Raw genomic sequence first — 230686 nt, 5'->3', positions numbered from 1 at the left:
TCATGGTCGACACGCGTTTGCGTCACCAGTAAATGATCTGAGTCCGGATGCGGTTCGGCCTTTTCAACATAACCGACAACAAACTTTGGCTTCGTATCTAAGACCAGTTCTGGCTTAAATCCAGCCTGACTCAGTGCGGCATTTAAATGCGTGACTTGCGTTTGACTCAATTCAAGCGCGCCGTTGCCACTAATTTCAGGATCAATTTTTTGAACCTGCAGAAAATTGTAGCCGAGGGTCTGATCGGTTAAGGGATCGTAAACACGGGCAATCTGATTAGCTACATCGACAGTTTGTTGTTCATGATCAGGCGCTAAAATCGCCACCAGCACGCCTGGCATCGACGTCTGATTCATGCTAGTGATTAACATGTTGTACCTCCTGTAATTGTCATTGTTTAAGTGTATCGCCTGCGACTTAACGGGTCAACTGTCGTTAGAAAGGCTTTCACAATCGCATAAACGCTTTCGCTCCATGATGAATTTTAATCTTTATCTAAAAAGTGTACACTAGATTCAATTTAGTGGATAAAAGTTTTGAGGAGGCCTATTTTGAGTACCTATCAGCCCATCGAAAAAATTCTATTTTTTGCCGGTTTAGGCGTCGCTACCGGCGTCTCAATTGGCGCTGCCATTCAGAAAGCTCATTCTAAGCGACCTGAACGAATTTTAGCGGACGTTAAGACATCCTTTCGAAAATCAGGTGCTTTGAGCGGCGCATGGATTGAGCATCACCCGGTTATTCGTAAAATCGATACCAGCCCAGTTGAAGTATACAGTGGCGGTATTATTCAACAAGCTGCCAAGTCAACAGTTGTTTATGCTTTTTTAGCAGACAGCCAGACTGGTAAAGTCGTTGATGTTTGGAAAATTGCGCCCGCGATCAATTAATTGAACCAATATCGTCAAACCCGCCGTGAATCAATGATAATCGTTGATTCACGGCGGGTTTTGTCGGATTATTTTGGCGTACTTGAACTTGTCGAACTCGAATTATTACGATTCCCTTTTTGATTAATCGTGCTATTACGAGCTCGCTGTCGATCTCGCGTTTGAAATTGCAATAAGTTCTGCGACATTAGTGACACAATCTGCTTATTTTGTGGCAGATCCGAATGTTCAGCGTCACTACCAGTAACCGTTAACTCTGTGAAGTGTGCGACTTGATCTTGATATACATACTTCCCGGCATAAACGCTTTGAACAGGCACAATACCATCATTCGTATAATTTTCCGTACCTGCGACCAGATACACATTCAGAGATTTGGGCAATTTGTTTCGGTTATCCACCATGTTCGTTAGCATCGGAACGCGTTGGTTTTGATCCTTACCCTCGAGGTTAAATGGTGAGCCGAGCATCATCAACTCGTGCATGCGATACTTTGACTGATTAAAATAGTTTTCTAAAAATAACGTGTAAATCAAACCGCCATTTGAGTGACCAAATCCAGAGAAGTTATTGAAATTGTAAGTCTTCGCCAAGTAATTGAAGGCAATATCAAACCAACGAGCCTGCTTTTTGATATTTGCATAGCCATCATGATTATTTTCAAACGCCACGACAAAAAATGGCGCATTGTCACCCGCTCGAACCGTACCAGAGACTTGCAAATGATCGTTGGTTTTTACTGTAACCTTAACCACACTGTGCTGAATTGGTGTTCGGCCACCGTTAGTATTGGGCGGTAATCCTTGACCCAAGTTGATCGTTTTAAATAAATCATCAAACCGATTTTGACCGGCAGAAGAACCGGGAATGAAAATAACCGGCGACATTCTGGACTGACGAATTGTCCGCGGTTTTGTTACCGAGTGTTTAACCCACGGGACGGTTAATGCACCGACCATAACGACAAAAATACAGAAAATTCCTACCACAAACCAGCGTTTTAACTTATTTGGCATTAGTGGACCTCACTTTCTCGGTCCGATGATGCTCACGTTCGACCAGCAAAATTTGTAATCGATTAGTGTTTCTGACAAATGGGATAAATAATAAAACGTCGATCAAGAATAGCCCGATGCTAACCGCCAACGAGGCCCAGTCGCCACCTGTTCCCGCAAATCCCTGTAAAATTCCCGGCGTTGTCCACGGAATTCGGTACACGGCTGGTGGTAATAATCGCAACTTAATTAGACAAGCACCGACAGCCATGTTGAAAGCTGGAACAATTACCATTGGCACCAGATAAAGCGCATTTAAAATCATCGGCAAACCAACTAAACCGATACCGGACATATTCGAAAATGTTGGTAATAAACCACGATAAGCGACCCGCCGTTCTCGATGAACACTGCCGACCATAATGATGGCAATCATCAGCGCAACCATCCCGCCGATGCCACTGATATTTCCGTAAATATCGTATAGAGTGTGCAACGTGATCGGAAAGGGTGCCCCAAAGGATGTGTGATGCGCTAGTGCAAATTGATAATTTGCCCCAGCGTATGTCGTGAAGCTCGCTAAACGTGGTTGGGCAATCGGACTTGCCAAACCAATAAACATGAGCAGGTTACTGATGATGGCTGACAGAATCACGGGAATGACCCGTGTGGTCGCTCGGCCAACAGTAAGCGATGCGATCCCTTCGTTTAACAAACCTAACGGGCCACGGACGGTCACTAGACTGATTAACCAGCTGACGATTACAAACAATAAGACGGTCAAACTCAACGGAAAAATCATCCGCTGTGAACGTGAAAAAATTCGATCATCCTCTGTCGCTGGCTGATAACTATGAAATTTTTGTGTAAATGGAATTCTAAAAATCAGGCCAACAATAATACCGGTCACAAATGCTAAAAACAAACCACGCAGGCCAAAATTATCGAATAAAAATAAATTATCAGAACTGTGAAAATCATAATTCAAGATTAAATAAGCAGTGACACTGGCCAAGCCGGTCGTCATTTTATCTTGATGGTAATAGTCAGCATAATAATAAGCAATTAGAAAAGCCGCACACAAGCTAATCACGACGTTTAACATAATCACTAAATCTGATAACGAGTCACCAGTTGTGATCAACCATTTACCAGCAGCCTGTAAATGAAATACTTGGTAATAATACCCATCCGGATTAAACCAAGCTTCAGTTATCCAACTGAGCCAAACATCCAGTAATACAAAAGGAAAAAGGATGGTCAGAGCATCGCGCGCCACCTTTGTTAACGGTCGCCGACGCAAGGATATTGCTATTTCAGCACTTTTTGCGTGAAAAAAAGTCCATAATCGTTTCATTTCAACCACCCACTAAATAATTGCCGGCATGGTTTAACTTGCTTTACTGCGGCAGGCAGACTTCATGTTATTTTTAATAAAGCTAGCTAATCATTCGTTGTTATTATTTTTTTATACTGCTTGTCGCCTTTGATTGCAACAGTCTTCCATTTTCTGCCGACTATTTCTATACCAAATTGAACACGTGGAACATAAGCCCTCAAGTCACAGGCATTAATTACCAGTCAGTTTCAAAGCTGCAACTGAAACTCAACTTTCATATTTACAAGCACTGAAAGCCACTAACCCACCTCAAATCATGGCCGTCTGTCTGATAATAACCCACTTATTTTTTCGGAAATTGAGCGACTAATCGGTAAATAGGTTGGCCCTTGGCAGCAAATTTTTGTTCATACTCTGTTTCGATATTCTCCAATTCACCTTGGCTGGCCGCCACATCGGCATGTAAATCAAGAGACAATTCCGTCAGATTGAGACCAAAGCTAGTCATGCTCATGATTGAATACTCAAACAGATGACGATTATCCGTTTTAAACTGTAGCTGACCACCGTCGCCCAGCACCTCCGCATAACTTTTTAAAAAACTTTTATACGTTAAGCGCCGCTTTTCGTGGCGAGTCTTTGGCCATGGATCGGAAAAGTTAAGATACAGTTGGGTCACTTCCCGAGGCTCAAAAAAATCGTTAACCCCCTGCCCATCCGCTAGTACCCATTGCAAATTGGGTAGTTCAGCTGGCAATGACTGTTTGAGGGCCGCGGCTAACACAGATTTTTGCAATTCGATCCCAACAAAATTGAATTCCGGATGCGCAACGGCCATCCCAATTAAGAATTGTCCCTTACCTGTGCCAATTTCAACATGCAACGGTTGTACGGATTTAAAGCGCGACTGCCATTGGCCTCGATAATGCTCCGGATTTAAAACGATTGCTTGCGGATTTTCAGTGATCAAATCGTCCGCCCAAGGTTTATTTCTGACTCGCATACATTCTCCTCGTTATTCTTTACATTTTTTTCAATCGAAATTGGCTGTACCAACCGACGAACAAACCTACTTCAAGAACCATCGTGCCACTGTCGATCAGCAAGCGTGTCCATGACCAATTAACTAGTGTGTCTGTAAGCACAAAGACTAACGCGACAATCGTTAATACAAGGATCAAGACTTTTTGGAACGCCTGCAACTGTTGTGACCTAGTAATTGGATATAGGTGGGTAAATACATTACGTTCGTATTGGCGATAAAACGGTAATAGCTGGAAGCCAATCAAGTAAACAAGCAAAATCATGACCAGTAAGCTGGCCCATTGTTGATGGATAAAAATCAACGCCACCAAACCGATCACTGACAGTCGCGTGATCAGGCCAAACGTATCACTGTCACGTCCTAAACCGCGCGTAAATAAATATAAGTATGGGTCTGCTTGGCGCCGATTAACCCATCGCCACAGTGGATCAAGATAGCGTCGTCGTCGAATTTTAGCAGCAACTTGAGGCACATCGGTGAACAAATTAAAGAAGCGATATAAACCCATCATCCGGCCTGCCTCATCACGCACTAACGTCGTCCACGCCAATTGACCTCGTTGCCACTGCTGGGTGTGCCTAAAAGTCACAATGCTAAACCCGATAATACTCAGCATGAGCCCAATGATAGGATGAAGCCATAACCCACTGGCAAAAATCACCAGTGGCATTAACCAATTAACGAGCCGAAAGTTAAGCGGCGTTAAGCGGGTCTGCTGAACAGTTTGTTTCAACGCGAGATTCATCCACGCAGCTTTCGTTACCAAAGCCGTTAAGATAACGATAGTAGCTGCCGGTAAGGAAAGCTGATCAGCCTGTCCCATAAATGGCAACAAAATGACAACAACGGCGATCTGAATTAAACCACCCATCAATAGGCTATAATTGCGTGCCGAACGCAGGTAATCATGTAAAACGCCTTCCGCAGGCATCAAGAATGCGATGTCCGCTGGCTCAATTAAAGTTGCTAGCCGACCAACTTGAGTAGTCAGGGTTAATATAACAACCGTCACTAACGGGCCCCACCACACACCGCCAACCAACTGTTTTAATTCATTTTGATAGGCAAATCCAAGCGCACCAAAGAAAAAAAATAGTGCAATAACAAAATGATCCGTAAAAACCAGTCGTAAATATTTCAATAATTGTCCCGCGTGCCGGGACAAACGTGTCGAAAATAGGTTCGTTAAATCATTCATTTCGTTCACCATCTGCCAGTGAAAGATAGATGTCGTCTAAAGAATTACCGGCTTGAGGAAAGGCCGCTTGTAATTGGGCAAGAGTTCCAGCAACCTTGATTTGCCCTTGGTGCAGTAAAATAAAGCGATCACAATATTTTTCAGCATTGGCCAAGACGTGCGTCGACATTAAGATTGCTGCCCCATTCTTCTTTGCATCTTCAATTAGCGTCAATAAATCATGTACAGCAACCGGATCAAGACCGAGAAAAGGTTCATCAATAATGTAGACCTTGGCGTCCGTCATAAAGGCGTTAACAATCATCACCTTTTGTTTCATCCCTTTAGAAAAGTTGGCTGGAAACCAATCCAATTTATTGTCCAAGCGAAACATTTTTAGCAAACGATGAGCTCGCTGCCACGTTGCTTCTTGCTCCAATCCATAAGCCATCATCGTTAGCGATAATGTTTCAGCCAACGTCAGTTCATCGTACAAGACTGGCAACTCTGGAATATAGGCAATCTGCTGCTTGTACCGGGTTGGGTCTTCACTTAGCGTCGTACCACCAACAACAACCCGGCCTTTTTGCGGCGTTAATAAGCCAATAATATGGTTAATGGTCGTTGACTTGCCGGCGCCATTTAGCCCGATCAAGCCAACCACTTCGCCGTCGTTGACTTGAAAATTGACATCCTTTAACACGGGAACCTGCGAATACCCGCCTACTAGATGATCCACTTCAATACCCATGTACTGCCTCCACTGTCTAGAATAATGGTACGATTATAGCATAATCTTCTTCGACTAAGCTGCCAGGTTGTTGTTGGCAGACTGGGTGTGTGTATAATGGAAGAAATTCATAAAGTGAGGCGTGCGTAATGCTAGATGATAACTGTATTTTTTGTAAAATAATCAAGGGTGAAATCCCCAGCTATACTGTCTATGAAGACGATGAAGTTAAAGCTTTCCTTGATATCTCGCAGGGTACTCCAGGACATACTTTAGTCATTCCTAAAACCCATGTGCCTGATATTTTCGCTTACGACGAAGACTTGGCTCAGCGAGTGTTCGCTAGAATTCCAAAAATTGCTCGGGCAGTGCGTGATTCTAACCCCGACATTATCGCGATGAACATTGTCAACAACAATGGTGAAGTCGCCTATCAGTCTGTCTTCCATTCACATTTTCACTTAGTACCACGATACAGTGATCACGATGATTTTAAAATGATTTTTAAAGATAACAGCAATCAATATAATGACGCAGCTTACCAACAGATCCAACAACATATTATCGACCATTTGGAGGCGTAATATTATGTTCAAAAAATTTTTTGCGCCTTTTCGCAATCTAATCCAGAGCTTTCAAACCTTTGCTCAAGCTTTGGCAAAATTACGACGGAGCGCCGCTAATTTATCCGCCACCGCTGACAAAGTGCAGAGCACAATTGACGATATCCAGCGTTCCGTTGACCGCTTTCAATTTAAAATGGATAGTCGCACTGAAGCACTTCAAAAAAATATCGATCAACTCAATCACGATCTGGACGAATTGAACCACCGAATTTCAAAATGAGCAAAAAATTGGCTTAAAAATGACTTAAGTCAAAGCAAATTTTCCTTTAAGAGGAGTCAAGTTGGCTCAAATGCCCATGATTTATGGTAGGATATTCCTTGGATGCGATTTACTTGTGACAAATAATTTGGAAAATGGATGTGAAAATAGTTTATGAAAAAATGGTTACTGATTCCGGCCGCATTATTAATGGCCTTCACGTTGGCAGCTTGTGGTAATAAAACAGTTGCGACAACTAGTGGTGGTAAAATCACTCAAGACCAGTACTATTCAAGTATGAAGACCACTAGCCAAGGGAAGCAAGTTCTTCAACAAATGATTATTAAAAAAGTGTTGGAGAAAAAATATGGCGACAAGGTCTCTGATAAAAAGGTCACCACTCAGTTCAATACGGTTAAAAAGCAATATGGTTCAAGTTTCAGCAGCATGCTCCAACAACAAGGGATGACCACTTCTGATTTAAAGGACACCTTGCGGATGAACTTATTGCTGAAAGAAGCGGTTAAAAACGACGTCAAGATTACGAATGCTGACTTAAAGAAGCAATTTAAAGACTGGGAACCAAAAGTTTCCACGGCAGTCATCGTCACCTCTTCCAAAGCTAAAGCGCAATCTGCTATTGATGACTTAAACAACGGAACCAGTTTCGCCGACGCAGCTAAAAAGTACTCCACTGACTCATCAACCAAGAATAAAGGCGGCAAAGTGCCAACCTTTGATAACGCTACAACTTCGGTCGATGATTCCATCAAAAAAGCTGCTTTCAAACTAAATAACGGTGAATACACGAAGGAACCGGTCACAGACACGAATTCTTCTACTGGTGAAAAGAGCTACTATGTCATCAAAATGCTCAATAAGCCAGCCAAAGGTAAGTGGACAGACCACAAACAGGCGCTAAAGGAACAAATTTGGGACCAAGACATGGATACTTCAAATGGCGGTACAGTGCTTCAATCTGTCATTTCTAAAGAATTAAAGAATGGTGATGTCTCAATCAAGGATAAGGACTTAAACGACGTTCTGTCACAATACACCTCAACTTCTACTTCTTCAGCTAAGTAACTGATCGACAGTAAACCAAATAAGTAACTAAATAAACACGCGCTTTGCTAATCAAACTAGCGAAGCGCGTGTTTATTTGGTTGGAAATTGCGATTAGTTGCGCTCCCCTAATTCCGGGCGGTAAAACGACCGACCATCTAAACCAAAGATCCGTTCAGAAAATTCGCCAGGTACTGTTTGTTCAACAGCACTACTCATCATTTGAATGGAAGCATCTAATTCATCCAAATCATGTAAAACCTCTGCCTCTAAGATGCGGGGACGAACCGGTGATCCATATTCTAATAGACCGTGATGTGCCAAAATCATGTGACGAAGTAACAGCATTTCCTCTGACTCAGGATCAAAATGTAATTCCGCACAGACATTGACAATCTCCTCATCCACTAGCACAATATGACCGATTAAATTTCCAGCTAATGTGTAGGAAGTTGCAATCGGTCCCGATAATTCAATCGTTTTGCCCAAATCATGCAATAAGGCCCCGGCGTAAAGGAGCGATCGATTGATATTCGGATGCAAATCCGCCACTGTTTTGGCTAACCGAACAATCGAAATCGTATGAAACGCCAATCCACCAGCAAAAGCATGGTGGTTCTTTTTAGCAGCAGGAAATTGATAAAAACGCTCTATGTGGCGTTGCAAAACGGCCCGAACAACTCGATTCCACTCCGGATTCGTAATCTCAAAAATAATTTGCGAAATTTCTTCTTCCATTTCGCTTGTCGTCATTGGCCCATGGGCAACAAACTGAGCTGGATCATTTGGCTCACTATCGTTTGCAAGACGCAAATGCATAACTTTTATTTGCGAATTTCCCTGATAAAGTTCTTTTTTGCCGCGGACAAGCACGACTTTACCAGCAACAAACGCATTAATATCTTGTTCACTGGCATCCCACAAATTACCGGCCAATTCACCAGAAGAATCCGCAAACGTCAGATGAATAAACCGTTTACCATTTTTCGCAGTTCGCACATCTGCTCCCTTTAATAACAAAAACAAATCGAAAATTTCATCAACTTTAAAATCCATTAATTGTGTTTCTGCCATATTCGTTACTCCTTCAACCTAGGTAGGGCAGCTTTGACTCATCACTTATTAATCGAATAATTTGGTTGGCTTCGAAGTCTTGAACCATATTCAAATCAGCAGTGAAATACAAAACCTGATTTGTATGAGCAAGCCGCTCAAGTAATTGAACTGTCGCCTTGCGTCGTGGCTGATCAAAATCAACAAAAGCATCATCGATCATTAGTGGTAATCTCAGCTGATCATTCATGATTGTCGCGAAAGCCAGCCGGATGGCAAGATACAATTGCTCAACGGTACCCCGCGATAACTCAAATAGCTCGAATTCCTGACCATTAAGATTGATCACCGTGATCTGCTGGCGACTTAACTTAATTTCAGTATAGTGCTTCAACGTCAGGTCGGCAAAATACTGCTTAGCCTGCGCGACAATTTGCGGTAATCGATCAGCGGAGGCTTGTGTCAATGTTTGGTCAATCCATTGCATTGCGAGTTGATTAACTAACCAATTTTGAGCTAACGAAACAACCACATTGCGCTGGTTAGCAACCTGCTGTTGTAACTTTGGCGCCTGCTGATCACGGCCCATTTGCTCAAAATGAGCATGTAGGTCCGCGACGTGCTGTTGCTGTTCTGTTATCTCAGTGCGCGTACTTTCCAGCGCCTCATTCGTTTGCGCCAATTCTCGATCAATCGCCGTCTTTGATCCATAAACCGCTAATTGTTGCTGCAATGCTGGTGTCAATTGGGTTTCAATGGCCTCGACTTGCGCGAATGTTTTAATATCGCTTAATTGCGTTTTATATGCCTGTTTTAAAGTTGACACATCTGGCATTTGGAGTCGTTTTAATAATTTAGTTAAAGCCCGCTCAATGTGGGTCTGAGATGTCTGAATTTCTGCCAGTTGTGCGACGGCCTGTTCGCGCCGCCGCTGAGCTGCCTCCTCACTAATGGCTTGTGTCGCCAATCGCTGATATGAGTGACGGGCAGTTGTTAATGCCTCGCTGGCGCTCAGTGGGCGTAATGAAAGCCATTTATTCGCAAAGTCATAATCACCTAAAAAATGCGTAATTTGATCATTGAAGTGTTGAATTGCCTCAGTCAGATCACGTTCCTGTTCAGCTAACGCCAGCCAGCGGGTCAAATCACGTTGAATCCCTAACCACTGTGTCACAGGCAAGTGAGTAAAACCATGTTTCTGACCAATCAGACTGACATCGTCATTTCGTGAACTGCTGTCATAAACACCCCCTTGTGTTCGTCGCCAGCCATAAATTACCAAGGCAATACCAATCAATATCAATAGCCAACGAAGGCTACTACTGATTAACAGACTGACTAAAAAAAGACCAGCCCCAGCGACAAACCACGGCCATGCCCCTTGCATCCAGCTAACAGCGGCACCAGTTACAGTGATCGATGACGATGACGCCAAGTGTTGTTGAATCGTTGCCTGCTCTGACTCAGAAAAAGGCGTCATTTTATGAGTACTAAACTGATTCCGTTGGTCGAGTTCTTGTTGCTCGGCCTTAATATTTTGCAGTTGCTGACGTTTGAAATGTCGCTCATTAATCCACGCATTGACCTGATCAAACTTCGCCGCTTGTTGATCAAATTCTGATCGATGAATCATAAAAAATTCGAGTTCTGGCGTGGGGTCTTTTGAATCGTCCTGTAAAGCTTCAACCTGTTGCGCAGCTGCCGCCGCGAGCTGTTGCTGGTTAGCATATAGGCTAAGCGCTCCCGTATAGTCCTGCTCGTTAATTTGCAAACTTTTGGTCGTTGTTCGTTCCTGCAATTGCTGATATTGTTCATAATTCGGCCATAGCCGTTGCGCAGTTTGTAAACGCCCTTGGGTCGCTCGTAATTGCTTTTGACGCTCGACCAATTCCGATAAGTGATGTTCCGCTGCGTTAATCGTACTTTGTAATTCGATAAATGTTGGATATTTAGCAGTCGCCGTTGTCAATTCTTGTTGCAGCTGATGATAACGCTGTAAGGCCTGATTTAAAGCTGGCTTTCGCCCGCGAGATTTATAGATTTCGTCACTTTGTTTAGCCAGTTGATCAATCACGGTTAGCCAATGTTGACTGCCAACAGCCCCAACCCGTTGAAGCATTGACGTTAGGGCGGATCCATTTGTTGCCGTTAGCAGACGCAAGTCCTCTAAGTCAAACATCAAAGTCTGTTGAACAAACGCCTGATCCACGGAACCTAACAAACGGTTTAATTCTTCGGATGGCACTATTTGACCTAACGTAAGATTGGTGACCACTAAGTCCCCACCGCTTTTTCCAGCAGTTCGTTGAATTTTATAGGTTGTGGTTGGAGCCACATCGGTTGCCACAATTAAAAAGCCGCCATACCCTGCACCATTCTTGGGTAAATACTGTTCGGCAGGTCGCTTACCACTGGCAAAACCAAAGAGTACGCCCAAAATAAATCGCTGTAACGTCGTTTTACCCGTCTCGTTAAGGCCATAAATGACCTGAAGTGACTCTTTAAACGTGAAATCTTGATTTTGCCACTTACCGAAACCATCGATATGCGCTTGTTTAAGTCGCATCACTTCACCTCCTCTGGTGAATCAAGCTAATTGCTTAATCTGTATGCTCACTCGTTTGTTTAATAATCTGCTTAGCAGCGGCTGGCAATGTTGGTGACACCTGTGATAACGCCTCGGCAATTTCTGGTTCACTGAAAAGCTGCCCAGCGACTTGCGCTAAGTTTTCATCGGTAAATACCTGTTTAGCGGCAATTTGCCAAAACGTTTGATCTAGCTCGTCGCCCACATTGGTAGCTGAAGAAGCAAAAATTGGCTCAAGGCGAACAACCACATTCAATCCTTGCGTGTCTCCATGCAACTGACTTTGAGCTTGAATCAATGTTAATAGACTGCCATTCATCAGGCGTTCTATCGTATCTGCAGCTAGTTGATCCGCTTGTTTAATGGTGACCCCAATCAGTTGTAGCTGAACGTGACTAGAGGGTTGGTCTAGCATCGCAAGCCGATCAAAGATTGCTGACATCAACGCCGCTGAACTCATTTGTGCATGAGCTGTTACGAATACTCGATGCCATTCGATCGGGGCCACAGGTCGAAAAATTGGCGTTATTCCAGCTTGATCCACGTTCACGAGGTAATAGCCCTTAGCATCAGTTTCTTTAATTTGGCGCCCTTGAATATTTCCTGGATAAATAATCCAAGGGTGTTCCTCGTGCAAGATTTGGCGCTGATGGATATGGCCGAGTGCCCAATAATCATATTGCTTAGTTAATAACTCACTCACCGTAAAGGGTGCATATGTGGCATGTGTTTGATCGCCTGCTAGAGAACCATGGAGCATACCGATCGCTAGGTCAACGCCATTTTCACGCTTGGGGAAATCCGGAACAACATCGTTTACGACCGCCCGATTCGCATAAGAAAAGCCACTAATTTGGACTCGAACTTGAGATTTTGTCATCAGTTTTTTTGCAGTCACTGTTGGTCCAAACAGCTGCACATTTGGCGGTAACGACAATGACTGTTGATTGCCCGCCAAAAAATCATGATTGCCGTAACTTAAATAAACAGGGATAGCCGCCTCTTGTAATCGCATCATCTGCTTCAAAAAGAGAGCCTGCGCCGAAATAGAACGCTCCGCGCGATCATAGATATCGCCTGTGATGAGAATAAACTCGACATCTTCCGCAATTGCCTCATCAACCAGTCGCGTTAAAGCAACCATTGGCGATTGGTAAATCGTCTGCCACAACGATGCAGGCAATTGCGACAAGCCTAAGAATGGACTATCTAAATGCAAATCCGCCGTGTGAATAAACTTCAAATTCGTTCCCCCTCATTCTAATAAAATAAACGTACCCTAAATTCATCTCAAAGCTACTCATTATCGAGTCCAGTCAGACACAAACTGCACCGCCCGATAACGAAAAAACAGCCCAGCGCCGCGGAAAATCCGCAATCACCAGACTGTTTAACGTCTCAATTAGTCTCGGTAGAGATCTTGAATCGGCTTCGTGATGACGTTATTTAGGTCATTAAGCAAGTTATTAACGGCCTCTTCTTTTTGCATCAACGTCTTGACTTCTTCAAAATTGCCAACACTGCTTGCTAGGTCACGGGCTTGATTCATTTCATCTTCCGTCAAATCCTGACCTTGCATTTGTTTTTGTTGAAGGTTCATCTGCATCGTTTGAAATTGTTTGAACGTTTCAAACGCCGTCTGATTTTGCTTCATCGTCTCATAAGCATCACTTAGCGCTTTAAATTCAGCACTTTCTTGTAAGCCAGTCGCCATTTGTTTAGCATCTGCTAAAATATCTGTCGCCATGTTTTTCTCCTCTTGCGGTTGTCACTTAGCGCAAGCACTATGATTAACCACGTGTTTTAAAGTTCTTGTTTAGTTTAACATGCCAATCAAACTGGCAACAGCCCGTCAAACGAAGTATTTACTTTAAGAAGTGATTATTGGCCAAACCGACTCGTGAATTGATTCCAAAGGTCCTTCCCTTTTTGGATCAACGAATCAGCCCCATCACCGATCGATTTACCAACCTTATTTGCACCATCTTGAATATCGTTCCAAATATTACCGGAGGCCGTATTATTTTCGGTCGCGGCTAAGGTATTTGCATCCTTCACTGTGAACGGTGTCTGCTTTGTATTTGGTAAAATGTCGGTCATCTCGGCCCGAAATAGCCGGGCAACAGGATACCCAGCTGGGACATCTAAGTGATTTCCCTTATTTGTTTGATCAAACCCTTCCCAGTTGACCATCACAATATCTGGGGTGTAACCATCTACCCACATATCAGTCGTCCCCGCCGTATCGTCAACGCCGTCGGCTTCGGTGGTGCCAGTCTTACCAGCGACTTGATAGTTCGCAGGTTTAGCATAAATGCCAGTGCCATGGGAAAATGTTCCTAACATCATACTCGTCATTTCATTAGCTACATTCGTGCTGATGATCCGTTTAGGCTTTTTATAATCGTTATCAACAATCACTTTCCCAGAAGCATCCACAATTTTCGTAATGAAATGGGCTTGTGTCAATTTGCCCCCGTTTGCAAACGGCGTAAAGGCTTGCGCCATTGTTAACGGCGAAACCCCTTTCTTAATCCCCCCAAGCGCCATCGCTAAATTATCATCTGACGCGTCAAGATTTAAGCCAAATCGTTGGGCTGAATCGAATCCCTTCTGTAAACCAATCTTATTGAGCAACCAGACGGCCGGTGCATTATAACTATTTTGCAATGCCTGATACATAGGAACTTCGCCACGATAAGTATCCCCGTAATTGCTAGGCGAATAGTGATTAGCCCCATATGATTGTTTTTTGTCCTGCAATTCTGAATCGTAATAATAGCCATTTTGGATTGCCGGTGTATAAACGGCAAACGGCTTGATTGTGGACCCCGGCTGGCGTTGTGATTGCGTGGCTCGATTAAAACCACGAAAGACATGTTCGCCTCGGCCACCGATAACAGCAGTCACGCCACCATCATTGGGGTCCATCGCGACACTAGCGGCTTGTACCATCGTACCATCAGCCATATTAGCTGGAAAATTAGCCGGATTCTTAAAGAGTGTCTGCATAACAGTTTGTTGGGTTTGATCTAAAGTCGTATAAATCTTGTACCCGTGATTCATAATATCTGCTTCGGTTAAACCATATTTTGCAATTGCTTCATCAATAACTGCATCAAAAAAGTATGGATAACGATACGAGCTGTCTGGAGCGTAATTATCCGTCGTCGTCAACGGTGTCTTTTGATAATTGGCCGCCTGAGCACTCGTGATTTTTTTGTTCTCAGCCATTAAATCCAAAACCACATTACGTCGTTGCCTAGCTGCTTTCGGCTGATCAACTGGATTATAACCACTTGGCGAGGTTAGCATGCCAGCTAAAACGGCGGATTCTGGCACCGTTAATTGCGTCGCATGTTTACCAAAATAACGTTCTGAGGCATCCTCAACGCCCCACACACCATGGCCAAAGTAAGCGTTGTTCAAATACATCGCCAAAATATCTTGTTTTGAATAAACGTTCTCGACTTCGATGGATAAAAAGATTTCTTTTGCTTTCCGCGTTAACGTTTGTTCTTGAGATAAATAGGCATTTTTAACAAGTTGTTGTGTTAACGTCGAGCCCCCACCACTAATATAATCGCGGTGTAAAAGTTTATTACGAACCAATAAGAACGCTGCTCGGGCTAATCCCTTCACAGAATACCCATGTTCATGATAGAAATTTCGATCTTCAGTTGACAATACTGCATTTTGAATGTTTGGTGAGATTTTATTCAACGAAACATAAGTGCCTTTTTGTGAATAGAGCTCGCCAGCTTTCTTGTCGTTGCGATCATAGATCACGGTCGGCTGTGAGAGCGTTGCCTTCAGATTTTTAACATTCGCCGTCTTCGCTTCGAACGTTAAGTAAGCACTCAATAGAAAAATGAGCGATAAGATCACGACAACGAGCCATCGTGTAAGCTGAAATCGATGCCAAAATTGCCTGATGTGTCGCCAGATTGTGAGCCAAACGCGAGCCAGCCACTTGACAATGCTCGATTCATACCAAGCTCGTTTAGCATCTGGATGCTGATTTCGATTCATAGACTTGAACCTTTCTGTCTAAAAGTTATCCAATGTATCGTACCACATCATGAGTAGGCAACGATCGCAGGCTCATGGGCTTAAAACATTTTTATCAGACTCCCACCAACAATTGAATTAAGAAAGCGTTAAAGCAACTATTCGCATCGCAATAAACTCAAAGTAAAGCCGTCTAGTAAATCCTGAACCGTAATATCGTTCAGGAAATAAAACAACTTAGCGCGCCACAAAAAAAATCCTATCCGCACATTTTGACATGCAAGGTAGGAATGTTTAGTGAACAAAAATCGCGCATAAGTTTAATTATCTTATCGGGCTAATAGTTTGACCCACTGCTCGTGTAATTCGATGGCAGATTGTCGATCCGGACTGATAACCAAAATCGTATCATGTCCGGCCAAAGTTCCCGTGATTTTTATCTCGTCTAGCTCGTCAATTAATGCTGCCAATGCGTTTCCATCACTCGGGGTTGTCTTAATGACGTTCATAAATTCAACTTGAGTGAAGTCAACCACCACTTCACTAAACCGTTGCTGAAAATGATGGGTGTCTGGCGCGGCCATTGGTTTCATAACTCGATAGATTGCGCGCCCCATTTCAACTGGTTCCTTGACCACGTGCAATTCTTTTAAATCACGCGATAAGGTAGCTAACGTGACCGATACATCTTCGTTTGTTAATCGTGTCTGTAAGTCATCCTGATTGCCAATTTCAAATTGTTCAATCAGTTTTAAAATTATGGCTTGGCGCTCTTGTTTTCGCAATCAGCCCACCACCTTTACATTTCATCTGGTGATTGAACGCCTAACAAACGTAAGCTTTCTTTTAACACAATGCTGACACTCTTCACTAATGCAAGTCGAGCATTTAGACCTTCATCGGCCACCAAGACTTTTGTATGAGCATAGTATTTATTAAAATCGCGTGCCAAATTAATCGCATATTTGGCGATAATGGAGGGTTCGTAACTCGTCACAGCCCGCTCAATCGCAGCACTGAATTCGCTTAACGACTTGAGTGTGTCCCAAGCGGCTGGGTCACTGAGGGTGAGGTCATCCAAATCAAAATCGGTCTTGTCAGCCTTCCGTAAAATACTCTCTGCTCGTGCTCGAGCATATTGTACGTAGGGACCAGTGTCTCCTTCAAAGCGAACGACCTCTTCTAGGTTAAAATCAAAGCTGTTCATCCGTTCGTTTTTCAAATCGTGGAAAATGACCGCGCCAACCCCGACTTCGTGAGCTACTTCAGCTTTATCGGCTAAAGCGGGATTTTTCTCCTCAATTTGTGCCATTGCCAATTTGGTTGAATCACTTAATACGTCTTCCAGTAAGACAACACGACCAGATCGTGTCGAAAGTTTCTGACCATTTAGGGTAATCAGACCAAACGGAATATGATGAATTTCATCCGCCCATGCAAAACCCATCTCACTTAGGACTGCCTTTAATTGCTTGAAATGATTAATCTGTTCAGCGCCGACAACATACAAGGATTGGACAAAATTGTACTCGCGTTTACGATAGATTGCCGCCGCGAGATCCCGCGTAATATACAAAGTTGCGCCATCTGATTTTTTAATCAATGCTGGATTAAGGTCATATTTGGCCAAATCAACAACCTCAGCACCTTTGCTCTCTTGCAACAGCTGCTTATCTTCTAAAATCGAAACGACTTCATCCATCTTGTCATTGTAAAAAGCTTCCCCATTAAAGGAGTCAAAGCTAATCCCTAGCTCGTCATAAATCTTCATGAATGACTTAAGCGACTCAGAACGGAACCATTGCCATAACCGAGTAGCTTCTTCATCACCAGCTTCTAATTTACGGAACCATTCTCGCGCTTGATCATCCAGTTCTGGATGCTCTTTATCTTCTTGATGGAAGCGAACGTAATATTCAAGCAATTTATTAATCGGGTCGGCTTTAACTTCTGCTTCGCTACCCCACATTTTATAGGCTTGAATAAGTTTACCAAACTGCGTGCCCCAATCACCCAAATGATTGATCTTAATGGGGTTATAGCCCGTCTTAGCTAAAATATTGGCCAGAGCGTTTCCAATTACCGTGGATCTTAAATGCCCCATAGAAATTGGTTTTGCAATATTAGGCGATGACATGTCGATCGTTACATTTCCACCATGGCCCAGGTCCAGTTGGCCATATTCAGCTTGCTTGGTCAAGACTTCGGTTAACGTTGTTGCAGCAAATGCGCCCTTTTTCAGGAAGAAATTGACATAAGGCCCAACAGCCTTAACCTGTTCAAATTGTCGCTGATCGATTTTGTCCACCAAGTCACTGGCAATCAAATTAGGCGCTTTGTGCATCGTTTTAGCCAAGGTAAACGCTGGAAATGCGACATCCCCTAAATCAGACGTTTTCGGTTGTTCTAATTTGTCTACCACCTCATCAACACTCAACGCGCCGTCTAGCGCCGTACTGATCGCTGTTGCGATTACTACTTTATTATTCATATTGCCCATCCTTTCGGTATTCGCCAAACAAAAACGCCGCCTCTTACATTCCTGTAAGAGGCGGCGATCCGCGGTACCACTCTTTTTGACGAATTTTAATTCGCCCACTCATTAATCATTAAATTATTGGTCACTGACGCGCTTCGTTTGCTCGTAATGCCGCCTCCCATCAACGCGACTCGCTAAAAAAACGAAAATCAAACTACTCCTTCAGTACCTTTCATGGAGGATATTATAGCAACCTATCTTCATAAAGACAAGGGTTTCGCCTAGATTAGGTGGCGCTAATTTTCTTGTAAATTGGCATCCTAGACTAGTCCAGATTAAACTTTTACAGCGTCACTCATGATCGTCTAAATTTAACTTACGTCAACTTTACTGTAAGCGCATGTGTTGATGTTGAATACCATAATCATCAAAGGGCTGCCCCACTAATTTAAATCCAATTCGCTGATAAAAGGGCACTAGGTAAACTTGAGCATCTAATTCGATCTGGTTAACCTGCTGCTGCGATTTAAGCCAAGCAATACCGTCAGCCAAAAGTTGACTTGCCAACCCATGCCCACGATTTTGTTGCCGGACTAGCACTCGACCAATATGCCAAGTCTCCCCTTGTAGCCCGGGATATAGTCGACAATAAGCGCATAACTCATCTTGTTCATCTTTGATCGACACGTGGTAGGCAATTAAATCCGTTGCGTCTACCTCCGGATAAGCGCACTGCTGCTCAACGACAAAGACGTCCGTACGAGCTTGATATATCGTATGTAACTGATAAGTTGTCAGATCATCAAAAGATTGAATCATTGTCTGCATTGACTTTATCCTCACCCTCATTATTCCTGTGTAACCACTACAAAGATCTAAAGTAATAGACCAACTCGGTAATGAATGAACATCGTGATAATTCCAACGATAACGTTGCGAATGATCGCCGTGCGAACTAATCCATCACCAAGCTTAGCACTTAGATAACCCGTCAATGCGACAGACAAAGTCACCGCCACGATCGTCACTGGCCACTGAATATTGACCGGAGCAAATGTCATCGCTGCCAAAGGAAACAAGCCGCCGCTAGCTGCTGCAAACAAGGATGAAAAGGCAGCGTTCCATGGGTTCATGTAATGTCCCAAATCAAGATCATATTTAATTCTAACTAAAGTCCCCAACGCATTTTTTTGCATCAATTCGTCGGTAATTTCTTGCGCAGTAGTTGCCGACACCCCACGCCCAATATAAAATTCACGAATTACTTTAGCCGCCTGATCAGGTTGTTCTTTTAATAACGCTGCTTCCTTAGCTACGGCGGCTTTTTCCGTGTCCTTTTGCGAACTTACCGAGGCATACTCCCCTGATGCCATCGAGAATGCACAGGCTAATAAATCGGATAAACCAGCAATGAAAATGGTGAATTGGTTCGTCGTGGCCACAGCCACGGAAAATAGGACCCCAACAACAGTGAGAATCCCGTCATTAGAGCCTAATACGCCCGCCCGTAATGTATTTAAGCGTTCAGCCATTGTCATCTTTGTTCGCTTAGTTGATTTTGTTGAAACTTGCATAAACACACGCTCCCTTTATCTTTTAAAGCTTTACTTCTCTATTGAACTTTTTTATCGAGCAAACATAATCCCGATCAAATAAGTTACCATCATTGTCAATAAACCAGCAATCACATTACGAGTAGTGGCTTTCTGTCGATCAGCACTGCCTAACCGGGCGGCCGTGTATCCCGTGATCGATAACGCAATAATAACCGAGATCACCGTTGCTAAAATACGAATTCGCGCTGAAAAAAAGGTGATCGCGACCAGCGGTAAAATGGAACCGGTCGGAAAGGAAATCATCGAGGCAACGGCAGCACCAATCGCACTGGTTTTAACGGTTGGATCGAACCCATATCGTTCGCGAACGCCTGTCTCGAGTGGATTCCCCGTCATCATCTCATGCGCAGCTCGATTGGCTAAAGTCTCAGAAATGCCTTGATCCATATATTTTTCTTTGATATGTTCAATTTCGACACTGAGATGGTCATTAACTGCGACTGTTTCTCGCTGGATGGCTCGTTTTTCAGAATCCCGTTGTGTGCTGACTGATACCCATTCGCCCATCGCCATTGAAATGGTACCAGCCAGCATGCCGGCGATACCGGCCAAGAAAATCGCATGTGAATTATTTGTTGCCCCAGCAACCCCAATAACGATACCCGCAACTGATAGGATCCCATCATTGGCACCCATCACACTGGCTCGCATAATATTAATTCGTTGGGCCAATGAACCAGCGTTTTTAGTTTGCTTTTGTGCTCCAGTTTCCATAGACATGCTTCCTTTTTGTCATTAATTCGGTAAACTTAATTCAAGAGTTTACTCATCTATTAGAATCATTCTAAATTATCGTACCACTTTCCGCCTAAAGCACAAGCGCTAATTTCATTAGCACTGGGCGATCGACAATTTAAGAAAGCCTAAACAACACGGACAAGCAGACCACCTTCATGTAAACGTTTTGTATACTTGTTGTGACAATTTTGTATTATTACGAGGATTATTTATGAATCGCCATTTTTTTATTATTTTAAACCGGCATGCTGGTCGCGGACACGCTACCCAAATTTGGCAAGCAATTCAGTCTCGCTTAGCGGAATTACATATTCATTACCAAATGGTTGAAAGTAAATATCCTGGTCATGCCACACTAATCGCTGAGCAGTACGCCAAACACCAACAGTCAATGGACCATCAGTCCCGAATTGTTCTTGTGGTTGGTGGTGATGGCACGCTCAACCAAGTTTTAAATGGGCTTCAAACACACAAGGATACCATTCAGTTGCCGCTTGCCTATATCCCGGCTGGCTCTGGCAATGATTTTGCTCGAGGGGCTAAGCTATCACTTGATCCATTAACGGCACTGAACCAAGTGTTGCAAGCCACTGAGCCATACCAGTTAGATATTGGTCACTATGTGGAAACCATCAAGCAAGAGCATCGCTACTTCGTGAACAATGTTGGTATTGGCTTTGACGCTGCCGTCGTCAGTGCCGCCAATCATAGTTCTAATAAAAGTTTACTTAATCGGATTGGCTTAGGTAGCTTTGTTTATTTGTTTCAGCTTCTAAAAGTCGTCCGTCAGCAAGATGCCTTTCCCGTCACCATTCACATCAACCAGCAACGCGATATTTTTAGGAACGCATTCTTATTAACGACAAGCAACCACCCTTACTTTGGCGGAGGTGTCGCTATCCTTCCGCAAGCCCGCGTCACAGACGGCCAGTTGTCACTGATTGTAGTTGAAAAAATGTCGTTTTTAAAATTTGTTGGCCTATTTATGATGATGACCATAGGGCGTCACCTTGGTTTTAAAACAGTCCATACGTATCAAGCTCACCAATTACATTTAACTGTCTCATCGTTAGAAAATGGGCAAGTTGATGGTGAAGAAATGGGCAACCGTTTTTATGACATTTATCTATCCATCGATAGCTATCCATTCTGGTTTGTTCCCGCCGATTAGCATAAAAACTTCGGCTTAAACTTTGAATCGAGGTATTTAAAGATGCAAAATCAAAATTATCTGCATGATAGTATCTATGCAACCGCCATCGCCGACGCACTAGGTCAGGTCACGCAATTTCAAGGTAACCGTCTCAACTCATCAGATCCATTGATCCAAACCATGATGCCCGGCGATTTAGGGACAATCGCCGGCACTTGGTCCGATGATACTAGCCTGACCCTAGCGACCTTAGCGGCCTTAAGTCAGCCAATGACCTTAGCGACTGAGCAACTCGAAGACACGATGCAAAACTTTGCAGCTTGGCTAAATAACGGTAGGTTCACGACCACTGGTGTTGCTTTCGATGTCGGTGCTGGCACGCAGGACGCCTTGACACAATATCAAGTAACTGATGATCTGTTTCATTCAGGTAGCTCCCATGAACGTAATAATGGTAATGGCGCCTTAATGCGAATGCTCCCGGTTGCACTCTATGTGATTCGCCAGGGGCAAGGGCACCCCTTTGACCATCCTGAACTGGTTGACCTAGTGATCAACTTAGCGCAGTTGACTCATCGTCACCCTCGCTCAACGGTGGCTTGCTTAATTTACGTTTCATTAGCCACTCAGTTATTAGCGGACCAACCAAGAACAGTTGCGACCGTCAATCAGGCCGTCGCCAATGTGGCGCATTTTATTCACGAGAGGCCACGTCTTAACGATCAACTGCCGTTTTTCACTGATCTAACCACACCTGATTTTGCCAACCATTCAACAGAAACACTCAATACGAGTGGCTATGTCGTATCGACCTTAATCACGGCTTGTTGGCTCCTCATACAACCATTGAATTTAGCTCAATTAGTGGTGGCAGGAGTCAACTTAGGTGGAGATAGTGACACCATTACCAGTATCGCAGCCGGCTTAATGGCCTTGCAAATAGATCTCGCTAGTTTCCCTGAACAATGGTTGAGCCAGTTACAAGGACGGTCGTTAATTGACCAACTGCTGGCAAAGGCAGCAGCGTCTAACCATTTCTAAAATTGCAACTCAATTTATCAAAAGTCTCATCCTTATAAACGTGAAGCGCCCTTCTCCGTATTGTCGGAGAAGGGCGCTTCACGTTTATTTTTAACATTGACTAACCAAGAACCAGTTTAATCTTCGGCTGCATCCATTGCCTCAAGAATCGCATCCAGCTGATCACACTTACCACGAAGTAAATCAATCTGGTCCTCATACGCAACCGGTTCGGTCTTGGCCGAGTGGCCTTGAAGTTTCGCTAATTCATCAGTTGCTTCACGATACTCTTCAAGAATCTCTAACTTGTTACTCACCTTTAACACTCCATTTCATCCTATAGGTCGATGACCCAGATTATGAGGGAAGCAATAAAAGCTTCTTCAAATTCACGAGCAACTATAACACCTTTCCCGCGCCCTGTGAACACTTTTGCCCTTAAATTTCGACCAGTAATTTAAGCCGATTCTAGCAGTACAATCTAATTAAACACAATCCACTTTATGCTATATACAACATAGGAATATGTCGCATGATGTATCTGTTAAGGAACATTGTGAAATTGATGAGTAACGCCAGTAGTGAAGCCACAAGTTTGATTTGTATTCGAATTGTCATATATCTGCAACCTGCAATGGGCTAAACAACAGCGTCGGTTTGTGACAATGTGCCACTAAAACTAGGCATCATACTTTGCCCATCCAATGTATAAACAGAAACATTTTGCCCCGGTTCAATGGCTGTCACATACTGACCTCTACCGATATAAAGCGCATTTTGCGTGGTCATTCCGGGTGCTCCCCAGAATAACACATCCCCTGGTTGTGCTTGATCAACTGGTTCTTGCGTAAAATAAGCTTCCTGAGCAACCGTATTATGCGGTAACGAAACACCAATTTGAGCGTAAGCCTGCTGGACCACGCCGGAACCGTCCATTCCAGCGTTGGTGGCGCCTCCTTGTTGATATGGAATCTGTTGATCCACATAGCTAACGGCCGCGTTAACCGCTTGTGTCTTAACTGAAGTTAGGTGACTTTGTGGGTCAAGACTAATTGAACTGACTACTGTATGATCAACTGAGTTTTGGTCAGCGTCAGGAGTAGAAATTAAGTGAATTTTCGGATTACTGGCGACTAATGGCTGAACAGTTGTTGCCTGTCCTTGGCGACTAACCGCCGTCGATTGGACTGTAACTTCAGCGCTAGATGCCGCACTAGTTGGGGCGCTTGCGGCACTTGGTTGGTTTGACGTGGCAGTTGAATCGCCACTTACCATTACATTTTCACTAGTCTGGGCTGGTGCTGCGTCGACTGCAGCTGACTGAACTTCGCTTTGATTCAATGGTGCCGTGACGGCAATGATTTGACCAACATGAATGACCGAATTTTTCAGATGATTAATGTCCATCAATGTCTGCGTCGTGACCCCCAGTTGATTAGCCATTGCCCATAAAGTATCACCCGATTCCACGACATAACGCGGCAAACTAGGATCGATTGGGGTAGCCGTTGACTGCTTAAGTTTTGGGGCCATTTTTTCTTGATGCGTTGCTGGTGCCTTAGCCTGCCCGGCCTTTGAGCGAAGTTCATCCAACGCTTTAACCGACTTTAAAGAAACGTGATAATGCTTATCCTGATGAATAGGCACCGGTCGCTGTCTAACTTGCGCCGCCAACACGCTTGGTCCAGTAGCGGCAAGAATTGCTGTTACCGCACCAAATGTCGCGATCGCTCGATTTTGTCGTTTAGCCAAAATTACCCCTCCCATTGTGACATCTTTAGATATTCTTAATGCTTTACCGAAAATTATAACAAGCCAAGCAAAAAATAGAAAGCGCTGCCTTCAGCTTTTTGTTATACCCAACAAGCAATACAATTTTCTCGACAAAGTTGTATCAAATTCACTACTTAATCACTTATTGTACATTGCATTAATTGATGATAATCCTGTTTCCATTTGTGCCATCGTAAATAGATCCGATTTCTCACCTATTGCGATCAAATAGCGCCAAATTGCGCTGTCGATCAAAATACTGGTCATGATAAATAAAAAAATAATGGCCTCACAAATTTTTAACAAGATGCTGTATACAATAACTTGAAGAATGCAGCTTTATTGTATTTTATTACAGATTGACCATCCGCCTTTGTTGACAGCAAGTAGTTTTACGGGCTTCATTGACAATTTGTGTATAACAATTTGCCTTTGTGTCTACACAAAAAGCGGCAACTTAACCGTCATTTAAACAGAAAGTTGTCGCTTTTTAGTGTTTTTAAACCAGGAAATTAACTATGCGTTCTGCCCGCCGTCCATGACAAATTCTGCCCCAGTCGCATACACAGATTCATCCGATGCTAGAAAAATTGCCATATTGGCAATATCTTCTGGTTGACCCATATGTCCTACTGGAATTGTTTGGACCACGGCCTCACGCATCGCTTCTGGGATAATAGCGGTGTCGACCCAACCTGGATGAACTGAATTAATTCGAATTTGTAAGCCTTCTTGAGCCACAGACAATGCAGCAGCTTTGGTCAACAGTCGCGACCCACCTTTACTTGCCGAATACGGCGCCGCCATCGGTAAGCCACGCAAGCCAGCCACAGAAGACACATTGATGATAGATCCTTTGCCACCATTCTTTTTCATGGCGTTAATACCGGCTTTGACCCCTAGGAAGTTTCCAGTTAAATTAACGTCAATCACTTTTTGCCAGTCGGCTAAACTCAAACTCTCCACTGGTCCATTTGTTCCACCAATACCGGCGTTATTGACTAGAACATCTAGCGGTCCAAATGCCGCTTCAGTTTCAGCAATTACTTTATCCCAATCTGTTTCAGATGCGACATTTTGCTGAACAAATAAACCCGCATCACCCAAACTTTCAGCAACAGCCTGTCCACCGGTCACGTTGTGATCTGCAGTTACAACGACTTTGGCGCCTTCACGGACGAATCCTTCCGCGATCGCACGACCAATTCCAGCAGCTGCTCCTGTTACAATGGCAACTTTACCGTCCAAACGATTTGACATAGTGATTCAGCCTCCCTTTCTAGTTGCCCCTAGTGTACCCTTTTTGTGATGAAACCGCATTCAAAACGGTTATTTATAACCACATACGCAGGCAAAAGTACCAGATCGGCAATATGACTTCCATTAACGGATCGGCGTGATAATCTAAAATCACAAAAGGGAGGCGAGGTCTTTTGGAAATCAACTTTGCACTGCGGAATCAATCATTAATTTCGGTCACCATCTTTGCTCAGCAAAAAACACCCTTGGTTGGCCGCTTAATCACGTATCTCGAAAATTTCAACGATGATGACGATCGGCTGCTAATTCGTCAACACGGTCAGCAAATCCTGGTGGAACCTAGAACGATTGTTGCCATCGAAATCGCTCATAAGGAACTCACGATCGCGACGAGGACGCAAACTTATCATACATTTGGTTCGTTAACGTCAATCCTAAATGCATTACCGGATGGGCTTCTCTTTATGGTCTCCCAGTCCGTGGCGATTAATCTACGGTACCTTAATCGACTCGATGCTTCATTTTCTGGGACGATGATGGCACAGCTAGATCATCACTTGTCCATTGCCATTTTCCGTCGATATGTGCCTTCACTTCGCAAGGCCGTTTACAACCGTTCGCGATCTTTAACAGGAGGTGTTTCCCATGATTAATTTGCGGCAACAGCTACTGACTAGTTTTTTGATCTCTTTTTTTTATTGGAAATTCGTTACTGGCCGTTAATTTGTTAATCAATGATCCGCATCATCTCGGCCATCTTGTACTTCAAATTTGGGGCTTATGTCTGTTGTTAGGTCTTGTTAACTTGCTCAATTCACTCAAGTTAGTCCCAATTTTAAAATATGGCCTAATAATTGGCTTGTCCAGTCTTGTCTACTTAACTTGTGCCACCTTCTATCAGTGGTTTCCTTTATCCAGTCTCAGTATCTGCCTTACTTTTGGCGGTTTTGCACTTTGGTACTTGGTTTCTTGGATTGGGTATTGGTTATATTTGCGTTTTGTTGTTCGCCAAATTAATGTTAGTTTACGCGGTTAAATGGTCGCTTATTTCGCCACTTTAGGTTTTAGATTTAAGTTTAGGCTGTCAAAATTTGTCATTGAGATCCACTTAAAAACTAAAAAAACAGGGCCTCAGTCGAGCAGTAACTTCGTTTAAAAAAGTCACTGCTCAACGGAGGCCCTGCGCGTCCATTTCGACTAATGCGCCTGTAAACTCACTCGTTCAACCGATCTAAAACAAGTCTTCCAACAAGCCAAAATAAATTGTCAAGATGAGTAAGTCCGCCGAACCACCAAGGCTTAACCCTCGCTCAAGGAAGACTTGATTCAAGTCATGTAAAAAAGCTTGTCCCGCGGTTGTTTTGCTGCCGCCACGAGCAAAGTATTGCCGGCTCTGTTCCTTCATCCACTGAGTAATCGCTGGTGTTCCTGCACGTTTGATTAAATTTGAATCACTTGTTTCGCCAGCGATTTTAATTAACGTGTCCAGTAGCCGATCCATCGTTGTTCCAGTTGTTTGTCGCAAAAACGGCAGCGCCAATTCACGAACAGTTGGAAACCCTGCAGTCGCTTCGCCACGAATACCAGTTTTGCCATATTTTAAGAATTGACGTTCACCGGCTGTCAACGACTCCGGATCGCGGTGGGATAAGTTAGTGAAATCACTTTTCAATACGCCAGTTAACATTTGCTTGGCTATATCAAAAATCTGATTTGATCGAAGATTGCTATCTACATCAATTGTTGCCCCAGCGGCCGTCACAATGATTCCTAATGAAAAAATCGCACCTTTATGTGTATTAACCCCGTGCGTTGCAGTAAACATGCTCGTCTCAGCTTTTTTTCCAATGGCTCGTAGCTGTCCAAATAAGGTGGGCCCGGCTTGTAAACCAGCCTGACTACCCAATCGAGCCGCTTGATTGAAATACGATTGAAGGCTCATAGCACTCGTAATAAACGTGAACACATCCATGTCTGGATGTGGTCCCTGATTAACGGGATCGACTAATCCGGGTTTAGGATTGACCGTTACTTCCATCATGAGCGCCTGTACGGCCAACTGACCTAATCTTTCAATTTGCTGTTGTCGCTCATTTAGTTCAGCAGTCATAAAGTTTTCCCGAATGTTTTGTGATAGACATTATTAATGTAGCCCTGTAATTCCTCAATACTGTGTCGTCGAGATCGAGCGCAAGCTTTTGCTGATCGTCCACAGATAAAACACTGACGCACCGGCAAATTCAGTTGTGTCCGCGACAATGCCTGCAAACGTTGACCATCGTTGACCAATACATCTACATCAAATAACCGTCCCAAAGGTGTCTCATCTTCGAATCGCACCGCAAATTGCTTCAACCTTTGTGCTGATCCATCAATGACCATTAAACTTTCACACCCAGTTTCTTTGTTCCATTGTTGCACTTCAGTCACCACGAACTGTTCCTGATTAAGCCTTACTTGCCAAATGTTTTTCCCCTTTTCAAAAATTTGGGTAAGCGCATCATTGTTTTTGATTGGCCCAGGAATATTCAGTTTGAGCGTCACAATCGTCTGGTCTGAATATCGCTTTGCCAATTGCCGTTGGCTTTGAACGCGCTGATCTTTGTTGGCCAGCACATCAGCAATCGATTGGGAGATACCAGTTGCAAAAATGGATTGGGTCATTGTTCCTCCGCCTCAACTTTCATCATAATTAGCTATTATACGCAACAATGATGTCCTCGCGTTTCTTTGAATCACTTGCTAATAGCAAACAGCCGCAATTATAGAAAAGGTGGCTGAAAAACTCACAAGTTTAACTTAAGCTTACGCGTTAGCCTTTGCAAAATCCACCACCGCTTCAGCGACCGTTTTTACCACGCCTTCATCAAATACGCCGGGTACGATATGCTCTGATTTTGGCTCCTGAACCATATTAGCTAACGCATTGGCAACGTTGGTCTCTAGTTCTAGACTCACCTTTTTTAGCCCACTACTTAAAAGACCTTTATATAAGCCCGGAAAGACCAAGATGTTATTGACTTGATTAGGATATTGACTAGAACCAGTCGCAATTACTGCCGCGCCTGCCTTTTGAGCAACGTCAGGGTCAATTTCTGGTATGGGATTAGCCAAGCCGAAAATAATTGGCTGATCTGCCATCGTTTGGACCGCTTCTGCACTGAGGACATTGGCATCTGATAAGCCGATGAAAACATCTTGGCCAATAATCGCCTGCGACAAGGTGGAACCGTTCACATGAGACCCTAATTGAGCAGCTAATTGACGTTGATAGGCATTAGCTCGCTGATCATCCGGCGTAATAACCCCATTGATGTCGACTAAGGTGATCTGTTTAATTCCCGCAGCGGCTAACAAACGAGCAGTTGCAATCCCAGATGCGCCAGCACCATTAATTAAAACTCGTAAGTTATGGAAGTCCTTGCCAACCACCCGGGCTGCATTCAACAAGCCAGCCATAACCACCACTGCAGTACCCTCTTGGTCATCATGATAGACAGGAATATCTAATTCCTGACTTAAACGCGCTTCAATTTCGAAACAGCGCGGCGCGGCGATATCTTCAAGGTGAATTCCAGCAAAACTACCAGCAATGTTCTTAACTGTCGCCACGAATTCATCCGTTGATACCTGCGCAACCGACAATGGTAAAGCGTTCACACCAGCTAAATCTTTATATAGTAACGATTTACCTTCAATCACGGGTAAAGAGCCGGCCGGACCAATATTGCCTAAGCCTAAGACCGCCGAGCCGTCTGAAACAACAGCGACTAATTTACCGCTGAGCGTATAACGATCACGTAAACTCGGATCCTTTGCAAGCAGTTTGGAAATGGCTGCCACCCCGGGCGTGTACGCTTTTCCTAAATCACTGCGATTATTGACAGCCATTTCTGACTCGATTCCTAACACACCATTATGACGCGCGTGTAACTTCAAAACTTCATCTAACTGATCTGCCATCTATAAGCCTCCGATTTAATTTTACAGTGTAACTATACCGTTATTTTTAAATAATGCAAATTAAGTCACCTGTTTTTGCATTTTTAAAAATATCTATTTACGCTTTTTTATCGTGATTAATCCAGCCACAGACGTTCAAATTAATTGCGTAATCGCTTTCAACTCGCTAAACTAGAGCTAATTAACTTTGGTAAAAACACTGGGAGGATCAAATCATTATGGATAAATCTCAACGTCCACGAACAACCTATCACACAACGCTCATCAATGAAGATGGTCTGATCGGCCATGCTTATGCCGTGGGCGCGGATGAAATTGACGTGAAAATTAATACCACTAGTAACGACCATTTAGGAACTAATCCGGAACAGTTACTCGGCCTTGCACTAACAACATGTTTTAATGCGACACTTGAAGCAATTGAAAAACGTGATGGTTATGAACATCGCACTAAAGTAAAAGCAGATGTTGATCAAGCACACGACACCCATGGGTTTCAATTTTTCGTCGATGTCACCGTCTATATTCCTACCGATGAGGTTGATCGACAGACCGCTCAAGCCTGGTTTGAATTGGCTGAATCACGCTGTCCTGTTTCAAAATTAGTCTCCGGTAGCAATAATGTGACCTTTACATTGGTTGACCATTGGGAAGATTAGCTTTCCTGCATTATTAAACATGCTGAATAAACCTAGGTGATTGCCAACAAAGTTATTCGGGCAATCACCTAGGTTTATTTTGTCGCTTCTTCAAAGATGTTAAACACGTTTTAAAAATGACAGGATTGCTTCAGTAGTCGCCTGACTTTGTTCGGCCATCACAATGTGGCCGGCCTGTTGAATCATTCTAGCCTCACCCTTAACTGCCATTGCTGCAGTTACAGGCGCAAAATCCGGGTTAAAGTATGGTGACTGAGCACCGGCCAATATCAGCAATGGTTTGCTCAGCTGAGCAACAACATCCCGCCAGTCTGCCGCAGCATGATCAAACAAAAATGGTTCATTTAGTTTTGCATCAAAGGGCGCCCTTTGAGCAGCCTCCTGCACTAATGCAAATGTTTCGTCATCAATATGTTTGAAGGTTGATGGCCCTAAAGGCATCCGGAAATAATCCGGATAATCGGTCCATGTTGCCTGCTTGAAACCATATGGCCAATCTGGTGTGTTAATCATCTTGGGACTCTGATCAATATCAATCACGGCAGCAACATTTGCATCGCCAAATAAGGATAAATAGGCAAAGATTGTGGCGGCGCCCATTGAATTGCCTAGTAAAACAACTTGCTTAAGCTCTAATTGCTGGATCACTTCCGCTAGGTCCATCCCATGCCGACTAATCCGGCGGCCTTTAACAGTATGCTGTGATTGTCCCTGATTACGCGCATCGACATTGACAACCCGATACCCAGCGGCCAATAACGCAGGAATCTGTGCATGCCAAATTTCCTTAGCGCCACCAAAGCCAGTCAAAATCACAATCGGTTGACCGGTTCCTTGATCAGTGTAGGCTAATTTAACACCATCATTCATCGTTAAAAACATGAGACCCTCCTTAAGCATCTTTCCAGTTTAACACTTTTGTCATTTTTCAATCAGCTTTCATCCAACGCTCACTAAAAAAGCGTGATCACTTAATAAGTGATCACGCTGGAATTAACGAATTCTAACTTAGGCAGGTTGACTTTCAACGGAGTCAATAAATTGTTCAACCTCTTGTCGTGTTTTCCGATCGGCATTAGCAAAACGACCAATTTCTTGACCATTTTCAAAAGCAACAAAACTCGGAATTCCCATGACACCAAGTTCCTGTGCAAAGTCAAGGTTGGCATCACGGTCAACGTGAACCCATTGATATTGACGGTACTTTGATTCAATATCGGGCATCACTGGCTTAATAAAGGCACAGTCAGGGCACCAAGTTGCAGAAAAGTAAAGCATCACTTTACCATCACGCTTAATTACATCATCTAACTCTGCGTTACTCATGTTTTCCATTGGTGTCATCAATGCACCCTCCTTTGATTTACTTACTATTTTATAGCGACGGTAGTAAATGTCAAGCGCAAAGTTTATCTTCTTAAACAATCTTCCTAGTCAAGCGCGTTAACAAATATACGAAAAAAGTATTGCAATCGGTTACATGACATGCTAATTTTAATAGCGTTTTCAAAAACAAATGCTGGTTAGTGAGCTAAGTAAAACGTTTTACAAATTAGTCTAATTTATAACCCTCTGACAAATCGAAAGGAAGTCCTTATTTTGAAAAAAACAACCGTCATTAATTCAGAATTATCAACCGTAATTGCTGGAATGGGCCACATGGATTGGCTAAGCATTGGTGACGCTGGAATGCCTGTACCACTGGGAACAAAAAAGATCGATTTAGCGGTGACAAAAGATCTGCCACGATTCATCGATGTGTTAGAGAATGTTCTCAGCGAATTAGCCGTGCAAAAGATTTATTTAGCCGAAGAAATAAAAACAGTTAATCCTAAGCAACTGACGGCAATTAAAGCATTATTACCCGATATTGAGATTGTATTTTTACCACACGTAGAACTCAAACGCGACTTAGCGCAAACGCACGCCTTTGTTCGAACAGGTGAAATGTCGGCCTACTCGAATATTATCTTAGAATCTGGAGTTACCTTTTAGGCCTGGTTTCCCCGTAAAACCTTTTACTCAAATTTTAAAATCAATTAAGGAGCATTACCATGCAGGCAACTCAAGTAAAAAACAAAAAAAACCATGGTTGGGAACAACTTTCCGATGGTTATCTAAGCAAAACACCAATTTTTCAATACTTAATGGTCTCCCTAATTTTCCCACTTTGGGGTGCAGCCGCTAGCCTAAACGATATCTTAATTACCCAATTCAAGACTGTTTTCATGCTTAATGACGCAGCCACTGCCTTTGTTCAAAGTGCTTTTTATGGCGGTTATTTTTTGATCGCCATACCAGCTTCGTTGGTCATCAAAAAAGCTAGCTATAAATTTGCAATTATGACCGGACTTATCTTTTATATTATTGGCTGTTCACTCTTTTTCCCTGCTTCGCGTGTGGCAACTTATAGCATGTTTTTGGTCGCTATTTTTGCGATTGCAATCGGCCTTAGCTTTTTAGAAACGGCCAGTGACACCTATAGTTCAATGTTAGGACCGAAAAAGTTCTCTACCCTGCGCCTCAACATCTCACAAACTTTGGTGCCACTCGGTGATATTACGGGCATTTTGCTTGGCAAGTTTCTAATCTTTGGGGCCGTTGGTAATCTAAGTGCAAAAATGGCTCATATGCACGGTGCTGCACGAATCGCATACGGCGAACAAATGCTGCAACTAACGCTGCGCCCATATAAATACATTCTGATCGTGCTTTTAGTCATGTTAATTGCTTTCGCTCTGGTTCCAATGCCACAAGCAAAAGCCACTCAAGTTAACGCTGATAACACCATGGTTGAAGAGAAACAACCAACCCTTAGTGAAACCTTGCGCTATCTTTGGCATAATAGCGGCTTTAAAAAAGGGGTCTTCACCCAATTTATTTATGCTGGTCTGCAGACCACGGTTTGGTCTTTCACGATTCGGTTAGCGTTGAACATTAACCCCAAGATCACTGATAGCGCGGCCTCAACCTTCATGATTTACTCGTATATTGCTTGGTTCATGGGAAAACTAATCGCCAACTACTTTATGAGTAAGTATTCAATTACCGGAACCTTAGTCACCTATTCGTTGCTCGGGGTTTTATCCTTAATTGTTACTTTCACGGTTCCAAATATGATTGCAGTCTACGCTGCCATCATGACCAGCTTTTTCTTTGGTCCTGAATGGCCGACAATCTATACCCACACGTTAGATCAAGTTCACGAAAAGCAACATACAGAAACAGCCGGTGCCGTAATCGTAATGGCGCTGATCGGTGGCGCAATTGTTCCAGCTATTCAAGGTATCGTTTCTGATCTGTCGGGATCCATGCAATTTTCATTTGTCGTGCCAGCACTATGTTATTTATACATTACTTTATATTTCTATTTTGAATATCGTTACGAAAAGGCGCATCCACAAACAGTGCAGGAACACTGATGAACAAAACTACTTTTTAATTTCATTTCTAATTATGAAAAATCGGATGTGGTTTGTTCAAAAAATAATGAAGCGCCTGAAATCCACCTAGTGCACTACTTTTATGGTAGGCTTGTTCTAATACATCAGGAGGCTTGTGCCATGGTTCAACGTCAAACATTAATTTCTTTTATTCAACCCCCGGTTAGTTTGTCTAGTTCAAACATGCCAAACTATGTGGATGGTACGTACGACTTATTGGTAACTTTAGCCGATCATGATCATTGGGATGAAGCAGCTATTGCCGCGCTAGCCAAACAGATTGCGCATCAAGTTAACGATACCAATCTCACAACTCAATTTGACACGTGGCGTGCTGCTAGCGTTCAGACTGGCAGCCCCTTGTTCTCGCAACTATTCGCGGCTAGTACCCTTTCCGCTGCTGATAAATTAGGGCACGTCTTGACCACGCTTGGGGCTCACTTAAGCCAAACCACAGGCGATTTAATCTTGGATCGTGACTTTGCTGAACAGTTGGCACCCAACGACGCTTTTTGGGATCAATTAGCGCAAACGGTTCGTACGGCGTTTCCTAATGGATTAGCACTAGATGATTCAAATACGCGAATCGTACATCAACTGCGTTATTACATCGATGCGCATAATGTGGCCTATATTCGACAAAATTTTCAACAAACTGGTCAAACTGACTTAGAGGCACTGATTAATTTTGATCGAGATGCGCGACGACACGGTCAAGCTAGTAGTCAAGCAAGTTCATCACGACTACACAATAAGGTGCCTGAAATGTTAGCCCGCGGTGTTTTACCGGCGTTGCCTACCGCTAACTTTAAACGTTTAGTCAACTTTCACAGTGAATTCATCATTACGCCAGTTCCCATCCCAACTTTTTTGGTTATTCCATTGGCACAATTAGCGACCGTCACTGACGTTCCCAATTATGTTCGTAACTTAACGATTGAGGAGCGAAACGCCATCATCAATGGTGCCTCATTTAATTATGCGGACCGTAATGATTACGGGCAAACTGATAGTATCCATGAACTATTTGACGTTCACTATGGTGACAATGATCCAATGGTTCGTCGTTTAGCCATGAAGCCTTACACTGCTCCGCGTAGTGAACCTGCTGCAATCACGCTATTACAACAGCAATACGATGCCGCCGTTGAACAATCCAACAATTAAATCACCATCCCAAGCATTTCACCGCTTTGTCATACTCATTGACGAAGCGGATTTTTTTGCTGTTTATATTTTTAAGACAGTCCCCCCTTGACAAAGGGGAACATACGTTTGTATCATCAAGACATACTTATGTCGAAGTGAGGTGATCTTAATGTACGAAACGTATGATTACGATGATCAAAACGAGCCCCACGGCGTCTTCTTTTTGATTGACAACAAATCCTTTTATGCCAGTGTTGAAGCTTCTATGCGTGATTTAGACCCTTTGATCACGTGCTTAGTGGTTATGAGTGAGCAGGCTAACACAAATGGCGGGTTGATTTTGGCAACTTCTCCGGAAGCTAAACGCCGCTATGGGCTAAAGGCCAATGTTTCTCGCCAACGGGATTTACCGCAAGATGAAGACATTCTCGTCGTTCCCCCGCGAATGAATTTATACATCAAACGTAATTTACAAATCAATAATATTTATCGACGCTTTGTAGCTGATGAGGATTTGTGGCCCTATTCCATTGATGAATCAATTTTAGATTTAACCCACTCTTGGCGTTTATTTGGTGACCAACCCTTGGCGGTCGCTCATATGATCCAAGATACTATTCGGCGCGAACTGGGACTTTATGTGACTGTTGGGATCGGTGAAAACCCGATTCAAGCCAAATTAGCCCTAGACCTGTATGCCAAACACGCGCCTGATCTAATTGGTGAAATTCGATATCAGACAGTTCCTGAAAAAATTTGGCCGATCACTAAACTTGACGCTGTTTGGAGCATTGGCAGGCGCACTGCACAACACCTTAAGCGAATGGACATTCATTCCATGGTCGAGCTTGCTCATTACAATCCTTATGCCTTAAAGGCTGAACTAGGGATGATCGGAACACAATTGTTTGCCTTGTCTTGGGGAATCGATCGATCACAATTACGGCAACTTGTCCCTGTCCATGAAGCCAGTATCGGCAACTCCCAGGTTCTCCCACGTGACTATAATAATCAGTATGAAATCGAAACCGTCATTAAAGAAATCGGTGAACAAGTAGGGGCACGGTTACGCCACCATCACCAGCTCGCTGGTTGCATCACCCTTAGCGTCGGTTTTTCTTATGCAGCTAGTAAAACGGATGGACGTGACGGTTTTCACCAAGCGATTCGGATTGAACCAACCGACCATAATCAGTCATTGGTCGCGGCGTTATTAACCGCATTTCACAATCACTGGGCAGGACAAACGATTCGTAATGTTGCGGTTTATACCAGCAGCTTACGTCCAAACACTGGCCAACAGCTTGATTTGTTTGTCGATCCTCAGCGTCAACAAAAAAATGAACAGTTTGAAGCCATGGTAGATTATCTGCGTGAACGTTTTGGATTTCGGTCCGCAATCTTTGCCCGCAGCACGTTACCTGGTGGAACAGCGATTAATCGTACGACACTGGTAGGTGGCCATAATGGAGGGAATGCTTATGACTAATGATCTCAACCTTATCTGTAACCGTATTGACGCCCTATTTGTCCGTGCACCACGGGTTCGCTACTGGTTGCTTATCGTCGATGATGCTTATGATCAAACTTACAATTTCTTTTTTGAATCACGCCAAAAAGCGCATCGTACCCGATCTACACCATTGCATACAATCGAACGGCATGATTTAGGCTACCTAGAAACCATCATCAATGGTGTTCAACAACATACGCAACTTACGCAACATTTTAAAGGTTTTACTGGTCAGCGCTGGCCACGTTCCCAGCGAATTATTCAACGAAAGAAAGATGCCGATGAAGAACGAACCTTATAAATATGATCCTAAAGTTGTTCAAGCTTTCTTTGATCATGATTATGTCGATCGTGGCATGCTTAAATGGCAAGGATATTATCTTTCTGATCATACAAGTGCCCTCAAAAAAGAGGCTGCGATTAAGCATGAACACCACCTTGCCAAGCCACAACAAAGCACCATGACCATTACGAAAATCTTGGCACAAGCATTTACTAAACACCAGCATGTCAGCATTCAATGCCTCTCCCACCGTAGCGATGGTCAACTCATGGCTGATATCACGGGAGCTGTACTTGGCTATCAAGAAAATAATGTCTATTTAAGTCATAAGCAAAGCGTCGCCATTAGTGAAATCCGTCATATCGAAATTTTACCCAGGGACGAATAGCACGACATACTTATACTAAGAACCGCATCACATTAACCTGATTGCAACGTCCAAAATTTTTAATGCATCAAAGCACTAAAGAAAGCGCTTGCAATATTAGTCATCGTAATGTACCATGATGCTCATGAATGTTATGTTATATTTATCGATGAAAGGTGATATGTGATGAAACAAATCTATGCGTTTGCTGAAGGAAATCGTTCAATGCGTGATTTATTAGGCGGTAAAGGTGCTAACCTGGCCGAGATGACTAATTTGGGGCTGCCAGTTCCTAGTGGCTTTACCATCACCACCGCCGCCTGCCACGACTTTCAGGCTCATCATCAACTAACGTCTAGTCTCTTGCATGATCTGGACCAAGCCTTAATTGATTTAAGTCAACTTACTGAAAAAAAATTCGACAGTACGACGAACCCGTTACTTGTTTCTGTACGCTCAGGAGCCCCCATCTCAATGCCAGGAATGATGGATACGATTTTAAATATCGGTTTAAACGACCAAACCGTCATTGCGCTAGCCCGTTTAACAAATAATGAGCGGTTCGCTTATGATAGTTATCGACGGCTACTGGCGATGTTTGGCAATGTTGTTTATGGTATTGCCGAATCTGCCTTTGATGATATCTTAACCAAAATCAAACAACAGCAACATTACCAATCTGATTTAGATCTCACAGCTGCTGACTTAAAGACGATCGTAACTGAATTTAAAGCCCTCTATGAACAATCGACAGTTGGTCGTTTCCCTCAGGACCCACATGAACAGATCTTAACGGCCATCACCGCTGTCTTTGATTCATGGCATAATCATCGGGCGGAAGTTTATCGTCAAGAAAATAATATTCCTGATACGCTAGGAACAGCGGTTAATATTCAAGAAATGGTTTTCGGAAATATTGGTGACCGTTCTGGTACTGGCGTCGCTTTCACGCGTAATCCGGCCACTGGGGCCAACGTTTTGTTTGGCGAATATCTCCTTAATGCCCAAGGCGAAGATGTCGTCTCTGGTATTCGAACTCCGCAACCATTGAATACCTTGGCAGAAACTCTGCCCCACCTATACGATCAATTACAAGACATTTCCAATACTCTTGAGACTCACTATCGCGATATGCAAGATGTCGAATTCACCATTGAAAATGGTCGGCTGTTCATGCTTCAAGCTCGCAACGGGAAACGAACCCCGGCTGCCGCGGTGAAAATTGTCGTTGATTTTGTCAAAGAAGGTCTGATTAGCCAAAATGAGGCGCTCATGCGAATTCAACCAGAGTTAGTCAATAGCATGCTCCACGCATCCTTCGAAGCACAGTCACTCTTTGATCATGAAATTATCGCTACTGGACTTCCCGCCTCACCTGGAGCTGCCAGTGGTCAAGTCTATTTCACTGCTGCTGCTGCCAAAGAGGCCCATGACAATGCCCATCAACATGTAATCTTAATGCGTCAAGATACCTCGCCTGAAGATATTGATGGCATGGTAGTCAGTGAAGCAATTGTCACGGCGCGAGGCGGCATGACGTCACATGCGGCCGTTGTTGCTCGTGGTATGGGCGCCACTAGCATCGTTGGTGCTAGTGCGTTACAAATTGACGAGATCCAAAAGGTTGCTCACGTCAATGGGTTGACAATCGATGAAGGTGATTGGGTCTCAGTCGATGGGACCGCGGGAAACTTATATCTAGATCAACTTCCAACGACCGAGGCCGCCATAGATGAAAATCTAGCACAATTATTGGTTTGGGCCAAAGCCACTGCCAAACTTGGGGTTTACACCAATGCTGATACACCAGCTGATTTCAAAAAAGCTTTGGCCTTTGATGCAGATGGGATCGGATTGACCCGAACAGAGCATATGTTCTTCAAACCTGAGCGATTACTCCAAATGCGCCGATTAATTATTGCTGAAGACGCTGCTGGCCGTAAAGATCCGCTCGCAAAATTATTAGACATGCAACAGAATGATTTTTATGAACTATATCAGTTGGCCAACGGAAAATCAGTGACAATTCGGCTTCTCGATCCACCATTACATGAATTTTTACCTCATGATGAGGTCGAACTCCATCAAGTTGCTAATCAACTCGAAATTGATCCCGAACAATTACGTGCTCGCGTCACATCTTTAAAAGAAGCTAATCCAATGCTGGGTCATCGTGGAGATCGTCTAGCCGTGACATTTCCTGATATTTATCAAATGCAAATCCAAGCCATTATGAATGCCGTCATTCGTCTGCATCAAGAGGGTCTTATCGTCAATCCACACATCATGATTCCACTAACTGATTCGAAAACTGAATTGGCATGGGTTCGTCAACTCGTGGTTGACCAAATCGATGCTGCCTTGGCCGACCAACATTGGACCGTCGACTACACTGTTGGCACCATGATGGAAATGCCACGAGCTTGTGTAACGGCCGACCAAGTTGCCGAAGCTGCGGACTTCTTTAGCTTTGGAACTAACGACTTAACTCAACTAACTTTCGGATATTCTCGCGATGATATTGGCTCTTTCTTGCCCGCCTATCTAGAACAAGGCATTCTACCGGCAGATCCGTTCCAAACAATTGATGTCGACGGTGTTGGTGCTTTGATGCAACTAGCTGTGGATGGTGGACGCAAAACGAAACCTGACTTACCAATCGGTGTTTGCGGCGAAGTCGGTGGTGATCCTGCTTCGATCAACTTCTTTGAGCAGCTTGGCGTAACCTACGTTTCTTGTTCACCTTATCGTGTTCCAGTCGCGCGTTTAGCTGCTGCCCAAGCGCATCTGCGCGCAATTGAGCCAACCTTACAAACCATCTAAACCAATTACTTCATGCTTAAAACGACTCGGCTACCTCAATCTAAAGGTAACCAAGTCGTTTTTAAGTTAAATATAACGTCATATTGAGAAACAACCAATAACCGCCTATAATAACAGTAGTGACAAATAAATAATCGGAGAAAACAGCATGAATTTTACGAATCGGCAAAAAGCCATTATTCAAATGTTAAAAGAAAACAGCCCACTCACCGGAGAAACCATCGCAGATCGTTTAAATTTAGCTGTACCCACCATTCGCGGCGATCTTCGGCTATTGACAGCGGTTGGAGAACTCACCGCTAAACCTAAAGTTGGTTACATGTATTCTGGTCAACAAATGGCCAAATTGCAATATCATGATCTATACGAAACACAAATCGCTAATATTCTCTTACCAGCAACTGAAATACAAGCCGATACAACACTCCAAGAAGCTGTCAGCAAGCTATTCTTGCAAGATGTCGGGTCATTGTACGTTGTGGACAATAAGCATCACCTTCAAGGACTCATTTCGCGAAAGGATTTACTGCGTGCCAGCCTTAATAATGCGGATTCTGATGCTATGCTGGCTAGCATGATCATGACCCGCATGCCTAACGTTATCACCGTAACACCACAGACATCAATTATTCATGTCGGTAACTTACTGCTAACACACAAAGTCGACTCACTACCCGTTGTTAATCCGGATGATCAAACACAAGTTGTCGGTAAAATTACTAAGAATCGGATTTTCCAACGGTTTATGGAAATTGGTAACGAGGTTAATCGATAAAGCATTATTTGAGAAAATTGCAGTTTTTTTCGAAACGCTGCTGACATAATTTTGACGCTATGCTAAACTATATAAGTTGAAAGTTTGCGGGTGTAGTTTAGTGGTAAAATCCAAGCTTCCCAAGCTTGTGTCGCGAGTCCGATTCTCGTCACCCGCTTTTTTGTATCATTTAATCATGCTGTGTAAAAAGCACTTCTTAAATGAAGTGCTTTTTGTTTGGCTTTTCTGTTTAAAAGACGAGTGCTGGGGACAGATAACTAATCTAGCTCTCAACCTTCAACCATGGTTGCCGGCTTCTCTCACTAACATTAAACTAACAAATTGACTTGTGAACGTGTTTATCCAGAGGTGTTTTTTTGACTAAAAATCGTTTAGAAACTTTTACCGATGGTGTTTTGGCCATTGTCCTAACCATTTTAGTGCTAGAACTTCATTTACCAAACACTGATCACTCTTTGAATGCCCTAATTGCCCTAGCGCCTCAATTTTTTGCTTATATCTTCTCATTCATCTTAATTTCGACGATGTGGGTCAACCATCATTATTTATTTTTAAAAGTGGCCTCAATTACAAATATAACCCTTTGGCTTAACATTAACTTGCTATTTTGGTCATCAATTTTACCAGCCACGACAGCTTGGGTGGGCTCCGACATTAATGCCCACGTGCCGGCAACTTTATACGCAGTTAACATTGTCTGTTATAATGTTTCATTTGGTCTACTTCGAGAACACATTTCTCGCCATGCTAATCTAATTAAGTCCCGCACCTCTCTAGAGTGGCTTTCCTTAGCAATCAACTTGTTATCACTTGCCATTACTTTGTGGTGGCCGCCTTTTGTCTTTATTGGTTTAATTTCAAATGTTTTATTATGGACTTTTCCTCATTTCATCACCCACGAAAAGTAATGCAAACGTTATTTTAACGGACTGATTTGTCTCTAATGTCCCAACTTTTATTTTCCTTAAGTCATTCACTGTGCTACACTTAATCAGTCCTGAACTTATCCGTTTGGGATCATTCCAGGCGATCACTTCGGTGGTCGTCTTTATTTTTGCCCATAAATGACGACACTTTATCCTTTTCAAACGCTAACTAGTCAGCCATATTCAAGGCCACTCAGTTGGTTGAAACTACCGAATGAGATGACAATCGTAGCAACCAAACGCCATCAGATCGATCATTGATTTTAATATCGACTGGCTCGTTGTGTGAAGTAGTAGTAACTGCATAAACCAGCATAGATTAAAGCAGTTATCCCAGTCACAATGATACTCGTTGAAAACAAGATACCGAAAAAAACTAATACCAGTGAGATTAAGGCAAAGTAGGAGGTCAGCGGGTAAAAACTGACATGGTAGGTGGTCGCATCAAAAGCCACCTGTCGACTACGGATATGACCAAGACACAAAAGAATCCAGATCACGAGAATGGTGTAACTGATTGAGCCAACGAGATCATTAAATAAATCATTACCAATAAAAAACGATAGCATTACCCCAAAAAATAGCGATCCTGAGCAAACTAGAACAGACATATATGGTACAGAATGCTTGTTTAGACGGACTAACGCTTTGGTTATCGATGTTTGCCGCCGATTGCGCTGATTTTGAACAAACAGCAACCGTGAAGCAGAATAAATACCAGAATTAATCGACGAAATCAGCGCTAAGATAATCACAAAATTAACGATATCACCAGCATATGGGACGTTTAATAACCTAAACACTGCCACAAACGGGCTCACCTTGTCGGTCAATTGATCCCACGGAAATAAGGTAACAATGATAAAAAATGGAATCAAGTAAAAGGAAATGATGCGAAACATAATCCCATGTACCGCCCGAGGAATTACCTTTTGTGGGTCCTGCACCTCCCCTAAAGTGATCCCAATCAGCTCAGAACCAGCAAACGAATAAATCACAATCAACATCGCGCTTAAAAAGCCAAAACTACCATGAGGAAAGAAGCCACCATGTATGGTCAGATTGGCAAAAGCATGTTGTGTTGTCATCATATTGTGACCAATCAAGAATAATCCTGTGACAATAAAAAATACGATAACAGTAATTTTCATAATGGCTAACCAATATTCCGTTTCAGCGAACCAGCGCACGGATAGTAAATTAACCCCCGAAATTATCACAGCAACCACTAAGACAATCAACCATGTCGATAACTGGGGCCACCAAATTTGGATAAAACTGGCTGCCGCAATCGCTTCGGCCGTAATGTCTAAGAACCACATGGTAAAGTAAGCCCAATCAATTAAATAGGCTGCAAAGGGCCCGAGGATTGGGGCTAATAGTCCCGAAAATCCGGTTGCTCCTGGGTTATTTGCCGCCATTTCAGCCATGCCTTGCATGATAAAAAGTAAGATCAGGCCACCTAACAGATAGGACAAGATAACGGACGGCCCGGCCGTATGTACAGCGCTGGCACTTCCTTTGAACAGCCCTGCCCCAATTGCACCACCCAATGCCAGCATTGTGATGTGGCGGCTGGTTAGGGTACGTTTCAGTTGTGTCTGCGTTGTTTTGGCCATAAAAAGACCCCTTTCCTAATGGTTGATAAAAAGAAAACGTCCTCAGAATCAAATTAGATTCCAAGGACGTTTTTGGACGTGGTACCACCTTAGTTTGAATGACGAGTCATTCCTCCCAACCACGCCTCTAAACGTAGCTGGTGCCAAGATAGCGGATGGCGCCCGGTGACTCTCGTAAAAGCCACGCACTCATTAAACCTTTAACTAAGCGGTCACGATGTCCTTTCATCTGACGACACTCGCTGAACGCAACGACTTAGCGACTCTGTTTAACCAGGTTAGCAACAATGTTTGTGTTGTGCTGATATTATAATACAATGAGATTTGTGTCAACTAGATTCTCATTTTAATTTTAATAAAAGGCGATAAAAAAGCTTCATTGCCAGTAATTAACCGCAATGAAGCAATCGAAACATCTTTAATAAATGATTAGGCGTTATCCTGATCAGGATCGTCATCATCTTCGGCAGGTTCAGGAACCGGCGCAGCTTTGATCACCTTAATCGCATCTTTTTTCACAACAGCTCGTCGATTCATTTCGCTGACCGTCATGCTATCCCCATCGTTGTAATCATCGATTAGGACCAATGCTGAATTTTCGTAAACTTTCTCCAGCTCACCACCAAAGTCGTGTTCAAACGGTCCAAATTTCTTCGCCGTAACAACATCACCAACATGTAATTCAGCCATTCATTTCACCCCTAGCCCGCTTAGCCGTTCTTCACAGTAGCTGCGGTTATTATCGTACATACGAGTGTGTATCGTACCAAAGATAGCTTAATATTTCAACTATCGTGTTCAGGTATCGCTGATGTTTGCACCCGTTCAGTTTGTTTCGCAGCTTCGTTTTGATCATGCATGTATTGCAAGTTGTGTAACTGCCGAATAGCACGCATATATGAAGGAATTAGGACTAAACATGAGCCTAACCAAGCCAACGGTTCAGCAGAAACGGCTCCTGCATAGCCCAATGGACCCACTAAAAAGAAGGCTGTCGCTGTCCGCATCACCAATTCAGCGATCCCTGCAAATGTCGGCATTGCTTGTTGTCCAACACCCTGCAAAGTATTTCGAATAATAAACAGCACGGATAATAACACATAACTGCTGGCAATCACATTAAAGTAAGTTTGTGATAAATGTAAAACCTGTTCATCGTGGCCATTAATGAATAAACCGACTAACCAACGCCCAAAAACAATTTCACCGGCCCCCACTACAATGGCAAATGTTCCCGACAAAATCAATGTCTGACGCACTCCTTTGATAATCCGTTCATACTGCCCAGCCCCCATATTCTGCGCGGCAAAGGTTGCCATCGTTACACCGAACGAAGCCATTGGCATCGTTGCGATTTGGTCGATTTTACTTGCTGCTGTTGAAGAAGCCACTGAAGCCGTTCCTAAACTATTTAACGCGGCTTGCATAACGATCGCTCCAATTGCGATAATCGACATTTGAAAACCCATCGGTAGTCCCGTCGCAATATGAGTGCCCAATTGAGATAATCCCGCACGTAGATCCTGCCGTGTAATTTGTAAGAGCGGTACTTGACGGACAATGTAACCAATACATAAGCCACTCGCAATTAACTGGGAAATCACTGTCGCATAACCAGCTCCTGCAACCCCCAAATGGAGGCCGAGGATAAAAATTAATTCCAAGACAACGTTGATAACTGTCCCTGCAATTAAAAAATATAGTGGTGTCCGCGAATCACCTAAACTTCGAATCATGTTTGATAACAAGTTAAAGGCCACTGACGCAAAAATCCCAGCGAAAATAATTGAAATAAATGTTTGTGCATCTGCATAGATGGCGCTCGGTGTCTGCATCAGGTGAAGAATTGGATGCACGAACGCTAACGACAAAACTGTCAAAATAATGGTCACAAATAAGCTGATCCAAATACTTGCCGCGAAACTCTCGCGGACGCCTTTTGTATCACGAGCGCCAAATCGCTGAGCCGTTACGATTGAGAGACCAGCCGTCAAACCTTGAGCGAATCCGATGATCAGAAAACTGATCGAGCCAGTTGACCCCACCGCGGCAAGTGCATTGACACCTAATGTCTGCCCGACCACTAAAGTATCAGAAATATTATAAAGTTGCTGAAATAGATTTCCGATTAATAATGGCATAGTGAATAAGAAAATTAATTTCAGCGGCTTCCCGCTGGTTAGGTCTTGCATAGGCCGCCTCCCAATCTCTCAATAATTAAATCACGATCTAAGATCAATAATGCAATTTGAACATGTTATGATAGGCGATGAAACATGTCAAGCAAAAGCAGCGGTTATTAATCAAAAACTGACCGGCTACTTTTCAATGAATGAAAGGAATTGTTATGCACGAATTATTCAATGTTGCGGTCGGCATCACACTTGTTCTTTTCATTTTTGTCTTAATTGGTCGCTTCAGTTCAACCGAAAAACGTGTCAAATTGTGGCTGATGTTGAGTCGCCTGGCATATTTAACGCTATTCGTCATCAGCATTATCAATGATGTCTCCACTTGGCAAATTAAGTTAGTCTGGACTTTGGGTCAAATTACGTTGGTGCTTATTGCTGCCTTACTGGTTGAGTTTATCTTTGCCCACAAGCAAGAGACTCATGTTGACGCTAGCTGGCTTTGGGGATTAGCAATTTGCTTAGTCTTGACGATATATGCCACTTTAACATTAGCCTTTTGAGCTACTTCAAATCGTCCATAATCAAAAGCGTGCCCTCCACGTTGATTTTATCAATCAACCGTGAGGCACGCTGTTTTTATGCTTGCGTATCCAGTTCAATTTCAGCCACAACCGCCTTCGCAACGGCCATGTCAGTTGGGTACGGCGTGTCCACGCCACGTACTTTCTGATAAGGATCTTCACCTTTAGCTGCTAGAACTACCACGTCATTTGGGCGACTGGCTAAAATTGCCTGCCGAATCGCTGTTGGCCGATCAATTTGAGTATGGACTGTCACCCGCTGATGATCAATATGTGCTTCAATTTGTTGAGCAATTGCAACTGGGTCTTCAAACCCTGGATCATCGGCAGTCAAATAGGCAACATCAGCTTCTTCACTAAGCGCCTTACCAAACCCTTCACGCCTAGAGATTCCTTTGTCTCCAGGGCTACCGACCACGACAATTACCCGACTATCGACATATTGTTTTCTTAAAAAGGATAATAATGCTTTAACCGACGCATAATTATGCGCATAGTCAACAAAAATTGTTCCGTGTTGATGCGTCATGATTGATTCAAAACGTCCTGGTACCGTAATGGTGGGTAACGCCTGCTGGGCTTGACCCACCGTCGCGCCGGCTAAACCAGCAGCAATGATGGCAGCAACAGCATTATTTTCGTTATAATCACCTGGAATTGCCAGTTGATACTCCCCATCTAACGCCAATTTGCGTCGCTTGGTGGCAACTGTTGTTAGCGTAAATTTAGCATCCTTTAAATTATCTTCGTTACTTTCAAACCGAAAATCGAGCGGCACGTCCACGCTAGGCTGATACCCCGTTCGTGCATATAAATAAATATTCTCAGGTTGGGTCGTCGCCTTAGCTGCTTGATAGACATCATTTAAGTGATCAGTTTCGGCATTAATGATACAGCGTTTTGAATTCACGAGTAACTGCAATTTGCAGTGCAAATAGTCCGCAAATGTTGGGTGCTCATTACGCCCAATGTGATCCGGCGTAATATTCAAGAAGATGCCAACATCATAGGTCAAGCCATAAACACGATTCTTTTTATAAGCTTGAGAGGAGACCTCCATCACCAGATGTGTCATGCCAGAATCGACTGCCTCGCGCATGTCATGAAATAAGTCCAACGATTCAGGTGTCGTTAAATCTGACTTGAATTCTTGTTCTGGACGGGGTCCTAGAATACGATCAATCGTGGAAAACAAAGCGGTCTTTTGGTTCGTGGCAGCTTGCAACATTCCTCGGGTAAAGTAAGCGGAGGTCGTTTTACCCTTAGTTCCAGTGAAGGCAACGATAAATAGTTCATTTTGTGGGTAGCCAAAAAAGGCGGCGCTCAATAAGGCCATTGCTTGTTGAATATTAGTGACAATAAATCCGGTGATGGTCTGCATGGTGTCGGCCTGCTCAGCCACATAGCCAATCGCCCCGGCATCCACAGCTGCTTGTAAATAAGCCGGTTTAAACGCACCCTTACAGAAAAATAGACTCGCCGGCGTAGCAGTTCGCGAATCATAAGTAATCGCGGTGAAGTTAGTCGCTTCATGCGGATTGACCAGCTTCACTAATAGATCATGTTCCCGCAAGATGGTTTCAATTTGTTCAGCGGTTAAGTTTTGTTTTGCCATGAATAATCAAACTTCCCTTTAATTTCTTAGTCTCCAATTATACACTAGCCGGAATTAAAAACGACTGCTGGATGATTGATCCGCAGTCATTTTAAGAAAAGCTAATTAACCTTGGTTTAAACTTGTCTCGGTTCTTCACGATCAGGAAACCAAAAACTCTGTTCAATCGTTTGGAGCAGCTTGACCAATTGGACCGTCTCTGAAACGTCATGGACACGCAAAATTCGCCCGCCATGTAAATACATATAAGCCTCTGCAACCAACGTCACCGATAAGCGATCATCCTTAGCAAGGCCAAACAATTTATGGCCAAACCCCTTCCGTGAAATTGCAATCATCAGCGGTCGTTTCAAATTAAGAAAGCGATCAAGATTCCGCATCATCGTGAAATCCTGATAACCATCGGCAATTTTGGCATAGCCAATACCCTGATCCAACGCAATTCGTTCACGATCAATCCCTGCAGCCGTCAATGCGGCTAAATTTTCCGAAAAGAAATGGGACATTGCTTGGGTTAAATTCTGATATTCTTTACCACGGCTCGCATGCATCGTTAACAGTCCCACGGCTTGCGGCGCTAAGAGCGTCAGCTTGGCTGGGTCATCCGTAAAAGCATTCACATCGTTAATGATGTCCACACCTTCATCTAAGACTGCTTTCATAACTGGATACTTGTATGTGTCGACGGCGATGGCGACTTCAGGAAAATGTTGCTTGATGGCACGTAAAAGTGGGACAACTCGTGTCATTTCCGTCGTTGCATCAATGGGAGTAAAACCCGGTCGTGTCGTTTGTCCACCAATTTCAATTACATCGGCACCGGCTTCAACCATCGCCGTAACATGGTTTAAGACAGCTGTTGGTTCTTGATAGCGACCACCATCATAAAAAGAATCAGGGGTAACATTTAAAATGCCATAAATAACCGGTTTGCTGGATGTTTTGAAATCAAATCTGCCCGCCCGCCAATGAACTTCACGGGCTTCACGAATGGCAATCATTGCTTGATCCACTGTCGCTTGATGAAATTGTTTATGCAATTGGGTCGTCAAAGTTAGTAATGCGCCGTTATCAATCAGCGTTTCAACCGCCATCGGTGACGAAACAACGATGGCATCTAGGTTATCTAACAGGACCATTAACTGTTGGCGTTCGCTTTCAGTCAACTCACTAAATGACAGTGCAAGCTTTTCTTGCCGTTCTAGACTAGCTTTTAAAGCAATCCCTGCCAAATCTTTAGCAGGACTTGTCAATGTGGTTACAATCATTGCTCATAACTCCTTAAATTAACAGGTCGTGTTATCAAAATTTTTATTTAAAATCATCACGTAAGACTAATTCATGAATCACTTGGGGCACCACACGACCACGTGGTGTAAACGGGATGCGCGCCTGATCCGGTAGTTGTGCTAAGGTCAATCCAATCTCAGGTAACCACATAATGCGATCAAACCCATGGCTATACAATCCGATCGGTTGAAAAGGAATCGTAAACGTCGTCCACCCAGTTCTCGAAAAAGACGAACCATTGGGCGTTACCACCGTCAAAGTCGTTGTTAACCTTGCTTGCCGCGATGCCTGCGTTGGTGCCAACAAGTCAATAATATATTGATTCATCTGTGCATCCGTTTTGGCATGCTCATTTAACTCACGAATCGTTGTCACACCAAAGTGATCTGGGAGCGCATCAATAAACAAGCCGCTATCATCGCCGATTACGATAGCTTCTGGAAGCTGCTTCGCAATAAATTCGGCCTTTCCAGTCGCGTTATCAGTGAAATTTTTCGTCCCTTCAGTGGGGAAATGCTGTCGACCAAGATATTGCCAATACGGTTGTAACGAGTAGCCACTTGCCGTAAAAGTACGAGCTAACTCCGCAAACTTAAACGGATTATTGGTCGCAGCAACAAGTAGCGGTTTAGTCGATTTAGCCATCAAGCCCCGCCTCCTCTAGTGCACGAATCAAATAAAAGCTGCCCGTCACAACAATTGGCGTTGTCGTGGTCAGCCACGAAGCTTGCAATAATTGGCGGACCTCGTTCATGTCAGCGGCCTGATAAACGGTTAAATCCGATAATGTCAGTCTACCGATTTCGTCGGCGACTAATTCGGCCAAATCATCAACCGCCAGCGCTCGTGCAGGCTGATCCGGGGTCGTTAAAATAACATTGTCTGCTAGCGGTAGCAACATCGTTAACATAGCTAGAATATTTTTATCGACCAGAAAGCCCAAAACCAGCGTGAATTTCTGATTCGGCGCGAGCTCACGCAGGGTAGCCACCAGCGCTGCCATTGCATCAGGATTATGAGCGCCATCTAGAACTAACGCCGGATGTTGCCAAGTTGCAGGTACCTGAGTGAAACGGCCCAGCAAATGAACTTCTTTAAACCCACTGCGGACCGCATCTTCACCTAGTCGCCACCCGCGTTGGTTTAACTGAACCAAAACAGCCAACACAGTAGCGGCAGTCGCTAATTGATGACGACCAATGAGATTTAAGCTAATACCTGACCAATGTCCCAACGAACTCTCCATGGTCAATGTCGTCTCATCTAAGCCAAGGTGAATGTGACTGAACCCTGCTAACGATGCCGTGATCACGTCGACGTGTTGCGCACTCGCAATTTTTTGAATAGCGACGGTTGCTTCTACCGCCTGGTGGGGCGCAATTACGACCGTCGTTTGTGGCTTAATAATGCCCGCCTTATTGGTCGCAATTTCACCAATTGTTTGCCCCAGTAATCGAGTATGATCTAGGGCAATATGGGTAAAGACACTAATTAATGGCACCGTAATCGCGTTAGTCGCGTCAAACTGACCGCCTAAACCGGCTTCGATAATCATCAAGTCTACGTGTTGATTGGCAAACCACTGCATCGCAATTAAAAATAACCATTCAAAAATAGTGAATCGATCTGCAGCACCAACGACCGCTTCAACAGCGGGCAGCAATTGTTCATAACAGTGAACAAACACCGTTTTTTCAATCATTTTCCCATTAATCGTCAACTGCTCACGTTGATCAAGGATGGCTGGGCTAGCAAAGACCCCTACACGATAACCGCCAGCTTGAATAGTTCGTGCTAACAGCGCTACCGTCGAGCCCTTACCGTTAGTCCCAACCACATGAATTCGTGGTGCTTGTTGATCGGGATGACCAACCTGTGCCAAGACTCGACGCAACAAGGGAACCCGGTCAGCCTCCCCAGCGAGCATGGCCCGATTTAATTGATTTATAAGTTGATCATAGGTTAAGGTTGCCATGTTCGGCCCTCATTAAAAATTCCTGTTTTAAAGCTTGGTCGCTTGCAAAAGCACCTAGATACTTGGCCGTTTGGGTGACTGAACCAGTCTTGTTAATCCCACGCATCTCCATGCACATGTGCCGAGCTGCCACACTCACCGCCACGCCAGCCGGATTTAGAATCCGCGTCAATTCTGTGGCAATTGCATTAGTCACGTTTTCCTGAACGGTTGGTCGGTGGGTGACAAAATCGATTAGCCGAGGAATCTTGCTAAGTCCAATGATGGTCCCATCAGTAGGCACGTATGCGACGCTAATGCGACCAAAGAACGGTAATAAATGATGCTCACACATCGAATAAAAAGGAATTTGCCCCACTACGACCATATCTGCATTATCTGTTTCATGAAATAATTTGTAATCCGTAAACGTCGGTTCCGTCAGTGAAGAAAACATTTCATTGTAAGCCTTAGCAACCCGCCTGGGTGTTTCCTGTAATCCTGGTCGATCAGCATCTTCTCCCACCGCTGTCAGGATCGTTTTGACGGCATCCGCTACGGTTGCTATTTGTTCATCTGTCATTCAATCATGCTCCATTCAGGCATCACGGCCTAGTTTAATAATTTCTGTCTGATCATTGGTCTCTGCCAGCCAATCGGCAAGTTGCCGTTGAATTTGTCGATCAGGACCACTGATTTCTAATAATGGCACGAGCACAAATTTGCGATTGGCCGCCTCTGGATGCGGAATCGTTAAAGTGTCCGTATGAATATGTTCGTCGCCAAAAAAAATGATGTCAATATCAAGGGTGCGCGGCCCCCAATGCACAAATCGTCGTCGATGCTCGGCATATTCTAAACGATGTAAGCTTTCCAATAATTGGTCAGCACTTAGTTCTGTCTCCACGGCAACGGCGGTGTTTAAAAAGTTGTCTTGAATGACGCCACCCACTGGTTGGGTTTCATAAAAGTGCGCCACGCGAATCTGGGCGATCGCTCTTGAAGCCCGTAATTGTGCGATGGCGGCCAACAAATGAACACGACGGTTACCCAAATTAGATCCTAGGCTCAAGTAAGCGGTAGTCATGTTAAATCGCCTCCTGACACCTCAATTTCAACATTGTCAAAGATTCCTGCAATCGGCACAGCATACTTGCGAACTCGTAATTGCACTCCGGCCGCCTGTGGATATTTAGTTTGTAGCATCGTTAATAAATGGTTAGCGAGTGATTCAATCAAGTTAAATGGATGATTTAATACATAATCTTCTATGTCTTGGTAGACGTGACCATAGTGAATGGTCGTGGTAATATCATCGTCATGCACCTTTGTCTCAATCGGATATGCTAATGCGACATCGACTTCTAATCGCTGACCAAGTTTTTTTTCTTCTGGATATACCCCGTTGTAAGTATGGAAACTCATATTGTTAATGCGAATCATGCCCATCTTGTCACGCTCTTTTCTCAAATATCTTGTTTTATCTTAGCACAGCCATTATTTAAATGCGGGGTCAATCACTTCTCAAATCAATCCAACAACAGTTGTTTATTCTCGTAGCAGTTTGTAAGGTAACCCGTCCAACAACATAAACAACAGCCAGTGCAGCTAATATATTTGAAGCACGTTTAATAACCGATTTGCCAAGGGACTCCCTATAATAAAATCACTAGGAGGGCCAGCTACCAAACCGAAGCCATCAAAATCGGCCCCCTCAATGGCCTTTAGATGGTTCGCCAGCCATGGTCCAAGGGATGCGCGCATCAAGGTGCATGACTTGGCCGGTCACCCTTCTAATATCGTCGCGCAAAGCGGCGATTTTTTTAGCTAAATTGATTCTTTTAAAGATTGGCAAAGCTCCCAGTTAGGCACATTTGTTGTCACAGACAAGTGGTTCTCGCTACACTTGAAACATGCAAGGTTGGCAAAGACGCTGAAGTTTAGTGAGCCGTCGTGCAAAAACTAAACCAGGCCTTTGCTTAGTCATTATTTTCTGCCGCGCAACGGTTCATCCTACTCCGCCTGTGGGGCAGAGCTCAGGCCAATGCAACTCAATTCGACTAGCGTCATGTTAATCTTGCTGCCTCAGCAAATGCTGGGGCCTTTTATTATTGGTCCAATTTTCATGATCTAAGCCAATCAATTTTAAAAATCGGTGTTAAACAAGACTATGCTACAATAAACGTACTTTGTAGGAGGTCCGTTATGCGACAGCAAAGCTCAATCATTATTATTTTAATCACTGTGCTCGTCTTTGGCAGCGTCGTTTGGTTAACTGAAGTTCAACGGCTGACAGGTGTCACCTTGTTCTTGCTGTGGATTGGTGCCTTTATCATCACCACAATCTTAATCACAGTCATTAAAGTATGGCAATTACGTGGCCAGCAAACTGACAAGGAGGAACCTCATGACCAACATTAATTCTGAGAAACCAACTAACCGACCGCGATGGTCAAGAATCGTCGAGGTGATCGCCCTGTGGGTGATGGTTCAATTACCGCCAGCATTACTGGGAATGGCTAAGCATGCCTCCTACGATAATTTTAGTGGCTATCTGTTGACCTTAAGCTATTGGGCAGCTTTTGGGTTAGCCATTTGGATCGCCTATCGTCGTTTTCGTTATTGGTCAGGTCAGCGCTTATTCCATGATTTCAAATGGCGCGATTTAGGAATTGCCGTCCTTGCCTATTTAGTCATCATCATAGGTGAATCACTGTTACTGCGCTTGCAACAGGTACTGTATCATCAACAATCAACGGCTAATAATGATGCCATTAGTCAAATTATGAAGACCAGTCCAGTTGCACTAGTCGCATTCGTCGTTTCAGCCATTTTTTTAACGCCGTTTTTGGAAGAACTCGTTTTTCGAGGCGTAATCACAAATATCTTTTTTAGACCATCGCAGACTTGGCTGAAAATTATTCTTTCAGGTCTCATTTTTTCTACTGGCCACCTTTCGACCAACCCAATTAGTTTTCTCGTTTACTGTTTAATGGGTGCTGTTTTGGCGGCGACGTATCTGTGGACCGGGAAACAGTTTAATTCAATCTTAGTTCATTTTCTGATTAATAGTTTGGCGATGACTCAGCTACTAGTTACGGTCTTACATTGATTTTTAAGATCACGTGTTAAACATCGGCAGACTGATTTACTGATAAATATCAGCATCAGATTTACATCATTCGATTACAAAAACGAGGTCATCTTCCGTAATTTGCGGAAGATGACCTCGTTTTTGTAATCCTCACGCTGAGGTTACCATACACTTTTTGTTCTTGGCTACTTATCATCATGATGGGATTGATCTGGATCAGTGAACTCGCCATCAAAAGTGTCTTCATGATGCGTGGTGTCAGACCAGGAATTAAAATGATCACTCGCTGAAAAATGTGTGCCATCTGGCTCAGGCATCACTAACGCTGCGATCGCATAGGCAATCAAGCCGGTCCCAACTGACCAAAGTATCAAAATACTACCAATGACTCTTGTCAGCGCCACGTCCCAACCGAAGTATTCAGCAATTCCGCCAAAAACGCCCGCTAAAACACGATCATTGGATTTAGTTAAATGTTTTTTCATCGTTATACCTCCACCTAGCTTGAATCAACAACTGTCCACACTATTGTACGGAATTATTGCCATCACTGGTAGTTAATTGCAGCCGATCATTATTAGTTTCGTTTTGCTGCAACAGACCGCCGTCTTCACGATGCTGATCGAACAAACGATTATTGTCAGCACCATGTAAAATATAGCCTTTGCCACGATCTGCACCGACAACCGTATTATCGCCATCCTGATTATTAACGTTTACAATCCCGGTGATTCCGCCATTACGCATCCGAAAGTCCCCATCGGCCAATTGAACCGTCGCTTGATTTAACCAAACGTCTTTCAAGGCAACATCACCATCATCAGTTATCAGCTGCGAATTGGTGAGATTCATCTGCTGCAAGTAAATGTTGCCATCGCCAGTGCTTAGTCGCATGCCTTCGCCGACCGTGGCATGTTCCAAGCTGACGTTACTATTCGTGTGAATCGTCAGTTTATTGGTTTGAACATCTGTCAACCGCATGTCCCCACCTTGATTGACTAATTTAATTTGGTCCAATTTTGTGCCTCGTGGTACCGTGACAACCACCGTTCGATCAGGTAATTGACTATGTCCACCCTCAATCATATCATTGCCATCGGACCCAAAATGCCAACCAGAAGTCGCGTTATCATTCTTAGTTTGTTCGATGACCAAGCGTTGATTTTTAACTGTAACCCGTGGCATCGCCTTGGCATTACTGCGAACCTGCACTCGATAACTATCGCCTTCCTTGATCCGGAGCTGGTTGCTTTTTAAATCGGCATCAAGCACCTTGAATGATTTCACCTTTCGATCAAACGTCTTCACGTGCACTAGCTCTGGTTGATGTTGATCGTTAAAGGTCACGCTTTTAAAGCTGTGTGTCATGGCACCAATCGCCATTAAAACCAAACCAATCACTAAAATAACTAAACCAATTTTTAATGTTCGTTTCATGCAGATTGCCCCCCTCGCGGTTGTTGTCGACGATTACTAAACTTTCGATAGGCAAACCGAATGAAATTTGCAATCATCTGAATGAGCCACCGCACAATGTAATAGAACAATGGCATCAAGACTAAAGCGCCGCCGAGGCCAGTTAAACCGATGCCGATGTAGGCGATCCCAATAAAAATGTGACTGCCCAACAGCCAAAAACCAGTGTATAGCGATACTCCAGCCACCATCATTCCAGCTGCTAATAAGGTGATTGCTAAAACAACTGCCAGTCCCACTGCCAAAATCGCCATGAAGATGACCAATAAAAGGATTAAAATAATGCCAATCGCCGCCGGAATCGTGACTGGCGTTGACAATACCGCCAAAATGATCAGCCATACCATTGTCGCATTTGATCGAGGACTACGCCGCTCACCATTTTGTTCGGCAGTTTCGTTTTCTTTAATCGAATAATCTGCTAATACCTTACGCGCCAACTGTTTTGGCGTACCCAGCTTAGCAATGATTTCATCACCATCCGTTAAATTAGCATCTTCAATGTATTCCGTATAAAAATCTAAGACATCGGCGCGTTCTTCTTCTGTCAATCCGTGCAAACGCCGCTGCAGTTCACTTAAATATGTTTCATTTGTCATCAATATCCCCCCGTTCATCCGTCGATGGCGTTGCCGACGGATCAAAAATTTGGTCTAAACTAATTTTGTAAGCCGCCCATTCATGTATGATTTCACCCAGTCGAATTTTACCTGCATCGGTGATTTGATAATAACGCCGGTTACGTCCCTGAAAAGGCTGGTCATAAGTAGTCAACCAACTTTCTTTTTTCAGGCGTCGTAAAACGGGATACATGGTGGACTCTGAAACAGAAATTGATACCTGAATCTGTTGCGTGAGCGCATACCCATATAGGTCTTCGCGATCTAGTAGTGCTAGAACCATGCCATCAAGTAACTCGCTGCTAACTTGAATACTCATACCACCGCCTCCTCATTACTTTAATTTAGCCATGCCTAACTAGCTAACTTTGAATATGACTATATTATATGATGTATAGTATGAAAGTCAACACAATATGAATTTAAAAATAATTACACGAAATTCATGGCAGCGCTTGCCGTGTTCGAGCCGGTCGTGTAAACTATTACTTTGTTGAGAGTTCTCAATTGTTTCATGCCCCTGTGGCGGAATTGGCAGACGCGCAGCGTTCAGGTCGCTGTTCACCTTGGTGAGTACTGGTTCGAATCCAGCCAGGGGCACTCGAATAGGTTTTTAAAAACCTTGTCAAAACGCGTATAAACGTTGATACACCAACGTTTATACGCGTTTTTTATTTGCCAAAAGTTTCATAGAGTTGCATGAAGTTTCATTGATTTGTGCATGATTGTGTACAAAAAATTATACGGTGCACAATAAAGCAGACATAATGCTGTGCATTTAACTACCTACTTAGACGGGCTAAATACATAAATACAATCTACTTGATTATAAAAACGGTCCCGACTTTAAAAAGCCGAGACCGTTTTACTCATCCGATTTAGTTAGTAATAAGGTCTTTAAATAAGCCATAAACAAACTCACTTGGATCAAACGGACGCAAATCATTGACCTGCTCACCTAATCCCACAAACTTAACGGGTAAATGTAATTCATTTCGTATCGCTAGAACAATGCCACCTTTGGCAGTTCCATCCAATTTTGTCAAAACAATCCCCGTCACATCAGTTGCATCACCGAAAGTTTTAGCCTGATTCAAGGCATTTTGACCAGTGGTCGCATCCAAGACTAACAAGACCTCGTGGGGAGCTTCAGGGATCTCGCGACTCAACACGCGTTTCATTTTGGCCAACTCATTCATCAAATTAACCTTGTTTTGCAGCCGACCAGCCGTATCGACCATTAAAATGTCCACATCATCCTCTTTCGCTCGTTGAACAGCATCATAAACAACCGCTGCCGGATCACTCTTTTCAGGCAGGGCAACCACTGGGACATCATCTCGTTGACCCCAGACTTGCAGTTGTTCAATCGCCCCCGCTCTAAAGGTGTCTGCAGCTGCTAATAAGACCTTTTTCCCTTGTTGCTTATACATATTCGCCATTTTACCAACAGTCGTAGTTTTCCCCACGCCATTAACACCGACAAAGAAAATGACTGTTGGACCACTCTTGGCAAAGTTAACCGAATTATCTTCACCGTTACCTTCTGCGTCATACAGATTGACTAATTTTTCAATAATGACGTTTTCGACATCTGATTGTTTTTTGGCATTCTTCAAACGTACTTCATCGCGTAACTGATCAGTAATCGTCACTGCCGTATTAAAGCCCACGTCCGCGCCAATAAGAGTCTCCTCTAAATCATCAAAGAAGTCCTCATCAACACTTCGAAAGTTTGCTAAAAAGGCATTTAAACGGTCGCCAAAAGTCCGACGCGATTTGGCAAGTCCTTTATCATAAAGTTCTGCATCAGTTGCCTGGCTCAAAGTCGATCCTTCGTTGCTGCCAGCAGCATCCTGACGATCATCTTCAGCAACCATTGTTGAGGACGTCTCTGCTGAGCCGTCGCTCATTTCAACCGTGTCATTAACAACGGATTCAATGGAAGATGTCATCGGCTGACGCTCAGACGCCCCTGATTGGTCAGCGACTGTAGCTTCCGCTTGAGACTGAGAATGACTGGATTTTGCAGCTGCAGACAATGAATCAGCAACTGACTGCCGGGCTGTCAAAGAGGTGTTCGTATTGGCAACTTCCTCTGGCGTCATTTTTGTTGCCGATGACGCTGAGGAATTGCCTGACTCACGACTAACAGTTGATTCTGACATATCTTCTGAATTCGGCTTTACTTCAGAAATGCCCTCCGTTGCATCACTATTTAAATCCGTCTCAACTTGCCGATCAGGCTTTGTCGACTCAAGCGATTGGGCTGAATCGGCCCTTGCTGATGTAACCGCACTTGGCGTCTCACTCGCCGAGTTTGAAGTAGCGTCTGCTGTACTTTCATCGTTTTTACGTCGTCGAAAAATATCAAATAGTCCCATCAAATCACCTACTTTTCTCGATTATTTTAGTATTTCAATTAAACCGCTATGACGCATCATCGGCCAAGTCGTCTAATGAAACTGACACCATCTTTGAAACTCCAGATTCCTGCATGGTCACCCCATAAAGGAGGTTGGCATTCACCATGGTCCCCTTACGATGTGTAATCACGATAAATTGCGTTTCACCACCGAAGTCTCTTAGATAATGTGCAAATCGACTGACATTGGCCTCGTCTAAGGCCGCCTCTGTCTCATCCAAAATTGCAAATGGTACGGGGCGGACAACTAAGGTTGCAAACAATAACGTGATCGCCGTAAGTGATCGTTCACCACCAGATAGCAGGCTCATCCGTTGAAATTTTTTGCCAGGTGGTTGGGCCATAATATCGATTCCTGTCGTCAGCAAATGATCAGGGTCAGTCAATTGTAATCGTGCTTGACCGCCGCCAAACATTTTGACGAAGATTTCGCTAAAAGCCGCTGCCACTTCATCAAAAGCTGACTTGAAACGTGTTTGCACCTCTTCGTCCATTTCCGCCATAGTCATCTCCAACTGTTGTCGACTTGTGACCAAGTCAGACTGTTGGCGGGCCAAAAAGTCGTAACGATCGGAAACACGCTGGTATTCATCAATCGCACCAATGTTAACATCACCAATCTCGTCGAGGCCTCGTTTTAGCAATTTCAATTGTTTCTTAATCGCTTCAATTGGTAAATCAGCCATCGCCTTGGTAGCAGCTTCATAGCTCAATCCATACATTTCGCTCAATTGCGTCAAATCATTATCTAGCAAGGTTGCTAAACGTGATTGTTGGGCACTAAAATCGTTCATTTCGCTCAAAGCAGCTCGTTGAAGTTCCTGACTACGAGTTAAACCTGTTTCTGCCTGAACCAATATCTCGGCTATTCCTGTCAGTTCGTCATTAACCTTCTTGATTTTTTGCTCAGTCGTGTCTCTTTGAGATTCGGCCTGTTTCAGCTGATGGGTCGTTGTTTGCGAATCGGCACCAGCAGCCTGATGATCGTCTGTTAATGTCGCTTCCTGCCTACTTAGGTCTGCTGCTTGCTGCTGCCACTCATTAATTTGCGTCTGCACTCGTTTTTGGTCGCGTTGCTTAGCAGCTAATTCGGCTTGAGCAGCCGCTAGCCATTCCTGCTTTTCTTGTCGCTGTGATCGTTTAGTATCCACGTCTGCACTCAATGCGGCCAAGTCCTGTTGGGTTTGTTTTCTCTGCTCAGTTAGTTGAGCTAGCTGGGCTTCTGATTCAGCTGTTTTGGACTGATTTTGTGTCAGTTGACCTTGGAAATCAGTTGCGTCTAACCCACGTTGCTGTTGCTCCAATTGGCTCGCGGCTAGCCGCCGTTTAGCGACCGTTAGCTGCTCATTAATCAAGGTCGCTTGCCCTTGCAAACGTTGTAAGGTTCCCGCAGCCTGATCGGTTTGGTCGCGTAATTTAGCCCCAGCAGTTGCACTGTCATCCAATTGTTGTTGACGTTCATGCAGCGACTGTTCTTGTTGATGAAGTTCTTGTCGCATTTTATCGATGGCCCGATTAAGTTCGTCAATTTCCGCTCGCTGACTCAATAAGCCACTGGTTTGATGACGGTTAGCTCCACCGGTGATCGAGCCACTCGCATTCATCACTTGACCATCTTGGGTCACAATCCGAAAACGATGACCACCCTGCTTGGCAATTGCAATGGCTGCATCTAAATCAGTTGCTACGACAGTCGTTCCGAGTAAATAGTCCACGACGGGACGAACCTGTACTTGATAAGTCACCAACTCACTGGCTAAACCTACATAACCGGTCATCGATTGCAATGGCGCTAGTTGTGATGCAACTAACGTTCTGCCATGAATCGTCGTCAACGGTAAAAATGTCGCCCGACCTGCTCGCTGTTGCGTTAAGTAGTGAACCGCATCTCGGGCTGTCTGCTCGTCTTTAACGACCAATTGCTGCAGTTGCGCACCCAACGCTGTTTCAATGGCCTTGGTTAAGGACTGTGGCACGGTCAATAAATCAGCCACTGGTCCCACCAGTCCCTGGAATTGTTGTCGGTGGCCTAAAATTGCTTTGACACCTTGATAAAAACCTGCGTAATCACTATTTGCAGCCGATAAACTCTCTGCTCGCGCTTTAGCTCGCTGTTGCACATTGAGCGCGTTATACCAATTTTTTTGTTCTTGATCGAACTGCTGACTTAACAATTGATGCTTTTGCCTAGCGTCTTCTAATTGGGCCTTGAGTCGGTCGTGATCAGCTTTGGCAGCCGCGACCTGTTGAGAAGCTGCACCGAGCTGTCGCTTAACATCAGCAACCTGCGTGGCCAATTTATGTGTTTGTTCCGTTAAACGGCTTTGTTGCTGACTACCTTGTTCACGACTACGAGTCAAAAATTGGCGTTCATTGTGTAAAGTCGCCAACGTTTGCATGATCGAAACATACTCATCTTGTAACGCAGACAAGCGGTCCGTTAATTTTGCTTGTTGTTGTTTTAGATTGTCCCCTGCTAAAGCCGCCACAACCATTTGGGCATTATTCACAGCATCTGCCTGCTCGTCAATTGTCGCTGAAAGTTGATCCAATTCCGCCTGTGATTTAGTTAACGCCGCAACAACTTCTTGTTTTTTTGCCCTCAACTCTGCCAGTTGGCGCTGCTGAAACTGCGTACGTGTCGCAACATTTTCTTGTTGACCGGTTAAAGTCGCCACCTGTTCAGTTAATTGAACCAGCCGCTCCTGTAACTGATCTTTGACTGTAGTTAATTCGGCACGTCGTTGCTTGCGCTTATTAACCTCAGCCATTTGTTCTTTAACCTTGGTTTCGTAATCACTGACTTGTTGATTAGCCCGAATTATTTGCTGATCGATTGTCTGCTTAGCCGCGCGGTTCGCCTGAATTTCCAAGACCAATCGCGACTGATCCAATTGATCATAACGTTGCTTCTGGGCTAAATAGTCTTTCGCTAGCGCACTTTGCTCCGCCAGCGGCTCTAACTGACTCTCCAATTCAGCGATGATATCATTGACGCGATCCAAATAGTCACTCGTCGTCGTTAACTCTTTTTGCGCTTTTTCTTTGTTTTGTTTGTACTTATAAACGCCAGCCACTTCTTCGATAATACTGCGACGATCTTCAGGTTTACTATTAAAGATTGCCTCGACACGCCCCTGACTGATAATTGAAAAAGACTCTCGACCCAATCCAGTATCCATAAACAAGTTTAAAACATCTCGCAATCGACAGGATTGACCGTTAATTAAGTAGTCTGCCTCGCCATTCCGGAATAAACGGCGGGTCACTTTAACTTCACTAAAGTCACTTTTCAAGTAGTGATCCGTGTTATCAAACGTGATCGAAACCTCGGCACGATTCAGCGGTTTTCGGTTAGCCGCCCCAGCAAAGATCACATCGCTCATCTTATTACCGCGCAAATCTTTAGCCGATTGTTCGCCCAACACCCATCGAATTGCTTCGATGATATTGCTTTTACCGCTCCCGTTGGGTCCAACAATACCAGTCATTCCCGGCATAAATTCAATTTTTGTCTTATCAGCGAATGACTTAAAGCCGCTGATTTCTAGCGTCTTGAGTTTCATGCACACCATCCGTTACATCATTAATTGTCAGCTTGATCCCGACCATGATCCACTAAGGTTTCCTGCTGGCCACGTAAACTAGTCAGCGCTTGTAATGCCGCTGATTGTTCCGCAATCTTCTTTGATTTACCAATGCCCTGACCGATAATTTTACCAGCAGCAGCTACCGTCATCGTGAAGTCACGATCATTTTCCGGTCCTGTTTCGGCGGCTAAATCGTATTCAATGTGCACGTCACCATCACGTTGTAACCACTCTTGTAGTGCCGTCTTGTAGTCAATCGCATGATCAAACCACCCAGCATCCAGTTTAGGAAAAATCACTCGACTGATAAATGCCACCACGGCATCTTTGCCTTGATCCAAATATAATGCGCCAACAAAAGATTCAAAAATATCACAAAGTAATGACGCACGGTGGCGGGCACCCTCTTTTTCTTCACCCTTACCAAGCCGAATATAACGATCAAAATGGCACTCTAGCGCAAATTTTGCGAAACTAGCTTCCTGAACCATTGCCGCTCGTAAACGGGTCAACTTACCTTGTGGCATTTCTGGATACCGCCGATAAATATATTCTGATACGGTGAGTTGCAACACCGCATCACCTAAAAATTCAATTCGCTCATAAAATTTCAATCCCTGATGGGGATGTTCGTTGACATAGCTTGCCTGAGTAAAGGCTTCATCCAGTAATTCAGGACGATTAAAGTGAATGTCAAACTGACTGGCAAGTTCTGCTTGTAATCCTGGTATCAAAATATTTCTCCTTTTGTCTTAAAAAAACCGCCTTACCGGCGGTTTTTACTATTACTCAGCTTTATCCTGATGGTTGTAAATGTAATCCACCACTTGTCCGATAGTGCTCAATTTTTCAGCATCTTCATCGGAAATTTCGGCGCCAAATGTATCTTCTAGCTCCATAATAAATTCCACAAAATCAATTGAATCCGCGTCTAGGTCACTTCGAAAGTTCAGGTCATTAGTAACCTTATCTCGATCGACCTCAAAGCGATCGTCAATAATATCGGCAATTTTATTAAAAATCTCGTCTTTAGTCATGATTTCCCTAGTTTCTAAGAAGTGTTTTACAGTCACTTAGTTTATCGTTTTCGCAGGTAAATGTCCACTACCGCCGCTATTTTTCAGTCTGATCATCAGCCGCTTTTTCTGCCCTCTCATGTTCGAAATAATCAATCGTTTGCTGAATCAAACCACTTTCCACAATTTGATGAATTTGACTCATCGTATTGCGCACCGTTTCTGCTTTGGAAGAACCGTGCGTTTTGATGACAGCGCCCTTTAATCCCAACAAGACCGCACCACCATGCTTCGAATAATCCATCACTTGGCCAACTTGATGAAAGGCCTTTCGACTTAACACGTAGCCCACTTTGGCGCTGGTAGAACCCATAATTTTCGCTCTGATCAGGCTCATCATCGACAAAGCAGTCCCTTCAATGGCCTTCAAGGTCGCATTACCAGTGAAACCATCTGTGACTACCACATCTGCGGCACCGTTTAATAACTCACGCGACTCAACATTGCCGATGAAATTAAGTTGAGTGGATTCGCTCAACTGTTGATAAGCTTCACGATGCACTTTGTCACCCTTGTCAGCTTCTGTTCCATTATTGAGTAGCCCGATTCGTGGTTGCTTGATGCCCATGACCGTTTGTCCATAGAAGTTCCCCAAGATCGCGAATTGCTCCAAATTGCTGAGCTTATAGTCCGCGTTGGCGCCCACATCTAACATCGTAAAACTACCACTTGCATCGCCAGTCACCACTGGCAGGGTCGTGGTTAGGGCAGGCCGGTCAATCCCCTTAACCCGCCCAATGATAAATAACCCAGCGGCTAAAACCGCGCCGGTGTTGCCTGCTGAGAAAAAGGCATCCGCCTCGCCATTTTTGACTGCTGTCGCTGCTAAAACGATTGAAGAATCTTTCTTTGAGCGAACCGCGCGGACAGGCTCGTCTTCCATCGCAATCACACTTGCAGCATGCATCACAGTGATGCGGTCAGCATTTCTCACCAACGGCGTGAGACGATCACTTGGGCCAAATAGTTGAAATGTCATGTCAGGAAAAGCATCACGGGCCAACTCAACGCCTTTAACAATTTCTTCTGGTGCATTGTCGCCACCCATTGCGTCTATTGCGATTTTCACGATATTAATGCCACACTTTCTGTTAGTTTAGCTGGAAATAATCAAGGGTTAATCAAGGGTTGAATGCTGTTTAAGCTGATGTTGCTCATAGCCGGCCAATTCGCGATTATCCGGCTCTAATTGCCAATTAGGTTGTTCGACTAAGGCCAGTGCCTCTTCTTGGGCAATTTGTAGGATATTTAATTGAGCCACAGGATCGCCTACTTTAAAATCAGGAACCCCGGATTGCTTAGTTCCCAGTAGATCGCCGGAACCTCGTAATTCTAAATCTTTTTGCGCCAAAATAAAACCATCAGTCGTTTCAGTCATGACTTGCATTCGGGCAATGCCATCTTGTGTCTTAGGATCAGCAATCAGAATACATGTCGAAGCTACCTCGCCTCGGCCAACTCGCCCCCGTAGTTGATGCAATTGCGCTAAACCAAATCGATCTGCGTCAAAGATCAACATAACTGTCGCATTGGCCACATCCACGCCGACCTCAATCACCGTCGTTGATACTAGTACATCATACTCATGCGCCTTAAATGCCGCCATAACCGCTTCTTTTTCCTCATTTTTTAAACGACCGTGTAACAAGCCAACCTGGTAGTCTGGCGCAAAATTCTCGCTTAAATGTGCGTAAATGGCTTCAGCATTTTTAACATCAAGCGCTTCAGATTCTTCAATCAACGGCGTTACCACATAAGCCTGTTGACCATGGTTTAACTGCTGACGAATAAATGTCATCGCGGCTTCCACTTGATTGCTGTGTAACCAGCGCGTGGTAATCGGTTTCCGACCTGCTGGTAATTCATCAATGATTGAAACATCCATTTCCCCGTAGGCCGTAATTTGTAAGGTCCTAGGAATTGGTGTGGCGGTCATGGCCAAAATATCCGGATATTGTCCTTTGCGACGTAAAGTTTGCCGTTGATTAACCCCAAAGCGGTGTTGTTCATCAATCACCGCCAACCCTAATTGATGATAGATCACATCATCAGAAATCAGCGCATGTGTGCCAACAATCAAGTCCACTTCGCCGCTGGCAATATGTGCTAACGCCGTTTTGCGCGCTTTTGCTTTGGTGGAACCGGTTAACAAGACAATGTTAACTGGCATATCAGCAAACACTTCCGCCAGATTCTTGGCGTGCTGCTCAGCTAGGATTTCTGTGGGCGCCATCAATGCAGCTTGGTAACCCGCCGTGATCGCCGCGTACATCACAATTGCCGCAACAATTGTTTTACCAGAACCCACGTCGCCTTGTAACAAACGATTCATATGTGTTGGTCGTTTCATCGCCGCACAAATTTCGTTGACCACCCGTTTTTGAGCGTTTGTCAGTTCAAACGGTAATGTCTTAATAAATGTTTTCAGCGCTTCATTATCATAGTCGATCTCGGTTCCAGCGGCTTGATGATCCTTGGCCCGCATCATTTGTAAACGTAACTCAAATAAGAAAAATTCTTCGAACACCGCCGTGCGCCGCGCTAATTTGGCCGCTTGTGGGTCTTTTGGAAAATGCAAGTCATGGATCATCGTTTTCCGATCTAATAACCGATATTTTTGCAGCAAGTATGGAGGCAGCAGTGGATAAATCACGTCTTGATAGGCATCATAAGCTTGTTTAATCAACTGTGCGAGCGTACTTTGGCGAATATGCTTATTCACCGTGTAAATTGCACCAAATGATGCCCCTTTATCTGCGTTAATCAGCTTCATACCAGACAGACTTTTACGCACGGCATCCCATTTGCCATAAACCGCCGTCTCCTGACCAGCAGTTAGTTGTTGACTTAACCAAGGTTGATTGAAAAAAGTAACCATTACAACATCATGGCCAATCAATAAGCGAAAGTTGAGGCGACTTTTTTTGCGACCAAAGCGAACAACCGCTGGCTCATTAGCGACAGTTCCCTTTAACGTGATCTTTTCGCCTTCACTCACCGTTGCCAAATCTTTCGCTGTCAGATCATCATAGCGGAATGGAAAATCGGTCAGCAAATCAGCGATCGTTTGAATGCCCAGTGTCTTTAATGCGGCTGCCCGTTGCGAGCCAACACCACTGAGCTCTGTCACTGGATCTTCTAATGATTTTAACGTGGTCAAAGTAGGCCTCCTTTCAGTTAAGTTCTTACTGTTATCCTACCAAATGACCATTGGAAACAATAGTCTCGTTTCTTGAAATGAACTAATCATCTTACTTGTGAGGCAAAGAGAAAAGCCGCACTGATATCCATTGATACCAACCACGGCTTGAGCCCTTTTATTTTATCGTGCTAAATCATTATTCAACCGAGACTAAGAACGGATAAACGGGTTGATCCCCTTCATGAATTTCCACTTCAAGATCCCCATCAATGTTCATTACAGCAGTTTCTAAAGCCTCCGCATCGGTCTCACTGGCATCTTGACCATAAATAATGGTAACAATTTCGCTGTCTTCATCTAACATTGCCTGAACCATCTTCGTTGCGGCCGTGAGTATGTCAGGATCGGTCACTTTAATATTACCATCGACAATCCCCATGAATTCACCATTCTTGATGTCAATCCCATCCAAGGTCGTATCACGAATGGCATGGGTCACCTGACCACTCTTGACTGTCGCCAAGTTGTCTTCCATACCTTGCTGATTAGCTGATAAATCTTCATCTGGATTGTAGGCTAGTAATGCTGTCATCCCTTGAGAAATTGACTTACTGTGTACGATTACAGTTGGAATGTCGGCAACCTGCGCAGCTTGATCAGCGGCCATAAAGATATTACCGTTATTTGGAAGAACGATCGCGCGTTTAGCACCACTCTCATTAATCGCATTGGCAATATCTTCAGTACTAGGGTTCATCGTCTGCCCCCCATTGATGACTCGTGTCACGCCGAGGCTCTTGAACAATTTAGCAACGCCATCACCAGCTGAAATCGAAATAACGGCGGTTTCCGGTGCTACCGCTTCAATCATGTCGGTCATGGGTGAAGTTGGCGTTTCGTCAGCATCTTGGGCCATGATTTCTTCTTGCTGATGACGCATATTATCAACTTTTACCTTAATTAAATCACCATAATGCTGGCCCCAGCTGAGAACGTCGCCAGGATGTTCGGTATGCACATGAACCTTTACAATCTCATCATCGTTGATCACTAACAGTGAATCACCTAGATTAGCCAGGTATTGGTAAAATTCATCATAATCAAATTGACGATCGACTTGCTGTCCACCACCAAGACGCACCATAATTTCTGTACAATAACCGTACTTAATATCTTTAGGGTCTAGTTCCCCCTGAACACTACGATGATGTTCCGCGTTAATCATTTCGTCCATCTGGGCATCATCTGGTGTTTCAATCTCATCTTGAGCGACTTTTCCACTCAGTACTTCATCAAATGCTTGCAAAATAAAGACCAGTCCTTGCCCACCGGAATCAACTACACCCACTTGTTTCAACACGGGTAATAAATCTGGTGTCGATGCCAGGGCTGTTTTTGCTGCGGCATAAATCGTGTCCATGACGACGATCACATCATCTGTGTTAGATGCGGCGTCTCGACCAGCCTTGGCCGCCTCACGAATGACCGTCAAAATTGTTCCCTCGGTTGGCTTCATAACCGCCTTATAAGCGGTTTGGGCACTGGCGGCAAACGCTTCGGCTAAATCACTAGCGCTAAGCGTTGTCTTACCTTGAACACTTTTAGAAAAGCCACGAAAAATTTGCGAGGTAATCACCCCAGAATTTCCGCGAGCGCCCATCAGTAAGCCTTTCGCCAAAGCTTCAGCCTGATCACTAACGGACGGCGTGGTAACTTCACGTTCATATTTAGCACCACTGGCAAAGGCCAGTGAAATATTCGTACCAGTGTCACCATCGGGCACGGGAAAAACGTTTAAAGAGTTAATGAATTCAGCTTGTCCATTCAGGCGCTGCGAAGCTGCCTGAACCATTTTGCCAAATTCTAAATTTGTAATCGCTGTTAACGTTGCTTCCAATTCTATTTCCCCCACTTCGTTACAAGCAGCCACTTAGTCTGCTAACACACGGACACCTTGGACCGTCACGTTAACCGAGTTGGCGGAAATGCCAAGCATACTGTCTAAGTTGTAGCGAACTTTTTGTTGGACGTTTTTTGAAACTTCAGAGATTTTAGTGCCGTAACCGACAACAATAAACACATCAATCGCCACACCATTGTCTTCTTGTCGAACAACGACACCACGCGAATAATTATCACGTCGTAAAATCTCATTGACATTGTCGCGGATTTGGTTCTTGGACGCCATACCGACAACACCGTAGTTATCCGTTGCCGCACCACCCACAACCGTGGCAATTACATCATTGTTGATGTCAATTGTGCCATATTGCGTTTTGATTTTAACAGCCATGAAAAAAGGCCTCCTCAACTTTCTCAATCAATATCCTAAAGACCCGCAATGCAATCTTCAATCATGCTATCATAAAACCCGAGTCGAAAAAAGGCAAATATCGCCGTAATCTGGTTAGTGTCAACTCTAGTAGACGATCATTTTAAATGAGTGCTAATTCAAACTTTTATTGCGTCGGTCTTAGTCCTCCCAGCTATTCGACTGGAATAGCTGGGGTCCTCTGGAACCCTTTGGTAAGGCTTGGGACCCCATGATATTCAAATTAGTCTACCGTCAAATTAATTTGCTGATGTTTCTAAAATGCCTGTCAAGTAGTTTCCCTTGGCAATTTAATATTGCATTCAATTCGCCCATATGGTAAGTTATTCAGGTGAGAAAAAAGAGGTTCCCTTTGGAAATCCGAGAAGGAGGGATGAGCAAATGGCTAAAGATTTTATTACTGGCAAGCGGACTCACTTTGGTAACACCCGCTCCCATGCCTTAAACAGCAGTCGTCGTAGCTGGAAAGCTAACCTGCAAAAGGTTCGCATCTTAGTTGATGGGAAGCCAAAGCGGGTTTGGGTTTCGGCCCGGACGCTAAAATCAGGAAAAGTGACCCGTGTTTAATCACTGATTAAATCGGGAGGCGTCATCGACAATTATTGTTGGTGACGCTTTTTCTGTTCCAATATAAAACTTAACCTGAGGTTGAAAACCTGCCTAAAACAGCATTTAAACAACCAAAATACGGAGCATAGGCCAAGATTTGACTTATGCTCCGTTTGCTATGCATTTAAATTATAGCGTTCTGCACGATTATCGCTGAGATCAGTACTCTGAACGACTGCCACAATACCACTCGTGAATGAAAAAGTAGCCGTTTGACCGACAAACTCATTGCTGGCAAAGGAAATTGGCTGGTGAATGTCTACGTGATCAAGTTGATAACGCTCATCGCTTAAGGTTAATCCGCCAACTTCCCCAAATGTGACAAAAGCCAAGTATCGCATTTCAGGCAATTTATCAATCTGATACCGTCCTGGTAAGAAGTAACGAATCTCATTTTGTCGATCGACAAATATTAATCGGGCAACGACCGCGCGGAATCGAGTTTCCAAAGGCAAAAATAGATTGGCTAACAAATGATCAAGCCGGCCACCGGTAGCACCGTAGATCACAATTTCATCTGCACTAAATTCGGTCATCGCCACGCGAACCCCGAGCTGAGTGTCCGTTTCATCCTTGGCCGATCCCACCTGTCGTAAATCTTTTACGGCGGCTTGAACTCGTTCAAATTCGCCTTGTTTGGAAGAATCAAAATCGCCTAATGCAATGATGGGTGTAATCCCTAACTCTAACAAACGAATTGCTCCGCGATCAACGCCGATCCACGGACCAGAAATTTGCCCTGCAGCTAACGCCGGCGGCCACTCGCTTCTAGGTCCGCCAACTAGAATATTAAGTCGCGAAAGTTTAGGTCGGTCACTAGCGCGTTGCATGATGAATCGACTCAATGGCCGTCGCCGGATCTGCAGCACCATACACAAAGGAACCTGCCACTGCAACCGTCGCTCCAGCTTTATAGCAATCAACGACTGTCTTGTCGTTCACCCCACCATCAATTTCAATGTCGAATTCATAACCTCTTTGTTGCTTTAAATCATGCAACTGCTGAATTTTTTCAATCATTTCTGGTAAGAACTTTTGTCCACCAAATCCTGGATTAACGGTCATAACTAGGACCTGATCAACAAATGGTAATAGCGGTTCAATTTGGCTAACTGGCGTGCCAGGGTTAATGACCACTTCAGCCTTTACCCCATCATTTTTGATCATCTGAATAGCACGGTGAATATGCTCCGTTGCTTCAACATGAACACCAATCAAATCAGCGCCGGCCTTTGCAAATTGGTCAACATACCGTTCTGGATTTTGCACCATCATATGAACATCTAGGAACAAGTTGGTAATTGGCCGAATAGCCGCTAGTGTCGTCCAGCCAAAGGACATATTTGGCACGAACATGCCATCCATCACATCCACATGCAATAAATCCGCACCATTTTCTTCGACCATTTTAATATCACGTTCAAAATTGACAAAATCCGCGCTTAAAATCGATGGGGCTACTTTAATCATAAATTTCTCCTCCAACAAATCTCTTATTTTTTATCCTTATCATACTGTGGTTTCTGGTCAACAATCAACTGGTGAAATTGTAAATAGCTCTGATAACGGCTGGCCATAATTTTTTGCTCTGCCAAAGCGGCCTTGACCGCACAACCAGGTTCATTAATGTGTTGGCACCCCCGAAAGCGACATTGTGGTGCTAACGACGCCATTTCGGGAAAATATTGGCCTAATTCTCTCGCAGCCATGGGAAAATCTTCATACGAAGAAAATCCAGGCGTATCAGCAACAAGCCCATCACCGACGGCCAGTAAACCAACTTTTCTAGTGGTGTGTTTGCCACGATTTAAGACTTGCGAAATTTCACCAGTTGCCAAATTGAGGTCAGGCGCCAAATGATTGAGTAACGTCGATTTGCCTGCCCCAGTCTGTCCCATAAACACAGTTAATCGATCCTTAAACAGGGCCAACAGTTGCTCGAGTACACTTGGCTCAAAGGCAGTTGTCGCCAGAAATGTCTGATATCCAATTTGTCGATATCCAGAGGCAACTACTGTTAAATGGTCCAGCTGACTCACTGATAACAGATCTGTTTTAGTCACATAGATAATTGGTGTGATCAACTGACTTTCTAGAGCAACCAATTGGCGATCCAGCAAATTAGTTGAAAAATTAGGTTCGACAGCCGCGGTCACAACTACTGCTTGATCAACATTACTCACAGGTGGCCTGACCAATGCATTCTTTCGGTCTTCAATACTTAAGATATAGCCGTCGGAATTATCTTCACTTTTAAAGTCTACATAATCACCGACCATTGGGCTGATTTTACGTTTGCGGAAATTTCCGCGAGCTCGGGTACGATAAATCCTACCATCAGCGGTTTGAACATCGTAAAAGCCAGCTAATAACTGTTGAATTTGTCCTCTCATATAACCCCTTCTTAATTTCCTGTCACGTGGTTGTCAGTCATGATGGTTTTGCCATCCCGGATCACAATATAACGGCCTGTTTTACCACCTGCTAAAGTAAATGGTAGTGAGACTGACGTGTCCTGGGAAATTTGCATCTCCTGGTACACATCTGAAATATTCTTATCCTGATCGGCTAGATAAATCTTAACATCATTTTCACCTGTCGAGGCGCTGCTGCTAGAATCACGACTCGCTTGCCCATTAGCTGAAAACGGAATGGTAATATCGACGTGAAAGCTGTGCAATTCTGGTCCAGAAGAAATGACGACAGTAAAGGTCTCGCCCACCGCTAACATGGAGCCCACAGCAGGTGCCTGGCGAATCGCTGATCCTTGATCAACACGACTCGAGACTTCATCTGAGAAACTTACATTCACATTATGGTCATCGGCCCATGTTTGAATCGCAGCTTGCGATTTTCCGGCGAAGTCAGGTAGCTTAACTTGCTCAGGTGCCTTGTCTTTTTTGGGCCCAGAACTGACCGTTAAGGTTATCGTGCTATGTTTATACACTGCATCACCTGGCAAGACATCTTGATCAATAATGACGCCTCGATCGATATCACCAGACGACTGCTTGACCTGTTTGACCTTTAAACCAGCTTTTTCTAATTGCCGTTTGGCGGTCGTGAATTGCTCACCGGTGTAATCGTCAACCACGAATTTAGGACGTCCTGCACTAAGAATCAGATCAATCCGACTGCGACGCTTGACCTGAGAACCAATCTTGGGATTTGTTTTAATGATGCGCCCAGAAGCGTATGTCTCACTGGTTTGTTTCTTGATGGACCCCGTTGCTAAGTTGTTTTGCTTTAGAACTTTAGTCGCTCGTGCTTGCGTCATGCCTGAAACACTGGGTACAGTCACCCGACCAGGAAAGAACCACAGCCATAATACGCCAATGATCAGTAGCAACAAAAAGCTCCCTAAGAGCCACAAAAAGATTTTTCGTCCCCGTGAGGTTCGCGGATGCTTGGCTGGCGTTGTTTCAGCAGGTTCAGCAGACGGCCCTTTTCCCATCGTTGTGCGAGCTGCCGCACTAGTTGCCTGAGTAGCAGCCAGCACCTGATCTACCGGAATGATTTTAGTTGTACCATCATCGCCGTGGTCTGCTGGTTCAAAATGTCGCTCCCCACGACGTTCCGGTGCAAGTGCTGTTTGTAAATCCACCGCCATGTCATGTACAGACGCATAGCGATCTTCAGGTCGTTTGGCGGTTGCTTGTAACACGACATTCTCAAGTGCTTGCGGAATGCGTGAATCGAAATCGCGCACCGACGGCATTTGACTCTGGGAATGTTTGAGCGCCACTGAGACCGCAGTTTCGCCTTCAAATGGCACACTACCGGTAAGCATCTCATATAAGATAATCCCTAAGGAATAAATATCACTTTTTTTTGTGGACATCCCCCCACGAGCTTGTTCGGGAGACAAATAATGAACCGAACCCAAGACCGTATTGGTTTGAGTCATACTAGTTTGATTGCTAATCACTGCAATCCCAAAATCAGAAATTTTGACGTTGCCTTGCGCATCAACCAACACATTTTGTGGCTTCAAATCACGGTGAATAATGCCATGTTCATGCGCGACGGCTACAGCATCAAGTATCTGTTCCATAATATTAATTACCATGGCATAAGGGATTGGAAAATGATCATGGATATAAGCCTTCAAATCGGTACCAGGCACATACTCCATGACCAAATATTGCATACCATTATCCTCGCCCACATCATAAACACTCACGATGTGCGGTGAGACCAACTCACTTGCAGCTAACGCCTCTCGTTGAAACCGGCGCATGGTCCCCGCATCGTCACGCAAATCTAGCCGTAATAATTTAACGGAAACATCCCGATCCAAGATCAGATCGTGAGCCAAGTAAACGTCGGCCATCCCGCCTTCACCAAGCGGCCGAATGATACGATATCGACCAGCTAGTGTATAGTTTGCCCTCATGAGGTTGTCACCTCACGATCTGTTTCAACTAATAACACGGTGATGTTATCACGACCGCCGGCTTCATTAGCTAGATCAATTAACCGCTGACACTTTTCAGCTAGTGAACGATCAGATTGCACAAGCACTGCTTGAATTTGATCATCGGTGACCATGTTCGTTAGTCCGTCCGAGCAGAGCATTAATAAGTCACCAGGCATTGCACGATATAAATTGATGTCAGCGTCGGCCTCATCATTAATGCCTAAGGTTCGCGTAATAATATTTTTTTCGGGATATGTGCGCGCATCCGCTTCTGTGATTTGCCCAAGCTTAATCAGTTCATTAACTAATGAATGGTCTTCAGTTAACTGAGCTAATTCCTGATGCCGCAATAAATAAGCCCGCGAATCACCAATGTTTGCAACCAAAAATTGTGTCGGGAAAATAATCGCGGCCACTAACGTCGTGCCCATTCCACTTAAGTCACGATATTGTTGGGCCTTTTCAATAATGGTTTCATTTTCCTGCCGAACTTCACTTGCGAGCCATTTGGCGGCCGTTGCGGGGTCGATAAAACGGGTTGCTTCAAAACGGGTGCCAATATGGGACACCGCCATTGATGACGCGACATCCCCACCGCGATGACCACCGATTCCATCCGCTACAATCGTGAACCCTAATTCGGCCTTATTCATAAAGTTACCGACATAATCCTGGTTTGTTTCTCGTTGCCGACCAATGTCAGACAGAGAGGCTACTTGCATATCTATTTGCCGCCTTTATCAGCTTAATCACGACGTTTAAACCCACAAATGAAGAAGCCGTCGCTCCTATAATCATCTGGATAAATCGTCAACCATGGTGTCGTCCGCTGCGATTTTAGATGTCTTGTGGTCGAAACCGTTACGAATTCAAAGTCGGGATGCGACTTGACAAAGGCATTTGCCACGTCGTCATTTTCCGCTTGAACAATCGTGCAGGTACTATAAATAATTATACCGTTTTTCTTCACTAGCGGTGCGACCGCATCAAGAATTTCCAGCTGAATTTGTTGTAATTTTTGACTATCCGCCAATGTCTTAGCATAACGAATTTCTGGCTTGCGACGTAAGAGGCCAATTCCTGAACAAGGCGCGTCCACCAAAATTCGATCAAAACTCGCTTCATTAAAATGTTCGTTAGCTTGTCGGGCATCTAGTTTAATGGCTGAAATACGGTCAGCAACGTGTAGCCGTTGGGCATTGTCCTTAATTAAGGCAACTTTTTGATCGTACAAATCTAAACCAGTGACATGTCCGCCAGCAGACGCGTCAAGGTAGCCAGCAATTTGCGTTGTTTTTCCACCTGGCGCCGCGCACGCATCCAACACTTGGTCCGTTGGTTGAACGTTTAAAGCCTCGACTGGTAACATGGCACTTTCATCTTGAATGGTAAATAAACCTTCCTGAAAAGCCGCTGATAGTACGGGATGACCCTTGGTGATTCGCAATCCATCACCGCTCACCTCGCTGGTGCTAAACATAAGTTCAGACTGATGAAGTGCTGTTAAAATGGCATCACGATCGCCAGCAGCCTGATTTATTCGGATCGATTGCGCTGCCGGTTGGTTCAAACTGGTTAAAATGCGTTGCGCTTTTGCATCGCCCAGTTCAACACGTAATCGCTGAATCCAAGGCATCGGTACACTATAACGCACGCTTAAGCGCGTTAAGGGATCTTTAATGGTGTCAACATTTGTCAACCCTTGGTTAGCTAAGGCATGAAGCACGCCAGTCACAAATCGACGAGTTCCTTCATGACCACGCTGTTTGGCCAAAGCAATGGTCTCATTAAAAATCGCGTGATCAGGAATTTTTGATAACAATTCACGCTGATACACCGCTGTTTCTAACAAAGCCAGTACCCATGGTTGTACCTTATTAGGTCGCTTAACAAACGGCTTTAGCCAAAATTCCAGTAACAAACGGTGTTGCAACACACCGTAAACCAGCTGTGTACATAAAGCGACATCCCGATCGGATAAATGATGATCTTTTAAGGCAGCATTTAGTGCAAGATTTGAATAGCTCCCTTGTGTCACCTGCACTAAAACATCTACGGCCACCTGCCGAGGATTCTCATTGACTGATCGTTTGTGGGAAACTGGCGTCTGCTGACGATCATGATTAGCCATGTTGCACTCCTTTAAACTTATCTGCGACCACTCGTTCGCCAACCGCAAATTCTTCATCCGTACCATTTAAAAAATCAGTAATCGCCATTTGTGGATGTCCAGCTGGCTGCAAACGATTAATGCGTAATACGGTGCCATGACCAGCAGCCAGATCCAACGCATGTTTAGTTCGGGCAACGACTGTTCCAGGTGCCAGAGTCGTTTTTTGATCAGTCAATACCGTAACATCGAGTAATTTTGTTCGCACGTTGTTCAATCGAATATAAGCCGTCGGAAATGGTCGTAATCCCCTCACTTGCCAATCAATTTCGCTAGCGGTATGGCTAAAATCAATCTCTTCTTGTGCGCGACTAATATTCGGTGAAAAGGTCACCGCCGTCTCATCTTGAATCGTGCCAGTAATGGGGCCTGCAATAAGTTTCGGCAGGTTTGCCAATAACAAATCTCGCCCAACGAGGCTAAGCTTATCAAACATCGTGCCGACGTCATCCTGATCGCCAATCGCAACCTTTGCTTGAGCAATCACATTACCGGCATCCATCTGCCGAATCATGTACATAATGGATACCCCGGTCTCTTTGTCACCGTTCATAATCGCGTAATGAACCGGCGCCCCACCACGGTACCGTGGTAAGAGTGACGCGTGGACATTGATTGCCGCATTGGTGGCTGCCCTTAACAACTTGGTTGGCAAAAATTGCCCAAAGGCCGCTGTCACAATAAAGTCTGGCGCTAAATCAATGACGCGCTGCATTTCTGGTGATTTACTGACCTTTTCCGGCTGTAAAACTTCGATTTGGTGTGCTAGGGCAAGTTGTTTAACCGGTGATGGTGTCAAAATATGTTTGCGCCCAACCGGTCGATCTGGTTGCGTCATCACTGCCACCACATCATATTGGTCAATTAATGCCGCTAAAATTGGTGTTGAAAAAGCTGGTGTACCCATAAAGACAATTCTGGTCATAAATGATCCTCCTAGACGAAATTCTGTGGTTCCATGTCAATGCTAATTTGTAAGCCCCGCAAGTGCTGTGATTCTTCCAATATTTGCATCAAGGCATCGTGAAGTTGGGGCTCTTGCTTATATTTTAAGAAAATTTGATAGTAATAACGATTTTTAATCCGTGCAATCGGTCGTGGCGTTGGCCCTAAAATAATGGTGCTCGACGACAATCGTTGTTTTAACCAATCTGCGAGTTCGAACATTTTTTTGGCCGCCGTATTCTCGTCTTGATCACTAGCGCTGATTAGCGCGGTATAAAAGTACGGCGGATAATTGCCCAAGTGACGTAAATTCATTTCCACACGGAAAAATCGTTCATAATCCTGCTGCTGCGCGAGCTGAATCGCATAATGGTCTGGATTAAACGTCTGGATCATGACTTCACCAGCCTTATCCGCCCGGCCTGCTCGCCCACTGACTTGAGTTAGCAACTGAAAAGTCCGCTCGCTAGCACGAAAATCAGGCAAGCCTAAAGCAGTATCGGCGTTTAAGACACCAACTAAGGTCACATCTGGATAGTCTAGCCCTTTAGCAATCATTTGAGTCCCTAATAAAATGTCGGCTTCACGTCGGCCAAAGGCAGCTAACATTTTTTCGTGCATACCCTTGCGACGTGTCGTGTCAACATCCATCCGAATAACACGTGCAGTCGGTAATAGTTGCTTTAATTCAGCAGCAACTTTTTCAGTTCCCGTTCCATAGTAGCTAATTCGTTTACTGTGACAATTAGGACATCGGCGGGGAATTGCTTCTTCATGTCCACAATAGTGGCAACGCATGGTGTGGGAATCCATGTGCAACACCAATGTATTATCACAATTCGGGCATTTTAAGACAAAGCCACAGTCACGACACATCATAAATGATGAAAAGCCACGTCGGTTCAACATTAAGACACTTTGCTCACCACGCTCTAGGCGTTGTTTTAAAGCGGTTAATAACGCTGCCGAGAAATTACTTTCTTGGCGCGTTTTCAATTGTTCGCGCATATCAATAATTTGAACAGGCGGCAATGGTCGTTGATTGATGCGCTTAGGCAGCATCAAATGTCGATAGACGCCACGCTCGGCTCGTGCTCGGCTCTCTAATGACGGTGTGGCCGAACCTAAAATCACCGGCGCATTGTGCCATTTAGCCCGCCACAGTAGAACATCACGCGCTTGATAGCGAGGATTATCCGATTGTTTATAACTCGTTTCATGCTCTTCGTCCATGATGATCAGGCCTAAATCGTCCAATGGGGCAAACGCTGCCGATCGTGCGCCAACCACGACTGTCGCTTCATGTCGTTCAATTCGCCGCCATTCATCGTATTTTTCACCAGCCGACAAGCCACTGTGTAAAACGGCCACTTGAGCGCCAAACCGGCCGCGAACTCGTTTTACCATCTGCGGCGTCAGCGCGATTTCTGGGACCAACATCAATGCCGTTTGTTGTTGTGCCAAAGCTTTAGCAATACTTTGCAGATAAACCTCTGTTTTACCAGAGCCAGTGACGCCTTCTAGCAAGAACGTTGTCGCCTGATTGGCAGTAATCGCCTGACTAATCGCCGTCACTGCCTGTTGCTGATCAGGCTGTAACATCATCGAAGTAGTCTGTTCCACCTCGCTTTGCGCAAAGGGATCGCGGTACACTTCCTTTTCGGTCATTTTCACCCAGCCACGTTGAGCCGCGGCCGTGAAATCGGCCCGAGTCAAGCGTGCATCGGTTAGTAACTCAGCTAAAGGTTGTGGCGCAACTTGTCGGGAAAGTGCTAACAATACGCGCCGTTGTTTGGTCGCGTTGGCCCGTAATGACGCTAATTTTTCTGTGACCTGCGCTTCATTTAATTGGGAGGTTACCCATGTGTTCGTTTTAACTTGTGCTCGATTATTGACTTGGTACGTCGCATGAACGACCCCCAGACGTTGCAAACGAGCTAACGCTTTGACCTGACTTTCGGATAAAGTTGTGGCGGTAAAATCTAAGCGTCCCTGTGCATCAAACAATCTGGCTAATTCATCATTATCGATTGCTTGATCAGCCACTAACCATTTATGACTAGCCGTTTTCAACGCAGTCGGTAGCATGGTTTGAATCGTTGAGATTCGAAAGGCAAAAGTCTGTTGAGCTAGCCAATCGCTGAGTGCTAATAACTCTTCATTTAAAACAGGGACTAAATCCAGCAGTCGAGTGATTGGTTTTAAATCACCCTGATACACGGCATCATGTTCTAAATCTTGATCGATGTTGATTAAACCAACCACCATGCCACCAACTTCACGGTCACCCTTACCAAACGGAACAGAAACGCGAACACCAGGCACTACTGCGTCCACTAAATCGGTAGGAATCATATACGTATATGGCCGGTTCGTTTGCATCGTCGGCACATCCACAATAATTTGAGCTGCTTGGGTCACCAATTCGACTCCTTTCGATAGTTGAATCAAATTCACTTTTTTCACATTTCCACTAACACTTTTACTAAATTCAAGCCAACAGAAATAATCAACTTATTGTAACAGATTCAGCGATCGTGAGCTTTTTTACAAGAACCGAGGTATTTAGGTTGAGAAGTTTGGCAATAAAAATTACCATAAGGATAGATACAGATATTACCAGAACTTTATAGGGGGGTAAGACATATGCGTACGTTTTCAGTTCGTGTCCTTGACGATGCGTTTGAAATCTCTTACGTACCAAACGGAAAGACAAATTTCACTAAGACCATCACGATTGTATGTGATCCCGATGTTCCGATTGGTGAAAATTTGGAAAAAATTCGTGAAAAATTAGCAGGGATCGACTTTGACGCCGCAATTATCGAAAATCCGTTAGACTATGATTTTTCAGATACTGTCATCGGAGTCAATCACCAGCGCATCGACATGGGCCTAGCCCTCTCCAACATGCTTAATATTCCCGTAGTTAGCCATGAAACAGCTGACCGCGAAGGCTTAGAAACCGCTGTCGAAAATAAACGCACCTATAACGAATGGCATCTTGATTATTATGGTGAATACGCCGCTAAACGTAATTATGGTCAAGAGGCGATGTTAACTATTGGTAACGGTTATTTTGGCCTTCGTGGCGCCTATCTTGCAGCCAATGCTGACCAAGATAATTATCCGGGTTTATACGTCGCCGGTTTGTATAATCAGCTGACAACGGATATCGCTGGACGCGATGTTATCAACGAGGATCTTGTCAATTTACCTAACGCCCAGTATTTATCTTTTAGTTTGGACCAACAAGAACCATTTACGATTAAGCATGAAAATATTAGCGACATCTATCGATCCTTGGATTTGCATACAGGTGTTTTAACCACCACGATGCTCGTCTCCTTGCCTACCGGTCATTTATTAAAAATTTGTGAGCAGCGCGTCGCGGACATGCATCAGTGGCATCGTTTTGTCCTTCATTATGAAGTGACTCCGATGAACTTTGAAGGCCCGATTACGATTTTTTCCCGCATCGATGGTAGCGTTGTTAACGCTAATGTGGATCGTTATAAAGCCTTCAAATCGCGACATTTTGACATTACTGAAACCACTATTAATGGTCAAGATGCAACCCTAGGTGGGCAAACCAAAGCTTCCAAAGTAAACTTCGTGATTGGAACCCGCTTAACCAGTCAAGAATTAACGGCAGATTCACCGGCAAATGAAAGCGTTACCGACGATATCTTAGAACAAAGCTTTACGTTCAAAGCGCAAACAGGAACTACTTATGTGATCGAAAAAACCATTGCCATCAATACCAGCTTAGAAACAGATGGCAATCTTAACGATGCTGTCACTAGTGAACTTGCTCAGACAAGTTTCAACGATGTCGTAACTGCTAATCAACGGTTCTGGGAACGGGTCTGGCACGATAGTGATATTCAAATCGATGGCGATCTGACTGCCCAAAAATTAACTCGCGTTAACATCTATCACCTATTTGTCTCGGCTTCCCCGAACAGTAACCCCCATTTGGACGCTTCTGTTGGCGCTCGTGGGCTACATGGCGAGGCCTATCGCGGTCATGTTTTTTGGGATGAACTATTTGTTTTGCCATTTTACACCCTGCATACACCTGATCTAACTAAGCAACTACTGCTTTATCGTTACCACCGATTGGCCGCCGCTAAGAAAAACGCACAGTTAGAGGGGTATGAAGGTGCCATGTATCCTTGGCAATCGGCTCAATATGGCGACGAACAATCACAATTCGTTCACTTCAATCCAGATAGTGGCAAATTTGATCCGGACAACAGTCGCCTGCAGCGCCATGTTTCCTTGGCGGTCGCTTACAACATTTGGTTATACTTCCATAGCACCAATGACTTGGACTTTCTGAAAACGTACGGCTTAGAGATGTTGTTCGAAATCGCCCATTTTTGGTCCAGTAAAGCAGTCAAAAATGAAGCAACTGGTCGTTTTGATATTAAAAATGTCATGGGTCCAGATGAATTTCATGAAAATTATCCTAACGCGGATGAACCAGGACTAACAAATAACGCTTATACCAACATTATGGTGAGCTGGTTGTTCACTACACTGATGGATTTAAAAAAGCAAGTTGATCAAAAGACTTGGACTGCGTTAACAAAGAAAACAGGATTAACCTCAACGGACTTTACCCGTTTCGACGAAATTGCCCATCAACTAAGTTTGGATATCAATAAAGATGGCATCATCGGTCAATTCGAAGGTTACTTTAAATTACCGACGCTAGACTTTGAAAAGTATCGAAAAAAGTATGGCAATATTTCTCGGATCGACCGCTTGTTAAAAGCTGAAGATAAGTCCCCTGATTCCTATCAAGTCGCTAAACAAGCTGATGCCTTGATGGCTTACTATAACCTCAGCTTCAATACGATTGATAATATCCTGAAACAACTTGATTATCAGTTGCCTAAAGGTGCTTTAACTCGCAACATCGAATATTACCTTGCGCGCACAACTCACGGTTCTACTCTCTCGCGAATTGTTTATTCGGTCTTGAGTCTGATCACTGGTAACATGGATCAATCATTTGCCTTCTTCAATACAGCTTTAAGGTCTGATTACTACGATATTCAAGGCGGGACGACCGCTGAAGGGATCCATTTAGGGGTCATGGGCGCCGTTTTACTTCTTGAAATGCGCAATTACGGCGGCGTAACTGAATTCGATGATGTCTTGTCAATCACGCCTCACCTACCAGAACGTTGGCATCGCCTAGCATTTAGAGAACAGTTCAAGGGCATCAATTACAGCTTTAGCTTCACCCACGCCGAAATGACCATCACAGCCGATAAAGAGGCAACGGTTAAGGTATTCGGCAATACACAACACTTAAAAGCGCAACAGCCACTTACAATAAAAAATACGGAGGCCTCATAACATGGCAAAATTTGCAGACTTAAAAGGATTCATCTTTGATTTAGACGGTGTGATCACTGGGACGGCAAAATTTCACGGACAGGCTTGGCACCAACTCGCCGACGAACTCGGCGTGACTTGGACTGAATCATTAGCCAATGGCCTAAAGGGTGTTTCTCGCATGGACTCCTTAGAAATGATTCTAAAAGCTGGTGGCAAGGAAAACGACTACACCGAAGCAGAAAAAGTCGCCTACGCGACCAAAAAGAACGACAACTATCTGAAGCTAATTAGTAACATGACACCAGCTGATGTCTTTCCGGGTGTGAAAGAATTTCTTGATGATTTATTAGCCAAGGGATATGTCATCTCCTTAGCTTCCGCCTCAAAAAATGCGCCGACAATCTTAAAACACATTGGCTTATCTGATTACTTCACCAAAATCGTTGACCCAGCCACGTTAAGTAAAGGTAAACCAGATCCAGAAATTTATACCCGCGGTGCAGAAATTCTTAATTTGCCGCCAGAAGCTTGTGCCGGAGTGGAAGATGCTGCGGCGGGCGTTGCGGCCATCAATGGTGCTCACGAGACGTCAATTGGGATTGGTGATGCCAATGAATTAAGTGCTGCCGACATCATCTTTTCAGAGACAAGTGCATTAACGTTAGCCAACATTGAAGCCCAGATGGCGAAATAACGACTAACAATTGATTCGGGTAATTTGTCAGCAAAAACCACGTTTACTGTAACTTCCAACTTAGGAAGCGCACGTAAACGTGGTTTTTTAGTGGTTATAGCCTAATTACGCACGGCTGATAAATGTCGTACTTGCTGTAGCGACAATATGTCCTTCGATGACTCGATAAAATTCATTTAACCAGTAACCATCGCTTAAAGGCAATTGCTCATCTAATGCATAACCTAAAACCTTGTACTCATGATCCTTATCAGGTGGTGTCGGTCCAGTATAACGTTGTGTGATCATTGGATCCGTCTCGTGAATTAATCGGCCAGCAGTACTATTTTTCCCTTGAACGAAACGCCCGTCAGCATGCCGACTTGCATCCTCTGGTAAGCTTGCTTGCTCAACAGACAGATTAGCGCCAGTCCAATGAATAAATGTAAAGCCGACAACTGGGATTGCATCATCATCAATCACGACCCAAGCTAAGCTGACCGCCTGCTTAGGAACGTCCAAAAAGTGTAATGGAAACGAAATCGTCGCATGGCCCTGATATAATTCATCTGGTGCCGCGTACTTACCATAGCGATCAGCTAAGAGACCATTTTCTAACGGAATTTCTAATTTCATTGAACAACTTCCTTTTCATGAAACATTATTTTTTAGGTCGTGTCATTCATTTACTGGCAATCAGGTGGTAGTGGCGCAACCCGTTCACAATGCCATCCGTCGTATTGGTTGTCGTTACATAATCAGCAACCGCCTTATCCCTAGGATGCCCATTGCCCATAACAATTGCGGTATCAACGCTCGCAAACATTTCTAAATCATTTAACTGGTCACCGAAAGCATACGTTGGAATGCCAGTTAGCTGTGTTTCTTGAAGTAACCGTTCCAACCCGCTTCGTTTTGTTACACCACTCTTCATCGTGTCTAAACAAACCAAGTTATTGCGAACCAACGATAACCGCCCCGCAAAAGCCTGATTATACAGATCCTCTTTATCACGGTTAAACACGTTCATGAAATTAATCGGCTGTTTGCGGAAATAATCTGGATCAATCGTCACGTCTAACCGCAGCACGTGATAATTATTTACGACATCTTGTGTCGATTCTGTTAAGGCAAACCCTTTATTATTGTAATAAGCCACTGCATCGCCCTGTTCTTTAGCAAACGCCGTAAATTCCTCAATGAGTTGTTGATCGATCGCTTCTCGGAATAATTCTTGTCCATGGTATTGAACATAAGATCCGTTAGCACTAACAACAGTATCAATTCCTGTTTCATCCAACACATATTGGATTTCAAAAACATTTCGTCCTGTCGCAATGACCGGCAAAATATGATTTTGTTGCATCTCATTAATTGCTGCAATGCTTTGTGGTAAAACATGCTTGTCATCATCAAAAAGCGTGCCATCAAGGTCAAAAAAAACAATTGCTTTCGTATCGGTATTCATGTCTTTCAGCTCCCTATTAGGTTTATCTTCCCTTATAAGGATAGCGCATTAAACAACAAGAAACACTCAGAATGACTTGTTTTGCCGAAAACAGTTATTTCAAATCAAACTAAATGATTGACCTAGTTCGCTCAAGGACCTCACATAAAATTAGTCAACGCGTTTCCAAAAATTAACAATTGACCAGGAGTTTAGCTTAATTCAAGTCATAAAAAAACGTCCCCCCAACTTAAGGAAGACGATTTAATCACTATATTTGGCTAAGCCTTACTCAACATCTGTGATATTGCGGTTACGACCAAGATCCTCTTCATGGTCAGGATCAATCGTGACTTCACCGGCTTCGATCTCTTCAAGCGCTTTGCCAACTGACTTGTCCGAATCATAACTTGATAATAGCTCTTGAGATCCGGCATCCAGTTCATGTGCTCGCTTAGAAGCTAACATAATTAAAGAATAACGTGAATCAACCTTTTGTAATAATTTATCAACTGATGGATATAAAATCATAGTTTACAATCCCTTCTTGTCTTCCGAATTGCCTGGTTGCAGCTCACTTGATTCTAACATCTGCGCGTACTCTGGGTAAACCCGGGGAACCCGCAATCGTTCTGCTCGAATAATTTCTCGAATTCGAGATACTGCCAACGGAATTTTGTCATTAACTACCGCATAATCATAGTTACGCATCATTTTAATTTCCGTCACAGCTTGATGAATCCGCTCATCAATCACAGCCATTGTTTCCGTCCCCCGACCGATCAATCGCTGTTTTAAGGCCATTAAATCAGGCGGAGTTAAAAAGATGAATACACCGTCTGGCATCTTCTCACGAACTTGCATCGCACCATTAACTTCGATCTCTAAAAAAACATCCTTGCCTGCTGCGAGCGTTTCTTGAACATATTTCATCGGTGTTCCATAATAATTGTCCACATATTGAGCATATTCAAGCATACCACCGGTTTCAATATTGTGTTCAAACGTGGCCTTAGAAACAAAAAAATAATCCTTGCCATTCACTTCTCCCGCTCGGGGGTGGCGAGTGGTCATCGAGATGGAATACTGAAAATCAGTTCCTCCCTGGTCAAACATTGCTTTACGAACAGTTCCCTTGCCCACTCCTGACGGTCCAGACAAGACAATTAACATTCCACGTTTCGGCATTGACTGTTTCGTTCCTTTCAACAGCTAAAAAAAGATTTACCACTAATTTTGAACTTTTTTAACCAAAAATTCAAGCTATAATCCCATTCACACGCGGGAATAGCGGGATCTTGCCGTAAAGATACCAAACTTCTGTAGAGCAACCAACTGGGAGTTGCATTTTTGAACGTTTGTTCGTATACTAATAACACAAACAAATGTTCGGTAAGTACGAACAAAGTAACGGAGGCTATCACCATGGATCAATTGCTACCAAATACCTATACTCAACCACAACGGCAAAATCACGCACTCTTTAATTGGCGCCAGTCAGTAGCGATTCTTACACACCAAAGTCTACGCGCCCATTTAGTTCGTTTTCGTCAATGGTTCTGGACGGGTGAACGTGGTGATACTCTCGTGCATCCGCAAATGCCAGCCGATCAATTAATCAACCTTCTAAATGGCGCCCTCTCCCATCACGCAGTCATTTCCGTCATGCTAAACAGCCGTAATCCTTTTGCTAAAAAGCTCCCAATTATCACAGGAACCTTGCAGCAACAACGGCATTCGTTAATTTTAACCAATCATAGTACCGATAGTAGCTATGTTTTGCTTCCTGAGCAAGTTCGGGAAATTTGCTATGGTATGATGGTTGCCTAACCGACAAACCTTTGTTCGAAATAAGCTCAGTTAATCGCTGGGTCCTGACTTCCTTAATAAAATCAACCTAAAAAAGCCTTCTTCTGGAAGGCTTTTTTGATGAATCCGATCAGAGCTCAACTGGTAAAAGCCTGTTTTTCCGCAGCCGCTAACTTCAACAGCTCAGAAGCATGCTCGGTTGCCAATTGGGTCACAGTGGTCCCAGCTAGCATTCGTGCCAACTCGTCCACCCGCTTGGCTTCTGATAACTTAACAACCATCGTTTTTGTGCGCTTGCCGACCACTTGTTTTTGAATATAAAACTGATGGTCCGCAATGGCAGCCACTTGAGGTAAATGAGTAATACAAAGAACCTGTGAATGACGACCGATGGCCATAATTTTTTCAGCAATCGCTTGTGCGACACGACCAGAAACGCCCGTATCCACCTCATCAAAAATAATACTGGTCACACCTTGAGTCTCCGAAAAAATTGTCTTCAAAGCAAGCATCATTCGAGATAATTCCCCACCAGAAGCAATTTTGGCTAATGGTTTCAAATCCTCACCAGGATTGGTTTGAATATAAAACTCGACATTATCGATACCAGAGGCATAAAACGGTATCTCTTTATGAGGCAAGAAGCGAACCTGAAAGACGGCCTTTCCCATATACAACGCCTTGAGTTGCTCATGAACCGCCTGTTCCAGCGTTTTCGCCAATTCCTGACGCTTCTGGCTTAATTTAGTTCCCGCCTCTGCCAAACGGGTCTTAACCTCAGCTAATTGGGTCTCTAAAGCCTGATCATCGTCTTGATCGGCCTGCATATTTGCTAACTCAGACTTGATCTTGTCAAAATAAACTAAAATACTGGCCACTGAATCACCATATTTTCGCTTCAGTTGGTGAATTTCCTCTAAACGACTTTCAATTTCATCCAATCGACCTTCGTCGAATTCCTGATTGGCCAACTGAGTAGACAAATCGGTAACCGTATCTTGTAAGCCATAGTAAGCGTTAGCTAAGCCATCTGCCAATGCTTCATAGGCGGGGTCAAGATCTGCTATATCTTGCATCGAAGTCATAGCAACGCCGATTTGATCCAATGCGGCACCGTCTTCACCCCCTGTTATGGCCTCATGACTGCTTTCTAAAGCAGTGACGATACGTTGATAATTCGCCAAATGATCCCGTTCAGTAATCAACTGTTCTTCCTCATCAGGTTGCAAATTGGCATCATCAATCTCCTGTACCTGAAATGAGAGCATGTCCAGCCGTTGCGCCCATTCTTGAGCATGCTCACGCTTGTTAACAACTAGCTGTTGTACCTGTTTAAAAGTACTATATTCCTGCTCATAAGCGGCCTTCAGCGGTGCCAAAGTTTGCGGCTGAAATTCATCTAGTAAGCTCAAATGCTTTTCAGGTTGCATTAACTCTTGATGTTCATTTTGACCATGAATATCAACCATCGTCTCTCCAACGCGCTTAAGGGTGGTCGTATTCACGATGGTACCGTTAATCCGACTCACATTATGCCCATTTTTATTCAATTCGCGATCGATAACCACTTGTTGGTCCGCATAGTCGACGCCTAGTTCATCCAATACATTAAAGGTCGGTGACAACTTTGGCAAAACGAATAAACCTTGAATTGTCGCCTTATTAGCCCCCTTACGAATGAAATCACTAGCCGCTCGACCACCGGCCAGCAGCCCAACTGCATCAATAATGATTGACTTCCCAGCGCCTGTTTCTCCAGTCAGGACGCTCATACCATCATCAAAGGCGATATTCAAAGACTCAATAATCGCGAAATTTTTAATTGATAATTCCTGTAGCATCGCGGTTCCTCGCTATTCTGCACCTAAACTAGCCAACCGGGTTCGTATCTGAGTCGTACTCAACACAGAATTACCGACAATCAGGACCGAGCTATCATCACTCAACACGCCGAACACTTCTGCATAATTCATCTGTTTGATCAAGCTGCCAATGACAGGGCCATTACCTGGCAACACGTTTAACAAACAAAATCGATCATTGAGTTTCATTTCAACTACATTACCCCGCAAATTTCGACGTAGTTTGGCTTCACCATCAACAGGTCGATCATTGGAAAACGTATAGTAAGTGCGACCTTGATCGTCAGGCACCTTAACTAATTGTAAGTCGGTAATATCCCGTGAAACAGTCGCTTGGGTCACCGCCAAACCGGCTTCTTGAAGGACCATCACTAATTCAGTTTGGGTATGAATGGCTTGATTGGCCACTAACCGACGAATTTCCGCCTGTCGTTCTTTCTTTTTCATCCCTACTTGCCATCCTGTTTTTGATTTAGCTGGGTATAAGCAGTTGACAGTGTTTCGTCAATCGATACATTTGGACTAACTGTACCTTGATCATCGGCATTAACTAAGTGGATGAGAAATTCGATATTACCGCCACCGCCTTTGATTGGCGAAAAATCTAGACCTAACACGTCATAGCCGCTCTGACTAGCGAAGTCGACCATATCTTCTAATACGGCTCGATGCACTGCCGAGTCACGCACGATACCATGTTTACCGACCCGATTCTTGCCGGCCTCAAATTGTGGTTTAATTAACGCGACCACTTGCCCACCTGGTGCCAGAATCGTTTTTAGGTTCGGCAAGATCAAATGCAATGAAATAAACGAAACATCAATACTGGCAAACGTTGGTTGTCCTTGCATAAAATCGGCCAATTTTACATAACGAAAATTTGTATGCTCCATCACGACCACTCGGGGATCTTCACGAAGTTGCCAGACAAGTTGATTACTGCCAACATCGAGTGCATAGGAACGCGCAGCACCATTTTGTAACATAACATCGGTAAAACCACCCGTAGAAGAGCCAATATCCAGTACCGTTTGCCCACTCACATCGATATTAAAGACACGTAAGGCCTTGGCCAGTTTGAAGCCACCTCGACTAACATACGGCATGGGCACGCCCTTAATGTGTAATTCCGTGTCAGTCGGAATTTTTTCGCCAGGCTTGTCCAGACGTTCTTCATTTTTACCCAAGACTTCTCCAGCCATGACAGCGCGCTTGGCTTGTTCACGTGAGGCAAAAAGCCCTTGTTCAACCAGCAGAATATCCACCCGTTGTTTTTCCATTAATTTGTTTCCTTCCCATCGATGATAAAGTAGTCGAGCAATGCGCCTAAACGATCAACATTCATCCCCGTAGTTGCTAACTGCCTGCAAAGCTGTCTGGACAAAGTTACCTGTTCAATCAATGCCTGCTTAGCGCCAGGTAGGCCAAGTAATTTTGGATACGTATTTTTTCCTTCGGCAACGTCTTTATTCGGTGTTTTGCCAAGTGCTGCTGCCGTCTGAGTTTCATCTAAAATATCATCGTAAATTTGAAATGCTAATCCGAAAGCCTGTCCAAATTGAGTCAGCAACTTCAATTGCGTTTCAGAGGCTTGGCCCATAAATGCCCCGGCACGCATGGTGTAAACAAGTAAGGCACCCGTTTTTTCACGATGCAATTGTCGCAATTTGGCCAGTGAAATTGTCGTTCCAGCTAAGGTGACATCCAATGTTTGACCAGCGACCATCCCGACCGGACCGGCGGCATGTGCAAGTTCACTAATCAATGTCACTTTAACGGTTAGCGGTAATGATAATGAGCTGAGCCAATCAAAAGCTAATGTTTGTAAGCCGTCACCAGCTAAAATGGCCACATCTTCGCCGTAAACCTTGTGATTAGTTGCTTGCCCGCGCCGTAAATCATCATTATCCATCGCCGGTAGGTCATCGTGAATCAAGGAATACGTATGAATCAATTCCACGGCACAGGCTGCTGCCAATTCTTCGCCAGTTAGTTCACCCTTCAACCCAGTCAAAGCCGCAATTGTTAGCAGCGGTCGTAAACGTTTTCCTCCTGCCATCACTGAATAAGTCATCGCAGCCTGTAAGGTGGCTTGCGTGCTGCTGTGCGCCATTTGCTTTGCTAAACAGTCATTAATCTGCGGCAAGTAAGTCGCTTCAAAGGCGGTTAAGACTTTACTCATTGGCGTTATCACCAGTAGCTGGCTTGACTTCAAAGTCAGCTGTTTGTCCGTCGTCATTCATCACCTGAGTCAGTGTTTTTTCTGCTTTTGTCAAGGTCTCCTGCAGTTGTTGACTGAGTTTGACCCCCGCTTGAAATTGCGTCAAGGCCGTTTCCAATGGAACATCGCCTTGCTCTAACTGAGTCACAATTTCCTGAAGGCGCGTTAAGTTTTCTTCAAATGTTGGCTGTACTTCGTCTGATTTTGCCATGATTAGTTCCCTTCACGATCTGATTTAAGAGTGGTGATCTGAGCAGTCGCTTGACCATCGGCTAAATGCAAGGTAACCGACTGTCCGGTCGTTAATTGACTAGTCGATTTAACCACCGTCTCATCGGTGGTTACGTAACTATAACCTCGCGTCATCACCTTTAGCGGACTCAGCAAATCTAATTGACTGACCAGCGCTGCGACCTGTTGCTGACTTTTTTGAAAAAGGGTGGCCTCCGACGTGAACAATCGCGTCCGTAACGCTAGCAACTGTTCTTGTTGTTGGCTAAAACGGTCTGATAACAAGCGTGAACTTAAACGCGTTTGCAGCGTGCTCAATTGTTGCTGGTTTTGGTTGACGACTTGTCGCTGAGCACGAATTAATTGGTCCAATAATAAGCTCAAACGTTGTACATAACCCTCATATAATCTTTGGGGTTGTGTGAAGACATACGTTTGCTGTAACCGACTTAAACGTTGCTGATCAAAACGTAATCGACTAGTTAGAGCCTGCAGCAACCGATTTTTCAGTTCGCTTAAGGCTGACAACACGTCCGTCAACACTGGTGTCGCTAATTCCGCCGCAGCTGTTGGTGTGGCAGCTCGTACATCCGCAACCAGATCAGCGATTGTGGTATCTGTTTCATGACCTACGGATGAAATCACGGGAATTGCACTGGCACTGATGGCGCGGGCTACGGCCTCTTCATTAAACGGCCAAAGATCTTCAATTGAACCGCCGCCGCGACCGATAATGAGTGTATCAAATTCGCCTAATGCGTTGACCTGCTCAATCCGCCTGACTAAATCACTGGCTGCCGCATCCCCTTGTACTTGCGCGGGAAATAAAACGAGCTGAACAATGGGATAACGCCGCCGAGTGGTCGTTATAATATCTCGGATAACCGCCCCTGACGGACTCGTAATCACAGCAATTCGTTTAGGAAACATTGATAATTGACGTTTTGGCCGATCAAACAGACCTTCGTTAGCTAACTTCTGCTTTAACTGCTCGTAGGCCTGATACAAAGCACCTACCCCATCAGGCTCCATGCGATCGACATAAATTTGATAGCTTCCTGAGGGTTCATACAGAGAAATCCGCCCAGTAACAAGGACTTTCATGCCTGCTTCTGGCTGAAATTTAAGTTTGGCAAACGCTGACTTGAACATGATGGCGCTAATTTTAGCTTGGTCATCTTTTAAACTAAAATATTGATGCGCATTTGGGCGTAAACGAAAATTAGAAATTTCGCCAGTTAAATACACACGGCCAAGATAAGGATCTGCGTCAAATTTTCGCTTCAAATAGCGTGTCAACGTGGTTACTGTTAAATAATCTTCACGAGCAACCATTTCAAACCTCCAGTCCATTTTGCCAGGCGGCCAGTTGAACGGTCTGCTGCATTAATGTAGCGATGGTCATGGGGCCCACACCACCAGGAACTGGCGTAATATACCCGGCAACTTCAATGGCAGTGTCGGCCACGTCGCCTGTTAATTTACCATCGGCTTTACGATTCATGCCAACATCAATGATCGTTGCACCCGGTTTAACCATATTGGCGGTCACAATGTTTGGCTGACCGACTGCCACAATGACAATATCGGCCATTTTGCTTAAAGCCGTCAGCTCATCTGCACCGGTATGTCGATGTGCCAGTGTTACAGTCGCATTCTCATTATTTAATAAAGCCACCATCGGTTTCCCAACGAGTCGACTACGCCCAATCATGAGAACGTGCTGACCGGAAATATTGATTTTCTGGTCGTGCAACATTGTCATGATACCTTTAGGCGTGCAGGCCACCGGATAATGTAATCCTACATTCCCAAATAGGCGCCCCAAATTAATCGGATGTAGACCATCAACATCCTTTACCGGGTTAATGGCCTGGACAACTTCTTCTTCATCCAAGTGGTCTGGTAATGGTGATTGGACCAAAATTGCATGGATTTCGGGGTCCTGATTGTACCGCGCTACTAACGCTAATAATTCGGTCTGTGTCGTAGTTGTCGGTAACTTCTTCACAACTGAGTTAAACTGCAGTTTACCAGCTTGACGCTCCTTATTCCGAACATAAATGGCACTAGCTGGATCATCGCCGACCATTATAACAGCTAAGCCAGGAATAACCCCCTGACTTGTTAGAGCCAGGGACTGCTTTGCAGTTGTTTCATTTAGTCGCTTAGCGATTGCCCGTCCATCGATTAATTTTGCCGTCATGCATCTATCTCCATTTACGTTTCTTCAGTCCATTTTATTAACTTATGCTGAATAATTTTACCACATTCCAACGTCTCTTGGCAGTCGGCCGTTTACGAAATCAAAGTGGATTACGGTGGATTACGCCGGTATAATCTGTTTAAAAACCAAAAAAAACGTCCAGACTTATTAGTCAAACGACTAAATAAATCGGAACGCTCATGTTTCACTTAAAATGCGATAACTCAAGCCTTATTTTTCTGGTCTGCTTGATCAAACAACTTAGAAAGCACCCCATTGACAAAACGTCTAGAATCATCATCGGAAAATTCCTTAGCTAACTCAATTGCTTCATTTAAAGCAACTCGTGTCGGAACCGTCGCCGAATAGCTCATCTCATACAAACCTAAACGCAAAATAATGAGATCAGGATAAGCCAATCGACCAACAGACCACTTGTTGGCTAATTGCGCATCAATTTTGGCGTCCAATTGATCTTGATGCTCAAGTACCCCATTGACCAAGGTCACTAAATAATCTGGCACAATCGTGGGTTGATCTTCATCATGATCAATAAGTTGTTGGTACAAGGCGGTCACATCAGCATCAGAATTCGCGTGTTTGGCGAACAAGACCTGAAAGGCAATCTCACGAATTTGGTGCCGCGATAAATCCACTACGCTTCACCATCTTTACTTGTCAATTCGTTTGATTCAGTCGTTAAATGATCGCCGAAAATATCGTCAGGGTCAATATCAGAACTAGTTTTTTCAGGAACAATCCCAACAATGTGAATGTTAACTTCTCCAACCGTCAACTCAGTCATTAGAGCAACCTGTTGCTTAATCTTATCTTGCAGTTCCAAGGCAACTTTCGGCACACTAACCCCATAGTCCAGATAGACGAACACATCAGCTGTAATTACGCCATCTTCCAAGTTAAGTTTGACACCTTTACTCAATTCTGTGCGGCCAAACAATTCGGAAACATTATTGGCAATGTTTCCACGCATTCGGTTAACGCCTTCAACTTGACTAGCTGCAACACCAACAATAATCTCCAAAACATCAGCTGAAATTTCAATGGTACCCAATGCATCTTCTGGCTGATTTAACGTGATTTTATTCACTTCAGGCATGGCGACCTCCAATCTAGCAACTTACTTAGGCCCGAGAAACGTACGACCCTTCCTGGGTATTAATGATCAACTTGTCACCAGCATTCACGAAGAATGGCACTTGAACCACCAGACCAGTCTCCATGGTTGCAGGCTTCGAACCGCCAGTTGCCGTGTCTCCACGAATACCAGGTTCAGTTTCAGCAACTTCTAGCGTAACCGTGTTAGGTACTTCCACGCCAAGAATTTCATTACCAAATGAAGTCACAGTCACTTCCATATTTTCCAATAAGTACTTGGCTGCATTTTTCATTGATTCATTTGGAATGGAAACTTGGTCATAGGTTTCAGTATTCATGAAGACATAATTAGTACCATCATTGTACAAATACTGCATCTTGGCCTGCGAAATTTCGGCCAATTCCATCTTGGCACCAGCGCGGAACGTCTTTTCTTGAACGGCACCAGTCCGCAAGTTCTTTAATTTTGAGCGAACAAACGCCCCACCTTTACCAGGTTTAACGTGCTGGAATTCAACAATCCGCCAGATGGCATGGTCAACTTCGATCGTTAACCCATTTTTAAAGTCTGCAGTTGAGATCGACATAATCGTTCCTCCTAAAATTCATTCTTGTTCAGTATACAGTAATCGCTCCTAGCGTTGCAATAGCAACCATTTCAAAAACAACTCAGGGCGAAACAAACTAAGCGATGCTGAGCATTAATTAGTGGTCACGACGCGCTAGTTAAATAACTTGCAACGTCTTAGGTGAACTCGTTAAGACTTCCGCCCCATTTTCAGTTACCAAAACGTCATCTTCAATCCGAACCCCACCATGATCTGGCACGTAAATACCTGGTTCTACCGTGATAACTTGGTTTGCGCTCAGTTGGTATGGTGTCCGAGGTCCATAAACTTGTGGCTCTTCATGAATATTCAGACCAATCCCATGTCCCATTCCATGATTGAATTGCGACCCGTAACCTCCCGCAATAATGATGTTGCGACCAGCAGCGTCAAGTTCAGCGCCAGAAACGCCGGGTTTAATGGCGGCGATCACAGCCTGATTGGCAGCTAAAGTTAGATCGTAAATTCGTTTTAACGCTTCATCAACATAGCCGATTGCAAACGTTCGTGTAATATCAGAGGTATAACCATCGAAATAAAAGCCAAAGTCGATAGTCACTAATTCACCTTGTTGAAGCCTTTTATTAGTCGCCGCTGCGTGTGGTTGGGCAGCTCGTGAACCGCTGGCGACAATCGTAGCAAACGAGGGGCCCGTTGAACCATGAGCGCGCATCCATCCGTCCAAGCGATTGGCCACTTCGATCTCGGTCATGCCAGCAACAATTGTTGGCATAACCTCATCGTACCCTTGGCTGGATAAAGCAATGGCGTGTCGAAGTGCCATAATTTCTGTTTCATCTTTGATTTCACGCAAATGATCCACAATTGCGTGCATGCCGACAAAGTCCGCCGTGAGTTGCTCGTCAAGCTGAGCCCAAATAACATATGGCAGTGTATCTTCGAACCCAACCACCGTCATTTGTTCTCGTTCAACTAAGGTCGCAACTTGTCCATAATAGTCACGGGTAATTAGCAGACGAACATCCGCAGGCAGATCACTGGCCATTGCGGTTTCGTAACGGGCATCAGTAATCATCCAATAGCTGGACTGACTAATTAACAGACAACCATCGCCACCTACGTCGCTAAAACCAGTTAAATACTGTAAGTTAAACCCATCCGTGATCAGGATGGCATCTAACCGCAAGTGAACTAACTCCTCCTGTACGCGTTTCAACCGTTCTCGTCTGCTCATTTTGTCGTCTCCACCACTAAATAATTATAAAACTGTGACCTTTCGCCTCGTCAAACAAAAAACGAACACAATGTTTTACACATCATGCCCGTCAATCGACGCGTTATTCAGCTTCAGCAACCGGGTAAACAGACACCTGACGGCGATCCTTACCCTTCCGTTCAAACTTAACAACACCATCAGTCAATGCAAACAGGGTATCATCCCCACCACGACCAACATTAAGGCCAGGTAGAATATGCGTACCACGCTGACGGTAAATGATTGAACCGGCGTTGATCTGTTGACCATCTGCCCGCTTCGTTCCTAACCGACGACCTGCTGAGTCACGACCGTTAGTTGTCGATCCGCCCCCTTTATGGTGAGCGAAGAATTGTAGATTCATGTCCAATAACATGTGGTTCCACCTCCATTAGTTAAAGTGACCATCACTAATCGTAATGAATTGTGCATATTTCTCGGCGATTTGTGTCATTCCTAATGTGAATGTTGCGAGGATCGTCTCAGCTGCCTGATTTCGATCATGCATCGTTAGGGCCAAGTACCCGCCATTTGCGTTGTCTGAGGTAAGCGACGGATGAACCGTCGCTACCTCATCTAACGCGTTGACCGTGGTAATTGCCAACACAGATGCGGCTGCGCACACAATATCTTCACCGTATTGTCCTGAACCAGCATGGCCTGTCATCTTAAATGACGTTACTTGCTGATCGGAATTTCTTGAAATCGCAACTTTTATCATAATCTTCTTAGTTTTGGTTTAAGCAAACTGAGTTATTTTGTGGTGATATCGTCAATCATAACCCGTGTATAAGGCTGACGGTGACCCTTTTTAGTGTGTTGGTTCTTCTTTGGCTTGTATTTGAAGGTTACGACCTTCTTTTCCTTACCTTGTTTTTCAACTGTACCTGCTACTGAAGCACCTTCAACTAACGGTGTCCCCACAGTAATGGCACGGCTGGCTACTAACACAACTTCGTCAAAAGTGACCTTGTCGCCTTCCTTTGCATCTAACTTTTCAACAAAGATCGGTGATCCCTTTTCAACTTTATATTGCTTACCACCAGTTTTGATAATTGCGTACACGTTGTGCACCTCCTTAAATTAAAGTCTTAGACTCGCCAAAAACAAGTGCCGTCTCACCATGAAACAAACTTATAACTTGCTCTGTGCGGTTGCAGTGTGGAAGCCCACAACGACAACGTTAAAAGTGTACCAAAAAAACATAGCTTGGTCAACGTCAAAGTAGTTGTCCAAGCACATCTATACTGACCATTAACGTGATATGAGAAAAACCAGTCACTTAACGCAACAAAAAAAGGAATTCGCTAGGTTGCAAATCCCTGTTAGTACAAGCTTAAATCAATCACGGTTCAACCGTTGGTGGCGAGAGGCTTGAGCAGTCGTCCGATTGGTTGATAAATGTGATGCAGCAGGACGGTGCATCAGTTCCCATGCCCCACTACCAATTAAAACAACGATTAAAACGACAACTGCTACCATCTTTAAAACCTCCCTTTGCGTTGCTAACCAGCAACTCGACTGTTCTTAGTTTACCAAGGACCGTCTGAGAGATTCAAATTTAAACGCTATCTTAACAGAAAAAAGTCTTTTTTTACTAAATCGTTACATTTGTTATTCTTGACTACCAATTTTATATAACTCAGTATCCGCATTTGTGTCTTTACGCATCTGTGTCTCGATCTTACTACGTTGCTGGGCAGAGTTGCCAATTGTATAAGCCGCCATGTCAAAAATCAAGCGAAAATTGGCATGAAATTGTGAAGCAACTTCGTCATCGAAATTATATTGTTTGTTCACAGCAGCTTTCACGATACCCTTCACACCCGTCGGGCCATCGCCAAGCGTGTTTGCCAACTGATTTTTTTGTCCTTCACTTAACCCAGGCCGTAAAGTTTGATTAACCTGGTCAGCTGCTTGATAGACTTTGTTGGCGCTTGCTTCGTTATCGTAACGGAATTTTTGTAGTGCCGTTACTAAAGCCTCAATCCGCTTATTCTCATTTTGCACTCGCGTATATTCTTTTTGCGTCACTTGGACGCCACCGTAACTTTTTTGACCACAGGCTGTCAAGATCACCATACTTGCTAAGACAACCACCGCCGCCACAATCTTTTTCAACATTTTGCTTCCTCCGTTGCCGCTTCGTTAGGCCTTCATTAAAATCTGGTCGTACAATCAATGCAGCAAGTGGGGTTCGAACCCACGACCCTCGGTTTAGAAGACCGATGCTCTATCCAACTGAGCTACTGCTGCGTCACTTAACTCATATCAGTATAGAAAAGTGGTGTCATAGTGTCAATTTATATTCCGGCCTTTTCCTCAAACTAGATCCCCCACTAAGTTCCTTGAAGAACCTTAATTATGCCTAATTGAGACTACTTGCTTTAAAATTAACGCGTACTAGCGCACAATCATTTGTGCATTATCCATGGTATGTCGGTTGACGAAGCGCTTTCATTTCTTATATAATGGGCTTTGTAAACATTTATCAATAAGCTGTCTAATAAAGCTTTATCGAATGACAGCTTGGGGGAATTCACATGGCTAAGCATTTGGACCCTCGGGTAATTAAAACACGGTCAAGTTTAAAAGATGCCCTAATCAATTTGATGCAGCAATATAAAATCGAAAACATTAGTGTGCAAAAAATTACTGAAACTGCCCACATCACTCGAGGCACCTTTTATCTCCACTATAAAGACAAGCGCGACTTTATTGCCAGCGCAATGACAGAAATTTTAGATGATTTTTTTAATGCTGTTATGATCGACAGCACTGGCCGGTTACCAATGATCACCACATCGACCCAAGTAACCCAACTGTTCTCTGTCAACGCAGCCTTCAGCTATATCGAAACCGAGGCAAACATGTTTAATGTTTTGCTCAATACCCAAGCAAATGGCGTCTTTGAGTATCAGTTGATTACACGCTTAACTAAAGCACTTGAGCGTTTTCACGACCAGTTAAAATCTGATTTTTTGGAAATTAATGTTCCTGAAAATATCCAAATTGCTTTTATCGTGTCTGCCTATATTGGGCTTGTCAAAAATTGGCTGGCAGATGGTTTGATTTATACACCACATTATATGACCAGTTCAATTCAAAAAATGACTGCTCTCATTAGCCATGATCCACAGAAACTTACCTTCAGCGACTTTTTCTTTACGCAAGCTGATTTTGTACCCCACCCCGCTGCCAATTAGGATTTGCTTAATTAAAGTTATCAATCAAATGAAACTGAAAGACAGGCAAAGTCCCTCCCATTCATCACCGGATTCATCCGGCAAAAAGGTGCCCCAACAGATTAGGCACAAAGACTACGCTAACGAAACTCGATAAAAAAGTGGTCACCTTCCCCAATAATGGAAGTGACGTTTCCCCAAAAGTTGGCGCTAAATAATCAAGCTACGAGCTGGATGGCAGCGCTTCGGAATTCTACCGGAGTCCTGCCATCCAGTTTTATTTTAATTCGTTCATTTCGGAATAGCTGTAGAATTTCCTGTTTAATCGTTGATCAGAAAGACCATCGATGCCCTTTCTGAAAAAGGTTGAATCCAACCATAAACCGTCGTAGTCCCTGTGATGCCATACTTCGTCACCACTTTGTGAATCCCCCACACCATGGTTACAGTCAGCGATTGCGTTCATTTTGTCATTTACTGATAAATACATAAAGAACCCCCTAAATTGGATTTTTCCAACTCAGGGGGTTCACTTCATAACGGAAGCCGACCTCTTTTTTGTCGCATTTTTCTCAATTAAACTAGCCAGCTTAATAATTGTCAGCCTGGCGTTGCAAATTGACGGCTCGCTTATTTTGGTAAGCAGTTTGAATTTCTTCTTGGCTAAAACCAAAGCCGCGTAATCCCATGGTCAAGAATAGATGCCACGCGTGGCCAAAATCACCTTGTCGATGTTCTTTTAAACTACTAAGCACCATACTATTGATTCCCAGATAAACCTGGTCTAAATCCATTTTTGGGCCGACTGCCAACTTGTCTAACTCCGCTGGTGTCAAGACGGTTAAATGCGTCCACTGCTGTTTATGGAAAATTAGTAAAAAGAAATCTAACGCATCGACATATTCTTCTAGGAGCGTCGACCGCTTGCTTTGACCAGGATTATTTTTACCCCGGTGCTCCTTCCAAACTTTAAACCATTCACTAGTATTCGCAATTTCAGCTAGTTCGACCAACAAAGCCACATAAGCATTTTGTAAACTAGCATCACGGCTCCAATGCAGTTGTTTTGCTTGAGCGACTTGCTGATCAAACTCAATGGATTCGCGCAGTAGCAAAGCTAAATCTAACATTGGCACTCACCTCCTTAGGCAAAGATCAATGGATCCGATTGGATTTCCAAATCATCCCGGTTGGCAAGATACCACTGACGAATAAAGTCATAGTTAAGCAGAATTGACATCAGGGAAATCGCATCATTTTTATCAGTGACTGTGATCACCCATTTAGGTGCTTTATTATTACCAGCATTGGCAATGCCAAAGACTGTCCCATCTGCCAATTCAATCATCGCGCCCTGACCACTTGGGGCATTTTGTAACATGTAATGGCTATCCGCAGACGCGACAAAAAGTTTGTCCACCGTACCGGCAGGTAAATCAGCGTGCTTGGTTAAGTAACGGGCCCGATTGTTAGTTTCTAACAAATTATAGTCAGCAGAGAAATCATAGTCTTGCTCAAGATCCTTCGCGAATAGAATCAGCGTTTCAATGGCTGCCATTCGTTGTTCCACTGGCTGATCAGCCAATTCAATCGCGAATAAGTCCGTGAAAGCCTTACTGTTAAACCGTACCTGCTGGCGCTCAAGATTCATGTAAAACAGATGTAGACCAGAGTGCTTGTCGGTAAAGAATGCCCCACCATTCTGACCTCCGACTAACACAAATTTAAAGGCATGCTGATCGCCCAGCGCATCCACTGACAGACTCAGTTCTTCATGTTCTGCGGCACTACTCAAGGTTATCCCAGGTTGACGATGAAGCTCTAGCAGACGACCCATAAACAATAAATAGTAATCCGCCGCGGAATACTGATGTGGGAAGGTAACAAACGTCGTATCCAAATGAAAGGTGAATAACGCTGTAGCAGCTGCTAATAATTCATCAGTATCGCTGGTTTCTGTCAATTGATCTAAGTGATCTGTAAAAGCCAATCCATTTTTTAAACCAGCTTTTAAATTGTTGTTGTAAATCCGAAATCGTTGACTAGGAGATAATGTCACCGGTTTGGGCTTGTGAGCCGCTGATTGATCTTTTGCTTGGCTATCTGCTTCAGTCACCTGTGACGCTTTCATCGGTTCACTTACCGATCCTGCTGATGTTGCATTGTCATCTGCGGTCAACTGCTCTTTTTGCGTCTCACTTGCCATTGTGTTTCACCCCGCTATTTTGTTTTGAAGCTCGGAGCTCCTCGTGTTGTGAATCAGATTCAATGTGCCGACCAATTAAATGGCTTAAGTAGTCCACATAAAGATTAGCATTTCGATCTTCAAACGTGGCGTAATCACCAAACACTTTCCGAATCGCCTGTTTTTCATAACTCAGGATTGTGTCTTCCTTTGCTAATACCAAAGACTCATCTTCATTGGCTTTCATCCCTTTATAGGCATTATTGGCGCGGTCATCCTCATCCGCTAAAACCGTTAAACGATCCAGTAACTCCTGGCGTTCCGATTTAGCACGTCCACCGGCAAAAATGCCGCGGTTTTCACCCACTTCTTTTAGTTGTGCACGCAATTTTTCTTTTTCTAGATCACGTTGTTCTTGTTGATCCATCAACGCTTGCAATTCCTGACTCTGACGAGCAATGTCCTTGATGCGGTCGGAATTATAATTCTTATTTTCAGCCTCTAGGGCAAAGGATTGCGTTAACTTTTCGTATTCCACTTGATCGAAAACAAACTGTACGTTTAGGACATCGAGGTCCCCAAATTGACGTCGATCCCACCAGTTGCCAAAGTAGATTTCAAAGTGTCCTTGATCACTTTCTTCAAAATAAAAGAATGGATAGGTCTGTTTTAAATAAGCTAATAAGTCATGACTGAGATAATGACTTAAGTCCGGATGCAGATCAGTAACCAGACTAGCCAAAGGATTAACTTCGGCTTGATCATTACCCCGAATCAGCGTGGCATAACGTTGCGGGTCAACTAACTCATAGACCCGGCGATCATCAAAAGCATCAATGGCGTCCGTCAAGTCCTGTAAATAATGCGACTTTTGACTTAACTTACCGGATAATGCTGGCTGCACCTGCCGTGCCTGTTCTTCATTTGATTGTGGATTATCCATGCCGTCTTACCCCTAACTTCAAAGTGTCCTTACTGTCTCATCGTACACTAATGCAACCACAGCGACAATCACCACCCGTCAAATCAACGCAATTTTTAACCATTCGCTAGGTTTCACAAATTTCTTTCAAACTAAATGAGAATAAAAATGCCTACCATAACTTGTAATGGTAGGCAGTCGTTTAATAAACGTGAGTTTAAGTTTGAAAACGCAATTTAATACTGTTCCAAATACTGATCTCGCTCCCACTTGGTGACTGACTGACGATAAGAAGCCCACTCAAGCTTCTTAGCCTCAACAAAACTCTGGTATAAGTGATCTCCTAAGGCATCACGCATCGTTGGGTCAGCTTGCAGTGCTTTAGTCGCATTATGCAAATTATCTGGTAAATTACTAATGTGGTTATCCTCACGCTCCGCTTCGTTCATAGAATAAATGTTTCGATCGACCGAATCATTTGGTGTGATTTCATGACGAACCCCATCTAAACCAGCTTCTAGCATCGCTGCAATAGCTAGATAAGGATTAGCTGCCGGATCAACCTGCCGCAATTCCAGACGAGTTGAGTTGCCTCGCGCACTAGGCACCCGCACAAGTGGGGAACGATTGGAACCAGACCAAGCTACATAGACAGGTGCCTCAAAACCAGGTACTAAGCGTTTATATGAGTTCACAATTGGGTTAACAACCGCGGTGAAGGCCCGTGCGTGAGCCAACAGACCTCCGAGGAAATAGTAAGCTGTCTGACTTAGTTGCAATTCGCCATCTGGATCATAAAAGGCGTTACCATCAGCGGTCGATAATGACATATTCATGTGCATCCCAGAACCGTTAATACCTTCCAATGGTTTGGGCATGAACGTCGCAAATAAGCCGTATTTTCTAGCAATCGTTTTAACCACCAGTTTGAAAGTTTGAATATTATCGGCAGCCTCTAAGGCGTCCGCGTACTTGAAATCAATTTCATGCTGGCCTGGAGCGACTTCGTGATGGGCCGCTTCGACTTCAAACCCCATCTTCTCCATTTCTAGCACAATATCCCGGCGGCAATTTTCACCCAAATCCATTGGTGCGAGATCAAAATAACTCCCCTTATCATTTAATTTCAATGTTGGTTCGCCATTTTCGTCCATCTTAAATAAGAAGAATTCGGGTTCTGGCCCAATGTTAAATGCGGTAAAACCGGCCGATCGCATTTCGTTCATCACTCGAATTAAGTTGTTCCGTGGATCCCCAGCAAAGGGTTCACCATCAGACGTGTAAACTTCACAGATTAACCGCGCAACTTTGCCATGTTCACTGCCCCATGGGAAAACCATCCATGTCGCCAAATCAGGAATTAAATACATATCACTTTCTTCAATCCGAACAAACCCATCAATTGACGAGCCATCGAACATGAGCTTGTGGTCAAGTAGTTTTTCAAGCTGACTAACTGGGACTTCTACATTTTTAATTGAACCTAGCAAATCAGTAAACATGAGCCGTAAAAATTCAACATGCTCTGACTTAACCATGTTACGAATATCATCCTTGGTATAATCTTTCCTTGGCATAATCAGTTTTCCTTTCCTTCTAGCGGACTTAAATGGGTTAGAGATGACGCCATAATCCTGGCACTGGTGGCTTCATCCCTGCTAATTGTTGCATCTCTGGTTCTAAATACTGACGCGCCTGTTGATCACTAAGCGAAGTAGTTGTTTGCTTTCGAATCTGCGCCGACTGATTAAAGAGACGTCGCAACGTTGCAAAGTCCATTCCACTTGCTAAGCCATCCTTAACTTCCAATAATCGGTCCACATCTTGTAACGAATACCGGCGCCGGTTACCTTCATTGCGAACTGGGTGAACCAATGCTTGCGACTCATAATAGCGAATTTGCCGAGCTGTAAGCCCAGTCAACGTCATTACCGTGCTCATTGGTAGCACCGAAAGTGACCGACGTAATTGTTTCTCAGCCATGGGCACCTCCTCAATTCAAACCACAACGCCATCAAAGAACTTGTACAAGAGCATCTTCCCACGTTTACTTAAATAAAACAAGCGTTCATGTCACAAGTTCTGACATGAACGCTAATTTAATTTAGTCATCACCTTACTTGGACTGCCAATCGGCCACCCGTTGTTCAATTTCGACGATAGTATCGGCTCCACTAACGAGATCAAACCACTCAACTGGCAGTTGATGGCGAAACCAAGTCAACTGTCGTTTCGCATAGTGGCGAGAATGCTGCTTAATAGCTGCAATGGCTTCATTCAATGATTCCTGATCTTCAAAGTATTCAAATAATTCTTTGTAGCCAATCCCGCGACTGGCCTGCGGCGCTACCTGACGCCGCTCATATAACCAACGAGCTTCCTCTATCAGTCCTGCCGTCATCATCTCGTCTACCCGATGGTTAATCCTTTCATACAAAACCGCTCGATCAGTTGTTAATCCAACGATCAAAGCGTCAAACTGTTGTGAACGTCGTTCTTGCTCCAAAATGGAGTGTCCCGTACTTTCGAAAACTTCCAACGCCCGAATTACCCGGCGAGAATTCCCCATCGGAATTTGATCGGCAGCTTTAGGATCGCGTTCATCCAATTGTTGCCAGAGCCACAGTTGATCGTGCTTTGCCAACATAGTTTGCCAAAATTGTCGACGTTGTTTATCAGCGGGACTGCCTAATCGCAAACCATCCAGCAAGGCTTGGAGATAAAATCCGGTACCGCCAACAATGATTGGCAGTTTTCCGCGTGCAGTAATCTGTCTAATCAAGTTTGTGGCCTCATCTACAAACTGCGCCACGGTGAATCCTTCGCTCACCTCACGAATATCGATTAAATAGTGCGGAATATGTTCTTGCTCGACCGACGTTACTTTAGCAGTCCCAATATCAAGGTGACGATAGACTTGCATCGAGTCCCCAGAAATAACTTCGCCATTAAATTGTTTAGCTAGCTCAATTGAAAGTTGTGTTTTCCCAACCGCCGTGGGTCCCACAACTAGCAGTACTTTGGGTTTGTTCATGCGATCTCCTCTAAAAAACAATTTTAATGACGGGCCTGCTGTTGCCGCAGCTGCTTAGCCAAACGCGCCCGATCGGTAATCACGGCATTAACTTGCTGTTCAAAACATGCTGTCAGCGTCGAACGATCATTCACTGTCCAAACGCGCACCGGCGCCTTTGTGGGCTGCTGATGCCGCTGCCACCACCAAGTTTTCGGGTGCCAAGCAGTAATAATTCCCCGTCTTGACAACCATCGGGCCTGCCAAGACGTGAATCGAAATAATAATGCTGTATCAATTTGTGGTGCCAGTTTGTGAAACCGTTGCAGTCGTTTTGATGAAAAACTGGAAATCACTACTGTAAATGACCACGAGCGAGCCAGAAGTTTTGCCGCCAAACGTGCTTCTAATTGTGGCATGATTTTTTGATGTGTTTTAAGTTCCAAATTAAGAATACCAACAAAATCATGTTGCTGAAGAAAGGCTAACAGTTCATCGACCGTCATCACCCGTCCACGTTGAGCACGGTTACGAATGACCAATGATTGTAAATAAGCTAAGGTATGCGCACTAACCGGGCCGTATCCATTCGTATGTCGTTCCAATCGAGCATCATGGAAAATGACTAACTGGCCATCTTGGGTTTGTTGTACATCAGTTTCAATACCATCAATTCCTAACGATAGCGCATCCGCAAACGCGGTTAACGTGTTTGCTGGTGCATAATCAGTTACGCCACGATGTGCAAAAATCAAAGTCATGATTTTCCTCCACGGTTATCCGTTTAACTGGACGATTGTCTTTAAAACGACGATAATATGATTGTAAACAAAAAGGCAGGTTTCTGTAAAACAGAGCCTAAAAAAGGAGGTTCACCATGAAATCATTTGGCAAAGGCTTCTTATGGGGTACATTAGCAACAATGGGAGCAGTGGCTGCGGCCATTGTTTCATTCCACAAAACCGTTGTTTCTCCAATTGAAGAAGAGGAACAACGTTTTGATGATAATCGTCGACGTGCAATGCGTAAATCTCGCTCAGCTCATCTCGGCTAGTCTAACCACTCTCATCAATTCTAACAAAAAGACGCTGGTTATCTGCTTATTAAGCAGGAAATCAGCGTCTTTTTGTTGTCGTTTACAAGCTTCATTTTTAATCAATGCTTACTAGCTTTAATTTTGCCATCCCAGTGGCCGTAACCATCACTAAGAATAAATAGTTTTGAATAGCCGTGACGAGCTAACCGCAATGCTGCACGAGTACTTAGGGTCTTGCTTTCATCGTACAGGTAAACTGGCAAATCTTCGCGAATTTCTTTGTATCGTTGGCTAAACATCGAGTAAGGAATATTACGGGCACCCAGAATATGGCCGGCGTCGAAATCTTTCTTTTCACGGACATCTACAATTTGGGCCTTACGCATGCCTGCCTGAAAGGCTTCTTGATCCAAAAGCGTAGAAACCTGACGACGCCGAATGATAATATAAATCCGCCAGCCGATCCAACCAACGATCACAGCAATTCCAATAATGTCTAAAATAATTTCCGCAACTGATGCTCCAACTAACACGAATACCCCTCCAACTTGATGTTCATCAATCCAATTAGCTCGATTTTAATCAATAGTGCCATTGTACACATTTACGCAGGCACTGCCTAGCCTTGCGCCAGCTTTTTCTCTTCTAAACGATGTTCATGGTTCAACACGACCTTGGCTTTTAACCAAGTAGGTTTGTCAATCGCGTTCATTTCATGTAAATGATCCAATTCTAACGCCATCATTTCAATATCCCACAGTCGCTTACCAACGTAAACGTAAATACCAAAGACTTTCAGTAGTTGCTGAACATCATATAGCGTCCTAAGTGCATCTGGATCATCACGATATAAATTTGCTTTCATCGTCCACCTCAATTGCTATCTATAATAATGGCAACCCAATCGCACAGATTGCTAACAACGCCAAGCCACCCAGGCCACGCCAGATCCATTTAATCTGACCGTGAACAGTTGGCACCCCAATCACCAGTGCAATCGCAAAGCCACCGATCAAACCACCAATGTGACCCCAGATATCAATCCCTGCGCTAAAAATATCCATGACTAAATTCAAAACAACTAATAAGACGAATTGTCGGCTCATGGCACGAATATATGGGTTTCCATGAAAAACTATGCCCAACATAATAAACGCGCCAAACAGGCCAAAAATCGAAGTACTAGCGCCCGCTGATAGTGTAGTCGGCAGAAAAATAGCGCTCCAAATATTACCAGTCAAACCGCTCACTAAATAGATAGCCAGTAGCCGCCAATGGCCAAAAAGGGTTTCAATCTGTTGACCCAAAAAGTAAAGAACGACCATGTTCATGCCTAAATGCATCACACTCATATGAATAAACATCGGAGTGAACAGGCGCCACCACTGACCAGCTTGAATCGCCGGTGTGTATCGAGCACCAGCCGCTAGTAAACTTTGACCCGAAAAAGTACTGAACAGTGACACGCCTTGAATATGGTAGACCGCCACCATCAATATGAAGACCACAACATTGATCGTCACTAATCCTGCCGTGACCGGAGCCCCATTTACAAATTTGCGCCAGTTAGCCATGGTGATCCTCCTGCATGGAAATGATTTCTTCAATTTTAATATCAAATGGTGTTAATGGCCAGACGACTTGGTGAAACCGCTGCACTGCCAATGCCAGACTGATCGTGTGACCAGCATAATGGGCTAAGTAACGGTCGTAGTAACCTGCACCAAAGCCCAATCGATTGCCATCATCAGCAAATCCAAGACCTGGCACAATAATGAGATCGTGATCTTCAGCGGTAATTTCTTGCCCACCAATTGGCTCATCAACACCAAAGGTTGACGGCTCAAAAGTCACTCCGGGACCTAACGCAACAAAGGCCATCTGCCGTTTAGGCAAAGTTCTTGGCACAGTGACGGTTTTGCCAGCTGCTAATGCTTGCGCAATGAGTGGCCGTGTATCTAATTCAATTGAGGTGCTCATTGTCATACCAATCGTTGTCGCTGCCTGCCACCAAGGATGGCTCACTAACGCACTGATTAATTGTTGCGTTTGGTTGACTTTGTCGGCCGGTGATAAAGCTGTCAGTCGTTGAATAACGGTCTTTCTTACTGCTGCTTTTGTTGGCATCACTTATGACCTCCACAGGTTGTTCAGCAAGATTTAAAACAAACAAAAAAGTGTCTGAGAAATTTCCCAGACACTAATCAGTCATTACTTAGTTTCACGGTGCAAAGTAACTTTGCGATCGTGAGGGCAATACTTGTTTAACTCAATCCGGTCTGGATTGTTGCGCCGATTCTTTGATGACAAGTAAGTCTGTCGACCACATTCGGTGCATTCTAAGGTAATGTGTACGCGCATCTTTAACCCTCCACTCTACTTGAAAATTGGCGAAGACGCCTCAACTCGAACAAGTTTAGCATTTTTTGCTACAAATGACTAGTATTTTTTGTGTCTTTACGCCGTTCACTATTTAAATCCATTGTCACTTTGAACATCTTTCCAGTACAGATTGTAAATTTCTGCTGCAATGTTCTGGTTGACGAGGTACGAAGCAGTTGTTTCTGGCAATCCAGGCACCGCCACCGCGATTGCGACTTGTGGATCCGAAGTTGGCGCATAAGTGATGATACTGGAAGTGACCGTTTGTTGACCGTTCACAAACGTTTCAGCAGTCCCGGTCTTGGCAACAATCCCTGGTTTCACTTTCTGCAATACGTCGGCCCCGGTCCGGTGAGCGGATGTCCCATTAACCACTTGATACATCCCTTGCTTAACGATAGCTTTGGCCTCTGGACTAGCATCTACATAATTCAAAGCTTGCGGTTCAGCTTGGTATTCAACTGCCCCTAACCCACCGTTCTTATTAGTGCCTCGAATTTGGTCAACCAGATATGGACGCATGCGGTAACCCCCATTAGCCAGTGTGGAAACGTACTGACCCAACTGTAACGTCGTGTAAGCATCATAGTTACCAAACGCCTCTACCAATGCAGAACCAATTTGTTTGCGCCCTGAAAGGCCCTTCAGTCCTGCTGATTCTCCTGGCAAATCGATGCCGGTTTTAACACCTAATCCGTATTGGCTGAAGTTGTTACGCAGCGTTTGAAACATTGAAGTTGGCACATTATTGACAGATTCACCCGGTGTATATTTGAAACCAGCCATCTTCATCCCAATCTGCACGGCATATGAGTTCGATGAAGTTTCTAAGGCCATTGCGGCATTCATCGGGATTTCTTGGTTTTGATTCCAGTCCGTAGTAATTTTCGATGTTCCTGTTAACACAATTGGTTGATCCACCAACGTATTATTGCTAGGTGTAATTACACCGGCTTCAAATCCACCAGTAATAATTGCTGGCTTCACCACAGATCCCATAACAATTGGTTGATTAATGGCACCTAAAGCATCCGTTGTAACTTTACCAGTATTGGGGTTTCGTGAATCCCCTGCCATCGCAAGAATAGCGCCTGTTTTAGGGTTCATCACGACCGCGTAAGCGCCTTGGCAGGTCCCGCCAGGTAATTGTTTATCAATCTCTGATTGCACGGCATCTTGAAACTTAGAGTTGACCGTTAAGACCAAGTTAGATCCCTTCTTACCAGCGTACTCTTGAATTTGTTTGGTTACTTTACCACCACTGCTAACCTCAACGGATGTCCGCGACTTTGTTCCCTTTAGAATCGGTTCATACGCTTTTTCAATATAACTGGAGCCAACTGAGTCATTTCGTGAATAACCTTGAGATAATAAAATATTAACCTCGTCGGCAGGCAGACCTTGTTTTTCGCTAGTTACTGTGCCCACAAAGCTTTTGACTGAATTTCCTGATGGATATGAACGGGACCAACTCGTCGACGTTTTAACGCCAGGCATTTCAGAAAGATGTTCGCCAATTTGTGAAATTTCCGCAGTTGAAACATCGCTCTCTTTGATGTATGTCGTTGACAACGCATAGGCACCATTCATTTTAGTGAAAATAGCCGCCGCGTTTTTCTGACGGTCTGAAAAATTGTCAAAATGTTTGGCCACATAGTCCTCACTGGCCTCAGCTAATGCGTTGGCACTCAATACGTTAGCCTTGGGAATTTTTTTAGCAATGGCTTGTTGATGAGCGGGGTCAGCTAAATAATAAATTGCCGATTGTCGATCCGTCAGTGAACTCGTATCGATAGTTAAATAGCGACCCAATTTATTGGCAACTTGATACATATCAGCAGAAGAGACATTCACACCCTTAGTATAACTGATGGCCTGGTGCGCCTCGTTGCCTACAAGAACCTGACCAGTAGAATCATAAATCATTCCTCGCTGAACATTATTAGTTTCAATTGTATTGTCAGTTCGGTTAACCTCCGCTTTGAAAGCCGCTCCATTTTGTAATTGAAGATATGCCATCTGACCCACAAGCGCTAGCAATAGCAAAAAGACAATCACTAGCAGCAAGTTCAAGCGCATGGGAATTCGAACAGTCTGATCATCTTGATGACTATTTGCTCGTCGTCGTTGAATAAACTTATTAAACACGGAAGCTTCAACCTACCTTATCTTGACACCATTTGTCGTCTAAAAACTTTAAATTGTGTTGTAATTCTAGCTAAATGACTTTGTCGTCTTAAAGCAATCGTCTATCATTGTAAATGATGTTACGCGAAAGCTAAAGCGGCGACGCTAAACTTTATGCTTTTTTCAAACGCGAGAAAGGATTGATCCCTTTGCAAATTCACTTAAATTTGAAAGATCACTGGCCGCTTTACCTCAGCTTCTTGATTCCAGCCTTGTTCATGACTAGCTACTTTGCTAGTCGAGGAATGGCGCCGTTTGGCAACAGCTCTTTGCTAACCGTCGATATGGGACAGCAATATATTGATTTCTTTGCCTTCTTTCGTAATACCTTATTACACCAACCAGGCAACTTTTTTTATAGTTTCGGTAAAGCCTTAGGTGGCGAAACAACTAGCCTGTGGGCCTATTACTTAATGAGTCCTTTTAATTTATGCTTATTACCCTTTTATAAAGGTGGGCTCAGTAGTGGGGTCTTATTGATCACTGTTTTAAAATACGGCTGTGCTGGTCTCAGCCTAGCTTGGGTCCTAGATCGACTCAACCTCCAACACAGTTGGCGATTGCCGACCCTTGCCACTGCCTACTCAATGTGCGGATGGACCATCGCTAACCAGTTAAATTTGATGTGGCTCGATGCTTTGATTTTACTTCCATTAGTTGTTTTTGGTCTTGAACAACTCGTTGTTAACCAGCGTTACTTGCCCTACATTGGCTGGTTAGCCGCCATTTTCATCATCAACTATTACATGGCGTACATGATCAGTTTGTTCACGCTACTTTATTTGATCTTTAGTATCATTTGGCACCGTTTAAATCGTCGCCAAGTCTTCCGAGCGACGCTCAGGTATCTGAGCAGTTCAATACTCGCTGTTGGCTTAGCCAGTTTCATTTTAATTCCGACTTATCTGGCCCTACAACTCAGCAAAACTAGCTACACGCTAGCGCCAATTAAGTGGAAATTCGATTATTTTCCACCGAAAATGTTAGGCAAATTTTTCCCTGGTAGCTTTAACTTTGCTCAAATGCCTAAAGGTCAGCCCAACTTGTTCGTGGGCGCCGTCGTGATTATCCTAGTCATCGCCTTTTTCCTTGAATCATCGGTTAAATGGCCGGTTAAACTGGCTGCCGGCCTAATAACAGCTATCTTGGGACTGTCAGTTTGTTATACGCCCCTAAACCTATTGTGGCACGCCGGACAATTTCCAATTTGGTACCCTTATCGCTTTTCGTTCATTGTTTGTTTTTGGCTCGTGTGGTTAAGTGCCATCGCATGGCCTAAACAAATTGCTTTAAAGTGGCGAACAATTATAGTCACGTTGCTATTGCTCATCGCCGTGACCACTTATTGCTATGTTAATCTCCGCCAAGTTAACTTTTTGACAGTTGGTCAGTTACTAACTGGTTTTATCATCATGCTGATTGCTTTAATTTGTTTTACACCGTGGCCTGGACATTATCTTTGGTTGCGTCCCTTTATCCTCATCTTGACGATTGCTGATTTAGGCACCAATGCCGTCTTATCACTCAATAAAATTAGCTATGTGCCTCAGCGTCAGTTTGCCGTTTACACTGATACGCTCGATACCGCGAGTCAGACAACTAAAAAAACCGACGCTGGCTTTTATCGGATCGGTAGCACTTTCCAGCGAACCAAAGATGATCCACTTCAGGGCGACTACGCTGGTGGTTCTCACTTTGGGTCCACTTTGGAACGAAAAACGATCGGTTTTTACGATCTTACCGGTAATCCGGATGGTGATGGCTTTGTGACTTATGCTAACGGAACGCAATTTATGGACGCTTTGCTTAATTTTAAATATTTCTGGAGCGTTAATGAGACACCGTTACCTGGTCACAAATCCACCGCAGATGATTTACCAGCGTTAACCATGAAGCCCGATTTGCATCGATACACCGCTATCACGCAACTACCTCAAACAACAACATATCGTAATCCAAATGCGCTAGGAATCGGCTTTATGGCTGCGGGGACCACCCAAAAACTAAAAGACATCATGCGCGATCCAATGACTAACCAGAATCAATTGTGGGACGCCCTTTTAGGCCAGCAGCCTACGTCACAACTTTTCCAAGCCGTCAATTTTGATCAAGTGTCATTTCATAATACCAACTCGCTCACCAATATCACGGGAAGCACGTTGACAAAGCGTAACCTTAAACGACCCGCCACCATGACCTTAACGTTCACGCCGCCTACTGATGATGCCTATTATCTGTCTTTGGGAGCTAATCTACAGAAAGAAAATGTGCGAATCACGCTTAATGATCGCCCACTAGCGCAATTTGATACATTTCGAAATACAGTTTTAGTTAATCTGGCCAATCGGCAAAAGGGCCAGCCACAAACGATCACATTTCACTTGAAGAAACCAGCACTGTGGTTGCAAAACGTGACGCTCTATCACCTCCCCCAGCGATCATTTGCAGCTGGTATTAGCAAATTGCAGCAACATCCACTGACCGTGACAAGTTGGGGGACCACTCATGTCTCTGGTACCGTAACTGCAACTGCGCAACAACCAATCCTCATGACCTCCATTCCCGCCCAACCTGGTTGGCGCATCATGGTCGATGGTCATTCGATCCGGCCATTTACTGTTGCTGATGAATTCATGGCAATCAAGTTAACGCCTGGCCATCATAAAATCCAGTTTCGTTATCAAACACCCGGGTTGTGGTTAGGTATCGGGCTATCAGTTGCTTCGTTATTGGTCGTGGAATTTGTCCCTCGGTTTCAACGATGGCAAAAAAAGTATCACCATGTTACCGGATAAATCAATTTTCTCAGCATAAAACAAATTAGCAAACCACCCGCACCGTTCAAGGTCATCCACCTGCACGAAAAAATCACGCCAACAGCGTGATTTTTTATTTAGAATCAATTCAATTATTGAATAATCAACTGGTCGCTAATGCCATCCGATAGCGATTGTTTAAGCCTCAGGTTGAGCAACATACTGATAAATAGGCTCATCCGTCTGGGGATCATAATCAATCACAAAATCATAGCCTTCGAAAAACCAAGCGTCGCCGTAGTTCACGAAATATTTAATCCCGTCCTTTTCAGTTTCAGCAACGGGCCGATCTGGCTCCTTATCAGGCACCATTGCCATGGAAAAGCCTTCATGGACAGGAGTCTTACCGTAAACCTTCCCATAAAATTTCATGCCGTCGCCTGGTTCCAGGCCAACCTCGGTCTGAAACCATTTACTAGCAGCGTCTGTAACCGTAATTTGCATGCTAACTGCCTCCACATAATGAATTCGCTTTCAATGGCTTAACTCTATCACAAATCTTTGTGAAAGCAAACAAATGAAATTACGTCAAGCCCCATGAATACCGGCTTTTAATTTATTTACCCCTGCACAAACTTTGCATATTGAACCTCATCATAGACTCGATCTAGTTCACCAATGTATTCAGTTGCGTCTCGAACATACCCATGCTTAAACAGCCACAGGCCATCACTCTTATCAAGGGCAAAAACGCCGCCTAAATCATAACGATTCTTATGTGCATCAAGTGCTTCACCGATCATTTCCCACTGCAATCGATAAGGCGCCAATAATTTTGGTTCAGCGTTAATCGAACCACCATACATATACCAAAGTTTATCACCATACTTAAATGCCAATGCAGCGGCCAAATCTTGCGTTTGGGAATGCGCAACAAAAATCCGTAAAATATCAGTATCTGCAAATGCCGTGACCATTCGATCAAAATAGTCACGTGGTCGATACATAATCCCTTGACGATGACTCATTTCTTCGTAAAGCGCATAGAAACGATCCATTTCTGCCATCTGTGAACCGGCCTCAACCATTAATTCTGGTTTAATCGAGTGCCGGACATCATGGCGCGTATTTGGACGAAAGGTCATCAAGACCTCATCCATCGTTTGATTTTTTAAATCCATCACCATATTAAAACGTGGTTGGATCGTATCATGCATGCCTACATTGCGATTACGAACTCGATAGCCATGTTCAATAAATTGCTGGTTTAACGCCTCGTCAAATGGCACTTCTGGATCCATTCGCAAAACATAAACATGGTTAGCAATCAGCGCCGGTTCAGCTTCAGCGACTAGTGCATCAATGGTAGCGACATCTGTTGGATCACAAACAGGTCCCTTTGAGCAGTACGCTAACTTACCACCAGCTTCATTTTCAATCATCAAGATAGACATGGCGGCAACGATATTGCCATCTCGTTCTAAGGTGACGTGTAGTGGCTCCCAATTGTCTTTAATAGCTGCCCAACCTGGGTCTTGTGTAACAGAAGTAAACGGCGCATTTCTGACAAAATCTGTATATCGCGCCATTTGCACTTGGTCATGTTCATTAATAACAGGCATAGATTTAAGGTCCTTTCCGATTCTGCTAAACTTCAATCTCTTAGTTTATCCTACTTCCCCGATGGCAACAAATCCCAAAAAATCAGAACACAACCTGGCGCCTGCTCCTGACTATTAGCTCGACCAGTTAAACTAGGGGACAAAACTAAATAAAAAACCGTCCTCCCCCAAAGGAAGACAGTCGTTCAAAAACATGCCTTACTCACGTTAATAAAGCCGGATATCTATCCTATTTGACCAAAAGTTAATTAAGCGTTTTCCACTGATAAAATCGTGACTTTCATTGAACCAGCAGGAATCGCAATTTCAACTTCATCACCCACTTTATGACCAATTAAGCTATGAGCGATTGGTGAATCATTGGAAATCTTGCCTGTCATTGGATCGGCTTCAGCAGCACCTACAATGGTATATGTTTCTGGTTCCTCATCTGGTAATTCTTTGAACGTCACAGCTTTGCCCAAAGAAACTTCATCAGCGGCCACCGCATTGCTGTCAATAATTTCAGCATTGTGTAACATGTTTTCGACCAGTGAGATGCGACTTTCAATGTTAGACTGTTCGTCCTTGGCAGACTCATATTCTGAATTTTCAGAGAGATCCCCGAAACCACGTGCAATTTTAATTCGTTCGATAATTTGCGGACGAGTAACTGTTTTTAAATTTTCTAATTCTACTTCTAATTGTTTACGACCTTCTTCGGTCATTGGATATGTTTTTTCTTCAGCCATGATCTTGATAAACTCCTTTTGAAACTAATTTCGACAGTCATCAGATTACCATGCACAATAAAGCTTGTAAACGCTCTAGGGAAAAAAGACCCGGATTTAAACCATTTAACTTAAAATAGATACGGCGGACGAACCCCGCAAGTACGCCAACCATTATAAAAACAGCCTTTAACCAATCCCATTTTGCCGGGTGGTCAAAAGCCATCAAAAATACTTTTTACTCAAAAAAAGACATTACTTATTTTTGCTGATTAGCCTGTTTGAATTGACTGTCCTTCCCGTCTTTGGCTAAAATGTCGCGAATCTTAGTGGAAAGTAAGTCAATCGCAACAGTATTTTCGCCACCCTCTGGAACAATCACATCAGCATAGCGCTTGGTCGGTTCGACAAATTGGTGGTACATCGGCTTTACAGTTGCCAGGTAATGTTCAATAACATTATCCAACGTTCGACCTCGTTCACTGATGTCACGCTGAATCCGGCGAATAATTCGAATATCGTCATCAGTATCAACATAAACTTTGATGTCCATCAGATCACGTAATCGTGGATCATCCAGAATTAAAATTCCCTCTAGAATGATCACATCACGCGGCTCTTGGTGTACCGTTTCAGAACTACGCGTGTAAGCTTTGTAATCGTAAACAGGCTTATCAATGGCCTGATAATGGATCAATTGCTGTAATTGCTCGACCATCAAATCATAATCAAAAGCTAATGGATGATCATAATTGACCGCTTGTCGTTCTGCCATTGTCATCTCAGACTGGTCATTGTAATAGGAATCTTCCTGCAAAATTAATAGTGAGTGCCCGGCTAATTGGTTATAAATTGCCCGGCTCACAGTGGTTTTACCACTACCAGATCCCCCTGTAACACCAATAACGATGGGCCGTTTAGCTACTTCAGTCATCTTCACGACTTCCTTTCACCCGATTACTTTTGATTATTATTGTCATCTTGGTACTTAGCTGTGTAAGCATTTTGTTCCGCTAAGGTCTTGGAGAAATGAATTTTACCTGTTTTCATGTTGGCCACAAAATATAAGTAACCCTTAGCTTCGTCTGTTGGTGCAGCAATTGCTTTCATAGCTGCTGTGCCAGGATTATTGAAGGGACCCGGGCCATAACCAGCATTCGCATATAAATTATAAGGTGAATCAACTTTGAGGTCGGCCAAGGACAAATTCGGTTTATGGGTTTGCAACGCGTATTGGACAGAAACATCAGATTGCAAAGGCATTTGTGCCTTAATTCGGTTGAAGAAGACGCCAGCTACTTCTTGCATATCAGAAGGAGAATTTGCTTCTTTTTGCGCTAACGATGCGAGGGTTAACGCCTGCTGAACCGTTAAATTTTCTTGCTTAAAGGCACTTAAGTATGGCTGAACACGCTGATTAGTCGTTGAAACCATCTGCTCAACTAACCCCTTCAAACTCTTCGCTTCACTCGTATCATACACGGCCGGGAACAAGTATCCTTCTAAATGATAACGAACTCCAGTTGCCGACATACTTGAGCTCAGCAAGTCGGGATATTTTTGCGCGAGTGCATTCATAAAGGATTGATCCGTCATTAAGTTCATGAATTCAGTCTTTGAGTAACGGGAGTGTTTTGGCAATGCAGCAGCAATTTGATCCACCGATTCGCCTTCTGTAATCAATAAAGCATGTTTCGCATTCGTGAGTAACGGCGTATCCGAACCGACACCGTTTAAGGCCGTCGCCACTTGTTTTACATTCATATTCTTTCGTAATACAAAATAACCAGCTTTAAAATTGGCCAAATTGTGATCGGAAATATACTTTGTAAAAACAGTCGCGTCCTTAATCGCGCCTTCTTGCTTTAGATTGGTCGCCACTTGAGTCGCAGTCGCGCCCTGTTTAATTTCAACTTGAATTTTCTTATGACTATTCGGATCAACGGCTTTTAAGTTATTCGAATAGCTCACATTGCGCCCAACGACGACACCCACAATTATAATAATGACGGCAATAAAAATGCCGATAAGCCAATTACGACCGGTATGACGACGATTGCGGCGACGTTCACTGCGCTGCATAAAAAGTTTCCTCCTCTTATAAAATCACTTTTTATATTGTAGCGAAAAAATAATCGTAACACCATCATTCCCAATGAATGACACGGGATTGAAATAATCAGAACCAAACTAAAGTGTACCTCACTCACATAAATGGCTAGCCGTGTAAGCTCACTAAAAAACACCGATCACCCCCAAAACAGTTCGGGACGTAATCGATGCTTTTCTGATTCACATTACGATGAAGCGGACTCACCTTTTCGTAACTGCCTTCACTTACTTGTCCTAAAACTTTGTCCAGCTACAGGATCCTGATTGCCGTTAACGAATTTCAGCATTAAAACTCGTTTCGAGTTCTTTAACCACCTTGTCAAAAGCCTTCGTCACATCAGCCTCCACTAGGGTCGCCCGCGGATCTTGATAAGTCAACGTGTAAGCTAACGATTTCTTATGCTCAGGTAAATGAACACCTTGGTAAACATCGAATAACGCGACATCGGCTAAGTGGGCACCACCTCGTTGATGAATGGCCGCCACAATGGCTTCATTTGTGACCGTTTCGTCGACCAAGATCGCAATATCACGTGTCACTGTTGGAAATTTAGAAATCGGCGTAAATTGCTGATTGTTGTGAGCAGCGTCCATAATCGCTTCCATATCCAATTCAAATACATACGTAACAGGAATCTTATATTGATCCGCTGTGTCCGGATGAACTTGACCGACAAAGCCAATTAAATTCTCACCTAAGAAGATATCTGCTGTCCGACCAGGATGCATCTCTGGTCGTTGGTCAGTGGCCTGATAACGAATGGTTTCACGTAAGCCTTGATCATGCAAAAACAACTCAACGATCCCTTTTATGGTAAAGAAATCAACCGGTTGGGCCTCTGCGGACCAAGTCTTTGGTGTCAGTGATCCTGTGATCGCCCCGGCGATATGTTCTACCTCTAACGGTCGAATTATATCACCCTCACGATAAAAGACCCGACCTTGCTCGTACAAAGCCACATCAGTTTGTTTACGGGCAATGTTGAAAGCAACATCATCTAACAGGCCACTGATCAAGTTCATTCGCGCGGTCGTGTGATCACTGCTCATTGGAAAATTAAGTTGCGTTGGTAAACTAGTGCGCATCATAAACGACGACGCCTTATCTGCGGTCGTTAATGCATAACTGATCGCTTGATTTAGACCAGCCCCCTCTAGTAAATGGCGGGCGGCGCGTAAAGTCGTTTGTTGCGGTGTCAAGGCACCTGGTGTGGTGACACCAGCTGGCAAAGTCGATGGTAAGTTATCATAGCCATAGAGTCGAGCGACTTCCTCAAACAAATCAGCTTCGATGTGTAAGTCCCAACGACGTGCGGGTACAGAAACCATAAATGTTTCTCCATCATTAGTCGTTGGAAAATTCAAATGGTCAAAAATGGTCTGCACATCTTGAAGGGCCAAATTCGTTCCTAAAACATGATTGATCCTAGTGAGCGTGACTGAAATAGTGATCGGATCAACGGCAGTTTGACTGCCCACCACAGTCCCTGGTGCCACCTGTCCTTGGCCTAATTGCGCCATTAAGGCAGCTGCATGGTCCAACGTCGTTTGATTATCGTCTGGATTCAAACCACGTTCAAATCGCATGGAAGCTTCTGAATGTAGGTTAAAGAAACGAGCGGTTTTCCGAATTCGAATTGGGTCGAAAATAGCACTTTCAATGGCAATGGTTGTGGTGTGTTCATCAATTTCAGTATCCAACCCACCCATCGTACCAGCTAATGCAATCACATGTTTATCGTCGGCAATGACCATGTCATCAGTTCGTAGTTGTCGATCTTCGCCGTCTAATGTAGTCAATTTCTCACCAGCCTGAGCCAAGCGAACGACCAGCTGATGACTAGCTAACTTGTCATAGTCAAATGCATGCAACGGTTGTCCATACATCAACATCAAATAGTTAGTGATGTCAACAATATTATTGATCGGCCGCATGCCAGCTTCCCATAGTCGTCGCTGTAACCACAGTGGACTAGCCGTCACTTTAACATCACTGACAATTCGCATTTTATACGTTGGGGCTAATTTGGCGTCCACTTTCACACTAATTCGTTCAGCAGACGGCAGGGTATTGGCTTCCGTCAATTCAAATCGGGGTAACTTTGGTGTTTGTCCATAGATTGCCCCGATCTCCCAAGCCGTCCCATTCATGGAATTCATGTCGCCACGGTTCGGCGTTAAATCTGTTTCAATAATTGAATCATCCATCCCCAAAATTGGGAACACCGATTCACCATTTATACTATCAGCCGGTAAAATATAAATCCCATCGTCATACGATTGCGGCGCGATCTTGTCATCAAAGCCAATTTCTTGTAGGGCACATAGCATGCCATATGAAATGACACCACGCATTTTCCCCTTTTTAATCTTTTTATGGCCGCCAATCCACGCACCAGGCAAGGCAACGATCACCTTCTGACCGGTGGCCACATTTGGGGCCCCACAGACAATTTGCAATGGCTCAGCTTCGCCTACATCAACCTGACAAATATGCAGATGATCTGAATCTGGATGGGGTTCAACACTCAAGGTCTCGCCAACTACCAACTTGCTCATGCCATCACTCATCTTATAGACGCGGTCAACTTCGACCGCTGTACGTTCAATTTTTTCACCTAGCACCTTGGGGTCCACATCCAGGGTGAGGTAGTCATTTAACCAATCTGTTGAAACTTTCATCGCTGTTGTTTACCCCCGTTGATAAAATTGTGTTAAGAAGCGTGTGTCATTTAGATAGAAGTTCCGAATATCTGTAACACCGTACTTTAGCATTGCAAAACGATCCGGACCTAGGCCAAAGGCAAACCCACCATAAATACTTGGGTCAACACCCGCCATTTGTAAAACATTTGGATGAACCATTCCAGCACCCAATACTTCAATCCAACCCGTGTACTTGCAGACCGCACAACCTTTACCCATGCAATTAAAGCAGGTGATATCGGCCTCGACAGACGGCTCAGTGAATGGAAAATAACTTGGCCGTAGCCGAACGTCAAACTCATCGCCGAATAAATTAGCGGCAACTAATTCAAGGGTTCCTTTTAAATCTCCCATTGTCACATGCTTATCGACAACTAATCCTTCCACTTGATGGAACTGATGACTATGGGTCGCATCATCGGTATCGCGGCGATAAACCCGTCCGGGACTGACCATTTTAAGCGGACCCTTGTTGAAATCATGATTTTCCATGGCGCGGGCTTGATTAGGGCTCGTGTGCGTGCGCATCAACAATTCAGGTGTTAGATAAAAAGTATCCTGCATATCGCGGGCCGGATGGTCTTTTGGTAAATTCATCATTTCAAAATTATGATGATCGTCTTCTACTTCAGGGCCGTCAACTACCTGGTAACCCATGCCAATAAACATATCTTCAAGCTGATCAATGATTCGTTGAATCACATGCGGCTGGCCTTGAGCAACTGGCGTCCCCGGCAACGTCACATCGATTGCTTCAGCATTGAGTTGAGCCGCTCTGGATGCTGCTTCCAGTTCGTTACGGCGCTCCTCAATGGCTGTCGCCAACTCATCGCGAATTTGGTTCGCAAAACTTCCGACTTGAGGACGTTCTTCAGCAGAAAGTTCACGCAAGCCGCGTAACGCCTCAGTTATCGGCCCCTTCTTGCCCAACAGTTGCACTCGAATTTCATTGATTCGGGTTAAATTTTCACTCCGCGAGATATCGGCTAAACCGCGATCGCGCAATTCTTGAAGTCGTTCTTTTAAAGCCATATGCTCCTCCATTTAAACTCAATTTCTACCGCCATTTCAGTGCATAAAAAATCCCTTTCCCAAAAAATCAGGAAAGGGACGAACAGTTCGCGGTACCACCCTTGTTGCAGTCCGACAGTCGAACTACCACTCAAAACCTGTAACGGTGGTCACCGGAGAGTCTTTTGGCATTTTTATTAAAAAATGCCGCCCGATTTCTGCTCGAAAAGTGAATTCACGCAGCTCGCTGGTTGGCTTGCAGTCTAAGACCAACCTCCCTGAAATTCATTGCGCTACTCTTTTTTCTCATTGCATTTACAAAAATTTATTCTAGCTGAGCACTTGAACCTCGTCAACCCACTTCTAATAAGTGATTAACAAACATCCTCGTTCCACTTATCGGACCATGCATGAATCGTATCCATCATCTCACGCATGTCCAAACCTTTCTCAGTCAGCTGATATTCAATCAACGCTGAGTTCTCGTGGGTCGCTCGCGTAATAATTTCAGCTTCTTCTAATTCTTTTAAACGCTCGACTAACATTCGGTCGGAACATTTATCGATGGAATTCGCAATATCCTTAAAACGCAGTGTCCCTTGAGCCAAAAGCGCCTCGATAATTAAACCGTTCCATTTTTTCCCTAAAATCGAAAAAGTTTTTTCAAACTTTGGACAAAGTTTGAATGCAGCTGATTCCACCATGGTTTCTGACATCAGATTTCCCCCTCAAGCTCGTTTTTATAACTAATTCATCGTAAATTCAGATGGTTCTAGATGGATGTAAGCGCTGCATCCATGTATGGGTCTTCACCTTTACATGACCAAAATACTCATGGGAGGCTTCATAGTCATCAACTAATGACACGAGCAAACTTTCCTTGTATTTAGGCAAAGCCATCGTTAAGCCAAACATGTGCTTCAAGATAATGTCTTTTTCCATGTCCGACAACGTCGTGATCTTTTCAGCATTGCGTAACGAAACCCGAGGATGAATAAAAGCATGGGTACCTAAATCAAACTTAGTCGTCCGCCAATCATAATAAAATAGATCGTGCAACAGACCAGCACGCGCAACCGCTTGGTAATTCCAACCGCGCTGTTTAGCAATTTGATAGCTATCAAATGAAACACTCAAGCTGTGATCTAGGCGAGTCGTATGATGATGTTGCTCAAACATGGCTAATCGCTGAACTTCCGGCCGGGCCAGTAAATCCTCGACTAATGCCACATACTCCGCATCTTGTTTCCATTCATTTGGTTTCATCTAATGCTTCCTTTTCAGTCGTTGATTGCTGCTGACGAATTGACTGCTATTGTAGCAGGTTTGCTTACTTTTGAAAAGCAAAAGCTCGCCGAACAAATGACCTTCATTAATCCCCGCCCAATTACAAAGAATCCGGGAATTAGGCCATCAGTCACCAAAAGTGGCAATCGATTCTGTTTAATCAGGACCGCCAGCGAGATCATTTTAAGCGCCCAACTTAATCAAGCAATCCCTACTCTTGTTTAAGTTGAAACATCAAAACTCCGGCTGCCACCGCCACGTTCAATGATTCAGCTTGACCTAAAATCGGAATGTATAAATTGGCTTTAGTTAACGTTCCCAATTGATCGGCCATGCCATTACCTTCGTTCCCCATAATCAGGCCAAAATCAGCGCCCGATTGGACTTCGCGAAAGTTAACCGCAGTAGGATCTAACTTAGTCCCGTACACCGCTAAGCCAGAACGTTTGAAATAACGTAGAGCGGCATAGAGATCTTCAGTAACTAATTGAATATGAAATTGACTTCCTTGCATCGCACGGACCACTTTTGGCGCAAATTGATCCGCAGTTCCACGCCCAAATACCACACCGGCAAAACCAGCCGCATCGGCAGTTCGCACCATTGTCCCGATATTACCAGGGTCCTGAACGGCATCTAAAAATAGCCATGCACCGTGTACAACGTCGGGCAAAGCCGTGGCCGCCTCAGGCACAGCCACTTCGGCAAAAATGCCTTGTGGCGTGACCGTATCACTGATAGTCTTGGCAATTTCAGGACTGATTTCTAATGCATTTAAATCACGTGGCATTAAATCACCATATTCACGCCACGCAGCCGCTGTTCCCATCACTGTTTTGACAGTTGCTTGGGCCGCCATGGCTTCTTTAACCAAATGCCAGCCATCCAATAGATAAGTCCCGGATTGTTCACGGCCTTTTTTAGTCGCCAACTTTTTCCAGTTTTTAACACGTCCATTTTGTAATGATTCAATTTTTTCCATAATAATTCCTCTGGTTGCAAATTATACCATATTGGTCACTTATCCATGGTAGGATAACAATAATGACGGGCAAGGAGGTTTCGATTATGACTGAGCAAGCTGTTTCACTAACCGTTCATGGTCTGGTTCAAGGTGTTGGTTTTCGTTATACGGCGGCCCAACTAGCGCGTCAGCATCACCTCGTTGGGTTTGCAAAAAATAATGCCGATGGCACAGTTAGTCTCGTCGTTCAGGGATCAACCGCAATGGTGGCCAACTTTATTGAAGCCATCAAAGATCCGCCGGCCAGCTGGATTCATGTCACTGGCATCGACCAACAAATAATCGCCTTGCAGCCGTTAGAAAAGTTTGACATTTATTGACTTTCCATTGCTATCGCCAGCATTATTTAGTATCCTAAGCAGGTTATGAATGCTTAGTCGAAAGGATTTACACGAAAGATTATGAAAAAAAATACTCGGGTACTAAGTTTAACCATGCTTGGTACACTCGCCTTGTTTCTAAGTGGTTGTGTTCGTACAAGTCATGGTAAACCAGTTGGTTACATTTGGACTTATCTTGGCGAACCCATGGTCCACTTTATGGAATGGGCGGCAAAATTGCTCGGTGGTAGTTATGGCTGGGCCGTTATTTTATTGACGGTTGTCGTTCGCCTAATCTTATTGCCACTGATGATTCGCCAATCGCGCCAAGCCACGATCCAGCAAGAAAAAATGGCGATGGTTCGTCCACAGATGACCGATATTCAGGCACGGCAAAAGGCCGCTAAAACACCGGACGAACGCAATGCCATTAGCCAAGAAATGATGAAACTTTACAAGGACAATGGCATTTCAATGACCGGGGGCATCGGTTGTCTACCCTTGCTGATCCAATTTCCAATCTTCGCAGCGCTATATGCAGCAATCCGTTACGCGCCAGAATTAGTCAATGCCACTTTCTTTGGGATCCATCTAGGTAAACCTAACCTCATTTTGGCGATTCTGTCCTTTTTAGCCTACTTACTGCAAGGTTATCTTTCCTTGTTAGGCCTACCGGAAGATCAGAAAAAACAGATGCGCTCTATGATGATTATGAGTCCGATCATGATTCTGTTCGTAACATTCTCCACACCAGCCGCATTAGGATTGTACTTCTTTGTCGGCGGCCTCTTCGCCTGCTTACAAACTTTGATTATCGCTTGGTACCGGCCACGAATTCGTCAACAAGTCGCTGAGGAATTGAAGCAAAAGGCTGCATCGGCACCGAAACCAGTTGCAGCAACTGAGACACCGACTTCAACGACCCCAACCCAACCAACATCGACGCCTGCAGCGACACAGCAACAACAGAAGAAGCGCAATGCGGGTAAGCAACATCATCATCACGAAGATCAAAATTAATTACAACAAAGCAAATTTAAAAGGCGTAACCGTTGATATTGACGGTTACGCCTTTTGTGTACTTTCACTAATCAAGTTTGGGTTTGATTAATCAGTTAGATTACTCCCTGCCAGTGGATCGTCCAAAGGTTTTAACGGCGTCTGGTGCTCGTTTAATTCTTCCAAACGATGACGCTGATCATCACTTAAAATTGGTAATGAAACTTGAAAAATCGACCCGTGACCAGGGACTGACTCAACCTCAATTTTTCCGTTGTAACCTTCGATCAATCGCTTAGCGATGGACAAGCCTAAACCATTACCACCTTTTTCGCGGGAACGCGCTTTATCAACCCGATAAAAACGATTGAATACCCGATCAATATTCTCTGGTGCAATGCCTTCGCCAAAATCTTGAACAGATACTTGAGCATCACGGGCATCTTCCGATAATGACACGTGAATTTCCTTACGCGTCTGGGAATATTTCACCGCGTTATCTAATAAGATAATCAACACCTGTTCAAGATGGTCCCGAAACATGGCTACATAAACTGCGTGCCGTAAATCATCGTCCAAGGAAAAGTTAAAGTCTGGATGAATCATCTCAAAGTTACTGAAAACTTGATTGACGACTGCTTGAATATTGGTGACTTGATTTCGAAAATCAATTTCCACCTGCTCAGCTCGCGAGAGTTCCAGCATTTCTTGAACCAAACTTTTCATTCGTTTGGTTTCAGCAAGGGTTGCTTGAATGGATTCGTTTAAAACTTCTGGATCATCTTTACCCCAACGATTAAGCAACTCCATATGCCCTTGAATAATCGCCACTGGTGTTCTCAATTCATGGGAAACATCCCCGACAAATTGCTGCTGTTGATCAATATAGCGTTGCATCTGATCTAGCATTTGATTTAGCAATGATGATAAATCAGCTAATTCATCGTTTCGTCGCGACTCAGGAACTCGACTACTTGATTGTGGATCCTCACTGGCCTTAGCGATCGTTTCACTGATATCAGAAATCGGCCGCAAAAAGTAACTAGCTAACAGATAACCGAAAACAGAAATGGCTAACAAGCCGATCAGCAGTAAAACAATGAGAATTGAGCCGGTACGTCGATAGGTTCGCCAATAGGCATTTAGCTGATTCGTGACCTGTACATAACCAATCAAGCGATGACCAGCCCGCGAAAAAATCGGCGCGCGTCCTACATAAACGACTTGCCCTTCCAAGTGGCTGAGCGTTAATGCTTGTCGTTTAACCGCCTTAAACGGCTCTGGATCGACCCGAGACGCAAAGATTTCTGTTCCGCTGGTATCATAGATACTAACGGCTAAGTTATCGGTGGCCAATGTGCGCACGACATTGTCTTCATATAGGTTGCTCTTACCATCTGGGTGACTCGGATTCTGCGGACGATAAGGATTTTCTCGGGGACGCAAAATTGGTTCCACACTCGTACTGGATAACTCCTGCGATTCATTATCCAGTCGTTGACTAACGACATTGATGGCATCTGTGGTTCGCTGGCGCTCTTGTTTTAATAACACTGCGGTAAAGCTCGAAAATAAGAGGCCTAAAACCACCGTAAAAATGACAAAGACACCCGTCCCAGTCCCGAGTGCCCACTTCCACTTTAACGATAATCGTCGTCGTTTTTTGGTTGTCATTTCAGTTTGTCCAGGATTCATGAGCGCATAACATAGCCCGTTCCACGGACCGTTTGAATATAACTGTCTTCACCTGGGCGATCAATTTTATTACGCAAATATCGAATGTAAACATCCACCACATTAGTCTCAACTTCTGATTCATAGCCCCACACTTTTTGAAGTAAGACATCACGAGCCAAAACCACGTTAATATTCTCCATCAATGTTAGTAATAGTTCATATTCACGTTTGGTCAAGTTAATAATCTCATCACCACGCCGAACGATACGGTTTTCTTTTTCAATCCGCAGATCTTTGTACTCAACAACAGTTTGTTTAAAGCTCTTTTGTTCGCCCTCAATATCAATTCGGCGTAATAAAGCCCGAACACGAGCCAATAATTCTTCAATTGCAAAGGGTTTAACGATGTAATCATCGGCCCCATGATCAAGACCAGAAACCCGATCGATCACGGAATCACGAGCCGTCATCATGACAATTGGTGTGCTTTTGACTTCGCGAACACGCCGGGCAACTTCCAGTCCATTTAATTCTGGTAACATGAGATCCAGCAAGATGACATTAAAGTTAGTGGCTAGTGCAGCCTCCAGACCGGTACGACCGTTATATTCAACCTGGGTTTCATAACCATCATGCTTCAGTTCTAGATCGACAAAACGGGCGAGATTCTTTTCATCTTCAATGATCAAGATTTTGTATTTTTTAGCCCCAGTTTGTTCTGAGTTTTCCATTTGGTCTAACACTCCAAATTATTTTATTATCGTTTTCTGGTTTAACTAACGACCTTTTTTAACAACGCTCTCATCTTATCATTTTACCTAGGTTTTCGCTACCGCCATCCCCAGCTGGATTTGCTAAGGCCGTTTGCGTCTTAAACCAATTAATAAATTAATCGCGGTGTAAAAAAGAACGCCCACCACCAGCCATGAGACGATTGCAACATTAAAATGTGCAAAGGCAATTAATCCAGCTGCAACGCCAATCAAACCAGCTAAACTGGCAACACTAGCAATTTTTCGCTGATAGTCACCATAATAAATAAAGATGCTGCTACCCGCCGCTACTGACAACGCAGAGCCACTCATCATAATCGGGAACGCCACTAACGGATTCAACCCCAAAGCGTAAACCGTCGCGGTGGTCAGCGCATAAGAACCAATTCCGATATTATTTAAAGCGCCATAAACTGCCTGCAGTACACAGCCAATCATGAGGGTCCAACCTGTTAATCCTGTCGCTGTGCCATTACCGGCAATTAAGTGTAACCGACTGGCTAAGATAAAAACGCCGGCCAATAATAAACCGCCCGCAATCCATTGCTTAATCGCCCGTTCTGGCAACTTGACTACTATTCGTGGACTGGCCAAGGCGCCAACTACTTGTGCTCCCACTAAAGCAATTAAAGTGAATGGATCGACGTGAACCACCCCGATGAAACCCACACTCATCATGACAAAGGGGAGTACCCCCTGCACATTTAATGTCCCTGGTAATCGCTTAATCGACACCCACTTAGTCGGGGTGTAAATCGCCGTACTAACCGCAAAATCCGACACACCTAATGTGGACAGAAAGAAAATCAAGATGCCACTTAAAGCCACCGCCAACGTCGATGCAGACGTCGCTAACCACTCTTGGCGATGTCCCCATAAATCCACACACCAATAAACAGCGTAGCTGATTCCTACGACAATCAACACTACCAACAGCCCCACTCGCATCACAAACGCCTCCAACAAATTCCTTTTATCTCGAACGGCCACTAAGTCGAGTCTTATTTCAAGTCAGCTGACCTCACTTGGTCAAAAATAATCATCACCGCCTGTGGTCTTGCGCTCAAGAATGCATCTGATTCTGTTCTGAATTTTAATCATAGGCTTTATATTATACCGAAGAATCTTCAAAATTTGTAGAAAAAAAACACCTGAGAGCCTAGGCCTCTCAGGTGTTTTTGATCAATTAAGCGTTCGCAGTCTTAACAACCTGCTTGCCATCATAGTATCCGCAGTTTGGGCAGACACGATGTGACATCCGTAATTCACCACAATTTGGACATGGAGCCAAATTCGGTGTAGCCAATTTAATGTGGCCACGACGCTTCAACTTCTTTTCTTTAGATGTTTTCCGTGCTGGTACAGCCATGTGAACGAGCACCTCCTTGAAATGATTTTATCCACACATGTGTTTTTAAAATCTGCTAAGTGAATAATTAGTCTTGATCCTGATCAGGGAACAACCCCTTCAGCTTAGCGAGACGTGGATCAGTGGGTTGATTTTCTTCCTGCATGGCATTGAAATCATCTTCAGCAATGACTTCCCAACCGTTACCGGTTGGCATTACTTGACCGTCTTTCTCGTCATCAGTCAGAATTTGCATTGGAATCTGGGCGATGATGTTATCAATAACACCTTCATCCAAGTCGATAGTTTGACCTTCCAGAAGTAAAACTGTTTCGTTTTCTTCATAACGATCAAAATGACTTTCCTCAGTGATGTAAATCTCGTTCATATCAAAATCAAACGGAAAGGTTACAGGCGCTAATGACCGACTTGACGGGACAACCGCTTGACCGGTGACATGCACGTCTAACAATACATCATCACGATCAATTGAGACCATACCAGTTACCTTAACTGGATCAATATCGATTACGCGATCCGAAAACCGCGCCAACGTCTTTACCTTCACATCTAAAGTTTCGTCGATCCGCAGTGGCTCATTGCGATACTTTTCAAGCTCTTTGAGCGACCATTTCATCGATAAACCTCCTAATGCAACGAATTTCATTATACCGGCGCCATAGATCAATGTCAACGCTAAATCATTTTACTCAACGTCAACCTCCAGATAAGCTCACCAGTCTGTTTCTGAATACTACCCTACTTGGTGACCACGCGCAACGGATTATGTCGAAAATCCTGGGCTTGACCAGTCAACATTTCATAAACAGTTCCCGCTCGGTAATCCAGATTCAGCGTCGTTTGTTTAAGCTTTCGATCAAAACGTGTGATCAATGGGAACATAAAGCGTTTTTTTGCTTCATTGAGCCACCGTTGACCAGCTGACGTGAAACCAAGCAAGCGTAGATATTCTGACTGTCCCGGTACCATCTCAGCGGTTGTAGCGTGCATCACTGTGTACAAACAAACTCGCAGTAACCGCGAATACGTGTATCGTTTCGTCTTAATCGCCGTTAGAAAATCCGGCCAAGTGTCATTTTCTTCGGCGGCAGCCTTTAAGCGATATTCCAGTCCTTCTGACATTTGGTAAACATTGGCCAATTCCGTTACTGGGGTGACCACCAATGTATGACGTAGCAAATGCCACAACTGCGGTGTCCACCCGGCGATCGCTGGCTGTTGTGAAAAGCTGGCTAACGTTTGTTTAGGAACGAGATCAGCCAATTGTCTCACCGTTTGATCGGTCGGCGTCAGCATCGCTTTTCGAACCGCCGTAGCGCTAGCAAACTGTTGCTGACTGAGCACTTGCTCATGGTAATCGGCACCTAACCGTTGAATTGGCATTAATACCAGCGGCCGTTTTAATTGTTGATTAGCCATCGCATAACTGAAACTCAAAATATCATTAGGCTGATCCAAACGAAAGCCTGTTTTGGCCTCCAATTGCGCGTTAAACAACGTCGCATACGTTTGATCAAATCTTTTAAAGGCCCGCGTATCATTTACAGATTGTTCAGCCAAGGCGGTAAAGTCAACTTGAGGATGCTCTGCACCAAACACCATCGTTGGTATTTGCAAAGCTGCTAATAAAGTTAAGGCCCCCTGGGCGAAAAGATGGGCTGGTTGCACGGCCCAGTGAAAAGGCAACTCAATGACGACATCAGCACCATGATGCAAAGCCTGATCAGCCCGAGCCCATTTATCAAAAATGGCTGCTTCCCCACGTTGAACAAAATTGCCACTCATGACGGCAATCACCACATCAGCATCAGCAACTTGACGCGCCATCGTCAAGTGATAAGCGTGTCCATTGTGAAATGGATTATATTCGGCAACCACCCCGACTGCTCGCATCATAACTCCTCCAGGCTAATTAACTTCACAAACAAAAAACCACCGTGTCGTTGTCTCATCGATCGGTTGTTGACCAAAGTCAGACGTTACCGTCACTTTCGTAAAACCAGCTGAGTGCAAAAGGTGCTGATAAGTGGCTAGCGAGTAAGTCCGTTCAATATGAAGTTCAGCATGATGGTCATAACCGTTCAAGGCTTCATTCCAGATAAAAAAGTTTAAATCATGTTCAACACTGTGCGGTTGTTCACCTTCATAACTACTCCACATGAAGGCCCGCTCATCATCATGAAAATTGTACATATATCCTGGATAAACTGTATCAGTCTGGTACGGCGTAATCACGTCAAATAAATACCGACCTGAGCTAGTCAAATGTGCCTTAGCTTCGCGAAAGGCATCTAATAACATCGCTTCATCAGGCAGATAACACAATGAATCATCAAAGCATGTGATTAATTCATACTGGCCTAAATCACCAAGCGCCGTAAAATCGCCCTCGATCAACGGTACGTTCACATTAACGCTAGCCGCACGTTCAGCCGCCAAACTAAGCATTTCTGGAGCTAGATCCAAACCTGTCACATCAAAACCGGCCTGTTTTAATTTAATCGCCAATCGACCTGTACCGCAAGCCAAGTCAATCATCTGACGTCGAGAACCGGCCTGTTGACGGACAAAATCCAGCCATGCATCATACATAGCTGGATCGAATAGTTCATCATAAAATTTAGCAAACGAATCGTAAATCACGCCGTTTCACCTAACCAACTCGTCAAATTCACGAGTGGCGCATCCGACCATAACTTTTCAAGATTGTAATATTGTCGTTGTTCTTCTTGGAAGACATGAACAACAATGTCACCAAAGTCTAGGAGTACCCAAGTGCCTTCTGCTTTACCTTCAACACGCCGAACAATGACGCCTGCATCAGCCTCTTCATCTTGCACAGCCTGAACAATCGCTTGAACCTGCCGTTTGGAACCACCATTCATCAAGACAAAGTAGTCGGCCACGAGGCTAACTTGTTCCACGTCCAATGCGACGATATCTTCGGCTCGTTTCGAATCGCCAGCCTTAACAGCAATTTCCAGCATTTCTTTACTTGTCAAAAAAATTTTCCTCATTTCATTATTTAGCTATTGTCGATGTCAGTAATTATACTTCATTTTCTTGCCAGCCACCCAACGGTTATACGTCAGGATCGTACCAGGATAAACTGGCGCCTGCTGCTTAATCAAGTAGGCCAATGTATGCGCAGTTTGATACGCCACCCCAGCCTGCAAATCCTCATTTGTAATGCGCCGCGCTTCTTCAATACCAGGCACTGTCCGACCAGGTTCGATGTAATCAGCCATATAAACCACTTGTTCCAATGGCGACATTGCCACCGCGCCAGTCGTGTGATGGCGGACCGCGTTCAAGATATCTTCATCATTAATGCCAAGTTCATCGCGGACAAATTCAGCGCCCACCACACCATGCCAGATGGCGTTACCCCAATTTAATAAATCAGGGTCTAACTGGTGCTTTTCAATCATGGCCACAAAGTCTTTATCAGAACGCTGTTTCGCATAATCATGAACCAGGCCAGCAATGCTGGCCTTTTCTAAGTCCACGCCATTTTGTTCAGCTAAGACCAACGCTGTCTGTTCCACACGCAGCACATGTTCAAACCGCTTGTCTCTTAACTTAACATGAATTGCGTCAATTAATTGCGCCCTGGTGCCCGCATACAACTGTTGCTGATAAGAAATTGAATCATTCATGATACAACTGATGCTCCTTAATATAAGCTTCCACTGCTTCAGGAACCAAATAGTGGATCGATTGTCCTCGCTTGACCTTATCACGAATCATCGAACTACTGATATCGATGGTCGGGACGTCAACCCAGATCACTGGATACGGCGTGTTTTGCTTAAAGCCACTGCGGTTAATGCCCACAAATGTCACAAGCTTTACCAGTTCATCAATTTTGTGCCAGGTGGGCAAATAAGCCACTTCGTCACCACCAATGATGAAATAGTAGGTCGTCTGTGGGTGCTGCCGCTTTAACGCTACCATTGTATCATAGCTAAAACTTTTGCCTCCGCGTTGAATCTCAGTCATTTCTAAATCAAACAGCGGATTACCAAAAATTGCACGGCGAACCATGCGCGCTCGCAGTAATGGATCGATCGTCAGTTTTTCATCGACATGCGGTGGCTGTGCATTGGGCATAAATAAGACTTTGTTTAGTCCAAGTTGCTTGCCAACCTGATCTGCGATAATGAGATGGCCCAGATGAGGTGGATTAAAAGTCCCCCCTAAAATACCGACACGTTGTTGCGGCATTTGGCTAACCTGTTCCGTCAACACCTCTGCTTGTGTTTGTTTTGACAAAGTTTTGGTAATCATAATTTTCACCCGCCTGATTCAACAAAATTTCCGTAGGTTACGCGAGACCAGTGACTTGCTTACTCAATACTTGATCTTCCGGATCAGTAGCTGGCATAAATAGAACCAACGTATGCCCGATCGTTTGAACAACTGTAATCCGCGGGTTTTGCTCGATAAATGTCTTGGTCTCAGTCACCGAAACATCCGCACTGGATAGTAGGCTAACTTTAATCAGTTCACGCTTTTCTAAAGCACCGACCAGCTGCTCTCGCCATGCGTCAGTTAAACCATTCTTTCCGATTGAAAAAAGTGGTCGCAAAGTGTGCGCTTGTGAACGCAAAAAATGTTTTTGTTTACCTTTTAAATCCATGTACATTTACCTTTCCATATCTAAATCATTGCTCGGCGTAAAAGAACACTTACTCCTGCTGGTGCCCAACCGGCCACCGTAACATTGGCTGGCACCGTGATCCAGCCCAAGCCTTCAATCACTAAATCACTCTTTTCAGTCGGGTGAAATTCATGACGAGTTAATGCCGGTAATTTAGCTAAGTCGGCCCCTGACGGCGGCGCTAATAGTTCACCAGCATGGCGGTCGTAAAAGGAATCCGCGTTAACTAACTTCGTGCGATGAATCATTAAATTATTTTCAAAATAGGCGGTCACCCCAGAAGTCTTAGCCGTCGTCTTCGCTGAAATCAAATCAAACCGTGCCACTGCTCCAAAAAAGAGGGTTTGTTCTGGTTGAAGCTGATAGATCCGCGGTTTGATTTCCTTTTGTGGGGCAACGTACTTCAACGTATCCGCAGTTAGAAAATGGGCCATCTGTTCGGGGTGAATAATCCCCGGTGTGTCTACTAAGACGTGATCTTCACCTAAAGGAATCTCAATTTTATCCAGTGTTGTGCCTGGAAAGCGCGATGTCGTAATGAGATCGGCAACGCCAGTATTCCGCTTTAAAATGCGATTAATCAGGGTTGACTTGCCAACATTAGTCACCCCAACAACATAAACGTCCCGGTTGCCACGATAATGGTCAATCAGTTGTAAAAGATCGTCAACATCATGACCGTTTTTTGCACTCAACAAGGTGGTCGCTACTGGCCGCAAGCCATTTAAATTGGCCTGTTGCCGCAGCCAGTCCGTTAATTTCGGTCGCTTTAGTGAACGCGGCAGGACATCTTCTTTGTTACCAACTAACAGGACTGGGTTCTCACCGACAAACCGGTGCAATCCAGGAATCATGCTACCATTAAAGTCAAAAATATCGACCACATAGACGATTAGAGCATTAGCCTCACGGATCTGGCTCAATAGTCGCCGAAAATCATCGTCAGTCAGCGAAACCGGCATAATTTCATTGTAATGACGTAAACGAAAACAACGCTGGCAATATAATTCACCGTTGGCTAGTCCTTTCTTTAAGGCTGACTGTGGCGTATAGCCAAGGGCGTCCGGGGTTGTGGTCTGGATCTTGGCCCCACAACCAATACAATATAAATCTTCTGTTTCAAGTGCTGCTAGCGCCTGTTCGCTCATCGCAACTCCTCCTGCCAAGTTAAATTAGGATAGATTTTCAGTAACCGCCGCATAACAAACCGTTCAAAGAAACGATTAATTCGCGTATCCCACTTATCGGTTTCAATTAAAGGTTTGACTAAAATACTTCGGACATGGGCATGATTGGCCGCCCAAATATCGGTCATCAGTTGATCACCAATCATGACAACATCATCGTTGGTTAAATGGTAACGTCGCTTGGCCTGTCTGATCCCCCGAGTAAACGGCTTTAACGCCCGAGACACAAACGGTAACCCTAGGGCAGCAACCGCATGTGAGATTCGTTTAGCACTATTATTTGAGACAACCACCACTTGAATACCATGTTGGTTCATTAATGCTAACCATTCCCGCAGCTGCGGCGTGCCATCAGGGTTATTCCATGCAATCAGCGTATTATCAAGGTCGGTTAAAATCGTTTTGATTCCGGCGCGGTTGAGCTGTTCAGGCGTTATGTTATAAATCGCAGAAATCATCCACGTCGGTTTAAACTGCGCGACCATTTATCAGAATCCTCGTTTTTCTCAAAATTAAATACAAAATTATCCAAACAATTATACCAGAAGCCACGCAAAAATGCTGCGATTTAGCTGCTCATCGCGCAGGTAGCCGGTCACCTTTTAGTTATTTTAAAGGACTCAGTCGTTGAATGGCCATCTGCATATCTTCAGGCAGTGGACTCGTTACCGTGTGACGCTGACCATCTAGTGGATCCGTGAACGCTAACTCACTTGCATGCAAGGCCTGGCGCGTAAGCAAATCTAGTGGACCACCATATAACGCGTCGCCCAGTAAAGGATGACCCATACTTGCCATGTGAACGCGAATTTGATGGGTCCGCCCAGTATGCAACCGTAGCTTCACCAATGTCGCATGATCGTATCGGGTCAATACCCAATACTCCGTCTGGGCAGTTTGACCGGCCCCTGGCTGCGCGATTTGACGAGCAACTTGTCCGGCAACTCGCTCAATTGGGGTGGTAATTAAGTCATGTGCGTTCATAACGTGCCCGGCGACTAACGCTACGTAATCTTTACGCAGTTGATGATGGTCGACCTGAGGCGCAATCATGCCTTGAACCACGGCATCGCGGGCCACCAGCATTAAGCCGCTGGTGTCTCGGTCTAGTCGAGTAATTAAATGTGGCTTCAGATTTCGAGATTGTTGGGTGATCAACCAACCTTTAACCCGGTTCACCACCGTATCCGTTTGCCCGCTAGGACCAGGCACAGCGGCAATCCCGGCCGATTTGTTCACAACCAACCAATGATCATCAAACCAGGGAACCTCAATTGGCTGATTACTGATTAGGACCGTCTTATCGGCAGCTTCATCCGGCAACTGTAAGGCCACCACATCACCGTCTGCGACAGTTTGGTCTGGCGTTGCTTGATGCCCGTTTAATAAGAGCCGACCGCCAATTTGTTTTTGCTTAGCCCACAATCGATGACTGATACCATGCAGGAGTAAAAAACGTTTAAGACTCGGTGTTGTACTGTTTGCAGTCCATGAGAATTCCAATTAACTTCCTCTTTAACACCCGTCGATTGTCTTTATTGACAAAGTGACGAATCGTTTTTTTATTAAAATAAAAAAGTAGAAATGAACAGCTTTTTACACGTCCGCCGTTGATACTGACGTAGATGTCTTATATTCAGCAATTACTGGTAAGTTCCGATAAGCACCATCTAAGTCCATGCCGTAACCGACTAGCCACACATCTGGCAAGGTAAAACCAACATAGTCCAGTGCCACGGCACGTTGACGGGCAACCGGCTTATTAACCATAACCGCAGTTTGAATACTGGCAACCTGCTGTTCATGTAGCCAATCAATCAAAAAGGCCAACGTGACACCACTATCAATGATTTCATCCAGCAAAATAACATGCCGATTTGTAACTGAAAGCGTTGGTGCTTGCGTCAATTTAGGTAGAGATTGCTTAGTTCCAGTATAGCTGCTGACAGCAACGAAATCCAAATCTGCCTGAATCGTCAGCTGTTGGCTGACTGCCAGCGTCCATTGCGCGGCACCTTTCATCACGCCGATCAGCAATGGCGGCGTTTGCCAGGTAGCATCGTCAATTTGACGGGCAATCTGACCTGCCGCTGCTTCTATATCTGCCGCTGTGGCGAAAATCTGGCCTAAATGACCATCGAGCATCGTTTTCAGGAATTGTGGTGTCACAAGAACATCCTTTCTGAGTGTCTCACTCGGTTCAACAATTATTTAAGTATCGTTATCGTAACCTGAAAGCACGTCAGGTACAAGCCCACTGCTAATAAAACTCAGGGCGTAACCAGGTGAGTGATTCTGAGCACAGACAAGTCAGCAATAATGACGTTACTTGCCAACAAAAAAATCGCCCTGACTAAACGTCAAGGCGGCAAGAATAAACTAACTTAAATATCGACAACAGTCCTTATGCTGGATATGCTAGCTCGGTGCCTGGCTGATTAACATAGTGGATGCGATAACGGGTCTGCTGGGCTGGGGCAATTTGATCGACGGCCCGTTTAGCAATTTCATAAGTAACGCCACGCATAATGACGACCCAATGATGTTGTTGCCATGTTTCGACGTTCCAATCGCCACGAATAACCTCTTGCTGATTCATGGTTGCCACCTTCTTTCTGAATACTTCGTCAAGCTCGAACCACCAGTCTAGGCTGTTTTGACTAAATGTAAAGTAAAACGCTCATCGTCGTCAGCATTGGGCTGGTGGCAATGAGCGTTTTACTTTTTCAAGATGAAATCGGCACTATTCACCATAATTCGTACTAATATCACCAAACTTGTCGACGATTCTAAAATTAACGTTATCGTTATCTTTCAGCAGTTTTGCTACGGGGCACTGGTTCAATGCATCAGCCAAAATTGACTGCGCATCCACTTCGTTCGCATTTGGAAACATAACTTGAGCAGCCACGATGAATTTGTAGCCTAACGTGTCTTTCAAAATATCGACTTGGGTTAAAACCTCCGTATCTTGAGCCAAGCCACGTTGCTGTTCAACTAATCGCAACGTCGCATTAAAACAAGTACTCAAGGCAAAACCAACAAATTGTTCCGGGTTGGCCCCCGCTGCCTTGATCAATGAGCTACTAACTCCGATCGATAATCCTTCATTCCCCTCCACAAAGCTCTGACCAACTAGTCCATTTTCATTTACGACGCGGGTATGATATAAAGAACCTTCAACTGCCATCTGTCTGACCTCCATTTGTGTGTTCAACATGAAAGAACAACAATCACCTATCCGCTACTGTAAGGGCTTTCATAATTAAACACAACCATTTTTACTCGCAACTTTGGTCAAGCCCTTAAATTTGCTTTTCTAACATTAGTTGGCAATTACATTGGTAATAACAATAAGCCGTTTAATCATTGTTATTTAATTTGCTCGTAATCATTTAACACGATTTAATTGTGGAAAAACGTCCGCTTCAGGGACCAGTTGTTTATAATGATGGTAGATTACATACGCAAAATCACTTTTTTGCTGATAAAGGAGCCCTATCGTGTCAACTCAGATTCTTTCAATTATTGTCCCTTGCTACAACGAAGAAGCTAGTATCCCGCTATTTTATCCAGCGGTCGAAAAGATATTTGCTCAACTTAAGCAGCAACACCCGACATTTCAACCAGAGTACTGGTTTATCAACGATGGCTCGACTGACAAGTCATTACCAGAACTACGCAACTTGCAACAAAACGACCCTCAACACGTCCATTATGTTTCTTTTTCCCGCAACTTTGGTAAAGAGGCTGCCTTATATGCCGGCCTACAACATGCCAGTGGTGATTATGTTGCAGTTATGGATGTCGATTTACAGGATCCACCAGAACTCCTACTGCAAATGGTGGATGGCATTCTCGATGACGGCTATGATATTGTCGGTGCTCGACGCGTGGACCGGCAAGGTGAACCGCCGATACGCTCTTTTTTTAGCAACATGTTTTACCGGCTCATTAATCGCATCTCGCAAACCCATATTGTCAATGGTGCGCGAGATTATCGCTTAATGACGCGACAAGTGGTTAACGCGATCTTATCCATGGCAGAAGTCAATCGTTTCTCCAAGGGAATTTTCAGTTGGGTTGGCTTCAACACCAAGTATTTAGAGTTTGAAAATCAAGATCGCGTCGCCGGTGATACTCACTGGTCGTTCTTTCAGCTATTTAGCTACTCACTTGAAGGAATCGTGGACTTTTCTGAGGCACCATTATCGATTGCCTCTTTTACAGGCATGGTTTCATTTTTACTGGCAATCGTTGCCATTATCTTTATTGTCGTCCGGGCGCTCTTCTTTGGCGGTTCCGTCGCCGGCTGGCCATCGATGGTCAGCATTATGCTACTCATCGGCGGAATTCAACTTTTCTGTTTAGGTATTTTGGGCCGCTATGTCGGGCGACTCTATCTAGAAAGTAAACATCGCCCGATTTACATCGTTAAAGAAGAAAAATAAACGGGCACTAAAGGAAATTTATGCAATGATGAATCGCTACGGACAAAAACGCTTTTACTATGATCTAGGATCGTTCCTGCTACCAATGGTAGTGGTGAGCATTGTTTTTGCTTGCTTAGGAATTGCTCCCTTTGGCTCCCATAATTTACTCATCAGCGATATGGGGACCCAATATGTTGCTTGGTTGACGCAATTTCGACATGTGATCACAACCGGCCAATTTTCTTTCTATTCTTTTAGCCTATCCTTAGGTGATAACGCTTTTCCATTAGTTGCTTATTACATGTTAAGCCCCTTTAACCTGATTCTTTTCTTTTTCCCGGCGAGTCAGGTCCCGCTGGCGGTTACGTATATCATCCTCCTTAAAATCGGCAGTATCGGCTTGAGTACCGCTTATTATCTGCGGCGAGTCTACCACAATACGAATTGGTCAAACTTACTCTTTTCCAGCATATTTGCTTTGAGTGGCTTTGTGGCAACCTATTTTTATGACATCATGTGGCTCGATGCTTTGATTCTACTGCCGTTGGTGACACTAGGCCTACGATCACTTGTGGCTGGTCGCGATTCACGGCTGTACTTTTTTGCGTTATGGGCCACCATTATCACCAACTATTATCTTGGTTATATGACCTGCCTTTTTTCGCTCTGTTTCTTCATCTATTTGCAATTTGATCAGACACCACGTCGTATCACCTGGCGACTTTATTGGCAAACACATCGGCGTTTGATTGGTCACTATCTAACGATCTCTATTTTAAGTGGCCTGAGCTCGCTGGTGGTGCTTTACCCCACGCTATTGGGTATGTTGAGAACGAGCAAACAAAGCCTGTCGGTCAAGGCATTCTTACCGCTCCCTCAGTTTGGCCCCGAAGCACTGGCACAACTTGGCATGAACGCTGCTGACTACCCGGCACGGTTAGAACATGATCCAAGCATCTACTTAGGCAGTTTGGCAATCCTTTTATGTCTCGGCTTTTTTACGGCAAAAAATATTGGTCGGCGACATAAGTGGGCGTTAGGTGGTTTACTTGCAACACTGGCGATTAGTATGTTTATCACTTTGTTCAATACCATCTGGCACATGATGCAACAACCTAATGGATTCCCATTTCGAAATGCGTACTTTTTCAGTTTCATCGTGTTATTGTGTGCTTATGAAAGTTGGCAAGCCCATACATTTACCGATCAGCGCCACTTATTTCGGAATTTAATCATCGGATTAAGTCTACTAGCGATCGGGTACATCACGGCAATCATCGCGCAACCCATCGTGCGACGAAGCGACGCACTCGCTAGTTATTACGTTAGTCCCATCTATTGGCTGATTAGTAGCCTAGGGTTGATTTTCGCCTGGTGGCTTTTAAAACGACAATCTCACGGTAAACGGTGGCTGGTCGTCCTTAGTTTAACGGCACTAACGTTACTTGAATTAGGAGCTAACTTTTATTTTGGCTTAGCCCCTGCCAAGTTGGGTAATCAAGCCCGCTACCAACGTAACTTTGCAATTGAACAGCGCTATTTCAAAAAAATTCAACAGACAAACGCTTTTTACCGGGTGGATAATCAGAACTCATTATTGAACGCTGCTTATGGCGAAGTTTATAACAACTACAATGATCCACTATTGTTTAACAGCTATGGTATTGACCTATACAGTTCCACCCTCAACGAGTCTACACGCCTTACCTTACAACGCTTAGGATTCTATAGTAAAAATGAACGACGGATTAGCTCAGCTGGTAGTACAGAATTAACCAACACCTTATTTGCGGTTCGCTATTTGTTGAGTATGACTCCGCACGACTACGATCTGATTACATTGCCAAACGCTTTACCGTTAGGATTTGCGGCTAACCAGTCTTTATTAAACGTAACTTTGAAGCCACACGAAGCCTTGTCGAATCAAAATCACTTGTGGCAGGGTATCACTGGTCGTAAAACAGACTACTTCCGCTCAGTCGAGGTGCAACAAACCACGGTAAAACAAGCGGTCGATCATTACAATTATACCTTCACGTTGCGGCCCCAAACCAGCGGCCCTATTTATATGTACTTGCCCCATGTTCCCGTCGATAGCGCCAATATTCGCGTCAATCAGACAAAAAAGCAAACCAAGCTAAGTGTTTCCTCTGAAGCGGTATTATCGTTAGGTCGATTCCGCAAGGGACAATCATTTCAATTGAAAGTAAGTTCTAAACACCTAATCAGCCATCCGGAACGTTGGGTGAAGACATTAGATGCTGATAAATTTTCGACTTCTGTTGAACAGCTTCATCGTCATACCCTTCAACTAACGCCGCATTGGCGACCAGATCGATTGCATGGCACAATTGACATGCCGAAAGATAAGCCACTTTTGTTCCTGAGCATTCCGTATGATCCTGGTTGGCAAGTCAGCGTAGATGGTCGGCAACAACCGATTCAACGGGTTGCTCATAATTTAAGCGCGGTGACACTTGCGCCTGGTCATCATAAAATCCGTTTGACCTATGTCACTCCCGGATTCAGAGCGGGTTTAGTGATTAGTTTACTTGCCTTTATCACGTACGCCGGCTTGTTCTGGTGGGATCAGCGTCACCGAAAATATAATGCAAAAACCACTAAACAGCCCTAAGTACTTGCTAGATGTCGCTCAAATAGAACCCGATTAATAAAAATACCGCTCATTCGATTCATTAAGGAATCGAATGAGCGGCCTTTTTATTAGGGACCAGTTAATCATTCATTAACGAGCCGTCAAATAAGTATAAGTGTTGTCTTCGTTTTGTTTAAAGGTGAACTCGTGATCCTGATGATCGTTGGCTCGCCATTTTGACACTTCATAATGCGTCGTATCAGACAATTGCAGGCGATTGACGACAGCTTCAACTAAATATTGGTCATCATCAAAAGAACCACGAAGAATTTTCTTTAAATCGGTTAAGAATGCTGCTGTATTTGTAATCATGTGACCTATGTCCTTTCAATCAATGGCATAAGGATACAGATTGTCTGCTAAGTTGTCCACCAACTGGTATCGGTTTTGTGAAAAATTAATACGCAAATGAATGAGAACAAATCATCGCATTTGAAACGCAATCTGACTAGAATGGTAGCCATGGTGAAACAAATTTCGCGTGAAAGGAAGTCTTGCTATGCAGACGTCTACCCCACCATCCCGGCCCATCTATGAATCACTCATCACTGGGGTGCTACTCGCTGGTGTTGGCGGTTATCTTGACGCTTATACGTATATTTTCCATGGTGAAGTCTTTTCAAGTCTTCAATCTGGGAACGTTATCTTACTAGGGCTTAATCTCGCCGATGGCCATTTAACCAAGGCTTTGGCCTACATTGTGCCAATTTTGTGTTTTGTAATCGGTGCCGGGTTAGCTAATGTCATTGAGCAATTATTTCATCGCCCAGGTGCCATTATCTGGCAAGAGCTCAGCATTATTGCTGAATTAACTGGCGTATTCTTAATCGATCTGTTTTTGCCATTTTTACCCAGTCTTGCCGTCACCAGTGGCTTATCCCTATTTGCAGCCTTCCAGGTTCACACTTTCCGAGTTCTAAACAATCACCCCTACAATACAACGATGACCACAGGGAACTTGCGCACGGTTGGCGCCTCCTTGCTCAACTTACTCATTGGACACGGTGACCGCGCCACTAGCCGTTTGCTATTACGTGATAGCTTTTGGGTGGCCGCCAGCTTTGGAATTGGTGCGTTCATCTCTACAGTCATGACCAGAGCCATCGGCGTACAGTCACTATTAGGAGTTGTGATTATCTTACTAATCGTTCTCGGACTGATGATTTGGGATCAGCATCATGGTCACTAATTTTACCAGTCAAAAATAACGCTACTAACTGATGTCTTGGATGACACGGGCTAGTAACGTTTATTTTTTTAGAATACTTTCATATCACTGTAACGAGTTGGCAAATTATTGAAGTCGTACGTTGCTAAACCATTCGCAATCTTATCACCGGTAAACATCGCGGTTAATGACCGCGCCAGCATCAAATTCAATTCATTTTCAGGATTAAATTGCACCATCACCACCGGAATGTGCCACGCCCAGGCGGCCCCGATTTCAAAAATGGTACCGGCATCTGGTTCTGGATTGCCATCTTCGTGTTTATAATCCAAAATGGCAACCACCACATCGGCCCGTTTAACCTGACGCGTATCACTGGCGAATACCGCATCTTGCCACTTAAAGGAACCAAACGGCAACGATTCTTCTTGATGCTCTTGAGGAATAAAAATATCATCGCCAGCGATCGTTGGATTCTGCCGCAATACCGCCACCACTGTTTCAAGGCGGGCTTTTTGCTCGTCAGAGAAAAATGGACTCGCTAAGTAAACCTTATTTCGATACATCGAGATAACCTCACTTCTTTAGGATAGGTTAAGTATACCGAAAATCAGAGAAGATTTCTGACGGAAAAAGACTGTTAACTTATTTATCTCAGCCCAAGCGCCACTATAAAGTTCACTGATGATAATAAACATCGTCACTTGAAGTAGACTGAATGCCGCCAACAATCAACCGATCTTTAGACGAGTCTGAATGATCACCAGCCGATAGCTGAACACCTTTAGGAACGATGGCTAATGGTTGAAACGGTGACGTTTTGATATTGGGATCAAATGAGCCCATCGAACCATTCATGTAACCATCGCTAACCGATCCGCTAGCAATCACGGTTGGGTAACCATCGTGATCTTGTCCGCTCACGACGGCTCCTTTGTCAAAGGTAGCACTTGATCCAGCTGGTTTAGTCGCTACTTGATCAGTCACGACAATCGTTTGACCAGCAGTGTTTTTCCAAGTACCGACTAGGCTGGCGAAATTATTAGCGCCAATTTGTGATAAATCAATCGCTGATTGTCCCGCTGTCTTGTCAGTCGGTTGCTGACTTGAAGCAGCTTGGCTTGAGCTGTCAGATTGCTTAGTTGTCGGCTTTGTCGAATGCTTTCCGTTGACTGCTTGAGCAAAAACTTGAGTATACGAATTATTACTCGTCCAAACAACAATTAAATTTTTGGTATTTTTACCTTTACTATCGGCTTGATACTGACTCGTTGTGCCAACGGGATAAAAGGTTACCGACCAGTTGATCGGAACATTTTGATCTGCCAATGTCCCAGTAAGTACATTATTGTTAGTTTTAAAAATCACTTGGTGTTGTTCATCTTGATCAAACAGAATATCGCCCTGCAGCAAAGGTTTACCATTGTTTGAAATGACATGGTTAGAAATCGTCAGTGTATCCGTTAATGACTGTTTACCCCCACTGATGCGTTCATTATCCGTTGTCGAAATTTCTGTCCAAGTTCCTTTAAGGCTCTTATAATTGCCTGCCTTGATTTGTGCTAGGTCCATTGTCACTTTAGGCGTTGCAGCCTTCTTCATTGTCTTTTTTGAACTTGTTGGCTGGGACGGATTGCTTGCCTTCTGATGGCCCTGTCCACAGGCTGACAGGGTCAATAAGGTGAGTAGTCCTACCATTCCGATTACTATTTTTTTCATTTTGAAGCTCCTACATTTAGTCAATTAGTCTTGCTACTTGTCAGCTTTTTTGCTATAAACAGTCCCATTTGGAAAATCGATCAAATGATCGCTATTTCCAGTTAAAACAAACGATTTTTTATCTTTCGATAATCGGGCAACCGCAACCTTGCCGGCATTTGATTCGATGGTTAATTTGTCTTTATCAATTTTGTAAGTTCCGGCTATATGGCTGGTTTCCGTACTGGTTTTATGAAGACCCTTTTTACCTGACATGCCATAATTTGGATTAGGGCCTTCATCGACGAATTTCTCACTAAACTTCCCACCCGAGAAAGTCCACGATTCAGTGGTTTTGACATCAAAGATTCCTTTTTCACTATACTCATACGTCCCACTAAGATGCTTCGGTAACGCCAGAACAATCACAAAAATCACCACTACAATGGCGGCAACCACGCCAACCAACCATCGACTCGTGATTTTTCGTCCTGTCTTCTGGCTAACCATGTCGGCTAACTGATCTGCTTGCTGCTTGAAATTGTTCAACGCACCATTACTTTTTGACTTATCGTTTTTTCCTTCTGACATTTGTAAATTGTCTCCTTATTTGTTTTAACCATTGCTTAGCGACAAATAATCGTTTTCGACACAAAACAATCCCATATCAAACTGACTTGTGACATGGGATTGTCCACGCTTATACTACTTATCTTCGCGTATTCATCGCGGTAAATACGTTTGCAATGGCCGACGTTTTTGCCGCACTATTTGTTGATTTAGATACCGCTAAGTTTTCTTGTTGAATCGCCAATTGATCATGTTGAAAATCTTGAGTTTCTGCCACATTAAAAGCTTCTTGTAAAGTAGTCGCTCGATTTTCTTGCACTAAATGAATTAGGCGATCGATTGTCCAATAACTATAAAATTTTTGAGGAAAATCTTGCATGCCTTTTTGATAATCTGGTTGTTGCTCTTCGTTGGCTAAATTTCTCGTAGCCTCACGCAATGTTGTGTTGATTCGTTTGCCATCCCGAAAACGAAAATAACAAACAACGCCAACGAAAATCACCCAAATCAAAAACATCTCACCGCTCGTAAAAGTAACCAATGCAATAAGCAATGAAACAATCAGCATCGTTCTAAATCGTTTCTTAACTCTGTTAAGATCCTTTTGGGCAGACGCTACATCTGCTCGGGCATTCTGAACTGCAGACGTCAAGTTCTTTTTTTGCACCAAAAAGGCGATAATTTCTTCCTTGCTCATCTTATTTATCCCCCGTCTAAATTAGGTTCGAGTTAGTATCACCAACTAACTAATATCGTGCGTGCTTACTCATAGTTGACCGTTTACGGTCAACTATGAGTAAGCCAAACAAGCTCATCATTTCAGCAACAAATACGGCTAAAATGGACTTAGATTCTTTATTCGAAACATTAGTGTGTGGGAGGCCACGTTTAACGTCCGGGTTAAGCAACTGTCGACTATTTAAATTTTCAATTTGTTTCTTAGCAGGAGAAATCATTGAAATCGCTTTACTATAGCCTTTTGAAGGTGTTTCCACCCTTGATAAATCAGTAGTCGACGATGTTTGGCTCAATGAATTCATCGCTAACGTCGTTTGTTTATCAGGCTCAGGCTTATTATCGTGATCATCCGTCGTCATAATATCAAGTTGTTGATTCATCGTCGCCCGTTGCTGTAGCTTTTCTAACTTAGCTTGCGCAGCAGCCAAGACTTGTCGAGCACTTTCTAATTGAATTTGTAATTGTTGCTGTGCAACATCGGTGGTATTAGCAGCCTTTTGGGCTGTCATTAGTGATGCAGTTGCCTGATCATAAGCGACCTGCGCCTTAATTACATCTTTTTTAACATTTGCTAAATTAGTGGAAGCATCGGTTAGCGCCGTCAGCTGTTCCTGATCGTTTCCTAACATCCTCATTGCGTCTTGCAAAGCCTGCTGATCATGATCCAGTTTTGTTTCAGCAGTAGTCAACTTGGATTGCATTTGATCCAATAGTGTTTGCTTAGATGACAAAGCTTTTGCTGCGTTTTGCTGTTCCGATTGAGCCAACGTTAATGCATTTTTAGCCGAAGTTAACACAGCCAACTTATCTGTTACATTGGTACTTAAATCGTTAACAGCATCTTGAGCTGTCTCAACCTCACCGCTAACTTGAGTAACCACTTCATTTGCAGTATTCAAAATAGTGATGGCTTTATTCTGATCTAATTTAGCTTTTTGCAATTGCTGTTGAGCAGAGTTTAAAGCTGCTTCCGCCGCAGAAGCAGCAGTTTTGGCTTCTGCTAACTTTGCAGTTGCACTATCAACTAATGTCTGCTTTTCGTTAACAGTATTTGTTAATGCCGTAAGATCAACTGACGATTCTTTTAATGGCGGAATAGGAATTTGAGTTGTATCAAAGTTTGGATTGTCCAAAGGAATAGACTGATTTGGTAAAATTTCAAAATGCAGGGCCAGATCCGTGAAACTATCACCATCAGAATAATGTCCTATCCATTGACTGAAGGAAGTGCCAAAACTTTGCGAAAAACCCTCCTTCACAGCCAACGATGATTGCCCAATGCCAAGAACTGACAGTGAATGTCCCCAATTAGAAATAGCATCGCTAAATAACATTCCCACGACATTGTTGTAAATCGCAGATTTAAAATCTGCTAATGTTAAATTCCATTTACTACCTACAGTGAATCCTGCGCCCATGTCCTCCCCATAACCATTTATTCCGCTAGCCTGGGCCGTACGAATAAGGGCATCAAAATCATGCCCACTTGTTAACCAATCCCAGTTATCTGCCTCGTAAGCACGAGCAACATCTTGAGCATATTTTACTGAGCCCTGTGACACAACGACCCCAAGAATTCCTGCTTGGCTTCGAATTGAATTAATCAGTGCAGCTGCGTACGTGGAAAGCGTAATGAGAACATCTTTTGTTAGATCAGTCTCATTATCAATGTGAACAGTTTCATCTACAGGAGAAGGAACGAAATTAGAAACAAAAGAGCTTGCCAACTTCTGCGCAGCACTTGACACATTTTTTAATAGTGACTCGTACTCATCATCATCGATAGCGCCTCTATGTAAATTTGCGTTATATAGAGCACTCAAGGCATCTATATAATCACTATTAATCTTGATTGAACCGTCACTCCCATTTTGTCCTTGTGCCGCTGACAGTTGCTCCTGTGCTTCCGACAACGCTTCGTTGGCAGCAGAGGCAACATTATTGGCCTCATCAACAGACTGATTCGTTGACTTGACACTGTTTTCGGCTAAGTTCACATCATCAGTAGCTGCACTGACAGCTCCCGTTGCCTCATCCACAGTGGCCTTTGCGGATGAGGCTGCGGATTGTGCTGAAGTGAGCTTCTGCTGAGCTGCAAGTAAGTTTGTAGCGGCAGAAGTACCATCATCATTTTTCAGAGCTGACTGCGCTTGATCAACATTTGTCTGTGCCTCCGCCACTGATTGCTTAACTTCATTAGAGCGTTCTTGGGCACCAGCTACTTCAGATTGAGCAGTAGCAACATTATTTTTGTAATCACTGACAATGATTTGATCAGTTGAAACTTGACTACTCAATGACTGATTGATTGCAGTTTGACTACTGAGTGCAGCGTTAGCGGAACTGATCGCACTCGGAGTTGCCATATCAGCCATGCTAAGCGCGCTACTCTCAGAAGCTTTAGCCTGGTCTAAGTTATCTTTAGAAACCGCTTGGACTGAAGCTGCCTCAGTCAACGTCGAAGCAGCACTTGCTGCCATCTGACTGGCAATAACAGAATTATTTGTAATGACGTCAACTGCACTTTGGGCCGAAGTAGCGTCTTGTTTTGCAGTTGTTAATGTATCGGTTTGCACAGTATTAGCCGTAACGGAAACAGTAGCAGCGTGAATCGGTGACAAATTAATACTTGTCAAACTGACACCGGCTAGGATTGCTGTGGATAGAAGAAATACGTGCTGACTCGCTCGTTTTATCATTATTATTGCTCCTCGTATGCGTGAGTCTAATAAACCACCCAATTTGATTTTCGACACTTATCTGACTTGATATTCAAAATTCAGTCAAAAACATAAATACCATTTATTCTGGTATTTAATACACCTTATGGTAGTAAAATTAGACAAAAGTGTCAATATTTTATGTATTAAATACAGGATTTTTACGTACATGCTTTTGCTACCCTGTACCGAGGGTGATGCAATGCCAATTGATTATTTTGGTGAAAGAATGAAAGCAGTACGAAAATCAAAACGCTTAACTCAGTTAGATCTTGCAAAACGTCTTAACGTTAGCAAAGGAACAGTCTCTAGTTATGAACAAGGACTGTCTTATCCAACACTGGAGACTTTTGTTAAACTTTGCACGATTCTAGATACATCTTCTGATTACTTATTAGGAATATCTGACAATCTACCATTTAAGATGGGTGGTTTAACTGACGCACAAATGGAGAGTGTCCTACAGTTTATATCGGTTATTGAACAAGCAAACGACATTATTGAAAATCAAAATAGGCAAACTGGCGACTAATTAGTCTAAAACAGTAATCTTGCCTGTCACCATTAACATCTAAACCTCAATTTGCATAACTACATTTTTGGAACCACAAATCATCAAATTTGAATGGCTCTGTACTTTCTGGTGTTGGTAAAAACCAACATCATTTTTTGTTTTCGTCAAGTAGCGTTGATAATAATTTTTAGAAGAGTTTGGAATACTGACGGGCAAACTTACGTTGTTTTTTTTGCTCAGTGTCATTACATATCACCACACCCCTATCATTTGTTGGACAAAAAAAACGCCCAACTCACGAGCGTTAATCATTTAATCTCGAGTTCCTTGCAAAATTGCCATAATACCTGAATCCTTAATATATTCATAATGAACGCACATATCATATAAGTGCTTACCAGTCCGTCTCATCAAGTCAACTTCATAGAATTCTCGGTCGCCAGTTGAAATACCATTGGTTACGTCCGACACATCGACACGGTTTTTACCAAACTCCTTATTGATCTTATTTATCAGTGATTGAAATTTTTCAATGCTTTCTATATCAATACTCTCATGCGGATTTTCTCCACTAGGATATTCAGTTACATCAATTCGATACATATTTATTCACACCCTTTCACGCCCAATTGTACCTTCGGATTTCTTATCCTGCTTGTGCCAAGTTCTAATTTAGGCCTGTTAAGACGTCGCTCATCAGAACTAGGCTGAATCGGTTTTCTTATGCTGTTTGCATAACCGGCCAATGATTTCAGCTTCTCGCCTCGTCATATAGCTGAATCCTATCTTACCCATTGTTCATTTAACACAAATCATCGATGTGCATTCGAATTTGTACATAGAGATCCACTGCTCGAAGCTGTTTACGCATCAAATCACGGTGATTATACTTCACGTTAAGTGCGTGTAACTCCTTAATTAGCTCTTCTTAAATGTTCCTCATAACGATGCCTCAACTTTCGAATTTTTGATATGTAAAAGCCACCGAGTAGTCGTCAGGCTCGGTGGTGGAGGTCGAATATGATTAACTGCACATTGGGCTTCCTAACCCCCTACTGGTTAAGTTTAAAGCGCACTCTATGTGGACAAAATAACTACGTCCCAAGGGACGTAGTTCTGCTAGCCAACCTCGCTTTAATTGCTGTTTCAACCATTTTTCCGAAGATACCATACTCATCCACAAAATTCCGCTGTTGCGGTGTTATATTCTTTTGTTTCAAAGTACCTCATCTACTATCCAATTTTTCTGAGATTAATCGTATTTCAACTACCCAAATAACAGAATGATTGAGGAGCAACCGAAAGAGACTCATCAAAATCGGTCAAGGACATTGGTTTTTTATAAGAGAAAAAATCTCCAATTTCTATGGCAACAGCAACCTTATGGTTTTCATAATACTCATCAAAAAAGGTTTTGCTTACACCTGCTCCATCTTTTGTAGCATCCCATATCATTTCCGGTTTGTCAGCCAAAACATTTTTTACTGTAAACTCCCCAACAACTTTTCCGAGTGGTCTTGTAGCGTATACCACGATCGTTTGAACCGGTTGCTTAAATTGTATTTTACGGAACTCAAATCTCTTTTCTCCATCTTTTATTCGGCTGACAAATTCTGGTTTAATCGATAATAAAGCTTTCATTGAGTCTCCCCTCTCGCAACACATTTGAAAATACGGCATTATCTAACGCCATAAATCCTGGATAACCATTTCGATCTAAACCACAGATTTCAATTAGGTCATGCCTATTTACCCTATGCTTAAGAGCAACATCGTACTGAAATCTAAGAATAATTGGATACCTCCGATTCTGCCAAAAATCACGAAGCTCCGTTTCTGAGAAAATTGACTGCTTAGTAACATACGCTTTAAAAGCTTCAAAAGATGTAAATTCGCTAATATCCCTATTATCGGTGACTGTACATACTGAAGTTGCAACAGAAGTATACTCAGCACTTCCGCCATTTGCGGTTCTATAAATAATCAATTTATCTCCAGAACAAGCATTTCGCACTTCTCTCATGTTAGTCAGGTAGGTTTTTTCGATCGAATTTGTTTCCGATACATCTTCAGTTTTAAAAGCACCTTCATTATTTAGGCGAGATTCTGGAAATAATGCAGTATGAAACTTCGGTAAAATGGAAAGAAGATACTTTGTTCCAAGCAAATTAAAGCGTGGAAAGTTTTTTGATATAGTTTCCATTACAGCTAAGTCCCTAACCAGCACTGTTTCTCCCGTGTCACGTCTAACACCATATTGTCTAAAACCGTAGCGCGTAAATAAGTCTTTTAAATACTCCAAATTATCATACATAGTAACGTAACAAGCATCATAATTCCCTTCAATAAAGCGATGTAAAAGAAATGAAATCAATCTATTTCCAAGAACAGTACCATGAGATTCAACCTTAAAGGTTCCAACCTTCAGCCTCTTTTTATAGGTCGAGATATCTGGATCAATAGTATCGTCATCACCTTCCTCGGTTTTTAAATACAAAAACGCAATAAGCTTGTCCCCATCAAATACAGTGAGAGCTTTCTCATTAGCTTTACTTTTTTTCAGAAACCATTCGTTGAATCCCCTATATCTCACACGCAAATCATCAAAAAATGAATCGTTCACGTTGATTTCTGAAAATTTCTTTTCACCTAGAACATCGTTTGCCATTTCATTATTCCCCGCTTACTTTTATTCATTCACTCTTATTAAACAATAAAATTAACACTGTTACAATAACGTTGCAGCGCTCCCATGAATGAATAGAACTGGCAAAGGGGTGAAATGCTGTGCTGGTTTTCACCTTAACTATGTCACGTTATCACTATACATCGGTTCAAGTCCGTTTTTTGTCCGCTCTTTATCCGCTAAAAGTCCACTTTTTTATAGACGTGAAGGTCATACTCGGAACTATACTTGTCAAACACAGCAGCAAACTTTACTAATGCATTCGTTTTTAGCTTGTTGTAACGAGTGTGTTCAACATTCATCTTAGACTGGACATCAAAGTCTGCCACATCATACAGATAACATGCCATAAGAATTTTTTGCTTGGTCGCTTACAACTGTCAATTGACCATACAACTTCGTCATACACAGCCTGTGCAACTAATTGCCGACTAATGCTTTCTTCTGCGGTATTGCGAAAACTAGGTAATTTAGGCATGTCATCACTTACCGGCGATTTTAGCGCGGTCAAGTCCTCATTTACATACCGCCGAAACCACTAAAAATATTTGCTGAATAATTGACGAACATCAGCAGTGATCTGCTTTCGGTCAATGTCTGGAAGTAGTGTTTCGATATAGATTGCCAAATTATCGCCCTCCAAAATGCTGCTATACTGAGATTGATAAGATTTTAGTGAGCAAGCTGGCCAGCTTGGTAGCAAATTTCTCCTCAAAAAAGGAAAAATTGATATGGCAGATTGGACAACACAATTAGTAGTTGAGAACAAAACTAATCAGGACCTCTTACTAAGCGATCATTACATTTGCCCTAAAAATCGCGTAGATGGTTCCCAGAAATTATTCGAGTTGGTCAAAAGGCCGCCTACAAGGTTATTTCACCAAATGGACGTCATGCACTGGTTAGGCCATAAACATGTTCAGATGACAGAAGAGTACACCCGTGGAACAGAGGCTGGCATGTTGCATGTTATGGACGGAATCAAGCGATACATCTGGGAGAAAATGCTTTAAAATAAATCTCCCAGATTTTCTCCCAAAAATCGGTACTAAAATATACGAAACTATCAAATTTGAGAATAGCTAGACAATCGAAAAACAGCCATTATCTAAGGATAGTTACCCACAGATAATGGCTGTTTATTTTACATTCTATTCGTACTCAATCGTTGCCGGTGGCTTGCCTGTAATATCATACAGGACGCGGTTCACCCCTGGTACTTCATTGACAATGCGAGCTGATACCTTACCAAGCACCGTCCAAGGAACTTCAGCAAATTCGGCGGTCATGCCGTCGACACTGGTGACGGCTCGAATCACGATGGCTTCGTCGTACGTCCGTCCATCGCCCATCACGCCGACACTTTGAATGCCAGGTAAAGCGGTGAAATATTGCCAAACAGTCTCATCCAAGCCAGCAGCGGCAAATTCAGCACGCAAAATCGCATCTGATTCGCGTACCAGTGTCAACTTGGCTGGGGTGACTGCGCCGAGCACCCGAATTGCTAATCCTGGACCTGGGAACGGTTGCCGCCACACGAGTTCATGAGGCATACCGAGCTCTTCGCCAAGCTTACGCACTTCATCTTTAAACAGCTTATTTAACGGTTCAATCAGTTTAAAGTGCAGGTCTTCTGGAAGACCACCGACATTATGATGGGATTTAATCGTCTGCGCGGTATCCGTACCGGATTCAATCACATCCGTGTACAACGTGCCTTGGGCAAGGAAGTCGACCCCATCTAACTTGCGGGCTTCGTCACTGAAGACCTCAATAAATTCCTTACCGATAATCTTTCGTTTGGTTTCAGGATCCGTTACCCCGGCTAGTTTTCCTAAGAAACGATCACTGGCATCAACTGCGACGATATTCACACCAAACTTGCCTTGTAGACTATCGAGCACTTGCTGGGCTTCATCTTTACGTAACAAACCATGATCAACAAACACGGCGGTTAATTGGTCGCCGATTGCTTGGTGCAACAATACAGCGACCACACTGGAATCTACCCCACCAGATAAGCCTAATAAGACCTTCTTATCCCCGACCGTTTGCTTAATCTCGGCCAATTGCATATCGATGAAATCACTCATCGTCCAGTTAGCGGTGGCGCCAGCAATGTCAAAGACAAAGTGGCGTAAAATGTCGTTGCCGTGTTCAGTCAGACGTACCTCCGGATGAAATTGAAGTCCGTAAAAACCCCGCGCGACATTTTGCATCGCTGCCACTGGTGAATTAGCGCTACTGCCAATTTTTTCAAAACCATCGGGCAGTTGTTTAACGTAATCACCATGGCTCATCAACACCTGCTGATCAGCAGCCATCCCCTTGAAAAGTGGCGACTGTTGATCATCGATATGCATGGTGGATTGACCATAGTCCCCGTTATCCTCAGCTGGCACCACTTGGCCACCAGGCAGGTCTTTAGCCATTAACTGCATGCCGTAACAGATCCCTAGAATCGGTAGGCCTAATTCATAGATGGCTGGGTCAACCGTCAACGCGTCTTTTGCATAAACACTGTTGGGACCACCGGAAAAAATAATCGCTTTAACGCCCATCTGTTTAATTTGAGTTGGCGTCATCGTGTGCGGTTTCAATTCAGAATAAACACCAAATTCGCGAATTCGTCGAGTAATCAACTGATTGTACTGACTGCCAAAGTCTAATACAACTACCCGATCAAATTTTGTTTGATCCATTGTTTGCATGGGTTCTCCTCATTAATCGTCAGTTAGTTATTAAGCCCGCTTGTAATTTGGTGCAACTTTCGTGATCTGTACATCGTGAGGATGAGACTCGATCAACCCAGCATTCGTGATTTGTACAAACTGCGCATGATCAATTAAATCATCCACAGTATGCGCACCGGTATAACCCATTCCTGAGCGCAGGCCACCAATCATTTGGAACAAAACATCGGCAACTGGGCCTTTGTAACTCGTCCGGCCTTCAATACCTTCTGGAACCAACTTCTTTTCTTCTTTAACGCCACTTTGGAAGTACCGGTCAGAAGAACCATGTTCCATCGCGGCCAAGGAACCCATACCACGATACGTTTTATACTTTTTGCCGTCATCACCAGTGAAAATTTCACCAGGTGCTTCATCAGTTCCCGCTAGCATACTGCCCAGCATCACAGCGTTTCCTCCAGCCGCTAAAGCTTTAACAATATCACCAGAATACTTAATACCACCATCGGCAATGATTTGTTTGCCATATTCAGCGGCAACTTGCGCGGCATCAAAAATCGCCGTGATTTGCGGTACCCCAACGCCAGCAACCACTCGCGTTGTACAGATTGAACCGGGGCCGATTCCGACTTTGACTACATCCACGCCAGCTTCAAACAATGCCCGGGTCCCATCGGCCGTTGCCACATTCCCCGCAATTAACGTCCGGTCCGGATATTGTTCACGGATCTCAGCAATCTTATCGAGCACGCCTTTAGAATGACCATGCGCGGTATCGATAATAATCGCGTCGGCACCAGCTTGAAACAAACTTTCAGCTCGTTCAAACGTGTCAGCGGTAACTCCGACCGCCGCCGCAACTAATAATTGGCCTTTTTCATCAACGGCCGCATCAGGCGTCGCCGTCAGATCAACCATTGCTGCTTTAACTTGACCAACTTCTTTAGCTTGATCCTCAATACTCATATTTTTATGGATGACCCCCAGGCCACCTTGTTGGGCCATAACTGTTGCCAATCGTGCTTCAGTCACCGTGTCCATACTGGCACTTAAGATGGGAATGTTCAGCTTTAAATTACGTCCCAATTGCGTTTGCAGCTTAACTTGATTAGGTAGCACGTCACTAGCTGCAGGGATCAGCAGCACATCATCAAAAGTTAAACCTTGTTTAGCGAACTTGTTATTCCAGTTGGTCATGGTGATCAGTTCCTCCTATATATAACGTCATGCCAGTCACGTTACAATTGTGGTTACTTAGCAATCAACAACTCAAAATAAATTGTTACTAATTTAGCAGGTTTGCCTAACTGACGTCAATAGCCAGACCCGAACGATAAATTATATTTCACTGTGAATCATTTGCCGGTCAATAAACGCTCGCAAAACAAAAAAAGATCACCACCAAATTCGGTAGTGATCTCTAAATTCATTTAGATGAGGTTACTTCAAAGCCTTGGCAGCTTCTTTAACCAATGAATTGAACGCACGAGTGTCGTTGACTGCCAAGTCAGCTAACATCTTACGGTTCATTTCAATGTTGGCAACTTTCAAACCGTGCATGAACGTGCTGTAGCTCATGTCGTTTTGACGAGCTGCTGCGTTAATCCGAGCAATCCATAACTTACGGAAGTTACGCTTAGTCGCTTTCCGGTCGCGGTAAGCATACTGCCATGACTTCCAAACCTGTTGTTTGGCAACCTTAAATTGAATATGCTTAGGACCACGATAGCCCTTAGCTAATTTGATCATCTTACGGCGACGTTGCCGAGTAACAGTTCCACCTTTAACACGCATAATTGTTTCCTCCAATAATTGACCAAGCCTGGTCAGATTCTAGTGTTGATAATTACTTGGTCAATAACAACTTCTTGTAAGTCTTAACCGTTGTTGCATCCATCATCTTGGTACCACGTAATTGACGACGTTGTTTTTTGGTCTTACCGTGGAAACGGTGACTCGTGTAAGCGTTGCCGCTAATGAAACCGCCCTTTGCGGATTGTTTGAACCGCTTGGCAACGGCACGGTTAGTCTTTTGCTTTGGCATAAGAATGTCCTCCTCTAAACAGGAGTGTTAAGTTCATGAGCAGCTCAACACTCACTTTCCTAAATATAAATTAACTTACTTTTCTGGTTTTGGTGACAGAACCAAGAACATGCTCCGACCATCCATTTTGGCGTGTTGTTGAACATCAGCGATTTCCTTAGTGGCAGCCGCCATTTTATTCAAAACATCACGTCCAATTTCCTTATGCGTAATTGCCCGACCTCGGAACCGAATCGAAACACGAACTTTGTTACCCTTTTGTAGGAACTTTTCCGCATTTTTCAGTTTCGTATTGAAGTCGTTTTCGTCAATCGTTGGACTGAGCCGAATTTCTTTCATTTCGACCGTCTTCTGATTCTTACGAGCTTCACGCTGCTTCTTTTGTTGCTCGAAGCGGTACTTCCCATAATCCATGATTCTGGCAACTGGTGGCTTCGCTTTTGCGGCTACCAGCACCAAATCCAAGTTTGCATCATCGGCAAGCTGTTGGGCCTCGCTGGTTGGCTTAACACCAAGCTGGTCACCGTTAGCGGCAATCAACCGAACCTCGCGGGCACGGATTGCGTTATTTACCAAAGTATCTTGAGCTATGGTATTCACCTCCATAAATTCTTAGCGAATCAACAATGAAGAGATTTAACAGAAAAATGGCGGGTGATTAAAATCACCCGCCGTCCGCACTAGGTCGCCCTAATCCGGTTCAACTCATCTTTAGCCTGGCAACCATGTCACCGAGGCGAGAAGCGGGTGCTTCTGCTTTTCTCAACAGTTAAATATAATACAGGACCATCTATCGGATGTCAAGCACCCCGGTTAAGTGATTGACTTGGGTCACTCCGCTTCCTCATTCGGTTTCAATTCGCCACTCACTTTTTCACTGGCCGCGTCTTGAGGTAACACTAGATTAAGCACAATTCCTAAAATAGTCGCAAAGGCCAAGCCGGTAAATTGAAAATTACCAAGTTGTAGATAGGCATTACCAATACCGATGACCATCACCGATGACGCAATCATTAAATTACGTTTCTTACCCAAATCAATGTGGTTGTTGATCAGCACAGAAATTCCGCTGGTGGCGATTGTCCCAAACAATAAGAAGCTGATTCCACCAATAACTGGTAGTGGCATTGCCATAATAAGAACATTCAGTTTGTTCACAAAGGCAAAGATAATTGCGAAGACAGCTGCGCCCATCAGGACATACACACTGTGCACTTTAGTGATGGCCATAACACCAATATTTTCCCCATAACTGGTAACAGCTGGGCCGCCGACTAACCCGGCGACTACTGATGCTGCACCGTCTCCCGCTAATGTGCGATTTAAACCAGGGTCCTTAAAGAAATTGCGGTGTGTCAAATTGTCTAACACCATAATGTGCCCCATGTGTTCCGTCATCGTCACAAAGGCAATTGGCGCAATTGTCACAATCGCCCCCCATTCTAGATGAAAGTGATAGGTCAACCCCGGCACTTGAAAATCTGGTAATTTAAACCATGGCGCCACGGCAATCGCATGCAAATCAACAATCCCCGCAAAAATACTGATAATGTAACCCGAGACAATCGCTAACAATACGGGGATCAAGCCCCAAAATCCTTTGAATAACATGTTGAAGAAAATGGCCAATAACAGCGTCGCCATAGCAATGCCAAAATACATCAGATTGTAATGTCCATTTTTCATCATCGCATCGGTCGCCGCGCTGCCAGCTAGCGATAAACCGATGACCATCACAATCGGTCCCACCACGATCGGTGGTAACACCCGATCAACCCAGCCAGATCCGATCATGCCAATTAAACCAGCAACAATTAAATACACTAACCCGACTGCAACTACGCCTTGACCAATGCCAGGATAGCCAGTCGTTTTCATCAAAGCTAACATTGGTGTGATAAAAGCGAAGCTAGAACCCATATAGGCTGGAATCTTACGTTGGGTGATCATGATGTGTAAAAGCGTCCCAACCCCTGAGGAAAAGAGCGCAATGCTGGGGCTCAATCCAACCAATAAGGGCACAATTACTGTCGAACCAAACATGGAGAACATGTGCTGAAGTGACAATCCGATCCAGGGCCAAAATTTGGGCCGATCGTGGATATCAAGGACTGCCTCATCATCATGGTACATCTGCTGTTGCATAGGAAACCCCTTTCTAAAAACACAAGGATTGAACCCGCCGTCTGAAAGGTTGCCGGCCAAAAAGAAAACCACTTACCGAGTAGGCAAGTGGTTTCGAGACGTTTACCTATTTATAATAGTTAAACGTTAGCCGATCCCTTACTAGCCTCACAGGACTACGTTAAAGGTTCATATTTGATTGTTAATAGCATAATGAATTGATTAGCTAGCGTCAAGTGTTTTTTCAGAACGTGAGCCGTCGGTGTAGCCCGCCGCCGCGTTTGTTAAAAATTTGATCGCTGGAAAATCAATACGCTACTCGCGAGAGTAACTGGCTAAATCGTCCAAAATCGTGGACAGGAAGTCCTGCCGACTTTGACTAACCGAGTTATCTTGACCATAGCGACGAACAGAGACTGATTCATCAGCTTTTTCCTTCTCGCCTACCACCAACGTGTAAGGAATCTTGTGCGTTTGCGCATCACGAATCTTAAAGTTCATCTTTTCGTTGCGATCGTCGACCGTTGCTCGAATACCTGCTGCTGCAAATTGTTTCCGCAAACTCTGCGCATAATCACCTTGGTGATCATCACTGACAGGAATAATGGAAACTTGGTGCGGTGCTAACCAGGTTGGGAAGGCCCCTTTATAAATTTCCGTCAAGTATGCCGTGAAGCGTTCCATGGTAGAAACTAATCCACGATGGATCATCACTGGGCGATGTTCTTCACCATCGGCGCCAACGTAGTGCAAGTCGAATCGTTCAGGCAACATGAAGTCTAGTTGAATCGTTGATAACGTTTCTTCATTACCGAGGGCGGTCTTCGTTTGTACATCTAATTTTGGCCCATAGAAAGCTGCTTCCCCTTCAGCCTCAACATAGTCTAGTCCGAGGTCATCCATGGCCCCCTTCAACATTGTCTGGGCTTTTTCCCACATTTGATCATCAGCATAGTACTTTTCCGTGTTTTCTGGGTCACGATAGCTTAAACGGAATGAGTAATCCTTAATATCAAAGTCTGCGTAAACTTCAACCATCAAGTTCAGAATTTTCTTAAATTCATCTTGAATTTGATCTGGCGCCACAAACGTGTGTCCATCATTTAACGTCATTTCACGAACCCGTTGTAAACCAGACAAGGCCCCAGATTTTTCGTAACGATGCATCATACCCAATTCTGCAATCCGTAGTGGTAACTCACGGTAAGAACGAATGTGGTGTTTGTACACTTGAATATGACTCGGACAATTCATTGGTCGCAATTCTAACAGTTCACCGTCACCCATATCCATTGGTGGGAACATGTCCTCGCGGTAGTGGTCCCAGTGACCAGATGTCTTATAAGCATCTAAGTTCATCAGAACTGGCGTATAAACGTGCTCGTAGCCGTGTTCCAATTCTTTATCGATGATGTAGCGTTCAATTGTCCGTCGAATCGTGGCACCATTTGGCATCCAGTAAGGTAAACCGGCACCCACCTTAGGATCAACGAAAAACAAGTCCAAATCATTGCCGATAACCCGATGATCACGGTCATGCGCTTCTTGACGACGAACGTCATCAGCGTCTAGTGAAGCTTGGTCAAAGAATGCCGTTCCATAAACTCGTTGTAGCATTGGGTTAGATGATTTGCCCTCCCAATAAGCGCCGGCAACTGATAACAGCTTAAAGATTTTAACGGCACCAGTGGCTGACATCTGGACCCCGTCACTCAAATCAACAAAATCACCTTGGTGGTAAACCACGACTTGGTTCTCATTTTTAGCAGCTGCCGCTTCAACCAGTTGCGTTTGATAAGGATCACCCTCAACCAACGCTAAGGCGTCAGCTTTGCTCAAGACTTCCCGTTTAATGGGTAAGTTGGCCTTCACCAACTCACGCATCTTCGCTTCCACCGTAGCCAAATCATCGGAGCTAACTTGTTGTGCTGGATTATCCGTATCAAAGAAGAAACCATCTTCATTGGCTTCACCGACCCCAAAGTGCATGTCAGGATACAATTGATGCAGCGCGTTAGCTAAAATTTGGGAGGCTGTGTGCCGTAAAACAACCAGCGCCTCAGGTGCATCTTTGGTGACAATTTCTAACTTGCCATCCGTCATCAATGGCGCTTTATAGTCGACCAGTTCACCATTCAGTTTGCCGGCAACAGCTTTTTTCGCCAAACTTACACTGATCGATTTGGCAATCTCTTCGGTCGTAATTCCCGCCTCAAAAGATTTTATTGCGCCATCTGGAAACGTAATCTTAATTTCTGCCATTTCGTGCACTCCCCTTTAGTCGTAAAAATCCAAAAAAAAATCCCTAACCGCAATTGCAGTTAGGGACGTCATTAACGTTGTGCCACCCAAAATTCACAACCCCGATTGTATCAAACAATCACAAAGGCTGCCTCTCATGACCAATAACGCGGTCAATCGGTCCGGCTTTGGGTCACCGGTCGCTTGAGTCAGGAGTAACGAACGAGCCCGATTAGAACTGTTGCAGCAATCAGTTCCTCTCTGCGAATCGGCAACCCATTAATCATATCTGACTGGAATGACATTATGGTAAACCACCGTTGCCAACTCTGTCAATGGCAATTTCAGACTTGGTGATTAGGCTAATGTTACACTACCACGATTGCATCGAAACATTGCTTAAGCACAATCGTTGATAGACTGGGAACGTTTAAAAAAACTGACTGGTGACTCATGCCTTGGCAAATTAGATTTTAAAAGTAAACCTTGGCTTTGCCTTTTGTCTCAATCGCTTGATAACGGATCGACGTAAATTAAAATCAAAAAAACACCCACCAATACAAGAAGTATCAGTAGGTGTACCTATTTGTCTTATCTCGTAAAACGTTAAATAGTGACTCAATGCTGTTCCAAGTCACTGAGAGTGCGATGCTTTATTTCACATCGCTTGACTAAGCATAACACACAAACGTGTTAAAACCTAATCGATTTAAAAATTACGCTTTAACAACGTTAGTAGCTTGTGGGCCACGGTCGCTGTCTTCAACATCAAAGGTAACGTGTTGGCCTTCATCCAACGTCTTGAAGCCGTCGCCTTGGATTGCTGAGAAGTGAACGAACACATCATCGCCACTTTCACGAGTGATGAAGCCAAAACCCTTGTCGCCGTTAAACCATTTAACTGTACCTTGTTCCATAAGAATGAAACCTCCTGCGCATTGCGCATCATTAATTTTGCATTTACAAGTGAGCTAGAAAGTCATCATTCATTCATTTGAAGAACAAGTAATTTATAACCGTACTATCAACACAATAATGTCACTATACAGGACTTCTTGAAGATAAGCAAACATTATCGCTTAAAATCCGTAATCATTGTCATAAATATTGAGCTCGCAAGGCGGCCATGCGCACACAAACCGCTGCCCCAAGACGCAATGAATTAATTTCACTCAGCTGAATCTGTAATTGCCATTTGTCGCTTAAATCCCACGGATCTAAATAATCCAACACGACTGTATCCCCCACAAAGTCACTGATGACCCCAGTAAAATCAGTATCAACTAACTGTTCGTCATCCAATTGCTGAATGGTCCCGATATTAATCACCTGTTGGGTTTGAAGTGCTTGTCGCAAAATTAAGCACAATAGATCTTCAGTCGGCAAAGACAACCCAGATAGCTGATCACCTAAATGCCAGGGATCACCATAGCCACCTGTTTGAGCGGCTTGCTGCCACACCGCCGTGCTCCGTAGATAATCGGAAGTCAATTTGACTTCGCCGATAAAATCCCGATTAATCAACTGAATCCCGTTGATAGAACCATTTGGGTCAATAACCTTTAACAACACATGTGTTGCATCTGTTTCTAGAATAGTTCCAACACTAAAAGCTTCTGGATCGACAAAATTATAAATAGCGACTAGCGACTGCCGTTTTTTGGCAGTGACCAACTGTTCAGCTAAATCAGCCATGGCGATAACCTGGCAAAACATGTTCTTGAATAATTTCGGCCATCGCTGCTTGATCATTGGTCGCCCTGGTTACAAGGTTCGCGGCGGCAGCAACTGCAGGTACGGCATTAGCCACCGCTACACCGACACCAGCCGCTTGAATCATTGATAAATCATTAAAGTTATCCCCTACCGCCATTGTTTCACTTTGGTCAAGTTGCAATAACTCAGCCAATTGCAGTAAAGCACGTCCTTTATTGATCCCCTTACGATTAAATTCGATGTAACGTCCAGAAGAAAAGGTTACATCCACGTCATCCCCATACCGAGCCATCACAAAATCAGCTAATTCGTGCTGGCGAGCCACATCCGGTGTTTCAAAAATCACTTTCATGATTGGCTCACTTGCCAAAAAGTTTAAGTCTGGTTCATTCAATCGCGTAAATGGTACAGACCGTGAAGCCATGTACGCGGCATCGGTGGGCGTTTGATGATAAATGTACAATTGATTCAAAGTGTATGCATGGCAACTCACCTGATCAAATGTTCGCCCCGCGTCAAAAACCCCCTTGGCGATCGCAAAGGGAATGGCGTTTGTCGCCAGCACACGGTCACCTGCATTTTCCAAAATAGCGGCGCCGTTAAACGAAATTTTATACTGACCAGGCTGCTGTGCCAATCCTAGTGCCTGCAAATTATCTTCAAAAGATTCATATCCGCGTCCTGAATTAGGCACGAAGTACACGCCAGCTGCAGTTGCTTCTTTAATTGCTTGAATATTTTTAGCACTCAAAGTGCCATCTGTATCAAGCAACGTCTCATCCAAATCACTTGCAATTAGTTTAATCAAAATTGTCACTCCTATTTAGATCATTGTCGTTATGACATCTTCTCTACTTCCTATCTAGGATACCGAAAAAGCAACAGTGTGACAATGATGGAAACGATTTCGTGGTGTATAGTGGAAGTGAATCAATGTATCACGTTAAAACCAATGAAAGAAGTGAATCCTTATGAGTAAAGTTTTCGTATCTGCACCACTTCCCGACAAGGCAACAGCATTGTTGCATGACGCTGGTTTGACCGTCAAGGCATACGCTGGTGATGGTTTAATTGACCATGATCAGTTAAAAGCAAGCGTTACTGACGCAGATTTTCTCATTACCGCTTTATCAACCCAAGTTGACAACGACATCATTGGGTCCGCACCACATTTGAAATTGATCTCTAATTATGGCGCTGGATTTAACAACATCGATGTTGCTAGTGCTAAGGCACATCACATTCCGGTCACCAACACCCCGGCAGTCTCAACAACTTCAACGGCTGAAGTGACAGTCGGCTTGATTTTGGCACTACTACATCGAATTGCAGAAGGTGACCGACTCATGCGTAACACTGGTTTTGCCGGTTGGGCTCCCTTATTTTTCTTGGGGCACGAGCTTGCTGGTAAGACAGTCGGCATCATTGGCATGGGCAGCATTGGCCAAGCAGTGGCTAAACGTTTACACGCTTTTGATATGCATATTTTGTACAGCCAACGTAAGCCATTACCGAGTGAAACCGAACTTGCTCTGGATGCGACCTATGCAACGGTGCCAGAAATTCTCAGTGCCGCCGACATCGTCACCGTCCATGTACCGTTAACTGATGGGACGCGCCACCTCATTGACACGGATGCCATGGCCCAAATGAAATCTAGTGCCGTGTTAATTAATGCAGCCCGAGGCCCAATTATTGATGAAGCAGCTTTATTAACGGCCCTTCAAAATCATCAACTTGCTGGTGCAGCGCTTGATGTTTATACCGACGAACCTCATGTCGCTGATGGTTTTAAAGCGTTAGATAATGTCGTATTAACTCCCCATATTGGTAATGCAACAGTCGAGGCACGTGATGCAATGGCCGAAATTGTAGCCAATAACGTCATTGCCATTAACGCTGGGCACGATGCCAAATTTATCGTTAACCTGTAAGCAAGCTAGCCCACACTATTTTAATCAGCAGACTGGTCACAACTGCTCGCATTCGCTACAATAAATCTAAACCAAATTGACAAATGGGAGGGTTTATTAAGTATGTGGTCAGAGTTTAAAACATTTATTGCGCGGGGCAACGTGATCGATCTAGCCGTTGGGGTGATCATTGGATCTGCGTTCACCGCGATCGTTAAGTCATTGGTAAGCACCTTAATCAATCCACTCCTCGGTTTATTTACAGGTGGCATTGACTTCTCAAGTTGGGTCGTCAAACTAGGCGGGGCTAGCTTTCGGTTTGGCAGCTTCATCAACGCGGTCATTAATTTTCTGATCATCGCGTTTGTTGTCTTCCTAATGGTGAAGGCGATCAATCGTTTTATGCCAAAAAAAGAAGCAGATCAGGCTGAAGACACAAAAACGGATCAACTATTGATGGAAATTCGTGATGAATTAAAAACGGCTAACGACCACACGCCAAAGGAATAATTTTTTTGAACGTCAGACGCCTTGTCTGGCGCTCTTTTATTCGATGAATTGTCAGCAACACATCCGGTAGTCAATCCCAAAATGTTGTACTATATGTGGTAGTGTTAAAAAACTTGAATGAGGAGATATCATGGTGATAATTACCGCAGGCATGATCGGGGTTGGTAAAACCACTCTGACTGGATTAATCGCAGATCACTTACACACAAAAGCTTTTTTTGAACCGGTTGGTGATAATCCGGTCCTTCCCCTATACTACAAGGATCCAAAGCAATACGGTTTTCTGCTCCAGATTTTCTTTTTAAACAAACGTTTTTCAATGATCAAACAAGCCCTAGCTGACGACAACAACGTCCTCGACCGGTCGATCTATGAAGATGCTTTATTTACAAAAGAAAACAATAAGGAAGGCAACATTTCGGATACTGAACTTGATGTCTATCTGAAATTGCTGGACAATATGATGAATGAACTGCAAGAGTTGCCTAAGAAGGCACCCGACTTAATGGTTTATTCAGAAACTGACTTTGAAACGATCCTCTATCGGATTAAAAAGCGCGGTCGCGATTATGAACAGTTTGATGATGACCCTGGTCTACGCGACTATTATTACAAAATGTGGTCAGCGTACAAGGATTGGTATAGCGAATATGATGCATCGCCAAAAATGAAGGTTGATCTACAAAAATACGATTTAGAGGATCCTAAAAATATCCAAGAAGTCTTAGCTGAAATTGATGACCACCTGGCAGCAATTCGTAAATAAGCTTTTCATTAGTGACACAAATAAATCCCCCGCAACAGCTCGAAAACTGAGTCTGTTGCGGGGGATTTATTTAGGTAACTGGGCACTAAAAGTTCAAACTAATCGGCATCCGTTTGATTACCTAATTCGGCAATGGCCTGCGCGTAAATGGCTGCGGCCCGATATAAATCATCCACCGGAATAAATTCATTGGGTTGATGCATCGTGTCTGGCGTATCTGGGAACATGGCGCCAAATGCGACCCCCCGTTTCATCAACCGACCATATGTGCCACCACCAACAACTTCTTCTTTGGCTGGTAATCCCGTTTGCTCGTGGTAAATGTCTAACAGGGTCTTAACGATCGGATCCTCGGCATCCACATAATGCGGCACCATGGCCCGACCAGCTTTAGCCGTACCATTGTGAGCTTGAGCAGCTTTTATAACAGCATCAGTGAGGGCTTCAGCAGTCGTATTCTTTGGATAGCGGAAGTTCAAGGTCACCTGACCTGCTTGTTCAGCAAAACGTAAGATGCCGATGTTCAATGACAATGCCCCCATGACCTCATCGGTAATAGCAACACCTAGATGTGCACCAACTGTATCATCATGAACATCATCGCGTACAAATGTTAAAAAGTCGATTGCTGCGCCACTAAAGGATTGATCAGCCAGAAAGGCGGCTAAGTAAGTACCAGCATTGATCCCATTTTCCGGCATTGCCCCGTGAGAAGCTTTCCCATCGACATGCAGGTGAATCCCGTCTTCCTCGATGGTCACTTCACCGGTCACGGGCGCCTGATCTAAGAAGGCAGTAAAATCACTGACCAAAGCCTCATTATCGCCACTAGTAATCACCGCATCCGCCTGGGCAGGCACCATATTATCTCGTTCACCAGACACAAATGAAATTAACGTGTTATCAGCCTCAGCATCTTGACCACCTTCAAACGTCGCTTTCACCGTGATGTTTCCCTTTTCACCATTGATAATTGGGAATTCTGCGTCCGGTGAAAAGCCTAAGGTCGGCGCTGGTTCGACTTCAAAATAACGATTCATCCCTGTCCAATCGGATTCTTCATCTGTCCCAACAATAAAACGAATCTTACGCTTAAGGGGCAACCCGAGTTCAGACACGATCTTTAACCCATAATAAGCGGCCATTCCTGGTCCCTTATCGTCAGAAGCACCCCGGGCGTATAAACGCCCATCTTTTAAGGTTGGTGTAAATGGATCTGTATCCCACCCAGTATCAGCTGGCATTTCATCCACATGTGCCAAAACAGCCAATGTTTCTTCGGCATCTGGGTCACCAAGTTCTACATATCCAACCACGTTATCAATGTTTTTGGTCCGAAAGCCATCACGTTTAGCTAAACTTAAAAACGTTTCTAAAGCAGCTTTTGGTCCGGGGCCAAGCGGTGCGTCATCGGTGGCCTTACTGTCATCACGCACACTAGGAATCTCGAGCATTGTTTGTAAGTCGGTCATCAAATCTGTTTTACGTTGTGCTACTTCTGCTTGCCAATCTGTCATTTGCCATACTCCTTTTCTTTTCATCATTATGCCATAGTTTAGCATAAATTAAGTGCCAAACACGGACCTGATGACTGAGAATGCTATACTCAACATAAAGTAGTAATGAAAGAGGTGCTTGATGATGGCAATTCAACCGATTACCGAAGCAATTCTACGCCAAACGATCCGGAAACGACCGGCTGACAGTCACAAGGGAACTTATGGACGTGTCGTGTTAATTGGTGGCAATGCGCGTTATGGTGGCGCAATCATTATGGCCACGACTGCCGCGATTTATGCAGGTGCCGGTTTAACCACCACCCTCACCGATCCGCTGAATATTACTGCGCTACATGCTCGCATGCCAGAGGCAATGGTCGTTGATTTTCACGACCTAAAGTTGCTGCGTGAACTAACCGAGGCTGCTAACAGTATCGTCATTGGCCCGGGATTAGGCACAGATGACGATAGTTTGAGTGTTTTACAAACCGTACTTGCAGGCGTCAGCGTTGACCAATCAGTAACCATTGATGGATCTGCGATTGACCTGATCGCGAGCCACGATCTGTCATTGCCACAAGCAAAATTGATTTTTACCCCTCACGAAATGGAATGGCAGCGCTTATCAGGTCTGTCTATTTCACAACAAACACCAGCCAACAACACTCGCTTAGCTCAACAACTTGGTGGCATAATCGTCTTAAAAAAGCATCACACCCAAGTTTTATTTGAGGAGCAAACGTTTGAAAACCCAGGAGGTACACCGGCGATGGCAACAGGCGGTATGGGGGATACCTTAGCTGGTATGGTGGGTGGCTTCACCGCCCAATTTGCTAATCAATTAAATGCTGTCTTGTCGGCTGTTTTCATCCACAGCCAAATCGCTGACGATTTGGCTCACAATGCCTATGTGGTCTTACCTACACAGATCAGTGAAGAAATTCCTTGGTATATGAAACAATATTCTCTACCACAATCTTAAACCCGGCTAATCTAATTAGTGTACTCCTCAACCTCACTCACAATGTTTTTATAAACCGCGGAACATAAGCCAAATAATCCCACGTAAAAAACGAACTTCAAATGATGATGATCATCATTTGAAGTTCGTTTTTTTAAGGCTCGTCGTCGAGCGACTGATGGGCCCCCTTTTTAAATGAATTTATTTTATCCCAAGCCCGCGGCGCGTTGGGTCGCAGCTAGTTCTATTTCTGTCAACGTCCGATAGTGACCTGGCAATAGACCACCACTCCCAATCGTTAAGGGTCCAAATGCTTCTCGATCTAAGGCAATCACTCGTTGTCCCAAAGACCCCACCATCCGTTTAACTTGGTGATACTTTCCCTCTGCTAAGGTGAGCCGAATAGTAGTCTGATTTAGTACCAAGTCCTGCTCACCAACTGTTAATGTAGCAGGCTTCAACCGCGTCCCATCTTTTAGGGTGATTCCCTCAGCAACCTTTGCGACATCATCGGTCGACAGCGTGCCCGTAATCGTTGCTCGATACTGTTTTAAAACATGGTGCTTAGGGCTAGTCAAACGATGTCCTAACTCTCCATCATTCGTAATTAAGAGCGCCCCCGTCGTATCCTTGTCTAAGCGCCCCACTGGAAATAAATCATCGCGAAAATCAGCCGCATTGATCAAATTCATGACCGTCGTTGTATTAACGTCGGTGGTCGCTGTGACAACCCCAACTGGTTTATTCATCAAGTAATACACGAACGGTTGATAAATGACCCGCTCGCCGCCCACAGTTACGATGTCAACATTTGGATCAACACTTTGACGCGCCTGGGTGACTAATTGCTGGTTAAGCCGTACATGTCCGGCTTTAATCAGCTGGCGCGTTTGCCGACGGGTAGCAACGCGCATTTCGGTTAAATATCGATCAATTCGCATTGATGTGCCCATGAAACCTCCTTCTGATTGATCCGTTACTTAATGTGCAATCGTTGACGTAAATTAGCCGCCCGTTCGCCCAACATCGCATCAGCTAAGTGTGAACGCAGAGCTAAGTAGACGTAAACACCCCCGCCAAGCATCGTCGCCAACAGTACTTCAATAAAGGCCAGAGATTTAAATTGGGTATTTAGCACGTGATCTAGACCCCATACTGTCAACCGCGCCACGATAAAAGTCGCCAGCGCGTAGACAATAATCTGGTTCAAGCGATGCCATAATCCTTCCCAGTCTAAGTTAAAGTGGCGATCTAAATTACGCAAAATCAACCAACAAGACACTCCAAAACCGATTGCGGTGGCCAGCAATGGTCCAAGCGCTTCCGCCAACGCAACTAGTGGGAATTGCAGAAGCATTTTCACAGCTAAGCCGATCACCAAGTACCAAATCACCGCTCGGTTTTGATCAACGCCTTGCATAATGGTGGACAACACCGTAAAGAGCCCAAATAGAATGGACAAATAGGCTGAAAATTCTAGCACAATTGACCCCGGCAATGAATAGCGGTAGAAGAACGTGTATAGTGGCACAGAAATTGCCGCCATTCCCAAAGCAGATGGGATCATGATGAAACTAAACAATTGCAACGTGAAATTAATTTGATTACTGGTACCACTTTGATCTTTTAGCGTGTGAGCTTCCGTCAGTATTGGAATCGCAGTGGCAGCTAACGCTGAAGCTAAGGAGACCGTAATCATAATGATTTTATTGGCGTTGAAGTCAAAGAATGCGTACAACGTGTTTTGCATACTGTAGCTGAGGTTTGAAGTTAAATGCATGATCTTGAAAAAAGTCATCTGGTCAAACAATTGGTAAATTGCGATGGCACTGGGAACGATTGTAAATGGAATGGCCTGCCACACGATTTGTTTCAACAACTGGGGAGTCGAAATAATCAGCCCATCGTGTGAGCTAGCAATTTTGGTTCTAAAATAGCCTCGATAGCGCCACATTTGATACACTAAAACACCGATTCCGCCGATGGCTCCTAGTCCCGCTGCAAACGTGGATTGAACCACAGCACGCGGCCAATTTTGCGCCGGCGCATGCCCCATTTCCATGATTAAATAAGCAGTTAGCAACATATAAATAATTCGAATTAACTGCTCAATAAATTGAGACACTGCACTGGGTGCCATCATGTGGTAGCCCTGAAACATCCCGCGCATCATCGACAAAATTGGAAAGACAAATACAGCTAACGTCAATGATCGCAGCACTGGAATCACATTAGGGTCCCCTGTCGTTAACAAGTTAAGTGGTGCAGCTACCCACAAAATCACAGCGGCAATAATGCCCGTAATCAAGGAAAGCAACATTCCACGTTTGAACAAACGAAAACCAATTCCATATTCGTTGAGTGCATTATAATGAGCAATCAATTTTGAAATAGCCGCTGGGATACCTGCTGTGGAAATCATCAGTACGATCGAGTAAACATTGTAACCCTTAGAAAATAAGGCATTGGCTTGGTTATAAAAGCTGCCAAACCAAATCACCCAAGGGATAATGTATAACGCACCTAAGATCCGCGAAGTGATACTAGCAGCCGTCATCCAGCCCGTGCCACGCAAAATCTGTTCTTGGTCAGAGACCGCGCCAGCTTCAAAGCCTGGCTTTTCAACAATTGCGGCTAGATCTTCCTCAGCTTCTGCAGCATTTTGAACAATCGGTGTCGCTGATAACTGTTCATCAGGTAACGAAGACATCCTCGCCGGTTTAACAGTGGATTCTTCAAATGGCTGGTCAACTGATTTATCGACCACTTGGCGCTTTGGCTCAACTGATTCTGATGCTGATCCAACGTTCCTGGCGTTGCTATTTTTAGCATCATCCAGCCCATTCATTGAAGCACTCACTAATGCTTCAAGTGGAACCGGTCGTTCAGTCTCAGCCATTGACGTTGCCGGTGCGATTGACGCCGATACATCTTCGCTAAGCATTTCGTTGGCCACACTCGCTTGGTCAGCTGACATTGTGTTAGAAGCCATTGGCTTACTAGCAGATTCTGGTGACAGTGAACTTGTAGTGGTCTGTGCTTGGGTCGCACTGGTTTTTTCTTCATTATTGGTGACCGCTGATTGCCTCCCACCCTCATCGGCCGTTGATTGACCAGCCGAAGTCCTTAAATGGAAAAGGCCCATCAAACTATTAAGGGTTCTTCGCCGCCGAAATTGTTTACGCGTTGGCAACGGTTGATCTTCAGTTGGTGTTGGATCTTTCTTTGACATAACAATCTCAATTCTAATTAGAGTCAGGTTCCATTGAAGTTATAGTGTACCGCGACTAAGCCAATGATGACACGAAAAAAATCACCTTTAGTAAAATCACAATTAGTTACACAGCCTATTCATTATACGAAGTTTCATTGACCAATTTCAACGATAATCACATGACAGAATCAGTTAAAATTCACAACAATGCCAGCGCTATTCAATTTCAAAAACGGGCGCGATCACCTGAAAAACCGATGGTCACGCCCGTTCATTAAATTCAATCGTCACTAAAAATTAATTAATTAGCGACCACATTGACAATTTTGCCTGGCACAACAATCGTTTTGCGAACAGTTTTACCAGCCAGTGCCTTCTGCATATGTTCATCGGCTAAAGCCAACTCACTTAATTCTTCGCGACTGATGTCTTTGACCACCGTCACGTGGCTCTTCACTTTACCATTCACTTGAAGCACGATTTCCACCGTTCGTTCCACTAATTTTGCTGGATCATACGTTGGCCACGGCTGATAAGCGATGGTTTCTGATTCATTGAAGTAATGCCACAGCTCTTCAGCAAGGTGCGGTACTAATGGTGCTAACAATTTAATTAAGCCTTCCATGTAAGGTACAGGTAAATCATCCACTTTATGCGCTTCGTTCACAAAGACCATCATTTGTGAGATGGCGGTGTTGAAGTGCATGCGTTCATAATCCTCGGTCACTTTTTTGACCGTTTCATGATAAACCTTATCGAGTTGGCCATCGTTAATTGTCGTGACCCGATCACGCAGATGATTGTTATCATCAATCATCAGTCGCCATACCCGTTGTAACCACTTGTAGGCACCATTGATGCCATCTTCACTCCATGGTTTAGATTCTTCCAACGGCCCCATAAACATTTCATACAGCCGCAACGTATCAGCCCCATATTTGTCTACAATATCATCTGGGTTGATCACATTACCTTTTGATTTAGACATCTTCTCATGGTTATTTCCGAGAATCATCCCTTGATTGACTAACTTCTGGAATGGCTCTTTGGTCGGTACCACGCCCAAATCATATAACACCTTGTGCCAAAAACGTGCATACAGCAAATGTAAAACTGCGTGTTCAGCACCACCAATGTAAAGGTCAACTGGAAGCCAATACTTTAGTTTCTCCGGATCGGCAAGCGCATGTTGATTGTGCGGATCGATATAGCGTAAGAAATACCATGACGAGCCAGCCCATTGTGGCATCGTATTCGTATCCCGTTTACCATGGCGACCATTTTTATCCGTCACATTGACCCAATCTTCAATGTTTGCTAGCGGACTTTCACCAGTCCCCGATGGTTCAAGTTGGTCTGTATCTGGCAACGTTAATGGTAATTCATCTTCCGGCACTAGGGTAGTTTCCCCGTCATCCCAATGAATCACTGGAATCGGTTCGCCCCAGTATCGTTGGCGGCTGAAAATCCAGTCCCGCAAACGGTAATTAATCTTCTTACCGCCTGCCTGATGTTCCGTCAACCAATCAACCGCCGCACCAATGGCAGTTTGTTTATCTAAGCCATCTAAAAAGCCTGAATTTATGTGAATCCCATTGCCAGTGTAAGCTGCCTTCGTCACATCGCCACCTTCGATAACTGGTTTAATTGGCAAGGCAAATTTTTTAGCGAAATCAAAATCACGTGTGTCATGAGCTGGCACGGCCATAATCGCACCAGTCCCGTAAGAAGATAGCACGTAATCAGCAATCCAGATCGGCAATCGTTCGCCATTAATCGGGTTAATGCCATAAGCACCGGTGAAGACGCCCGTTTTATCTTTATTCAAATCCGTCCGTTCCAAATCCGATTTGGAGGCGATCTGTTGGCGATACTCACTGACCGCGGCCTGCTGACCAGCTGTAGTGATTTGGTCAACCAAGTCATGCTCAGGCGCTAAAACAAGATATGACGCACCAAATAGGGTGTCCGGCCGAGTCGTAAAGACTTCGATTTTCGTTGCATCGGTTTGATCAGCGATCTCGAAAAACACACTAGCACCTTCTGAGCGACCAATCCAATGACGTTGTTGTTCTTTGATACTTTCGGGCCAATCCAAATCATCTAAATCGTCTAGCAAACGATCCGCATACGCTGTAATTTTCAAAACCCATTGCCGCATAGGGACCCGATAGACGGGATAACCACCACGCTCCGTTTTACCATCGATGACTTCTTCATTGGCGACGACAGTTCCACCCATAAAATCAGGCGCCCAGTTCACCATAATCTCATCTTCATAAGCTAAGCCGCGTTTGTAAAGCTGCTCAAAAATCCATTGTGTCCAACGATAATACTCCGGATCAGTCGTATTGATCTCGCGATCCCAGTCATACGAAAAACCAAGCGACTTGACCTGCTTGCGAAAAACATCAATATTCTGATCAGTAAAACTTTTCGGATTGTGGCCGGTTTTTAACGCGTATTGCTCAGCTGGTAACCCAAACGCATCCCATCCCATCGGGTGTAACACATTGAAGCCTTGCATCCGCTTAAGTCGGCTCATTGCGTCAGTTGCGGTATACCCTTCTGGATGACCAACGTGTAATCCTTGCCCCGAAGGATAAGGAAACATATCCAATGCATAATATTTAGGCTGATCTACACCATCTTTAGCCTTAAACGTATGGTTTGTTTCCCAATATTTCTGCCACTTTTTTTCAATACTACGATGATCGTATGGCATAGTAGCCTCCTTATACAGTTCGTTAACGTTGCCCAAAAACCGTGAACTGGCAGTGGAATTCGATGTCCGCCGACTAAAGACAAGATTGCTCGACACAAAAAAAAGTCCTATCAACTGCCTTCAAGCAGTTGATAGGACGGAATTTTCCGCGGTACCACCTATCTTTTATCAGGCTTACGCTCCCTGACAACCCTCAAAGTCGATAACGCCGACCTGCGAAAACGCCTATAACCTAGCTTCAGCATTTTTGGCTTTAGCGGTGAGTTCAACATTGGCCCTAAACTGACTTGCACCATCCGTCAGCTCGCTTTATTAAAGCCATCATTTACTAATCCGCACCCGTTAACTGTTTAAAAGAATGGTCTTAGCATAGCAGTTCAAACTAGGAAAAACAAGCGCGTTTTGCTCGAAGTAAGGCGGCGACTTTAGTGAGTTTACCATCTTGTACTAGTGTTAATTTAGCTTTAGATCAAATGGTCACAATGTCGTTCACAGTCAGCCAACCTGAACTTTTCAATCAATCTCAAGGCGTGAACCATGTTATAATGAACAACACTCACTTCAATTAATCGGTGGTGATTCTCTATTAATCAAATAACCTCAGTGCGCTGGCAAAGATTCCGCTGGTTGATCGTTAGTCTCGGTTTGCTACTCTTTTTCATTTTGCTAACCGGAGTTCTGCTACGAGCACCACTGCTACTCACATTCGACCAAACATTGACTCACTTAATTCGCCAACCTGTCACGCCTGAGCGAACCTGGTTTTTCCGTAACATCACTCGGTTAGGTAATGTTAAGTTTACATTGGTGGTGATGATCATCTTCTCACTAGGTCTGTGGTGGCGACAAAAACTGCAAGGGGCCCTCTTCTTCGCAATTAACGTGGGCGTCTTGGCATTAGTGGTGAACACGCTCATCAAACACCTTGTTGCCCGACCACGGCCACTTATTTTGCATTTAGTTGCGGCCGGCGGCTTTAGTTTCCCCAGTGGTCACGCCATGAATGTCACTTTGATGTATGGGTCCCTCATCATCTTATGTAACTTATACGTTGATCGTTTTGCGCTACGGGCCGTCTTTAATGCGTTGTTAACCTTACTGATCATCACGATTTGTTTAAGCCGCGTTTATCTGGGTGTTCATTTTCCAAGTGATGTGGTTGCTGGCGCCAGTCTCGCGCTAGCTGAACTCCTTATCTCTCGCTATCTATTCTTTGGCCCGCGCAGTGTATCGGCGATTCGACTTAACTAAATGAACTGGATAAACTGATAAAGCCTCCCAAATTTGGGAGGCTTTATTTTTAGGCCCAGAATGGCCCAATCTTCAAACAATCACTTAATATCTTAACGTTTAAACGGCCAAATCAGGATTCCACGTGTTGCGGACGATCCAGCAGATTCAAAACCCCAGCTAGGATCACTAATATCAACGCAACGATGAAGACGTGACGCACACCACTACCCATAATTGATCGTAGTGTTGGTAAAATTTTTGCTGGTAATTGCTGAGCCGTTTCCGGATTAATCAGCGCGTTCAATTGACTGAGCTTGACTCCCGGGTGGGTGGCCACGCCGTGAGCCAAGCTGGCATTCATCACAATTCCATAAATAGCGAGCATTACTGTCTGAGACAGACTTCGTGCCAGCGTATTAAACGAGGTCGCCATCCCGATATTAACTGGATCGACTAAATGTTGGCTCGTTACCGTTGTCGTCGTAATACTAATTCCAAAACCAACCCCTAATTCAGCAGAGACCACCAAAAAGACCCAAAAAGCGGTTTGGGAAGGTAAAAGAACCAACGCAATGGCACCGATTAAAACAATGCCAATGCTAATGCCTACAATGCGCTGTGGTGTTAACCTTGTAATGACGCGCCCCGTAATAAAAGATCCCACGATCCACATCACGGAACTAGGTGTCACGGCAAAACCTGCTTCTGCGGCACGTAAACCCAGTAGGCCTTGCGTCCACGTCGGAATATAGACGTTAAAACAAATTAAGAAACCGGAAATCAACGCCGCCACTGCATTTTGAACGACAAAAGTCCGTTCATTAAACAGTTGTAAATCAATAATCGGATCCGCTGCCCGCTGCTCTTGCCAAATAAATAGTCCCAGGGCCACGATCGCCATCATGAAGACACCAACAATTAGCCAAACATTGTCAGTCCCATCACCGCTCATTTGAAAGCCGATCATCAAACCCAACAACGCCACGGATAACCAGAGACTGCCAAGCACATCAAGGGGTGCGTCTGCCGGCTGTTGCTTGGGTTCGTGTAAAAAAATCATGATCATCAAGATGGTGACTAAACCGATGGGAATATTAATGAAGAATACCCAATGCCAGCTTAATTGATCAACGATAAAACCACCAAGTAACGGGGCCACTACCGACGCCACACCCCAAGCCGATCCATTTAGTCCCATCACTTGTGCTCTTTTTTCGAAGGGATAAATATCCGCAATGATGGTAAAGGAGACTGGCATAATCGTGCCTGCTCCAATCCCTTGTACTGCTCGCCAAAGAATTAAGGTGCCCATTGAATTCGACAAGCCGCTCATCATTGAACCAAACACAAATACTACCAAACCAAATAAAAAGACTGGCTTTCGACCAATTCGATCCGAAAGTTTGCCATAAATCGGGGTTGCTAATGAATTGGTTAACAAGTAGATGGAGAAAACCCAATTCATCAAGGTGACGCCGTGCAGATCTCCAACAATCGTCGGCATCGCTGTCGACACAATCGTTCCTTCCACAGCTGACATAAAGGTGGCTACAAACAAGGCTACCGTTACCAACGTGACATTAGTCGTCCGTTTCTTCGACATTCACTTATCCTAACTTTCCTTAAAATCATGATTACAATGTCAAAACATCGCATCAGCAGTTCAAATCATAAATCAGTAAACCACAAATATTATGCCATAAAAAACATCCCCGGCTGCATAACGCTACGGGGATGAAACAATCACTTAAATAAAAACTTTTGTTTATTCAGTTGCGACAGCCACCGCGTCTTTTAATGCGGCTACCTTATCGGTCTTTTCCCAGGGTAAATCCAAATCTGGACGACCAAAGTGCCCGTAAGCTGCTGTTTGCTTGTAAATTGGTCGTTGTAAATCAAGCATTTTGATGATTCCGGCTGGCCGTAAATCAAAGATCTGGCGAATTGCCGTCGTCAAAGCTTCTTCAGAAACTGATCCGGTATCAAACGTATTGACTGAGATTGAGACCGGTTGAGCTACCCCAATCGCATAGGCTAATTGAACCTCAACTTTGTGGGCCAGTCCGGCCGCTACAATATTCTTTGCGATGTATCGAGCTGCATATGAAGCCGAGCGATCAACTTTTGTCGCATCCTTACCAGAAAAGGCACCTCCTCCATGACGAGCAAAACCGCCATAGGTATCGACAATGACCTTACGTCCGGTCAAGCCTGCATCTCCTTGCGGCCCACCAATAACAAAACGACCGGTTGGATTAATTAAATATTTCGTCTGGTCATCTAACAAGTGAGCAGGAATAACGGGGCGAATCACCTGTTCGATCACATCCTGACGAATTTGATCTAATGAAACATCCGGGTCATGCTGAGTAGATAAAACGACGGTGTCAACACGAGTCGGCTGCCCAGCGTCATCGTATTCTACAGTCACTTGGGCCTTGGCGTCAGGACGCAAATAACTGACAGTACCATTTTTACGTAGTTGCGCAATTCTACGCATCAATGCGTGACTCAACGCGATTGGGAGTGGCATTAGTTCAGGTGTCTCGTCAATGGCAAAGCCAAACATCATCCCCTGGTCACCAGCCCCAATTTGATCCAACGGGTCAGCTTGACCATCACGCCGTTCCAAAGCATCGTCAACACCCTGCGCAATATCTGGCGACTGTTCATCAATGGCCACCAAAACTGCGCAGGTATCTCCATCAAACCCCAATCGACCATCGGTATAGCCAATCCCTTTAATCGTGTCGCGAACCGTTCTTTGAATATCGACATAAGCGGTTGTTGAAATTTCACCAAAGACCAACACTAAACCAGTGGTAACAGACGTTTCACACGCAACTCGTGCTTGTGGATCCTGTGCTAAAATAGCGTCCAAAATCGCATCACTAATCTGGTCCGCAATTTTGTCAGGATGCCCCTCCGAAACTGATTCGGATGTAAATAAATGACGTTCTTGCATTAAATTTTCCCCCATCTGATAATTTCCGGTTACAAGGCCTCTAAGTACGTTATTACTGTACTTATCCTATCGGGAACGAAACTCATAACTTTAATATGGTAACACGCACACCGTATTTTACAAAACATTGTGAGTGCCATTTAAACCTTTTGGCCGGTTCATTGCACCTGCGGAGAACATTGAAACATACCGAATCTGCATTGACCATCCCAGCAAAGTTGATTAGCATGAGTTTATACAACTTGCATGGACTGAGAGGAAACCTTATGTCTGAACACACACGCGCTGATCGACACCTTGTGGCTCCATTGACGAAAATTCCATGGGCCCTGGTAGGAATTTTTATGCTGGCACAAAATATAATCTGGTGGAGCTATCCAATCCATTATGGGCGCATAACAGGGGCAACTTTTCAGCTTAATCAACTCCTCTTATTGGCGTTTAGCTTGACCATGAGTTTAACGAGTTTCTTAATGTTTCAAGCTAATTTTCGTTCATTGTGGGCCCACGTCCCCATTTTGATTGGCTTGCTATTAGCTTGGTCAGGAATTATTCGGGGAAACTTCGAAATTCTTATCATGCTGCTGATGTTAGCTGGTTTCTGGTTGGTAGTCGAACAACGTTGGTTGAATCTTCAAAATGTGTGGGGGCTAATTATTTACGGCGTTTTAACCACTTTTCCGCTCAGTGCAGCAATTTTTTTCTTTCAAAATCGGTATCTGTCACCGACTTTTTTACTGAATTTATTGCCGCTGCTGGGGTGTCAATTATTTTTCACGGCGCCAATCTTTGAATCAGCTAGTTCGCGACAGTCGCGAACTGCACTGTTAACCGGTGGTCTTTTAATTTTAATTATCCTTGCCTTGCGCCGCAGTCTTTTAGGTGTTTTAGCAATTGGCATGGTGATTTTGACCTACTTTTTTATGATCAATTTCACTAACTTAAAGTCACAGTATCGAGCGTCTGCCTACTTGTTGTTTGAACTGATCGCTTATTTGTTGCTTGTGTTTGCTTAATAACTATTGCATCGGTGGTTAAAGCTAAAGACCGTTATTAATCCAGGAACCAGAAAATGGAGTATCAGTCAATGTATGTGCTGACTGATACCCCATTTCTGGTTCTTTTTGGCTTAAACTTGCTTATTTAAATGAGTTTTTAAGTATTTTCCTGTAACGCTGGCACCGGTAGCCGCAATTTTTTCAGGCGTCCCGGCAGCCACCACTTGTCCGCCATGATTCCCGCCGGCTGGTCCCATATCGATAACATAGTCTGCATTGGCGATAACGTCCAAATCATGTTCAATCACAATCACGGTCGCGCCGTCAGCAATTAATTGATCGAATACCTCAAGTAACTGGCGGATATCCAAGGGGTGCAGTCCCACAGATGGTTCATCAAATACATATAACGTCCCCGTCTGTCGCTGGCCCATTTTAGCAACTAATTTCAGCCGTTGTGCCTCGCCACCAGACAATGTTGGCGTGCTTTCGCCCAATTGTAGATATCCTAGGCCCATTTCATGCAAAGCATTTAATGTTTTAGCGATATTTGGCTCATCCTTAAAAACTTCACGCGCGTCATCAACGGACAAGGCTAATACCTCAGCCACATTCAAGCCGTGCCATTTAATCGCCAGTGTTTCTGGGTTATAACGTTGCCCGTGACAGATTGGGCAAACCTCTTCGATATCCGGCAAAAATTGCACATCCATGCTAATCGTGCCGGTACCATGACATTGTGGACAAGCACCATCATTTAAATTGTATGAAAAGTGACTAGCCGACCATTCCTGACGTTGAGCTTCTTTGGTATTAGCAAATAAATTACGAACGACATCCAAAATATTTGTGTATGTCGCAACTGTCGAACGAATATTCTTACCAACCGGTACAGAATCAACTTTAATCACGTGTCGTAGCTTGGCTCGATCTAATTTACTGACATATTTGGGCAATGGATCATGCGCGACTTGCGCTTGAATAGCTGGTATTAGGCTATCTAATACTAATGTCGTCTTTCCCGCACCCGACATTCCGGAAACAACGGATAAACGATTTTTAGGGAAATGAGCAACCACATGCTTTAAATTAAACCGCTGCGAAACAGCTACCGTCAAATTGCCTTTCTTAAACAATTGGGCTTCGGGAATCACTTGCCGTTGTCGAATGGGGGTCGTGCCATTCAAAAATGGTGCAATGAGTGAGCTCTCATCGTGTTCAATTTGGGCAACTGTCCCCTGATTGATCACCTGACCACCGGCGCGACCAGCGCCCGGACCAATTTCAAGGACATAGTCGGCTGCACCAATAATTCGCGTGTCATGATCGACGACAACCAGTGAATTTCCTTGCGCAATTAATTGATGAAATACCTCGATCAATCCCGTTACATTAGCTGGATGTAGCCCGACTGATGGTTCATCGAGCACATATAAAACGCCCGTTGTTTCACTACGAAGGGTTCGTCCTAACTGAATTCGTTGTAATTCACCAGTAGATAATGTGTTTCCTGCCCGATCTAAGGTCAAATAGTTAAGACCTAAGTCCTTAAGTGGCGCCAAACTGTTCAAAAATTCTTTGACGAGGTCATGCCCTAGGTGCCGCATGTCTTCTGGCAACCATGTTTCGATCTGATTAGCAAAGTGCGTCAACTGATCCAAATCCATCTGACTCGCTGTCGCAATATTAGTCTCAACCATTAATTGATCTAAAAGCACAGGATTAAAGCGTGTCCCTTGACAGGTTGGACAGGTATCAAACTCGTAGAACCGATTCAACCGTTGAATTGCCCGTTCGTTGTTGGTCGTGGCTAGTGAATCTGCGACGGCATTATACGCGTTCTCGTAGACAGCGTTGTCCATATGGAAAATTTTTCCACTGCGGCTGGGAATATTGATTGCGTATGTGGCCTTTTGCCCATGCAACACCAATTGCTTTTCACGTTCAGTCAAATCCTTGTAGGGAACATCAATTCGAATCCCCACTGCTTCCGCAACAATGGGCATAAAGTTGCGCCCTGGTAAATGCCAAGCGTTAACTGCACCTTGGCGAATCGTTTTTGTTTCATCCCCAATTAATCGATCGACTGCGATTTGCCGAACTTCGCCAAGTCCGCCACACGTTGGACACGCACCTGCCGAATTAAATGCAAAATCTTCCGCACCTCGAGCACGAAAATGAATCCCACATGTGGGACAATCTACCCAACCATCATTTTCCGCGACAGCTAATGTTGGTGACATTCGATGTCCATTGGGACAGACCATCGAACCAAGCCGGGAAAACATCAAACGTAATACGTTAAGGCTTTCACTCATTGTACCAACGGTCGACCGCACACCGGGAACCTGTGGGCGTTGCCGTAATGCTAAAGCTGAGGGCAAATATTGCACGGAATCTACCATAGCTGCACTAACTTGGCTAATCCGCCGCCGGGTATAGGTTGATAATGCATTCAAATATCGTCTGGCGCCTTCTGCGTATAAAACCCCCATTGCTAACGAAGACTTGCCTGAGCCAGAACGGCCGGTAATGGCGACAAAAGCATTGAGTGGAATATCAACACTAACGTTCTTCAAATTATTCACACGGGCACCACGCACTTCAATATTGTCCGGAATCGTGTCTTTATGTTGAACTACCATGACTGCCTCCTGATAAAGCATGCCCTACGCTTTTGTTTTAAACGCACAATTATTTTGATGATCATCAACTAAGCCGCTAGCTTGCATAAACGCATAAACTGCCACTGGCCCCATAAAACTGAACCCGCGACGTTTCAAGTCTTTGGATATTTTCACTGATAACTCCGTTTGCGCCGGTGTCATACTTGCTTCCGGCACATCGTTAATCATTGGTTGTCCATTGACAAAATGCCACCAGTAACGGTCAAAACAACCAAATTCTTGTTGAACTCGTAAAAATGCTTGGGCATTGGTCACGGTTGCGGCTAACTTGGCACGATTGCGAATGATCCGAGCATCGTTTAACAAGGGTTCCCAATCTTGAGCCGTCATCGATGCCACTGTTTTCACGTCATAAGCATTGAAATCTTCATTAAAAGCGGCGCGTTTGTTTAATACGGTTCGCCAAGATAGACCGGCTTGATACATTTCCATACACATCAATTCAAATAGCGCATGGTCATTATGATGTGGGCACCCCCACTCTTTATCATGATAAGCCTGCATTAATGGCGAACTGGTCGCCCACTGACAACGCTGCATAGTTGCCTCCCATGAAATTGTTTAAGCCCATTATACTTGTTTCACTTTGATGAAGGGTAATCCTAAACCTAACCGTTAGTTTGAAAAATGATTAAAGTTAAGATGAGAGCATATTTGTTGCCGTTTTTTTGAGAAGGGTTGATCACGTTATTTCTGTGGGGACTATGCTGGTTGTTTGCTGGATTAACTCTGATCAATGGTGGGCGTATTTACAGAAGTTATGCGATCCTTGACTCATCTTGGGATTGGTGACTGCAGTTGTCCATTAATTACAACCGTGCTGTGTTCAAAATATCGTCAAACAAAAAGGTGATTCTTGCTCAATCGTAGAACAAGGACCACCTTTTATGACTAGATATGTTAACGTCCGTTTCGCCAAATTAAGTAACCGTTGACGATCGCAAGCACGACCACCTGTGCTGTATCGATCGCTAACATGTTTTGAATCGCCGTGTTAAAAGTGGTTCGTTTATCCTGTTTGGCAAGGAAAATCCGCACGTGTTTAATGACCAGTGGAATCAAGCCAAAAATGACGATCATCAGCCACGGTAGCCAACCGATCAAAATACTAATCAAAACACAAGCCAAAGCTGCCCCCGGAACATATGGATAAGCTTTTAAAGCTCGGCGTTTGCCTAGATAGTAAGGTAACGTATATCGCTGGTTGCGTTGGTCCTGCTCCAAATCACAAATGTTATCCGCAAACATAATGCCACTATCTAGTAATAGGAAGGATGCACCAACAACAAATAATTGCAAAATCACGGCCAAATTAAACGAGATCAAGACATCCCATCCGTGAAAAAACATCGCCATCGGCAACTGATCAGTCATGTTGACATAAGCAGCAATAAAAATTGTCCCAAATCCTTCACAGGTACCACTAAGAATCTCGCCTAATGGCATTCTTGATAGCGGAATTGGCCCAGCCGTATACGTAATTGCAACTAAAATTGCTAAGCCACCGATGAATAAAAGAATTAAATTCGTCCGAATAACTAGCAGTAACCCCATAGCACAAGCCAAAACTAAAAAGAACATCATTAACGCCATGATCCGACGCGGATTCAAATGCTCTCGTCCGAGAATGTTATCTCGATCTCGGTAAGCCAAGTCTTTGGCTTTGTAATAATCTTGAACATTGTTAAAGCCGGTCACAAATAAGGCAATACTCATTTGCCCGATAAAATAAATGAGACTATTGAGCCAGTTAAATTCATTGAAAGCATAATAAGCGTATAGTGTGCCGAATAAGAAAGGCAGCAAACTTGCCGCTTTTGCCGGTAAGCGAATCAGTTCTAAAAATAAGGGCCACGTTAATTTTTGATACGTTGTTGTATTTGTCATTTATTTCACCACTAGTCCAAGGATTAAGCCAACTAATAAACTGCTATTCACCCACACCAGATTACTAATTGACGTTTTAAAAGTCTTTGTTTTACTTTGTTCAGTTGCAAAAAGCCGATTGTTATAAATTGCGATCGGCACGGACAAAAAGATCAGGCTTGCCGACCACGGAACTAGTCTTAATGCCATTCCGATAATGATACCAAAATACCCAATAGCAATTAGCCCATGATATAGTCGCAAACTTGTTGGTACTCCCAAATAGCTCGGTAACGTATGCCGCTTATTTTTCGCATCCTCGGCTAAATCAGATAAATTATTCGCTAACATCACATTAGCAATGGTGCCAATAGATGGCAGACATACCAAACCTAACCCCAGCAATTGCCATATATTAACCATTAGCAACGCGCCTGGCCAGTGCAAAGTTAAGCTGATCAGTTGCTGATCAGCCACATTAATGTAAACGGCAATAAATGGAATGAGCAGGCCCATCGTGATCCCAGAAAATATTTCACCCAGTGGCAGTCGTGATAACGGCATTGGTCCCATCGTATAGCTGAGGCCAATGGCAAAGCACAAGGCTCCAATAAGCAATAAGAATAAATCTGTTCGCCATACTAGCCAAATACCTAATCCACTTGCCGCCCCAACCATTAAAATGCTCAACCAACTCACTGTTCTGATCGACAAATGTTCACGGCCAATGACATTAACTTTTTCTCGATAGGCACGGCTGCGCGCCTTTTGATAATCCATCAGATTATTGATGGCAGTGGTCGCCATATCAAACAGGCTCATGGCGACGAAAAAAATTATGGTATTTAACCAACTCAATTGGTGATACTGGACGGTTGCAAAGCTAATTCCTATTAAAAAAGGCAATAGACTCGCGAATTTAGTACGCAGTTCAACCAATTGAGTAAAACCCTTGGGGTTCATCCCCCGCCCCCCTCATTCATAAAACAGCGTGTCATTATTCAAAACATTTCTGTAAATAGCTTAGCGAAAAAAATGACTTTTGCCTAGTTCTGCATCAATAGTATCTGAAATAATTCACAAATCAATTCAGCGTCATTTATACAAAATTGGTTAGTTTTAACTTAATTTCACAAAATCATCATTAGATAAATCAACTTCAATTCATGGTTAATTTTCATAATATCGCTATATCAGTTTAAGAAAACGCTTACACAATATGTTAATTCGATTACAAAACCGTAATTTGGCCAATATTACTCGTGAAGGTATAGACAATTAACGTTTGTAAACGCTATAATTGTCGTATTGTTTATGCACTTATTTACTTATTGTAAGGGGAGTTGTTGATAAATGGCTCAGAAAAATATTGTTGTCATTGGTGCAGGTTATGCCGGCGTCTATGCAACGAAGCACCTAGCCAAGCACTACAAACGTAACAAAGATGTGCAAATCACTTTGATTGATAAGCACTCCTATTTCACCTACATGACCGAGTTGCACGAAATTGCTGCCGATCGTGTCGAACCAACTGCCATTCAACACGACTTACAACGGCTATTCTGTCGGCGTAAGAACGTGAAGATTGTCACTGATACGGTTAAGTCGATTAACCGCACAGACAAAAAAGTGGTCACCGAACACGGCTCTTATGCTTACGATGATGTCATTCTTGGCATTGGTGCTACGTCTAACGACTTTGGCACCCCTGGGGTGGCGGAACATGGCTTCACTTTGAGTTCGTGGGAACAAGCTGTTGCGTTGAAAGAACATATTCAGCGCACTGTCTACGCCGGTTCCATTGAACATGATCCAGAAAAGCGTAAGTCCTTGCTTTCTTTTGTTGTAGTTGGCTCGGGTTTTACTGGAACCGAAACCATTGGTGAATTACAAGACTGGCGTGAGACGTTAGCCGACGAATACAAGCTTGATCCAAATGAGCTTTAATTTACCATGATGGAAATGGCACCAACGATCATGAACATGCTTGATCGTAAAGATGCAGATAAAGCAGAACGCTACTTAGTCAAAAAAGGCGTTAAGATCATGAAGAACACGGGTGTTGTTGGTGTTCATCAAGATCACGTTGATTTAAAGGACGGTTCTACCTTCCCAACCAGTACTTTGATTTGGACGGCAGGAGTTAAAGCGAGCGACGATGCTGGTCTCTTCGGTCTTGAACAAGGTCGTGCAGGTCGGATCAAGGTTAACAAGTACACGCAAACTGAAACAGATCCTCACGTTTACGTTGTTGGTGATGTCTCAATCGTTGATGGCGAAAATGATGGCAAAGGTCAACCACAAATTGTTCAAGCAGCTGAACAAACAGCGGCGGCAGCGGTTGCCAACATCATTAACACAGAAGAAAGCAAGCCATTAGTGCCATTTAAGCCTAACTACTCTGGATTCATGGTGTCTTTGGGTTCAAAGTATGGGGTTGCCAACTTGATGGGTAGTATCCACTTATCCAACTTCTGGGCTATTTTAATGAAGCACTTAGTTAACATGCTGTACTTCATGCAAATTTACTCTGGATATTACTTATTCCAGTACACCATGCACGAATTCTTCCGGACTCGCCATAATCGCAACCTATTCCGTGGTCACATTTCTCGCCAGGGTAACGTATTATGGACAGTGCCAGGCCGTCTTTGGCTCGGTGCTATGTGGCTCGTTGATATTTGGCCAAAGATTCATGGGGACAGTTCTTGGTTCTTACCAAAACTGCGTTTACCATTCGATTGGTTGAAGCCTGTTGCTAAAGCCGCTACCTCTGGCGCAAGTGAAGCAACTAAGGCGGCCGCAACTTCGGCCGCTAGCGGTGCAAAAGAAGCAGCAACTACTACGGCTAATCCAACGATGTTCTCCTTGTCTTATGACTATGGTCACGATCCAAAAATGGTCTTCGAAAAGATGCCTCATTGGTTCTACAACATCACTAAAGCATCAGTTCCTAACCAACAGATGGCTTTCTTCATGCAGAAGTTTATGACGATTGTTGAAATTGGTATTGGGGTTTGTCTGATTCTTGGCCTATTCACCTGGCTGATGTCAGCTGCCTCAGCAGCATTAGTCGTTGTCTTCTGTCTCAGTGGCATGTTCTACTGGGTTAACATGTGGATCTTTATCCTCGCCATTGCATGTATGAATGGTTCAGGTCGCGCCTTCGGGTTAGACAAGTGGGTCATTCCTTACCTGCAACGACTATTTGGCAAGTGGCGTTATGGCACACCGAAGTCCTTATACGGGACTAATGTAGTTAAATAAAACGACAATTGTCAGTGGTAGAGTTCTAGGGTAGACTTACCCCGGGACTCTATTTTCTTAGTTAGTAGGTGGGATAAAATGAAGGCAGCTAATCCATTCAAACGTTATTTCAGCATGATCCGACCGTTTGACGTTATTATCGTCGGCCTGCTCGTTGTGGCTTCATTTATTCCCCTAATGATTTTTACCAATAATCAACGTCAAGCTGCTCAAGCGCGACAGAATACCAAGGCAACTGAAATTTTCACGGCGGTTATCTCTCACGATGGACACGTTGTTAAACGAATTAACCTCACTGACCATCATGGGATAACCCGTTTCCATTACGCGGATCACGGTGATTATAATGACGTCGTCGCAACCGATCATGCCATCAAAATTGTTGACGCCAATTGTCAAGATCAGGTCTGTGTTCATCACAGCGCGATCAATCGCCCCGGTCAAACAATTGTGTGTCTACCACATAAACTTTTGGTTGAAATCAAAAGTTCCAATGGTGCCACTCATAGTAATTCGACTGGAGGTCTGGTAAAGCCATGACACCATCAACTGCCCCATCCAGAACACGACAAATGATTTATATTGCCCTCTTATGTGCGCAAGGTGTAATTATCGGTTTACTGGAGCGAGCCATCCCCTTTCCATTTGCCTTTGCCCCCGGTGCAAAACTAGGTCTAGCAAATATCATCACCCTAGTTTCACTATTTACCATGCCAATTAGTGATAGTTTCTTATTGGTCTGGATGCGCTTGCTCTTAACGACGCTATTGGGTGGCACCTTGTCCACCTTCTTGTATAGTGCCACTGGGTCATTGCTGGCTTGGCTGGGCATGCTCATCATTAAGCAGCTAGGCGAGCGGCGCGTTAGTATGATTGGTATCTCAGCTAGCGGAGGAATTTTGTTCAATGTCGGACAATTAGCGGTCGCTAGTTTAATCGCTCAAAGCTGGACCGTCATGCTTTACCTCCCCATTCTCTCCTTTATCGGGATTCTCGCTGGAATTGCGGTGGGCATCACCGCTAATTTCTTATTCGAGCACGTCGACACTTTGGCGCGACTGCGTTACGATTATCAACAACATCTTGAGAGGAACCAACTTTAATGAAAATCCATCCAATGTGGCACGAATACCCAATCGTGGCGAATGAATTAACGCAGGTACTTAACCTCATCGAAAAAAATATTACCACCGATAATCGACCGGTGGCAGATGCCATTCTCGACCTGATTAATGCAGGCGGAAAATTGTTACGGCCGGCATATTGTTTATTATTCTCTCAATTTCATGAAACGGACCGACATAAAATGGTTGCCTTAGCCGCTGCCATGGAAACGTTGCATACAGCAACCCTGATTCATGACGACATTATTGATGACTCGGATTTGCGTCGCGGCCAAGAATCTTTGCAAGCTCAATTCGGCAAAGATACCGCAGTATATGCTGGCGACTACTTATTTGTTGTCTGCTTTAAACTGTTGGCCAACTACGCGAGTGACTTGCGCAGTGTCCAACAAGATGGACGACACATGGAAGCTATTTTAAACGGCGAATTAGATCAAATGGCTGCTCGTTATAATTTAGACATGACGATTAAGCAGTATATCAAACAAGTCAGTGGTAAGACAGGCCACCTATTCGCCCTAAGTTCACTACTGGGCGCCTACGAGTCTGGCTCATCACGTTTATTTGCCAAAAACGCGGAAACAATTGGGTTAAACGTCGGCATCGCCTTTCAGCTGTTGGACGATATTTTAGATTATTCAACGACGAGTGAACGCTTTGGGAAGCCCGTTCAAAATGATATGCGCGAAGGTGTCTATTCTGCGCCTTTAATCTTGGCTATGCGACAAGATCCAGCTGTCTTCGCACCATATTTAAGTAAAAAAGCCGCTATGACTGATACGGATACCCAAGCTGTCGCTAGTCTAGTTAATGAATACCACGGTGTAGCGCTCGCTCGTGAACTCGCTGAAGGCTATACTGATAAAGCTTTGAAGGCCATCAATAAGTTGCCCAATCTGCCAGCGCAACGAGCCCTAGAAGACTTAACTGCTTCCCTCCTCAATCGCCAGGCTTAACCAACGGAGGGTTGCAATGGGAAATGCATTAATTTTAGGTCGTTATATACCAGGTAATAGCATTCTTCATCGTTTAGATCCACGAAACAAATTGTTAATCGCTTTTTATTTCATCGGCCTTACTTTCTTTGCGAATAACTGGAGCACAAACGGACTCTTATTCATCCTGATCGGTGTTGGTGTTTGGTTGGCCAAATTACCAATTCGCTTTTTTCTCAGTGGTCTGCGTCCCCTACTGTGGCTCATTTTATTTACTGTGCTGATGCAGCTCATTTTTACACGTGGTGGCCATGTTTTTTGGCAATGGGGATGGTTGTCCATCTCTGAGGTAGGACTCGTTAACGGTGCAGTCGTCTTTTGTCGGTTTGTTTTAATCATCTTTATCTCAACCTTGCTCACCTTAACGACGCCACCTTTAGCCCTGGCAGATGGCATTGCTGCCCTGATTAAACCGTTGCGGTGGCTTCACTTTCCAGTCGATGAAGTTGCTTTAATGTTAGGCTTAGCACTACGGTTCGTGCCCACTTTGATGGATGAAACAACCCGAATTATGGACGCTCAGCGCTCGCGAGGCGTTGACTTTGGGGCTGGCAACCTCTTTCAGCAAATGAAAGCTTTAGTGCCTTTACTTATTCCGCAATTTGTCAGCAGTTTCAAACGTGCTGACGAGTTAGGAACGGCCATGGAAGCCCGAGGTTATCAAGGCCCTAGTCAGCGTAGCCATTACCGCATATTACAGTTTCATTGGGCTGACGCTGCCTTGGTTTGTCTAATGCTTGGCTTTACGCTCATCTTTATAGCAGTTCGGCAGTTTAACTAAATAGACGGTTCATTGGCCAACTCATAACTGTAGCTTACACATCACCGCTATAGTTATGAGCTGGCTATTTTTTGACAAATTTGCGGTTTGACGCAATAAATCAACCACTTCAATATTGCTTAAGGTACAATAAGATTAATCATTTCAATGGGAGTCTTCGTTATGAAAAAAATAATCCTATTAGGTACTATTTTAATCGGTTCTGGGTTGTTAACTGCCTGCGGTCAAGATGCGGCCCCTTCTTCAAAACCAACCACTGCAGATACGGCTCGCTCATCGTCTAAAGCGGCGTCAGCTAGACGTAAACAAGCTTCATTGGAGTCTTCTGCAAAAGCTAATTCGCTGTCCTTAGATCGAGAATCGTCGCGATCTAAGGCTAAAAGCGCTGCAAGTCAGTCAATAGCTGATGCAAATGCTGCGGCCCAAGCAAGCGCCGATGCACAAGCACAAGCTGATCAACAGGCACAGGATCAACAAGATACGGCAGACGAACAAGGCAGTACGGCTGCCGGAACCAGTAACGCTTCCAGCTCTGCAGTGAATAGCACTACACCAAGCTACAGTGGCGGCTACTCGGGAACTCGCGCTAGTCAGCGTCCAACTTGGTCCCCTCAACGCCCCACTTATACCCCTTCATCGCCAGTACAACAGCCAACCATCGCAAATGGTAGTGGTGCTGGTACTACCGATAGTGTTTCTGGTGCGCTGGCGCCCGACACTGCCGGCGAATAAAGTTTCGGAAATCAAATTAAAAAACACCCATCCTATTCATGTTAAATTTGATCCGCAAATTTAACATGAATAGCATCAAAACATATCCCGTAAATCAGGATTGGAGCGAAAAAAGAAATGAAAAAAGTTATAAAACGAGGCGTATCAGCGGCGCTTATTCTCGCCCTGCTCTTATTATTAGCCGCCTGTGGAAGTGAGTCTACCAAAGCAGACTACACCACTAAACAGGCTGAAACGGCGCTTCAAAAAGGTAAAGACCTTAAAGACAAAACCATCAGCATTCGTGCCGATAAACTCGTACCGGATAGTGCATTTGGTTATAACATTGAGACTGGTAAACATCTTAACTTTGTTTCCGAAAACAACCCGCACATCAAAAAAGGCCAAAAGGTAATCGTGAAGGTTAAGCGGGTCACAAGTCAACTTGGCTCATTCATTATTACTTACAATAAAATAAGGTAAAACAGGCGAATTTTATTGCATCTTTTTTGAACAGGAATTTGAAGAAGATCGTTTTCAGTCTTCTTCAAATTCCTGTTTCTTTCCCCGTTTACCCCTAAAATAGGCTGACGGGAAACTTTATACGAATATCCATCCAACTTGTACTGACTTATACAAGAAGTTTCAAAACATTTAAAAGCCTATGTACCGGCGATAGCGCCGGTACATAGGCTTTTTTTATAGACAAACAAAAAAGACCCCTTTCAGGGTCTAAGGATGCCGCCGGTGGGGGTCGAACGTTTCTTTGAACCCTTTGATACCAGTAACTTAGAGAAGCTAAAGATTGGGACGCTCACGAGACACTCACGAAATATGATAGGTCGATCATACATAAAAAGCCCTAACCTCCCGTGTAATAGGAAGTTAGGGCATTTTAAGCATCAAGAAGTAATTTTAATCTGTGATCAAATTGTTATTTAATTAAGCTGCTAAAACTGCATCGGCGTTAAACCAGATTAGTCCACCGTTATCTCCTAGATCGATGGCAATGCCATTAGTTGCATCGTCATAATCGGCAATTGGCCAATAGTTCTTGTCAAATCGTGCATGGTTACCAGGTTGCGCGTCATTCTGGTTAGGGTTATCCGTTAGAGAAACAAGCACTAACGGAACACCGTTGACCGTCCAATCCGGGTTATCACCAGACAATTCGCTAGATAGGCCTTGCCACATGCCGTTAACGAATGAGATTTGATCAAGTTTCCACGGATGATTATTGAAATTAATCCACCCGCCTGCTTGCTTAAATTGCGTGATTGCATCGGTATCACGGTACTCAGCTGGCACTGGTTGCGGTCCATTACCTTGAACAGCTGCTGAATCTGTCATGCGATAGACGTAGTAGTAAGGATAGTTGTCTAACGCCACAAAGCTGTTGTAAGGAAGCTCTTGCACCGCTGTGCCAACCTCGCCGCCAGTATAATAACAAGTGCTGATGCAGTTCGTTCCGTCGGTCATGATCATAATATGACCACCAGCACCAGCAGAAGCGCCTAGCTGACCCCAAATGACAATGTCTCCGGCTTGTGCGTCCCATCCGTTCTGATCGTTTTCCACAATCAGCTCAAAACCATTGTTAGTTAAATATGGGTGAATGGTTTCAGTTGAGTATAGATAGGCATAACGACTAGCACCAGAATCATATAGGGCTTGCGTCATCGATCCGGAGCAGTCTGCTGTGCCATCGTCACCGTTTCGCGATCCATACATTGAGTAAGTCAGTTTCCCCTCACGATCGTAGAACCATTGAATGACTTTATTAATGTCTACTGCCATTATTTAATCCCTCCAATCTTATGATTGATAGGGCCACCTGATTGCGCAACAGTTGCGCCGTTAACAACAGCTTGCTTTTTTACGGCAGGCGCGTTGGTCTGTGCGAACGCTTGGTAAGCACGCTCGACTGAGTCACTTACACGATCGGGATCAATACTAATTCCCTTATCTGACAGAGCTTTGTTAACCTTTGCCACAGCCTCCTGTTTTTTAACAGAACCAGTCATGTTATAGCTGGTTGACAGGCCTTGCACGGCTGTATCTGCTAGATTAAGCAATACTTCCTCAACCTGCTTAGCTTTACTAGCTTTCTGCGTCGCAATCCACTGATGTGCAGCAGGTGATAGCACTTTGAAATACAGAGCAAATAAAAAGCCACTGGCTAACAGCCAAGTGACCACATCATTGATATTAAGATGTAAATTCATTCTACCTACTTATCCTCCATCATTTCTTTGACCTCTTTTGTTAATTTACCAATTTGATGAGTCATGTCATCGATCATTCTAGATTGCTCCTCAACTTTCGTCTGAAGCTTTATGACTTGCGCTTTAAGCTCATCACGCTCGCTCGTAATCTTATCCAATCGATCCCACAATTCTCCGGTGTGATCAGCATAGATATCCTCGCGATCCGTCTGATTCTTTTTAATAGTTGATCTGTACGTCAAATACCCTGTGAACGAACTGCCCATGACTACAGACACAATCGTCTCAATGAGATGGTTCATAAACGGTCACCCCACCTCGCCTCGACCAGAATCCGCATCACAACGGCGCCTGCTAAGATTGTGCCAATACCGACTGGACCCGGTGAATTGTAGTCATGCCATAGGAATAAGACAAAGTAGATCGTCCACACTATCTGCATGGCGGTTAACACTAATGCTTTGGCCTTAAACCAATGCACGTCCCATAACCCGACAAACAAGGCTAGCAGCCCGACACAAATCAAAGCAACCGCGACATAAGGATCAGCGAAATGATGAACAAACGGCTCAAATTGGTCTTTGTCAACAAAATAGTTACGTACATAGACAAAATAGAAACCCAAGATAAAGGTTTCTAATCCAGTTTCAACAACGAAATGATTCTTAACAAAGTTGTGCCACAAAATCGCCTCACTTCCTTTCTATACTAATGCCTTAGATTCATGCAGTGCGTCAACATTTAAGACCTTTAGTCGGGTCATTATTCAGTAGTAGTCTGCGCCACATAATCATCACCTGTGATTTCTTTAAATTGATCGGCGGTTATAACTTTATTTGAAACTTGTACCTTTAAATCAGCGGCCGTCATCGTGTGCCACTGTTGATAGAACAATTTAAATAAATCAAAAAACATCATTTATTCCCTCCATTTTGATTTGCTAATTGCGTGGTTAATGTTGTGATAACTGATTGTAATTGATTAATCTGAGTTTCCATATCGGCATTTTGTTTGGTGATTTCAGTAATCGTTTGTTGCTCAGCAGTCGCTGCCGCAATTGGTTCCGTTACCCAATCGTTTTTTTCAAAATCAAAATAAACTTCTGGACTATTGTAATGTGGTGCCAATTTGGTCATCTTTGAAGGGTCAAATTGGTCAGCTGATACGTCCGCAAACCCGGCAAAGTGATGATTATCATCAATTAAATAAACTTCCGCCATTTTAGCTCCTTTCTACTATTTATTAACTAGATATGAAAAGTTGATGTCACATCCGGCATTGGCCGCTTGAGCTTCCCCAGCAGAATGCACAGTAATGCGATCGGCATGATCACCTTGTGGAACGAAAAACATCACGATCGTATCCCCAATGTGCCCCATATCATTAATAAGCAAGTCCCCGGGATGAAAAGGGATGACGCCGGTTGGAACGTTGGCCACTTGATAAACCCCCAATTTTTCAGTTCCATTCGGCCAAATTGCCCAAGCATAAAATGCGACTAAATAGGCCGCGCCTAAATCAACTTGGAAAAACGCCCCAGTTCCGGTAGCACCCCCGGTTAAATCAACATTAAATCTTTCGACTGTACCGATCCCTTTAGATAATGCTGCAATCGCATTAAAACTGCCAGCGCCAGTTGTAAAATCATCAGCGTGTTGTACACCGGTAAAGTTATTCCCACCGTTTAGAAGAGCTACCTTTTTGTTGGCAATATCGTTTAAAACTTCTTGGATGCTGGTTTGGCCGGTGCTGATTGCCTGCTGAAGGGCATCCATCTCTGTTTTTAGCGGTGTGACACCTGCTTGTACTTGAGCAATAATTTCATCAACTGTTTGCAAATAAGTCTGCGATGAAGTTTGCGTTAGTTTTGTGTCGTCCGTATCAACATTAAAAACAATTGGTACCGAACTAATCACAGTCCCATTATCGTCAATTAAATCTAAAAAGGCATTGAGCACTTGGCCTGCCGCTTCATAGACTTGTCCGGGCACGGTAATAGTCACTAACCCCAGTTGATTGCTGACTAGACTGTAGTCATCGCCAAATTGCTTGACAGTCCCTTGTGCATCGAGCACCTTAATCCTCGGTCTTAAACCAGTTAGATTATACGGAATTAGTCCAGTCTGTGATTGTTTAACTAAACGCAACATTGCCGTTCGTCCATTGTCACCTTGACGACCGTTGAATTGCTTAATTGTATAAGCGGTACCGCCATCGCCAAGCGTCATATTGACTGTTTCATACTGTCCCGACCAGACTGTATCCATTAGCGTGCGGCCTTGATTATCAGACATCTTTATCCTTCTTTCTTTGTGCAAACTAAAAGCCGATAACAGTTCGTCATCGGCTACATTTCTATTTGATTAACTTGTAACAGCGCTTGATTCATCACTTTAAAACAATCATTTAATTTATCAATATTTAATACCAACGAATAAGGTATTGGAATCATCAACGTGTTTAACTCGCCGGTTAATGAACCAATCATCCCGACAAGCTCATTAATGATTTGTTGTGCTTGCTTAAACGCGCCAATCATTTGAAGTCTAAATTCTCGATCAAGTAAGTCAGCATCAATTAACTTGATCTGATTAAGTGCCCCATCACCAAGCCCTAAGGAACCATAATTACCCCAGAAACCATTCATCACCCGATTAAAAATGTCAAAATTATCGTTTAAATCATCCTGGATATGATCAAGGTTGGTCATCATTCGCAAAACCAATCGCGGATTTTCAGAGATAAAATCCGCGATACGGTTTCCTAACAGTTCATAGGTGGACTGAGAAGGATGTAAGACACCGTCTGCCAACAATTGTTGATGATTCTCCACCGTAATAATTGGATTTTGGCGCCAATCAAGCGTTGTAATGCCACGACTTTGAAACGTTTGTTTTAGCGCATCAATTAATCCATTTTCGGAATACCCTGCTGCCTTTGGCGTATCAGGATTAGGAACGTCAACAAATGCAGGCAACGGCAGCAGCGCATAAACTTTGATATCAGCATTCTTGGCATAAATAGCATCAAGACAAACGTTCAATTGGTCAGTAATCGTCTTGATCGGCACACTGATGTCGTCTAAGTCATTAATTCCATAGGCTACCGTACATGCATCATATTGAGTCAGATCTGTGGATTGAATATTAGGCAACAGATCATTAGGTCGATCACCAACGATTCGACCTTCATTCTGTCCACGATTGGCTACGTCAATCCCTAGCTTTTTGCCAATCCAATAAGCTAATGGATGAGCAACAAAACCTGATCCATTCCAACCAGCCGTGATCGAGTCACCAAACATCACTAAATTTATAATTCCTACATTAGCCATCTGACACCTTCTTCCACGTCACGTTACCAGCGTTATCAATCGTTGGCGCCCATGTGCTACCATCTGGTGACGTTAGCCGAGGAATATCTGGCTTGTCAGCAATCAGTGACCATTGGTAAGCTGTTGGATCTAAACTATCTGCTTGTGTAAAATCAGTGTAGGTCCCCATGTAGATAGGATGTGCTTCTGCTGGTGCTGGTGACCATGAGGTAGCTACACTACCCTTTTCCAGCTTGATTCCGGCGATTTGTATGGTATTGGTATTTTCATTACTTCGTTCAATTCGAGGACGTAGATAACCGTCGCTAGTAGCAACTATTGTCGCTGACACTCTCTGCCATGAATCTGTTATGGTTACTGTTTTATTGGCTGGATTGGATGAAGCAGTGCTATAACTACCTTCAGGGTTACCGTTGAGTTGCCAATATATAGTACTTGTTCCAGTACCACTTGTATTTTTTGCATACACACTATAAGTTAAAATATCACCTTTTTTAACTTGGATATACTGGCTCAGTCCACTCCAATCTCGTGTTGTCTGCATTACAGCTAATCCATTATAGGTATCCGTAGTTTTTGTCCATGAACTGGATCCCCACCATGATGCTAGGTTGTCAAAATTCTTTGTATCTGTGTACAGATTAGTTCCACCACCAACATAAAACCCATCCTTACCATCAGCACTATTGGCGTATGCAATGTGAGTATAGCTAGTTTTACCATCTGCGCCTTTGATTGTAACCGCAGCTTGGATTGCATCAGCTAAGTCTTTCTGATTAACCAAGTCGGTCGGACGTCCTTCTAGCGTTGTCCAAGATGGCCATTTTTTCAGCATTAAAGTAACCGCATCTTTAAGGCTGGCTGGATCAAGAGCCATTCAATCGCCTCCCATATTTGCTAAATTTTGTAACGATGTCTGGTCGGTTATCATTGGCAATATAACATTTCCCGAATAATCTACCGAGTTTCGGATTCTGTTACTGATATCGTTTAAACGATGAGTGTTGGCTGATTGTATCTCTAGGAAGTTGGCTGTTAAGTTGTTCAATGTGATTGAAGTGGCTTTCTGGCTAAAGGGATACTCTTGTACGGATACTGTCTCAACCATCGTCTGATAATCTGCTGGCAAAACTTGTAACATCCACATTTCGCCAAGTTGTGGTGTATCTTTGTTGTTCATGGTGACGGTAATTGTCGTTGGCGGTTCACTCTGCATCTTACTAAGTGCGTAAGTGCGCATTGCATCAGCGTCAGTAAACCTTTCGTCTGAAATATCGTCTCCATCACGTTGACCCCAACGTTTAACGCTGTCATCGTCTTGAACTATGAATGGTTGAAAGGATGGCGTTGAACCAGAGTCACCATTATCGTTTTGCTTACCTGAAACCATAACTGTGTTGACGATGTTAGAGCTATCAACGGCTAGTGATACTTCACTAGCGTTATGTTGATAACGAATGGCCATCTGTGTATTGCGCTTCCATGAGTTCTCATCGTAAAAGTGGATCGTCCGTTCATCTGGCCAAACAGCATAAACATTATAATCAGTAATCAACGTGCTGATTCCATCAATCACAGAACATTTACCAAAATCAGTCAGCTCTGTGTTGGCAAACGTCCCATGGATTTGAAAGTCGAAGCCAGTGTTCAAGCCGTCTAATAAAAATGACATCGCATCATTCAAGGATAACGTCACTGCACCTGCTTTTTGTTGACGTTGTCGTCTGCCGTTCAATTGGTAGAACACATGAGTAGCTGTAACAGTAACCTCGTGAACTTCACCGTTCCAGTCATCTGTGAGCTGCTTGATGATGAACTCTTGATTGTTCCACCAAACAGAATTCTCAATCTGCAGGAGCTCGAAACCGACGCTATTGTCGTCAAAGGCAACAAAGTCCAACTGATATTGGCTGTTACGTTGACGTGTAACTTGAAAGCTGTCCCAATCGAAGCAGTCCAGAACATCCGTGTGCTGGCGTTGAATGTCCTGAACGACCACTTTGTCTCCAGTTATCATTGTAGATAGATGAATGGAAAGGAAAAAGTTACATCGACATTGTTCAAGCCAGTAATGACAATGTCATTGTTTCCTTTGTTCAGCACAATGTGCCCATAATCGGTCTCTAAACTGTCTAATTGACCGTTGAGAAACGCATGGACACCGTCTAAGACAAACTCATCCGTATTAGTCATCGAATGTGTGCATTTGAACGACGTTCCGTTCGTCTTATTTTCTAATTCAAACTGTCCAGCACCTTTGATCGTGATTTTCAAAGTATGCCGTTGACGGTATGGATCAATGTTAAGGTCAGACGGGTTGAAAATGTTAAATTCATTTTCATTAAAGTGATAGCTAGGCAGTTGTTCTGGTAATTGCAGGCCAATCTGTAAAGCGTCAGGACTATTAGCGATTTCATCACTGTTTACAAGTGAATACCACATGCCAGATACATTGTCGAACTGAATATCAATTGTCGAATCATTGGTATGATTTAATGGTTGAATTTCAAACGGTTCGGCAACAACATAAGCCACTTTTCCCGGCTCAATATCATCACGAATCCGGATTGGTGTGCGTGAACTAATCAGCGAATAAACCCTAGCAGCCGTTAATTTTAAGTCCTGAATATCTATGGCTCGTGCAAACAAATGCACCGTCACGGTTGAGGTGTTGTAAGTAACGTTCTGTAACAGCTGGCCATCACTGCCAGCTGATTCTAGGTAGCTTGGTGTGATTTGTGGAGCAGAATTATCAATTCCAAGCATCTTAACGGATGATAGTACATCATTGATTTCAAATTCTGGTTCGTCTTGTTTCTTAATGTAAAGTTTTCCGTACACTTAATAGTCCTCCTAACTAAGGCTTTGATTGTTGAGAATCTGACCTCGTTGTTGCACGGAGCTTAATAGCGTGTCAAAAGCGTTAGTGCTGCGCGGCTGTTGCTGGTTTTGCTGCTGTTTGTTTTGACGTAAAGCTCACTCAATTTACATCCCCCCTAATGTTAAAACACCTGCATGTCATGCAAACGTTGGTCTTTAGCCATCTTTTTGTACATCGTTGGCATGTCTATGCCGCTATTACGGATGGCTGTGATTTGGTCGGCCGACAAGCCCAAAAGCTGAGCAAACATTGTCAGCAACTGGTCAAACTTTGTGTTCATCTTGGCCAGCACATCTGAATTATCAGTGGTGCCTACCGTAGTCGCACCGCCGTTAATTTGGTTGACAGCCTGTCCCAACAGCTGCCAAGCACGGCTTGTTTTGGTTAATGGCAAGATTGTTTCTGGGCCATCTTCGCCAACAAGCGCATGGATTGGCTGTGTGATCAAACCACCATTGGCGTAACCGTGACCATTACCTAAAAATGAAAGGCTTGAACCATAACGTGCTTTGGCATAGCGCAATCCAGCAAGAATATCATCATAGCCATTGAAAATATCACCATGTCCTGGAAAAGCATTAGCAAGAAACGTACCCCTTTTGGTTTGCATTAACCCCAGTGCTGGGCCACTACCATCACCATCTGGATCTGCACCAGCTTGCCGTGCTTTTTCGTTACCACGTGATTCTGTTTGAATTTGCCGTAACACACGGTTAACCATTGAATCACTAGTACTTAACCCATTAGCTGCCAGTGCTTCTTTAACTTGACCGGCCCAGCGCTCAACACCAGCACCGGACGGAGCACCCTTACCTCCGCCACCATCACCTAGTGTGTCTTGCAACTTTTTCAGTTCTTTTTTAAACCAATCAACAACACTGCCTGTTAATTTGTTAATAACACCACCGGCTAAGTTGCTAAACATTTCAACACCACCGGAAATGCCGCTAATACTTGACTTGATTAAATTGGTTACTTTCCCGACTGGGTTAGCAAGCCAATCACCAACGGCCTCCAACTTGTCCCAAGCACCAGAAAAGAATTTGCCAACACCGCCAATTACACCACCTAAGTCGTAATGTTCAACGCCAGCCATATTCATGATGGCTTTGGTTTCTTTACCATTGAAAACGCGTGTGCCTTCTGGCAGTAATCCTGTGGCATTGCGCTTTTGAGACATGCCGACTTGACCATTAGGCAACTGGTAAAGCTCTTTCCAGTCTTCTCCAGCACCATCGTTGACCATGACCATGTGCATCTTGCGCTCAACTATACCACCTTGTGAGAAATGAACAGGTGACAGTTTGTGTAGAGCATCTTTGCCAGTAAACTTTTGCCAAACCCAGTTGATACCGCTGATAGCGCCATTAATAACGTTGATAACAGCATTCATGCCATCTGCTGCAGCATTTTTAATGCCATCCCATATGTTGTCGAAGAAAGACTTGAGTCCTGACCACATGGAACGCCATCCGGAATCTATTTTGCTGTTGCCGTCATTAATCCAGCCATGGACTGTTGACATTCCACTTTGAGCATTTTTACCAACAGTTCCCCAAAATCCGTTCCAATTTTGCGAGGTGTCTGACCAGAAGTTATCCCAGCCTTTGTGGATCCTGGCATTGGCACTATCAATCCATGATTTTGTATCATTCATACCGTTTTTGGCATTTTTTGAAGTATCTGACCAAAAGTTGTTCCAGCCATTGCTTGCATTGCTCCAAAAACTATCCCAATCTTTCTTTATCTGCTTATTAGCTGCGTCTTGCTGTTTTTGCTGTTGCTGTTGTGCAATAGAATTTTTCTTGTTTACATCATTCCAAAATCCAGTCCAGCCCTTGCCAACATCGTTCCAAAATCCATTCCAGTCTTTTTGCGCCTGCTTATTGGCTGCCTCTTGCTGTTTCTGCTGCTTTTTTTGAGCCGCATCAGTGGACTTGTTAATGCCATCCCACCATTTGACTACATTGTTAGTCATTTGACGAGCATCCCAGCCAAGACCACCTAGCCAACTATTAGCTGGCTTTTTCTTAGCATTCCAGCCATCAGTAAACTTCTTAGCGGCATCGCCGGCCCATTTACCAGCCACTTTGCCAATTGTGGCACCAACCGCTGCGCCTAAAGGGCCACCAAAGAAAGCACCGATGCCACCACCAATCAGTGTCCCGGCAGATTCACCAACAGCAGAAAACTTTTGTCCCACAGTGCCATTCTTACCAAATGCTTTTGTTAAATTCTTTATGTCACTAATCGCGTCATAAGCAATCGCAACGGGGACTGCAATTTTAGCTAGCTTGCTGCCAATGTTCAGTTTACTGAAGTTGGACAGGATTGATTGAGCTAGTTTAGTATCACCCAGCGCTTTCAGACCGCTGTACACATGACCCAATCCTGCTGCAAATTCCAGTGCTTTTTTTGTCATCCACAAACCCGCAATTACTTTGACGGTAGTTTGAATACCAGATTTGTTTTTGACAATATCATCTAACACATCATGGATAGCTTTTAGCGGGTCTTTCATCGTCTTTGCATTGGAACCACCGACATTTAGCCAACCAGCAATGTCTTTGATTGCGGTTTTAAACAAGGACCAGACTTCTTCACCAGCAATTTTGGCAATGTCCCACATATCTCCGGCAATACCAGTAACATCTTTTTTGTGTGCGGAAACATAGTCCAGAACGTTCTTGGCCCAATTAGCAATAGTTGCCAGCCCTTTACCTAGTGTAGTAGCGGCACTTTGAACAACAGATGATGTCAAAATCCCAGCAAGTGATTGCATGCCACTATTCTTAACATCAAGCAATGGTGCTGCCATTTTAGCCTTGATGGATGTCCAACTACCGGACAGCTGCGCAAGGGCACCTTCACTAGTTTTTCCAAATTGGTCAAATGTGTTCTTGCTTGTTGTCCCAACTTTATAAACCAAGTTCATGAAGTCGTCAGACTTGATTTTCCCGTCAGCAACCATTTTGGCAAATGAATCCTGACTGACTCCGGCAGCTTTGGCTAATTGTGCACCTAAGGTAGGAGCCTGCTTTTCAAGTTTGGCAAGGTTAGTTGTTGTTAAATTGCCTGAAGCAACGACACGTGTCATCGCTTTAGACAAGGAATCCATGCCGTCTCCGCCTTTGTGCGAAGCCGTGGCAATGCTGGCAATACCAGCACTAATGACAAGAGTTTTATCTGTGACACCATGCGTCATGGTATCAACGGTGGTTTGCATGTTGTTAATTTCGCCACCGGTTGCACCAGTCTCACTGCGTAAGTACGACATTTGGCCGGAAAGAATCTGGATATCATTGGCTGACTTACCCATGTTCTCCCACGTCATATTTAGCTTTTCTCCGGCCTCGTTAAGTTCTAGCCCAGACTTTACCGTGTCGGTAATGCTTGAACTTAGACGTTGCCAGCCGCTTGTGATGGCGTTGGTGATTAAGCCACCCTCAACAATTTTGTGAAGCAAACCCGGTGTCTTTTCGGCTTGCTTGTTTGTCCCCGATATAGCTTCCTTAACTCTGTTGAAAACAGATGGGTTAGCCTTATCCATTTCAGTTTGCAGGCCAGTCATAGAAGACTTAGCTTTTGCTAAACTGGTAGCTGTTTCATCAACACGCGTCTTCTGTGTTCTCCAAGCATCGGAGTCTTTGCCACTAGCACTGGCAATTTTATCTAGTTCAGCTGACTGTTTAGACAGTTGCTCATTAAGATTGGTAATGGAAGACTTATAGCCATCCATTTTGGCCTTGTTTGCTTCTTGCTGATTGCCTTCAGCCTGTAAGCGTTCAACATAAACCTGATTGGCACGTGCAGCAGCTGTGTATTCTTGTTGTAGGCCAGCCAAACCGGACTTTTGATAGTCCATTGCTTGCTTGGCACGGTCTTGTTGATACTGCATACTGGCCAGCTGCTTAGTGGCACCATCAATTTGTTGCTGATACTTTAAAAACTGTTGAGCAACATCGGCAGTATTGCCCTTCAACTCAGCTTGTTTGGCTTTTAGAGCGTCAATCTTAGCCTGCTGTGAATCAATAGACTTACCCAAGCCGTCATACTTAGCTTGAGCAGCGCCAACTGCATCACCAGCAGATTTCATCTCCGCTTCTTGAGCTTTCCAAGCATTTTGACTCGAACGAACGACCGCTGTTAATGATTTAACGGATTCGCTTGCCGACAATAGATCAAGGGCAATCTTGGTGCTCATTGTTGCATTAATTTGTTGTGCCACTTCAATCACCCTTTCTCTTTGTATTGCTTCCACATGATTGCCGGATCAACTGGCCGATCTTTCTTATCCTTGGCGGACATCATTTCCAGCATTTCAAAATAATCAGCATCATCAAAATCCTGCATTGACCAGTGGAAATACATGACTGCTTGCTTTTTCATCCATCTAAAGTCCTGTAGCTGATTTTCAAGCTCATAAACTTTGACGGCTGGGTTAATCTTTGCTTTTGCTGGCATCCTGCTTCTTGGCAGCTAAGTCAATATCCTCATCACTCATGCCCATCATGCGTTCAAAAGTGTAATTAACTGCCTGAATAGTTTCAGCGAATTCTAAATCCCCAAGTTTTTCAATTTCTTGCTTGTTCAGGTTTAAAACGGTAGTCAAGAAGTCGATTGAGTCATGTAACATATCGCGTTGAACCTTAATAATTTCTACCGGTTCCATATCGGCAATATCATCAGCCTTGGCCATCATTAATTGCAGATCATACATCTTTTCCATGTTGCGATTGCTGGTTTTAACTTCGTGTACACGATTGCTAAGTTGACTAACTTTAATTTTCATTGGTAATACCATCCTTTTTATTTGATAAGGTCGCTGTGGTGAATCGGACACCACCAAGTTCACCAGAAAGCGACTTTTGAGCATAAAAAAATAGCGCACGTTCGTGAGCCATTAATCAGTTGTTACTATGAAATTGTGCCATCATTATGGAGCTGGAGTTTTAGTGGTACCCGCTGGAGTTGTAGTGGTACCAGATCCTGTTGAACTTTCCGGCAATACGTATCCGCCGAACACTTCTTTGTACATGTTGGCTTTATCAAACCCGCTATCAAGATCGCTATAAATCTTGTATGGCTGATTATTAAAGGCCATAGTAGACAGCGCTGTGTAAGTCAAAGTGTCATCTACACGTAGTTCTGCTGCCGCATCAGTCTGAATGTTAGCTGCGGTTTCGGTCATGATGCCATCGCCAAAGCCATAATAGAAAAAGTGTAAACGGTCAATGGTTTGAGTGGTAATAAGTAAGGCCACATGAGCCTTCAAATCCTCATCCGTATAGCCGCCCTTGCTATCACTGACAAAGCCTTTGATTTGCTGCTTGGTTTTGTAATCCAAGTTGTTAATATCCAAAGCTACTGATGGTTCTGAAGTACCAACGGTAACGTCTTGGACGTTGTTGTTGCCATAGATCTTAGTAATGGTGCCTGCTAAGCCTGTAATGTTGGCAGTTTTAGTACCTAAATCTTTGTGATCGACAGTATAGATACCGTCTGTGCCTAATCCTGCCCCAGTACCAGAAATTAACTTTTGTGATTCATCTACCAAAGCTAACTTGATTTGATATAAACCTACTGTTGCCATTTGAATTCCTCCTAAATATTCTTTGTTCTGCTGAAATAAAACGTGTTAAAAAGTTGCTGTGTGTCGGGGTCTAATGTGCGTTGTCTAACCGCGGCTACCTGCCAATGTTGATGAGTAAAAGCCTTCATCATGGCTATCTCAATGGTTTCGGGGTCAGAATCAAGCAGTTGTGAGTACCAAATCTGTACTTCTACTTCCTGATTTAATGCCCAGAAATCGTTGTCGCCATATGCAGTTGGATCATTTGCAGCATCAGTAATCAACACAACAGTTTTTTTAAGGCTGTCGACTAATTCTTGCGGCAGATTGTTGCCTTCAACCGCATCAATACTGGCAATCCCGGCTTGGCTAAGCATTGTTACCGCATCATCTACGGCGCTCATTCATCCCCACCACCATTCGCTTTGGCAATCATTGCCTGATATTTCTCAGCTTCAGCGGCAAATACAGCATCTTTGGCATCGTCACGGGCATTATCAACAAAATGGTCAGCACGAATATACTTGGTTCCATCATTCAAGAAGCCTGCAATGAATGCTTTATTACCAAAGCCAACCGTTGAACTTCCATTATGGTCACCGTCAATATCTCCCGCAGCACTACTGATGTCTTCGCTCAAATGCCCATACTTACCGCCGTCTCCCTTAGTATTTGGGTGTTTTTCTTTGGTGGTCTCTGCTAGTTTCTTAGCGTAAACATCAGCACCAGCCTTGGTAATCTTTTCTTGGTCGCTAATAGACAATTCGGCAGCCTTTGATACTTGCTTAAGCCATTGACCAAGTGCCTCATCCATATCCATGGTTATGCCCCCTTAGTTGTTTTGACCAGGGTTAGATAGTCATAACGAATAGCATCATTACTGTCGTCCGGGCTAATGTCTGAAATGTCATACACGATGCCATCTATTCTTGCCTGCTGTTGGCTTGCGTTACGTATATCGTGCCTGACAATAACTGTGATTGAATTATCCAAACGTGTTCCCACAAGCGTGTACTGCTGTGTGAGTGTTCGTTTCTGCTGTTTGAAGTGCAGGCTATAAGCCAGAACAAAGCTAGTGACATTGATGCCGGCACCAGTCTTGTGCGATTGTGGAGAACCGAAATCAACCTTGCGGCTGAAATCACTCGGTTTGAAATTAGTTGCCATCAGCATCACCACTGTATGAATTTTCCGGCTGATTGGCCTGCAAATGGAGTAACATCATCAGAACTCCTTGTGATAGTCCGTTTTCAAGAGCGCGGTCATAATATTGCTGTGTAACCATTGTCTTAATGGCAAGTTTTGCAATCGGATCGGATTCATCGAGAACTCCTACTGAGCTTGTTACTACACCCGTAGCACCAGCAACCAGATTTGTAATGGTTGTCTTTTCGGCATCATCAAGATTAAGTTCTGCCATTAGGTCAGTAACAATATCAGGTTGAAAGCTGTCATTATCAGCCATTACTTCATCTCCTTAATTGGCCGCCTGCCAGTCGATCAGCAAACTGTTTATTTCATAGGCGACCTTTTAAAATTATTTACCTGCGCTAGCTGCTGGGAAGTTTGCTTGCTGGTCAGCAATTGTGGAGAACGATCCAGCTACAAAGGCATCAGCATCAGTTGCTTTCACATCAAAGCGGTCAATGACACGCAGCTTAGTCTGATCATGCTCAAACGCACCAGCGCCAATGTTGGTGACAACCAAGCTCATCTGTTGACGGTCAAACAGTGTGGCAGCCTGAGAAAGATCGCCATAATACAACGGATAAACTGGTGCAGAAGCGGTGCCTGCACTTGGCAGCCAACGATCAGAGATGACAACCACCTGATGGCCACGAATGCTGTAAGGCATGTCAGGAACAACGTTGGCCTGAATAAGATACTGGCCCATGGCGTCCTTAACCTTTGCCAACTGTGCAAACCCGCTAACATTGGTCATCAAAACCGATGTGGACTGGATAGCCGGGTCAACGGCTGTGTAGATCATATCCAAAATGTCGTCAAACTTAGCAATTGTTGGCTTCTTAGGAGCGTTGTTCATTGCTGAAATGATGACACCGTTGCGCGTCACAACATCCTTACGAGAAACAAATTGTTCAATCCACGCTTGAATATTTTGATTGCTGTCATTAAGCAAAGTGTTCGGCATTGTAGAAATACCAGCATACCGATGAATTGTGTATTTGATTTGTGTCAGCTTGGGATCATCGTTGTCACCAATAAGCGCATCCTCATCATCAAGATTTGCCAGAGGTGTGATTGTTTCAAAAGGCTCATACACGCGTGACCCAGTAGGAGTAGAAACATTCTCAACCTGGACGTATTGTTCGAGTGACGCATATTGACGCTTGAGCTCGTTGATATTGGTCTGAATATCAGGTGGGATCGTCAGCCCTGCATTGGACGTATCACCGTCAGTGTTGCCGGAAGTTACCAAATCCGTAATCCGCTTCTTGCCCGTAGCCAGATCAACAAAATTGTGGACAAAGTCTTGGGCCTTAGTCGTTTTCTTAATGATGTTTACCTTTTTGTCCGTAATGTCAGCTGGCTTTTCTGCCTCCGCTTCAGCTTTAGCGTCATCCAACGATGACTTTGCAAAATCTCGAGCGGTTTTAGCAGCCTTCAAATCATCCATTACTTTATTAACGTCATCTTCCGTATAAGAAGACGGATCAGATGCCAAGGCAACCGCCATCTTTTGCGACTCGTCTTGTAAATCCGTTACCTTTTGTCCCGCTGAAATCCACGCGGTGTTTAAATCGTTTACACTAGCCATTATTTGGCCTCCTTATTTTTAATGCCTAACAACAAAGTCAGCTTAGGATTAATGGTTTTCTTTCCATCATCCTTAGGCTGGCTTTCAGTTGGCTGACTGTTTGCTTTTACCATTAATGATTTAACACGGTGAATCATGTCAGTTGTTAGTGGCAAAACGCTGTTTGTAACTGCTGGTGCTGTATCAAACATGATGTCATCGGCGAACCCTTTCTCAACAGCATCTTTGGCATTGATCCATGTCTCGTTAACCATCATGTTGTACACATCACTTGGACTCATACCGGTTTTTGCTACATAAACATCAACCAATGATTGGTCAATACTGTCTAACGATTGGCCTGCTGAATTTAATGCATCAACATTGCCGTTGGCTGACGTTGACGCCCTGTGAATCATCAGCTGAGCTGTTGGTGCCATCTCGACTCTGTCTCCTGCCAAAGCAACTACCGATGCTGCAGAAGCAGCAATCCCAACGATGTTAGTGACAATGCTGCCGGAATAGTTCTTAATGGCTGTTGCCATCTCGCTACCAGCAAATACATCACCGCCAGTGCTATTAATCTCCAAAACAACGTCCTGTCCGCTTGCCTGCGATAATGCATCAGACAAATCAGACGGGGTAACTGTCTGGTAACCAAACAATTGGTAAACATCAACATCATCTTCGCTTGAAATAGCGCCCTTAATTGGTACCGTTACTGCCATTCGTATCACCTCCTTTAAGGTTAGACTCCGCAGACATATATTTAGGTGCATCTTCTGGCAAGAAACCGACACGGCGAAGCAAAAAGTCGGATTGGTTTCCAGAAAGCGCGCCGTTTTTTACAGCACCCCCAATTGCTGCTAAATAGCTGCTCCGATCCTGATCAATGGCCGGCTGAATATCGATTTCAATAGCAGCCGAGAATTTCTCATTTAACTCACTGGCAATAGCCTGTGCATATCGGCTGAGACTATTCGCATACATGCCCTCAATCATCGATAAGGATGACTGCTGGTCACCTTGACCATTCAAGTAGCTGTCAGGAATGTTGTATACTTTCGCAATCTGCTTGCTTGTCCAATCTGTCGATGAGAGCAGCTTAGAGACATCAGAGTTTAGCTCCAATGGAGCATATGTTGTCAGCTCATCAAGCACGACTGGACCATTATTAGAAGTTGCTTGAGTCATGAATCCAGCCGACAATGCCTGCTTCTCTTTGAGGCTTAGCGCTGACCCATTCTTTGCAGTCAACGTCCCGTTTGAAGTAATAGCCTTTGAGAGCGCCGATATTGTCAACCCATTGGTGCTGTTTTTGATGTTCAGTTCGTTTTGCAGAGCTAACAGTGGCGAGCGGCCAACTTCTCCACCATTCCCAATGCCGAGTAGTCTAAGATGAATCATGTCTGACTGTGGCACATTGTTTATAAGAGAAATACTTGGTTCGTCAAAAGAAACGTTGTAAGTGAGTCCAGTACCATCGCTCAAAATAAATACAGATACCTGAGACGGGCGCAAATATTCAAGACGAACTGGCTGGCCGGTAAGCTGGTTGCGCCAAATATAGGCATAGGCATTCCCATCAAGCAGTAGCTGTGCCGTCATCGACTGCCAAAAGGCTTGCCGATTAGTGGTTGCTGACGGGTGATCAAGAATCGTTTGTGTTCGCGGCTGTCCTGCTTGCATATAACAGGTTGCCAAGTCAGCGGATAATTGATAGATCGTTGCATAAAGGTCTGAGTTAAGTAGAGCTTTCTGTGCGGATACATAAGCGGCTGGATCAACCATTAATCCAGTCATCATGTCGCCATCGGCTGATTCAAGCACGCTCTCATATTGGGGAGCAGCACGATTAGTTGCTTTGTTATTCAGAAATCCAAAAATCACCATCAGTCACCTCCTTTCTTGGCCTTGCTCATCACAATCGCTGTGGCTACCAATAGCATTCCCAAAATCACTTGCCCGACTAATAGGCTGACTGAGAATGCGGCATACACTAGAACACCAAATCCACATAAAAAAAGAACCGTCTCAATATTTGCAAGGAGAAACAGTCCTGCCACTTTCAGAGCTTTACTAAATTGTTCAACCAACGGGATCACCTCCAAACCCAAACTGGCCGTCTTCGATCATTTTTTTGAACTTCTTGGGCGTCATCAGTTCAACTTCTTTGGTGCGGTCATTCGCTATTCCATAATCCTCGAAGTGATACATGCCTTGATAAAGAGCGTCAATTAAGGCATCAACCACATCGATTTTCAACGTTGCTTTGGCCTTATCGACTTGAATCCCGACCTTGTCTTCATAAATTTGGGCATTAAGCAGTGCTTTTTCCATGATTTTGTCGTCCAATCTAGTGATTGATTTCTCAATAAACATCGTTTGCAAAAACTTAGTTGGGTCTTTCAGTTCACCTGTTCGTTGCTTGACCGGCAAAAGGTTCCAGCCAGAATTAAGCTCTAACTGTTTAACCATGCGTGTAGCACCCATTGCATCGTATCCAAAGCACATGACGTTCAACCGGTGCTTCTCAACAAAATCAATCAGCCATGTATACACCTGATCATCATTGATAATCCCTTGCAGATGGCTAGTGATTGTGCAAAAGCCTTCTTTTGCCAACTCTCGGTAGGCAATACCGTCTTGCTTTTCCTTGGCTTCAATTGATCCAGCTTTTTGCCAAGGAATAAACGAATGTTGAGCAATGTACCAGTGTTTTCCATCACTATCTTCATATGGAAAAACAAAAGCAAGCGCAGTGTTATCGCTGAACATCGAATAGTCAAATCCGATATAAACATCACGACCATCAATTTCGAAGCTAGGAATGATTGCGTGTTCAACGTCTGCTAGTTTCAAGTAACTATCTGATGATTCTTGAAGCCACATATTCAGATTCTTGTTCTGAAAATCTCCAATATTGTTTGAGAGCATGTCACTGTCACGTTTGTCCACCAAACCTTGCATTAACACTTCTCTTTGATCAGGAAAATCCAATAGTGGATTACTCTTAACCCAAGTTTCGGGCTTGAACGTCTCATTAAGACTGTCTTGTGCCCAAATAAGTCCTAAGTACGTATCAGCATCTCGTTTGTAATCCTGTTCCATGGCCTGCTGTATCATTTTCTGATCTTCATGAAACGGTACTCCGGGTTTAGGATAAGCTGTTGAAATCTGGATGAACTGGCGATTTTTCACTTTGACTTGTCCAGATATGATTTTTGATATCTTATCGCGGCTTTCGACTTCTCCGATTTCATCAAAAATAGCTGTCGTAAAATGATAGCTATCATATTGGCCCGATTCATGACTTATTGGGCGTAACACGTTATTGTTGTTACGCATAAGGATCTGGTCTGACTGGATACTATGGGTATCCAAGCCAACCTCAGCCGCAAGCGAACTAAAAGGCCCATTAGCAATGATCTTTTTCATCATTCCTTTGATGTACCCATATATTTTCCCGGTTTGCTTGTAATTAATCGATGCTACTAAGAAATCTTGGTTAGACAATCCCAGCGATTCAACTAAATATGAGTAACACGCAATGATTGACATCATGTACGTCTTGCCTTGACCACGTGCAACACTAACAATGGCACGACTAAACCGTTTACCACCATCTTGATTACGCCAGCCGATAAGTTGAGACAATATAAAAGCCTGCCAAGGCATAAGCTTGGTAGGCTCTCCGGTATCGACATCCGGGCAAATAGCAGCGAATTTTAAAATGTTGCTAACCTTGTTTAAGTCATAATTGAACGGGAAACTATGGTCACCTTCTAGCGAACGCTTTAGATCCTGTAGATGCCTGAATGCGGCAAGTTGAATTAGATATCCGGCTTGTTGATCACCACTAAGAACGCTTAATGCATAAGCTGTCCCCGGGTCCCTAAAGGTACTAATAACTTCTTCAAAATTTCCACGCTGATAAGCTCCAAGAACATCATGGGATTGTGTTAAGTCAACTCGGTTCACCTAACATCGCCTCCTAAGAACTTCTTCATCTCGGCGACTGCATCAGGCTTATTGTCAGGCGGCTTAATTGTTGCAAGATCTGCACGGCTCTTAGGTGACAGCCCTAGTTGAATGCCAATCGCAGTCATTTGCTTAGAAGCATCATTATATATGGCTGTGGCGGGATTGCGCTTATATCCCATGAAGTCTTTTCCAACAACGTCTCCCGCACTATTTTGAACGCTCCTGTATATGGCTTGCTGAACACCATCCTTTTTGATCGACTCGTAGGCTTCTCGGTAAATCTCATAGGCACTGCAGTAGTTTTCAACCAAATTAGCATCGATGCGTTCAATCACTGATTGTTGCTCTAAAACAGGTAGAACACGGCGCCACATTGCTTTAGCGATTCGACCTAAATAAGTTGGCGGTGTGGTCGGAAAATTGCCGTTGTGTTGGTCTTTATAAGCTTTTTTGACGATCTCACCCACCTCCTAACTTCGGGCTGACCCCCCCTAGGTAAAATTTTTGAAAATTTGATTTTGCCACAAGACGACAGCTGGTGTGCGCTCCCCGACTAGAGCCAGTAAGGGGGGGCGTCCAAAAAATTTAGCGTTTGTCATTCTCACTGCTGACGGTCAATCAGTTCAACTATCCGTTTTACGTCACGCAAACGTGGCGATCCCTTGAGCGTATTGGATTGACCGGTGCCATAGTACGTTTTCTCCCAAGCTGTCTTGGCTTGGTGGCAGGTCTTGCAGCACGTGACAAGGTTAGACGCATCACTCATGCCGTTAGCATCATCTTCGATTGGCACCACATGATCAACGATGTTCCCTTGTGTCAGTCTTCCACGTGCTTTGCAGTATTGGCATAGATAGTAATCACGATCAAGCACCAGTTGACGAAGGTGCTTCCATTGTTGTGTTTTGTAAAACTTGTACTGTTCACGCTTGCTGACTGAACGATTGCGTGTGATGTGGTTGTACTTCCAATAGTCACGTTTCTTTTCGTCCGCTGTGGTTTCCAATGACTTGTGCTGTGCGCAGTAGCGTGCCGGCCACTCTACAACATTGTGGCAACCAAGTGCACGGCAGCGATGTACTCTTGGCATGTGTTTTTCTTCTCTCAATAGTTTCTCAATGATTCGGTATTCGGCATCGTATAGGTTGCCGTATTCGGTGTTCCATACTCTAGACATCTGGGACACCTAGTATTTCAAAACGATAGCCATGGGCCGTATTTTGGTTTGCGTGATCTAGCTGTGTCCCTCTAACCGTTTGTGTTGCATGAATCTGATCACTATGGAATAGATCTCCCAGTTGCTCAATCACAATCTCGCTGTAGCCGTCCATGATGATCTCTCTAAGTTGACTCACCATATCTTTTAGATCGGCGAATGTTGTCCAGCCAAAATGCAGGTCAGGCAATGGGATGACTAAGTTGCGATCGCCCGATTTCTTCATGCCGTAATTGACCGGAATGATTTTGTCATTGAACGCTTCAGCCATTTCACTTATCGATAAGCCTTGTTTCGGCTTTACGCGAATATGAATGCTGTACTGCGGAACTGTGCCATTTTCGGTACTATGCTGCTCATACACTTTGTAGTCGCCTAACACCATCTCGAACTTATCAGGATCGTATCCACACAACTCCATCAAAGTTCGTGGGTCTTTATTTGGCTCATGCTTGAGTCTCATTAAGGCCGTGACCGTTTGGCTACCATCAGCATTAAGAGCGACTTTTCTGTCAGCGGACGGTGTCTCCCTATTTGTGCCATCTGAATCGTATTCATTAGGCATGGGTGATTGAAACTCAATCCCAAGCCGTCTTGCTTTGCCCTAAAGCGCATCATAGCTAATCCCGAGCTTGTCTGCCGTCTCTCGTCTTGTAAATCCTTCGGAGGCGAGCTTCCTAATGCTACTGATTTGTTCATCTGTCCATTGCATCTGCTCGCCTCCAGAAATTTAATCTTTGACGTATTTTAGCAGTAGTTCGTCAGGTCGCTTACCTTTCGATTGCAAACTAAAAGCGCCATGCTGTTTAGCACGACGCTTGTCTTGTTTGATTTAGAAAAGCGGTCAGCCTCAACCAACCGCTTGCTTATGTAATGCCACAATGAAGTGGCCATTTGAATTAGATTAACTGCGCATTGGGTGTTCCTGCACCCTTACTGGTTAAGTTTATTAAAGCGCACTTAATGCCGTGTGGTGGATTCGAACCACCATTGGATTACAACCAGTCACGGTACCTGTTGCTACATACATTTCGAGGGGGTTTCCATTGGCTACCTACCAATAGAACAATAACAATATAACACTGCAAAACAATCTATGTCTTCGTTCATAAGCCGCTAATACTTCGCTAATAGACCACTATTTTGCAGCTGTTCATAAATCGCGCCTTGTTTGTAACCTTCTGCAAATCTAAGTAGAGCACGATGTTTATAGTGGAAGTATTGGGTTGACTGGTAACCTAGTCTATCCATTGCTTCTAAGTCAGAGTATTCATTTGGATCAACATACAGATCAAACAGAATCTGTTTGCTTTTGTTATCACACAAGCTAATTGCCAATAAGATGTCACGTAGTTCATTCTCTGCGTCAATCTGCTTAACCATTCGGCTTTCTACACTGTTAGCAAAAGATGGTGCTTTCGGCTGTGCATCGAATACTGGCGACTTAAGTTCTGACATACGTTTGCCTGCTTGGCGCATTAATCGGCCACATCGGCTTAGTTCCTTCTTAGCTTCGTTAATCACCGCATCCTCATTCATCTATCCGCCATCCTTTGCTATAATAAGTTGTCGAGTTAAATAGTTTAAGATGGCCATGTCCGTAAGGATGTGGCTTTTTTCATGTGGCTTTATTTTATTTTGTGGGTAAATACCCTAAAGCTTAATTTGCTGTCGAGTAAACAAAGTAATCTCTTTATTTACTCGGCTCAAATGCGACTCTGTGACAAACGTCTACCACGTTCGACTAGTTCCGCACGTTGTTCATCGGTTAGCACCCTTGTTTTATGTTCACGAGGTTTGGTGATGTACCAGCCTTTCTTCAGCTCACCTTCAATGCTCATGATCTGGCCATCGTCATACTTCGTTACGGCTAGGTTATCCAATAATGGACTGTATTTGTTAAAGTCCAACGTTCGGCATGAGTAAATATGCCAGCGTTTAGTTTCACCATCGATAGATAAGATAGTTTCTTGTTCTTCTAGGCTCAAATGCTGTTTCATTGATTCACCTCATCTGCCATCGTTAATTCATGGATCACTTGATTCTTTTCAGCCGTGCTCAATTCGTCAATTGCTGAAACTAGATAATACTGTTCATCGCTTGTGTGGCCTGCACTCATTCTCATGAACTTGTGACTGGCCCATAAAATGGTTCGCCATATATCGTTATCGTGATCCTGTAACCCATCTGCTAAGAAGTTAAAGTAGGCTTTACGACAACGTTCGTGCTCGATTGGTGTTAATACCTTTCTGCTAGTCAATAGTTAGTCGCCTCTTTCCAGTTGTAAAACACATCGTTTCTGACAATTGGCTTTGGTGTCTTAGCCTTGCCAGTTAGATTAAGTTGCTTCGTCACTCCGATACAGGCAGCCTTGAAGTCGTGACGTCTAACTACGACTGCCTCAACTGGCACTCCTGTGTGCATTGCGAATAACCGAAACGTCAGCTTGTTACCGTTATCGATGCCGTATGGACCAAATGAGTTCTTAACGTCGTACACGTGTAGAATGTGCATGAAGTCATCGTAGATAACGAAGTCGGGCGTGTATCGAATGCTGTTGATTGATGCGCCTTGGCTAATCAGCTTCTTCTCAGCAAGTACGAAATGTGGATGCACTGATACGTGATCAGGATTGACTTGCTTAAGAATGAACCGCTCGTAGAAGTCCAGCTCTTTTTGGCTGTCAAACTTCTGTCCCCACTTTTCAATCTTGGTTCCACGCTTGTTCAGCGCTGTTGGCGAGTTCAATGCATTGGCCTCCCTCCGCCGTTGTGAACATCCCAGATGGTCATGATTGCTAGTACGGCAATTACGATGCCCATTGTAATGTAATAGCCTGTTCCCATCAGATAACTCCTAACGCCCACACTAGTAGTGACTTAATATGCTGCCACACTGTAGGCTTTTTCTTGTGTTCTAAATGCGCTGCCCAGCCATTCGTCGGGAATCCATCATGTTTGTGGATGTCGCGATGGCTTAGTGGCGTTGGCAATATAACTTTCTTAGTTTGCATATTGAGCCGCCTCGTAGTCTTCTAGCCGCGTCATGTAAGTCTCGGCTTTGCGTAGATCAACCATGCCGTTCTTTTGGCGATACCTAGTTAGGTACTTGATGATGTTGCCGATCATGAAGCCCCTAAACTCATCAGCACTCATCTGATCAGCGAAAGAGTCGATCAAATCACGACCGTTTTTGTTTTGGTAATAGTCTGGCTTAATCATTCTTAATGTCCTCGAACCTAGCTTTATTTATTAAGTTAGCAAGCACCCATGGGGCGTAAAAATCGTAGCCGTCTTCTGGATCTTCGCTTTCGAAGAACTTAATCATCCAGTCGTAATCTTTCTGTGACACAATTACCGACATTCGTCCTAAAAACAATGTATCCTGCCTGCGCTAGTGCCACCCTGATGCTATCTTGTGTGGCTTTCTCCTTACCTTTAATCGTCATACGGAAGCACGTCCCATAATTTTAGATGCATATCATTCGGTAATTTTTGTTTATTATTCATTGCTACCTGCCTCCGCGATCTCAATCGTCATTTGGATAATTCAAGTCACTGACCTCAACTGGCCTATATGCTTTTTTAAATACATCGTCATTAACAACCTCGTGCGCTCCATTAAGATCTGTCTCAATCCAGTCGCCATAATTGATATTCGCGTAACCACCGTGTACTTTCATCATGTATACGCCACGTGGAACTAAATCATCGTCCATCACTTGCTCAATGGAACTAACTTCTGTTTGAATGCGAATGTGATACTTACGTGCCACTGTCAATGAATCAAATTTCTCCATCTCAACCAGCGTCGTTTTTGCGTACATCATTGTTCATCACCACTTACGTGCCAGTCACCAAGCCGCAGCATTTCTGCTATTGCCTGATCAACTCGCACACCTTTCACTTGATATTTTTTCATGAATGTTTCAATGCCAATCCTGTGTTGCTCCATGTGATGACCACGACACAGTGGCATGACGTACCGACCAATGTGGCTCATTATGCGGCGGTTGTTACCCATCCCCACAGACTGAATATGAGCAATGTCCGCATGCTGCCGACAAATAGCACATTGGCGATATTTTAGCCCGTAGTAACTCAATGCATAATCACCTTGTTGTAAATTTATCATTTCAACATTCCTCCATTAGTCCACCATAAACGCGCTAAGACCGAACATTTCTTTACCTGGACTGTCTAAATTTGTTTCTGTGATGTCATAACAATGATCTTTATCTGCATTAGTAACTTTTCTAATAAAATCAATTGCTTTTTCCTTTGTAGAAAAAATGCCTGCAATTCCATAATCCACCATGTCATATGAACTATCATCATAATCAACAACATATAATTTCATCGTTTATCCTCCAACAGCTTCAATTCGTCTCGCACGATTGAAACGGCTTCTTCGCCTGAGCGTGCCACGCCGTAAATAACATTTTTATCTCGTAAACCGTTCGTCGCTTGTTCATATTGCTTGTGAATGTCGTGATGACTCATTGGCGTTGGCAATATAACTTTATTAGTGCGTCCGCTTCTGTTGTTCATAAGATTTAAGTGTCTCCTGTTCTCTAATCCCTAGCGCTAGCAAATGGCCTAGAGCCACTTCGTAATTGGCGAATTTGTTATCAACCTTGTACTTTACCAGTCGATCAGCTAACCAATCAGAGACTGGATAAGCCCGATTATGGATCTCATGTAGTCCACGCTTTTTGTTATCCATATTGTCATGCTCACACTCCTTTCATCTGCCGATGATCAAATTTCAATCGGACTGATCATTTGCCCGAATTGTGCAAGAACCTTGTTCCACCTTTTAATAATTTGATTCGATGACCTAAGCTCTCCTTGGGTAAAATGATCAGCCAAATCTTCAAATCTTTGACCTGATGGATGCGACTCAAACAGTGCCTGTTCTAACGCAAACTGTTCAAACTCAATTTGTCGTTGTTTGCATTGATCAGCCGCAACTTGATTCTTGCCATCTAACAGTTTTGCTTTCTTGGCATAATCTGCTGCACTATCTAAGTACATTGCAACTGCCAACGTGTAAGTTAGATGTAGTTTGACCATCACGTCGTTAAATTCAGTTAATGTCATGAGTCAAACCTTTCTGTCATCTTCTGAGTGTTCTTAACAAACTTAATCTTGGCTGTTCGCAATTGACCTTCACGATTCTTTTGAACATCGAAGATTAGGTTGTCGACTGCTTGCGGAGTTGCATGCTCGCGATATAGGAATGCTACTGCGTTACTGTCCTGCTCAATTGAGCCTGATTCACGTAGATCCGATAGACGTGGTGTGCCATTATCACGAGATTCAATACCACGGCTTAACTGACTGAGTAAGATAATCGGAATATTTAATTGGTTCGTCATTAACTTCAATTGACGTGTGACACCTTCAACTTGCAGACGGCGCTCTTTCTCATTTGGATTAGTAACTAATTGCAAGTAATCAATGATGGCAAGGTACTTGCCTGTTTGTGCACTCGCCGCTCGCTCTGTGATTTTGCTGGCGATACTCTGGATGTCACTAAACTGGTCGTAAAATACCAAGTCCCACTTATCCACCATCTTGATCCCGGCCTCTAGGTTGAAACGATCGGTTCCTTTGATCATCTGATGTGGATTAGAAAACTTCTGTAAGGGAATCGCTGTCAGATTTGCCATGATTCGGTTATGGTTCTCTTTGTTAGGCATTTCTAACGAGAAGAAATCTATGGTTAAATCTGGATCTTTTCTGAAGGCTTTGATAACGAGGTTGGCACAGAAGGCTGATTTACCAACCGCTGGCCGTGCACCAATCGTCAACAACTCACCACCAACTAACCCACGACCCGTTAGATTATCGATGAAGTTAAACGTGTGAATACCATCGGTCGTTTCCTCATCAAGCCGCTTTTCAAGTTGCTTACCAAGATCCGTCATTGTCTCAACAGGGATTTCGTCTGGCTGGTTCATTTTTTCTAAAAGTTTCTGCATCTCTTTAGTGATTGATGTTCTCGGTGTTTCCGCATATTGCCTAGATAATTCCTGTAATGACCGTTCTAGGTATGCTCGCTTCACAGCTCTTAGATAACCTTTAAATTCAAACTTGAGTTGTTCAGAATTACTGAGTTGTTTCCAAAAATCATCAGGAACTGGATGACCATTTCGCTCGTCAAATTCTCGTCGTAGCTGAATAAATCCTTTAAATTCCCCGTTACGCTCATTGATAAATTTAACGAGTGCTCGCAAATCTGGGTTCGTAAACCACTCAGGCTTAACCACATTCACGCGAATCAATGATGGTTGATCTACTAACGCGTTAACTACGTTAAATTCAATGTCTGTTCCGCTGTACATATTGCTCTATATCCTCTCTAGTGATAGGAACGTCAGGATCAGATTCAAATTGATTGATAACTGACTCAACATCCCAACCACTCATTTCCAATGCTTCTTGAATGGCATCATCTTTAGTTGATTCAACTGTCGATGTACTACTTGGTTTAGCAATTCGTTCATCCGGCTCATTTAAGTAGTTCTCAAAATGCGTTGGTGCAAACAAAGTTGATGGTCTTAGATACTGATTCATCTTTGGATCGTTCTTCCATTGCGCAGCTTTCTTATTAACTACTTTCGCTAAATCAGATTTCGAATAGCCATCGTTCAATCTGGCACAGATCAATTTCCGATTCGTTTCAACGTTTCTAAAATGCTTTCCAGTTTGTCTATTGAAAAATTCCATGAACTTTCCGAAGTCGACAATAGGTTCTTTATATTCTTTAAGTTCTTGTTTATGGGGCGACACCTGGGGCGTTACATGGGGCGACACTTGTTCTTTTTCTGACTTAAAAGCTTGATAATCCGCGTAGTTATTGACTTTAAGCCTTGTCCCATTTTTGACCGAACTTGAACGAGAAATCATATCGTCTTGTTCAAGTAATTCCAGAAATCTTCTAGCAACTTTTCTGTCAACACCCCAGCGTTCTGACAGTTTCACGATTGATGTGACTTTTTCACCAGTGCCAACTTCTACCAAGTGACCTTTTACAAAAGCCTTTTTTGGCTTGTGATTAACCATCAGCAGAATGTCGAGCCACCATTTTAGGTATCGCTCGTTTCCTTCCTCCCATAGCCAATTGGAGCGGATGGAGCGATACACCTTGATCCAACCTTCATCCGCCATTTGCTACCTCCTAGAATGGCAGGCCGTCATCTGAAACATCGATTGAATCAACGCCGTTGCTTGCAAACGGATCAGAAGCACTAGACTTAGTAGATGACTGTCCATCTTCCTTTTTCCACTGATGCTGAACTTGAGGAAACTCAGTTTCTGAAAAGTCCCAAGGTGCAGCACGATTGACGTTAGTCGTGTTCCCTTTATAGGTATTCTCTTCGTTCTTAAGTGATACGCGGACAGGTTTGTGATAAAGAAAGTTGATGAAGTCGTCTGGAAAATCAAAGTCCTTACCATCCGGAAATCCAGCAGCTTTTAGAATGATTGGTAGGTGTTCGGTGTCATATTCATTTGTCTTCTTGCGCTTCCAGTTATCCAAGAAAACGTGTCGGTTGTGATATTGACCGTTTGTTTCAGTTAAATTAGGTGCTTTATCTAAGTCATTACGAACAATCAAATCCAATTGCAGCGATTCAGCGCCACTTTTAGTTGCACGTTCTTCAACTTTGTTAATAACCATCTCGTAGTCGCCAGCTGGTAAGGCATCATAATCCCCACCCTTTGGCAGACTGTCATAATCCATGTGCATTTTTGCCATTATTTAGTTGCTCCTTTTTCAGGTGTTTTTGCTGTAGTTTTAGGTGATTCTTTAGATTCAGATTTTTTGACTGGATCGCTGCCAAATTTGTACAAGTCTTCGATGGCTGTTGCCGTACGACTGTCTAGTCGATTCTTCGCGAAGACAGCATCGCTTCCCTCCAGAATCACACCACGTTCTCCGGTTTTCGGGTTTACAATCATCCGGCCTACTACATCAGCTAGTCCTAAAAGTCCATCACGGACGCTGTCACGAATTTCTGGTGCGTACTGGTTAAACTGCTGACCAGTTTCAGTAGTGATTTCAATCTGTCGTTCCCATGCTGTCGTTACAATATTGATGTTTGGAATCATATAGAGTGTGGTCATAATGCGTGCGAAGTAATTGGTCCACTGGGAGTAGTCTTGGATTTCATTTGAAATACCGTTCTTACTACCTCGCCCTTTTTCAACAAACCAATCCTTTTCAAAACTGGATATATTGTCGATAACTAAGTTGTCATAATCCTTACTAATCTGATTGACCGTCTTCACAAATTCAGTAATATCCTTTTCTGGATTTGATCGATCGAATTGATATATATCTACATCCTGCCCCGCTAAAACACGGTCTGAATTATCCAAACTTAAAACTAGAGTTTTACCTTTTAGATATTTCACCGAGCTAGTCTTACCGATGCCTGGCTTGCCATAGATAATGACCTTCCAATTCTTGTTTCGTTGAATATTCTTGCCATTTACAATTGCCATATCTTTCTCCTAACTGATCCTGATAGATTCACCTTGCTCAAGGTGCGCACCTTTGACGTCTGCACCATTCTTTAAGGCATCTTTTAGCACTGCTCGCTTAAGCTCGTGTACTTCCTTGATTTCGAAATACTTATCTGGTACCTGTGCCTCATCATCGATCTTCAAGCGCACCGGATTCTTCTGGATTCGAACGTTTCCTCGAACACTTTCAATCTTCTTCACGTCAGCGAGGTTCATCGAATTAAGCAAGAACTGCTTCATGTGGTCCTGATTGACCTTGATCTGCTTGCGCTTAGCTTGCAGCCGTTTAATTTCCTTGTCGTACATATTCAGCGAAGCATCAGATTGCTTCAGTACCACAGCGTAATTAGCCGCCTTATCCTCAATTGCACCGCTGATGGAATCTAATGTGTCCTGTATCAATTGAGGGTCATCCGTGCTTTCCAGCAGACTTAACACTTGCTGGTACTGAGTATCTAGCTCATATAACGTTTCCATTAAGCAGCATCCCCTTCGTTGATGATGATTGCGCCTAGATCGTTGAGCATATCGAGTGGTGTCTCATAGCCTGCATCCTGGAATAACATGTCAAGTAACTCACCGGCATATACACCTGTCAGCTGTCCTAACAGTAAGCTGCTGTTGTGCTTCTTAAGTTGAGCGAGTAACTTGCCTGCGTCTTCCGCCTTGAATAGGTATTCCACACCGTTAAGCGTTAGTGAGCGAACCTCATCGCAGGTAAACAGTTCGTTGCCTTGGAAATCTCGATCAAACAGAATACGATCGTCAACTGGATCAGCTACCATGTGATTTTCGAGGTCTCGTGGATTAGTCATTAGCAGCCTCCTTAAGGTCCTTGAGGTAGTTATTGATGTCGTCGTAGATGTTCGTTGCCATAAGCATCTGACCAGCTTTGTGTTCATCTAGGCTTCGTGTTGCGAGTGGCTGCTTACGCAATGGTTCAATTCGATTATCTAGTAGAGTGATAAAATGCTCTGTTGTTTCAATTTGTGCTTGGGTTACGTAGTGGTTCACTTCTTCAAGATCCATTTGCGTTTATCTCCTTTTCTGTATACAATCTGGTTAATTAATATTTTCTTCATCGGTCGATCAGAGCTGCCACTCTGGTTGACCTTTTTTCGTGGCTGCATGGATTGCAGACCTGCTAGTGCTAATCTGTCAGCTAACGTTCAACCACCGCCTTTCATGTGGGATAATGCTTATGAGGTGAATACATATGATTACTATTGTTATTTCGTTAATTGGTCTGGCGATTTCGGCCTTTACAGCCCTATCCCAATATCGAGTTGCTCATCGTTCTTTAACCGCTACTGTTGTTTGGAATTACTATGCTGGAGATATGATTTACATGTCTGTTTTGGTTCAAAATCCTTCGTCTCTGCCTGCGTCCATTACTTCTGTAGCCTTGGATAATCAAAAAGGAAATGGAAAAAGTTACAGTTGGGAGCACCAAGTGCTTGGTCAAGGCAATAAATGGGTGTACTCTACTTCACTCCCAACTAGCGTTTTGCCGTTTCAAGCAACACAAGTGTTTTTAGCAATCAAATTGAATAAGTGGTCGAAGAATATCTATGAGCTTCCAGTCACACTGACAATTGATTCGACGGCACAAGTATTAAAGCAAGAGGTCAACTTAACTGATACAGAGCAATCATCAGACCAGTTAACGAAAATCCTATCGAAACAATTGTCAGAATAAATATTTTCATTTGTTCAGGATTTGCTTTTAACCAATTCCAATACTCTTTCATCTTCATCCCCTAATTCCAGCCAATCGCTTGGCCTTTTCATTATCCGAACACCTTACTTAGTAGCCACATCCCCGCCTGACTTACCTTCTCAACGGCTACGTCAGCGTGATTGCCAATGCCTAGCCAAATTAGTAATGGGATGAGGATAAGCGCCATAAGGATGTCGTAGTTCATCGCTGATGCTTTGATTGCTGTTAATATTTGTGTCACGATTTACGCCTCCAATAAACGTCATGAAGCCACCGTGGAAACTCTGGATTGCGCCAGAAGTAACCTTTGCCGTCTCGCTTAACGAGTCCCAATCGAACCACCTCAGGGTCGTGTGCAAACTTCTTAATGATCGTCTGCCGATCCGTCCAACTGGTCAGCTCCATAACCTGTTCTGTTGTGTACCAAGGTCGCAATAACGGAATACCCTGACTAAGAGCCGCTAATCTCTTCGTCACTTCCGACTGCACCTTGGCTTCAATAAATTCATCTACCGAATTTGCCATGATCTTGTCCTATGCTGTTTGTTCTGATTCAATGAGCGGCAAGATACCTTCGTTCTTCAACGTTTCATAGATGAAAATGCGTCCTGCCTGAGTCCAGTACGTGTTCATGTGCGAGGTGTCCTCGTCATCAACGAACGTCTGGCTTTGTGTATAGCCTTTTGTTGCATACTTCTGATACAGCAGCCACGTCTTACTCTGCTTGTACTGCACACCAAGTCGATGTAGTTCCTTGTTCATCTTGGCGCCACTCCAGCCGTAGTCCTTGGCAACCTTCGTGATGGACAGTAACGACTTATTACGAAGAATCAGATCATAGTAAGTTGCCTTTGGTTGAAGTTCATTGACCTTCTGCTCAGCGATCAAGCGGCCTTCACGTTCAGTCTTAAGTTGTGTTGCCAACTTGATAATGTTGTCAGGATTAGTTAGCAAGTCTTCAATCGTTGCTGGTGTCATATAGGCGCCGTGCTTGCGAATCGTCGGTAAAACCTCACCTGTGACCCAACGTTTAAAAAGCTTAGCCGATTCAAGGTGGCTACCGAAAATTAATGAGTAGACACCTGACTCTGAAATGATTGTCATATTTTGAGTTCCGCCAAGGGGGCCCTGAATTGGGGCGTCCTTTTTATCTTCGTTATCAACGTGGCTACTAATAGCATTTCTCGATTTTGCATACCCCAGAATGTCAGCTACGTCTTTACCGACAAAATATGGTTCATCATCAACTATTACTGTTCTTACTTGATTACCTTGAAAAACAAAATTCTGTAATTCTTCCATTTATCACGCCTCCGTTTAATCTCTTTAAGAGATATTACTCTTCAAAAAAAAGAGTTCCAACTGGAATCTCGAAATATTCAGATAAGATGAGCATTTCATAGTCATTAAATGGATATTTTCCATTTTCTTTGAGCTCATACTGTCTTCTACTTAATCCTATTAGCGCTCCTACAAAAGCAGTTGTTAGTCGTTGTGCGTTCCTAGCACCTCTTAGCTTGTTCTTTGGTAAAAGATATTTTACACGTAGATCTTCTTTTGATACTCCAATAGACATATGTTTCACTTCCTTTCAACATCAATAGTATCTCATTAAGAGATACATAAGTCAACTATTAAATCTCAAAAAGAGATTTTTTTGTTTAAAATTCTATCTCTTCTAGAGATTATGTGATATAATTATCACATAAAGGAGGCGCTATTATGGAAAATATACTTGGACCATCTATTAAAAGAATAAGAAAAGAAAAACACCTTACACAAAAAGATCTAGGAAAGATGACGGGATTTAGTCAAAATACAGTATCGCAACATGAGAGTGGAAGCCGTGTTATTGACGAAAAAGCTATACTAAAATACTCTCAAGCGCTTGGTGTAACTCCACAAGAACTTTTTAACTCATATCTAGTAAAAGAAAGTTTAGAAAAGGATCGTTTTATTAAAGATCCTTCTCAAACAAATATCGATAATACTGTTGATATACTAAAAAAGTTAGAAGAACCTCGTCAGCAAAACGTCTACAACTACGCTGACAATCAGTTGAAAGAACAAAATGGTAAAGTCGTTAACTTGCCACTCGTTGGTAAGTCAGCCGCTAACCCTACTGAATTGACTTATGGCGATGTAGAAATCGAACATGATGACTTCACCGACGTACCGCACGGGGCAGATACAGCCATTCGTATACAAGGCGATTCGATGGAGCCACTTATTCACGATGGTCAAATTATCTTTTACCATCAGCAAGAAGAAGTTGAGAATGGTGAAATTGCTATCGTTGAAATTGATGGAGACGGTGTTACTTGTAAGCAAATTTGCTACGACTACACTTCCGATGAAGTCATCTTACGATCAATTAACAAAAAATACGAACCACGTCGTGTTAAAGATGACCAGGTACGTATTATAGGCAGAGTTATATTATAGGAGCTTATTGCTCCTATACTTATGCGTTAAAAAGAACACACGTTCTACATATTTATCGGTATTATACTTACATAAGACCAGATACGGAAGTCATTAAAAGCTGGATAAACTTTGGAGGCTAATCATGAAAAAATTAGTTAGTTTAGGGATTGTCACTCTAGCCACCCTATCATTGGCAGCGTGCGGAAATAATAATTCAACAAATAAAGATAGTTATTCGTCCAAAGCACGCTCTGAAAGTGTTGCTAAGGCCAAGTGGGAATCAAAAGCTAAAAAAGCATCTTTAGCCAAAGCTAAATCTGAGTCCAAGGCTAAGGCGGCTAGCGAGTCTCAAGCTAAGGCGGCATCCGAAAGTAAAGCAAAAGCAGATAGTGAATCCGCAGCTGCAGCTAGTTCTAGTTCAGCCGCTGCGGCATCCTCAGCGGCTGTTGCATCGTCTCAAGCAACGCAACAATCAGCAGCGGCAAGCTCAAGCGCTGTGGCGGCCAGTGCGACTGTAGCATCATCTCAAGCGGCAGCTGCTAGTCAGGTGCAACAACAAACTACTCAAACTCAAGGTGAAATCAATCGGGAACGTGGCTATGATCCTAACGGCAATCCAGTAATGCCAGGACAAGATCACGCTGCCGGCACTAATCCTGACGGAACTACAGATTCTTGGGTATCGGGTCAAGAACAGTGGGCTAAACAGAACGGCTATGCAAACCAAGACGGGACGCCGACTGCAAAGGGCCAAGCTGCAATTGACGAAACGATGCAAAACGCCTATTGATGAGGTACGTCCAAACACTGATGACATTAAAAGCCGGGAAAAATAAAAAGCCCCAATCCGCTTGAGCGAATCAGAGGCTGCAGCTTAACCAAAATAATTATATTAATGGAGGAAAATCATGAAGAATGTTAAATGTGTACTTTGCGGTAGCAATAAGCTTGGATTTTATCGTTTGCACGTACAAGACGGGGTTATCTGCCACTCATGTTTAAAAGGAACCCCAATCGGCGAATATGGGGCTTCCTTAATTGAACATAAGCGAAGCCTTGCGGCCTTTTGGGGATCTCGCAATACGTCTAAGGATTTTCGAGAACTGACCGATGTTGGAAAACCGGTTGACCTGTCAGCCTATAAGAAAAATGCAAAAAACGAGGATAGAGCTAAATATCAGACCATAAAGCAAGAATTTATTCAGCATGATAGTGCCAAATTTGAAAATGTTTATTTCGATGACAATCTCAAACGGATATTGATTGATACAACGCTTTTCAACAAGAACTATACCGTAAAAGACTACAGCACAATTGTTGGCTATCACCCAACCGAAACGGGACATTCAGATCAAAAAAAGAAGCACGGAATAACGAGGACTCTTGCTGGCGGCGCACTTCTTGGTCCGGTTGGTGCTATCGCTGGCGCAGTGAGCAGCCGAAGCAAGCAATACGATGTGATTGACAGAATATCAGTAACGATAGCATTCAGCGACGGTAGCTCTCACGAAATTAAAATTCTATCCGGGCCAATAAAGCCTGGATTGGCCACTAATATGTCCGAAAAAGAACTAGCCTCACTTACTGCAAAATTAGATGGCATAATGTCAAGTGAACAAGCAACTCACCATTCTCAAGCTATGCAAGTAGCAAGCGGAGCAGACGAAATCATCAAATACAAAAAGCTTTTAGACGAGGGCATTATTAATGAACAAGAATTCGACGCAAAGAAGAAACAACTGTTAGGACTTTAAAATATATAAAACAGCACATCCCCTCCCGCCAGGAAGTAGATGTGCAAACATACATATAAGGAGTCTACTATGGAACCACAAATTAATACCGTGTATATAACCGGAAAAGATGATAAAATTCCAACTCTCGCAATTAGGAAACCTAAAACAGGAGAGTTTACCATTTACGTCCACGTCCAGTATATTTACTTCAACTTGACTCCGTTTGTTGTAAATATCAGTGTAACTGATCAGAATGACAAAATGATTTTGCAACCGTCTGGTAACACATTCGATTTTTCGAATGTTAAAACTGATGGTCATGAAACTGGTATCAGCGAGGTTTCTTTCTATATTGTCATACAAGCAGCGGAGGTTGCTGATTCTAATCGTCTAACGGCTCATGTAAAAATTGGTGATGAAGAATATAATGTATCTGTATTCTTGACCGGAGGTTCTAACAATGGCTAAGATTGCGAAAGCTGAACAAGGTAACGTTGTTTCAGGAGATTTTGGCAACTCAAACGGAGGTGGAACCATGGATAACAGATACGTAACACACGAAGAATTAGATCATGCAATAGACAAAGTGTCAGATAAAATTGATCTATTAAGTGCTCATATTGATACTAAATTTGAGAAGCAAAAGAATTGGTTCTATGGAACTGGTATCAGTATAGTTGTTGCTGTCATCGCCGTGTTAACTTACATTTTGAAATAAAAAAAGAGCACATCCCCTCCCGCCAAGAAGTTGGATGTGCTAAGCAAGCAACGCAATAACTGCGCCCTTTTCATATACAAATATACATGAAAGAAGGTGATACCACAATGCCTCCCCTAGTCCGCTAACTAGGGATAAAAGATTCTACCGAATCTGTGTGATCGACCTATCTACTTACAAACAAGGAGATAATCACACATGGCAAAACCAATTAAACAGCCTAACGGACGATGGCAAATTCGTCCACGTTTCAAGAGCCCAGTAACGGGTGAATGGGAAACTAAGCAACGCACGTTTAAAACAAAAGCAGAAGCGTCAGCATGGGCTAGTCATATCATCGCAGACGCCGACATGGGTATGACCAGTAAGACAGTTTCACTGGCCGATTACTCACAGCACTGGCTCAACCTGTACAAGAAGCCATTCGTAGAAGCATGGACGATTAAGCGAATTCAGGTTGACCTTAACCATGCGATGAAATTCTTCACACCGGAACGCCCTATCGACCAGATCAATAAGGCTAGTTATCAGATGTGGTTAAACACCGAAGCGGAGCACTTATCACATGAGACTGTAAAGACAATGCACACTAGTATGAAGGCTATGATGGAAAGCGCCATTGATGAAGGTATCATTGCACGAAACCCGTGCGTTGGTGCCCGTTTTGCAGGCGTTGCTCCACATGAAAAAACGCCTAAAGCTAAGGCGTTGTCGGTCAAAGCTTACAAACATCTGTTGCACGAGATTGTGCAGTCAGAAGACTGCGTGTCTAAGTACGCTTGCATCTTGCTAGCATTCACAGGAATGCGTGTCGGTGAGCTGCTAGGTCTCCAGTGGTCGAAACTTAGCACAAATGACCACACCATTTTAATCGATGGCCAGTGGGACTATAAGACGGGCCGTGGCCGCATCCACCTAAAGGATCACACAAAGCCCAGGACCATTACTGTGGAACAAACAGTGTTCCAATATCTGGCCGATTACTGGCGATGGCAGCAACATGACAATAACATCTTGCAGATGAACCAATATGTTTTTATTGGATTCGATGGTAAGCCCGTGTCCCCCACTGCGATCAATAAGTTCCTCAAAAACGCCTGCTTACGTGCTAACGTTCCCAGAATCACTACGCACTCATGGCGTCGTACTCAAGCAACGATGATGAAATTAGCTAAGCTAGATGACAAGTTTATTGCTGGATTTCTTGGCCACTCAGTTGAGACCTTGCAGAAATACTATGTAATTGAAACTGATGACCTTAAAGAACAAAATACTGAACTCCGTCAGAACTTTCTAACTAATCAAGGCATCATCTAAACCGGTAAGAGACGCTCACGAAAAGCTCACGAGACACACGAAAAGCTCACGAAATTCGTGAGCTTTAGTCATATGCTGAACAACGTATAAACGCTGTTATATAGCTATTCACCAAGGTTAACCACATATTAACCGAGGTGCAAAAAGTGCCGCCGGTGGGGGTCGAACCCACACTCCCGGTAAAGGGAACTGGATTTTGAGTCCAGCGCGTCTGCCAATTCCGCCACAGCGGCATACTATTAATGGGGCTACACGCCTTTCGACGCGAAAGGTGGTAACCGGATTTGAACCGGTGATGAAGGTTTTGCAGACCTCTGCCTTACCACTTGGCTATACCACCATAATGGAGCAAATCCAAACTGGGATAGCTGGATTCGAACCAGCGCATGACGGAGTCAAAGTCCGTTGCCTTACCACTTGGCTATATCCCAATAAAAGGGCGGTATGTGAGAATCGAACTCACGCGTGCTGGATCCACAAACCAGTGTGTTAACCACTTCACCAATACCGCCATAATATGTAGCAAGCAGGGATAGCAGGAATCGAACCCGCACCGGCGGTTTTGGAGACCGACGTTCTACCGTTAAACTATATCCCTATAATGGCGGAAGTTGGATTCGAACCAACGAACCTTTCGGGGCGGTTTTACAGACCGCTGCGTTTAGCCACTTCGCTATTCCGCCAGACAATAAAATGGCGCGGGACGGAATCGAACCGCCGACACATGGAGCTTCAATCCATTGCTCTACCGACTGAGCTACCGAGCCATACCGTTTTTTTTTCGGTATTTAATTCTTAAATAACGGTCCCAACGAGACTCGAACTCGTGATCTCCTGCGTGACAGGCAGGCGTCCTAACCAACTGGACCATGGGACCATCATTAAATGGAAGATACAGGGCTCGAACCTGTGACCCTCTGCTTGTAAGGCAGACGCTCTCCCAACTGAGCTAATCTTCCAAAATATTAAAGTGACCCCTACGGGATTCGAACCCATGTTACCGCCGTGAAAGGGCGGTGTCTTAAACCACTTGACCAAGGGGTCATAAAACGGAGAGTAAGGGATTCGAACCCTTGAAGCAGGCTGTTACCCGCTTACACCATTTCCAGTGGTGCTCCTTCGGCCAACTCGGACAACTCTCCATTTTTTTAAATTAACTCCGGCAGGCGGGCTCGAACCGTCGACAACCTGATTAACAGTCAGGTGCTCTACCAACTGAGCTATGCCGGAATAATGCATGGCGACGACCTACCCTCGCAGGGAGCGATCCCCCAACTACTCTTGGCGCGACGAAGCTTAACTTCCGTGTTCGGCATGGGAACGGGTGTATCCTTCGTGCCATCATCACCACACTCTGAGGGTTACCCCCTCAAAACTGAATCTGATTCTTTTTATCTTAACCGGACCACCACTTCGTGGTTAAGTCCTCGA

Annotated in this window: 245 protein-coding genes, 15 tRNA genes, 1 rRNA gene, 3 pseudogenes, 1 riboswitch and 4 other annotated features (1 of these 269 cut by a window edge); of the genes and pseudogenes, 57 read left to right on the top strand and 207 right to left on the bottom strand. The window is 43.9% G+C overall.

The window, feature by feature from the left end; translation table 11 throughout:
• Positions 1-371, bottom strand: partial view of a YtpR family tRNA-binding protein gene (gene ytpR / locus ACKTR2_RS01320; protein WP_407882231.1) — the 5' portion only. Its footprint begins 268 nt before the window's first position; the window shows 371 of its 639 coding nt (coding positions 1-371); its start codon is at positions 369-371; its stop codon lies off the left edge, out of view.
• A 180-nt stretch (positions 372-551) separates the two neighbouring features.
• Between ytpR and ACKTR2_RS01315 the strand changes: the two genes are divergently transcribed.
• Entirely contained in the window at positions 552-890 is a 339-nt protein-coding gene (locus ACKTR2_RS01315) for a hypothetical protein (RefSeq protein ID WP_407882230.1), read from the top strand.
• A gap of 68 nt (positions 891-958) precedes the next feature.
• Here ACKTR2_RS01315 and ACKTR2_RS01310 read toward each other — a convergent pair whose 3' ends face one another.
• From ACKTR2_RS01310 to ACKTR2_RS01290, 5 genes are all read right to left on the bottom strand, one after another.
• Positions 959-1906, bottom strand: a complete 948-nt coding sequence (locus ACKTR2_RS01310) for an alpha/beta hydrolase (RefSeq protein ID WP_407882229.1) — start codon at positions 1904-1906, stop codon at positions 959-961.
• Positions 1896-3242, bottom strand: a complete 1347-nt coding sequence (locus tag ACKTR2_RS01305; RefSeq protein WP_407882228.1) for a hypothetical protein — start codon at positions 3240-3242, stop codon at positions 1896-1898. The genes ACKTR2_RS01310 and ACKTR2_RS01305 overlap by 11 nt, the downstream gene beginning before the upstream one ends.
• Before the next feature lie 325 nt (positions 3243-3567).
• Positions 3568-4227, bottom strand: coding sequence for a tRNA (guanosine(46)-N7)-methyltransferase TrmB (trmB, locus tag ACKTR2_RS01300; RefSeq protein WP_407882227.1), 660 nt, complete (start codon positions 4225-4227; stop codon positions 3568-3570).
• Between the two features lie 19 nt (positions 4228-4246).
• A complete protein-coding gene (locus tag ACKTR2_RS01295) occupies positions 4247-5467 on the bottom strand; it encodes an ABC transporter permease (RefSeq protein ID WP_407882226.1) in 1221 nt (406 codons plus the stop codon).
• Positions 5460-6197 (bottom strand): ABC transporter ATP-binding protein, encoded by a 738-nt coding sequence (locus ACKTR2_RS01290; protein ID WP_407882225.1) that lies wholly within the window; start codon positions 6195-6197, stop codon positions 5460-5462. The genes ACKTR2_RS01295 and ACKTR2_RS01290 overlap by 8 nt, the downstream gene beginning before the upstream one ends.
• A 128-nt stretch (positions 6198-6325) precedes the next feature.
• Here ACKTR2_RS01290 and ACKTR2_RS01285 point away from each other — a divergent pair, with 128 nt between their 5' ends.
• The 3 genes from ACKTR2_RS01285 (at position 6326) to ACKTR2_RS01275 (ending at position 8087) form a co-directional block, all read left to right on the top strand.
• Entirely contained in the window at positions 6326-6760 is a 435-nt protein-coding gene (locus ACKTR2_RS01285) for an HIT family protein (RefSeq protein ID WP_407882224.1), read from the top strand.
• A 4-nt stretch (positions 6761-6764) separates the two neighbouring features.
• The gene (locus tag ACKTR2_RS01280) at positions 6765-7022 is read left to right on the top strand and encodes a hypothetical protein (protein WP_407882223.1); all 258 of its coding nucleotides are present in this window, start codon (positions 6765-6767) and stop codon (positions 7020-7022) included.
• A gap of 153 nt (positions 7023-7175) precedes the next feature.
• Positions 7176-8087 (top strand): peptidylprolyl isomerase, encoded by a 912-nt coding sequence (locus tag ACKTR2_RS01275; RefSeq protein WP_407882222.1) that lies wholly within the window; start codon positions 7176-7178, stop codon positions 8085-8087.
• A gap of 93 nt (positions 8088-8180) precedes the next feature.
• Here the strand turns inward: ACKTR2_RS01275 and ACKTR2_RS01270 are convergent, their stop codons facing one another.
• The 10 genes from ACKTR2_RS01270 to ACKTR2_RS01225 form a co-directional block, all read right to left on the bottom strand.
• Positions 8181-9140, bottom strand: coding sequence for a 3'-5' exoribonuclease YhaM family protein (locus ACKTR2_RS01270; protein ID WP_407882221.1), 960 nt, complete (start codon positions 9138-9140; stop codon positions 8181-8183).
• A gap of 13 nt (positions 9141-9153) precedes the next feature.
• Entirely contained in the window at positions 9154-11685 is a 2532-nt protein-coding gene (locus ACKTR2_RS01265; protein WP_407882220.1) for an ATP-binding protein, read from the bottom strand.
• A 34-nt stretch (positions 11686-11719) separates the two neighbouring features.
• Positions 11720-12949, bottom strand: coding sequence for a metallophosphoesterase family protein (locus tag ACKTR2_RS01260; protein ID WP_407882219.1), 1230 nt, complete (start codon positions 12947-12949; stop codon positions 11720-11722).
• Between the two features lie 159 nt (positions 12950-13108).
• Positions 13109-13453 (bottom strand): YlbF family regulator, encoded by a 345-nt coding sequence (locus tag ACKTR2_RS01255; RefSeq protein WP_407882218.1) that lies wholly within the window; start codon positions 13451-13453, stop codon positions 13109-13111.
• A gap of 134 nt (positions 13454-13587) precedes the next feature.
• The gene (locus ACKTR2_RS01250) at positions 13588-15738 is read right to left on the bottom strand and encodes a PBP1A family penicillin-binding protein (protein ID WP_407882217.1); all 2151 of its coding nucleotides are present in this window, start codon (positions 15736-15738) and stop codon (positions 13588-13590) included.
• 308 nt (positions 15739-16046) lie between these two features.
• Positions 16047-16502, bottom strand: a complete 456-nt coding sequence (locus tag ACKTR2_RS01245) for an arginine repressor (protein ID WP_407882216.1) — start codon at positions 16500-16502, stop codon at positions 16047-16049.
• A gap of 14 nt (positions 16503-16516) precedes the next feature.
• Positions 16517-18208 (bottom strand): arginine--tRNA ligase, encoded by a 1692-nt coding sequence (gene argS / locus ACKTR2_RS01240; protein WP_407882215.1) that lies wholly within the window; start codon positions 18206-18208, stop codon positions 16517-16519.
• Positions 18209-18583: 375 nt separating this feature from the next.
• Positions 18584-19024 (bottom strand): GNAT family N-acetyltransferase, encoded by a 441-nt coding sequence (locus ACKTR2_RS01235; protein WP_407882214.1) that lies wholly within the window; start codon positions 19022-19024, stop codon positions 18584-18586.
• Positions 19025-19071: 47 nt separating this feature from the next.
• Entirely contained in the window at positions 19072-19770 is a 699-nt protein-coding gene (locus ACKTR2_RS01230) for a VIT1/CCC1 transporter family protein (RefSeq protein ID WP_407882213.1), read from the bottom strand.
• Positions 19771-19821: 51 nt separating this feature from the next.
• Entirely contained in the window at positions 19822-20526 is a 705-nt protein-coding gene (locus ACKTR2_RS01225) for a VIT1/CCC1 transporter family protein (protein WP_407882212.1), read from the bottom strand.
• 235 nt (positions 20527-20761) lie between these two features.
• Here ACKTR2_RS01225 and ACKTR2_RS01220 point away from each other — a divergent pair, with 235 nt between their 5' ends.
• Together ACKTR2_RS01220 and ACKTR2_RS01215 are read left to right on the top strand one after the other, a co-directional pair.
• Positions 20762-21721 (top strand): diacylglycerol/lipid kinase family protein, encoded by a 960-nt coding sequence (locus tag ACKTR2_RS01220; RefSeq protein WP_407882211.1) that lies wholly within the window; start codon positions 20762-20764, stop codon positions 21719-21721.
• Between the two features lie 42 nt (positions 21722-21763).
• Complete coding sequence (locus ACKTR2_RS01215; RefSeq protein ID WP_407882210.1) at positions 21764-22744, top strand: ADP-ribosylglycohydrolase family protein; 981 nt, start codon at positions 21764-21766, stop codon at positions 22742-22744.
• 116 nt (positions 22745-22860) lie between these two features.
• On the opposite strand, the gene ACKTR2_RS01210 is transcribed toward ACKTR2_RS01215, so the two are convergent.
• The 3 genes from ACKTR2_RS01210 to ACKTR2_RS01200 form a co-directional block, all read right to left on the bottom strand.
• Complete coding sequence (locus tag ACKTR2_RS01210; protein ID WP_407882209.1) at positions 22861-23040, bottom strand: hypothetical protein; 180 nt, start codon at positions 23038-23040, stop codon at positions 22861-22863.
• Between the two features lie 322 nt (positions 23041-23362).
• A complete protein-coding gene (locus tag ACKTR2_RS01205; RefSeq protein ID WP_407882208.1) occupies positions 23363-24475 on the bottom strand; it encodes an NlpC/P60 family protein in 1113 nt (370 codons plus the stop codon).
• 537 nt (positions 24476-25012) lie between these two features.
• Positions 25013-25756: a glucose 1-dehydrogenase gene (locus ACKTR2_RS01200; protein ID WP_407882207.1), complete on the bottom strand. Its 744-nt coding sequence runs from the start codon at positions 25754-25756 to the stop codon at positions 25013-25015.
• A 173-nt stretch (positions 25757-25929) separates the two neighbouring features.
• Between ACKTR2_RS01200 and ACKTR2_RS01195 the strand changes: the two genes are divergently transcribed.
• Both ACKTR2_RS01195 and ACKTR2_RS01190 read left to right on the top strand, forming a co-directional pair.
• A complete protein-coding gene (locus tag ACKTR2_RS01195; RefSeq protein ID WP_407882206.1) occupies positions 25930-26409 on the top strand; it encodes a LytTR family DNA-binding domain-containing protein in 480 nt (159 codons plus the stop codon).
• Between the two features lie 71 nt (positions 26410-26480).
• The gene (locus tag ACKTR2_RS01190) at positions 26481-26792 is read left to right on the top strand and encodes a DUF3021 family protein (protein ID WP_407882205.1); all 312 of its coding nucleotides are present in this window, start codon (positions 26481-26483) and stop codon (positions 26790-26792) included.
• A 195-nt stretch (positions 26793-26987) separates the two neighbouring features.
• On the opposite strand, the gene citG is transcribed toward ACKTR2_RS01190, so the two are convergent.
• From citG to ACKTR2_RS01175, 3 genes are all read right to left on the bottom strand, one after another.
• A complete protein-coding gene (gene citG, locus ACKTR2_RS01185) occupies positions 26988-27866 on the bottom strand; it encodes a triphosphoribosyl-dephospho-CoA synthase CitG (RefSeq protein WP_407882204.1) in 879 nt (292 codons plus the stop codon).
• Positions 27863-28420 carry a citrate lyase holo-[acyl-carrier protein] synthase gene (gene citX / locus ACKTR2_RS01180; protein WP_407882203.1) on the bottom strand — a complete coding sequence of 186 codons (558 nt, stop codon included), beginning with the start codon at positions 28418-28420 and terminating at the stop codon, positions 27863-27865. Before citX ends, citG begins: the two co-directional genes overlap by 4 nt.
• 141 nt (positions 28421-28561) lie before the next feature.
• Positions 28562-29719 carry an NAD(P)-dependent malic enzyme gene (locus ACKTR2_RS01175; RefSeq protein ID WP_407882202.1) on the bottom strand — a complete coding sequence of 386 codons (1158 nt, stop codon included), beginning with the start codon at positions 29717-29719 and terminating at the stop codon, positions 28562-28564.
• A gap of 218 nt (positions 29720-29937) precedes the next feature.
• On the opposite strand from ACKTR2_RS01175, the gene ACKTR2_RS01170 reads away from it, so the two are divergent.
• The gene (locus ACKTR2_RS01170) at positions 29938-30378 is read left to right on the top strand and encodes an OsmC family protein (protein ID WP_407882201.1); all 441 of its coding nucleotides are present in this window, start codon (positions 29938-29940) and stop codon (positions 30376-30378) included.
• A 99-nt stretch (positions 30379-30477) separates the two neighbouring features.
• Here ACKTR2_RS01170 and ACKTR2_RS01165 read toward each other — a convergent pair whose 3' ends face one another.
• Complete coding sequence (locus ACKTR2_RS01165) at positions 30478-31260, bottom strand: alpha/beta fold hydrolase (RefSeq protein ID WP_407882200.1); 783 nt, start codon at positions 31258-31260, stop codon at positions 30478-30480.
• Between the two features lie 126 nt (positions 31261-31386).
• Positions 31387-31722, bottom strand: coding sequence for a thioredoxin family protein (locus ACKTR2_RS01160; RefSeq protein ID WP_407882199.1), 336 nt, complete (start codon positions 31720-31722; stop codon positions 31387-31389).
• Between the two features lie 255 nt (positions 31723-31977).
• Between ACKTR2_RS01160 and rbsD the strand changes: the two genes are divergently transcribed.
• The 10 genes from rbsD (at position 31978) to ACKTR2_RS01110 (ending at position 41639) form a co-directional block, all read left to right on the top strand.
• The gene (gene rbsD / locus ACKTR2_RS01155; RefSeq protein WP_407882198.1) at positions 31978-32373 is read left to right on the top strand and encodes a D-ribose pyranase; all 396 of its coding nucleotides are present in this window, start codon (positions 31978-31980) and stop codon (positions 32371-32373) included.
• A 59-nt stretch (positions 32374-32432) separates the two neighbouring features.
• Positions 32433-33800: an L-fucose:H+ symporter permease gene (gene fucP / locus ACKTR2_RS01150; protein WP_407882197.1), complete on the top strand. Its 1368-nt coding sequence runs from the start codon at positions 32433-32435 to the stop codon at positions 33798-33800.
• Positions 33801-33941: 141 nt separating this feature from the next.
• The gene (locus ACKTR2_RS01145; RefSeq protein WP_407882196.1) at positions 33942-34988 is read left to right on the top strand and encodes a DUF3114 domain-containing protein; all 1047 of its coding nucleotides are present in this window, start codon (positions 33942-33944) and stop codon (positions 34986-34988) included.
• A gap of 151 nt (positions 34989-35139) precedes the next feature.
• Positions 35140-36459, top strand: coding sequence for a Y-family DNA polymerase (locus tag ACKTR2_RS01140; RefSeq protein ID WP_407882195.1), 1320 nt, complete (start codon positions 35140-35142; stop codon positions 36457-36459).
• On the top strand, positions 36452-36784 hold the full coding sequence (locus ACKTR2_RS01135) for an acetyl-CoA carboxylase (RefSeq protein WP_407882194.1): 333 nt from the start codon (positions 36452-36454) through the stop codon (positions 36782-36784). Before ACKTR2_RS01140 ends, ACKTR2_RS01135 begins: the two co-directional genes overlap by 8 nt.
• On the top strand, positions 36765-37154 hold the full coding sequence (locus ACKTR2_RS01130; protein ID WP_407882193.1) for a hypothetical protein: 390 nt from the start codon (positions 36765-36767) through the stop codon (positions 37152-37154). Before ACKTR2_RS01135 ends, ACKTR2_RS01130 begins: the two co-directional genes overlap by 20 nt.
• Positions 37155-37319: 165 nt before the next feature.
• A complete protein-coding gene (gene ppdK / locus ACKTR2_RS01125) occupies positions 37320-39956 on the top strand; it encodes a pyruvate, phosphate dikinase (RefSeq protein ID WP_407882192.1) in 2637 nt (878 codons plus the stop codon).
• 148 nt (positions 39957-40104) lie between these two features.
• On the top strand, positions 40105-40731 hold the full coding sequence (locus tag ACKTR2_RS01120; protein ID WP_407882191.1) for a helix-turn-helix transcriptional regulator: 627 nt from the start codon (positions 40105-40107) through the stop codon (positions 40729-40731).
• A gap of 86 nt (positions 40732-40817) precedes the next feature.
• A tRNA-Gly gene (locus ACKTR2_RS01115) sits at positions 40818-40888 on the top strand.
• 199 nt (positions 40889-41087) lie between these two features.
• Positions 41088-41639: a TMEM175 family protein gene (locus ACKTR2_RS01110; protein WP_407882190.1), complete on the top strand. Its 552-nt coding sequence runs from the start codon at positions 41088-41090 to the stop codon at positions 41637-41639.
• Positions 41640-41920: 281 nt separating this feature from the next.
• Here ACKTR2_RS01110 and ACKTR2_RS01105 read toward each other — a convergent pair whose 3' ends face one another.
• The 3 genes from ACKTR2_RS01105 to ACKTR2_RS01095 form a co-directional block, all read right to left on the bottom strand.
• A complete protein-coding gene (locus ACKTR2_RS01105; protein WP_407882189.1) occupies positions 41921-43276 on the bottom strand; it encodes an amino acid permease in 1356 nt (451 codons plus the stop codon).
• Positions 43277-43705: 429 nt separating this feature from the next.
• Complete coding sequence (locus ACKTR2_RS01100; RefSeq protein ID WP_407882188.1) at positions 43706-43966, bottom strand: DUF2187 domain-containing protein; 261 nt, start codon at positions 43964-43966, stop codon at positions 43706-43708.
• A 95-nt stretch (positions 43967-44061) separates the two neighbouring features.
• Positions 44062-45468 (bottom strand): MATE family efflux transporter, encoded by a 1407-nt coding sequence (locus ACKTR2_RS01095; protein ID WP_407882187.1) that lies wholly within the window; start codon positions 45466-45468, stop codon positions 44062-44064.
• Positions 45469-45623: 155 nt separating this feature from the next.
• On the opposite strand from ACKTR2_RS01095, the gene ACKTR2_RS01090 reads away from it, so the two are divergent.
• Positions 45624-45968: a hypothetical protein gene (locus ACKTR2_RS01090; RefSeq protein ID WP_407882186.1), complete on the top strand. Its 345-nt coding sequence runs from the start codon at positions 45624-45626 to the stop codon at positions 45966-45968.
• Positions 45969-46044: 76 nt separating this feature from the next.
• Here ACKTR2_RS01090 and ACKTR2_RS01085 read toward each other — a convergent pair whose 3' ends face one another.
• From ACKTR2_RS01085 to folB, 7 genes are all read right to left on the bottom strand, one after another.
• A complete protein-coding gene (locus ACKTR2_RS01085; protein ID WP_407882185.1) occupies positions 46045-47604 on the bottom strand; it encodes a UDP-N-acetylmuramoyl-L-alanyl-D-glutamate--2,6-diaminopimelate ligase in 1560 nt (519 codons plus the stop codon).
• A 116-nt stretch (positions 47605-47720) separates the two neighbouring features.
• Positions 47721-48872 (bottom strand): dihydropteroate synthase, encoded by a 1152-nt coding sequence (folP, locus tag ACKTR2_RS01080; RefSeq protein ID WP_407882184.1) that lies wholly within the window; start codon positions 48870-48872, stop codon positions 47721-47723.
• 43 nt (positions 48873-48915) lie between these two features.
• Entirely contained in the window at positions 48916-49539 is a 624-nt protein-coding gene (locus ACKTR2_RS01075) for a non-canonical purine NTP pyrophosphatase (RefSeq protein WP_407882183.1), read from the bottom strand.
• Entirely contained in the window at positions 49532-50869 is a 1338-nt protein-coding gene (locus tag ACKTR2_RS01070; protein ID WP_407882182.1) for a bifunctional folylpolyglutamate synthase/dihydrofolate synthase, read from the bottom strand. Before ACKTR2_RS01070 ends, ACKTR2_RS01075 begins: the two co-directional genes overlap by 8 nt.
• Positions 50850-51431, bottom strand: coding sequence for a GTP cyclohydrolase I FolE (folE, locus tag ACKTR2_RS01065; protein ID WP_407882181.1), 582 nt, complete (start codon positions 51429-51431; stop codon positions 50850-50852). The genes ACKTR2_RS01070 and folE overlap by 20 nt, the downstream gene beginning before the upstream one ends.
• A 15-nt stretch (positions 51432-51446) precedes the next feature.
• Positions 51447-51935 carry a 2-amino-4-hydroxy-6-hydroxymethyldihydropteridine diphosphokinase gene (folK, locus tag ACKTR2_RS01060; protein ID WP_407882180.1) on the bottom strand — a complete coding sequence of 163 codons (489 nt, stop codon included), beginning with the start codon at positions 51933-51935 and terminating at the stop codon, positions 51447-51449.
• Positions 51932-52297, bottom strand: coding sequence for a dihydroneopterin aldolase (folB, locus tag ACKTR2_RS01055; protein ID WP_407882179.1), 366 nt, complete (start codon positions 52295-52297; stop codon positions 51932-51934). Before folB ends, folK begins: the two co-directional genes overlap by 4 nt.
• Positions 52298-53053: 756 nt before the next feature.
• Between folB and ACKTR2_RS01050 the strand changes: the two genes are divergently transcribed.
• Together ACKTR2_RS01050 and ACKTR2_RS01045 are read left to right on the top strand one after the other, a co-directional pair.
• Positions 53054-53269, top strand: coding sequence for a hypothetical protein (locus ACKTR2_RS01050; RefSeq protein ID WP_407882178.1), 216 nt, complete (start codon positions 53054-53056; stop codon positions 53267-53269).
• Positions 53256-53960, top strand: coding sequence for a CPBP family intramembrane glutamic endopeptidase (locus ACKTR2_RS01045; protein ID WP_407882177.1), 705 nt, complete (start codon positions 53256-53258; stop codon positions 53958-53960). Before ACKTR2_RS01050 ends, ACKTR2_RS01045 begins: the two co-directional genes overlap by 14 nt.
• Positions 53961-54127: 167 nt before the next feature.
• Here the strand turns inward: ACKTR2_RS01045 and ACKTR2_RS01040 are convergent, their stop codons facing one another.
• The 4 genes from ACKTR2_RS01040 to ACKTR2_RS01025 are packed head-to-tail and all read right to left on the bottom strand — an operon-like array spanning position 54128 to position 56357.
• Positions 54128-54427 carry a PspC domain-containing protein gene (locus tag ACKTR2_RS01040; RefSeq protein ID WP_407882176.1) on the bottom strand — a complete coding sequence of 100 codons (300 nt, stop codon included), beginning with the start codon at positions 54425-54427 and terminating at the stop codon, positions 54128-54130.
• A gap of 40 nt (positions 54428-54467) precedes the next feature.
• Positions 54468-55379: a DUF4097 family beta strand repeat-containing protein gene (locus ACKTR2_RS01035; protein ID WP_407882175.1), complete on the bottom strand. Its 912-nt coding sequence runs from the start codon at positions 55377-55379 to the stop codon at positions 54468-54470.
• Positions 55376-56017 carry a DUF1700 domain-containing protein gene (locus tag ACKTR2_RS01030; RefSeq protein WP_407882174.1) on the bottom strand — a complete coding sequence of 214 codons (642 nt, stop codon included), beginning with the start codon at positions 56015-56017 and terminating at the stop codon, positions 55376-55378. The genes ACKTR2_RS01035 and ACKTR2_RS01030 overlap by 4 nt, the downstream gene beginning before the upstream one ends.
• Positions 56007-56357 carry a PadR family transcriptional regulator gene (locus ACKTR2_RS01025; protein ID WP_407882173.1) on the bottom strand — a complete coding sequence of 117 codons (351 nt, stop codon included), beginning with the start codon at positions 56355-56357 and terminating at the stop codon, positions 56007-56009. The genes ACKTR2_RS01030 and ACKTR2_RS01025 overlap by 11 nt, the downstream gene beginning before the upstream one ends.
• A gap of 197 nt (positions 56358-56554) precedes the next feature.
• Here ACKTR2_RS01025 and ACKTR2_RS01020 point away from each other — a divergent pair.
• Positions 56555-56638 (top strand) — tRNA-Leu (locus tag ACKTR2_RS01020).
• Between the two features lie 278 nt (positions 56639-56916).
• Here ACKTR2_RS01020 and ftsY read toward each other — a convergent pair.
• The 8 genes from ftsY to ACKTR2_RS00980 form a co-directional block, all read right to left on the bottom strand.
• Positions 56917-58422: a signal recognition particle-docking protein FtsY gene (gene ftsY / locus ACKTR2_RS01015; protein ID WP_407882172.1), complete on the bottom strand. Its 1506-nt coding sequence runs from the start codon at positions 58420-58422 to the stop codon at positions 56917-56919.
• 46 nt (positions 58423-58468) lie between these two features.
• Positions 58469-62029 (bottom strand): chromosome segregation protein SMC, encoded by a 3561-nt coding sequence (gene smc / locus ACKTR2_RS01010; protein ID WP_407882171.1) that lies wholly within the window; start codon positions 62027-62029, stop codon positions 58469-58471.
• A gap of 20 nt (positions 62030-62049) precedes the next feature.
• Positions 62050-62787 (bottom strand): ribonuclease III, encoded by a 738-nt coding sequence (gene rnc, locus ACKTR2_RS01005; RefSeq protein WP_407882170.1) that lies wholly within the window; start codon positions 62785-62787, stop codon positions 62050-62052.
• Positions 62788-62838: 51 nt separating this feature from the next.
• Entirely contained in the window at positions 62839-63090 is a 252-nt protein-coding gene (gene acpP, locus ACKTR2_RS01000; protein WP_407882169.1) for an acyl carrier protein, read from the bottom strand.
• A gap of 76 nt (positions 63091-63166) precedes the next feature.
• Positions 63167-64198: a phosphate acyltransferase PlsX gene (gene plsX / locus ACKTR2_RS00995; protein WP_407882168.1), complete on the bottom strand. Its 1032-nt coding sequence runs from the start codon at positions 64196-64198 to the stop codon at positions 63167-63169.
• A 48-nt stretch (positions 64199-64246) separates the two neighbouring features.
• Entirely contained in the window at positions 64247-66289 is a 2043-nt protein-coding gene (recG, locus tag ACKTR2_RS00990; protein ID WP_407882167.1) for an ATP-dependent DNA helicase RecG, read from the bottom strand.
• Between the two features lie 178 nt (positions 66290-66467).
• Positions 66468-68123 (bottom strand): DAK2 domain-containing protein, encoded by a 1656-nt coding sequence (locus ACKTR2_RS00985; protein ID WP_407882568.1) that lies wholly within the window; start codon positions 68121-68123, stop codon positions 66468-66470.
• Between the two features lie 78 nt (positions 68124-68201).
• On the bottom strand, positions 68202-68564 hold the full coding sequence (locus ACKTR2_RS00980) for an Asp23/Gls24 family envelope stress response protein (RefSeq protein WP_407882166.1): 363 nt from the start codon (positions 68562-68564) through the stop codon (positions 68202-68204).
• Positions 68565-68984: 420 nt separating this feature from the next.
• On the opposite strand from ACKTR2_RS00980, the gene rpmB reads away from it, so the two are divergent.
• Positions 68985-69170: a 50S ribosomal protein L28 gene (rpmB, locus tag ACKTR2_RS00975; protein ID WP_057808748.1), complete on the top strand. Its 186-nt coding sequence runs from the start codon at positions 68985-68987 to the stop codon at positions 69168-69170.
• A gap of 158 nt (positions 69171-69328) precedes the next feature.
• Here rpmB and ACKTR2_RS00970 read toward each other — a convergent pair whose 3' ends face one another.
• Genes ACKTR2_RS00970 through priA form a run of 8 tightly spaced genes read right to left on the bottom strand, consistent with a single transcriptional unit; the run spans position 69329 to position 79168 of the window.
• Complete coding sequence (locus ACKTR2_RS00970; protein WP_407882165.1) at positions 69329-70084, bottom strand: thiamine diphosphokinase; 756 nt, start codon at positions 70082-70084, stop codon at positions 69329-69331.
• Complete coding sequence (rpe, locus tag ACKTR2_RS00965) at positions 70029-70682, bottom strand: ribulose-phosphate 3-epimerase (RefSeq protein WP_407882164.1); 654 nt, start codon at positions 70680-70682, stop codon at positions 70029-70031. Before rpe ends, ACKTR2_RS00970 begins: the two co-directional genes overlap by 56 nt.
• A gap of 23 nt (positions 70683-70705) precedes the next feature.
• Positions 70706-71605: a ribosome small subunit-dependent GTPase A gene (gene rsgA, locus ACKTR2_RS00960; protein ID WP_407882163.1), complete on the bottom strand. Its 900-nt coding sequence runs from the start codon at positions 71603-71605 to the stop codon at positions 70706-70708.
• A gap of 11 nt (positions 71606-71616) precedes the next feature.
• On the bottom strand, positions 71617-73608 hold the full coding sequence (gene pknB / locus ACKTR2_RS00955; RefSeq protein WP_407882162.1) for a Stk1 family PASTA domain-containing Ser/Thr kinase: 1992 nt from the start codon (positions 73606-73608) through the stop codon (positions 71617-71619).
• Positions 73605-74354: a Stp1/IreP family PP2C-type Ser/Thr phosphatase gene (locus ACKTR2_RS00950; RefSeq protein ID WP_407882161.1), complete on the bottom strand. Its 750-nt coding sequence runs from the start codon at positions 74352-74354 to the stop codon at positions 73605-73607. Before ACKTR2_RS00950 ends, pknB begins: the two co-directional genes overlap by 4 nt.
• A 23-nt stretch (positions 74355-74377) precedes the next feature.
• A complete protein-coding gene (gene rsmB, locus ACKTR2_RS00945) occupies positions 74378-75763 on the bottom strand; it encodes a 16S rRNA (cytosine(967)-C(5))-methyltransferase RsmB (RefSeq protein WP_407882159.1) in 1386 nt (461 codons plus the stop codon).
• The gene (fmt, locus tag ACKTR2_RS00940) at positions 75756-76727 is read right to left on the bottom strand and encodes a methionyl-tRNA formyltransferase (protein ID WP_407882157.1); all 972 of its coding nucleotides are present in this window, start codon (positions 76725-76727) and stop codon (positions 75756-75758) included. The genes rsmB and fmt overlap by 8 nt, the downstream gene beginning before the upstream one ends.
• A gap of 11 nt (positions 76728-76738) precedes the next feature.
• Positions 76739-79168 (bottom strand): primosomal protein N', encoded by a 2430-nt coding sequence (gene priA / locus ACKTR2_RS00935; RefSeq protein ID WP_407882155.1) that lies wholly within the window; start codon positions 79166-79168, stop codon positions 76739-76741.
• A gap of 225 nt (positions 79169-79393) precedes the next feature.
• On the opposite strand from priA, the gene ACKTR2_RS00930 reads away from it, so the two are divergent.
• Together ACKTR2_RS00930 and pgmB are read left to right on the top strand one after the other, a co-directional pair.
• Positions 79394-82120, top strand: a complete 2727-nt coding sequence (locus ACKTR2_RS00930) for a glycoside hydrolase family 65 protein (RefSeq protein ID WP_407882153.1) — start codon at positions 79394-79396, stop codon at positions 82118-82120.
• Between the two features lies 1 nt (position 82121).
• The gene (pgmB, locus tag ACKTR2_RS00925) at positions 82122-82796 is read left to right on the top strand and encodes a beta-phosphoglucomutase (RefSeq protein WP_407882152.1); all 675 of its coding nucleotides are present in this window, start codon (positions 82122-82124) and stop codon (positions 82794-82796) included.
• Positions 82797-82901: 105 nt separating this feature from the next.
• Here the strand turns inward: pgmB and ACKTR2_RS00920 are convergent, their stop codons facing one another.
• From ACKTR2_RS00920 to gmk, 4 genes are all read right to left on the bottom strand, one after another.
• The gene (locus ACKTR2_RS00920; protein WP_407882151.1) at positions 82902-83411 is read right to left on the bottom strand and encodes a YbhB/YbcL family Raf kinase inhibitor-like protein; all 510 of its coding nucleotides are present in this window, start codon (positions 83409-83411) and stop codon (positions 82902-82904) included.
• Positions 83412-83457: 46 nt separating this feature from the next.
• Positions 83458-84243 carry a Cof-type HAD-IIB family hydrolase gene (locus tag ACKTR2_RS00915; RefSeq protein WP_407882149.1) on the bottom strand — a complete coding sequence of 262 codons (786 nt, stop codon included), beginning with the start codon at positions 84241-84243 and terminating at the stop codon, positions 83458-83460.
• A gap of 267 nt (positions 84244-84510) precedes the next feature.
• Positions 84511-84753: a DNA-directed RNA polymerase subunit omega gene (rpoZ, locus tag ACKTR2_RS00910; RefSeq protein ID WP_407882148.1), complete on the bottom strand. Its 243-nt coding sequence runs from the start codon at positions 84751-84753 to the stop codon at positions 84511-84513.
• Between the two features lie 3 nt (positions 84754-84756).
• Entirely contained in the window at positions 84757-85410 is a 654-nt protein-coding gene (gene gmk, locus ACKTR2_RS00905; RefSeq protein WP_407882146.1) for a guanylate kinase, read from the bottom strand.
• A gap of 237 nt (positions 85411-85647) precedes the next feature.
• Here gmk and ACKTR2_RS00900 point away from each other — a divergent pair, with 237 nt between their 5' ends.
• Complete coding sequence (locus ACKTR2_RS00900) at positions 85648-86052, top strand: hypothetical protein (protein ID WP_407882145.1); 405 nt, start codon at positions 85648-85650, stop codon at positions 86050-86052.
• 116 nt (positions 86053-86168) lie between these two features.
• Here the strand turns inward: ACKTR2_RS00900 and recN are convergent, their stop codons facing one another.
• From recN to ACKTR2_RS00815, 17 genes are all read right to left on the bottom strand, one after another.
• Positions 86169-87872: a DNA repair protein RecN gene (recN, locus tag ACKTR2_RS00895; RefSeq protein WP_407882144.1), complete on the bottom strand. Its 1704-nt coding sequence runs from the start codon at positions 87870-87872 to the stop codon at positions 86169-86171.
• Between the two features lie 12 nt (positions 87873-87884).
• Positions 87885-88340 (bottom strand): arginine repressor, encoded by a 456-nt coding sequence (locus ACKTR2_RS00890; protein WP_407882142.1) that lies wholly within the window; start codon positions 88338-88340, stop codon positions 87885-87887.
• 2 nt (positions 88341-88342) lie between these two features.
• Entirely contained in the window at positions 88343-89173 is an 831-nt protein-coding gene (locus tag ACKTR2_RS00885; RefSeq protein WP_407882141.1) for a TlyA family RNA methyltransferase, read from the bottom strand.
• Entirely contained in the window at positions 89173-90075 is a 903-nt protein-coding gene (locus ACKTR2_RS00880; protein ID WP_407882139.1) for a polyprenyl synthetase family protein, read from the bottom strand. The genes ACKTR2_RS00885 and ACKTR2_RS00880 overlap by 1 nt, the downstream gene beginning before the upstream one ends.
• On the bottom strand, positions 90068-90325 hold the full coding sequence (locus tag ACKTR2_RS00875; protein WP_407882138.1) for an exodeoxyribonuclease VII small subunit: 258 nt from the start codon (positions 90323-90325) through the stop codon (positions 90068-90070). The genes ACKTR2_RS00880 and ACKTR2_RS00875 overlap by 8 nt, the downstream gene beginning before the upstream one ends.
• 2 nt (positions 90326-90327) lie before the next feature.
• The gene (gene xseA, locus ACKTR2_RS00870) at positions 90328-91680 is read right to left on the bottom strand and encodes an exodeoxyribonuclease VII large subunit (RefSeq protein WP_407882136.1); all 1353 of its coding nucleotides are present in this window, start codon (positions 91678-91680) and stop codon (positions 90328-90330) included.
• 1 nt (position 91681) lies between these two features.
• A complete protein-coding gene (locus ACKTR2_RS00865) occupies positions 91682-92551 on the bottom strand; it encodes a bifunctional 5,10-methylenetetrahydrofolate dehydrogenase/5,10-methenyltetrahydrofolate cyclohydrolase (RefSeq protein WP_407882135.1) in 870 nt (289 codons plus the stop codon).
• 224 nt (positions 92552-92775) lie between these two features.
• A complete protein-coding gene (gene nusB / locus ACKTR2_RS00860) occupies positions 92776-93207 on the bottom strand; it encodes a transcription antitermination factor NusB (RefSeq protein ID WP_407882133.1) in 432 nt (143 codons plus the stop codon).
• On the bottom strand, positions 93207-93668 hold the full coding sequence (locus ACKTR2_RS00855; protein ID WP_407882132.1) for an Asp23/Gls24 family envelope stress response protein: 462 nt from the start codon (positions 93666-93668) through the stop codon (positions 93207-93209). Before ACKTR2_RS00855 ends, nusB begins: the two co-directional genes overlap by 1 nt.
• Positions 93669-93693: 25 nt before the next feature.
• Positions 93694-94254 (bottom strand): elongation factor P, encoded by a 561-nt coding sequence (gene efp / locus ACKTR2_RS00850; protein WP_407882130.1) that lies wholly within the window; start codon positions 94252-94254, stop codon positions 93694-93696.
• Between the two features lie 139 nt (positions 94255-94393).
• A complete protein-coding gene (locus ACKTR2_RS00845; RefSeq protein WP_407882128.1) occupies positions 94394-95470 on the bottom strand; it encodes a M24 family metallopeptidase in 1077 nt (358 codons plus the stop codon).
• Positions 95471-95573: 103 nt separating this feature from the next.
• The gene (gene rpmA, locus ACKTR2_RS00840; protein ID WP_407882126.1) at positions 95574-95867 is read right to left on the bottom strand and encodes a 50S ribosomal protein L27; all 294 of its coding nucleotides are present in this window, start codon (positions 95865-95867) and stop codon (positions 95574-95576) included.
• A 15-nt stretch (positions 95868-95882) separates the two neighbouring features.
• The gene (locus tag ACKTR2_RS00835; RefSeq protein WP_407882125.1) at positions 95883-96212 is read right to left on the bottom strand and encodes a ribosomal-processing cysteine protease Prp; all 330 of its coding nucleotides are present in this window, start codon (positions 96210-96212) and stop codon (positions 95883-95885) included.
• A 32-nt stretch (positions 96213-96244) separates the two neighbouring features.
• Positions 96245-96556, bottom strand: a complete 312-nt coding sequence (gene rplU, locus ACKTR2_RS00830) for a 50S ribosomal protein L21 (protein WP_407882123.1) — start codon at positions 96554-96556, stop codon at positions 96245-96247.
• Between the two features lie 18 nt (positions 96557-96574).
• Positions 96575-96657: a sequence feature (ribosomal protein L21 leader region), on the bottom strand.
• Between the two features lie 175 nt (positions 96658-96832).
• Positions 96833-96973: a hypothetical protein gene (locus tag ACKTR2_RS00825; protein WP_407882121.1), complete on the bottom strand. Its 141-nt coding sequence runs from the start codon at positions 96971-96973 to the stop codon at positions 96833-96835.
• A 132-nt stretch (positions 96974-97105) separates the two neighbouring features.
• On the bottom strand, positions 97106-97615 hold the full coding sequence (locus tag ACKTR2_RS00820) for a hypothetical protein (RefSeq protein ID WP_407882119.1): 510 nt from the start codon (positions 97613-97615) through the stop codon (positions 97106-97108).
• Between the two features lie 58 nt (positions 97616-97673).
• Positions 97674-97747, bottom strand: a tRNA-Arg gene (locus tag ACKTR2_RS00815).
• Between the two features lie 287 nt (positions 97748-98034).
• On the opposite strand from ACKTR2_RS00815, the gene ACKTR2_RS00810 reads away from it, so the two are divergent.
• Positions 98035-98697 (top strand): TetR/AcrR family transcriptional regulator, encoded by a 663-nt coding sequence (locus tag ACKTR2_RS00810; RefSeq protein WP_407882117.1) that lies wholly within the window; start codon positions 98035-98037, stop codon positions 98695-98697.
• Between the two features lie 256 nt (positions 98698-98953).
• On the opposite strand, the gene ACKTR2_RS00805 is transcribed toward ACKTR2_RS00810, so the two are convergent.
• The 8 genes from ACKTR2_RS00805 to ACKTR2_RS00770 all read right to left on the bottom strand — a co-directional run bounded on the left by ACKTR2_RS00805 (position 98954) and on the right by ACKTR2_RS00770 (position 105557).
• Entirely contained in the window at positions 98954-99166 is a 213-nt protein-coding gene (locus ACKTR2_RS00805; RefSeq protein ID WP_407882115.1) for a hypothetical protein, read from the bottom strand.
• Between the two features lie 100 nt (positions 99167-99266).
• A complete protein-coding gene (locus ACKTR2_RS00800) occupies positions 99267-99806 on the bottom strand; it encodes a dUTP diphosphatase (protein WP_407882113.1) in 540 nt (179 codons plus the stop codon).
• A 14-nt stretch (positions 99807-99820) separates the two neighbouring features.
• The gene (locus tag ACKTR2_RS00795) at positions 99821-100882 is read right to left on the bottom strand and encodes a hypothetical protein (RefSeq protein WP_407882111.1); all 1062 of its coding nucleotides are present in this window, start codon (positions 100880-100882) and stop codon (positions 99821-99823) included.
• Positions 100872-101804 (bottom strand): exonuclease SbcC, encoded by a 933-nt coding sequence (locus tag ACKTR2_RS00790; RefSeq protein ID WP_407882109.1) that lies wholly within the window; start codon positions 101802-101804, stop codon positions 100872-100874. The genes ACKTR2_RS00795 and ACKTR2_RS00790 overlap by 11 nt, the downstream gene beginning before the upstream one ends.
• Before the next feature lie 215 nt (positions 101805-102019).
• The gene (gene glnA / locus ACKTR2_RS00785; protein WP_407882107.1) at positions 102020-103360 is read right to left on the bottom strand and encodes a type I glutamate--ammonia ligase; all 1341 of its coding nucleotides are present in this window, start codon (positions 103358-103360) and stop codon (positions 102020-102022) included.
• 37 nt (positions 103361-103397) lie between these two features.
• Positions 103398-103766, bottom strand: coding sequence for a MerR family transcriptional regulator (locus tag ACKTR2_RS00780; RefSeq protein ID WP_407882105.1), 369 nt, complete (start codon positions 103764-103766; stop codon positions 103398-103400).
• 133 nt (positions 103767-103899) lie between these two features.
• Positions 103900-104817 (bottom strand): tRNA (adenosine(37)-N6)-dimethylallyltransferase MiaA, encoded by a 918-nt coding sequence (miaA, locus tag ACKTR2_RS00775; protein ID WP_407882103.1) that lies wholly within the window; start codon positions 104815-104817, stop codon positions 103900-103902.
• 23 nt (positions 104818-104840) lie between these two features.
• Positions 104841-105557, bottom strand: coding sequence for a glycerophosphodiester phosphodiesterase (locus ACKTR2_RS00770; RefSeq protein WP_407882102.1), 717 nt, complete (start codon positions 105555-105557; stop codon positions 104841-104843).
• A gap of 116 nt (positions 105558-105673) precedes the next feature.
• On the opposite strand from ACKTR2_RS00770, the gene ACKTR2_RS00765 reads away from it, so the two are divergent.
• Positions 105674-105850 (top strand): DUF3042 family protein, encoded by a 177-nt coding sequence (locus ACKTR2_RS00765; RefSeq protein ID WP_407882101.1) that lies wholly within the window; start codon positions 105674-105676, stop codon positions 105848-105850.
• Between the two features lie 101 nt (positions 105851-105951).
• Here ACKTR2_RS00765 and ACKTR2_RS00760 read toward each other — a convergent pair whose 3' ends face one another.
• The 6 genes from ACKTR2_RS00760 to ACKTR2_RS00735 all read right to left on the bottom strand — a co-directional run bounded on the left by ACKTR2_RS00760 (position 105952) and on the right by ACKTR2_RS00735 (position 110293).
• A complete protein-coding gene (locus ACKTR2_RS00760) occupies positions 105952-106365 on the bottom strand; it encodes a rhodanese-like domain-containing protein (RefSeq protein WP_407882099.1) in 414 nt (137 codons plus the stop codon).
• A gap of 86 nt (positions 106366-106451) precedes the next feature.
• Positions 106452-106697 carry a YqgQ family protein gene (locus tag ACKTR2_RS00755; RefSeq protein WP_407882098.1) on the bottom strand — a complete coding sequence of 82 codons (246 nt, stop codon included), beginning with the start codon at positions 106695-106697 and terminating at the stop codon, positions 106452-106454.
• Positions 106698-106716: 19 nt separating this feature from the next.
• Complete coding sequence (locus tag ACKTR2_RS00750) at positions 106717-107406, bottom strand: rhomboid family intramembrane serine protease (RefSeq protein ID WP_407882096.1); 690 nt, start codon at positions 107404-107406, stop codon at positions 106717-106719.
• Positions 107399-107959, bottom strand: a complete 561-nt coding sequence (locus tag ACKTR2_RS00745; protein ID WP_407882094.1) for a 5-formyltetrahydrofolate cyclo-ligase — start codon at positions 107957-107959, stop codon at positions 107399-107401. Before ACKTR2_RS00745 ends, ACKTR2_RS00750 begins: the two co-directional genes overlap by 8 nt.
• 84 nt (positions 107960-108043) lie before the next feature.
• On the bottom strand, positions 108044-108193 hold the full coding sequence (gene rpmG, locus ACKTR2_RS00740; RefSeq protein ID WP_081495844.1) for a 50S ribosomal protein L33: 150 nt from the start codon (positions 108191-108193) through the stop codon (positions 108044-108046).
• A gap of 108 nt (positions 108194-108301) precedes the next feature.
• Positions 108302-110293 (bottom strand): peptidoglycan D,D-transpeptidase FtsI family protein, encoded by a 1992-nt coding sequence (locus tag ACKTR2_RS00735; protein ID WP_407882567.1) that lies wholly within the window; start codon positions 110291-110293, stop codon positions 108302-108304.
• Positions 110294-110550: 257 nt separating this feature from the next.
• Between ACKTR2_RS00735 and ACKTR2_RS00730 the strand changes: the two genes are divergently transcribed.
• Positions 110551-113196 carry a YfhO family protein gene (locus ACKTR2_RS00730; RefSeq protein WP_407882092.1) on the top strand — a complete coding sequence of 882 codons (2646 nt, stop codon included), beginning with the start codon at positions 110551-110553 and terminating at the stop codon, positions 113194-113196.
• Positions 113197-113355: 159 nt separating this feature from the next.
• On the opposite strand, the gene ACKTR2_RS00725 is transcribed toward ACKTR2_RS00730, so the two are convergent.
• From ACKTR2_RS00725 to ACKTR2_RS00680, 10 genes are all read right to left on the bottom strand, one after another.
• Positions 113356-113661 carry a HesB/YadR/YfhF family protein gene (locus tag ACKTR2_RS00725; RefSeq protein WP_407882090.1) on the bottom strand — a complete coding sequence of 102 codons (306 nt, stop codon included), beginning with the start codon at positions 113659-113661 and terminating at the stop codon, positions 113356-113358.
• Between the two features lie 116 nt (positions 113662-113777).
• A complete protein-coding gene (locus ACKTR2_RS00720) occupies positions 113778-114779 on the bottom strand; it encodes a lipid II:glycine glycyltransferase FemX (protein ID WP_407882088.1) in 1002 nt (333 codons plus the stop codon).
• Between the two features lie 248 nt (positions 114780-115027).
• Complete coding sequence (gene greA / locus ACKTR2_RS00715) at positions 115028-115510, bottom strand: transcription elongation factor GreA (RefSeq protein WP_407882086.1); 483 nt, start codon at positions 115508-115510, stop codon at positions 115028-115030.
• Positions 115511-115748: 238 nt separating this feature from the next.
• A complete protein-coding gene (gene udk / locus ACKTR2_RS00710; protein WP_407882084.1) occupies positions 115749-116423 on the bottom strand; it encodes a uridine kinase in 675 nt (224 codons plus the stop codon).
• Between the two features lie 23 nt (positions 116424-116446).
• Positions 116447-117571, bottom strand: coding sequence for an endolytic transglycosylase MltG (gene mltG / locus ACKTR2_RS00705; RefSeq protein WP_407882082.1), 1125 nt, complete (start codon positions 117569-117571; stop codon positions 116447-116449).
• A 300-nt stretch (positions 117572-117871) separates the two neighbouring features.
• A complete protein-coding gene (gene pheT / locus ACKTR2_RS00700; protein WP_407882081.1) occupies positions 117872-120283 on the bottom strand; it encodes a phenylalanine--tRNA ligase subunit beta in 2412 nt (803 codons plus the stop codon).
• A 9-nt stretch (positions 120284-120292) separates the two neighbouring features.
• On the bottom strand, positions 120293-121339 hold the full coding sequence (gene pheS, locus ACKTR2_RS00695; protein WP_407882080.1) for a phenylalanine--tRNA ligase subunit alpha: 1047 nt from the start codon (positions 121337-121339) through the stop codon (positions 120293-120295).
• A 71-nt stretch (positions 121340-121410) separates the two neighbouring features.
• Positions 121411-121637 (bottom strand) — a binding site (T-box leader).
• A gap of 55 nt (positions 121638-121692) precedes the next feature.
• Positions 121693-122034 (bottom strand): winged helix-turn-helix transcriptional regulator, encoded by a 342-nt coding sequence (locus ACKTR2_RS00690; RefSeq protein ID WP_407882078.1) that lies wholly within the window; start codon positions 122032-122034, stop codon positions 121693-121695.
• A gap of 46 nt (positions 122035-122080) precedes the next feature.
• Positions 122081-122584 carry an HD domain-containing protein gene (locus ACKTR2_RS00685; protein ID WP_407882076.1) on the bottom strand — a complete coding sequence of 168 codons (504 nt, stop codon included), beginning with the start codon at positions 122582-122584 and terminating at the stop codon, positions 122081-122083.
• Positions 122585-122816: 232 nt separating this feature from the next.
• A complete protein-coding gene (locus tag ACKTR2_RS00680) occupies positions 122817-123587 on the bottom strand; it encodes a TrmH family RNA methyltransferase (RefSeq protein WP_407882074.1) in 771 nt (256 codons plus the stop codon).
• Positions 123588-123673: 86 nt separating this feature from the next.
• Between ACKTR2_RS00680 and ACKTR2_RS00675 the strand changes: the two genes are divergently transcribed.
• Together ACKTR2_RS00675 and yidC are read left to right on the top strand one after the other, a co-directional pair.
• A complete protein-coding gene (locus tag ACKTR2_RS00675) occupies positions 123674-123949 on the top strand; it encodes an acylphosphatase (protein WP_407882072.1) in 276 nt (91 codons plus the stop codon).
• A gap of 81 nt (positions 123950-124030) precedes the next feature.
• Positions 124031-124969, top strand: coding sequence for a membrane protein insertase YidC (gene yidC, locus ACKTR2_RS00670; protein WP_407882070.1), 939 nt, complete (start codon positions 124031-124033; stop codon positions 124967-124969).
• A gap of 87 nt (positions 124970-125056) precedes the next feature.
• Here yidC and ACKTR2_RS00665 read toward each other — a convergent pair whose 3' ends face one another.
• The 17 genes from ACKTR2_RS00665 to ACKTR2_RS00585 all read right to left on the bottom strand — a co-directional run bounded on the left by ACKTR2_RS00665 (position 125057) and on the right by ACKTR2_RS00585 (position 137807).
• Positions 125057-126622 carry a HAMP domain-containing sensor histidine kinase gene (locus ACKTR2_RS00665; protein WP_407882069.1) on the bottom strand — a complete coding sequence of 522 codons (1566 nt, stop codon included), beginning with the start codon at positions 126620-126622 and terminating at the stop codon, positions 125057-125059.
• A 17-nt stretch (positions 126623-126639) separates the two neighbouring features.
• Positions 126640-127356 carry a response regulator transcription factor gene (locus ACKTR2_RS00660; RefSeq protein ID WP_407882068.1) on the bottom strand — a complete coding sequence of 239 codons (717 nt, stop codon included), beginning with the start codon at positions 127354-127356 and terminating at the stop codon, positions 126640-126642.
• Positions 127357-127479: 123 nt separating this feature from the next.
• Positions 127480-128346 (bottom strand): hypothetical protein, encoded by an 867-nt coding sequence (locus ACKTR2_RS00655; RefSeq protein ID WP_407882067.1) that lies wholly within the window; start codon positions 128344-128346, stop codon positions 127480-127482.
• A gap of 238 nt (positions 128347-128584) precedes the next feature.
• Positions 128585-128767 carry a 50S ribosomal protein L32 gene (gene rpmF, locus ACKTR2_RS00650; protein WP_407882066.1) on the bottom strand — a complete coding sequence of 61 codons (183 nt, stop codon included), beginning with the start codon at positions 128765-128767 and terminating at the stop codon, positions 128585-128587.
• A 67-nt stretch (positions 128768-128834) separates the two neighbouring features.
• Positions 128835-129383: a YceD family protein gene (locus ACKTR2_RS00645; RefSeq protein WP_407882064.1), complete on the bottom strand. Its 549-nt coding sequence runs from the start codon at positions 129381-129383 to the stop codon at positions 128835-128837.
• A gap of 122 nt (positions 129384-129505) precedes the next feature.
• The gene (locus ACKTR2_RS00640) at positions 129506-130663 is read right to left on the bottom strand and encodes a nucleotidyltransferase (protein ID WP_407882063.1); all 1158 of its coding nucleotides are present in this window, start codon (positions 130661-130663) and stop codon (positions 129506-129508) included.
• A 12-nt stretch (positions 130664-130675) separates the two neighbouring features.
• On the bottom strand, positions 130676-131410 hold the full coding sequence (locus ACKTR2_RS00635) for a class I SAM-dependent DNA methyltransferase (protein WP_407882061.1): 735 nt from the start codon (positions 131408-131410) through the stop codon (positions 130676-130678).
• Positions 131407-131784 (bottom strand): ribosome silencing factor, encoded by a 378-nt coding sequence (gene rsfS / locus ACKTR2_RS00630; protein ID WP_407882059.1) that lies wholly within the window; start codon positions 131782-131784, stop codon positions 131407-131409. Before rsfS ends, ACKTR2_RS00635 begins: the two co-directional genes overlap by 4 nt.
• A 24-nt stretch (positions 131785-131808) precedes the next feature.
• Complete coding sequence (gene yqeK, locus ACKTR2_RS00625; protein ID WP_407882057.1) at positions 131809-132426, bottom strand: bis(5'-nucleosyl)-tetraphosphatase (symmetrical) YqeK; 618 nt, start codon at positions 132424-132426, stop codon at positions 131809-131811.
• A complete protein-coding gene (locus ACKTR2_RS00620; RefSeq protein WP_407882055.1) occupies positions 132419-133057 on the bottom strand; it encodes a nicotinate-nucleotide adenylyltransferase in 639 nt (212 codons plus the stop codon). The genes yqeK and ACKTR2_RS00620 overlap by 8 nt, the downstream gene beginning before the upstream one ends.
• Positions 133058-133094: 37 nt before the next feature.
• Entirely contained in the window at positions 133095-133409 is a 315-nt protein-coding gene (locus ACKTR2_RS00615) for a YhbY family RNA-binding protein (RefSeq protein WP_407882053.1), read from the bottom strand.
• Positions 133410-133429: 20 nt separating this feature from the next.
• Positions 133430-134578: a ribosome biogenesis GTPase YqeH gene (yqeH, locus tag ACKTR2_RS00610; protein ID WP_407882052.1), complete on the bottom strand. Its 1149-nt coding sequence runs from the start codon at positions 134576-134578 to the stop codon at positions 133430-133432.
• On the bottom strand, positions 134575-135102 hold the full coding sequence (locus ACKTR2_RS00605) for a YqeG family HAD IIIA-type phosphatase (RefSeq protein WP_407882050.1): 528 nt from the start codon (positions 135100-135102) through the stop codon (positions 134575-134577). The genes yqeH and ACKTR2_RS00605 overlap by 4 nt, the downstream gene beginning before the upstream one ends.
• Before the next feature lie 121 nt (positions 135103-135223).
• Positions 135224-136120, bottom strand: coding sequence for an RluA family pseudouridine synthase (locus ACKTR2_RS00600; protein WP_407882048.1), 897 nt, complete (start codon positions 136118-136120; stop codon positions 135224-135226).
• A gap of 93 nt (positions 136121-136213) precedes the next feature.
• Positions 136214-136786 carry a phosphoribosyltransferase gene (locus tag ACKTR2_RS00595; protein WP_407882046.1) on the bottom strand — a complete coding sequence of 191 codons (573 nt, stop codon included), beginning with the start codon at positions 136784-136786 and terminating at the stop codon, positions 136214-136216.
• A gap of 235 nt (positions 136787-137021) precedes the next feature.
• Positions 137022-137216, bottom strand: coding sequence for a hypothetical protein (locus ACKTR2_RS00590; protein WP_407882044.1), 195 nt, complete (start codon positions 137214-137216; stop codon positions 137022-137024).
• A 144-nt stretch (positions 137217-137360) separates the two neighbouring features.
• Complete coding sequence (locus tag ACKTR2_RS00585; protein ID WP_407882043.1) at positions 137361-137807, bottom strand: OsmC family protein; 447 nt, start codon at positions 137805-137807, stop codon at positions 137361-137363.
• A 313-nt stretch (positions 137808-138120) separates the two neighbouring features.
• Here ACKTR2_RS00585 and ACKTR2_RS00580 point away from each other — a divergent pair, with 313 nt between their 5' ends.
• Both ACKTR2_RS00580 and ACKTR2_RS00575 read left to right on the top strand, forming a co-directional pair.
• Complete coding sequence (locus ACKTR2_RS00580) at positions 138121-139068, top strand: glycosyltransferase (RefSeq protein WP_407882041.1); 948 nt, start codon at positions 138121-138123, stop codon at positions 139066-139068.
• A gap of 25 nt (positions 139069-139093) precedes the next feature.
• Positions 139094-141685 (top strand): YfhO family protein, encoded by a 2592-nt coding sequence (locus tag ACKTR2_RS00575; protein ID WP_407882039.1) that lies wholly within the window; start codon positions 139094-139096, stop codon positions 141683-141685.
• A 111-nt stretch (positions 141686-141796) separates the two neighbouring features.
• Here ACKTR2_RS00575 and ACKTR2_RS00570 read toward each other — a convergent pair whose 3' ends face one another.
• Positions 141797-142018 (bottom strand): hypothetical protein, encoded by a 222-nt coding sequence (locus ACKTR2_RS00570; RefSeq protein ID WP_407882038.1) that lies wholly within the window; start codon positions 142016-142018, stop codon positions 141797-141799.
• A gap of 187 nt (positions 142019-142205) precedes the next feature.
• On the opposite strand from ACKTR2_RS00570, the gene ACKTR2_RS00565 reads away from it, so the two are divergent.
• Positions 142206-142895 carry a YoaK family protein gene (locus tag ACKTR2_RS00565; RefSeq protein ID WP_407882036.1) on the top strand — a complete coding sequence of 230 codons (690 nt, stop codon included), beginning with the start codon at positions 142206-142208 and terminating at the stop codon, positions 142893-142895.
• 68 nt (positions 142896-142963) lie between these two features.
• On the opposite strand, the gene ACKTR2_RS00560 is transcribed toward ACKTR2_RS00565, so the two are convergent.
• From ACKTR2_RS00560 to ACKTR2_RS00540, 5 genes are all read right to left on the bottom strand, one after another.
• Positions 142964-143440 carry a nucleoside 2-deoxyribosyltransferase gene (locus tag ACKTR2_RS00560; RefSeq protein WP_407882035.1) on the bottom strand — a complete coding sequence of 159 codons (477 nt, stop codon included), beginning with the start codon at positions 143438-143440 and terminating at the stop codon, positions 142964-142966.
• Positions 143441-143552: 112 nt separating this feature from the next.
• Positions 143553-144593 carry a DUF6287 domain-containing protein gene (locus tag ACKTR2_RS00555; RefSeq protein WP_407882033.1) on the bottom strand — a complete coding sequence of 347 codons (1041 nt, stop codon included), beginning with the start codon at positions 144591-144593 and terminating at the stop codon, positions 143553-143555.
• 33 nt (positions 144594-144626) lie between these two features.
• Positions 144627-145163, bottom strand: a complete 537-nt coding sequence (locus tag ACKTR2_RS00550; protein ID WP_407882032.1) for a hypothetical protein — start codon at positions 145161-145163, stop codon at positions 144627-144629.
• 118 nt (positions 145164-145281) lie between these two features.
• On the bottom strand, positions 145282-145839 hold the full coding sequence (locus ACKTR2_RS00545) for a hypothetical protein (RefSeq protein WP_407882030.1): 558 nt from the start codon (positions 145837-145839) through the stop codon (positions 145282-145284).
• A gap of 49 nt (positions 145840-145888) precedes the next feature.
• The gene (locus ACKTR2_RS00540) at positions 145889-148579 is read right to left on the bottom strand and encodes an SEC10/PgrA surface exclusion domain-containing protein (protein WP_407882028.1); all 2691 of its coding nucleotides are present in this window, start codon (positions 148577-148579) and stop codon (positions 145889-145891) included.
• Between the two features lie 223 nt (positions 148580-148802).
• Here ACKTR2_RS00540 and ACKTR2_RS00535 point away from each other — a divergent pair, with 223 nt between their 5' ends.
• Positions 148803-149132, top strand: coding sequence for a helix-turn-helix domain-containing protein (locus ACKTR2_RS00535; RefSeq protein WP_407882026.1), 330 nt, complete (start codon positions 148803-148805; stop codon positions 149130-149132).
• A gap of 294 nt (positions 149133-149426) precedes the next feature.
• Here the strand turns inward: ACKTR2_RS00535 and ACKTR2_RS00530 are convergent, their stop codons facing one another.
• The 3 genes from ACKTR2_RS00530 to ACKTR2_RS00520 all read right to left on the bottom strand — a co-directional run bounded on the left by ACKTR2_RS00530 (position 149427) and on the right by ACKTR2_RS00520 (position 151782).
• Positions 149427-149717, bottom strand: a complete 291-nt coding sequence (locus ACKTR2_RS00530) for a hypothetical protein (protein WP_407882025.1) — start codon at positions 149715-149717, stop codon at positions 149427-149429.
• Positions 149718-150377: 660 nt separating this feature from the next.
• The gene (locus ACKTR2_RS00525; protein WP_407882023.1) at positions 150378-150755 is read right to left on the bottom strand and encodes an ASCH domain-containing protein; all 378 of its coding nucleotides are present in this window, start codon (positions 150753-150755) and stop codon (positions 150378-150380) included.
• Positions 150733-151782 carry a hypothetical protein gene (locus ACKTR2_RS00520; RefSeq protein ID WP_407882021.1) on the bottom strand — a complete coding sequence of 350 codons (1050 nt, stop codon included), beginning with the start codon at positions 151780-151782 and terminating at the stop codon, positions 150733-150735. Before ACKTR2_RS00520 ends, ACKTR2_RS00525 begins: the two co-directional genes overlap by 23 nt.
• 749 nt (positions 151783-152531) lie before the next feature.
• Between ACKTR2_RS00520 and ACKTR2_RS00515 the strand changes: the two genes are divergently transcribed.
• Positions 152532-152813: a hypothetical protein gene (locus ACKTR2_RS00515; protein WP_407882019.1), complete on the top strand. Its 282-nt coding sequence runs from the start codon at positions 152532-152534 to the stop codon at positions 152811-152813.
• A gap of 138 nt (positions 152814-152951) precedes the next feature.
• Here ACKTR2_RS00515 and guaA read toward each other — a convergent pair whose 3' ends face one another.
• The 10 genes from guaA to ACKTR2_RS00465 form a co-directional block, all read right to left on the bottom strand.
• A complete protein-coding gene (guaA, locus tag ACKTR2_RS00510) occupies positions 152952-154511 on the bottom strand; it encodes a glutamine-hydrolyzing GMP synthase (RefSeq protein WP_407882018.1) in 1560 nt (519 codons plus the stop codon).
• Positions 154512-154541: 30 nt separating this feature from the next.
• Positions 154542-155690 carry an IMP dehydrogenase gene (gene guaB / locus ACKTR2_RS00505; protein WP_407882016.1) on the bottom strand — a complete coding sequence of 383 codons (1149 nt, stop codon included), beginning with the start codon at positions 155688-155690 and terminating at the stop codon, positions 154542-154544.
• Positions 155691-155933: 243 nt separating this feature from the next.
• The gene (rplT, locus tag ACKTR2_RS00500; RefSeq protein ID WP_407882566.1) at positions 155934-156290 is read right to left on the bottom strand and encodes a 50S ribosomal protein L20; all 357 of its coding nucleotides are present in this window, start codon (positions 156288-156290) and stop codon (positions 155934-155936) included.
• A gap of 49 nt (positions 156291-156339) precedes the next feature.
• Complete coding sequence (gene rpmI, locus ACKTR2_RS00495) at positions 156340-156537, bottom strand: 50S ribosomal protein L35 (RefSeq protein ID WP_407882015.1); 198 nt, start codon at positions 156535-156537, stop codon at positions 156340-156342.
• A gap of 75 nt (positions 156538-156612) precedes the next feature.
• Complete coding sequence (gene infC / locus ACKTR2_RS00490; protein ID WP_407882013.1) at positions 156613-157143, bottom strand: translation initiation factor IF-3; 531 nt, start codon at positions 157141-157143, stop codon at positions 156613-156615.
• Positions 157144-157173: 30 nt separating this feature from the next.
• Positions 157174-157302, bottom strand: a sequence feature (ribosomal protein L20 leader region).
• A gap of 66 nt (positions 157303-157368) precedes the next feature.
• Positions 157369-158682, bottom strand: coding sequence for a uracil-xanthine permease family protein (locus ACKTR2_RS00485; protein ID WP_407882012.1), 1314 nt, complete (start codon positions 158680-158682; stop codon positions 157369-157371).
• Between the two features lie 294 nt (positions 158683-158976).
• Positions 158977-160923 carry a threonine--tRNA ligase gene (gene thrS / locus ACKTR2_RS00480; protein WP_407882011.1) on the bottom strand — a complete coding sequence of 649 codons (1947 nt, stop codon included), beginning with the start codon at positions 160921-160923 and terminating at the stop codon, positions 158977-158979.
• A gap of 695 nt (positions 160924-161618) precedes the next feature.
• Complete coding sequence (locus ACKTR2_RS00475) at positions 161619-161819, bottom strand: cold-shock protein (protein ID WP_407882010.1); 201 nt, start codon at positions 161817-161819, stop codon at positions 161619-161621.
• A 181-nt stretch (positions 161820-162000) separates the two neighbouring features.
• A complete protein-coding gene (locus ACKTR2_RS00470) occupies positions 162001-162597 on the bottom strand; it encodes a hypothetical protein (RefSeq protein ID WP_407882009.1) in 597 nt (198 codons plus the stop codon).
• On the bottom strand, positions 162590-163435 hold the full coding sequence (locus tag ACKTR2_RS00465) for a Cof-type HAD-IIB family hydrolase (protein WP_407882008.1): 846 nt from the start codon (positions 163433-163435) through the stop codon (positions 162590-162592). The genes ACKTR2_RS00470 and ACKTR2_RS00465 overlap by 8 nt, the downstream gene beginning before the upstream one ends.
• 154 nt (positions 163436-163589) lie before the next feature.
• Here ACKTR2_RS00465 and ACKTR2_RS00460 point away from each other — a divergent pair, with 154 nt between their 5' ends.
• The 3 genes from ACKTR2_RS00460 (at position 163590) to ACKTR2_RS00450 (ending at position 165807) form a co-directional block, all read left to right on the top strand.
• On the top strand, positions 163590-164552 hold the full coding sequence (locus ACKTR2_RS00460) for a 2-hydroxyacid dehydrogenase family protein (RefSeq protein ID WP_407882006.1): 963 nt from the start codon (positions 163590-163592) through the stop codon (positions 164550-164552).
• Between the two features lie 102 nt (positions 164553-164654).
• Positions 164655-165041 (top strand): large-conductance mechanosensitive channel protein MscL, encoded by a 387-nt coding sequence (gene mscL, locus ACKTR2_RS00455; protein ID WP_407882004.1) that lies wholly within the window; start codon positions 164655-164657, stop codon positions 165039-165041.
• 130 nt (positions 165042-165171) lie between these two features.
• On the top strand, positions 165172-165807 hold the full coding sequence (locus ACKTR2_RS00450) for a deoxynucleoside kinase (protein ID WP_407882002.1): 636 nt from the start codon (positions 165172-165174) through the stop codon (positions 165805-165807).
• Between the two features lie 98 nt (positions 165808-165905).
• Here the strand turns inward: ACKTR2_RS00450 and pepV are convergent, their stop codons facing one another.
• Positions 165906-167324 carry a dipeptidase PepV gene (gene pepV / locus ACKTR2_RS00445; RefSeq protein ID WP_407882000.1) on the bottom strand — a complete coding sequence of 473 codons (1419 nt, stop codon included), beginning with the start codon at positions 167322-167324 and terminating at the stop codon, positions 165906-165908.
• 130 nt (positions 167325-167454) lie between these two features.
• On the opposite strand from pepV, the gene ACKTR2_RS00440 reads away from it, so the two are divergent.
• Positions 167455-168288, top strand: coding sequence for an NAD(P)H-hydrate dehydratase (locus ACKTR2_RS00440; RefSeq protein WP_407882565.1), 834 nt, complete (start codon positions 167455-167457; stop codon positions 168286-168288).
• Between the two features lie 185 nt (positions 168289-168473).
• Here ACKTR2_RS00440 and ACKTR2_RS00435 read toward each other — a convergent pair whose 3' ends face one another.
• The 3 genes from ACKTR2_RS00435 to leuS form a co-directional block, all read right to left on the bottom strand.
• Positions 168474-169220: a pseudouridine synthase gene (locus ACKTR2_RS00435; RefSeq protein ID WP_407881998.1), complete on the bottom strand. Its 747-nt coding sequence runs from the start codon at positions 169218-169220 to the stop codon at positions 168474-168476.
• 23 nt (positions 169221-169243) lie between these two features.
• A complete protein-coding gene (locus tag ACKTR2_RS00430; RefSeq protein ID WP_407881996.1) occupies positions 169244-171499 on the bottom strand; it encodes a putative polysaccharide biosynthesis protein in 2256 nt (751 codons plus the stop codon).
• A gap of 283 nt (positions 171500-171782) precedes the next feature.
• Entirely contained in the window at positions 171783-174206 is a 2424-nt protein-coding gene (leuS, locus tag ACKTR2_RS00425) for a leucine--tRNA ligase (protein WP_407881995.1), read from the bottom strand.
• Positions 174207-174335: 129 nt separating this feature from the next.
• Positions 174336-174552: a binding site (T-box leader), on the bottom strand.
• A gap of 257 nt (positions 174553-174809) precedes the next feature.
• Between leuS and ACKTR2_RS00420 the strand changes: the two genes are divergently transcribed.
• Positions 174810-175457, top strand: coding sequence for a phosphatase PAP2 family protein (locus ACKTR2_RS00420; protein ID WP_407881993.1), 648 nt, complete (start codon positions 174810-174812; stop codon positions 175455-175457).
• Between the two features lie 112 nt (positions 175458-175569).
• Here the strand turns inward: ACKTR2_RS00420 and ACKTR2_RS00415 are convergent, their stop codons facing one another.
• Together ACKTR2_RS00415 and metK are read right to left on the bottom strand one after the other, a co-directional pair.
• A complete protein-coding gene (locus ACKTR2_RS00415; protein WP_407881991.1) occupies positions 175570-177042 on the bottom strand; it encodes an MDR family MFS transporter in 1473 nt (490 codons plus the stop codon).
• 162 nt (positions 177043-177204) lie between these two features.
• On the bottom strand, positions 177205-178404 hold the full coding sequence (metK, locus tag ACKTR2_RS00410) for a methionine adenosyltransferase (protein ID WP_407881989.1): 1200 nt from the start codon (positions 178402-178404) through the stop codon (positions 177205-177207).
• Positions 178402-178497: riboswitch (SMK box riboswitch) on the bottom strand. It overlaps the preceding gene by 3 nt.
• A gap of 173 nt (positions 178498-178670) precedes the next feature.
• Here metK and ACKTR2_RS00405 point away from each other — a divergent pair.
• Positions 178671-179420, top strand: coding sequence for a hypothetical protein (locus ACKTR2_RS00405; RefSeq protein ID WP_407881987.1), 750 nt, complete (start codon positions 178671-178673; stop codon positions 179418-179420).
• A 113-nt stretch (positions 179421-179533) separates the two neighbouring features.
• Here ACKTR2_RS00405 and ACKTR2_RS00400 read toward each other — a convergent pair whose 3' ends face one another.
• The 4 genes from ACKTR2_RS00400 to ACKTR2_RS00385 form a co-directional block, all read right to left on the bottom strand.
• Entirely contained in the window at positions 179534-182047 is a 2514-nt protein-coding gene (locus ACKTR2_RS00400; protein WP_407881986.1) for an excinuclease ABC subunit UvrA, read from the bottom strand.
• A 24-nt stretch (positions 182048-182071) separates the two neighbouring features.
• A complete protein-coding gene (locus ACKTR2_RS00395; protein ID WP_407881985.1) occupies positions 182072-182629 on the bottom strand; it encodes a DNA-3-methyladenine glycosylase I in 558 nt (185 codons plus the stop codon).
• Between the two features lie 360 nt (positions 182630-182989).
• Positions 182990-183976 carry a prenyltransferase gene (locus ACKTR2_RS00390; protein WP_407881983.1) on the bottom strand — a complete coding sequence of 329 codons (987 nt, stop codon included), beginning with the start codon at positions 183974-183976 and terminating at the stop codon, positions 182990-182992.
• Complete coding sequence (locus ACKTR2_RS00385; RefSeq protein ID WP_407881981.1) at positions 183977-184918, bottom strand: 1,4-dihydroxy-2-naphthoate polyprenyltransferase; 942 nt, start codon at positions 184916-184918, stop codon at positions 183977-183979.
• A 390-nt stretch (positions 184919-185308) separates the two neighbouring features.
• Here ACKTR2_RS00385 and ACKTR2_RS00380 point away from each other — a divergent pair.
• From ACKTR2_RS00380 to ACKTR2_RS00350, 7 genes and pseudogenes are all read left to right on the top strand, one after another.
• Positions 185309-187222: pseudogene (locus tag ACKTR2_RS00380) on the top strand (FAD-dependent oxidoreductase).
• Between the two features lie 78 nt (positions 187223-187300).
• Complete coding sequence (locus ACKTR2_RS00375) at positions 187301-187762, top strand: NusG domain II-containing protein (RefSeq protein ID WP_407881979.1); 462 nt, start codon at positions 187301-187303, stop codon at positions 187760-187762.
• A pseudogene (locus ACKTR2_RS00370) lies at positions 187759-188371 on the top strand (Gx transporter family protein). Before ACKTR2_RS00375 ends, ACKTR2_RS00370 begins: the two are co-directional and overlap by 4 nt.
• Positions 188325-189302, top strand: coding sequence for a polyprenyl synthetase family protein (locus ACKTR2_RS00365; protein ID WP_407881977.1), 978 nt, complete (start codon positions 188325-188327; stop codon positions 189300-189302). Before ACKTR2_RS00370 ends, ACKTR2_RS00365 begins: the two are co-directional and overlap by 47 nt.
• A gap of 16 nt (positions 189303-189318) precedes the next feature.
• Positions 189319-190122: an energy-coupling factor transporter transmembrane component T family protein gene (locus ACKTR2_RS00360; protein ID WP_407881975.1), complete on the top strand. Its 804-nt coding sequence runs from the start codon at positions 189319-189321 to the stop codon at positions 190120-190122.
• Positions 190123-190284: 162 nt separating this feature from the next.
• The gene (locus ACKTR2_RS00355) at positions 190285-190854 is read left to right on the top strand and encodes a hypothetical protein (RefSeq protein WP_407881974.1); all 570 of its coding nucleotides are present in this window, start codon (positions 190285-190287) and stop codon (positions 190852-190854) included.
• A gap of 117 nt (positions 190855-190971) precedes the next feature.
• A complete protein-coding gene (locus tag ACKTR2_RS00350; RefSeq protein ID WP_407881972.1) occupies positions 190972-191316 on the top strand; it encodes a hypothetical protein in 345 nt (114 codons plus the stop codon).
• A 459-nt stretch (positions 191317-191775) separates the two neighbouring features.
• On the opposite strand, the gene ACKTR2_RS00345 is transcribed toward ACKTR2_RS00350, so the two are convergent.
• The 45 genes and pseudogenes from ACKTR2_RS00345 to ACKTR2_RS00125 form a co-directional block, all read right to left on the bottom strand.
• Complete coding sequence (locus tag ACKTR2_RS00345; RefSeq protein WP_407881971.1) at positions 191776-192630, bottom strand: peptidoglycan amidohydrolase family protein; 855 nt, start codon at positions 192628-192630, stop codon at positions 191776-191778.
• The gene (locus tag ACKTR2_RS00340) at positions 192630-193058 is read right to left on the bottom strand and encodes a phage holin, LLH family (RefSeq protein ID WP_407881970.1); all 429 of its coding nucleotides are present in this window, start codon (positions 193056-193058) and stop codon (positions 192630-192632) included. Before ACKTR2_RS00340 ends, ACKTR2_RS00345 begins: the two co-directional genes overlap by 1 nt.
• Before the next feature lie 5 nt (positions 193059-193063).
• A complete protein-coding gene (locus ACKTR2_RS00335; protein ID WP_407881969.1) occupies positions 193064-193360 on the bottom strand; it encodes a hypothetical protein in 297 nt (98 codons plus the stop codon).
• Positions 193357-193743 (bottom strand): hypothetical protein, encoded by a 387-nt coding sequence (locus tag ACKTR2_RS00330; protein WP_407881967.1) that lies wholly within the window; start codon positions 193741-193743, stop codon positions 193357-193359. The genes ACKTR2_RS00335 and ACKTR2_RS00330 overlap by 4 nt, the downstream gene beginning before the upstream one ends.
• A gap of 77 nt (positions 193744-193820) precedes the next feature.
• On the bottom strand, positions 193821-193976 hold the full coding sequence (locus tag ACKTR2_RS00325; protein ID WP_407881966.1) for an XkdX family protein: 156 nt from the start codon (positions 193974-193976) through the stop codon (positions 193821-193823).
• Positions 193973-194278: a hypothetical protein gene (locus ACKTR2_RS00320; protein WP_407881965.1), complete on the bottom strand. Its 306-nt coding sequence runs from the start codon at positions 194276-194278 to the stop codon at positions 193973-193975. Before ACKTR2_RS00320 ends, ACKTR2_RS00325 begins: the two co-directional genes overlap by 4 nt.
• Positions 194279-194293: 15 nt before the next feature.
• Positions 194294-195352, bottom strand: a complete 1059-nt coding sequence (locus ACKTR2_RS00315; protein WP_407881964.1) for a BppU family phage baseplate upper protein — start codon at positions 195350-195352, stop codon at positions 194294-194296.
• 53 nt (positions 195353-195405) lie between these two features.
• A complete protein-coding gene (locus ACKTR2_RS00310) occupies positions 195406-196392 on the bottom strand; it encodes an SGNH/GDSL hydrolase family protein (protein ID WP_407881963.1) in 987 nt (328 codons plus the stop codon).
• On the bottom strand, positions 196385-197269 hold the full coding sequence (locus ACKTR2_RS00305; RefSeq protein ID WP_407881962.1) for a phage head spike fiber domain-containing protein: 885 nt from the start codon (positions 197267-197269) through the stop codon (positions 196385-196387). The genes ACKTR2_RS00310 and ACKTR2_RS00305 overlap by 8 nt, the downstream gene beginning before the upstream one ends.
• Positions 197270-198391 (bottom strand): phage tail protein, encoded by a 1122-nt coding sequence (locus ACKTR2_RS00300; RefSeq protein ID WP_407881961.1) that lies wholly within the window; start codon positions 198389-198391, stop codon positions 197270-197272.
• Positions 198392-198405: 14 nt separating this feature from the next.
• Entirely contained in the window at positions 198406-199233 is an 828-nt protein-coding gene (locus ACKTR2_RS00295) for a phage tail domain-containing protein (RefSeq protein ID WP_407881959.1), read from the bottom strand.
• Positions 199234-199394: 161 nt separating this feature from the next.
• The gene (locus ACKTR2_RS00290; protein ID WP_407881957.1) at positions 199395-203510 is read right to left on the bottom strand and encodes a tape measure protein; all 4116 of its coding nucleotides are present in this window, start codon (positions 203508-203510) and stop codon (positions 199395-199397) included.
• Positions 203507-203662: a hypothetical protein gene (locus ACKTR2_RS00285; RefSeq protein ID WP_407881955.1), complete on the bottom strand. Its 156-nt coding sequence runs from the start codon at positions 203660-203662 to the stop codon at positions 203507-203509. The genes ACKTR2_RS00290 and ACKTR2_RS00285 overlap by 4 nt, the downstream gene beginning before the upstream one ends.
• 52 nt (positions 203663-203714) lie before the next feature.
• Positions 203715-204065, bottom strand: a complete 351-nt coding sequence (locus ACKTR2_RS00280; protein WP_407881953.1) for a phage tail tube assembly chaperone — start codon at positions 204063-204065, stop codon at positions 203715-203717.
• A 144-nt stretch (positions 204066-204209) separates the two neighbouring features.
• Positions 204210-204866 carry a phage tail protein gene (locus ACKTR2_RS00275; protein ID WP_407881951.1) on the bottom strand — a complete coding sequence of 219 codons (657 nt, stop codon included), beginning with the start codon at positions 204864-204866 and terminating at the stop codon, positions 204210-204212.
• A gap of 11 nt (positions 204867-204877) precedes the next feature.
• Positions 204878-205249: a DUF806 family protein gene (locus ACKTR2_RS00270; RefSeq protein ID WP_407881949.1), complete on the bottom strand. Its 372-nt coding sequence runs from the start codon at positions 205247-205249 to the stop codon at positions 204878-204880.
• A complete protein-coding gene (locus ACKTR2_RS00265; RefSeq protein WP_407881948.1) occupies positions 205246-205665 on the bottom strand; it encodes an HK97-gp10 family putative phage morphogenesis protein in 420 nt (139 codons plus the stop codon). The genes ACKTR2_RS00270 and ACKTR2_RS00265 overlap by 4 nt, the downstream gene beginning before the upstream one ends.
• A 2-nt stretch (positions 205666-205667) precedes the next feature.
• Positions 205668-206012 (bottom strand): phage head closure protein, encoded by a 345-nt coding sequence (locus ACKTR2_RS00260; RefSeq protein ID WP_407881947.1) that lies wholly within the window; start codon positions 206010-206012, stop codon positions 205668-205670.
• Positions 206002-206310 carry a head-tail connector protein gene (locus ACKTR2_RS00255; protein ID WP_407881946.1) on the bottom strand — a complete coding sequence of 103 codons (309 nt, stop codon included), beginning with the start codon at positions 206308-206310 and terminating at the stop codon, positions 206002-206004. The genes ACKTR2_RS00260 and ACKTR2_RS00255 overlap by 11 nt, the downstream gene beginning before the upstream one ends.
• Positions 206311-206382: 72 nt before the next feature.
• On the bottom strand, positions 206383-207624 hold the full coding sequence (locus tag ACKTR2_RS00250) for a phage major capsid protein (RefSeq protein ID WP_407881945.1): 1242 nt from the start codon (positions 207622-207624) through the stop codon (positions 206383-206385).
• Positions 207624-208331, bottom strand: coding sequence for a head maturation protease, ClpP-related (locus tag ACKTR2_RS00245; RefSeq protein WP_407881943.1), 708 nt, complete (start codon positions 208329-208331; stop codon positions 207624-207626). Before ACKTR2_RS00245 ends, ACKTR2_RS00250 begins: the two co-directional genes overlap by 1 nt.
• The gene (locus tag ACKTR2_RS00240) at positions 208309-209496 is read right to left on the bottom strand and encodes a phage portal protein (protein ID WP_407881941.1); all 1188 of its coding nucleotides are present in this window, start codon (positions 209494-209496) and stop codon (positions 208309-208311) included. Before ACKTR2_RS00240 ends, ACKTR2_RS00245 begins: the two co-directional genes overlap by 23 nt.
• Entirely contained in the window at positions 209496-209708 is a 213-nt protein-coding gene (locus ACKTR2_RS00235; RefSeq protein ID WP_407882564.1) for a hypothetical protein, read from the bottom strand. The genes ACKTR2_RS00240 and ACKTR2_RS00235 overlap by 1 nt, the downstream gene beginning before the upstream one ends.
• Entirely contained in the window at positions 209692-211584 is a 1893-nt protein-coding gene (locus ACKTR2_RS00230; RefSeq protein WP_407881940.1) for a terminase large subunit, read from the bottom strand. The genes ACKTR2_RS00235 and ACKTR2_RS00230 overlap by 17 nt, the downstream gene beginning before the upstream one ends.
• A complete protein-coding gene (locus tag ACKTR2_RS00225) occupies positions 211581-212054 on the bottom strand; it encodes a phage terminase small subunit P27 family (RefSeq protein ID WP_407881939.1) in 474 nt (157 codons plus the stop codon). Before ACKTR2_RS00225 ends, ACKTR2_RS00230 begins: the two co-directional genes overlap by 4 nt.
• 134 nt (positions 212055-212188) lie before the next feature.
• Positions 212189-212764 carry an HNH endonuclease gene (locus ACKTR2_RS00220; protein ID WP_407881938.1) on the bottom strand — a complete coding sequence of 192 codons (576 nt, stop codon included), beginning with the start codon at positions 212762-212764 and terminating at the stop codon, positions 212189-212191.
• Positions 212765-213338: 574 nt separating this feature from the next.
• A pseudogene (locus tag ACKTR2_RS00215) lies at positions 213339-213515 on the bottom strand (GcrA family cell cycle regulator); the annotation flags it as partial.
• A 404-nt stretch (positions 213516-213919) separates the two neighbouring features.
• A complete protein-coding gene (locus ACKTR2_RS00210; protein WP_407881937.1) occupies positions 213920-214342 on the bottom strand; it encodes an ArpU family phage packaging/lysis transcriptional regulator in 423 nt (140 codons plus the stop codon).
• Between the two features lie 167 nt (positions 214343-214509).
• On the bottom strand, positions 214510-214803 hold the full coding sequence (locus ACKTR2_RS00205) for a hypothetical protein (protein ID WP_407881936.1): 294 nt from the start codon (positions 214801-214803) through the stop codon (positions 214510-214512).
• On the bottom strand, positions 214800-215063 hold the full coding sequence (locus ACKTR2_RS00200) for a hypothetical protein (protein ID WP_407881934.1): 264 nt from the start codon (positions 215061-215063) through the stop codon (positions 214800-214802). The genes ACKTR2_RS00205 and ACKTR2_RS00200 overlap by 4 nt, the downstream gene beginning before the upstream one ends.
• Positions 215060-215551, bottom strand: coding sequence for a DUF1064 domain-containing protein (locus tag ACKTR2_RS00195; protein ID WP_407881932.1), 492 nt, complete (start codon positions 215549-215551; stop codon positions 215060-215062). The genes ACKTR2_RS00200 and ACKTR2_RS00195 overlap by 4 nt, the downstream gene beginning before the upstream one ends.
• Positions 215552-215805: 254 nt before the next feature.
• Positions 215806-216024, bottom strand: coding sequence for a DUF3310 domain-containing protein (locus tag ACKTR2_RS00190; RefSeq protein ID WP_407881931.1), 219 nt, complete (start codon positions 216022-216024; stop codon positions 215806-215808).
• Positions 216025-216332: 308 nt separating this feature from the next.
• Positions 216333-216632 carry a hypothetical protein gene (locus ACKTR2_RS00185; protein WP_407881929.1) on the bottom strand — a complete coding sequence of 100 codons (300 nt, stop codon included), beginning with the start codon at positions 216630-216632 and terminating at the stop codon, positions 216333-216335.
• Positions 216629-216937, bottom strand: coding sequence for a putative HNHc nuclease (locus ACKTR2_RS00180; RefSeq protein WP_407881928.1), 309 nt, complete (start codon positions 216935-216937; stop codon positions 216629-216631). The genes ACKTR2_RS00185 and ACKTR2_RS00180 overlap by 4 nt, the downstream gene beginning before the upstream one ends.
• Before the next feature lie 15 nt (positions 216938-216952).
• Positions 216953-217162 (bottom strand): DUF7336 domain-containing protein, encoded by a 210-nt coding sequence (locus ACKTR2_RS00175; protein WP_407881926.1) that lies wholly within the window; start codon positions 217160-217162, stop codon positions 216953-216955.
• The gene (locus ACKTR2_RS00170; protein ID WP_407881924.1) at positions 217159-217353 is read right to left on the bottom strand and encodes a hypothetical protein; all 195 of its coding nucleotides are present in this window, start codon (positions 217351-217353) and stop codon (positions 217159-217161) included. The genes ACKTR2_RS00175 and ACKTR2_RS00170 overlap by 4 nt, the downstream gene beginning before the upstream one ends.
• The gene (locus ACKTR2_RS00165) at positions 217328-217528 is read right to left on the bottom strand and encodes a hypothetical protein (protein WP_407881922.1); all 201 of its coding nucleotides are present in this window, start codon (positions 217526-217528) and stop codon (positions 217328-217330) included. The genes ACKTR2_RS00170 and ACKTR2_RS00165 overlap by 26 nt, the downstream gene beginning before the upstream one ends.
• A 35-nt stretch (positions 217529-217563) precedes the next feature.
• The gene (locus tag ACKTR2_RS00160) at positions 217564-217905 is read right to left on the bottom strand and encodes a hypothetical protein (RefSeq protein ID WP_407881921.1); all 342 of its coding nucleotides are present in this window, start codon (positions 217903-217905) and stop codon (positions 217564-217566) included.
• Positions 217902-219152, bottom strand: coding sequence for a DnaB-like helicase C-terminal domain-containing protein (locus ACKTR2_RS00155; RefSeq protein WP_407881919.1), 1251 nt, complete (start codon positions 219150-219152; stop codon positions 217902-217904). The genes ACKTR2_RS00160 and ACKTR2_RS00155 overlap by 4 nt, the downstream gene beginning before the upstream one ends.
• Positions 219130-219978 carry a conserved phage C-terminal domain-containing protein gene (locus tag ACKTR2_RS00150; protein ID WP_407881917.1) on the bottom strand — a complete coding sequence of 283 codons (849 nt, stop codon included), beginning with the start codon at positions 219976-219978 and terminating at the stop codon, positions 219130-219132. Before ACKTR2_RS00150 ends, ACKTR2_RS00155 begins: the two co-directional genes overlap by 23 nt.
• A gap of 10 nt (positions 219979-219988) precedes the next feature.
• Positions 219989-220567, bottom strand: coding sequence for a DUF669 domain-containing protein (locus ACKTR2_RS00145; RefSeq protein WP_407881916.1), 579 nt, complete (start codon positions 220565-220567; stop codon positions 219989-219991).
• Entirely contained in the window at positions 220567-221316 is a 750-nt protein-coding gene (locus ACKTR2_RS00140; protein ID WP_407881914.1) for an AAA family ATPase, read from the bottom strand. The genes ACKTR2_RS00145 and ACKTR2_RS00140 overlap by 1 nt, the downstream gene beginning before the upstream one ends.
• 9 nt (positions 221317-221325) lie before the next feature.
• Entirely contained in the window at positions 221326-221814 is a 489-nt protein-coding gene (locus ACKTR2_RS00135) for a siphovirus Gp157 family protein (protein WP_407881913.1), read from the bottom strand.
• Positions 221814-222152, bottom strand: coding sequence for a hypothetical protein (locus tag ACKTR2_RS00130; protein WP_407881912.1), 339 nt, complete (start codon positions 222150-222152; stop codon positions 221814-221816). Before ACKTR2_RS00130 ends, ACKTR2_RS00135 begins: the two co-directional genes overlap by 1 nt.
• Complete coding sequence (locus ACKTR2_RS00125) at positions 222145-222366, bottom strand: hypothetical protein (RefSeq protein WP_407881911.1); 222 nt, start codon at positions 222364-222366, stop codon at positions 222145-222147. The genes ACKTR2_RS00130 and ACKTR2_RS00125 overlap by 8 nt, the downstream gene beginning before the upstream one ends.
• Positions 222367-222553: 187 nt before the next feature.
• On the opposite strand from ACKTR2_RS00125, the gene ACKTR2_RS00120 reads away from it, so the two are divergent.
• Positions 222554-223036: a hypothetical protein gene (locus ACKTR2_RS00120; RefSeq protein ID WP_407881909.1), complete on the top strand. Its 483-nt coding sequence runs from the start codon at positions 222554-222556 to the stop codon at positions 223034-223036.
• A gap of 91 nt (positions 223037-223127) precedes the next feature.
• Here the strand turns inward: ACKTR2_RS00120 and ACKTR2_RS00115 are convergent, their stop codons facing one another.
• From ACKTR2_RS00115 to ACKTR2_RS00100, 4 genes are read right to left on the bottom strand one after another with little or no spacing between them, the layout of a single operon-like run.
• Positions 223128-223298, bottom strand: a complete 171-nt coding sequence (locus ACKTR2_RS00115; RefSeq protein WP_407881908.1) for a hypothetical protein — start codon at positions 223296-223298, stop codon at positions 223128-223130.
• Positions 223295-223582, bottom strand: a complete 288-nt coding sequence (locus ACKTR2_RS00110) for a hypothetical protein (RefSeq protein WP_407881907.1) — start codon at positions 223580-223582, stop codon at positions 223295-223297. Before ACKTR2_RS00110 ends, ACKTR2_RS00115 begins: the two co-directional genes overlap by 4 nt.
• A 9-nt stretch (positions 223583-223591) precedes the next feature.
• Complete coding sequence (locus ACKTR2_RS00105) at positions 223592-224359, bottom strand: phage antirepressor (RefSeq protein WP_407881905.1); 768 nt, start codon at positions 224357-224359, stop codon at positions 223592-223594.
• 34 nt (positions 224360-224393) lie between these two features.
• A complete protein-coding gene (locus ACKTR2_RS00100) occupies positions 224394-224633 on the bottom strand; it encodes a helix-turn-helix transcriptional regulator (protein WP_407881904.1) in 240 nt (79 codons plus the stop codon).
• Between the two features lie 146 nt (positions 224634-224779).
• On the opposite strand from ACKTR2_RS00100, the gene ACKTR2_RS00095 reads away from it, so the two are divergent.
• The 6 genes from ACKTR2_RS00095 to ACKTR2_RS00070 all read left to right on the top strand — a co-directional run bounded on the left by ACKTR2_RS00095 (position 224780) and on the right by ACKTR2_RS00070 (position 229255).
• Entirely contained in the window at positions 224780-225502 is a 723-nt protein-coding gene (locus ACKTR2_RS00095) for a helix-turn-helix domain-containing protein (protein ID WP_407881902.1), read from the top strand.
• Between the two features lie 124 nt (positions 225503-225626).
• Positions 225627-226274, top strand: a complete 648-nt coding sequence (locus ACKTR2_RS00090) for a hypothetical protein (protein ID WP_407881900.1) — start codon at positions 225627-225629, stop codon at positions 226272-226274.
• A 118-nt stretch (positions 226275-226392) separates the two neighbouring features.
• Positions 226393-227238, top strand: coding sequence for an SHOCT domain-containing protein (locus tag ACKTR2_RS00085; RefSeq protein WP_407881898.1), 846 nt, complete (start codon positions 226393-226395; stop codon positions 227236-227238).
• A gap of 69 nt (positions 227239-227307) precedes the next feature.
• A complete protein-coding gene (locus ACKTR2_RS00080) occupies positions 227308-227688 on the top strand; it encodes a hypothetical protein (RefSeq protein ID WP_407881896.1) in 381 nt (126 codons plus the stop codon).
• Complete coding sequence (locus ACKTR2_RS00075; RefSeq protein ID WP_407881895.1) at positions 227681-227938, top strand: hypothetical protein; 258 nt, start codon at positions 227681-227683, stop codon at positions 227936-227938. Before ACKTR2_RS00080 ends, ACKTR2_RS00075 begins: the two co-directional genes overlap by 8 nt.
• Before the next feature lie 198 nt (positions 227939-228136).
• Positions 228137-229255 (top strand): tyrosine-type recombinase/integrase, encoded by a 1119-nt coding sequence (locus tag ACKTR2_RS00070; protein ID WP_407881893.1) that lies wholly within the window; start codon positions 228137-228139, stop codon positions 229253-229255.
• A 147-nt stretch (positions 229256-229402) separates the two neighbouring features.
• Here the strand turns inward: ACKTR2_RS00070 and ACKTR2_RS00065 are convergent.
• The 13 genes from ACKTR2_RS00065 to rrf form a co-directional block, all read right to left on the bottom strand.
• Positions 229403-229488: transfer RNA gene (locus tag ACKTR2_RS00065), tRNA-Leu, on the bottom strand.
• 36 nt (positions 229489-229524) lie between these two features.
• A tRNA-Cys gene (locus tag ACKTR2_RS00060) sits at positions 229525-229595 on the bottom strand.
• Between the two features lie 19 nt (positions 229596-229614).
• A tRNA-Gln gene (locus tag ACKTR2_RS00055) sits at positions 229615-229686 on the bottom strand.
• A gap of 7 nt (positions 229687-229693) precedes the next feature.
• A tRNA-His gene (locus ACKTR2_RS00050) sits at positions 229694-229766 on the bottom strand.
• Between the two features lie 16 nt (positions 229767-229782).
• Positions 229783-229853 (bottom strand) — tRNA-Trp (locus tag ACKTR2_RS00045).
• 4 nt (positions 229854-229857) lie between these two features.
• Positions 229858-229938 (bottom strand) — tRNA-Tyr (locus ACKTR2_RS00040).
• An 11-nt stretch (positions 229939-229949) separates the two neighbouring features.
• Positions 229950-230022, bottom strand: a tRNA-Phe gene (locus tag ACKTR2_RS00035).
• Between the two features lie 36 nt (positions 230023-230058).
• Positions 230059-230132: transfer RNA gene (locus ACKTR2_RS00030), tRNA-Asp, on the bottom strand.
• 9 nt (positions 230133-230141) lie between these two features.
• A tRNA-Val gene (locus tag ACKTR2_RS00025) sits at positions 230142-230214 on the bottom strand.
• A 12-nt stretch (positions 230215-230226) separates the two neighbouring features.
• Positions 230227-230299: transfer RNA gene (locus tag ACKTR2_RS00020), tRNA-Glu, on the bottom strand.
• Between the two features lie 6 nt (positions 230300-230305).
• A tRNA-Ser gene (locus ACKTR2_RS00015) sits at positions 230306-230397 on the bottom strand.
• Positions 230398-230412: 15 nt separating this feature from the next.
• Positions 230413-230485 (bottom strand) — tRNA-Asn (locus ACKTR2_RS00010).
• A 5-nt stretch (positions 230486-230490) separates the two neighbouring features.
• Positions 230491-230607 (bottom strand): 5S ribosomal RNA (gene rrf, locus ACKTR2_RS00005).
• Between the last annotated feature and the right edge of the window lie 79 nt (positions 230608-230686).

The organism is Furfurilactobacillus curtus, from assembly GCF_045862785.1.
GTDB lineage: Bacteria > Bacillota > Bacilli > Lactobacillales > Lactobacillaceae > Furfurilactobacillus > Furfurilactobacillus curtus.
The sequence above is the reverse complement of the archived record's forward strand: the minus strand, read 5'-3'. Positions and strand labels throughout refer to the sequence as shown.

Coding starts and splice junctions, on each gene's coding strand:
- ACKTR2_RS00190 (WP_407881931.1), bottom strand. CDS start 216,024: ATGATTAAGCCAGACTATTACCAAAACAAAAACGGTCGTGATTTGATC.
- ACKTR2_RS01215 (WP_407882210.1), top strand. CDS start 21,764: ATGCAAAATCAAAATTATCTGCATGATAGTATCTATGCAACCGCCATC.
- pepV (WP_407882000.1), bottom strand. CDS start 167,324: ATGACAGATTGGCAAGCAGAAGTAGCACAACGTAAAACAGATTTGATG.
- ACKTR2_RS00280 (WP_407881953.1), bottom strand. CDS start 204,065: ATGAAAATTAAAGTTAGTCAACTTAGCAATCGTGTACACGAAGTTAAA.
- ACKTR2_RS00855 (WP_407882132.1), bottom strand. CDS start 93,668: ATGCCTGAAGTGAATAAAATCACGTTAAATCAGCCAGAAGATGCATTG.
- ACKTR2_RS00365 (WP_407881977.1), top strand. CDS start 188,325: ATGAAAATCCATCCAATGTGGCACGAATACCCAATCGTGGCGAATGAA.
- ACKTR2_RS00315 (WP_407881964.1), bottom strand. CDS start 195,352: ATGTCTGATAATCAAGGCCGCACGCTAATGGATACAGTCTGGTCGGGA.
- ACKTR2_RS00770 (WP_407882102.1), bottom strand. CDS start 105,557: ATGACTTTGATTTTTGCACATCGTGGCGTAACTGATTATGCACCAGCA.
- ACKTR2_RS00160 (WP_407881921.1), bottom strand. CDS start 217,905: ATGACATTAACTGAATTTAACGACGTGATGGTCAAACTACATCTAACT.
- ACKTR2_RS00080 (WP_407881896.1), top strand. CDS start 227,308: ATGGAACCACAAATTAATACCGTGTATATAACCGGAAAAGATGATAAA.
- ACKTR2_RS00260 (WP_407881947.1), bottom strand. CDS start 206,012: ATGGCAACTAATTTCAAACCGAGTGATTTCAGCCGCAAGGTTGATTTC.
- ACKTR2_RS00435 (WP_407881998.1), bottom strand. CDS start 169,220: ATGGGCACATCAATGCGAATTGATCGATATTTAACCGAAATGCGCGTT.
- ACKTR2_RS00985 (WP_407882568.1), bottom strand. CDS start 68,123: ATGGTTCAGGCAGCTTCGCAGCGCCTGAATGGACAAGCTGAATTCATT.
- yidC (WP_407882070.1), top strand. CDS start 124,031: ATGAAAAAAAATACTCGGGTACTAAGTTTAACCATGCTTGGTACACTC.
- miaA (WP_407882103.1), bottom strand. CDS start 104,817: ATGAACAAACCCAAAGTACTGCTAGTTGTGGGACCCACGGCGGTTGGG.
- ACKTR2_RS00220 (WP_407881938.1), bottom strand. CDS start 212,764: ATGTCTAGAGTATGGAACACCGAATACGGCAACCTATACGATGCCGAA.
- ACKTR2_RS00085 (WP_407881898.1), top strand. CDS start 226,393: ATGAAGAATGTTAAATGTGTACTTTGCGGTAGCAATAAGCTTGGATTT.
- ACKTR2_RS01130 (WP_407882193.1), top strand. CDS start 36,765: ATGAAGAACGAACCTTATAAATATGATCCTAAAGTTGTTCAAGCTTTC.
- ACKTR2_RS00350 (WP_407881972.1), top strand. CDS start 190,972: ATGAAAAAAGTTATAAAACGAGGCGTATCAGCGGCGCTTATTCTCGCC.
- ACKTR2_RS00970 (WP_407882165.1), bottom strand. CDS start 70,084: ATGGTGCTGCAGATCCGGCGACGGCCATTGAGTCGATTCATCATGCAA.
- ACKTR2_RS00920 (WP_407882151.1), bottom strand. CDS start 83,411: ATGAAATTAGAAATTCCGTTAGAAAATGGTCTCTTAGCTGATCGCTAT.
- glnA (WP_407882107.1), bottom strand. CDS start 103,360: ATGCCAAGGAAAGATTATACCAAGGATGATATTCGTAACATGGTTAAG.
- ACKTR2_RS01295 (WP_407882226.1), bottom strand. CDS start 5,467: ATGAATGATTTAACGAACCTATTTTCGACACGTTTGTCCCGGCACGCG.
- yqeK (WP_407882057.1), bottom strand. CDS start 132,426: ATGAATGATTCAATTTCTTATCAGCAACAGTTGTATGCGGGCACCAGG.
- guaB (WP_407882016.1), bottom strand. CDS start 155,690: ATGACCAACTGGAATAACAAGTTCGCTAAACAAGGTTTAACTTTTGAT.
- ACKTR2_RS00320 (WP_407881965.1), bottom strand. CDS start 194,278: ATGGCGGAAGTTTATTTAATTGATGATAATCATCACTTTGCCGGGTTT.
- ACKTR2_RS00980 (WP_407882166.1), bottom strand. CDS start 68,564: ATGGCTGTTAAAATCAAAACGCAATATGGCACAATTGACATCAACAAT.
- ACKTR2_RS00375 (WP_407881979.1), top strand. CDS start 187,301: ATGAAGGCAGCTAATCCATTCAAACGTTATTTCAGCATGATCCGACCG.
- ACKTR2_RS00475 (WP_407882010.1), bottom strand. CDS start 161,819: ATGGAACAAGGTACAGTTAAATGGTTTAACGGCGACAAGGGTTTTGGC.
- ACKTR2_RS00430 (WP_407881996.1), bottom strand. CDS start 171,499: ATGTCAAAGAAAGATCCAACACCAACTGAAGATCAACCGTTGCCAACG.
- ACKTR2_RS01285 (WP_407882224.1), top strand. CDS start 6,326: ATGCTAGATGATAACTGTATTTTTTGTAAAATAATCAAGGGTGAAATC.
- ACKTR2_RS00285 (WP_407881955.1), bottom strand. CDS start 203,662: ATGAAAAAGCAAGCAGTCATGTATTTCCACTGGTCAATGCAGGATTTT.
- ACKTR2_RS01170 (WP_407882201.1), top strand. CDS start 29,938: ATGGATAAATCTCAACGTCCACGAACAACCTATCACACAACGCTCATC.
- ACKTR2_RS00105 (WP_407881905.1), bottom strand. CDS start 224,359: ATGGAAGAATTACAGAATTTTGTTTTTCAAGGTAATCAAGTAAGAACA.
- ACKTR2_RS00400 (WP_407881986.1), bottom strand. CDS start 182,047: ATGGTAGTTCAACATAAAGACACGATTCCGGACAATATTGAAGTGCGT.
- folE (WP_407882181.1), bottom strand. CDS start 51,431: ATGACAGATGAACAAATAGCAACCGTAGCGGATGCCGTCAAAACGATC.
- ACKTR2_RS00720 (WP_407882088.1), bottom strand. CDS start 114,779: ATGCCTGTTATTAATGAACATGACCAAGTGCAAATGGCGCGATATACA.
- ACKTR2_RS01305 (WP_407882228.1), bottom strand. CDS start 3,242: ATGAAACGATTATGGACTTTTTTTCACGCAAAAAGTGCTGAAATAGCA.
- ACKTR2_RS00665 (WP_407882069.1), bottom strand. CDS start 126,622: ATGACAACCAAAAAACGACGACGATTATCGTTAAAGTGGAAGTGGGCA.
- rpe (WP_407882164.1), bottom strand. CDS start 70,682: ATGATTAAAGTAGCCCCATCGATTTTAAGCGCGGATTTTGTCAATTTT.
- rpmG (WP_081495844.1), bottom strand. CDS start 108,193: ATGCGCGTACACATTACCTTAGAATGCACCGAATGTGGTCGACAGACT.
- ACKTR2_RS00355 (WP_407881974.1), top strand. CDS start 190,285: ATGAAAAAAATAATCCTATTAGGTACTATTTTAATCGGTTCTGGGTTG.
- ACKTR2_RS01035 (WP_407882175.1), bottom strand. CDS start 55,379: ATGAAACGAACATTAAAAATTGGTTTAGTTATTTTAGTGATTGGTTTG.
- ACKTR2_RS00800 (WP_407882113.1), bottom strand. CDS start 99,806: ATGTTAGATTTAGCTTTGCTACTGCGCGAATCCATTGAGTTTGATCAG.
- ACKTR2_RS00875 (WP_407882138.1), bottom strand. CDS start 90,325: ATGGCAAAATCAGACGAAGTACAGCCAACATTTGAAGAAAACTTAACG.
- ACKTR2_RS00520 (WP_407882021.1), bottom strand. CDS start 151,782: ATGGCAAACGATGTTCTAGGTGAAAAGAAATTTTCAGAAATCAACGTG.
- ACKTR2_RS00690 (WP_407882078.1), bottom strand. CDS start 122,034: ATGTCAGAAACCATGGTGGAATCAGCTGCATTCAAACTTTGTCCAAAG.
- mltG (WP_407882082.1), bottom strand. CDS start 117,571: ATGCAGCGCAGTGAACGTCGCCGCAATCGTCGTCATACCGGTCGTAAT.
- ACKTR2_RS00655 (WP_407882067.1), bottom strand. CDS start 128,346: ATGCGAGTGGGGCTGTTGGTAGTGTTGATTGTCGTAGGAATCAGCTAC.
- ppdK (WP_407882192.1), top strand. CDS start 37,320: ATGAAACAAATCTATGCGTTTGCTGAAGGAAATCGTTCAATGCGTGAT.
- ACKTR2_RS00325 (WP_407881966.1), bottom strand. CDS start 193,976: ATGATGTTTTTTGATTTATTTAAATTGTTCTATCAACAGTGGCACACG.
- pheS (WP_407882080.1), bottom strand. CDS start 121,339: ATGGCTTTAAAAGAACGACTTCAAGAATTGCGCGATCGCGGTTTAGCC.
- ACKTR2_RS00835 (WP_407882125.1), bottom strand. CDS start 96,212: ATGATAAAAGTTGCGATTTCAAGAAATTCCGATCAGCAAGTAACGTCA.
- ACKTR2_RS00135 (WP_407881913.1), bottom strand. CDS start 221,814: ATGGAAACGTTATATGAGCTAGATACTCAGTACCAGCAAGTGTTAAGT.
- trmB (WP_407882227.1), bottom strand. CDS start 4,227: ATGCGAGTCAGAAATAAACCTTGGGCGGACGATTTGATCACTGAAAAT.
- citG (WP_407882204.1), bottom strand. CDS start 27,866: ATGACTGCTGAACTAAATGAGCGACAACAGCAAATTGAAAGATTAGGT.
- ACKTR2_RS00205 (WP_407881936.1), bottom strand. CDS start 214,803: ATGAAACAGCATTTGAGCCTAGAAGAACAAGAAACTATCTTATCTATC.
- ACKTR2_RS00415 (WP_407881991.1), bottom strand. CDS start 177,042: ATGTCGAAGAAACGGACGACTAATGTCACGTTGGTAACGGTAGCCTTG.
- ACKTR2_RS01220 (WP_407882211.1), top strand. CDS start 20,762: ATGAATCGCCATTTTTTTATTATTTTAAACCGGCATGCTGGTCGCGGA.
- ACKTR2_RS01145 (WP_407882196.1), top strand. CDS start 33,942: ATGGTTCAACGTCAAACATTAATTTCTTTTATTCAACCCCCGGTTAGT.
- ACKTR2_RS00550 (WP_407882032.1), bottom strand. CDS start 145,163: ATGTCAGAAGGAAAAAACGATAAGTCAAAAAGTAATGGTGCGTTGAAC.
- ACKTR2_RS00130 (WP_407881912.1), bottom strand. CDS start 222,152: ATGACTAATCCACGAGACCTCGAAAATCACATGGTAGCTGATCCAGTT.
- ACKTR2_RS00125 (WP_407881911.1), bottom strand. CDS start 222,366: ATGGATCTTGAAGAAGTGAACCACTACGTAACCCAAGCACAAATTGAA.
- ACKTR2_RS01290 (WP_407882225.1), bottom strand. CDS start 6,197: ATGGGTATTGAAGTGGATCATCTAGTAGGCGGGTATTCGCAGGTTCCC.
- ACKTR2_RS01310 (WP_407882229.1), bottom strand. CDS start 1,906: ATGCCAAATAAGTTAAAACGCTGGTTTGTGGTAGGAATTTTCTGTATT.
- ACKTR2_RS00155 (WP_407881919.1), bottom strand. CDS start 219,152: ATGTACAGCGGAACAGACATTGAATTTAACGTAGTTAACGCGTTAGTA.
- ACKTR2_RS01230 (WP_407882213.1), bottom strand. CDS start 19,770: ATGCAAGTTTCAACAAAATCAACTAAGCGAACAAAGATGACAATGGCT.
- ACKTR2_RS00780 (WP_407882105.1), bottom strand. CDS start 103,766: ATGGCTGAGAAACAATTACGTCGGTCACTTTCGGTGCTACCAATGAGC.
- ACKTR2_RS00765 (WP_407882101.1), top strand. CDS start 105,674: ATGAAATCATTTGGCAAAGGCTTCTTATGGGGTACATTAGCAACAATG.
- ACKTR2_RS00185 (WP_407881929.1), bottom strand. CDS start 216,632: ATGATGTACGCAAAAACGACGCTGGTTGAGATGGAGAAATTTGATTCA.
- ACKTR2_RS00535 (WP_407882026.1), top strand. CDS start 148,803: ATGCCAATTGATTATTTTGGTGAAAGAATGAAAGCAGTACGAAAATCA.
- ACKTR2_RS00790 (WP_407882109.1), bottom strand. CDS start 101,804: ATGGATAATCCACAATCAAATGAAGAACAGGCACGGCAGGTGCAGCCA.
- rsmB (WP_407882159.1), bottom strand. CDS start 75,763: ATGGCTAATCATGATCGTCAGCAGACGCCAGTTTCCCACAAACGATCA.
- ACKTR2_RS01030 (WP_407882174.1), bottom strand. CDS start 56,017: ATGACAAATGAAACATATTTAAGTGAACTGCAGCGGCGTTTGCACGGA.
- ACKTR2_RS01280 (WP_407882223.1), top strand. CDS start 6,765: ATGTTCAAAAAATTTTTTGCGCCTTTTCGCAATCTAATCCAGAGCTTT.
- ACKTR2_RS00360 (WP_407881975.1), top strand. CDS start 189,319: ATGGGAAATGCATTAATTTTAGGTCGTTATATACCAGGTAATAGCATT.
- ACKTR2_RS00100 (WP_407881904.1), bottom strand. CDS start 224,633: ATGTCTATTGGAGTATCAAAAGAAGATCTACGTGTAAAATATCTTTTA.
- ACKTR2_RS00880 (WP_407882139.1), bottom strand. CDS start 90,075: ATGAGTAAAGTCTTAACCGCCTTTGAAGCGACTTACTTGCCGCAGATT.
- ACKTR2_RS01265 (WP_407882220.1), bottom strand. CDS start 11,685: ATGCGACTTAAACAAGCGCATATCGATGGTTTCGGTAAGTGGCAAAAT.
- ACKTR2_RS00070 (WP_407881893.1), top strand. CDS start 228,137: ATGGCAAAACCAATTAAACAGCCTAACGGACGATGGCAAATTCGTCCA.
- argS (WP_407882215.1), bottom strand. CDS start 18,208: ATGAATAATAAAGTAGTAATCGCAACAGCGATCAGTACGGCGCTAGAC.
- ACKTR2_RS00390 (WP_407881983.1), bottom strand. CDS start 183,976: ATGACAAATACAACAACGTATCAAAAATTAACGTGGCCCTTATTTTTA.
- ACKTR2_RS00545 (WP_407882030.1), bottom strand. CDS start 145,839: ATGAGCAAGGAAGAAATTATCGCCTTTTTGGTGCAAAAAAAGAACTTG.
- folB (WP_407882179.1), bottom strand. CDS start 52,297: ATGGGCATGATTCGCATTAACAATATGAGTTTCCATACTTACAACGGG.
- ACKTR2_RS00405 (WP_407881987.1), top strand. CDS start 178,671: ATGTCTGAACACACACGCGCTGATCGACACCTTGTGGCTCCATTGACG.
- rpmB (WP_057808748.1), top strand. CDS start 68,985: ATGGCTAAAGATTTTATTACTGGCAAGCGGACTCACTTTGGTAACACC.
- ACKTR2_RS01085 (WP_407882185.1), bottom strand. CDS start 47,604: ATGGCAAAACAAAACTTAACCGCTGAACAAATTGAAACCATCTTGCGG.
- ACKTR2_RS00075 (WP_407881895.1), top strand. CDS start 227,681: ATGGCTAAGATTGCGAAAGCTGAACAAGGTAACGTTGTTTCAGGAGAT.
- fmt (WP_407882157.1), bottom strand. CDS start 76,727: ATGACCAGAATTGTCTTTATGGGTACACCAGCTTTTTCAACACCAATT.
- acpP (WP_407882169.1), bottom strand. CDS start 63,090: ATGACTAAAGACGAGATTTTTAATAAAATTGCCGATATTATTGACGAT.
- ACKTR2_RS01070 (WP_407882182.1), bottom strand. CDS start 50,869: ATGGCAACCTTAACCTATGATCAACTTATAAATCAATTAAATCGGGCC.
- xseA (WP_407882136.1), bottom strand. CDS start 91,680: ATGGTTGCTCGTGAAGATTATTTAACAGTAACCACGTTGACACGCTAT.
- ACKTR2_RS00900 (WP_407882145.1), top strand. CDS start 85,648: ATGGATCAATTGCTACCAAATACCTATACTCAACCACAACGGCAAAAT.
- rsfS (WP_407882059.1), bottom strand. CDS start 131,784: ATGAGGAAAATTTTTTTGACAAGTAAAGAAATGCTGGAAATTGCTGTT.
- ACKTR2_RS01255 (WP_407882218.1), bottom strand. CDS start 13,453: ATGGCGACAGATATTTTAGCAGATGCTAAACAAATGGCGACTGGCTTA.
- ftsY (WP_407882172.1), bottom strand. CDS start 58,422: ATGGGACTATTTGATATTTTTCGACGACGTAAAAACGATGAAAGTACA.
- guaA (WP_407882018.1), bottom strand. CDS start 154,511: ATGCAAACAATGGATCAAACAAAATTTGATCGGGTAGTTGTATTAGAC.
- ACKTR2_RS01250 (WP_407882217.1), bottom strand. CDS start 15,738: ATGAATCGAAATCAGCATCCAGATGCTAAACGAGCTTGGTATGAATCG.
- ACKTR2_RS01100 (WP_407882188.1), bottom strand. CDS start 43,966: ATGGCTGAATTACATGTTGGTGATGTTGTTACGGCGAAGAAATTTGGA.
- leuS (WP_407881995.1), bottom strand. CDS start 174,206: ATGCCATACGATCATCGTAGTATTGAAAAAAAGTGGCAGAAATATTGG.
- ACKTR2_RS00110 (WP_407881907.1), bottom strand. CDS start 223,582: ATGGCAAATTCGGTAGATGAATTTATTGAAGCCAAGGTGCAGTCGGAA.
- ACKTR2_RS00265 (WP_407881948.1), bottom strand. CDS start 205,665: ATGGATATGGATGAGGCACTTGGTCAATGGCTTAAGCAAGTATCAAAG.
- ACKTR2_RS01175 (WP_407882202.1), bottom strand. CDS start 29,719: ATGGCAGATCAGTTAGATGAAGTTTTGAAGTTACACGCGCGTCATAAT.
- rpmF (WP_407882066.1), bottom strand. CDS start 128,767: ATGGCTGTACCAGCACGGAAAACATCTAAAGAAAAGAAGTTGAAGCGT.
- ACKTR2_RS00345 (WP_407881971.1), bottom strand. CDS start 192,630: ATGGCAGTAGACATTAATAAAGTCATTCAATGGTTCTACGATCGTGAG.
- mscL (WP_407882004.1), top strand. CDS start 164,655: ATGTGGTCAGAGTTTAAAACATTTATTGCGCGGGGCAACGTGATCGAT.
- ACKTR2_RS00470 (WP_407882009.1), bottom strand. CDS start 162,597: ATGGCTGATTTAGCTGAACAGTTGGTCACTGCCAAAAAACGGCAGTCG.
- ACKTR2_RS00255 (WP_407881946.1), bottom strand. CDS start 206,310: ATGGCTGATAATGACAGCTTTCAACCTGATATTGTTACTGACCTAATG.
- ACKTR2_RS01040 (WP_407882176.1), bottom strand. CDS start 54,427: ATGAAAAAACATTTAACTAAATCCAATGATCGTGTTTTAGCGGGCGTT.
- ACKTR2_RS00865 (WP_407882135.1), bottom strand. CDS start 92,551: ATGACGGCAAAATTAATCGATGGACGGGCAATCGCTAAGCGACTAAAT.
- ACKTR2_RS00620 (WP_407882055.1), bottom strand. CDS start 133,057: ATGATTACCAAAACTTTGTCAAAACAAACACAAGCAGAGGTGTTGACG.
- ACKTR2_RS00645 (WP_407882064.1), bottom strand. CDS start 129,383: ATGAAATGGTCGCTCAAAGAGCTTGAAAAGTATCGCAATGAGCCACTG.
- ACKTR2_RS00165 (WP_407881922.1), bottom strand. CDS start 217,528: ATGGATAACAAAAAGCGTGGACTACATGAGATCCATAATCGGGCTTAT.
- citX (WP_407882203.1), bottom strand. CDS start 28,420: ATGACCCAATCCATTTTTGCAACTGGTATCTCCCAATCGATTGCTGAT.
- thrS (WP_407882011.1), bottom strand. CDS start 160,923: ATGGCAGAAATTAAGATTACGTTTCCAGATGGCGCAATAAAATCTTTT.
- ACKTR2_RS00275 (WP_407881951.1), bottom strand. CDS start 204,866: ATGGCAACAGTAGGTTTATATCAAATCAAGTTAGCTTTGGTAGATGAA.
- ACKTR2_RS00090 (WP_407881900.1), top strand. CDS start 225,627: ATGAAAAAATTAGTTAGTTTAGGGATTGTCACTCTAGCCACCCTATCA.
- ACKTR2_RS00310 (WP_407881963.1), bottom strand. CDS start 196,392: ATGGCTAATGTAGGAATTATAAATTTAGTGATGTTTGGTGACTCGATC.
- ACKTR2_RS00570 (WP_407882038.1), bottom strand. CDS start 142,018: ATGATTACAAATACAGCAGCATTCTTAACCGATTTAAAGAAAATTCTT.
- ACKTR2_RS00890 (WP_407882142.1), bottom strand. CDS start 88,340: ATGAAAAAGAAAGAACGACAGGCGGAAATTCGTCGGTTAGTGGCCAAT.
- ACKTR2_RS00395 (WP_407881985.1), bottom strand. CDS start 182,629: ATGCAGCGTTGTCAGTGGGCGACCAGTTCGCCATTAATGCAGGCTTAT.
- smc (WP_407882171.1), bottom strand. CDS start 62,029: ATGAAACTCAAGACGCTAGAAATCAGCGGCTTTAAGTCATTCGCTGAT.
- ACKTR2_RS00755 (WP_407882098.1), bottom strand. CDS start 106,697: ATGAAAGCAAATTTATATCGTGATGATCCAGATGCACTTAGGACGCTA.
- folK (WP_407882180.1), bottom strand. CDS start 51,935: ATGACTACCGCTTACTTGAGCCTAGGATCTAATTTGGGTAACCGTCGT.
- ACKTR2_RS00145 (WP_407881916.1), bottom strand. CDS start 220,567: ATGGCAAAAATGCACATGGATTATGACAGTCTGCCAAAGGGTGGGGAT.
- ACKTR2_RS00575 (WP_407882039.1), top strand. CDS start 139,094: ATGATGAATCGCTACGGACAAAAACGCTTTTACTATGATCTAGGATCG.
- ACKTR2_RS00615 (WP_407882053.1), bottom strand. CDS start 133,409: ATGGATTTAAAAGGTAAACAAAAACATTTTTTGCGTTCACAAGCGCAC.
- recN (WP_407882144.1), bottom strand. CDS start 87,872: ATGCTACAGGAATTATCAATTAAAAATTTCGCGATTATTGAGTCTTTG.
- udk (WP_407882084.1), bottom strand. CDS start 116,423: ATGACTGAAGTAGCTAAACGGCCCATCGTTATTGGTGTTACAGGGGGA.
- infC (WP_407882013.1), bottom strand. CDS start 157,143: ATGGAGGTGAATACCATAGCTCAAGATACTTTGGTAAATAACGCAATC.
- ACKTR2_RS00590 (WP_407882044.1), bottom strand. CDS start 137,216: ATGAATCAGCAAGAGGTTATTCGTGGCGATTGGAACGTCGAAACATGG.
- ACKTR2_RS01135 (WP_407882194.1), top strand. CDS start 36,452: ATGACTAATGATCTCAACCTTATCTGTAACCGTATTGACGCCCTATTT.
- ACKTR2_RS00745 (WP_407882094.1), bottom strand. CDS start 107,959: ATGCCAACAAAAGCAGCAGTAAGAAAGACCGTTATTCAACGACTGACA.
- gmk (WP_407882146.1), bottom strand. CDS start 85,410: ATGCCGAAACGTGGAATGTTAATTGTCTTGTCTGGACCGTCAGGAGTG.
- ACKTR2_RS00675 (WP_407882072.1), top strand. CDS start 123,674: ATGACTGAGCAAGCTGTTTCACTAACCGTTCATGGTCTGGTTCAAGGT.
- ACKTR2_RS01045 (WP_407882177.1), top strand. CDS start 53,256: ATGACCAACATTAATTCTGAGAAACCAACTAACCGACCGCGATGGTCA.
- ACKTR2_RS01200 (WP_407882207.1), bottom strand. CDS start 25,756: ATGTCAAATCGTTTGGACGGTAAAGTTGCCATTGTAACAGGAGCAGCT.
- ACKTR2_RS00750 (WP_407882096.1), bottom strand. CDS start 107,406: ATGGCTAACTGGCGCAAATTTGTAAATGGGGCTCCGGTCACGGCAGGA.
- ACKTR2_RS00240 (WP_407881941.1), bottom strand. CDS start 209,496: ATGGTGATTTTTGGATTTCTGAATAACAAAGCAACTAATCGTGCTGCT.
- ACKTR2_RS01120 (WP_407882191.1), top strand. CDS start 40,105: ATGAATTTTACGAATCGGCAAAAAGCCATTATTCAAATGTTAAAAGAA.
- ACKTR2_RS00845 (WP_407882128.1), bottom strand. CDS start 95,470: ATGAGCAGACGAGAACGGTTGAAACGCGTACAGGAGGAGTTAGTTCAC.
- ACKTR2_RS00950 (WP_407882161.1), bottom strand. CDS start 74,354: ATGCAAGTAGCCTCTCTGTCTGACATTGGTCGGCAACGAGAAACAAAC.
- ACKTR2_RS00565 (WP_407882036.1), top strand. CDS start 142,206: ATGCAGACGTCTACCCCACCATCCCGGCCCATCTATGAATCACTCATC.
- greA (WP_407882086.1), bottom strand. CDS start 115,510: ATGGCTGAAGAAAAAACATATCCAATGACCGAAGAAGGTCGTAAACAA.
- ACKTR2_RS00725 (WP_407882090.1), bottom strand. CDS start 113,661: ATGCAAATTACGGTTACAGACGCTGCTAGTAAATGGTTTCAGACCGAG.
- ACKTR2_RS00460 (WP_407882006.1), top strand. CDS start 163,590: ATGAGTAAAGTTTTCGTATCTGCACCACTTCCCGACAAGGCAACAGCA.
- fucP (WP_407882197.1), top strand. CDS start 32,433: ATGCAGGCAACTCAAGTAAAAAACAAAAAAAACCATGGTTGGGAACAA.
- ACKTR2_RS01050 (WP_407882178.1), top strand. CDS start 53,054: ATGCGACAGCAAAGCTCAATCATTATTATTTTAATCACTGTGCTCGTC.
- ACKTR2_RS01270 (WP_407882221.1), bottom strand. CDS start 9,140: ATGGCAGAAACACAATTAATGGATTTTAAAGTTGATGAAATTTTCGAT.
- ACKTR2_RS00605 (WP_407882050.1), bottom strand. CDS start 135,102: ATGGTCGCGCAGTTTAAACCGACGTGGATGATTTCTGCGATTTATAAC.
- ACKTR2_RS00825 (WP_407882121.1), bottom strand. CDS start 96,973: ATGGTAGCAGTTGTCGTTTTAATCGTTGTTTTAATTGGTAGTGGGGCA.
- rpmA (WP_407882126.1), bottom strand. CDS start 95,867: ATGTTATTGGACATGAATCTACAATTCTTCGCTCACCATAAAGGGGGC.
- ACKTR2_RS01225 (WP_407882212.1), bottom strand. CDS start 20,526: ATGGAAACTGGAGCACAAAAGCAAACTAAAAACGCTGGTTCATTGGCC.
- pknB (WP_407882162.1), bottom strand. CDS start 73,608: ATGAGGGCAAACTATACACTAGCTGGTCGATATCGTATCATTCGGCCG.
- ACKTR2_RS00120 (WP_407881909.1), top strand. CDS start 222,554: ATGATTACTATTGTTATTTCGTTAATTGGTCTGGCGATTTCGGCCTTT.
- ACKTR2_RS01105 (WP_407882189.1), bottom strand. CDS start 43,276: ATGGCCAAAACAACGCAGACACAACTGAAACGTACCCTAACCAGCCGC.
- ACKTR2_RS00680 (WP_407882074.1), bottom strand. CDS start 123,587: ATGGAAAAAATTGAATCATTACAAAATGGACGTGTTAAAAACTGGAAA.
- ACKTR2_RS00180 (WP_407881928.1), bottom strand. CDS start 216,937: ATGATAAATTTACAACAAGGTGATTATGCATTGAGTTACTACGGGCTA.
- ACKTR2_RS00450 (WP_407882002.1), top strand. CDS start 165,172: ATGGTGATAATTACCGCAGGCATGATCGGGGTTGGTAAAACCACTCTG.
- ACKTR2_RS00250 (WP_407881945.1), bottom strand. CDS start 207,624: ATGGCTAGTGTAAACGATTTAAACACCGCGTGGATTTCAGCGGGACAA.
- ACKTR2_RS00685 (WP_407882076.1), bottom strand. CDS start 122,584: ATGAAACCAAATGAATGGAAACAAGATGCGGAGTATGTGGCATTAGTC.
- ACKTR2_RS00560 (WP_407882035.1), bottom strand. CDS start 143,440: ATGTATCGAAATAAGGTTTACTTAGCGAGTCCATTTTTCTCTGACGAG.
- ACKTR2_RS01095 (WP_407882187.1), bottom strand. CDS start 45,468: ATGCAAGACCTAACCAGCGGGAAGCCGCTGAAATTAATTTTCTTATTC.
- ACKTR2_RS00885 (WP_407882141.1), bottom strand. CDS start 89,173: ATGGAAAAACAACGGGTGGATATTCTGCTGGTTGAACAAGGGCTTTTT.
- ACKTR2_RS00585 (WP_407882043.1), bottom strand. CDS start 137,807: ATGGCAGTTGAAGGTTCTTTATATCATACCCGCGTCGTAAATGAAAAT.
- ACKTR2_RS00170 (WP_407881924.1), bottom strand. CDS start 217,353: ATGAACAACAGAAGCGGACGCACTAATAAAGTTATATTGCCAACGCCA.
- ACKTR2_RS01275 (WP_407882222.1), top strand. CDS start 7,176: ATGAAAAAATGGTTACTGATTCCGGCCGCATTATTAATGGCCTTCACG.
- ACKTR2_RS00175 (WP_407881926.1), bottom strand. CDS start 217,162: ATGAAATTATATGTTGTTGATTATGATGATAGTTCATATGACATGGTG.
- rpmI (WP_407882015.1), bottom strand. CDS start 156,537: ATGCCAAAGCAAAAGACTAACCGTGCCGTTGCCAAGCGGTTCAAACAA.
- ACKTR2_RS00095 (WP_407881902.1), top strand. CDS start 224,780: ATGGAAAATATACTTGGACCATCTATTAAAAGAATAAGAAAAGAAAAA.
- ACKTR2_RS01165 (WP_407882200.1), bottom strand. CDS start 31,260: ATGTTTTTAACGATGAATGATGGTGTTAAATTAGCCTACACTGATCAA.
- ACKTR2_RS00555 (WP_407882033.1), bottom strand. CDS start 144,593: ATGAAAAAAATAGTAATCGGAATGGTAGGACTACTCACCTTATTGACC.
- ACKTR2_RS01090 (WP_407882186.1), top strand. CDS start 45,624: ATGCACGAATTATTCAATGTTGCGGTCGGCATCACACTTGTTCTTTTC.
- ACKTR2_RS01235 (WP_407882214.1), bottom strand. CDS start 19,024: ATGCAGACAATGATTCAATCTTTTGATGATCTGACAACTTATCAGTTA.
- ACKTR2_RS00335 (WP_407881969.1), bottom strand. CDS start 193,360: ATGAACCATCTCATTGAGACGATTGTGTCTGTAGTCATGGGCAGTTCG.
- ACKTR2_RS00245 (WP_407881943.1), bottom strand. CDS start 208,331: ATGGCAGTAACGGTACCAATTAAGGGCGCTATTTCAAGCGAAGATGAT.
- ACKTR2_RS00530 (WP_407882025.1), bottom strand. CDS start 149,717: ATGTATCGAATTGATGTAACTGAATATCCTAGTGGAGAAAATCCGCAT.
- ACKTR2_RS00735 (WP_407882567.1), bottom strand. CDS start 110,293: ATGCGCTTGAACTTGCTGCTAGTGATTGTCTTTTTGCTATTGCTAGCG.
- rpoZ (WP_407882148.1), bottom strand. CDS start 84,753: ATGATTTTATATCCATCAGTTGATAAATTATTACAAAAGGTTGATTCA.
- ACKTR2_RS00540 (WP_407882028.1), bottom strand. CDS start 148,579: ATGATAAAACGAGCGAGTCAGCACGTATTTCTTCTATCCACAGCAATC.
- ACKTR2_RS00485 (WP_407882012.1), bottom strand. CDS start 158,682: ATGCAACAGCAGATGTACCATGATGATGAGGCAGTCCTTGATATCCAC.
- metK (WP_407881989.1), bottom strand. CDS start 178,404: ATGCAAGAACGTCATTTATTTACATCCGAATCAGTTTCGGAGGGGCAT.
- ACKTR2_RS00305 (WP_407881962.1), bottom strand. CDS start 197,269: ATGGCTCTTGATCCAGCCAGCCTTAAAGATGCGGTTACTTTAATGCTG.
- ACKTR2_RS00820 (WP_407882119.1), bottom strand. CDS start 97,615: ATGTTGAAAAAGATTGTGGCGGCGGTGGTTGTCTTAGCAAGTATGGTG.
- ACKTR2_RS00915 (WP_407882149.1), bottom strand. CDS start 84,243: ATGAATACCGATACGAAAGCAATTGTTTTTTTTGACCTTGATGGCACG.
- pheT (WP_407882081.1), bottom strand. CDS start 120,283: ATGAAAGTTTCAACAGATTGGTTAAATGACTACCTCACCCTGGATGTG.
- ACKTR2_RS00515 (WP_407882019.1), top strand. CDS start 152,532: ATGGCAGATTGGACAACACAATTAGTAGTTGAGAACAAAACTAATCAG.
- ACKTR2_RS00140 (WP_407881914.1), bottom strand. CDS start 221,316: ATGGCAATTGTAAATGGCAAGAATATTCAACGAAACAAGAATTGGAAG.
- ACKTR2_RS01160 (WP_407882199.1), bottom strand. CDS start 31,722: ATGACACCAATGGAAAACATGAGTAACGCAGAGTTAGATGATGTAATT.
- ACKTR2_RS00525 (WP_407882023.1), bottom strand. CDS start 150,755: ATGAAAGCTTTATTATCGATTAAACCAGAATTTGTCAGCCGAATAAAA.
- pgmB (WP_407882152.1), top strand. CDS start 82,122: ATGGCAAAATTTGCAGACTTAAAAGGATTCATCTTTGATTTAGACGGT.
- ACKTR2_RS00340 (WP_407881970.1), bottom strand. CDS start 193,058: ATGAATTTACATCTTAATATCAATGATGTGGTCACTTGGCTGTTAGCC.
- yqeH (WP_407882052.1), bottom strand. CDS start 134,578: ATGAGCGAACAGGCGCTAGCAGCACTTGAAACAGAAGATTTATATTGT.
- ACKTR2_RS00805 (WP_407882115.1), bottom strand. CDS start 99,166: ATGTATTTATCAGTAAATGACAAAATGAACGCAATCGCTGACTGTAAC.
- ACKTR2_RS00930 (WP_407882153.1), top strand. CDS start 79,394: ATGCGTACGTTTTCAGTTCGTGTCCTTGACGATGCGTTTGAAATCTCT.
- ACKTR2_RS00385 (WP_407881981.1), bottom strand. CDS start 184,918: ATGAACCCCAAGGGTTTTACTCAATTGGTTGAACTGCGTACTAAATTC.
- rsgA (WP_407882163.1), bottom strand. CDS start 71,605: ATGAGAGGACAAATTCAACAGTTATTAGCTGGCTTTTACGATGTTCAA.
- efp (WP_407882130.1), bottom strand. CDS start 94,254: ATGTCGATCTCAACTGCAGACTTTAAAAATGGGTTAACGATCGAAGTT.
- ACKTR2_RS01025 (WP_407882173.1), bottom strand. CDS start 56,357: ATGAGTATTCAAGTTAGCAGCGAGTTACTTGATGGCATGGTTCTAGCA.
- ACKTR2_RS00270 (WP_407881949.1), bottom strand. CDS start 205,249: ATGAGCGCCGTAGATGATGCGGTAACAATGCTTAGCCAAGCCGGGATT.
- ACKTR2_RS01140 (WP_407882195.1), top strand. CDS start 35,140: ATGTACGAAACGTATGATTACGATGATCAAAACGAGCCCCACGGCGTC.
- ACKTR2_RS01075 (WP_407882183.1), bottom strand. CDS start 49,539: ATGGCTAAATCGACTAAACCGCTACTTGTTGCTGCGACCAATAATCCG.
- ACKTR2_RS00640 (WP_407882063.1), bottom strand. CDS start 130,663: ATGATGCGAGCAGTCGGGGTGGTTGCCGAATATAATCCATTTCACAAT.
- ACKTR2_RS00210 (WP_407881937.1), bottom strand. CDS start 214,342: ATGAATGAGGATGCGGTGATTAACGAAGCTAAGAAGGAACTAAGCCGA.
- ACKTR2_RS00150 (WP_407881917.1), bottom strand. CDS start 219,978: ATGGCGGATGAAGGTTGGATCAAGGTGTATCGCTCCATCCGCTCCAAT.
- folP (WP_407882184.1), bottom strand. CDS start 48,872: ATGATTGTAACCACATTGACAAGTCCTGCTAAAGATTTGGCAGGGATT.
- ACKTR2_RS00810 (WP_407882117.1), top strand. CDS start 98,035: ATGGCTAAGCATTTGGACCCTCGGGTAATTAAAACACGGTCAAGTTTA.
- ACKTR2_RS00795 (WP_407882111.1), bottom strand. CDS start 100,882: ATGGCAAGTGAGACGCAAAAAGAGCAGTTGACCGCAGATGACAATGCA.
- ACKTR2_RS00660 (WP_407882068.1), bottom strand. CDS start 127,356: ATGGAAAACTCAGAACAAACTGGGGCTAAAAAATACAAAATCTTGATC.